A 230686-nucleotide genomic window follows, 5' to 3' on the forward strand; every position below is an offset into this window, starting at 1 on the left:
ATGGCCCCGGCCCGCCGATTCGTCCGCTGATCGTGCTTCTACCGGCTCTGCTTCCGCCGGTCCTGCTTCCCGCCTACTTCTGGGCGCCGATGCTCTTGCTCTCCTCGTCGGACGCCTCCGCCTGCTCGGCCTCCGCCGCCGCCGTCCTCTTGTTGGCGATCAGGCTGGTGATCGTGGTGACCACCAGGACGCCGCAGATGAAGGCGAGGGAGAACGGGATGGAGATCTCGGGGACGTGCACCCCGGACTCGTGGAGTGCGTGCAGCACCAGCTTGACGCCGATGAAGCCGAGGATCACCGAGAGCCCGTAGCTGAGGTGGACCAGCTTCTTCAGCAGACCGCCGATGAGGAAGTACAGCTGCCGCAGGCCCATCAGAGCGAACGCGTTGGCGGTGAAGACGATGTACGGGTCCTGGGTCAGCCCGAAGATCGCGGGGATGGAGTCCAGCGCGAACAGCACATCGGTGGTGCCGATGGCGAGCATGACCACCATGAGCGGGGTCATGACGCGCTTGCCGTTGTTGCGGATGAAGAGCTTCGTCCCGTGGTACCTGTCGGCGACACCGAAGCGGTGCTCGATCGACTTCAGGAGACGGTTCTCCTCGAACTCGTCCTCCTCGTCGCCGGCTCGCGCCTCCTGGATGAGCTTCCAGGCGGTGTAGATCAGGAACGCACCGAAGATGTAGAAGATCCACGAGAAGTTGGCGATGACCGCGGCGCCGGCGGCGATGAAGATCGCTCGGAGCACCAGGGCGATCAGCACACCGACGAGCAGCACCCGCTGCTGGAGGTGTGAGGGCACCGCGAACTTCGCCATGATCAGGACGAAGACGAAGAGATTGTCGACGCTGAGCGATTTCTCGGTGATGTAACCGGCGAAGAATTCGCCCGAAGCCTGGGTCTCGCCGACGAGCAGCAGGCCGAGCCCGAAGAGCGCGGCCAGCACGATCCAGACGATGGTCCAGATTCCGGCTTCCTTGGTCGACACGTCATGGGGCTTGCGCCCGATGAAGAAGTCGACGGCGATGAGGGCGACGAGACCGAGAATGGTCAGCGTCCAAAGGGTCCATGAAACGTCCACTGCGCCTCCGGCAGTTCGCTACGGCTATAGATCAGCGTCGTCGCTGCCGGAGGTCTCTTCCACCCAGGGTGCGCGGGATGCGCACGGGGCCGACGCCCCGGGACCGGTCACAGTCCGTACTGACGGGAACGTCGCGATCGGGAGTACTCCCCTCCGCCCAAAGAACAGTACAGGAACTCCCAAGAAAAGGTAAAGTCCCAGGCAAGGGGGCCCCAAAATGGCTGGTCAGGCCGGTTTGGTGTAGCGCTGCACCCTGGCTCAGCGATAGCCGTTACGCCGAGCGGCGGCCACCAGTGCGAGGACCTGCTCCAGGACGCGGCTGCCCTGCGGCGGCCTCAAGGGCTCGTACGTCCAGGCGTGGCCCACCCACGGGTCGGCCAGATGGTCGTCGGCGACCGGGGTGATCCGCAGCAGCGACCGCCACAGCGGATCGAGCACGGGACCGTAGGCCCGCGCGTCCTCGCGGTCGGCCACCATCAGCAGGTGCACGCCCACGGCGGGCCCCTCGTCGGCCAGATAGCGCAACTGCGTGACCGCCCGGTCGTCGAAACCGTGCGGGAAGTCGTTGACGATCAGCAGCTGCTCGCCCGTGTCCAGGTCCGGCGGGAGCGAGTCGGCGGCACCGGCCCTGATGGCCATCTGCACCAGGTCGACGCGTCGCGTCAGACGGGCGAGCACCGCGGCCACTCCTCCGGGACCTGCGGCAGGCGGCTCCGCCAGAGCCCCGGAGCCGGTCAGGGGCGCCAGCGCACCGGCCGCGGAGCCTGCGGGGTCGATGACATGCACCGAGAACTCGTCCGCGGGATAGACGGCGAGCATCCGGGCCGCCAGGGCGACCGCGGTTTCCATGCCCAGCCTGCGCAACTGGTCGCTGTCCGTCAGAGCGGAGGCCTCGGACGCCGTACGGCCGCTGTCCACCCAGATCCCGCGTTCCAGCGGCAGCCGCACCAGCAGCGGGATGTGCAGGTCGGTGCGCTCGGGCAGATGGAGGTCACCGATGCGCAGCGCCATCGGAATCTCCATGGGCACCCGGTAGGCGTGCCAGACGGGGTTGCCCCAGCCCGCGTACGCGGCGGGGAGAGCGGGCTCGACCACGGCGGACTCGGCGGCCAGCTGGGCGAGATCGCGATCCAGCGCCTCACGCGCCCGCGCGGTCAGCTCGTCGCGCTTGGCCCGGGCTTCCTCACGGGCCCGGTCACCCGTGCCGCCGATGCGGCTGCGCGGGTCGGACAGGGCCCTGTCGAGCTCCTGGTCCATCCGGGACTCGGCGAAGTCGACCGCGCTGCGATAGGCGGCGGTGGCCCGGGCCAGGTCCTCGAACATGCCCCAGATCTGGTTGTAGAGGCGCTCGTCCATGGACCAGCCGGTGGCGTCACCGGCGACGGGCTGGGCGGGCTGTCCCGGTGCCGCGGGCGGGGCCACCGGAGGGGGCGGCGGCGGGGCGGTGGTCTGGCGGCGCGGATGGGCGTAGTCGATGGGGCCGCCCGTGGTGGGATCGGCCACCGTCGGGGACGGTTCACCGACGGGTTCGGAACCCCGGGTGTGGGGTCGGCCCGGTCCGGTGGCCGGGGCCGGTCCGGTGGCCGGAGCCGGTCCGGTGGCCGGAGCCGGTCCGGCCGGGTGACGTACGCGCCCGCCGTCCGCGGGGCGGGGCGGCGGGGGTGTCACGGAACGGGCCAGGCCGGAGGCGACCGCCTCCTGTATCGAGCGTGCCAGCTCCACGGCCTGTGCCACGCCCTGGTCGGCGAGCATCTCGGCGAGCCCGGCGGCGTATCCCTGGCCGACGGCACGGACCTTCCATACCCCCTGCCGGCGGTAGAGCTCCAGCGCCGTCACGGCAGACTCGGCGTCCAGGCCCGTGAGGGTGAAGGTGGCGATCTCGGTGCCGTCGAGCCCGGTGACGGCGACGAACGGTGCGGCGACCGCACCGAACCGGACGGGCCTGCCCGCCCCCAGGGGCAGGGCCAGGAGCACGGTGACGCGGTGCACCGCGCCGGGAAGCGCCTCCAGGTCGACTGCGAGCCGGTGGTCGGCCGCGGCCTGCCTGGACACCTCGAGTCCGGGCAGCTGGGGCGATCCGGGGTGGGCGATCCACTCGACGCCATGGACCGTGCCCTGCTCGTCCCCGAGCGTGGCACCGGCCACGACGGGCGAGCCCGCCGACACCCTGATCTCCAGACGGGTCTGGGGCAACGTGTGATTCTGCCCCCGGACCAGCTCGGCCGTCATTGCCCTGTCCCCTCGACGTTCGGTGTGGTGCCCTGCCATGGGCGCAGCTCCCGGCGGCGGATGCCTCCGGGAGCTGCTCGTACTGACGTCGGACCGCGGTCCGGTCCTGCTACAGGTGCGGCAGGATGGACGGCATCAGGTCCTGGAAGGTCCGGCCGTTCGCCGGGTTTCCGAGGGCGGTCATCTGCCATCCGTTGCCCGCACGGTGCACCTTGGCCATGATCTGGGCCGTGTACTGGCCGCCGCCGTCGAGCGTGTAGCGGGCGAGCTCCTGGCCGTTCGTCTCGTCGACGATGCGGCAGAAGGCGTTCTGCACTTCCTGGAACGTCTGGCCGGTGAAGGAGTTCACCGTGAAGACGATCTGGTCGATGTGGACCGGGATCCGCTGCAGGTCGACGAGGATCGCCTCGTCGTCGCCCCCCGAGCCTGCGCCGCCGACCAGGTTGTCGCCGGTGTGCTTGACCGAGCCGTCGTCGCTGACGAGGTGGCGGAAGAACACGACGTCCACCGGCTGCTTGTCGGCGAAGAGCACCGCCGAGGCGTCCAGGTCGATCTCCCGGGTGCGCGAGCCGAACAGACCGCGGCGCGGAGCCGCCTGCCAGCCGAGCCCCATCCGTACCGCGGTCAGGGTCCCCCCGTCGCTCTTCTGCAGGCTGATGGCCTGACCCTTGGTCATATTGACCGTCACGCGCTGTCCCCTCTCCGCTTGCCCCGCAACCGTCCGTGTGCGGTTTCCCCGCACCCTACGCAGTCCACTCGGGGCGGAAGCAGGTAAGGGGCGTTTTTGTGTCGTTCTTGCAACACACCTGGTGCACGCCGGTCAGGCCAGTCCCGCCTCCCTCATCTGGCGCAGCTCCTTCTTCAACTCGCCCACCTCGTCGCGCAGTCGGGCGGCCACCTCGAACTGCAGGTCCGCGGCGGCCGCCCGCATCCGGTCCGTCATCTCCTCGATGATCCCGGCGAGTTCCGTGGCGGGCCGGTCGGTGACCGCCGCGCCACCCCCCTTGGCCTTGCCGGCGGAGGCCTTGCCGCCGAGCGCGGGCACGGGGGCCTTGGCCCCCTTGCCCTGCCGGTAGCCGGTGCCGAGGAGCTGCTCGGTGTCGACCTCCTCGCGGGCGATGGTCGCGACGATGTCGTTGATCTTCTTGCGGAGCGGCTGCGGGTCGAGCCCGCGCTCGGTGTTGTACGCGATCTGCTTCTCACGGCGGCGGTTGGTCTCGTCGATGGCCTGAGCCATCGCCGGAGTGATCTTGTCCGCGTACATATGGACCTGACCGGACACGTTTCGGGCCGCACGGCCGATGGTCTGGATCAGGGAGGTGCCGGACCGCAGGAAGCCCTGCTTGTCCGCGTCGAGGATGGCCACGAGTGACACCTCGGGAAGGTCGAGGCCCTCACGCAGCAGGTTGATCCCGACCAGGACGTCGTACTCGCCGGAGCGCAGTTCGCGCAGCAGCTCGATGCGGCGCAGGGTGTCGACGTCGCTGTGCAGGTAGCGGACCTGGATGCCGAGCTCGAGGAAGTAGTCGGTGAGGTCCTCGGACATCTTCTTGGTGAGGGTGGTGACCAGGACCCGCTCGTCCTTCTCGGTCCGCTTGCGGATCTCGTGCACCAGGTCGTCGATCTGGCCCTCGGTGGGCTTGACGACGACCTCGGGGTCGACGAGCCCGGTGGGCCGGATGATCTGCTCCACGAATCCGTCGCCCCGGGAGAGCTCGTACTTCCCCGGGGTGGCGGACAGATAGACGGTCTGGTTGATCCGGCCCAGGAACTCCTCCCATTTCAGCGGGCGGTTGTCCAGGGCGGAGGGCAGGCGGAAGCCGTGGTCGACGAGAGTCCGCTTCCGGGAGGCGTCGCCCTCGTACATGGCGCCGATCTGCGGCACCGTGACGTGCGACTCGTCCAGGACGAGGAGGAAGTCCTCGGGGAAGTAGTCGAGGAGGGTGTTGGGCGCGGTGCCCGGATCACGGCCGTCGAAGTGCATCGAGTAGTTCTCCACGCCGGAGCAGGTGCCGATCTGGCGGAGCATCTCGATGTCGTACGTCGTGCGCATGCGCAGCCGCTGGGCCTCCAGCATCTTGCCCTGCTTCTCCAGCTCCGCGAGGCGCTGCTGGAGCTCCGCCTCGATGCCGCCGACCGCCTTCTCCATGCGCTCGGGGCCCGCCACGTAGTGGCTGGCGGGAAAGACGTGGAGCGACTGGTCCTCGCTGATGACCTCGCCGGTGAGCGGGTGGAGGGTGGAGAGCGCCTCGATCTCGTCGCCGAACATCTCGATCCGGACGGCGAGCTCCTCGTACACCGGGAAGATCTCGATGGTGTCGCCGCGCACCCGGAAGGTGCCGCGGGCGAACGCCAGGTCGTTGCGGGTGTACTGGATCTCGACGAAGCGGCGCAGCAGCTGGTCGCGGTCGATCTCGTCGCCGACCTTGAGCTGGACCATCCGGTCCACGTACTCCTGCGGTGTGCCGAGGCCGTAGATGCAGGAGACGGAGGCGACCACGACGACGTCGCGCCGGGTCAGAAGCGAGTTCGTGGCGGAGTGGCGCAGCCGTTCGACCTCCTCGTTGATCGAGGAGTCCTTCTCGATGTAGGTGTCCGACTGCGGGACGTACGCCTCGGGCTGGTAGTAGTCGTAGTACGAGACGAAGTACTCGACGGCGTTGTTCGGGAGGAGCTCGCGGAACTCGTTGGCCAGCTGTGCGGCCAGCGTCTTGTTGGGCGCCATCACCAGGGTCGGCCGCTGCAGCTTCTCGATCATCCACGCGGTCGTCGCCGACTTGCCGGTGCCGGTCGCGCCGAGCAGGACGACGTCCTTCTCGGCGCCGCGGACACGCCGCTCCAGCTCGGCGATGGCCGCGGGCTGGTCACCGCTGGGCTGGTAGGGACTGATGACCTCGAAAGGCGCCATCGAACGTTCGATCTTCGAAACGGGCCGCATGCACCCACCGTACGACTCGCCACTGACAACGGCGCCGGATCAGCGATTCCGCAGCTGCCGGTACTCCCCGCGGGCCTCGGTCCCGTACGAGGTGTGGAGCCGCTGGACGGGAATGCCGGGGACCTGACCGGGGCTGCGCGGGCGGTCACCGGGCCGGCGGTCCGGCCCGTCTGGAGCGCCCATCACCACCAGCGGATCGAACAGCACGACCACCCCGGCGAGGAGGAGGAAGCAGCCCGGCCCGATCAGCATCGGCATGAGCAGCGAGGCGGGTGTGTCGCCGGCCGCCGCCCCTTGGGCCACGGCCGGGTGCAGGTGCACGCTGAGCGCGGCCATTCCCGTGTAGTGCATCCCGCTCACGGCGACGCCCATGACCAGGCTCGCGCCGAGGCTGGGCAGGAAACCGTGGATGGAGACGGCGGCCCACAGCGAGGCGGTCGCGGCCACCACGGCGATGACGACGGAGAGCGAGACGGTGACCGTGTCGTACGCGAACTGCCCCTCGAGCTGCATTCCGGCCATGCCGAGGTAGTGCATCGAGGCCACGCCGAGGCCCGTGATCGTGCCGCCGGTGACCAGTGCCATGCGCGCGGCGCCCCGGTAGCCGACGATGAATATGCCGATGCCGACCATCACGATCGCCACGGCGAGGCTGGCGAAGGTGAGCGGCCTGTCGTAGCTGAGCGGCGCCTCCTCGACGGAGAAGCCCAGCATCGCGACGAAGTGCATCGTCCAGATGCCGGAGCCTATGGAGGTGGCGCCCAGGGCCAGCCAGCCCGCTTTGAAGGAGCGTTCGGTGCGCAGGGACCGTGTGGTGCAGCGCAGCCCGAGGGCCGCGCCGAGGCACGCCATGAGGAATGCCACGACCGGGGTCAAGAGGCCGTAGCTGAAGCCGTCGACTGTGCCCTGCATGCTGGTACGCCCTTCGCGGAAGCCCGGGTTCGGGGTGACCCTAAAGGGCGAGGCCCGGCAGGCAAACATAAGAGGGGCATTTTATCCGCCTTGGAGCCGGTCCACGATCCGGTGGCGAACAATCCGTTCACATTGTGGTCATCGCCTTCCTGTCGTCCGTTGGGTATCGGCTGGGAGTCTCTGCATGTCCGCACCCCGACGCGAGGAGTACACGTGTCCGTACGCACCGCAACCGCCTCCGCCGCTGTCGCCGCTCTGCTCGGTGGCTGTGTCCTGCTGCCCGCCACCCAGGCGCAGGCGGCGGGCCCGAAGGACGGCCCGGTCGTCTTCGCCCACCGCGGGGCTTCCGCCTACGCCCCGGAGAACACCCTGGCGGCCGTGGACGCGGCCGACCGTATGGGCATCGACTGGGTGGAGAACGACGTGCAGCTCACCAAGGACGGTGTGCTGGTCGTCGTACACGACACCACCCTCGGGCGGACCACCGACGCCGAGCAGGTCTTCCCCGGCCGCGCCCCCTGGGCGGTCAAGGACTTCACCGCCGCAGAGATCGCGCGGCTGGACGCGGGCAGCTGGTTCGGCGCCGGGTACGCGGGGGCACGGGTGCCGACGCTCACGCAGTATCTGCACCGTGTCGAGCGCAACCGCCAGAAGCTCCTCCTGGAGATCAAGAGCCCGGAGACGTACCCGGGAATCGAGAGGGAAACCCTGCGGATCCTGCGCGAGGAGGGGTGGCTGGACCGCGGTCACGTCAAGCGCCGGCTGATCGTCCAGAGCTTCGGTGCAGAGAGTGTGAAAGCTGTCCACGCTCAGCGTCCCGACGTCGTCACCGGCTTCCTCGGCACACCCGCGGTGGCGGATCTGCCGTCGTACGCGGCCTTCACCGACCAGATCAATCCGTCGTACACGACGATCGGCGCCGACTACGTCGCGGCGGTCCAGAAGCTGAAGGGCCCCCATGGGAAGCCGCTCCAGGTGAACACCTGGACGGTCAACGACGCGGCGAACGCGGCGAAGGTGGCCGGCTTCGGTGTCGACGGCATCATCACCAACAACCCCGACGTCGTGCGGGACGCCACCCGCTGAGGGATCCGGGAAGGGCCGTGGCCGGGTTGTCGGTGGAGGGCCGTACGGTGGTCGCATGGACAGCAACGAGCAGGTCGTGGAGTGGTCCGTCGTGCGGAGCGACATCGGGCCGCTGTTGCTCGCCGCGACCGGCACCGGCCTGGTGAACGTGGTCTTCCATGCGAGCCCCGCCGTCCGGGACAAGGCACTCGGGCACATACGGGCGCGGCTGGGCGCGGAGCCCGCGCAGGCACCCGGCTCCACGCGGCTCGCCGAGCCCGAGCGCCAGCTCGCGGCGTATTTCGCGGGCGGGCTGCGCGCGTTCTCGCTCGACCTGGACTGGTCGCTGACCTCCGGTTTCAACCGCGAGGTGCTCCGCGAGCTGGCAGCCGGCGTGCCCTACGGCACCGTCGTCGGATACGGGGACCTGGCCGGGCGGGTGGGGCAGCCGGGGGCCGCCCAGGCCGTCGGGGCGGCGATGGGTTCCAATCCGCTGCCGGTGGTGGTGCCGTGCCACCGCGTGGTGGAGAGCGACGGAGGGCTCGGCGGCTTCGGCGGCGGTCTGGAGACCAAGCGGCAACTGCTGGCGCTCGAGGGGGTCCTTCCGCAGCCGCTGTTCTGAGGACCGTCCGGCGCGGTCCCGCACGCGCACACCGGCGCGGTCCCGCACGGGCACACCGGGTCCGGAAAGGGATGTCGCACGGGTGTGCGAACTGGCACACTTCGGCGGTGACAGTAGCCCTCCCCACCTCCCGGATCACGGCTGCGGACCTGCCCGCGCTGCAGCGCAGGACCACCGCCGTACTCATCGGCAGCCAGATACTCGGCGGCCTCGGCGTGGCCATCGGTATCGCCCTGGCACCGGTCCTGGCAGCGGAGGTGAGCGGCTCCGAGGCTCTGTCCGGGCTCGCTCCGACCGCCTCGGTGGCGGGTACTGCGCTGTTGTCACTGCCCCTGGCCGCCCTGATGACCTCACGGGGCAGGCGCCCCGGACTCGTTCTCGCCTATCTGATCGGCGCGGTGGGCGCGTCCCTGGTGGTGACCGCCGCCGTGGTGGGCAGCTTCCCGCTGCTGCTCCTCGGCATGGCCGGTTTCGGCGCAGGCTCGTCGGCCAATCTCCAGGCCAGGTTCGCCGCAGCCGATCTGGCCGAGCCGGAACGCCGCGGCCGGGCGATCTCAAACGTCGTCTGGGCCACCACGATCGGTTCGGTCCTCGGCCCCAACATCTCGGCACCCGCCGGACACGTCTTCCGCGACACCTCCGTGCCCGAGACGGCCGGTGCGTTCGCCTGGGCAGCCGCCATCTTCCTGCTCACCGGTGCCGTGGTCGCCGTGCTGCTGCGCCCCGATCCGCTGCTCACCGCCCGCGCGCTGGCCCCGCAGGAAACCGGGACCGTCGAGAAGCGCTCCCTGCGGGCGGGCATCGCGGCGGTGCGGGCCTCCCCGATGGCCCGTCTCGCGCTGGTGACCATCGCGGTGTCGCACACCACCATGGTCTCGATCATGGTCATGACCCCCGTCCACCTCGGACACCACGGCGCGGGCATCCAGCTGATCGGGCTGGTCCTCAGCGGTCATATCGCGGGCATGTACGCGTTCTCGCCCATCACGGGCTGGCTCTCCGACCGGGTGGGGAGGCTGTCCGTGATCGGTCTTGCCGTCGGCCTGCTGTGCTGCGCCGCGGTGCTGGCCGGTACGTCGGGCGCGGGGCACGGCCGGACCGCCGCGGGTCTGTTCGTCCTGGGCCTCGGCTGGTCGGCCGGCCTGGTCGCCGGTTCGGCACTGCTCACCGACTCCGTGCCGCAGGCCGCCCGCGCCGCGGTGCAGGGCCTCTCGGATCTCACGATGAACACGGCGGCGTGCATCGGCGGCGCCGTCGCCGGAGTGATCATCTCCCGGCTGAGCTACGGCTGGCTGAACACGGCCGCCGCCTGTCTGCTGCTGCCGCTGGCCGCGCTCGCCCTGCGCCGGACCCTGAACCGGCAGCCCCCGGTGTCCGGGAAGGTCTGAGACCGGCGGCTCCCCTCCCCGTCCGGGTTTGCGGGCGCCGTGCCTGCGACAGGGATGGGGCATGCATCGGAACCCATCGGCATCCACGTCGCAGGAAACCGGCCGCCACGCCCCCGTGCTCTCCACCGAGGTGCGCGACGCTCTCGCCGACCACCGCCCCGTCGTCGCCCTGGAGTCGACGATCATCGCCCATGGTCTTCCGCGCCCCCGCAACCTCCAGGTCGCGGAGGAACTGGAGGAGCTCGTACGCAAGGCGGGGGCCGTGCCCGCCACGGTCGCCGTGCTCGACGGCCGGGCCCATGTGGGTCTGACGGCCGACCGGTTGGAGCGGGTGGCCGGTGACCCGGCGATGCGAAAGCTGGGCCACCGCGACCTCGCACCCGCTCTCGCCCAGGGAGCGAGCGGGGCGACGACCGTGTCCGCGACCGCGTTCCTGGCGGCGCGGGCCGGCCTGAACGTCTTCGCGACCGGGGGGCTCGGCGGCGTACACCGGGAGTGGACCGAGACGCAGGACGAGTCCGCGGATCTGCGGCTGCTCGCCAGGACCGGCATCACCGTGGTCTGCGCGGGCGTGAAGTCGATCCTGGACGTGCCGGCCACGCTCCAGCGCCTGGAGACGCTCGGCGTCGGCGTGCTCGGTTACGGCACGGAGTACTTCCCCGGGTTCTATCTGAGCAGTTCGGGCGAGCCCGTCGACTGGACGGTCCGCACACCGCGGGAGGTCGCTGACGTGATGCGGGCCCGGGAGGAGCTCGGGGGTCCTCCCGCCGCGCTGATCGTCGCCAATCCCGTACCGCAGGAGGAGCAGTTGGACCCCGAGGTGCACGACCGGGTGCTCGCGCAGGCTCTGGACGCCTGCCGGGAGCGCGGGATCGTGGGGCAGGCAGTCACTCCGTTCCTGCTGGAGTACCTGATGCGGGAGACCGACGGAGCGTCCCTGGAAGCGAATCTGGCCGCCGTGCGCGGGAACGTGCGGCTGGCCGCCCGGATCGCGGCGGCGGCGCGGTGACCGAGGGCGGTCTCCTCGTCGTCGGCGACGTGGTCACCGACGTGGTCGTCCGGCACGGCTCGGCCGTGGTCCACGGTACGGACACGGCTGCGCGCATCAGCACGACGCCGGGCGGAGCGGGCGCCAACGTCGCTTGCTGGGCGGTTCGTTCGGGCTGCCGGGACGTGCGTCTGCTGGCGCGGGCAGGGGCGGATTCGGAGGCCTGGCACCGGGGCGCGCTGGAACGGGCGGGGGTGCGGCCGCTGCTGTCCGTGGACGGGGAGGCGCCGACCGGCACGGTGGTGGCCCTGGTCGACTCCTCGGCCGAGCGCACCTTCCTCACCGACAGCGGCGCGGTCCTGCGCCTCTCCCCCGACGACTGGTCGGCGTCATTCCTGGACGGCGTCGCCCGGCTCCACCTCTCCGGCTATCTCTTCTTCGCGGCGACCAGCCGCGCGACGGTGCGGCTTGCCCTGCGTGAGGCCCGGCGTCGGGACATCCCGGTGAGTGTGGACCCTGCGTCGGCGGGCTTCCTCGCCTCTCTCGGCGCCGGCGCCTTCCTCGACCTGGTCGAGGGCGTGGACCTGCTCCTCCCCAACGCGGACGAGGCCCGGGAGCTGACCGGCCTGCCGGACCCGGCCGACGCGGCGGCCAAGCTGAGCCGTCACGCCGGGCGGGTCGCCGTCACCGTCGGGGACCGGGGCGTCCTGCTGGCGGCCGGGGGCACGGTGACCACGCGTGTATCCGCCCCGGCCGTACTGGATCCGGTCGATTCGACCGGCGCGGGGGACGCCTTCACCGGCGGTTTCCTCGCCGCTCTCATCGCCGGGGCGGACGATGCCGCGGCAGCCGCGACCGGCTGCCGGGCCGGGGCCGAGGCGGTCGCGACGGTCGGCGGGCGTCCGGGGCCGCGTCCGGCGTAGTGGTCACGTGCCGATGCCGGTCCAGGCGGGGTGGTGCGGGTCGTCGGCCCGCACCACCGCGTCCGCGCGGTCGGCGGGCGCCACCTCGTCCTCGTACCGGGCGAAGGCGGGCCATGTCCACCGCTCGTTCTCCTCGGTGCGCCGCCGCAGCGCACCGGGCGACAGGCGAAGGTGAACGGCGAGGTCGAAGGGGAACCACTGCCCGAGGAGCAGCGGCCCGTGCACGATCAGCACCCCGCCCTCGGGCAGGACCCGGTACGGGCTGCGGGTGGCCCGGTCCGTCACCGGGTCCCAGAGGTCGGGCAGCACCCGTCCGCTGCCGCCGGGCTCCAGCGGACGGAACACCTCGCGCCACAGTGCGTTGGTGTCGAACCAGCTGTCGGCGTACGAGTCGGGGTCCTCCTTGCCGTACTCGTAGCGCAGACTCGCCGGCCGCAGGAACCCTCCGGTGGAGACGGTGAGCACCGCGCGGCCGCGCGCCCGCAGTTCCTCGGCGACGCGTTCGGCGGGCTCACCGGGGCGGGCGGCCGGAGCGCCGTCGATGCCGATTCTGAGCCAGGGCCCGCCGTCGGCCGGTTTCAGGCCGTCGGCGTGCGCGGCCAGCGCTTCGGCCAGGCGTTCCCAGGTGATCGGTTCGAATCGCACGTTTCCATCATCACCCGGGACCGCGCCGGCTTCCGTACGAGAGCGCACCCCGCCCCGGTGCCGGATCTACTTCGCCGCGGGGCAGTCCACCGCGTCGGCGTCGTCGGAGAGTTCGCTGCCCTCGGGAAGCAGATAGGTCACCCACAGCACCACGGGTTCCGTGCCGAGGTTGCGCCCGATGTGCCGGTGTTTGGTTCCGGACGGCTCGATGAACGCCGTTCCCGCGGGTGTCACCTCGACCGAGCAGTCGTCGAGGGTCCGGGTCAGCGTCCCGGCCTGGACGACGGCGATCAGCTGGCCCGGGTGGGTGTGCCAGCCGGTGGAGCCGCCGGGCGCGATGGTGATGGTCCGGACGGTCACATCCGTCTCGCCCTTGGGGGTCTTCACCTTCAGCTTGCCCTCGGACGTGCCCTTGGCGACGACGGTGCCGCTCACACCGCTGCCGGGCGTCGCGACCGCGGCTGCCGGGACGAGACCGAGCGCCGTCACACAGGCGCCCACGAGCATGACCTTGCGCAGCGTGCCCCGCTGCTTCGTGCCGACCCTGCTGCCGAACTCCATGGACATCTCCCTCGTCCCGCCGGACCGGATGAACGAACCCACGCTACGCGCGAGTCGGGCTGCCGTCACCGGTGACGCGGGTGTCATCCCCCGCGGAGTTCGGTGGCGAGCGGGCCTTCCCCCTGCACCTCGGCCCGGCCCTCCGCGACCGCTTCGGCCAGTGTCAGTTCGCCGCGCCCCAGCGCCAGGCAGAGCTCGGCTTCGAGCACGATGCGGGCGTCGGGGTGCGGGGCCGGGCCGTACCCGTAGGCATCGTCCCGCTGCACGTCCCCGCCCGTTCGGATGTGGAACTCCCCTTCCTCCAGCCGGACTTCGACGACACCTGCATGCTTCGTCCCGTCCATCGCGCGCAGCAGGGGCAGGGCGAACCAGTGGGCGCGGACCGCGTCGGTGGGGCGGCGTTCGGCGAGTGCGGGTGTGCCCCACCGCGCGAGCGCGGTGAGGACCGGGAGCAGTCCGCGACCGTGTTCGGTCAGTTCGTAGACCGAAGCGGCCGCCGGCGGCGGAAGGCGCCGGCGCACGGCGAGGCCGCTCTGCTCCATGTCCTTGAGCCGGGAGGCGAGCACGTCCGTGCTGACTCCCGGCAGGTCGGCGTGCAGATCCGTGTACCGGCGCGGGCCGGCCAGCAGTTCACGGACAATCAGCAGCGTCCACCGGTCGCCCACGGAGTCGAGGGCCCGGGCGGTGGCACAGAACTGGTCGTAACTCCGGCGGCGGGCGGGGCGTGTTGGCGGCTGCTGACGTGGCATGCGACGCAGTCTAGACATGTTGTTGGACTTTCCAAGCTCCAACTTGGTAAAACCAAGTAACACAGTTCGGGGTCGGGGAGGGCACAGCATGGAGTTCCGGCAGTCCAGCAAGCTCAACGAGGTCTGTTACGAGATCCGGGGCCCGGTCATCGAGGAGGCCAACGCCCTCGAGGAGGCGGGCCACAGCGTGCTCCGCCTCAACACGGGCAACCCGGCGCTCTTCGGGTTCGAGGCGCCCGAGGAGATCGTCCAGGACATGATCCGGATGCTCCCGCAGGCACATGGCTACACCGATTCGCGCGGCATCCTCTCCGCCCGGCGGGCCGTGGCGCAGCGCTACCAGGCGATGGGCCTGACCGACGTCGACGTCGACGACATCTTCCTCGGCAACGGCGTCTCCGAGCTGATCTCCATGTCCGTACAGGCACTTCTGGAGGACGGCGACGAGATCCTCGTCCCGAGCCCCGACTACCCGCTGTGGACCGCCGTCACCACACTCGCGGGCGGCAAGGCCGTGCACTACACCTGCGACGAGGCCGCGGACTGGAATCCGGACCTCGCGGACATGGCCTCGAAGATCACCGACCGCACCAGGGCCATGGTGATCATCAACCCGAACAACCCGACAGGTGCCGTCTATCCCCGCGAGATCCTCGAGGGCATGCTCGATCTGGCACGCAGGCACGGGCTGATGGTGTTCGCCGACGAGATCTACGACCAGATCGTCTATGACGACGCCGAGCACCACTCCGTGGCGGTCCTGGCCCCGGATCTGCTCTGCCTCACCTTCAGCGGGCTGTCCAAGACGTACCGCGTGGCGGGATTCCGCTCCGGCTGGCTGGTGGTGTCGGGCCCCCAGCAGCACGCCCGCAACTACCTGGAGGGGCTCACCATGCTCGCCTCCATGCGGCTGTGCCCCAACGCCCCCGCCCAGTACGCGATCCAGGCGGCGCTCGGCGGCCGGCAGTCGATCCGCGGGCTCGTCGCCCCCGGGGGCAGGCTCCACGAGCAGCGCGACCGGGCCTGGGAGCGGCTGAACGAGATTCCGGGGGTGTCGTGCGTGAAGCCGAAGGGCGCCCTGTACGCGTTCCCTCGCATCGACCCCAAGGTCCACGACATCGTCGACGACGAGCGGTTCGTCCTGGACCTCCTGCTGCGGGAGAAGATCCAGGTCGTTCAGGGCACCGGCTTCAACTGGCCGCGCCCCGACCACTTCCGGATCCTGACCCTCCCGCACGCCGACGTCCTCGACGCGGCGATCAGCCGCATCGGCCGCTTCCTGAACGGATACCGCCAGTGATCTGCACCCGCTGCCGGACCCCCGTGCACACACAGTTCGCGTCGCCCGGCCTGGTGGGCGCGATCGTGGAGGGCGGGCTCGATCCGGCCGAGGACCCGCGCTGGGCGGACTCCGGCGCGGCCTCGCCCGCCGAGTACGCGCGATGGGCAGGCCATCTGTGCGGTATGACCTGCCTGCGCATGGCGCTCGGCCCCACCGCTCCGACCCTGTTCGCGCTGCGCGACGGCGCCCTCGAGTACGGCGCGTACACCGAGGACGCCCAGAGGGTGATCCGGGGCCTGGTCTACGCCCCGTTCGCCGCGTACGCGACCGAGGCGCACGGCCTCGACGCGACCGTCCACCGGCACCTGTCCCCCGCCGGGATCCTCGGGCTGCTGGACGAAGGCAGGAGCGTGATGGCGTCCGTGCACTACGGAATCCGGCACCCGGAACTGCCGGCGCCGGGGCGTGGCGGGCATCTGGTCCTGCTGACCTCGCGCACCGCGGACGGATCGGGGGTGCACTTCCACAACCCGTCGGGGACGACGGCGGACACACGCGCGGCCGAGCTGCCGCTGCCGGTCTTCGAGCGCTTCTTCGCGGGCCGCGGGGTGTCGTTGCCCGGAGTCACGACGCCGGGTGCCGCGGGGCCGTAGCACCTCACCCTTACGGGTGGTCCGGCCCGGATCCCGGTGTCCTGCCGGGCCGTTGCGCCGACCGCGTGCCACGGTGAGCGCCATTACGGCTTCCGACCGCCCGTGGGAGATCACCTTGCTGCGTCTGCGCAACCGCCCGAAGCCGGGCCCCGAGCGATCCACGCGGCGCACCGCGGTCATGGCGGGCGTGGCCGCCTGCGCCGTACTCGCCACGGGCGCACCGCTCGCGTACGCCACACTCGGCGGCGAGGCACCGGCGGCGCGGGCGACGGCCGTCCGGGGCGCCGAGTACGTGGAGACCCGGCTGTTCTTCGGTACCGAACGCCCCGACGGCGGACCGGATGTGACCGACCCGCAGTTCCTCGCCTTCGTCGACCGGTATGTCACACCGGACTTCCCGGCCGGCCTCACGATCCAGGACGGCCGGGGGCAGTGGCGCGACTCCGACGGGGTGATCGAACGGGAGCGTTCGTACGAACTGATCCTGCTCTACCCGGCGTCGGAGGCGCGCCTGCGCGACCCGCAGATCGAGCGGATCCGCGCAGCGTACGAGAAGGCCTACGCCCAGGACTCGGTGGCCCGCCTCGACGAACGCACCCTCGCCGACTTCTGAGCCCCGGGGCCGCGTGGCGCCCCCACGGGCGGCCCGTGCGCCCCACCCGGGTGAAGGGGCCTCGCACCGACCGCAGAACTCTGTGCCAGGATGACGGTGGCCTTACGCGTCGTCCGTCTGGAGCCGCCGTGCCGGAACCGACCCCTGCCCGCCCCAGCCTCCCGGGCCCCCGCGTCTCCGAGCCGGTCTTCGACGCAACGCTGCGCCTGCTTGCCGAAGGCGGTCACGAGCGGCTCACCATCGAGTCGGTCGCCCTGGAGTCGGGTGTCGACAGCAAGGCGATCCGCCGGGCGTGGCCCCTCGGGCCGCCCGGCCTTGTGCGTGCGGCTCTCATCGAGGCGGAGACGCGCGGCAGCGGCAGCCCCGACACGGGCAGCCTTCGGGGCGATCTGGAGTTTCTGGTGGACCAGGTGCTCACCCTGCTCACGAGTGAGCTCACGCGGTCGGCCGTCCGCGCGTTGGCTGCGGGCAGCGACACGTTCGAGGACGAACTCGGTCTCCTGGCCCGCGACTTCTTCGCCGACCGCTTCACCCGCGAGCATCCGGTCTTCCTTCGGGCCGTCGAACGCGGCGAACTCCCCGCGGAAGCCGAGCCCCTGCTGCTCGTGAAGCTCGTGGCCGATTCCGAGTGGGTACGGGCGGCGCTGCGCGAGGCACCACCGTTGCCACGAGGCTTCGCCGAGTCCGTGGTCCGCGTCGTCCACCCCGTGTGCCGCATGGTTCCGCCGCCGCGCGCGAGCGCACAGGAACGAGAGCCGAGCACAGGGGTCAGCCCCGCAGGGCGGTGAGCGCGGCCACCGGGTCGGGGTCCGGGGTGGCGCGGGGCCACCAGTCGTCCGCGCCAGGGTCCGACTCGTAGCCGTACCAGCGGCCGTCCTGGCCGAAGCGGAGCTGGAGGGTGCCCCCGGTGTTGGTGAGGTGGTTGCGCCAGGGCTGGAAGCGCGGGAAGTCGGCCGCCGCGAGGGCGGGGCGGGCCCGGTCGAACGGGCCCGCCGGTGGGTCCCAGGGGCTTTCCAGGACCGCGAGGCCCTCCGCGCCGCCCTGCCTCCAGGCGGCGACGGCGCGGGCCAGGTCGGTGGTGCTGCGGCCGGTGGCGTAGGCCAGCTCGCGGTAGAGCGCCCGGGTGGTTGCCGTGAGCCCCGCGGTCGGCCGGGACGCGGCGATGCGCACCGCGTCCTGCCAAGTGCTGAGCCCGGCGATCGGATCGTCCCCGGTGGTCAGGAGTGCGTGGGCGCGGGCAGCCGCGTCCGAGGCGAGGTGGTCCAGGGACAGCGGGTCATGGGCGCCGGGCAGGTCCGGGTAGGAGGGCGGCTGCCCGGGGTACGGCGGCACGGGCAGCGGTGCCGGGAGCGGCGGCAGGAAGCGGCCGGCCAGGGCCTCGGCCGCCGCGAGCGAGGGCATCGCCGGTGTGGCGGGGCGTTCTCGGGCGGAGTGCTCGGCGTTGCGGCGGCCGAGCTCGTCGAGGAGTTCACGCTCCCCCCGGCCGCGCATCAGCAGCAGGACGAAGGGGTCGCTGTCCAGGAGTCGTGCCGTCTGGAAGCAGAGCGCCGCCACGTGCTTGCAGGGCCAGCCGCGGTCCGGGCAGGAGCAGTCCGGGTCGAGGTCGCCGGCGGCGGGCAGCAGCCGGATGCCGGTCTCCCCCGCCATGTCGACCAGGGAGTGCGGCATGTCCTTGTCGAGCAGCGCGGACAGATGCCCGGGCCGCGCCGCGACGGCGTCCAGGAAGGTGTCCCAGTCGGAGGCCGAGAACGTACGCAGGCGCAGCTCCGCCCGGTACGGGCGGGGGCGGCTGCCGTGGACGTAGGCGATGACCCGGCCGGGAGTCACGGTGATCGCGGCGACTTGGCCGCCGTCGGCGTACGTCCGGCCGCGGGCGAGGCGTCCCTCGTCCATCGACAGGGACTCCAGGGCGTCCACCCACGCCCGGCCCCACCAGCTGTCCGCGAAGGGTTCCGCGGTGTCCGAGGCGCGGGCGGGCACCGCCTCGAAGGTGCGCCGCAGGTCGTCGGGGCCGGGACGCGCCGTGGGACGGGGGTGCGCGGCCGGGCTCATGCCGTCCTCCGGAGCGAGACGAGATCGGCCAGGTCACGGTCGCTGAGCTCGGTCAGAGCGGCCTCGCCGGATCCGAGCACCGCGTCGGCGAGGGCACGCTTGGACTCCAGCAGTTCGCTGATCCGGTCCTCGACGGTGCCTTCCGCGATGAGCCGGTGCACCTGCACGGGCTGCGTCTGGCCGATGCGGTAGGCACGGTCGGTGGCCTGCTCCTCGACCGCGGGATTCCACCAGCGGTCGTAGTGGATGACGTGGGCGGCCCGGGTGAGGTTCAGCCCGGTGCCGGCCGCCTTGAGGGAGAGCAGGAAGACGGGGACCTCGGCGGACTGGAAGCGGTCCACCATCCGCTCCCGCTCGGGCACCGGCGTACCGCCGTGCAGGAGCTGGGAGGGGACGGAGCGGGATGCCAGGTGGGCGGAGAGGAGGCGGGCCATCGACACGTACTGGGTGAAGATCAGGACGGAGGCGTCCTCGGAGAGGATCGTGTCGAGGAGCTCGTCGAGCAGGGCGAGCTTGCCCGAGCGTCCCGTGAGCCGGGTCGGCTCCTCCTTGAGGTACTGCGCGGGGTGGTTGCAGATCTGCTTGAGCGAACCGAGCAGTTTCATGATCAGCCCGCGGCGGGCGATGCCCTCGGACTGCTCGATGAAGGCCATGGTCTCGCGCACGGCCGCCTCGTAGAGCGTGGCCTGCTCGCGGGTGAGGGAAACGGCGTGGTCGGTCTCCGTCTTCGGCGGCAGCTCGGGCGCGATGCCCGGGTCCGACTTCTTGCGGCGCAGGAGGAAGGGGCGGACCAGCCGGGAGAGCCGCTCGACCGCCTCCTCGTTGCCCAGGCCCGCCGCGGTGCCGGTGTTCTCGACGATCCGGGCGTGCCGGGACCGGAACGCCTTGAGCGGGCCGAGCAGCCCGGGGGTGGTCCAGTCGAGCAGGGCCCAGAGCTCGGAGAGATTGTTCTCGACGGGCGTGCCGGTCAGCGCGACGCGGGCCGGGGCCGGGATGGTGCGCAGCGCCTTGGCCGTGGAGGAGTGCGGATTCTTCACGTGCTGGGCCTCGTCGGCGACGACCAGCCCCCAGGTGTGCTCGGCGAGCCGGCCCGCGCTGGACCGCATCGTGCCGTAGGTGGTGAGGACGAAGCCGCCGTCCGGGTCGGTGAGCGTGCGGTCGGTGCCGTGGAAGCGGCGCACGGCGACACCGGGCGCGAAGCGGTTGATCTCCCGGTGCCAGTTGCCGAGGAGGGAGGCGGGACAGACGACCAGCGTGGGGGCGGCGTGGGCGCGGTGCAGATGGAGGGCGATGACGGTGATGGTCTTGCCCAGGCCCATGTCGTCGGCGAGGCAGCCGCCCAGGCCGAGCGAGGTCATCCGGTCCAGCCAGGCCAGGCCCCGCAGCTGGTAGTCGCGGAGGGTGGCGTCGAGGCCGGGCGGCGGCGGGAGGGTGGCGCCCTCGTCGAGGATGCGCGAGCGGAGTGCCGCGAGCGCTCCGGCCGGCACCGCCTCGACCTGTTCGCCGTCGACCTCGGCAACGCCGGTCAGTGCGACGGCGAGCGCGTCCACCGGATCCAGCAGACCGAGCTCCCGCTTGCGCGCCTTGCGTACGAGCGCGGGATCCACGACCACCCACTGGTCGCGCAGCCGCACCACCGGCCTGTGCGCCTCGGCCAGCGTGTCCATCTCGGCCTCGGTGAGCTGCTCGTCACCCAGGGACAGCTGCCAGTTGAACGCGAAGAGCTGCTCCGCGTCGAAGAAGGAGGTGCCGTCGGTGGCCGAGCCCGGCGCGGGCCGGACGACGGCCGTGGCGGTGAGCGAGCGGGCGAGCTCCCGGGGCCAGTGGACGGCGACCCCGGCCGCCGCGAGCCGTGGTCCCGCTTCGCCGATCAGTTCGTACAGCTCGTCCTCGGCGAGCGCGAGCACGTCGGGGACCGGCTGGTCCAGCAGCCGCTCCAGCGGGGGCCAGATCCGGGCGGCGCGGCGCAGGGCGAGCACCGCGTCGATCCTCGCCCGCGGCCCGAAGGGCTCCCCTGCCCCGCCGCTCCACAACGTCGCCGCATCGGTGACGTACGTCGGGTCGGCCAGGCTGTGCACCTGCGTGACGGCCGCGGCGGCGTGGCGGGCTGCTGCCGGGGATCCGTGCGCGTCCTCGTCCGTCTCCGCGGTGGGCCCGGCGGTGTCGAAGAGTTCGTGGACGGACAGGTCGAGCCGGAGGGAGACGCGCACCCCCGCGTCGAGTCCGGCAGCCACCTCGACGGCCCAGGCGCGGGCGCCGGGCAGCCGCTGTGCCTCGCGCGCGGCGAACGGTGCGCCCATCGCGTGGCCCGCGGCAGGGGTCCGGGGCAGGGTGTCCGCCACGGCGTCGAGGAAGGCTCCGAGCAGGGCCAGGGGGTCCGGGACCCGCAGCGGTGTGCCGTCCAGCGGGACCGCGTATCCCTCGGGGGGCATCGAGGCGGCGACGGCCCTGAGGTGGGCGATGTCCTCCGCGTCGCGGGGCCCGGCCCGCCATGCGTCGTGGTCGTCGGCCGTCAGACCGGGCAGGAGCTTGCCGCGCGCCACCAGGGTGAGCGCGTGCAGCGCGGCCGCGCCCCAGGCGCGCGTGGCGGGGTGGGCGGAGGCCCGGTGCCGGGCGCCCGAGAGGAGCGGCACGGCATCCGCGACGGACAGCACCACGGCGGGAACCGTGCGGCGCCGGGCCGCGCCCGCGCCGTGCGGCCCGACGACCGCCAGCTCCGTGACGGTGTACGGCGGATCCCCGCTGTCGCCCGGCGGCTCGTCGGGACCGGTGAAAGCGATACTGCCCTCGGGGTCCCAGAAGGCGATCCGGCCGTCACGGGGCAGCGCGGCCGGCAGGAAGACCGCCGCGCACCGCATCAGCCGCTCGGCGGCCGGGACCGTGGTCCGCTGTGCCATGTCCACTGCCCCTCCCGCCTGGTCCGAGTGCCCGAATCCTGTCTTCGCGAGTCTAGGCGGGGGGTACGACAACACCCGCCCCGCACGTGTTCCCACGGGCCGGGGCGGGCGTGGTTTCCGCGTCAGTGACGGGCGAAGGGCTCGGCGTGGGCCCCGCCGTGCTGCGGCTCCTCCGCGGAGTCCGGCGGCGCGGTCGCGGGGTCACGCGGCGTCGTCGCGGGGTCGGGCAACGCGGTCTGGGGATCACGCGGCGTGGTCCCGGGGTCGGGCAACGCGGTCGCGGGGTCACGCGGCGCGGGAGGCTCATCCGCCGGGATGCGCGCGGCCCGTGACCCGTCCTGCGCAAGGTCCTCGCCCTGCGGCCGGGACTCCGGCTGCGCCAGGGACTCGGTCCGCGAAGAGGGCTCGGTCCGCGGGGAGGACCCGTCGTACCCGGACGGACTCTGCGGCTGCCGCACCTCCGCGGGCGGCTGCCCCTGCTGCGCACGCTCCAGGAAGCGGAGCAGCTCGACGGGGAACGGCAGCACCAGCGTGGAGTTCTTCTCGGCCGCCACCGCGACCACGGTCTGCAGCAGTCGGAGCTGCAGCGCCGCCGGCTGGCTGGACATCTCCTGGGCCGCCTGGGCCAGCTTCTTCGAGGCCTGCAGTTCCGCGTCGGCGTTGATGACCCGCGCGCGCCGCTCACGGTCGGCCTCGGCCTGCCTGGCCATGGACCGCTTCATCGTCTCCGGCAGGGACACGTCCTTGATCTCGACGCGGTCGATCTGCACACCCCAGCCGACCGACGGACTGTCGATCATCAGTTCCAGTCCTTGGTTCAGCTTCTCCCGGTTGGACAGCAGATCGTCCAGGTCGCTCTTACCGATGATCGACCGGAGGGACGTCTGCGCCATCTGCGAGACCGCGAAGCGGTAGTCCTCCACCGCGATCACCGCGCTCGCCGGGTCCACCACCTTGAAGTAGATGACGGCGTCCACGCGGACCGTCACGTTGTCCCGCGTGATGCCGTCCTGCGCGGGCACCGGCATCGTCACGATCTGCATGTTCACCTTGCGGAGCCGGTCCACACCCGGAACGATCATGGTGAATCCCGGCGGTCGCACACGGTCGTGGAGCCTGCCGAGCCGGAGCACCACTCCGCGTTCGTACTGCTTGACCACCCGGGCCGCGGCCATTCCGTACACCGCCACGCCCGAGACCGCCGCCACCGCTGCGATCACCAGCTCCTGGACCATCACGGCCCCCTGCGTCCGGGAGTGCGTTCCAGCACCCGTCGATCACGCCCTATTACCACGGTATGCCCGGTATGCGCACCCGTCGAACCTCTGTCCGGGTGTCAGTGGCCCGACCGGCCGCGCACCGGGTGCCGGGGCTCCGCGTAACAGGCAGGCTGACCAGCACCAGCACGTCTCCGTGCCGTACCGATGAGCCGGACGAGCAGACGAGGACCCGCCCATGTCCGTCACCGCGACCGCGACCGCCACCGACCGCCCCCGACGCCACCGCCGACACACCGGCATCGCAGTCGGCGCGGCCCTGCTCACTCTCGGCCTCACGAGCTGCTCCGGCCTCGGGCGCACCGCGGTCGGACCGGTCATCTACACCACCGAGCGGGACAGGGTCGTCAGCGTGCACAGCCCTTCGGTGAAAGGCTGCCACCGGCTGGCGCCCGCGGGCGCCGACGAGGTCGCCAACAGGACCCTGATCGACATGATCCTGTACCGCACCCGCGACTGCACCGGCGGTGGCACCACCTACGTCGCCACCACGCTGACCGACGCGAACTCCCCGCGCAGCCTGCCCTGGCGCAGCTACAGGTTCGTTCACTGACCGCGGCGCCGTGTACGGCCGCGCCCTTTGACCAGCGCGACCAGCTCCGCCGTACGGTCCCTCCGGTCCCGGGCGATCAGGATCACCACAGCGATGAGCAGCGCCGGCATGACCGCGTTCGGAGGGTCCAGGAGCGTCAGCTGCACGATCGCGGCCCCGGCGAGCAGCCCGGCGAAGGCCATGGCTGCCACCCCGGACAGCAGCGGGACCAGGAGGGCGAGGGCGCCGGCCGTCTCCAGGCCGCCGATCGTGTACATCGCGCCGCTGCTCCAGCCCATGCGGTCGAAGGACTCCACCGCGGACTCGTGGGCGATGAGCTTGGGCACGGCGCTCAGCCCGAAGAAGAGCGCGAGGACGATCCGGGCCGCCGTCAGGACGACGGAAGCCCGGCTGCGGCGCGGCGAAGCGGTGGCCTGTGCGGCGGGGGAAACGGCGGCAGTACCGGTTTCGGACAGGGGGGTCTCCTCGGAGGGCGTCGTGGATGACGTGCGCCGGGGCGGGGGCGAACCTGCCGCTACGCCTTCCCGGCGCTTACCGAGGGGTAGACCCCGCCGGGGTCCGGAACTCATCGCGCTCCGGACCTCGGATTCACTTGGACCGGTGGCTACTTGGGGCGGGCGAGCACCCAGACGCCGTCGTCGGTGAGGTAGCCGTCGACGGTCAGTCCGGCCGCTTCGAGACAGGCTTCGAACTGCTCGGGGGACAGTTCCCGTGACCGGAAGGTCTGGGTCCACCGCGCGTCCTCGAACACGTACTCGGCACGGACCTCGCTCACCCCGTCGCCCAGGGGCTCCGCCGAAACGATGCGTACGGTGCAGCCCGCGGCCGGATCCTCGCGCTCCCGCGGCAGATCGGTGCGGTAGTCGGCACCCTCCCGCTGGAGGAGGACGGCGCCGCCGTCCTTGACGTACCTGCGGCAGGTCCGCAACAGCCCCTCCCGGACGCGGTGGTCACTCGTGTGCACCAGGAACGAAGCGAGCATGACCACGTCGAACCTCTCGTCGCCGAGGTCCAGCGACTCGATGGGGCTCCGCACCGTGCGTGCGCCTGCGACGTGTCCCAGCATCTGCGCCGACTCGTCCACGGCGGTCACCACGAAGCCGCGTTCGACCAGTGGGTGCGTCACCCGGCCCGCCCCGCAGCCCAGTTCGAGAATGCTCGCTCCGGCGGGCACGGCCGCCTCGATCACATCCGGTTCGTTTCCGGCGGACAGCCGCGCATACAGCTCGACCGCGCAGCCGTCCGGCGTGATGGAGCCCGGCCCTGTACCCGAATGTCCCTCACGTATCCGTCGTCCGCTCATACCCGGCCGAACGCACGGCAGCCGGGCCCCGTTCCCCGGGCCGCCGTGGGCGGTGCCCCGTCAGTACTGCGGGTAGCGGCCGTCCGGCCACACCACCGGCTGCTCGAGCTCCATGCACAGGTCGTCTGCAAGCTCCGCGATCACGGCCCTGCCCTCCGTCGGGGCGAGCCAGGAGGCCGGCAGCGCCACGTCCCCGTGGTGCGCGCCGAGCAGGTTGCCGCAGACCGAGCCCGTGGAGTCGCTGTCGCCCGAGTGGTTGACGGACAGCAGCAGCGCCTCGGCCACGTCGTCGGATCCCGGCAGCACGAGCGTGCAGTAGACGGCGATGGCGAGGGCTTCCTCGGCGACCCATCCCGCCCCCAGTGACTCCACCCGCTCGGCGGTCGGCCGGCCGCGGGCGGCCAGGTCGACGGCGGCCCGCAGCGCGGCCGTCGTCTCCTCGTGGCCGCGGTGGCGGGCCAGCAGATCCATGGCCCGCAGGACGGCGCCCGCCGGGGAGTCGCCCTCCAGCAGATGTGTGACGATCGCGGCGAGCGCTCCAGCCGCGTACGCCCCTGTGGGGTGGCCGTGGGTGATCTGCGCGCACCGGGCGGCCAGTTCGAATCCCTTGGGCGCGTCCGCTCCGAGCAGCCCGAAGGGTGCGGACCTCATCACCGTTCCGCAGCCCTTGGAGTGCGGGTTGACGGGGCCCGGTACGTCGAACGGCGCGTCGGCGCCGGGGACGTGGCCGGCCGCGAGCCCCGTCAGGCAGGCGTTGCCGGGTGCCCGGCGCGCGTACAGCCAGGGCTGCTGCCTGAGCCATCCGGTCCGTACGGCGTTCTCCCCGCCCCGCGTCGGCGGGGCGGGGTGGTTCTGGGTGTCGAGCCAGCGCAGGTAGGCATGGCGTACGAGGGCGGTCTCCGAGCCGCCGGCCCCCTTCGACCTGGCCCTGGCATGGGCCCTGATCAGCCCTTCGACCGTGAACAGCGTCATCTGGGTGTCGTCCGTGATCCGCCCGACGACCCCGTCCGCGTCCGCGACGGGCTCCCGCACGCCCCGCTCCCCGTAGGCGCGGCGGATGCCGCCGAGCGAGAGGAATTCGACCGGGTTCCCCAGCGCGTCCCCGACGGCGCCGCCCAGCAGGGCGCCGCGCACCCGGGCCCGGCGGGCGACGGCGTCGCCCCACGCCGCCCTTCCCCCGGTGGCGTTTCCCTGTTCCCTGACGTCCACGGTCCGCTCCCCCTCATCCTCCGGCATCGGTTTCCGTACGCCGCACCGCGGGTTCATGCTGGAGGAGAGGCGATGCCGATGCGTACCGGAAGTGAACCGTCCACCGCGCGCAGTCCCCTGCGGATGCGACTCTGGCTGAGTCTATGGGGCATGATCTGGGCCGCTTTCGGCCTGACGGCCTTCGTGCTGACCGGACGCGCCGGCTGGGCGGCGGCGTGCGGCGTGCTCCTCGTCGTGACGGTCACGGACTTCTGCTTCGTCGTCCACCGCATCCGCCAGGGCCCGCACTACCAGCCGGGCAGGGACGTCCCGCCGTACGAGCCCGACCGCGGCGAGCGGGGCGGACCCGGCCGATGAACACGGATGGGCGGGTCAGGGGGCCTCGTCGAAGCGGGCTGCCTTGAGGTACTCCGGATTCGGGTCGAGCGCTGCCGCCAGCCGGAAATGGCGGGTGGCCTGCTCGGGGCGGCCGGCGCGCTGGAAGGTGCGGGCCAGGGCGAAGTGCGCGAAGGCGTTGTCCGGCTCCCGCTCCAGGACCAGCTCGAACTCGAGCTCGGCCGGGCGGAGTTGGGCGGCGGCGAAGAAGGCCCGCGCACGCAGCAGCCGGGCCGCCGTGTTCTCCGGATGGGCGGCTATCACCGAGTCGAGGAGTTTTACCGCGCCCCTCGGGTCCCGCGCCGCGAGGAGCTGCTCCGCCGCACGGAAGTCGATGACATGGGTTTCCGGGTTTCGCTCGGGCATGCCGGCATCCTTCCCCTCGGCTGCGGTACTTCAACGTCCGGGGCACTTCAACGTCCGGCCGGATCCTCGTATTCCGTCCCCGGCGCGGGCTCAGCCTCCGGCGGCCCGCGCGGTCAGTTCCGACCAGAGGGCGCGGACCTGCGGCTCCAGGGCCTCCAGCGGCCCGTCGTTGTCGACGACCAGGTCGGCGACGGACTTTCGCTCCTCGCGGGTGGCCTGCGCGGCCATCCTCGCGCGGGCGTCGGACTCCGTCATCCCGCGCAGCGCGACGAGCCGGTCGAGCTGCGTCCCGGGGGTGGCGTCCACGACCACGACCAGGTCGTACAGCGGGGCGAGGCCGTTCTCGGTGAGGAGGGGGACGTCGTGGACGACGACGGCGTCCGGTCCGGCCACCCGCTCCAGCTCCGCGGACCGGGCGCCGACGAGCGGGTGGACGATGGCGTTCAGCGCGGCCAGGCGCTCGGGGTCGGCGAAGACGATCGCGCCGAGTGCCGGCCGGTCCAGCGTGCCCTGCGGGGTGAGGATCCCGGGCCCGAAGGCCTCGACGACGGCATCGAGCCCGGGTGTGCCGGGCTCGACGACCTCACGCGCGATCCGGTCGGCGTCGATCAGTACGGCTCCGTAGCTCACGAGCAGCCGTGACACTTCGCTCTTGCCGGCGCCGATCCCGCCGGTCAGGCCCACTTTCAGCATGCGCCGAGCCTAGAGGTGCCCTGCGGGCGGCCGGGAGCCGCCCTCAGGAGTCGCCTTCGCGCTCGGCCAGGAAACGTTCGAACTCGAGGCCGATCTCGTCCGCCGACGGCAGGTCGACCGGCTCCGCGACGAGATTGCGACGCGTTTCGGAGCCCGCCACCGCGTCGTACTGGTGCTCGAGCCCCTCGACGAGCGAGACGAGCTCCTCGTCGCCCTGGCCGATCTGCCGGTCGATCTCCGTCTGGGTGCGGTGTGCCTCCGCGCGCAGACCGTGCGCGACGCTCGGCAGGACCAGGCCGGTCGCGGCGGTGATCGCCTCGAGCGCGGTGAGGGCCGCGTCCGGGTACGAGGACCGTGCGACGTAGTGCGGGACGTGGGCGGCGACGCCGAGGACGTCGTGGCCCGATTCCATCAGCCGGTACTCGACGAGCGCCTCGGCGGAGCCGGGGACCTGTGCCTCGTCGAACGGGCTGCGGTGACCCGGCATGAGGTCGGTGCGGTTGCCGTGCGGGGTGATTCCGACCGGGCGGGTGTGCGGGACGCCCATCGGGATGCCGTGGAAGTTGACCGCGAGGCGGACGCCGAGCCGCTCGACGATCTGCTCGACCGCGGCGGCGAACCGCTCCCACTCCACATCCGGCTCGGGGCCGGACAGCAGCAGGAAGGGTGCGCCCGTCGCGTCCTGGACCACGCGCACGTCCAGCGTCGGCGTCTCGAAGGCCGTCCAGCGGTCCCGCTTGAAGGTGAGCAGCGGGCGCCGTGCGCGGTAGTCCACGAGCCTGTCGTGGTCGAAGCGGGCCACGATCTGGTGCGGCAGCGTCTCGAGCACGCCGTCGACGATCTGCTCGCCGGTCTCGCCCGCGTCGATGTATCCGTCGAAGTGGTAGAGCATGACCAGGCCGGCCGACTCCTGGGCGAGCGCCATGTCGACGACGGCCAGGCCCTTCGGCTCCCATTCGTACAAACTCTGCGGATCAGGCACGGTTACCGCTCCTCCTCGTGTTCCTCGACAAGAACACCCCGCACGGCACCGGCATTCCCGCCCGCACCCCTTTCGCGGTCGTTACGTCAGAACACGGCTATGGAGCGCGGTGACCGCCTTCCGCGCGGACGTGAAGGCCCCGTGCTGCCAGGCGTCCGTGTGGCTGAGGTAGTCACCGGCGAAGTAGACGTGCCCCGCGGCCTGGTTGAGCGGTGCGAAGGCCGGGGCGTCGGGGCCACCGGAGAGTGAGTGCCAGGCGGCCTCCAGGTAGGGGGTCTGGCGCCAGTGGTGGGAGAACGACGAGGAGAGTTCCGTGCGGTACTTCTCGCCGTGGATCTTGACCCCCTGGGCGACGGCGCGCGCCTCACGCTCCCGCGGGGCGAGCGCGGCGTACGAGTCGGCCTGGGAACCGTAGTTGTAGTACCCGATGACGAGCCCCCGGTCCCCGTTGTGACCGTAGGACGGGTACCAGATGTGGGAAAGGTCCAGGTCCGTCTCCGTGATGCCGCCGTAGATCCGGTGGTCGCTCTCCCACCAGCGGCTGCGGTACTCCAGACCGATCTTCCCGGCCGAGGACGGCTTGCACGCCTCCAGCGCGGTCTGGACGGCGGGACCGAGGTTGTGAGCGGTCTTGGCGAGGATGTTGGGCGGCAGCGCGGCGATGCAGTAGTCGGCGTCGATGGTCCGGGTGCGTCCGGACCGGGTGTAGGTCACGGTGACGCCGTGCGCCGTGTCGGTGATGTCGGTGACCGCCGCGCCCGTCCTGATACGGCGCTCCCCGACGGCCCGGGTGAGCGCGGCCGGGATCCGGTCCATGCCGCCGACCGGCTGGAACATCAGCATGGCCTGGTCGTACTCGAACTCGAAGGAGAAGTACCGTCCGACACCGCTCGCGAACACCTCGGACGCGGTGGGTACGGAGCCGAGCTCCTCGCCCGGGGTGCCGGCCGCCGCCGGGTCGACGCGGTAGCCGCGGCGCGGGCTTCCGGTGTAGTCGAGGCTGTCGCCGATGTCCCCGAAGTCCTTCAGGAACTCCAGGAGCCGTTCCTGGTCCTCGACGGTGATCCGCCGGTCGAGGGCGCCCTTGTCGGTGGCCTTCGCGAGGAGTTCGGCGACGTAGCCGTACACGTCGGCCTTCGCGGTGCGGTAGCGCACCGGAGCCTTCATGCCCGCCGATTCGTTGTATATATAGGCATTGGCGTTCACGTTGGTGAACACCTCAACAGGTACGCCCAGTTCACGGCAGTAGTCGAGGGTGACCATCCACTGCGGGATCCGGCCGGGACCGGCGTTCATGTACTGCCCGTCGTGGAACTTCGCGGTCTGCTCGTTGCCGTACGTGTCGGTGGTCGAGTCCTCGCCACGCACGGTGAGGTTACGACCGCCCGTGCGGCCCCGGGCCTCCAGGACCGTACAGTCGTAGCCCGCCTTTCCCAGTTCGTACGCGGCTGCCAGACCGGCGATGCCTCCGCCGACCACGACGACCTTCGCCGCCGCCCTCCCCTTGAGGGTGAAGTCCCCTTCGCTCGGAGCCCGGAAGGCGGGTTCACGGCCTGCGGCCTGGGCGGTGGGCGCGAGACCGAGCGCTCCCATGGTGGCGAACATGGCGCCCGCGCCGCCGGTGATGCCTACGTTGCGCAGAAAACTCCGACGGCTGGCACCGGCCGCCACGGGGGAAGTCTGCGCGTCGCGCGAGGTGTTCGACGTGTATGTCATGTCCTGGCTCACCTTCGTTCCTGGGGTTGCCGGGATCTTGGCAAGCGCTTGTTACAGGCCGTCAGTTACTCGTGTATCCCGCACGTTTCCCTCCGTTCACCACGCGGGCGGGCAATGGTCCAGACCTTGACATGGCCACATCTCATCCCTAGCGTCACTGGGCAGCAGATTCAGAAACTCGCCCCACGTTCATGTACAAAAACATGCTCATCTGCGGGAACCTCTGAACCCTTCGACGGGAAGGCACCCCCATGCGCACCCGCACACTGCTCCCCGCCCTGCTGGCCACCGCGCTCACCGCAGGAGGTCTGTCCCTCGCCTCCGCCGGCAGCGCGTCGGCGGAGGCGGTCATCGACGTGACCACAGCGGCCCAGCTCAAGGCGGCACTCACCGCCGCGGCCCCCGGCGATACGATCCGGCTCGCCGACGGCACGTACACGGGCAACTTCAAGGCGACGGTCGCCGCCACCTCCTCCGCCCGGATCACCCTCACCGGCTCCGCCAAAGCGGTACTCACCGCGGGCGGCGGCTACGGGCTGCATCTCAACGGCGCGTCCTACTGGACCGTGCGGGGCATCACCGTCACCGGCGGCCAGAAGGGGATCATGGCCGACGCCGCCACCGGTGTCGTCATCGACGGCGTGACTGTGTACGACCTCGACATGGAAGGCGTCCACTTCCGGAAGTCCAGCAGGGACGGCGTCATCAAGAACTCCCGGATCTACGACACGGGGCACGACGGTCGCGGCATGGGCGAGGGCGTGTACGTCGGGTCCGCGGGCGATCTGTCCGACCGCAGTGACGGGGTGCAGATCCTCGGCAACGTCATCGGGCCCGGCGTCGGCGGCGAGAACATCGACATCAAGGAAGGCACCACCGGGGCGCGGATCATCGGCAACACCTTCGACGGCAACGGGCTGACCGGTGCCAACTACGACGACTCCTGGGTCGACGTGAAGGGGAACGACGTCCTGGTCCAGGACAACAGGGGCTCCCGTACGACGAACAACGGGTACGAGACGCACACCCAGCAGAGTGGCTGGGGCTGCGGCACGGTGTTCCGCAACAACGCCTCGGACCTGACCGGCGCCACCGGTGACAAGCAGCTCGCCGTCAACGTCACCAACCAGAGCTCCACGTGCCGCACGACCGTCCACAGCGACAACACGGTCACCGGCGGCAGGGGATTGACGAACATCGCCGTCACCCCGTAGGGCCCCTGTCGGGCCGGCCCCCGGTCCCGATGCGTTCGCGGATACGAGTAAGGCCCGCCCCCCGAAGGGAGCGGGCCTTACCGACAAGCTCTACAGCTCTACGGCCGATGAGCGACTGGGGTCAGAGCGTCAGCTCTGGCCACCGGCCAGCTTCTCGCGCAGGGCAGCCAGCGCCTCGTCCGACGCCAGGGCGCCGGAGTTGTCGTCGGACTCCGAGGAGTACGAGCCGCCGCCACCGCTGCCGCCGGAGGCAGCCGGGGCGCCGGCGGCCGGGGCAGCAGCGCCCTCGGCAGCAGCGGCCTCGTCGGCCTCGCGGGACTTGATGACCTGGGCCTGGTGCTGCTCGAAGCGCGTCTGCGCCTCGGCGTACTGGGTCTCCCAGACCTCGCGCTGAGCCTCGAAGCCCTCGAGCCAGTCGTTGGTCTCGGGGTCGAAGCCCTCGGGGTAGATGTAGTTGCCCTGGTCGTCGTACGACGCGGCCATGCCGTACAGCGTCGGGTCGAACTCGACCGAAGCCGGGTCGCCACCGAAGGCCTCGTTGGCCTGCTTCAGCGAGAGGCTGATGCGACGGCGCTCGAGGTCGATGTCGATGACCTTGACGAAGATCTCGTCGTTGACCTGGACGACCTGCTCCGGGATCTCCACGTGACGCTCGGCCAGCTCGGAGATGTGGACCAGGCCCTCGATGCCCTCGTCGACGCGCACGAACGCACCGAAGGGAACGAGCTTGGTGACCTTACCGGGGACGACCTGCCCGATCTGGTGCGTACGGGCGAACTGCTGCCACGGGTCTTCCTGCGTCGCCTTGAGCGACAGGGAGACACGCTCGCGGTCCATGTCCACGTCGAGAACCTCGACGGTGACTTCCTGGCCGACCTCGACAACCTCGGAGGGGTGGTCGATGTGCTTCCAGGAGAGCTCCGAGACGTGCACGAGACCGTCGACGCCACCCAGGTCCACGAAGGCACCGAAGTTGACGATCGAGGAGACGACGCCGGAGCGGACCTGACCCTTCTGCAGGGTCGTGAGGAACGTCTGGCGCACCTCGGACTGGGTCTGCTCGAGCCAGGCGCGGCGGGACAGGACCACGTTGTTGCGGTTCTTGTCCAGCTCGATGATCTTGGCCTCGAGCTCCTTGCCCACGTAGGGCTGGAGGTCGCGGACACGACGCATCTCGACGAGGGACGCCGGCAGGAAGCCACGGAGGCCGATGTCGAGGATGAGACCACCCTTGACGACCTCGATGACGGTACCGGTGACGATGCCGTCTTCTTCCTTGATCTTCTCGATGGTGCCCCAGGCACGCTCGTACTGAGCGCGCTTCTTCGAGAGGATCAGGCGGCCTTCCTTGTCCTCCTTCTGGAGAACCAGGGCCTCGATCTCGTCGCCGACCTTGACGACCTCGTTCGGGTCGACGTCGTGCTTGATCGAGAGCTCGCGGCTCGGGATGACGCCTTCGGTCTTGTAACCGATGTCGAGGAGAACCTCGTCCCGGTCAACCTTGACGATGACGCCTTCAACGATGTCGCCATCGTTGAAGTACTTGATCGTCTCGTCGATCGCCGCGAGGAACGCGTCCGCGTCGCCGATGTCGTTGACCGCAACCTGCGGAGTGGTGGCGGTGGTCTCGGTGCTGCTCGTCATGTGGGAAAGGGCTCCGGTACGGACAGAGAGTCGAAGTTACTGCTACGCCGTAAGCCCGTATCGCCTCTGAAGACGCCGGACAGCTCTGGAAGCACCCGACCGGATTCCGGAAGGAGCCTCGACAACCGAGGGGAGTACGACAGACGCGAGCGCGGCCTGCTAGGTCTGAAGCGCGCAGGCTCGCGGCGCAACTTGTAGCATACGGGGGCAGCCGGAAGCGGTCAATGCGCGAAGGCGCACACGCGGGGCACAACAGCCCATTCCCGGCACAACTCATGTTGTCCGAGGCCACATCGGCCACGGCACCGTTCCGCACGCACGCGGCCGTACTCACCCGTACAGCCCGGTCGGGCACCGTGTGGGGCGGGTGAAGGCAAACTACAACGACGGGCACGATGAGCCAAGAGATCCGTGGGTCCGAACCTGAAGCGACCCGCCGGGAGGCCGGGGAATCGGAGAGCAGCCGGGCAAGTCGCGGCTGGTGGGACCGGAACGCCGACGAGTACCAGAGCGACCACGGGGCCTTCCTGGGGGACGACCGCTTCATCTGGGGCCCGGAGGGCCTCGACGAGGCCGAGGCAGGTCTGCTGGGCCCCGCCGCCGGGCTGAAGGGCCTGGACATCCTCGAGATCGGCGCCGGCGCGGCCCAGTGCTCGCGGTGGCTGGCGGCGCAGGGCGCCCGTCCGGTGGCCCTGGACCTCTCGCACCGCCAGCTCCAGCACGCGCTGCGGATCGGCGACGACGTCCCCCTCGTGGAGGCCGACGCGGGCAGGCTCCCGTTCCGGGACGGCTCCTTCGACCTGGCTTGTTCCGCCTACGGGGCGGTGCCCTTCGTCGCCGACCCCGTACAGGTGTTCCGTGAGGTACACCGGGTGCTCAGGCCCGGGGGCCGCTGGGTCTTCTCGGTGACGCACCCGGTCCGCTGGGCGTTTCCCGACGAGCCGGGCCCCGAAGGGCTCTCGGTCGCCGCCTCCTACTTCGACCGGGTCCCCTACGTGGAGCAGGACGAGCGGGGCGACGCCGTGTACGTGGAGCACCACAGGACACTCGGCGACCGGGTGCGCGACGTGGTGGCGGGCGGCTTCCGGCTCACGGACCTGGTGGAGCCCGAGTGGCCCGCCTGGAACAACCAGGAGTGGGGCGGCTGGTCCCCCCTGCGTGGCAACCTCATCCCCGGGACCGCGATCTTCGTGTGCGAGCGGGACCGCCGGACCTGGTGAAGGGCCGGCGTACGAGACTGGGGGCGTGATCCGTACCGACGCCCTCGGCCAGTTGCCCGTACGCACCGCTGTGCCCGCTCTGGAGCGGGCACTCGACGACCGGGGGGTCGCGGTGCTCTGCGCACCGCCCGGGACAGGCAAGACGACCCTCGTACCCCTGGTGCTCGCCGGCCTCACCGGCGGCGGTCCGGCGCGCCGGGTGGTGGTCGCCGAGCCCCGGCGGATCGCGGCACGGGCGGCGGCGCGGCGGATGGCCTGGCTTATCGGTGAGCAGCCGGGCGGCCGCGTCGGCTTCACCGTGCGCGGGGAGCGGGTGGTGGGGCGCGACACGGTGGTCGAGGTCGTGACCACCGGGGTGCTGCTCCAGCGGCTGCAGCGCGACCAGGAGCTGGCCGGCGTCGATGTCGTGATCATCGACGAGTGCCACGAGCGCCATCTGGACGCCGACACGGTCGCCGCGTTCCTCCTCGACGTGCGGGCGGCCATCAGGCCGGACCTGCGGCTGGTCGCCGCGTCGGCGACGACGGACGCGGAGGGCTGGGCCCGTCTGCTGGGCGGCGCTCCCGTGATCGAGGCGCAGGGGGTGTCCCACCCGGTCGAGGTGGTGTGGGCGCCGCCGGCCGGGTCCGTGCGCCCGCCGCACGGCATGAGGGTCGATCCGGCACTGCTGACGCACGTGGCCGCCGTGGTGCGCCGCGCGCTCGCCGAGCGTGAGGGCGACGTGCTGTGCTTCCTGCCCGGCGTCGGGGAGATCGGCCGGGTGGCCGGGCAGCTCGCGGGAGTGGGTGCCGAGGTGCTCCAGGTGCACGGCCGGGCACCCGCGGCCGTGCAGGACGCGGTGCTCGCGGGGTCGTCGCAGGGGCGCCGGGTGGTGCTCGCGACCTCCGTGGCGGAGTCGTCGCTGACGGTGCCGGGGGTGCGGGTCGTCGTGGACTGCGGGCTGGCCAGGGAGCCCCGCACCGACCATGCGCGTGGCCTGAGCGCGCTCACGACCGTACGGGCGTCCCAGGCGGCCGGACGGCAGCGCGCGGGCCGGGCCGGACGTGAGGCGCCCGGCGCCGTGTACCGCTGCTGGGAGCAGGCCGAGGACGGGCGGCTCGCCCGGTTCCCGTCCCCGGAGATCAAGGTGGCCGATCTGGCCGCGTTCGCGCTGCAGGCGGCGTGCTGGGGCGATCCGGACGCCTCCGGGCTCGCCCTGCTGGATCCGCCGCCGGCCGGGGCGATGGGCGCGGCACGGGAGGTCCTGACCGCGGTGGGCGCGGTGGACGCGTCGGGGCGGGTGACTGACCGGGGCGTGCGGATGTCCCGCCTGGGCCTGCACCCGCGCCTCGCGCGGGCCCTGCTGGACGGTGCGGACGAGGTGGGCGGGCGCCGGGCCTCGGAGGTCGTGGCGCTGCTCAGCGAGGAACCGCCGCGGGAGTACGGGGACGATCTGGCGGCAGCGCTGCGCACCGCGCGGCGGGGTGGCGACGGTTACGCGGCGCGCTGGCGGCAGGAGGTGAGGCGGCTGTCGTCCTCGCTCGGCAGCACCACCGGCTCGGGTGCGGGGTCGGACGACGTGGCCGCGGGACTGGTGGCGGCGCTGGCGTTCCCGGAGCGGGTGGCGCGGGCCCGGGGCGAGGGGGCTTTCCTGATGGCTTCGGGGACCGGGGCGGAGCTCCGGGAGGGCTCGCGGCTGCGCAGCGCACCGTGGCTGGCCGTCGCGGTCGCCGACCGCCCGGCGCACTCGGCGTCCGCCCGGGTGCGCCTGGCGGCGGTCGTCGACGAGGACACGGCACGGCTGGCGGCCGGGCATCTGCGGTTCTCCGGCGAGGAGGTCCGCTGGGTGGACGGCGACGTGGTGGCCCGTTCCGTGGAGCGGCTCGGGGCTGTCGAGCTGTCGGTGCGCGCGCTGAGGCAGCCCGACCCCGCACTGGTGCGCGGCGCGCTGCTGGACGGTCTGCGGCGCGAGGGCACGGGGCTGCTGCGGTGGACCCGGGACAGCGAGCAGCTGCGGCTGCGGCTCGCGTTCCTGTACCGGGAGCTGGGGACTCCGTGGCCCGATGTGTCGGACGGCGCACTGCTGTCGCGTACCGAGGAGTGGCTGGAGCCGGAACTGTCGCGGGCGCGGCGGCGCTCGGATCTGGCGCGGATCGATGCCGGGCAGGCGGTGCGGCGGCTGCTGCCGTGGGCGACGGGCGATGCCGCCCGGCTCGACGAACTGGCCCCGGAGCGGATCGCGGTGCCGAGCGGGTCGAGGATCAGGGTGGAGTACGGCGGCGAGCAGCCGGTCCTCGCGGTGAAGCTCCAGGAGCTGTTCGGGCTGCGGGAGACGCCCCGGGTGGCCGGGGTGCCCGTCCTGGTCCATCTGCTCTCCCCCGCCGGGCGGCCCGCGGCGGTGACGGCGGATCTGGCGTCGTTCTGGCGGGAGGGCTACAAGTCGGTGCGGGCCGAGCTGCGCGGCCGGTACCCGAAGCACCCGTGGCCCGAGGACCCGACGACGGTGGAGGCGACGCGCTTCACCTCGGCCAGGCTGCGGCGCGAGTAGGCGCTGGGTCCGGTACGCACCAGCCCCCCTGCCGCAGGTGCGGCAGGGGGGCTGGTGTGCCGGCGGTCCGGGTCAGGCGGCGGGCGCCTCGACAGCCGGTGCCTCGACCACGAGTTCGACGACGAGCGTGGCGCCGCTCGCGGTGGTGAGACGCAGCAGGAAGGTGCCCGCCGTGTCGTCGGCGAAGATCTTCGGGAGCTTCAGGACCCCGTCGTCGCCGGTCTTGAGGTCCGTCAGGGTCCTGACCGTGTTGCCGTCCGCGTCCTTGAAGTGGGGGCCCTTGTCGTTCTCGGCCGGTGTCTCCCTGTCGGTGATCATCGTTGCGGTGACGGCGGTGCCCGCCACTGCGATGCCCTTGTACGTCGCCTTGACCTCGACGGTGTCGGCGAACTCGGCGCCGGGGGCGGCCGTCAGGGCCTTCTCGTCGGTCCGGGCGATCGTGTCGGCCTGCCGGGCGGCGACGGCCGCCGTGTAGGTGAGGATGCGCGGCTTGCTGGTGCCGGCCACGACCGTCACCCTGAACCCGCCGGTCTTCTCACCCGCGTTGAGGACGGGCGCGGTGACGGTGCCGTCCGCCGCGGTGGGCATCGTGACCGTGCTCCGTTGGCCGGAGAAGCGGGTGTCGGTGTCGCCGGTGATCGTGAAGGTGACCGAGGTCTTGGCGAGGGGCGAGCCGAGCGTGTCCCTGGCCCGCACCTTGACGCGCTCGGTGAACGCCTCGCCCGCCGTCGCGGCGAGGGGGCCGGTGCCCGCGTTCTCGAGGCTGCCCAGCGTCCGGGACGGCGCGGGAGGCGGCGTCGGCTCGGGCGGCGGCGTCGGCGAGGGGCTGGGCGTACCGCTGCCGCCCGGCTTGGGCGGGGTCGGCGAAGGGCTCGGGGTCGCGCCGCTGCCGCCCGTCCCGGGCGGGGAGGGGCTGGGGTCCGGCGACGAGCCGGAGCCGCTGGTGTCGCCCGAGGGGAGGACGCCCGTGCCGTCGGGGACCTCGTGGGTGCCGCGCTTGTAGAACTCGAACCAGGAGCGCACCGTCCGCAGGTACTCCGTCGAGTGGTTGTAGCTCAGCACGGCCTTGTCGAGGTCGGCGGCGACGGCCAGGTTCCGGGGGCCCGCGCAGAGGTAGCGCCCTGCGGCCAGCGCCGCGTCGTAGATGTTGTTGGGGTCCTTGCGTCCGTCGCCGTTGCCGTCCTGGCCCCAGGTGGCCCAGGTCTGCGGGATGAACTGCATCGGGCCGACCGCGCGGTCGTGGGTGGAGTCCCCGTCGTACGCTCCGCCGTCGGTGTCCTTGATCAGCGCGAAGCCCTGGCCGTTGAGGGCCGGGCCGAGGATCGGGGAGAACGTGGTGCCGTTGGCGTCGACCTTGCCGCCGCGGGCCTGGCCGGACTCGACCTTGCCGATCGCCGCGAGGAGTTGCCAGGGCAGGGCGCAGGCCGCGTCGGAGCTCGCGAGGTCCTGCTCGGCCTTCTTGTACGCCGCCAGGATCGATGCCGGTATGCCCGCTTCCGCACTGCCGGTGACCGGCAGATTGACGGACGAACCGGGCTTGTTGGGCGTGTTGAGCGGCGGCAGGTCCGTGTAGTAAGGCGAGTTGCCGGTGGCCGCACTGTCGCCGGGCGATGCGGAACCGGACGCCGTCGGGTCACCGCCTTCGGCGAGCGGGGCCCCGGGAGCCTGCGAGGCGGAGAGGGCCGCGACAGCGGCTGCCGCCACCGCAGTGGTGGTGGCCCCCCTGCGAAGCCGTCGGCCGAATTGCGCTGCCATACGTTCTGGTCCCTCCCCGTCGACGGCTGTTCGCGCTCTCCCCAGCGCGAGGACTCAGGCGACCCTACGGCAACTTGTGCCGCCCGAACACTGGCACATGACCGGTTCTTACCGACTTTTCACGAAGCTGTCGTTGCCTTGGTCAGGCGGATCGGGCAAGTGACGGGGGCTCACGCATACTTGCCGTCATGCCGTTCACGCTCAGCCACGCCGCAGCCGTACTACCGGGCATCCGCCGGTCCGGGACGGGTCGTGGCCCGCTGGCCGCCTCCGCACTCGTCGCGGGTTCGTTCGCACCCGATATGACCTACTTCGCGGACACGGCCGTTCCCGGGGCGATGGAGTTCGGCGCGGTCACCCACGCGGTGTGGGGGGTGTTCACGGTGGACGTGGCCATCGCCTCGGCCCTGGTGGCGCTCTGGCTGCTGCTGCGCGAACCGCTCGTCGCAATCCTGCCCACCGCGTGGCAGGGCCGCGTGCACACCTTCGTACGGGGCCGGCGGCGGGATCCCGGAACACTGCCGACCGTGCCCGAAGCTCTGTGGTTCGTCCTGTCCGCGGTCATCGGCGCGGGCACGCATGTCGTGTGGGACGCCTTCACCCATCACGACCGGTGGGGGACCGAACTCGTTCCCGTGCTCAGCCGCAGCATCGGCGGCTTCCCGGTGTTCCAGTTCGTCCAGTACGGGAGTTCGGCCGTGGCCCTGACGGTCCTGGCCTGGTTCACGTACACGGGCCTGCGCCGGACCGGGCCGGCGGCCGCCCCGGAGTCCGTACCGGTACTCGGCCGGGCGGAGCGCCGATGGGCGGGCGTCCTGCTCGCCGTGTGCGTACTGCTCGGTGTCGTCCACCGGTGTGCCCGCTGGTACGCCTACTTCGGGCAGCTCAGCACACCGCTCGACATCATCCCGACCGCGTGCTTCGGGGCGGGCGCGGGCCTGGCGGTCGGACTCGTGCTGTACGGGGCGTGGATGCGGCTGCGGACACCGCGCCACCACCGCCCGCCGGGCAGGCCCGGTACACGGACCCGCCCGGCGAACGAGGACGCGCACTGAGGGACCGCCATCGAGGAGGGCCCACTCCCCGAAGGCGGCCCCTTTCAGGCGGCAGACGCGTCAGTGCGCGGCCGTCTCCCAGTCCGTGCCGACACCCACGGAGACGTCCAGCGGCGCACGGAGCTCGACCGCCGTGGACATCTCCCGGCGCAGGATCTCCTCGACCTGCTCCCGCTCACCCTTCGCGATCTCCAGAACGATTTCGTCGTGGACCTGGAGCAGCATCCGCGACGTCAGCTTCGCCTCCGTCAGCGCGCGGTCCACGTTCAGCATCGCGACCTTCACGATGTCGGCGGCCGTCCCCTGGATCGGGGCGTTGAGCGCCATCCGCTCGGCCGTCTCACGCCGCTGACGGTTGTCGCTGTTCAGGTCCGGGAGGTAGCGGCGCCGACCGAAGACCGTCTCCGTGTACCCGGTGGACCTGGCTTCCTCCACGACCCGGTGAAGGTAGTCGCGCACCCCGCCGAACCGCAGGAAGTAGGTGTCCATCAGACCGCGCGCCTCCCCGGCCTCGATGTTCAGCTGCTGGGAGAGCCCGAACGCGGAGAGCCCGTAGGCCAGCCCGTACGACATCGCCTTGATCTTGCGGCGCATCTCCGCGTCGACGGCCGACTTCTCGACACCGAACACCTGCGAGGCGACCGTCGTGTGCAGGTCCTCGCCCGAGGTGAACGCCTCGATCAGACCGGCGTCCTCGGAGAGATGGGCCATCACCCGCAGCTCGATCTGGCTGTAGTCCGCCGTCATCAGCGTCTCGAAACCCTCGCCGACGACGAAGCCCCGGCGGATCGCCCGCCCCTCGTCCGTACGGACGGGGATGTTCTGCAGGTTGGGGTCGGTGGAGGAGAGCCGGCCCGTCGCCGCGACCGTCTGGTTGAACGTGGTGTGGATACGGCCGTCCGCACCGATCGTCTTGATCAGGCCTTCGACCGTGACCCGCAGCTTCGCCTGCTCCCGGTGGCGCAACATGATGACCGGCAGCTCGTGCTCGGTCTGCGCGGCCAGCCACGCCAGCGCGTCCGCGTCGGTCGTGTAGCCCGTCTTCGTCTTCTTCGTCTTCGGCAGGGCCAGCTCACCGAAGAGCACTTCCTGGAGCTGCTTGGGCGAGCCGAGGTTGAACTCACGGCCCACGGCCGCATGCGCCTCCTTCACCGCCTGCTGCACCGCACCGGCGAACTGCTGCTCCATGCCCTCCAGATGGGCCCGGTCGGCGGCGATGCCGTGCCGCTCCAGGCGCGCCAGCATGATCGACGTGGGCAGCTCCATGTCGTACAGCAGCTCGGTGGCACCGGCCTCCTGCAGACGCGTCGTGAACGCGTCCCCGAGGTCCAGCACCGCGCGGGCCTGCGCCATCAGGGCATCGGCCTCCGCGCGGTCGTCCGCGCCGAAGGCCAGTTGCCCGTCGGAGGCGGGGGCGGGGGCCAGCTCACGGCCGAGGTACTCCACGGCCAGCGCGTCCAGCGCGAAGGAGCGGCGGCCGGGCTTGACGAGATAGGCGGCGAGCGCGGTGTCCATGGCGATGCCGTCCAGCCGCCAGCCCTGCTCCGGGAGGACCCGCAGGGCGTTCTTGGCGTTGTGCAGGACCTTCGGCCGCTCCGGGTCCGCGAGCCATGCGGCCAGAGCCCGCTCGTCGGCCTCGTCGAGCTCGGCCGGGTCCAGCCAGGCGGCGGCCCCGTCAGCGGCTGCGAGCGCGACCTCCGTGACCGTGCCGGTGCCCAGCGACCAGGTGTCGACGGTCATCATGCCGAGCGGCTGCCCGCCATGGGCCTCCAGCCACGGGGCGACCTCGCCCGAGCCCAGAACCGATCCGTCCAGCTCGATGCCGGCCGCGGGCTCCGCCGGACCGGCCTCCTCCGCACCCGGATCGACGGCGAGCAGCCGCTCGCGCAGGCTCGGGTTGCGGATCTCCAGGACGTCCAGCACACCCGTGACGGCCGTGCGGTCGTACGGAGCACGCTCGAGCTCGGCCGGGAACTTCGGCAGTACCACGTCACGGACCATCTCGGTCAGCACGCGGTTCATCTTCACCGCGTCCAGGTGGTCCCGGAAATTCTGGCCGGCCTTGCCCTTGACCTCGTCGGCCCGCTCGACCAGCTCCGCGAACGACCCGAACTCGTTGATCCACTTGGCAGCCGTCTTCTCACCCACACCGGGGATCCCCGGAAGGTTGTCCGAGGGGTCACCGCGCAGCGCCGCGAAATCCGGATACTGCCCCGGCGTGAGCCCGTACTTCTCCTGGACCTTCTCCGGGGTGAAACGCGTCAGCTCCGAGACGCCCTTCGTCGGATAGAGCACCGTCACGTTGTCCGTGATCAGCTGGAACGAATCACGGTCGCCCGTGACGATCAGCACCTCGAAGCCCGCCGCCTCGGCCTGTGTGGCCAGCGTCGCGATGACGTCGTCCGCCTCGAACCCGTCCACCGCGAACCGGTCCGCGTGCATCGCGTCCAGGAGCTCGCCGATCAGCTCGACCTGCCCCTTGAACTCGTCGGGGGTCTTGGAACGGTTCGCCTTGTACTCAGGGAACTTCTGCGCACGCCATGTCTTGCGGGACACGTCGAACGCGACCGCGAAATGCGTGGGCGCCTCGTCGCGCAGCGTGTTCGCCAGCATCGACATGAAGCCGTACACGGCGTTCGTCGGCTGCCCCGTCGCCGTCGTGAAATTCTCCGCGGGCAGGGCGAAGAACGCCCGGTACGCCAGGGAGTGCCCGTCCATCAGGAGCAGGCGCGGTCGGTTGTCTGCCGTCTTCTTCGATGCCGTCTCAGCCACGCCCCCGATCCTGCCACGGACCACCGACAATCCGGACCGGCCGCCGCTCGTCCCCCGGTCGAGCACGGCCCGGGCGCCCCTGACCGCGCACCCCGCCCGAAACCGCAGCACCCCCGCCGCCCTCCGGACGCCGCGGCGGCCGTGCGTGACAGGATCGGAGACAGTCACATCGCCGACAGGGAAAACGTGACAGGACGCCACGACGCGTACGCGCGGATCGCGGGTTCGCAAGCGCTCGAAGGGGAGCACCATGGCCACCAAGCCCCCGACCGGTGACCCGGTCCAGGACGCGCCGCAGGTCGAAGCGGTCCAGCACGCCGCCGCGGGGCTGCCCGCCGTCGCCCACAGCCTGCGCGTCGCCCAGCAGCAGATGGGGGTGCGCCGCACCGCGCAGACCCTCCTCAAGGTGAACCAGAAGGACGGCTTCGACTGCCCCGGCTGCGCCTGGCCCGAGGGCGACAAGCGGCACACCGCCGAGTTCTGCGAGAACGGTGCCAAGGCCGTCGCCGAGGAGGCGACCCTGCGCCGCGTCACCCCCGACTTCTTCGCCGCGCACCCCGTCGCCGACCTGGCCACCCGCAGCGGCTACTGGCTCGGCCAGCAGGGCCGCATCACGCAACCCATGTACCTGCCCGCGGGCGCCGACCGGTACGAGGCCGTGACCTGGGAGCGCGCCTTCCGGATCCTCGCCGAGGAACTCACCGCGCTCGGCTCCCCCGACGAGGCCCTCTTCTACACCTCGGGCCGCACCAGCAACGAAGCGGCGTTCCTGCTCCAGCTCTTCGCCCGCGAGTTCGGCACCAACAACCTGCCGGACTGCTCCAACATGTGCCACGAGTCGTCCGGATCCGCACTCACCGAGACCATCGGCATCGGCAAGGGCAGCGTCAGCCTGGAGGACCTCCACCACGCCGACCTGATCATCGTCGCCGGGCAGAACCCGGGCACCAACCACCCCCGGATGCTCTCCGCCCTCGAAGAGGCCAAAGCCGCCGGAGCGAAGATCATCTCGGTGAACCCGCTGCCCGAGGCCGGCATGGAGCGGTTCAAGAACCCGCAGACCGCCCGCGGCATGATCAGGGGCGCCGCCCTCAACGACCTCTTCCTGCAGATCCGCATCGGCGGCGACCAGGCCCTCTTCCGCCTGCTCAACAAGCTGATCCTCGACACCGAGGGCGCCGTCGACACCGACTTCGTCGCCCGGCACACCCACGGATACGAGGACTTCGCCGAAGCGGCCCGCGCCGCCGAGTGGGCGCAGACACTCACCGCCACCGGCCTGGACCGCGCCGACATCGAAGAAGCGCTCGCCATGGTCCTCGCCTCCCAGCGGACCATCGTCTGCTGGGCCATGGGCCTCACCCAGCACAAGCACTCCGTGCCGACCATCCGCGAAGTCGTCAACTTCCTCCTGCTGCGCGGCAACATCGGCAGGCCCGGCGCCGGCGTCTGCCCCGTGCGCGGCCACTCCAACGTCCAGGGCGACCGCACCATGGGCATCTTCGAACGGCCCTCCGCCGCCTTCCTGGACGCCCTGGACAGGGAATTCGCCATCACCTCGCCGCGCCACCACGGCTACGACGTCGTACGGTCCATCCAGGCGCTGCGCGACGGCGAGGCCAAGGTCTTCTTCGCCATGGGCGGCAACTTCGTCGCCGCCACACCCGACACCACCGTCACCGAAGCGGCTATGCGCCGCGCACGGCTCACCGTGCACGTGTCGACCAAGCTCAACCGCTCCCACGCCGTGACCGGCACCCGCGCCCTGATCCTGCCCACCCTGGGCCGCACCGACAAGGACGTCCAGGCCGGGCAGAAGCAGTTCGTCACCGTCGAGGACTCCATGGGCCTGGTCCACTCCTCCCGCGGCAACCTCACGCCCGCGAGCCCCCACCTGCTCTCCGAGCCGGCGATCGTCGCCCGCCTGGCCCGCGCCGTCCTCGGCCCCGCCTCCACGACACCGTGGGAGGAGTTCGAGAAGGACTACGGGACGATCCGGGACCGCATCTCACGCGTCGTACCCGGCTTCGAGGACTTCAACGCCCGCGTCGCCCGCCCGGGCGGCTTCGCGCTCCCCCACGCCCCCCGCGACGAACGGCGCTTCCCCACCGCCACCGGCAAGGCCAACTTCACCGCCGCACCCGTCGAGTACCCCGAGCTCCCCGAAGGCAGGCTGCTGCTGCAGACCCTGCGCTCCCACGACCAGTACAACACCACGATCTACGGCCTCGACGACCGCTACCGCGGCATCAAGGGCGGCAGGCGCATCGTGATGGTCAACCCCGAGGACGCCCGCGCCCTGGGGCTCGCCGACGGCTCGTACACCGACCTGGTCAGCGAGTGGAAGGACGGCGCCGAGCGCCGCGCACCGGGCTTCCGCGTCGTCCACTACCCGACCGCGCGCGGGTGCGCCGCCGCGTACTACCCCGAGACCAACGTGCTCGTCCCGCTCGACGCCACCGCCGACACCAGCAACACCCCGGCCAGCAAGTCCGTCGTCATCCGTTTCGAGAAGGCCTGAGAATCCTGGACCCACCAGCGGCTAAGCGTTCGCTCAGCCGTCTGGTAAGAACAGTGCACACAGCAACGAACGACCGCAGACGAACGGAGCCGGACCCCATGGGCGAGCACATCGCACCCACGTTCCCCCAGGAGATCATCGACGAGTACGCCGCACTCGGCGTCGACCTCCCCGCCCTCTTCTCCGCCGGACACCTCGGCGAGCGCATGGGCGTGCAGATCGTCGAGGCCTCCGCCGAGCGCGTCGTGGGCACCATGCCCGTGGAAGGCAACACCCAGCCCTACGGACTGCTCCACGGCGGCGCCTCCGCCGTCCTCGCCGAGACACTCGGCTCCATCGGCACCATGCTCCACGGCGGCGCCACCAAGATCGCCGTCGGCGTCGACCTGAACTGCACCCACCACCGCGGGGTGCGGAACGGCCTCGTCACGGGCGTCGCCACCCCCGTACACCGCGGCCGGTCCACCGCCACGTACGAGATCGTCATCACCGACGAGCAGGACAAGCGCGTCTGCACGGCCCGCCTCACCTGCCTGCTCCGCGACGTCCCCCCGCCCGCCGCCGGCTGAACCGATCGCCACAACACCCCTGCCCGGTCCGGAAATCGCACCGCATTCCGGACCGGGCAGACCCATATCCGGAGCAGGGCTGAGACGTTGACCACCACGCTCGGTCAACACCCTTGACCACGGCACACGTTCCATGAGCCACTTCAGCAGCCACAGCGGTCACCGCAGCGAATCGAACACATCACCCAGATGTAACACTGCGTAACAGGTGTGCAATACACGAAAAATAGCGCGCGCCGCGTCCCCGGTCCGGAGGGACAGCCTCGCCGCGCCCCTTGCGCCCCGATTCGTGCGACAGCACCAAGATCGCCTCAAGCGCCTTAGCAGAGCTGCGCGTTCTCAGCATGCGGTCACTTCGCAAGCCGTAAATGTCCACACTGCTCCCACCAACCCTTCCCCATGGCATAACAAGACAGTCACATCATCAGCGGACCTGTCCCGCACCCCCTCGGCTGCCCATAGAGTCACGGCCAGTCACCGCGCCGCCGGGCGCCACTGCTGCACAGCCTTTTAAACCACCAGTACGGCCCGGCGATCGTCACGGCACCTCAGCAGAGGAGGCCGCGCCAGGGAAAGGACCTTTCGTGCGACACCGTTCCTCGCTCATCCTCACCGCAGTGCTCACCACAGGAGCACTCACCCTCACCGCCTGCGGGTCGCGCGACGACAGTGGCAAGAACGACGACAGCGGCAAGAAGACCACCGTCGTCATCGGCGTCGACGCCCCGCTGACCGGCTCTCTCTCCGCACTCGGCCAGGGCATCAAGAACTCCGTTGACCTCGCCGCCAAGACGGCGAACAAGAACAACGAAGTCCCGGGCATCGAGTTCAAGATCGAAGCCCTCGACGACCAGGCCGTCCCCGCCTCCGGCAAGGCCAACGCAGCCAAGCTCGTCGGCATGAAGGACGTCATCGGAGCCGTCGGCCCGCTGAACTCCGGCGTCGCCCAGTCGATGCAGGGCGACTTCGAGAAGGCCAACCTCGTCCAGGTCTCCCCGGCCAACACCAACCCGGCACTCAGCCAGGGTGACAACTGGGGCAAGGGCGACTTCAAGCGTCCCTTCGCGACGTACTTCCGCACCTGCGCCACCGACGTCGTCCAGGGCAAGTTCGCCGCCCAGTACCTGTACAACGACGCCAAGAAGAAGAAGGTCTACGTCGTCGACGACAAGCAGACCTACGGCGCCGGCCTCGCCGCCATCTTCTCCGCGGAGTTCGAGCGCCTCGGCGGCAAGGTCGTCGGCACCGACCACGTCACGGTGAAGGAGACCGACTTCTCCAGCACCGCCGACAAGGTCAAGGGATCCGGCGCCGACTCCGTCTACTTCGGCGGCCAGTACCCCGAGGGCGGCCTGCTCTCCGACCAGATCAAGAAGACCGGCGCGAAGATCCCCACCATGGGTGGAGACGGCATCTACGACCCGGCCTTCATCAGCGCCTCCGGTGAGGCCAACGAGACCGACCTCGCCACCTCCATCGGCTACCCGGTCGAGGCCCTCCCGACCGCCAAGAAGTTCATCGCGGACTACGCGGCCGAGAAGTACAAGGACCCGTACGCGGCTTACGGCGGCTACTCGTACGACGCCGGCTGGGCCATCATCCAGGCCGTCAAGGCCGTCGTCGCCGCGAACGACGGCAAGCTCCCCGAGGACGCCCGCGCCAAGGTCGTCGAGGCCATGGCCAAGGTCTCCTTCGACGGCGTGACCGGCAAGGTCGCCTTCGACGAGTTCGGTGACACCACGAACAAGCAGCTCACCGTCTACGAGGTCCAGAAGGGTGCCTGGAAGGACGTCAAGAGCGCCACGTTCGAGGACTGACCCACCGCTCAACCCCCGTCCCACCTGCTCGTAGCCGCGCGAGGGCGAAAACAGCGCCCTCGCGCGGCGTCATATCCGACAAGCTCATCGGAGGCCCTGCGGTGAACGAACTGCCGCAACAGCTGGCCAACGGTCTCGCACTCGGCGCGCTCTATGGCCTCATAGCCATCGGGTACACCATGGTGTACGGGATCGTCCAGCTCATCAATTTCGCCCACGGCGAGATTTTCATGATCGGGGGCTTCGGCGCCCTCACCACCTACATGGCGCTCCCCAGCGGAACGTCCCTACTGGTGGCCATACCCCTCATGATCGTCGGCGGCGCAATCGCCTCCGTCGCCATAGCCACAGCCGCGGAACGCTTCGCCTACCGACCACTGCGCGGCGCCCCCCGGCTCGCCCCGCTCATCACCGCGATCGGCCTCTCGATCGTCCTCCAGCAGCTCGTCTGGGGCTTCTACCCCGACGCGAAGAAGCCCCTCAGCTTCCCCGAGTTCCACGGCGGCTCCTTCCAGCTGTTCGACAACCTGTACATCCAGCGCGCCGATGCCTTCATCCTCGTGCTCGCCCCCATGTGCATGCTCGCCCTCGGCATGTTCGTCTCCAAGAGCCGCAGCGGCCGCGCCATGCAGGCCACCGCACAGGACCCCGACACGGCCAAGCTCATGGGCATCAACACCGACCGCATCATCGTGATGGCCTTCGCCATCGGTGCCGCGTTCGCAGCCGTCGCAGCCGTCGCCTACGGAGTCGACAAGGGCCAGATCGGCTGGGAGATGGGCTTCCTCCTCGGACTCAAGGCCTTCACCGCCGCAGTCCTCGGCGGCATCGGCAACATCTACGGAGCCATGGTCGGAGGAGTCGTCCTCGGTCTCGCCGAGGCCCTCTCGATCGCCTACATCGAAGAGATCCCCGGCATGCAGCAGCTCGGCGGCGGCGCCTGGGCCAACGTCTGGGCATTCGTACTTCTCATCGTCGTCCTCCTCGTCAGGCCACAAGGCCTGCTCGGCGAGCGCGTCGCGGATCGGGCGTGAGTGCCATGACAACCGAAACCACCGACATCACCGCCGCCGCACCGGCCGACACCGGCTCCCGGACGGCAGGCCTGCGCCGCCTCACCGCCCTCGGCGGCATCGCGACCATCGCCAGCACGTTCATGTCCTGGACCTACACCGACGAGTTCCCCGGCGACCTCACCGTCTACGGCTACCCCGGCGGCCTCCAGGTCCTCACCCTCGTCGCAGGCGCCCTCGTACTCCTGTACGCACTCGCCGCCCTCGACATCCGGGGCTTCCGCTGGCTCGCCCCGACCGGCACCACCAAGGCCCTCCAGTTCCTGGCCCTCGGCGCCGTCGCCACCACCTGGTTCACCGTCATCGCCATCGCCGTCGAACTCGGTGGCGTGGTCAACCTGGAACCCGGCGGCTACGTCGCAGCGGTGGCCTCCCTCATCCCCCTCGTCGCATTCCGTCTGCCCGACGACACCCGCAAGGCCACGCGCCCCAAGGACCTCCCCTCCTGGGCCGAGATCCTCATCATCGTCGCCGCCTTCGGAACCGGCCTCTTCGTCGTCACCTACGGCATCGACACCGAGTACGCCGAGCTCTTCACCGGCTACATGATCACCGCAGGCTTCGCCGTCGGCGCGCTGTTCAAGTCCGGCATCATGGCCCGGCTCTCCGCACTCACCACCAAGTACCGCCCCATCGCCGTGGCCGCCGCCTTCGTGGCCGCCGCAGCATTCCCCTTCACCCAGAGCACCGACCAGTTCACCCTCATCGCGGTCAACATCCTCATCTTCGCGACCGTCGCACTCGGGCTGAACATCGTCGTCGGCCTCGCCGGACTCCTCGACCTCGGATACGTCGCGTTCCTCGGCGTCGGCGCCTACACCGCCGCACTCGTCTCCGGAACCACCGCCTCCGCCTTCGACGTCCACTTCCCCTTCTGGGCAGCGGTCCTCACCGGAGCAGCCGTCTCCCTGATCTTCGGTGTCGTCATCGGAGCGCCCACACTGCGCCTCCGCGGCGACTACCTCGCCATCGTCACCCTCGGCTTCGGCGAGATCTTCCGCATCACCGTCGGCAACCTCGACGGCGTATCCGGACCCCAGATCACCAACGGCCCCAACGGCGTGCCCAACGTCCCCGACCTCGTCTTCTTCGGATACGACTTCGGCGACTCCCACACCATCCTGGGCTTCGAACTCGGCGGATACGCCAACTACTACCTGCTCATGCTGCTCGCGATGATCCTCGTGGTCCTCGTCTTCAGCCGCGCAGGCAGCTCCCGCATCGGCCGCGCCTGGGTCGCCATCCGCGAGGACGAGACCGCCGCCACCGCCATGGGCATCAACGGCTTCCGCGTCAAGCTCATCGCCTTCGCCCTCGGCGCCACCCTCGCCGGCCTCGCCGGCACCGTCCAGGCACACGTACAGAGCACCGTCGTCCCGGAGATGTACGTCTTCGCCGGCCCCGTGCCGCCCAACTCCGCCTTCCTCCTCGCCGCAGTCATCCTCGGCGGCATGGGAACGATCAGCGGACCCCTGATCGGCGCCACGCTCCTGTACATGATCCCGGCGAAGCTGCAGTTCCTCCAGGACTACCAGCTCCTCGGCTTCGGCCTCGCGCTCATCCTGCTGATGCGCTTCCGCCCGGAAGGCCTCATCGCCAACCGGCGGGCCCAGCTCGAATACCACGAGACCGGCCAACTCGACACGCCCGAAGGCACCTTGCCCGAATCCGGCGTCGGCACCGTGAAGGCGGGGGCGTGAACGACATGACGACCACCACCGCAACCACCACGCCCGTGCTGGACGCCAGCGGCGTCACCATGCGCTTCGGCGGCCTCACCGCCGTACGCAACGTCGACCTCACCGTCAACGCGGGCGAGATCGTGGGCCTCATCGGCCCCAACGGTGCCGGCAAGACCACCTTCTTCAACTGCCTCACCGGCCTCTACATCCCCACCGAGGGCAAGGTCAGCTACAAGGGCACCGTCCTGCCGCCCAAGCCCCACCTCGTCACCCAGGCCGGCATCGCCCGCACCTTCCAGAACATCCGGCTCTTCGCCAACATGACCGTCCTGGAGAACGTCCTCGTCGGACGCCACACCAGGACCAAGGAAGGCCTCTGGTCCGCCCTCGTGCGCGGCCCCGGATTCAAGAGGGCCGAAGCCGCCTCCCACGCACGCGCCATGGAACTCCTCGAGTTCATCGGCCTGCAGGACAAGGCCGACCACCTCGCACGCAACCTCCCCTACGGAGACCAGCGCAAGCTGGAAATCGCGCGCGCCCTCGCCAGCGACCCCGGCCTCCTCCTCCTGGACGAGCCCACCGCCGGCATGAACCCGCAGGAAACCCGCGTCACCGAAGAGCTCATCTTCGCCATCCGGGACATGGGCATCGCCGTACTCGTCATCGAGCACGACATGCGCTTCATCTTCAACCTCTGCGACCGCGTCGCCTGTCTCGTCCAGGGCGAAAAGCTCGTCGAGGGCACGCCCTCCGTCGTCCAGAGCGACGAACGAGTCGTCGCCGCCTACCTCGGCACGCCCTTCGAGGCGGACACCCCCGAGAAGGCCGAAACCCCCGCACAGGCACCCGAGCCGGAGCCGGCCCCCGAAGCCGACACCACGCCCGAGGCCCAGGAGGCAGAAGCCGAGGAAGCCCCGGCCGAGGCGGCAACGCCCGGATCCGAAGCCCTCAAGGCGGGCAAGACGGAGCGCACCACCAGCACAGAAGGGGAAGACCAGTGACCGCACTGCTCGAGGTCGAGGACCTCAGGGTCGCCTACGGCAAGATCGAAGCCGTCAAGGGAATCTCCTTCAGCGTCGAAGCCGGCCAGGTCGTCACCCTCATCGGCACCAACGGCGCCGGTAAGACCACCACCCTGCGCACCCTCTCCGGCCTCCTCAAGCCCTCCGGCGGCCGGATCCTCTTCGACGGGAAGCCCCTCACCGGCATCCCGGCACACAAGATCGTGTCACTCGGCCTCGCCCACTCCCCCGAGGGCCGACACATCTTCCCCCGCCTCACCATCGCGGAGAACCTCCAGCTCGGCGCCTTCCTCCGCACGGACAAAGCAGGCATCGAGAAGGACATCCAGCGCGCCTACGACCTCTTCCCCATCCTCGGGGAACGCCGCAAGCAGGCAGCAGGAACCCTCTCCGGCGGCGAGCAGCAGATGCTCGCCATGGGACGCGCACTCATGTCCCAGCCCAAGCTGCTCATGCTCGACGAGCCCTCCATGGGACTCTCGCCGATCATGATGCAGAAGATCATGGAGACCATCGTCGAGCTCAAGGCGGCAGGCACCACGATCCTGCTCGTCGAGCAGAACGCCCAGGCGGCCCTCTCCCTCGCGGACCAGGGCCACGTCATGGAGGTCGGCAAGGTCGTGCTCTCGGGCACCGGCGCGGACCTCCTCCACGACGAGTCGGTCCGCAAGGCCTACCTCGGCGAGGACTGACACCCTCCGCTCCCGTACACGAAGGAGGCCCGCACCCCGATCGATCCGGGGTGCGGGCCTCCTTCGTATGTCCGTACGGGCCTACTCGGCCGCCTTCTTCTTCTCCTCGGCGTCCTCGATCAGCGCCTCGGCGAGCTGCTGCATGGAAAGCCGGCGGTCCATCGACGTCTTCTGGATCCACCGGAACGCGGCGGGCTCGGAGAGGCCGTAGTCCGTCTGCAGAATGCTCTTCGCCCGGTCCACCAGCTTCCGGGTCTCCAGCCGCTGCGAGAGGTCGGCGACCTCGTTCTCCAGGGCCTTCAGCTCCGAGAAACGGGACACGGCCATCTCGATGGCCGGCACGACGTCGCTCTTGCTGAACGGCTTCACCAGGTACGCCATCGCACCGGCGTCCCTGGCCCGCTCGACGAGGTCGCGCTGCGAGAACGCGGTGAGCATCAGCACGGGGGCGATGGACTCCTCCGTGATCTTCTCGGCAGCGGAGATCCCGTCCAGTACGGGCATCTTCACGTCGAGGATCACCAGGTCCGGCTTGTGCTCCCGGGCGAGCTCGATGGCCTGCTGGCCGTCGCCGGCCTCACCGACGACCGAGTAGCCCTCCTCCTCCAGCATCTCCTTGAGGTCGAGACGGATGAGCGCCTCGTCCTCGGCGATGACGACACGGGTCGTCAGCGGCGGGACGTGCGACTTGTCGTCGTCGGCGGCGTCTACGGGCTGGGGCGACTCGGGGGTGGTCACGGGGCTCCTCGGTATGGGGCAGATACTGCTCCCACGAGCCTACCTACCTGCTGCGCCCGTTGGTCACCAGGTACACTTCTGACCGGCTACCAAGCCGGGTTGGCGCAACTGGCTGACGCGGAGGTCTCAAACACCTCTGTCCGAAAGGACATGTGGGTTCGAATCCCATACCCGGCACAACAGTCAAAGCGGATGTTCACGTTCTCGTGAACATCCGCTTTGCATTACACAAGGCGACTCGCAGTAACTCATGGTGGTCATATGAACTTCCATGGATCTGAAGTCCGGCTCAGGGCAGTCACAATGCTCCGGAACGGTGCCAGGAATGCCGATGTGGCCCGCAAGCTCAACATCCCCGCAGGCACCATCAGCTACTGGAAACACATGGACCGCACCAAACGCGGCGAGTGCCCCGGCTCACATGATCCCAAGTGCCCGCGCTGCGATCGCCGTGCACTGGACGAGCCCGCCTACGCGTACCTGCTGGGTCTCTACCTGGGCGACGGCCACGTCAGCCACTACTCCGGCCACCGGGTCCCGAATCTCATGATCACGTGCGGCAACGTCTGGCCCGGTCTCATGGACGCCGCCGAGCGGGCACTGCGCGATGTCTTTCCCGACAACAAGGTGTGCCGGGTGCGCAAGATTGGGTGCCAGAACGTCAAGGTCTATTCCAAGCACCTTGAATGCCTCTTCCCTCAGCACGGCCCGGGCAGGAAGCACGAACGCCCGATCATCCTCGAACCCTGGCAGCAGGAAATCGTCGACGCGCACCCCTGGGACTTCATCCGCGGCCTCATCCACTCCGACGGCTGCCGGAACATGAACTGGACGACCCGGATGGTCGGCGGCGTACGGAAGCGGTACGAGTATCCGCGGTACTGGTTCACCAACGTCTCGGACGACATCCGGACGCTCTACACGGACACTCTCGACAAGCTCGGCATCGAGTGGACGCACTGCACCCGCGCGGGCAAGAAGTACAACATCTCCGTCGCCCGACGGGCATCCGTCGCGCTCATGGATGCTCACGTCGGGCCGAAATACTGAGCCGAGCGCGCCCCTACTTCGGGCTGTCGTCCTCGCCGATGTGGTGCACCCGCACCAGGTTCGTCGAGCCCGCGACTCCGGGCGGGGAGCCGGCCGTGATCACGACGACGTCCCCCTTCTGGCACCGCCCGATCCTCAGCAGCTCCTCGTCCACCTGCGCCACCATCGCGTCCGTCGAGTCCACGTGCGGCCCGAGGAACGTCTCCACGCCCCACGTGAGGTTCAGCTGGGCACGGGTGGCCTCGTCCGGGGTGAAGGCCAGGAGCGGGATCGGGGAGCGGTAGCGGGAGAGCCGCTTGACCGTGTCGCCGCTCTGGGTGAAGGCGACCAGGAATTTGGCGCCGAGGAAGTCGCCCATCTCGGCCGCCGCGCGGGCGACCGCGCCGCCCTGGGTGCGGGGCTTGTTGCGGTCGGTGAGGGGCGGGAGGCCCTTGGCGAGGATGTCCTCCTCGGCCGCTTCGACGATGCGGGCCATCGTGCGGACGGTTTCGATCGGGTACTTGCCGACGCTGGTCTCGCCGGAGAGCATCACCGCGTCCGTGCCGTCGATGACGGCGTTGGCGACGTCGGAGGCTTCGGCGCGGGTGGGGCGTGAGTTGTCGATCATCGAGTCGAGCATCTGGGTGGCGACGATGACCGGCTTGGCGTTGCGCTTGGCGAGTTTGATGGCTCGCTTCTGGACGATCGGGACCTGTTCCAGGGGCATTTCGACGCCGAGGTCTCCGCGGGCGACCATGATGCCGTCGAAGGCGGCGACGATGTCGTCGATGTTGTCGACGGCTTGGGGCTTTTCGACCTTGGCGATGACGGGGAGGCGGCGGTCCTCCTCGTCCATGATGCGGTGGACGTCGTCGATGTCGCGTCCGCTGCGTACGAAGGAGAGGGCGATGATGTCCGCGCCGGTGCGCAGGGCCCAGCGGAGGTCGTCGATGTCTTTTTCGGAGAGTGCGGGGACGGAGACGGCGACGCCGGGGAGGTTGAGTCCTTTGTGGTCGGAGACCATGCCGCCTTCGATGACGGTGGTGTGGACGCGTGGTCCGTCGACCTGGGTGACTTCGAGGGTGACGCGGCCGTCGTCGACGAGGATGCGTTCGCCTGTGGTGACGTCGGCGGCGAGGCCGTCGTAGGTGGTTCCGCAGGTGTGGCGGTCGCCTTCGACGGTTTCGACGGTGATGGTGAAGTCGTCGCCGCGTTCAAGGAGTACGGGGCCTTCGGTGAAGCGTCCGAGGCGGATCTTCGGGCCTTGAAGGTCGGCGAGGATTCCGACGCTGCGTCCGGTCTCTTCGGATGCTTTGCGTACGTGGTGGTATCGCTGTTCGTGTTCGGTGTAGGTGCCGTGGCTGAGGTTGAGGCGGGCGATGTCCATTCCCGCTTCGACGAGTGCCTTGATCTGCTCGTATGTGTTGGTTGCGGGTCCCAGGGTACAAACGATTTTCGCTCGGCGCATGGTTCGAGCCTAGACCTTACCTATGGGTAGGTATTTATCTCTGCATGACTCCCCAACAACCTTTGGGTGAAAGCTTATTGACAAGTGTTGAATTGTGCAGCGGGTCGCTCTGATGAGCGTGCGGCGGGTGCGGTGTCGGGGGTGCGGGCGGGTCCGTGCGGGTGGGTGCGCCCCGTGGTCATCAGATCGAAACCTGCGTGGGGTGTTGCGGGGCGGGGTGGCTGAGCCAGAATCTACGCGCGTTGTTCAATTGAACGAGGAGTCAGGAATGCCGTTGAACCGTAGGAACTTTCTGGGCCGGTCGGCCGCCGCGGGTGCGGGTGTGGCGCTGGCGGGCGGGGCCGTTGCCGGTCCTGCCGGGGCTGCGGAGTCGAAGGGGCACGGGCACGGCCGCCCGGCCAAGCGGTACTCGTTCACCGTGATGGGGACGACGGACCTGCACGGCAACGTCTTCAACTGGGACTACTTCACGGACAAGGAGTTCGACGACAAGGCGCACAACGATGTGGGCCTGGCGAAGATCTCGACGTTGGTGGAGCAGATCCGCGAGGAGCGCGGGTGCGGGAACACGCTGTTGATCGATGCGGGTGACACGATCCAGGGCACCCAGCTGTCGTACTACTACGCGAAGATCGATCCGATCACTGCGCAGCGTGGTCCGGTGCATCCGATGGCCCAGGCGATGAACAAGATCGGGTACGACGCGGCTGCGCTCGGGAACCATGAGTTCAATTACGGCATTCCGGTGCTGCGGAAGTTCGAGGAGCAGTGTGATTTCCCGCTGCTGGGTGCGAACGCGCTGGATGCGAAGACGTTGCGGCCGGCGTTCGCCCCGTATGTGATCAAGCGTTTGCGTACGCCGCACGGGCCGGATGTGCGGGTGGCGGTGCTGGGGTTGACGAATCCTGGTATCGCGATCTGGGACAAGGCGAATGTGGGCGGGAAGATGGTGTTCCCGGGGCTTGAGGAGCAGGCGGCGAAGTGGGTGCCGAAGCTTCGTTCGATGGGTGCGGATGTGGTGATCGTTTCGGCGCATTCGGGTTCGTCGGGTACGTCGTCGTACGGGGATCAGCTGCCGTACGTGGAGAACGCGGCGGGTCTGGTGGCGGAGCAGGTTCCGGGTATTGACGCGATTCTGGTGGGTCATGCGCACTCGGAGATTCCTGAGTACTTCGTGACGAACAAGGAGACGGGTAAGCAGGTCGTTCTTTCGGAGCCGTTGAAGTGGGGGCAGCGGTTGACGTTGTTCGACTTCGACCTGGTGTGGGAGAAGGGCCGCTGGGCGGTGGAGAAGGTCGGCGCCGAGGTGCTGAACTCGAACACGGTGGCGGAGGACCCGCGGATCACGTCGTTGCTCGGGGATGAGCACACGAAGGTGGTGGCCTATGTGAATCAGGTCATCGGTTCGTCGGTGGTGGCGATGACGACGGTGGAGGCTCCGTGGAAGGACGAGCCGATCATCGATCTGATCAACCAGGTGCAGGCGGACACGGTGAAGGCGGCGTTGGCTTCCGGCGCGTATGCGGCGTTGCCGGTGCTGTCGCAGGCGTCGTGCTTCTCGCGTACGGCGGGGATACCGGCCGGTCAGGTGACGATCAGGGATGCGGCGGGGCTGTATCCGTTCGAGAACACGCTTGAGGCGCGTCTGGTGACGGGTGCGCAGCTCAAGGATTATCTGGAGTATTCGGCGCGGTATTACGTGCAGACGGCGGCGGGTGGTCCGGTGGACACGTCGAAGCTGACGAATGCGGGCGGTACACCGGATTACAACTATGACGCGGTGTCGGGGGTGTCGTACGACATCGACATCGCGAAGCCTGCGGGTTCGCGGATTGTGGGGTTGTCGTTCGAGGGGCAGGCGGTTGATCCGGCTGCGCAGTTCGTGCTGGCGGTGAACAACTACCGGGCGAGCGGTGGGGGTAATTTCCCGCATGTGCCGGGTGCGAAGCAGCTGTGGGCGAATTCGGACGAGATCCGGAACACGATCATCGGGTGGGTGCAGGCGAAGGGTTCGGTGGATCCGGCGGAGTTCGCTTCGGTGGGCTGGCGTCTGACGCGGGACGGTGTGCCGGTGTTCTGACCGGGTTGTTCCGGCCCGGTGTTCTGACCGGGTGGTTCCGGCCCGGTGTCTGACCGGGTGGTTCTGACCCGTTGTTTCTGCGGGTGGGTGTGGGGCGGCCGTTCTCCTTCGGGAGGGCGGCCGCCTTCGTGTGTCCGGGGGCGGCCGGGTTCGGGCGGTTGCGGGGGTCAGTGGCCCTGTGCGAGGGGGGTGAGGGCGGGGCCCTGTTGGGGGATCTTGGGTGCGGGGTGGGGGGTGAGGCCGAAGGTGGTGAAGGCGGTGCGGTGCGGGAGGGGGTAGGGGGTGGTGCCTGTGAGGTCGTTGAGGATCGTGGCGCTGCGCCAGGCGGCGAGTCCGAGGTCGGGGGCGCCGACTCCGTGGGTGTGGCGTTCGGCGTTCTGTACGTAGATGTGGCCGGCGATGGCGGGGTCGAGGCCGAGGCGGTAGGTGTCGTCGATGTGGGGGCGTTGGGAGGCGTCGCGGTGGATGTGGGGGGTGAGGCCGGTGAGGAGGGTGTCGAGGGGGCGTTCGCGGTAGCCGGTGGCGAGGACGACGGCGTCGGTGGTGAGCCTGGTGCGGGTGTGTTGCTGGGTGTGTTCGAGGTGGAGTTCGATGCGGGTGCCGGAGAGTCGGCCGGCGGTGCGTACGTGGACGCCGGGGGTGAGGGTGGCGTCGGGCCAGCCGCCGTGGAGGGTGCGCCGGTAGAGCTCGTCGTGGATGGCGGTGATGGTGTCGGTGTCGATGCCTTTGTGGAGTTGCCACTGGCTGGGGACGAGTGTGTCGCGTACGGCTTCGGGGAGTGCGTGGAAGTAGCGGGTGTAGTCGGGGGTGAAGTGTTCGAGGCCGAGTTTTGAGTACTCCATGGGGGCGAAGGCCTGGGTGCGGGCGAGCCAGTGGAGTTTTTCGGCTCCTCGGGGGCGGGCGCGGAGGAGGTCGAGGAAGATTTCGGCGCCGGACTGGCCGGATCCGATGACGGTGACGTGCTCGGCGTCGAGGAGTTTCTGCCGGTGGTGGAGGTAGTCGGCGGAGTGGATGACGGGGATGTTCGGGGCTTCGGCGAGGGGGCGCAGTGGTTCGGGGACGAAGGGTTCGGTGCCGACGCCGAGGGCGATGTGGCGGGTGCGGGCGCGGCCGAGTGCTGCTGCTTCGCCGTCGTTGTCGAGGTGGGTGTAGTCGACTTCGAAGAGGGCTTGGTCGGGGTTCCAGCGGATGGCGTCGACCTGGTGGCTGAAGTGGAGTGTGGGGAGTTGTTCGCTGACCCATCGGCAGTAGGCGTCGTATTCGGTGCGTTGGATGTGGAAGCGCTCGGCGAAGTAGAAGGGGTAGAGGCGGTTCTGGGTGCGGAGGTAGTTGAGGAAGGTCCAGGGGTTGGTGGGGTCGGCGAGGGTGACGAGGTCGGCGAGGAAGGGGACTTGGAGGGTGGCGCCGTCGATGAGGAGGCCGGGGTGCCAGTGGAAGCGGGGGCGTTGTTCGTAGAAGGCGGTGGTGGGGCGGGGGTGGTCGGGGGTGGTGGGGATGGTGTGGGCGAGGGCGGCGAGGGAGAGGTTGAAGGGGCCGATGCCGATGCCGATGAGGTCGTGCGGCTGGTCGGGGGTGGGCCGGTCTGTCATCGGGGTGTGCTGCCTTCCGTGAGGCCGGTGACGGCGTGGGTGACGAGGTCGGTGAGTCGGTGGAGGTCGTCGGGGGTGGTGTGGGGGTTGAGGAGGGTGGCTTTGAGCCAGAGGCGGTTGTCGGCGTGGGCGCGGCCGAGTACGGCGTGGCCGTGGGTGAGGAGGGTGCGGCGGATGGTGGCGACGGTGGTGTCGTGGGCGTCGGTGGGGCGGAAGAGGACGGTGCTGATGGTGGGGCGGGCGTAGAGGTCGAGGTGGGGGTGTGCGGTGACGATGTCGGCGAGGTGGTGGGCGGCGGCGAGGGTGCGGTCGATGAGGTCGGCGAGTCCGTCGCGGCCGAGTGCCTGGAGGGTGACGGCGATCTTGAGGGCGTCGGGGCGTCGGGTGGTGCGCAGGGAGCGGCCGAGGAGGTCGGGGAGGCCTGCGTCGGTGTCGTCGTCGGCGTTGAGGTAGGGGGCTTGGTGGTGGAGGGCGTCGAGGTCGTGGTGGTGGGGGACGGCGAGGATGCCGGCTGATGCGGGTTGCCAGCCGAGTTTGTGCAGGTCGAGGGTGACGCTGTGGGCGCGGTGGAGGCTGTGGACGAGGTGGCGGTGGGTGGGGCTGAGGAGGAGTGGGCCGCCGTAGGCGGCGTCGATGTGGAGTTCGGCGCCGTGGGCTGTGGTGAGGTCGGCGATGGCGTCGAGGGGGTCGATCTGGCCGGTGTCGGTGGTGCCTGCGGTGGCGGTGACGAGGAGGGGGCCCTGGTGGCGGGTGAGGGCGTCGTGGAGGGCTGGGAGGTCCATGACGCCGGTGGGGGCGGGGATGACGACGGGGGCGGGGAGGCCGAGGAGCCAGGCGGCGCGGGTGATGCTGTGGTGGGCGTTGGCGGCGCAGATGGTCTGTACGGGGCCGTGGCGTTCGCGGGCGAGGAGGAGGGCGAGTTGGTTGGCTTCGGTGCCGCCGGTGGTGATGAGGGCGTCGGGGTGGGGGGTGTGGGGGTAGATCTCGGCGGCGAGTGTGCTGGTGAGGGTGGTTTCGAGGGCTGAGGCGGCGGGGGCCTGGTCCCAGGAGTCCATGGAGGGGTTGAGTGCCGATGCGGCGAGGTCGGCTGCGGCGGCGACTGCGAGGGGCGGGGTGTGCAGGTGGGCGGCGCAGTGGGGGTGTGCGGGGTCTGCGGCGCCTTCGGTGAGTGCGGTGACGAGGGTGCGCAGGGCGTGGTGGGCGCCGGTTCCGTGGTCGGGGATGAGTGGGCCGGTGGTGTGGTGGGTGTGGTGGGTGACGGTGTCGGGGCCGCCGGCGGGGAGGGGGCCGTTGCGGTGGGCGGCGCCGTCGTGGAGTGCGGTGAGCACGGTGTCGAGGAGGGGGCGCAGGTGGGTGGGGCCTGCGGTGCCTCCGGCGAGGGGTGGGAGGGGCATGGTCGGTGTGGTCCTTCGGGTGCGCGGGGGCGGACGTACCAGCTTGTCCGGGTTTTTGGGACCCCGGCCGAAGAGACCGACGATCTGACCCCGAAAGGGGGATTGCTCTGTGGTGTGGGTGGGGTGTGTGGGGTGGGGCTGGTATAGGAGTGCGTTGTTCGCATGGCTGTGCCCGGCCCCTGTTGGTTCGGGGGCCGGGCACGGGGTGGTGGTGGGTCAGTGGGCGTCGCGTACGGCGAGGGCGCGGCGCAGGTCGTCGAGCTGGTCGGTGAGTTTGCGGCGGAGTGCGGGGATGAGGGCCTTGTCGTCGAGGGCGTCGGTGCCGTGGCGGAGGCTGTCGGTGTCGACGTGGTGGGCGGGGAAGGCGTGGCGGCCTGCGGCTTCGGCGATGGCGGGGCCGCGGCGTACGGCGAGTGCGGTGGCGTCGGGGTAGTAGCGGGCGACGTAGTCCTGGAGGAGTTCGCCCTGTTCGGGTTGCCAGAAGCCTTGGGCGGTGGCGGTGAAGAGGTAGTTGGACAGGGTGTCGTCGGTGAACATGGCGTGCCAGGCGGCGGCTTTGGCTTCGGGGGTGGGGAGGGCGGCGCGGCAGCGGGCGGCGCCTTCCTGTCCGGTGGCGCTGGGGTCCTGGGTGAGTTCGGCGTCGATGGCGGTTTCGTCGGTGGCGCCGAGGACGGCGAGGCGGGTGAGGATGCGCCAGCGCAGTTCGGGGTCGAGTTCGGGTCCGCCGGGGACGGTGCCGTCGGCCAGCCAGTCCTGGATGGTGTCGGGTTGGGTGGCGGCGTCGATGAAGTGGCGTACGGCGGTGAGGCGCAGGCCGGGGTCGGCGCCGGCGGGCGGGGTGTGGTCGGGGTGGTGTTCCCAGTCCTTGGCGGTGAGGCCTTCGGTGCGGCGGAGCAGGTCGCGGCAGAGGGAGGTGAGGGTGGCGAGTGCGGCGGGGCGGTCGTGGGGGGTGAGGTAGCGGTCGGCGATCTGGGTGGCGGCGAAGCCGAGGACGCCGTTGACGAGGGTGAGGTCGGTTTCGTGGGGGAGGTGGGTGCGGGCGGTGGTGAGGTAGGTGGTGGGGTGGAGTTCGCCGTCGCGGACCATGTCGCGTGCGGTGTTCCAGATGAGGGCGCGGGTGAGGGCGTCGGGGATGCCGGAGAGGCTGCCGAGGACGGTGTCCCAGGAGGCGGGGTCGAGGCGGATCTTGGCGTAGGTGAGGTCGTTGTCGTTGAGGACGACGAGGGCGGGGCGTCGGCCGGGCAGGGTGGTGGGTTCGCCGGTGTGCGGGATGTCGAGGTCGAAGCGGTCGCGCAGGACGAGTTCGGCGGCGCCGGACCGGGTGTCGAGGGTGTGGTCGTAGGTGCCGACGGCGATGCGGTGGGGGCGGTTGCCGTGGTGGTCGACGGTGAGGGTCCAGGCGCGGTCGGTGTCTTCGACGTGGGCGGTGAGGGTGTCGATGCCGGTGGTGCGGAGCCAGGTGTCGGCCCAGGCGTGGACGTCGCGGTCGGTGGCGGACGCGAGGTTGTCGATGAAGTCGGCGAGGGTGGCGTTGGCGAATTTGTGCCGGGCGAAGTGGGTGTTGATTCCGGCGAGGAAGTCTTTTTCGCCGAGCCAGGTGACGAGTTGGCGCAGGGCGGAGGCGCCCTTGGCGTAGGAGATGCCGTCGAAGTTGAGCAGGGCGGATGCGGTGTCGGGGACGGCGTCCGGGTCGGGTGCGACGGGGTGGGTGGAGGGGCGTTGGTCGGCGTCGTAGCCCCAGCCCTTGCGGGCGACGCCGAAGTCGACCCAGGTGTCGGTGAAGCGGGTGGCTTCGGTGAGGGTCTGGTAGCCCATGTATTCGGCGAAGGACTCGTTGAGCCAGATGTCGTCCCACCAGGTGAGGGTGACGAGGTCGCCGAACCACATGTGGGCCATTTCGTGGGCGATGACCATGGCGCGGGTCTGGCGTTCGGCGTCGGTGACCGCGGAGCGGTAGATGAATTCGTCGCGGAAGGTGACGAGTCCGGGGTTCTCCATGGCGCCGGCGTTGAATTCGGGGACGAAGGCCTGGTCGTAGGAGTCGAAGGGGTAGGGCTCGTCGAACTTCTCGTGGTAGCGGTCGTAGCAGTCGCGGGTGATGGAGAGGATCTCGTCGGCGTCCGCGTCGAGGTGGGGTGCGAGGGAGCGGCGGCAGTGGATGCCGAAGGGCAGGCCGGCGTGTTCGGTGGTCACGGTGTGCCAGGGGCCTGCGGCGACGGCGACGAGGTAGGTGGAGATCGGTGGGGTGGGGGCGATGCTCCAGCGGCCTCGGGCGGCTTGGTGGGCGGTGCCGTTTCCGAGGACGGTCCAGTCGTCGGGTGCGGTGACGGTGATGTCGAAGACGGATTTGAGGTCGGGTTGGTCGAAGGCGGCGAAGACGCGTTGGACGTCTTCCATGAAGAGCTGGGTGTAGACGTAGGTTTCGCCGTCGGCGGGGTCGGTGAAGCGGTGCATGCCTTCGCCGGTGCGGGAGTAGCGCATGGTGGCGTCGATGCGCAGTTCGTGGGTTCCCGCGGTGAGCCGGTCGAGGGGGTAGCGGTTCTCGGTGAGGCGTTCGGGGTCCAGGGGCTGTCCGTCGAGGCTGAGCGAGCGCAGTGTCTGGGGCTTGACCTCGACGAAGGTGTCTCCGGCCGTGTGGGCGGTGAACTGGATGACGGTACGGGAGTCGAAGGTGTCCTCGCCTGTGGTGAGGTCGAGGTCGACCGTGTACCGCTGTACGTCGAGGAGCTGGGCTCGGGTCTGCGCTTCGTTGCGCGTCAGTACGGACATGGCGCCCATGCTGCCGTACGGCCGGTGGGGCGTGCAGTGGGGTTCTCGCAGGGCTGACGGCGGGGTGTCAGAGGCTGGGGGCCGGGGTTTCGCCGGCTGATTCCTCCGCGATGCGTTCGTGGTGCCTGATGACTTCGGCGACGATGAAGTTCAGCAGCTTCTCGGCGAACGCGGGGTCGAGTTTGGCGCTTTCCGCGAGTTGCCTCAGCCGGGCGATCTGGCGGCCTTCGCGGGCGGGGTCGGCGGGCGGCAGGTGGTGTTCGGCCTTGAGGTGGCCGACCTGCTGGGTGGCTTTGAACCGTTCGGCGAGCATGTGGACGACTGCGGCGTCGATGTTGTCGATGCTTTCGCGCAGCCGGTTCAGTTCGGCGCGTACGGACTCGTCGATGTCGCTCGTGGTCATGGGCAGCGAGCTTAGACGTTCCTACCGGCCTGTGATCGTGGGTGGGTGGTCCGGGTCGGGGATGCGGTCGCTCCAGCCGCCGGGGACGCTGCGGCCCTGTTGTGCGCGGAAGCGGACGGGGGCTGTGCCGACGCGGCGGGCGAAGAGGCGGGAGAAGTAGGCGGGGTCGTCGTATCCGACGCGGCGGGCGACTGCGGCGATGGGCAGGTCGGTGGCGGCGAGGAGTTCCTTGGCGCGGCCGAGCCGGATGGTCAGGAGGTAGTCCTTGGGGCTGCATCCTGCTCCGCGTCGGACGGCGGTGCGCAGTTCCGCGGGTGTCATGCCGTGCCGGGCGGCGTGTTCGGCGACGGAGAGCGGCTGGAACGCGTCGCGTGCGAGGGCCTGGAGTACCGGGGAGCCGTCGGGGCCGATGTCTGCGCGGGCTCGGCGCAGGGCTACGAGGAGTTCGTGGACGGCTGCGCCCGTCTCGACTTCGAGGAGGGGGTTTCCGCGGCGTGCGGCGCGGACGATGCGGCCGATGGCGGCGCGTGGTCCTGCGGTGTCGGAGAGCGGGACGAGGGGGCGGTCCGCTTCGATGTAGCCGAGTTCGGTGTAGGTGGTGGTGGCGGGGCCGGTGAAGTCGACGAAGCTTTCGTCCCAGCCGGTGGGGTCGGCGCCGTAGTGGTGCGGGGTGCCGGGGGTGAGCCAGATGAGGCTGGGTGCTTCGACGGTCCGGCGTCGGCCGTCCGTTCCGCTGTACCAGCCGCTGCCCGAGGTGATGACGACGGCGACGTGGTGGTCGAGGGTGCGGGGGCCGACGGTGGGCAGGGCGCCGTGCTGGAGGCCGACGCCGAGGCAGGCCAGTCCCAGGCGGTGGTGCAGTGCGCTGGGTGTGAAGAAGCGCATCCAGGTGTGGTACATCGTCTCTCCACCTCCCTGACGGGTGTTGTGTCCAATCAGCAGTGATCTTTCTCCATGGACCGGCCGGGCGCCAGAGGCCGAAGCTGGTGGCAGGCGAGGATCCGCACACAGGAGCGTACGAGCACCATGAACGATTTCACTGTGGGGGACGACCATTTCCGGCTGGACGGGAAGCCGGTGCGGCTGTTGTCGGGGGCGTTGCACTATTTCCGGGTGCATGAGGCGCAGTGGGATCACCGGCTGTCGATGCTGCGGGCGATGGGCCTCAACTGTGTCGAGACGTACGTGCCGTGGAATCTCCATGAGCCGCGCCCCGGGATGTTCCGTGATGTGGGGGCGCTGGGCCGGTTCCTGGACGCGGTGGGGCGGGCGGGGCTGATGGCGATCGTGCGTCCGGGACCGTACATCTGTGCCGAGTGGGAGAACGGTGGGCTGCCGGTCTGGGTGACGGGGCGGTTCGGCCGGCGGGTGCGGACGCGGGATGCGCGGTACACGGCGGCGGTGGAGCGCTGGTTCGGGGAGTTGCTTCCGCAGGTGGTGCGGCGCCAGGTCACTGACGGCGGTCCGGTGATCATGGTGCAGGCGGAGAACGAGTACGGGAGTTACGGTTCGGACCGGGTGCATCTGGAGGAGCTGGTGGGGTTGCTGCGCCGGTGCGGGGTGACGGTGCCGCTGTTCACGTCGGACGGGCCGGAGGACCACATGCTGACGGGTGGTTCGGTGCCGGGTCTCCTGGCTACGGCGAATTTCGGTTCGGGGGCGCGTGAGGCGTTCGAGGTGATGCGCCGGCACCGGCGGCGGGGGCCGCTGATGTGCATGGAGTTCTGGTGCGGCTGGTTCGATCACTGGGGTGCCGAGCCTGTCGTGCGGGATCCGGCACAGACGGCGGATGCGCTGCGCGAGATCCTGGAGTGCGGTGCCTCGGTCAATGTGTACATGGCGCACGGCGGTACCAATTTCGCGGGCTGGGCGGGTGCCAATCGTGGCGGTCCGTTGCAGGACCAGGAGTTCCTGCCGACGGTGACGTCGTACGACTACGACGCTCCGGTCGATGAGTACGGGCGGCCCACGGAGAAGTTCCGGCTGTTGCGGGAGGTGCTGGCGGAGTATGCGGAGGGTCCTCTTCCGGAGTTGCCGCCGGAGCCGGTGGGGCTGTCCCCGGTGCGGGTCGAGCTGACGCAGGGGGTTGCGCTGGCCGGGGTGCTGGAGGGGCTGGGCGATCCGGAGACGGCCGAGTCGGGTGTTCCGCCGACGTTCGAGGATCTCGGTGTGGACCGGGGCCTGGTGCGTTACCGGGTGGGCGTTCCGGGGCCGCGGCAGCCGTATCCGCTGGGTGCGGTGGGTCTGCGGGACCGTGCGGTGGTGTACGTGGACGGGGTGCGGGCGGGGGTGCTCACGGAGGAGCTCTCCGTGCTGGAGGAGCCGGTGGCGGGGCCCGCGGAGGTCGAGTTGTGGGTGGAGTCGCTGGGCCGGGTGAACTACGGTCCGCGGCTGGGTGAGCGGAAGGGCATCACGGTCGGGGTGGTCCATGAGCGGCAGTATCTGCACGGGGTGCGGGCCCGGGCGCTGCGGCTGGACGCGTTCGACGATGCGGGTGCGGTGGCCGGGCTGCCGTTCGGGAGTGCCGGGGAGACCGGGCGGACGGGTCTGTTCCGGGGGTTCTTCGAGGTGGCGGGCGCGGCGGAGACCGGTCATGCGGGGCTCGAACTGCCGGGCTGGACACGGGGGTTCGTGTGGGTGAACGGCTTCTGTCTGGGGCGCTACCGGTCGGCGGGGCCGCAGCGGACGCTGTACGTTCCGGGGCCGGTGCTCCGCGAGGGCGCCAACGAGGTGTGGGTGCTGGAGCTGGAGGAGGCCGGGGAGCCGTTCGTCGAGCTGGGCCCGGGGGCACCCGTCAGGACGGGCGCCCCCGGGGACGGTCGGCGGTGACTGCGGGTCAGAGGCCGGCCGCCGCGGACGCTATGGCGGTGGCGAAGGTCGAGACCTGGGTGTACACACCGGGGTAGCCGGCACGTGCGCAGCCCTCGCCCCAGCTGACGATGCCTGTCTGGATCCAGGCGCCGGCGTTGTCCTTGCGGAACATGGGGCCGCCGGAGTCGCCCTGGCAGGTGTCGACACCGCCGGTGTCCACGAGTCCGGCGCAGATCTCCTCGCTGGGGACGAGGTCGCTGCCGTAGGCCTGCTGACAGACGGAGTCGGAGACGTACGGCACGGTCGCCTTGAGCAGGTAGCGCTGCTGGCCGCCGCCTTCCCTGGCGGCTCCCCAGCCGGCGATGGTGAAGGTGCCCGTGTCGTACGCGGTGGTGGTGGCGATCTTCAGGGTGGGCAGGTTGATCGGCTTGGCGAGCTTGATGAGCGCCCAGTCCTTGCCCACGCCGTTGTAGCCGGGCGCCCGGAGGACCTTGGTGGACTTGACCTTGACGGCGCTCGATGACTGCAGGTCTACGACGCCGGCGGTGGCGGTGATGGAGGTGTTGTTGCCGGAGCCGTTCACGCAGTGCGCGGCGGTGAGCACGATGGTCTGGGTGTAGAGCGCGCCGCCGCAGCCCATGGAGAGCCGGACCATGAAGGGGAATTCACCCTGCGCGGCACGGGTTCCGCCGACGACGGGGTTGGGGGCCGCGGTGGCGCCGGATGGCTGGAGGCTGATGGCGGCGAGGACCACCGCGGCGATGACGGAGCATCTTTTCAGGGTGCGCAGAAGCTGCTTCAACGGAGTGCCTGCTTTCGGGTGGGGGGTTCGGTGGAGGTGCTGTGCAGGCGTGCGGGCGTGCAGGTCCAGGTCAGGGGCACAGCCGACCCAGTTCTCGGCATGCTCCCGACAAGAACGCTCCGATTATCGGGAAGCGATCACCGCTGCCACAAGGCGGACTTTCCAGCCAAGATCATCAGGCTGCCCGCAGGCCCCCTCCCCCGCAGGTCGGCCTACAGTGAAGGTCCGTTGAGCGTCACTGATGGGGGTTCGGACGTGAGAGACGGCAGTAACGGCAGCAGTGGCAGTCCGGTCGTCCACGGGTTTCCGCATCTGGACACCGTCCGGTCCTCGATCACCGCGCTCTACCGGCGGATCTCCTACGACGGCGTGCACGGCTACGCCACCAGCCTCGTCCCCGCCGACGCCGCGTTCGCCGACGCGGACGATCTGCACCTCGGCTCCCAGCGCGTGGCACACGCCCTCGTGGAGCATCTGCATCTGCCCCAGGCCCGGATGATCGTCGGCTTCCGGGAGATGGAACATGCCGCGAGCGTCGAACTCGCCGCGGGTCCGGAGTACTTCATCGAGCTCAACGACCGGTTCCGGACGCACCGCAGGGACATCGGGGCGGCGCTCGCGCACGAGATCACGCATGTCCTGCTGCACCGCCTGGGCCTCGAGTTCCCCGGCACCCGCGACAACGAGATCCTCACCGACACGGTGACGGCGTACCTCGGCGCCGGCTGGCTCCTGCTGGACGCCTTCCGGGAGGACGCCACATCGAGCCAGAAGCTCGGCTACCTCACGCCCGAGGAGTTCGGGTACGTGCTCGCCAAGCGTGCGCTCGTCTTCGGCGAGGACCCCTCCGTGTGGTTCACCAGCCCGCAGGCGTACGCGGCCTACACCAAGGGCCGGGCCATGGCGCTGCGGGACCTCGACCGCCCACCGCTGACGGCCGCGGGGTGGGCGGGACGCCGCCGCTACGCCAAGGACCGCCGTGTCGCCATGGACAACCCGGGTGCCGGGCCCGGCCCGGACGTTCCCTACGCCTTCGAGCACGGTGACGCGGGGCTGCGTGTCTCCTTCGCCTGCCCGACCTGCAGCCAGCGCATCCGGGTCCCGGTCCGCGGCCGGGTACGGGCCCGGTGCGGACTGTGCCGCACCGTCCTGGAGTGCGACACCTGAGGTTCGTCCCGCATGCGCCGTAGGGTCGAAGTATGACGAAAGATCCGACCGGGGACGCAGGCAACCTCTTCGAGGCGTTGTACGACGGTGAGGACGCCGTCGTACGAGCGCTCCGCGCGGGCGCGTCCGCCGAGTCGAGCGACACCGACGGGACCACGGCGCTGTACCTGGCGTCGGTGGAGGACCTGCCGGGCGCGGTACGGCTGCTGCTCGCCGCGGGGGCGGATCCCAACCGGGCGAGCGGGCCCGAAGCGGGAGACCTGCCGCTGTGCGGCGCGGCGTGCGGCGGCCACGGCGAGGTCGTGGAGGCGCTGCTCGCGGCCGGCGCGGAGCCGGATCTGCGCGAGGAGTTCGGCTTCACCGCACTGCGGTGGGCGGTCGGCCTGGGACACGCGCGGATCGCGGAGACCCTGCTCTCCCACGGTGCGGATCCCGGCCTGCCCGGCCCGGAGGGTGAGTCCCCGCTGGTGGTCGCGGCCCGGCGGGGATCTGCGCACACGGTCCGGACCCTGCTCCGGCACGGCGCGGCCGACCTGGCCCGGGCGCTGGAGGAAGCCAGGCTCTGCCTGCGGCTGGACATCGAGCGGGAACTGCGCGACGCCCTGTCCGCGCTCTACGGCGACGGTACCGGCAGCGGCGGGATCGACGGCGGTTACACGACGGTGGTACGCCGCACCCCGGTGGACGGCGGAGTGACGGTCACGGTCGAACTGCGGCGGGACGGTGAGCTCTTCGCGTCACAGGACCGGCAGACGGGACACGGAGCGATCGCGACGCTCCTGGAGAACGAGCTGGGTCTGCGGGCCCCCTTCGAGGAGCTGGCGGCCCGTGCGCTGCGGGGTGCGGACCCTGAACTGGACGACTGGCACGAGGCGGTCGAGGCACTGTGGCTGCGCGGCGACGAGGAGACGTTCCAGGCGGCGGCCGCGTGGACGGCGAGCGGAGATCCGCTGCGGCAGGCCTTCGGAGCGGATGTGCTGGCGCAGCTCGGATTCCGTACCGGGGCGAAGCCGTTCGCGGCGCGGTCGGTGCCGCTGCTGCGGGAACTGGCGCGGGAGGCCGTGGACGCGGAGCTGATCCAGTCCGCGGTCCTGGGCCTCGGCCACCATGAGGACCCTGCCGCACTGCCGGACCTCCTGCGCCACGCCGGGCATCCGGACCGGATGGTGCGGCGCGCGGTGACGCTGGCACTGTTCGGCCCGGTGGCGGCGGACCGGCCGGAAGCCGTCGCGGCACTGATCACCCTGAGCGGGGACACCGACGAGGGGGTCCGCGACTGGGCGACGACGGCGCTGGCCGCCACGGACGACGACACCCCGGAGATTCGGGAAGCCCTGGCAGTACGCCTGGACGACGCCGATCCCGACACGGTGGCGGAGGCGGCGCGAGGCCTGGCACGACGCGGTGACCCGCGTGCGGCAGAGGCTCTGGCACGCCTTCTGGCCGAAGAACCGGCGGACAGCTACGCGGGCACGACGGCCGCGGACGCTGTGGAGGACGTCACAGCCACGTAGGGCTTCTCGTCCGGATCACGGCGGGCGGAACATCGAGCCCGGCCGGGCACACACTCAGCCCGGTCGGCAATGGAGAACAGGCCGTCGCGATGACCGGGAACCCGGACACCGCGACGGCCTGCTACGACCGCTACGCGGCCCGACGCCCCCGTGAAGGCGCACCGCTGCGCCCGCCGGAACTCCCGGCCCGCCCGGCCCCGGCACCACGGCCCGAACCACCCGAGCCCGCACCACGGGCCGAACCACCCGAAGCCGCGCCACGGGCCGAACCACCCGAGCCCGCGCCGGCACCCGCACCGGCGCCGGCACCCGCGCCCGCACCGCCGCGACGACCCCGGCCGCGGCTTCCCGAGCGGAAGGACCCGCCGGCCGCCGCACCCGAACCCGTGCCGCGCGTACGCGGCTTGGGCGGCGTCGGCTCCGGCACGGCGATGACGATCGCGATGCCGGACGGCTCACGCGCACCGGTGATCCGGCTGAGCTCCTCGTCGCTGGACTTGATCCGGGTGGTCCGCGGCGCGATGCCCGCGTCCGCCATCAGCCGGGTCATGTCCCGCTTCTCCTCGGGCAGCACCAGCGTGACGACGCTGCCGGACTCCCCGGCGCGCGCCGTGCGCCCGCCGCGGTGGAGGTAGTCCTTGTGGTCGGTCGGCGGGTCCACGTTGACGACCAGGTCCAGGTCGTCGACGTGGATGCCGCGGGCCGCGACGTTCGTCGCGACGAGCGCGGTGACCTCGCCGGTCTTGAACTGGTCCAGCGTCCGGTTGCGCTGCGGCTGGGACCGGCCGCCGTGCAGTGCGGCAGCCCGTACGCCACTGGCGAGCAGCCGCTTGGCGAAGCGGTCGGCGGCACGCTTGGTGTCCACGAACATGATCACCCGGCCCTCGCGGGCGGCGATCTTCGTGGCGACGGCCTTCTTGTCGGTCTCGTCCGCCACGTGGAGCACGTGGTGCTCCATGGTGGTGACGGCGCCCGCGGACGGGTCGACCGAGTGCACGACCGGGTCGGTGAGGAACATCTTGACCAGCCGGTCGATGTTCTTGTCCAGGGTCGCGGAGAACAGCATGCGCTGACCGTCCGCCTCGACCTGCTTGAGCAGGGCGACGACCTGCGGCATGAAGCCCATGTCGGCCATCTGGTCGGCCTCGTCGAGGACGGTGATGGCGACCTGGTCGAGCCGGCAGTCGCCGCGCTCGATGAGGTCCTTGAGCCGTCCCGGCGTGGCGACGAGTACCTCGGCGCCGCGGCGCAGCGTGCCGGACTGCTTGCTGATCGACATGCCGCCGACCACGGTCGCCATCCGCAGGTTCACGGACGTCGCGTACGGCGTGAGCGCGTCGGTCACCTGCTGGGCGAGTTCACGGGTGGGGACGAGGACGAGCGCCAGCGGGGCGTGCGGCTCGGAGCGGCGTCCGGCGGTGCGCGCGAGCATGGCCAGTCCGAAGGCCAGGGTCTTGCCGGAGCCGGTGCGGCCACGGCCGAGGATGTCCCGGCCGGCCAGCGAGTTCGGCAGGGTGGCGCCCTGGATGGGGAAGGGTTCGGTCACACCCTGCGCGGTGAGGGTCTTCTGCAGCGCGGCGGGCATGTCGAGTTCGGCGAACGCCTCGACGGCGGGCAGCGCGGGGGTGATGCTTTCCGGCAGGGCGAATTCGCCACCCTGCGACGGCGCGGGCCGGCGGCGGGCCGGCGCCTTGGCGGAGCCTCTGGCGTTCACCTGTGCCCGGTCCGTGCCGCGCCCCCTTATCGGGCGGCTGCGGGTCGATCGGTCCTGGCGTTCGGAGCGGGTCATACGGAATTGCCCTCCTGGGGGATTCCTGGGGTTACTGCCGACTGCTGTGGACTGCTTGATGTGCGCCCCAGGATGCAAGCACAGAGCAGGTGTCCCCGGAGACAGAGCAAACCGGAAACAGCACAAACCGGGGCCCGCACCTTCACGGTGCGGGCCCCGGCTGCGAGGTACGCGTCCGGCAATTAGGCCGGGACGATGTTCTCCGCCTGCGGGCCCTTCTGGCCCTGCGTGACGTCGAAGGAGACCTTCTGGCCCTCCTGGAGCTCACGGAAGCCCTGGGTGGCGATGTTCGAGTAGTGGGCGAAGACGTCGGCGCCGCCGCCGTCCTGCTCGATGAAGCCGAAGCCCTTTTCCGAGTTGAACCACTTCACGGTTCCAGTAGCCATGTCATTCTCCTAAAAGAGGTGCAGTGCCGGAAATCCGCACTTTACGAATTCCAAGTCGCCGCATTGAGCCCCATCCGGAGAAAGCCGGAAAACAATAAAGCGCCTGAGGAGGGTTCCCGTCAGGCGCACATAAAGTTCATGGGTACCAAAACTGCAACTGGGCAACCGTAGCACGTTCTGTCGTCCTGCGGCAGCTCCCGCCACGCCGCCGGATGGAAAGGTTGGCTGACCAGCGGGGTCGCGGCAGCCGTTCGGCCAGGGTTCCGGAATCGTTCCCGGATGCTTCCCGAGCCGTTCTCCCAAGGGTTTCGGGCCCTCGGGCGGCGGCGAGCGGAACCCCGTGGTCCGCCGGGCCGCCCGGCGCGAAGTCATTCAGCCGAATGCCGCAGGACTCGTGTCCGGCCCGTGCCGGCCCGTGCGTGAACGCCGTCAGGAACCCGGCGCGGGTTGCGCCGAGCGGGTGTCGCCGCGGGACCGTGCGGCCGTCGGCCGGGGTTTCACATCTCGCGCGGCGGACTGTCGTCGTTGCCCCGGCGGATCGTGCGCAGCGCGTGGCCGGGCCGCCAGACCTGTACGACCAGGTCGTCGCCGTCGAGCCCGGTGCGGACCACTTCCGCCGGCTCGGCGCGGAAGAGGAGGAACGGCTCCGGCGGGGTCACCGCCTCGACGAAGCGCGCCAGGACGGCGGGGTCGGTCACCTCCACGGCCCGGCCGGAGATCCGGACGTCCCCGTCGGCCATCTCGGCATCGGGTCCCGGGTTGGCCTGGAGGGCGAATCGCGGGTCGCGCCGCAGGTCGAGCGCCTTGCGGGAGCCCGGCATCATGCCGAGCCACAGCTCGTCCAGCCGGAACTCCGCCTCCAGACCGGTGACGCGGGGCGAACCGTCCTTGCGGAGGGTCGCAAGGACGTGGTGCTTGTACTGCTGGAACCGTTTCTGCACGGTGTCGGCGAAGGCCGGCTCCGCGGCCCGGAAGTCTTGCCACGAACTCGATGTCATGGGGCCATCGAACCCTTCAATCCCGACACCTCCTGTCGGGATTCGCCGGACGTCACCGGATCGGATGCCGCCTTGTTGCAGTCGTGGTGTGCTGGAGGGGGTGCGCCGTCGCCCCGACGGATGGGGTGCGCCGTCGCCCCGACGGAGGGGAGGACCCCGCCCGAGGTGAATTCAGATGGCAGTCTTCATGAAGGCCCTCCTGCCCGGCACCACGGCCGAGCAGTACGACGCCCTCGACGCCGAGCTGCAGGCACTTCCCGGTGACACCTTCGCGGGGTGCCTGTCGTATGTGTGCGTGCCGACCGATGCGTGCCTGGAGATCTATGACCTCTTGGAGTCCCAGGAGGCCATGGACACGTTCGGCGCGCTGATCATGCCCATTGCGGAGAAGCGCGGCATGCCCTCCGCTTCCGGGCCTCCTGCGGTCTCCCCGGTGCACCGCTCCTGGATGTCCGGCGCGTAGCCGTTCACCGCCCGCTGCCACCCGTGCCGGGCGCGTGCTCCTTCACCGGCCCGGCAGGGTGACCACCACCGCGTAACCCCGGGTGCGCAGGACGCCCGGTGAGTCCCCGGTGGCGAGCACCGCGTCGTAGCAGGCCAGTTCGACGTCCTCCGTGGCGCCTTCGGCCACCGCACCGTCCTCGAGCGCGACGGCGACGACCGCGCCGCCGTCCGGCGGGGTCAGCCGTACGGTGCCGCGCACGACGGCGGTCGATGCCGCCTCACGGCCGCGGCGGTACATCACGTTGAGGTTGACGACCGGTCCCCCGAGGAGGCGGCCCTCGGTCTCCAGGTCTCCGGGGAAGTCGTGGGGCCACAACGGCTCGTCGACGATGTGGTGTTCGCCGCCGACCATCAGGTCCATTCCCTCGCCCTCGACGACGGTCAGGGTGCGGTCGATGCCGGGGAACAGGGAGAACGGGCCGTCCGCCGACACCTCGGCGAGGCTGATCCGCCAGTCGAAGGTGTCCGTCGTCGCGCCCTCGGGAGCCGCGGCGATCTCCCGGGTGACTCCCCCGCCGTTGTGCCAGGGCGCGGCCGCACGGCCGGCCGCCCTCAGTACGCGCAAGGCCACGTCGCTCTCCGATCGGGGTTCCGGCTGCGGGACTTCTGAGACTACGGGCTGTCCCGTACCCGGATGTGCCCGTCTCCCCCGGCGTTCGCTATCTTGAGCGCCGCCGCCCCGGCGGCCCACCTCTCCGCCCACGAATCTCCGCCCACGAATGAAGGAGCCGGCCATGGAGGCCGCCGCCACCTCGTGTTACCGCCATCCGTCGTACGAGGCGTATGTGCGCTGCACGCGCTGCGACCGGTACATCTGCCCCGACTGCATGCGTGAGGCGTCGGTGGGCCATCACTGCGTGGAGTGTGTGAAGGAGGGGCAGCGCTCGGTCCGTCGGGCACGTTCGCTCTTCGGCGGTGAGGTCCCGGCGACCGCGGCACCCGTGGTGACGTATGTGCTGATGGCGTTGAACATCGTCGCGTACGTCGTCGAGGTGGTCCGTTCCGAGACGGTGGACCGGTTCGGGATGCTCGGGGCGATTCTCGTCGATCCGGCGGGCAGGCAGTACTACTACGGGGGCGAGCAGGTCCCGGGATTCGATCTGGTCGGAGTGGCCGACGGCGAGTGGTACCGGTTGCTGACGGGTGCCTTCCTGCATCTGCCGCCCGACACGTCGTTCGGTGTGATGCACCTCGTCTTCAACATGTTCGCGCTCTGGAACCTGGGCCGGGTCGTCGAGGGGCACCTCGGCCGGGCCCGGTATCTGGCGCTGTACCTGCTGTCCGCGGTGGGGGGTTCGGTGCTGGTGTACCTGGTCTCGCCGGAGAACACGACGGTCGGCGCCTCGGGGGCGGTCTTCGGTCTGGCAGCGTCGTTCTACGTCATCAACCGGCGTCTGCGCAGCGACATGCACGCGGTCAATCGCTTCATGGCCGGTTTCCTGCTCTGGATGGTCATCTCGGCCGCGTTCACGTCGTGGGAGGGGCACCTCGGCGGACTGCTGACCGGTGGCCTGGTGACGTACGGGCTCGCGTACGCCCCGGCGAAGTTGCGGACCTCGGCGATGCAGCTGGCCGGTGGTGTGGTGCTGGTCGCCCTGCTGGCCGTGGTGGTGGCATTGAGGACGGCGTCGTTGACGGGCGTGGCCTGACGGCCCGTACGGCCGCAACCCGTCGGCGCGCTCCCCGGGGTGCGCCCGGTGGGGCCGGGGAGCCCGGGACGCGCCACGGCGCCCGCCATGGTCCGGTCGGGGACGAGGCGGGCGCCGTGTTCAGTTCCGTACGCCGTTGTACGGGACGTGTGTGTGCCGCGTGATCAGACCATCATGGAGCGGTCCGTCGGGCGGATCGGGGCCGGCAGTGCGCTGGTCCCGGTGAGGAAGCGGTCCACGCCACGTGCCGCGGAGCGGCCCTCGGCGATGGCCCAGACGATCAGGGACTGACCGCGGCCGGCGTCACCGGCGACGTAGACGCCTTCGACGTTGGTGGCGTAGTCCTTGTCGCGAGCGATGTTACCGCGTTCGTCGAGGTCGAGGCCGAACTGCTGGACGAGGCCGTTGGCCTGGTCGGTGCCGGTGAAGCCCATGGCCAGGGTGACGAGCTGGGCGGGGATGACACGCTCGGTGCCGGCCTTCTGCTCCAGCTTGCCGTCCTTGAACTCCACCTCGATGAGGTGCAGGGACTGGACGTTGCCGTCCTCGTCGCCCTCGAAGTGGGTGGTGGAGACGGAGTAGACCCGCTCGCCGCCCTCCTCGTGCGCGGAGGTGACCTTGTAGAGCATCGGGAAGGTCGGCCAGGGCTGGTTGGCGTTACGGTCCTCGCCCGGCTTCGGCATGATCTCCAGCTGGGTGACGGAGGCCGCGCCCTGCCGGTGGGCGGTGCCGACGCAGTCGGCGCCGGTGTCGCCGCCGCCGATGACGACGACGTGCTTGCCCTCGGCGGTGATCGGGGTGACCGTCAGGTCGCCCTCCTGCACCTTGTTGGCGAGCGGGAGGTACTCCATCGCGAAGTGCACGCCGTTCAGCTCACGGCCCGGGACGGGCAGATCGCGGGAGACGGTGGCACCGGCGGCGATGACGACCGAGTCGTAGCGGCGGCGCAGCTTCGCGGCGTCGATGTCGCGGCCGATCTCGATCTCGGTGCGGAACTTGGTGCCTTCCGCGCGCATCTGCTCGATGCGGCGGTTGATGTGCGACTTCTCCATCTTGAACTCGGGGATGCCGTAGCGGAGCAGGCCGCCGATGCGGTCGGCGCGCTCGTACACGACGACCGTGTGGCCGGCTCGGGTGAGCTGCTGGGCGGCGGCCAGGCCGGCCGGGCCGGAGCCGATGACGGCGACGGTCTTGCCGGAGAGGCGCTCGGGCGGCTGCGGGGTGACGTCGCCGCTGTCCCAGGCCTTGTCGATGATGGAGACTTCGACGTTCTTGATGGTGACGGCCGGCTGGTTGATGCCGAGCACGCACGCCGCCTCGCAGGGTGCGGGGCACAGCCGCCCGGTGAACTCCGGGAAGTTGTTCGTGGCGTGCAGGCGCTCGGACGCGGCTGTCCAGTCCTCGCGGTAGGCGAAGTCGTTCCACTCGGGAATGAGGTTTCCGAGGGGACAGCCCTGGTGGCAGAACGGGATGCCGCAGTCCATGCAGCGGCTCGCCTGCTTGCTGATGATCGGGAGCAGCGAGCCCGGAACGTAGACCTCGTTCCAGTCCTTGACGCGCTCGCCGACGGGGCGGGTCTTGGCGACCTCGCGGCCGGTGGTCAGGAAGCCCTTGGGGTCAGCCATTGGTCGCCGCCTCCATCATCTTCTCGGTGGTCTCCTGCTCGGAGAGACCGGCGAGCTCAGCGGCGTCCTTGGCGGCGAGCACTGCCTTGTAGGTGGACGGGATGATCTTGCTGAACCGGGCCACGGCGGTGTCCCAGTCGGCAAGCAGCTTCTCGGCGACCGTGGAGCCGGTCTCCTCCTGGTGGCGGCGCACGACGTCGTGCAGCCACTGCTTGTCGGTGTCGTCGAGCGGGCCGACGGCGCCGAGGTTGCCGGTGTTGACGTTGTCGTGGTCCAGGTCGATGACGTACGCGACCCCGCCCGACATGCCTGCGGCGAAGTTGCGTCCGGTCTCGCCGAGGACGACGGCGTGGCCGCCGGTCATGTACTCGCAGCCGTGGTCGCCCACGCCTTCGGAGACGACGGTCGCACCGGAGTTACGGACGCAGAAGCGTTCGCCGGTCCGGCCGCGCAGGAACAGTTCGCCGCCGGTCGCACCGTAGGCGATGGTGTTGCCCGCGATGGTGGAGTACTCGGCGAGGTGGTCGGCGCCGCGGTCCGGGCGGACGACGACCCGGCCGCCGGAGAGGCCCTTGCCGACGTAGTCGTTGGCGTCGCCCTCCAGGCGCAGCGTCACACCGCGTGGCACGAACGCTCCGAAGGACTGGCCGGCGGAACCGGTGAAGGTCACGTCGATGGTGTCGTCGGGCAGGCCCGCCCCGCCGAACTTCTTGGTGACCTCGTGGCCGAGCATGGTGCCGACGGTCCGGTTGATGTTGCGGATCGCGATCTGGGCCCGGACGGGCTGGGCGGCCTCTGCGCTGTCTGCGCCCAGGGCGTCGGCGGCGAGCTTGATCAGCTCGTTGTCGAGTGCCTTGGCCAGTCCGTGGTCCTGCTCGTTGATGCGGTGGCGCACCGCGCCCTCGGGCAGCTCGGGGACGTAGAAGAGGGGCTCCAGGTCGAGGCCCTGCGCCTTCCAGTGCGTGATCGCACGGTCGGTGTCGAGGAGCTCGGCGTGGCCGACGGCCTCCTCGATCGTGCGGAAGCCCAGCTCGGCGAGGATCTCGCGGACCTCTTCGGCGATGAACTCGAAGAAGTTGACGATGTACTCGGCCTTGCCGGAGAAGCGGTCGCGCAGGACCGGGTTCTGGGTGGCGATGCCGACCGGGCAGGTGTCGAGGTGGCAGACGCGCATCATGACGCAGCCGGAGACGACGAGCGGCGCGGTCGCGAAACCGAACTCCTCGGCGCCGAGCAGCGCGGCGATGACGACGTCGCGGCCGGTCTTGAGCTGGCCGTCGGTCTGGACGACGATGCGGTCGCGCAGGCCGTTGAGCAGCAGGGTCTGCTGGGTCTCGGCGAGTCCGAGCTCCCAGGGGCCGCCCGCGTGCTTGAGGGAGGTCAGCGGGGAGGCGCCCGTGCCGCCGTCGTGGCCGGAGATGAGGACGACGTCCGCGTGGGCCTTGGACACACCGGCCGCGACCGTGCCGACGCCGACCTCGGAGACCAGCTTCACGTGGATGCGGGCCGCCGGGTTGGCGTTCTTGAGGTCGTGGATCAGCTGAGCCAGGTCCTCGATGGAGTAGATGTCGTGGTGCGGCGGGGGCGAGATCAGTCCGACACCCGGGGTGGAGTGCCGGGTCTTGGCGACCCACGGGTAGACCTTGTGGCCGGGCAGCTGGCCGCCCTCGCCGGGCTTGGCGCCCTGCGCCATCTTGATCTGGATGTCGTCCGCGTTGACCAGGTATTCGCTGGTCACACCGAAGCGGCCGGAGGCGACCTGCTTGATGGACGAGCGGCGTGCCGGGTCGTACAGCCGGTCCGCGTCCTCGCCGCCCTCACCGGTGTTGGACTTGCCGCCCAGCTGGTTCATGGCGATGGCGAGGGTCTCGTGCGCCTCCTGCGAGATGGAGCCGTACGACATGGCGCCGGTGGAGAAGCGCTTGACGATGTCGGAGACGGACTCGACCTCGTCGATGGGGATCGCCTCGCGGCCCGACGTGAAGCCGAAGAGGCCGCGGAGCGTCATGAGGCGCTCGGACTGCTCGTTCACCCGGCCGGTGTACTTCTTGAAGATGTCGTACCGGCGGTTGCGGGTGGCGTGCTGGAGGCGGAAGACCGTCTCCGGGTCGAACAGGTGCGGCTCGCCCTCGCGGCGCCACTGGTACTCGCCGCCGATCTCCAGGGCGCGGTGCGACGCGGCGATGCCGGAGGCGGGGTACGCCTTGGTGTGCCGGGCGGCGACCTCCTTGGCGACGATGCCCAGTCCGGCGCCGCCGATCTTGGTGGCGGTGCCGTTGAAGTACTGCGTGACGAAGGCCTCGTCCAGGCCGACGGCCTCGAAGACCTGGGCGCCCCGGTAGGAGGCGACGGTCGAGATGCCCATCTTGGACATGACCTTCAGGACGCCCTTGCCGAGGGCGTAGATCAGGTTGCGGATGGCCTGCTCGGGCTCGATGCCCTCGATGAACGTACCTGCGCGGACGAGGTCCTCGACGGACTCCATCGCGAGGTACGGGTTGACCGCGGCGGCGCCGTAGCCGATCAGCAGCGCGACGTGGTGGACCTCGCGCACGTCACCGGCCTCGACCAGCAGGCCCACCTGGGTGCGCTGCTTGGTGCGGATGAGGTGGTGGTGGACGGCCGAGGTGAGCAGCAACGAGGGGATCGGTGCGTGCTCGGCGTCGGAGTGCCGGTCGGACAGGACGACGAGGCGGGCGCCGTCCTCTATGGCGGCGTCGACCTCGGTGCAGATCTCCTCGATCCGGGCGGCGAGGGCGTCGCCGCCGCCGCTGACCCGGTAGAGGCCGGCGAGGGTGGCGGCCTTCATGCCCGGCATGTCGCCGTCGGCGTTGATGTGTATGAGCTTGGCCAGCTCGTCGTTGTCGATCACCGGGAAGGGCAGCGTGACGCTGCGGCAGGCCGCGGCGGTCGGCTCCAGGAGGTTGCCCGCGGGGCCGAGCGTGGAGCGCAGCGAGGTGACGAGCTCCTCGCGGATGGCGTCCAGCGGCGGGTTGGTGACCTGCGCGAACAGCTGGGTGAAGTAGTCGAAGAGCAGCCGGGGGCGCTCGGACAGTGCGGCGATCGGCGAGTCCGTGCCCATGGAGCCCAGCGGTTCGCCGGCGGTGCGGGCCATCGGGGCGAGGAGGACGCGGAGCTCTTCCTCGGTGTAGCCGAAGGTCTGCTGGCGGCGGGTGACCGAGGCGTGGGTGTGGACGATGTGCTCGCGCTCGGGGAGGTCCTCGAGCTCGATCTCGCCGGTTTCCAGCCACTCGGCGTAGGGCTGTTCGGCTGCGAGGGACGCCTTGATCTCGTCGTCCTCGATGATGCGGTGCTCGGCGGTGTCGACGAGGAACATCTTGCCGGGCTGGAGGCGGCCCTTGCGGACGACCTTGGCGGGGTCGATGTCCAGGACACCGACCTCGGAGGAGAGGACGACGAGGCCGTCGTCGGTGACCCAGTAGCGGCCGGGGCGCAGACCGTTGCGGTCGAGGACCGCGCCGACCTGGGTGCCGTCGGTGAAGGTGACGCAGGCCGGGCCGTCCCAGGGCTCCATCATCGTGGAGTGGTACTGGTAGAACGCGCGGCGGGCGGGGTCCATGGACGCGTGGTTCTCCCACGCCTCGGGGACCATCATCAGCACCGAGTGCGGCAGCGAGCGGCCGCCGAGGTGGAGGAGTTCCAGGACCTCGTCGAAGGAGGCCGAGTCGGAGGCGTCCGGGGTGCAGACGGGGAAGATCCGGTCGAGCTGCGCGGAACCGAAGAGGCTCGAGGCGAGCTGGGACTCGCGGGCCTTCATCCAGTTGCGGTTGCCCTTGACCGTGTTGATCTCGCCGTTGTGCGCGACGAAGCGGTACGGGTGGGCGAGCGGCCAGCTCGGGAAGGTGTTGGTGGAGAAGCGGGAGTGGACCAGCGCGACCGTGGTGGCGAAACGGCGGTCGGAGAGGTCCGGGAAGAACGGCTCCAGCTGCCCGGTGGTGAGCATGCCCTTGTAGACGATCGTGCGTGCGGAGAGCGAGGGGAAGTACACCCCGGCCTCACGCTCGGCGCGCTTGCGCAGGACGAAGGCCTTGCGGTCGAGGGCGATGCCGGTGCTCGTACCGTCAGCGACGACGATCTGGCGGAAGTCGGGCATGGTGGCCCGGGCGCCGTTGCCCAGGAGGTCCGGGGTGACCGGTACCTCGCGCCAGCCGAGGACGTCGAGGCCCTCTTCGCCGGCGATCTTCTCGATCTGCTGGACGGACTCGGCGGAGTCGTCCGCGGACAGGAAGGCGATTCCGACAGCGTAGGAACCCGCCTCGGGGAGGTCGAAGCCGACCTCTTCGCGGAGGAAGGCATCCGGTACCTGGAGCAGAATGCCGGCGCCGTCGCCCGAGTCGGGCTCGGATCCGGTGGCGCCGCGGTGTTCGAGGTTGCGCAGTACGGTCAGCGCCTGCTCGACCAGCTCATGGCTGGCCACACCGGTGAGTGTGGCCACGAACCCGACGCCACAGGCGTCGTGCTCGTTACGGGGGTCGTACATCCCCTGCTGAACGGGGCGACCGTCCATGGGCGACCAGGCGTCGGAACGCATCGGCTCTCCCGTCGTCGTCGTGGCATGTGCTGTGCCGAGGGACGACGTTGGCCCTCTGCGAAATTTCGTGCAGGTTACATGATGGAACGCTTCTCAAAAAGCGAATAGTCCGTTCCAACATGCGGACACCACGGAGAGCCGTGGCGGCGGGGATCATCAGCGGACGTTCTGGAGTTCGCCGTCCGGGAGACCGCAGAGAGCAGGCGTCGTTGCCTGCGGTGTCTACGGCTCATTCCCAGTGGTCACAGAATTGAAACCGCCGAGTAATGGCTACTTATGTGTAGCGCTGCATAGTGTCTCATTTTACGGCCACTCCCCCATCCGCCCAAGAGGTGTGGGCCACGACATACGTCACACCGGAACCGCGATCGCCGACCGCCAGGGGCGGTCGGCGACGTGCGGCCGCACCCGACGGGGAGAACCTCACTCGCCGGTGAGACGCCGTTCCTCCCTGTTAGGTTTCTGGCGTTTGTTCAATGGACAACAGGGGGGAACACATGCGCCGAACCAAGATCATCGGTATCGCACTCATGCCCACGCTGACGCTCGGCCTCGTAGGCGCCGGCGTCACCACGGCGCTCGTCGTGGGGGTTCCGGCGGCTTCGGCGACTTCGGCGGCCGAGCGGACGTGGGGGACACCCGCCGCGCTGACCGGCACGAACAGTGCGAGCACCAGCCCGGGTGTGAAGGTCACCTCGGACGGCACCGCCGTCACGGTGTGGACCCGTGGCACCAGGGAGAGCCCGCAGGAACTGTGGGGCGCGACCCGCCCGGCCGACGCCACCGCCTGGAGCGCTCCGGTGCGCATAGCCGCCGATCAGAAGTACCTGTCCGACGTGTACCTGGTCACCGGCAGGGACGGTTCGGCCACGGTCTCCTGGAACCGCTTCACGACGGAGCGCTTCGACAGGCACAGCACCTCGACGCTCCTGGCCGGCGCCGGGGCGTGGACGGCGCCCGCACCGATCACGTCTGCGCCTTTCGCGAACGACCTCAAGCTGGTCAGCGGGCCCGGCAGCCGGCTCACCGCCGTCTGGAACGGCAACCCGACCCCCGGTGAGGACGAGACGGACGTGGGGGTGTACACCTCCGATCTGGTCGCACCCGGGGCCGCCTGGTCCGACGCTGTCCAGGTCGGCGGCGGAGACGTCTACGAGCTGGCGGCGTCGGCGGCGGGCGACGGCGCCGTGACCGTGGCCTGGCAGGCCGACTTCGGGACGCAAGCCCTGCGGGTGTCGACCCGAGCGGCGGACTCGGCCGACTGGAGTGCCCCCGAGATCATCAGGACCAGCGACTCTTCCGTGTTGGATCTCGACGTACAGACGTCTCCCGACGGTGCGGCCATGGTCACCTGGTCGGAGATCAGCCTCACCCGCCCCTTCGCCTACCGTCCGGCCGGCAGCACGACGTGGGGTGGGACGGAATACCTCCCCGCCGACCCGCAAAGGGGCACCACCTCACCGCCGCTACTGGAACCCGACGGTCGGGTGACGGCGTTGTGGCGCAGCGACATCGCCCTCATCCGGACGGCGACCCGCGAGGTGAACGGCACGTGGTCACAGCCCCGCACGGTGGCCGAGAAGTCCATGTTCGAGTTCTGGGGCCCCAGCATCGGCCACGACGGCTCGCTCGCGGCTCTGTGGACGACGCTCGAAGGCGAGCTGTGGGCCCTGGTGCGCTCCGACGGCACCTGGGGTGAGCCCGTGCACGTGGGCCAGGCCGACCTCCACGCGCGGAGCTCGGTCGCCGTCGGCGAGGACGGCCGCGTCGTCGCCGTGTGGAACGAGCAGCTCGGGCTGACGCCTGAGTATCACTCCATCGAACAGGTCTGGACGGCGGCCACGGGCGCCGCGAAGCCGGCCGTCCCGGCCACGCGCCGGGACTACGTCGGCAACGATGGCTTCCCCGACCTTTACGCGCGCGGGACGAACGGCTCGCTGCTCGTGTACCAGGGCAACGCCACCGGGAAGGTCTCGGAGACGGCCGACGGCGGGACCTGGCCCACGACATCCACGTTGATTCCCTTCGGAGACCTCAACGGTGACGGGGCGAACGACACCCTGGTCACGGACGAGGCGGGCGATCTGTACCGCCACAGTCCGCAGCAGGGCACCGCCGTGGCGCCCCGGTCCCCGTCGGTGAAGATCGGCAACGGCTGGGCGGCCCTCAACGGCCTGACCTATTCCGGTGACCTCACCGGCGACTCCATCCCGGACCTGGTGGCCCGGCAGACCGCGACCGGTGACCTGTACCTGTACGCGGGCACCACGACCGGGGGCCTCACCCGCACCGGCCGGATCGGCACCAGCTGGAAGAACCTGACCATCGTCGGCGCCGGCGACCTCAACGGCGACAAGCACGCCGACCTCGTCGCACGCACCACCACCGGCGACCTCTACCGCTACTACGGCAGCGGCAAAGGCACGATCTCCTCCGGCGTGAAGATCGGTTCCGGCTGGGGCGGCATGGCCGACTTCGTCGGCATCGGCGACCTCACCGGCGACGGCAAGGACGACATCCTGGGCCGCACCACGACCGGCGACCTCTATCGCTACGCCGGCACCGGCATCGGCACCGTCGGCGCAGGAGTCAAGATCGGCACCGGCTGGAAGAACTTCGCCGGCATCCGGTAACGGTCGCACGGGAGCGGAGCGGCGACGGCACGGCCCGGAACGGGTCCGTGCCGTCGCCGCACTCCGGGGAACCCGGCCGCCGGTGCTGAGCCGCGGCACCTACCGCAGCCTTGGCTCCCACCGCGTCAGGGCACCGTTGCGGCCGGTCAGCCGCCGACGGCCACGCCGAACAGGGTGCCGAGGACGTACGTGATCGCCGCGGCGGCTCCGCCGAGCACGAGCTGGCGCAGTCCGCTGAACCACCAGGTACGGGCCGTCACCCGGGCCACCACAGCGCCGCAGCCGAACAGGCCGAGCAGGGCGAGGAGCACGGCGGGCCACAGCGCGGTCGCGCCGAGCAGGAACGGCAGCACGGGCAGCAGGGCACCCAGCGCGAAGGCGCCGAAGGAGGAGACGGCCGCGACGAGCGGCGAGGGCAGGTCGCCGGGGTCGATGCCGAGCTCCTCGCGGGCGTGGATCTCCAGCGCCTGCTCGGGGTCCCTCGACAGCTGCCGGGCGACCTCGCGGGCGAGCGCGGGCTCGACGCCGCGGGACTCGTACAGCCCGGCGAGCTCCCGCATCTCGTCCTTGGGGTGCTTACGCAGTTCCCGCCGCTCGACGTCGAGCTCCGCCTCGACGAGCTCGCGCTGCGAGGCGACGGAGGTGTACTCGCCGGCCGCCATCGAGAACGCGCCTGCGGCCAGACCGGCCAGGCCCGTGATGACGAGGGTCTGCTGGGAGACCGCCCCTCCGGCGACGCCCGTCATGAGGGCGAGGTTGGAGACGAGGCCGTCCATGGCTCCGAAGACCGCGGGCCGCAGCCAGCCACCGTTCACGTCTCGGTGGGTGTGGTTGTCCCGGTGCGCCTCGTGCAGGACGGCGTCGGTCTCGATGATGGACACAGCTCTCCCCTTTTCTCCGGGAGCGGACTCCACACGTCCCGCCCCCCGTTCAACAAGCTCGAAAGTACGCACGAAAAGGGGCTCCCGCCAGCAAGGAAGGCCGTACTTACCTGTCTCGGGGACCTCCTCCGGGGCGTCATCCGTGTGGCCCTTTTGTGGTGGTGATCCGCCTCGTGCGGGTCTCGGCGTGGGACAGATCGCACAGGCGGTTCGCACAGGCGGTGAACTGCCCTGTGCGAGCGAAGGGTCGACGCGATGGAGCTGAGGGCAGGCAGTCCGGTGGAGCCGCCGGCGGGCCGGGGTGCCGGGGAACCCGGTTCGCCCGGCGGTACGGGTGACCGGGCCAGGGGGGCGCTGCTGGGCCTCGCGGTGGGCGACGCTCTCGGTGCCCCGGCGGAGAACATGCGGCCGTCCGAGATCCGACGCCGGTGGGGCCGGATCGAGGGTTTCGTCAGCGACGACCCGGCAGGAACGGACGACACCGAGTACGCGATCTTCTCGGGACTGCTGCTGGCCAGACACGGTTCGGCGCTGACGGTTCCGCACGTCGAGCGTGCCTGGCACCACTGGATCGCCGACCTCGACGAGGGTCCGTTCCGCGGCGCGGGGTTCAGTGAGCGCGGCACGCTGGAGAACCTGCGGCGCGGTCTCGCCGCCCCGATCTCCGCCCAGCACCGGCATGCCTGGAGCGACGGCCTCGCGATGCGGGCGGCACCGTTCGGCGTGTTCGCGGCCGGCCGGCCCACCGAGGCTGCCCGGCTGGTGGCGGTCGACGGCCGGGTCAGCCATGAGGGGGAGGGCATCTACGGCGGCCAGGCGGTCGCGGCCGGGGTGGCCGCCGCGATGGTGGGGGCCGGGCTCGCCTCGGTGATCGCCGCCGCGCTCTCGGTCGTACCGATGGACTCCTGGACCGCCCGTTCGCTGCGGCGCGCGGTCACGGCCGCACAGCGCCCCTACCCGGACCGGCTGGCGAGGGAACGCGCTGTGCGCTCCGCGGTGGTGATCGGCGGCTACCCGTGGACGGACCTGGCACCGGAGGCGGTGGGGCTGGCCTTCGGCGCGTTCACCGCGGCGCGGGGCGACTTCCGTACGGCGGTGCTGACGGCCGTGAACATGGGCCGGGACGCCGATACGACGGCGGCGGTGGCGGGTGCGCTGGCTGGCGCCCTGCACGGGGCGTCCGCCATCCCCCAGGAGTGGGCGTCGAAGATCGGCCCGGTGCGGGGCAGCTGCCTGCCGTCGATGCGCGGGTACCACGTCCTGGACATCGCGGAGCTGCTGACCCCGGACGACACGGAGGACACGCCGGGTGCGCCGCCCGGGGCGGCGGGCGGCACACCGGCCCGGGATCGCCCCACCCCCTCCTGGTACGAGCCGGCCGGACCGCCTCCACGGGACGAGCCCGGCACTGCGCGTTCCGCACCTGCGGCCACGCCCGCGGCCCCCGCCGCCACCGGCCACGGAGCGACCCGATGACCGCCGCGCACGGGGCCGCCGGGGGCGCCTCACCCGCCCCGGAGTCCTCTTCCCGCCCGGAGCCGGGCAGGCGCTCCGGCGCGCCCACGGCCGACCGGGGACACGCGCCCCGAGCCGCGGCTGCTCCGACGGCCCCGGAGCCCGCGGGTCCGGGCCACGCGGCCCCGCCGGACGCGGCCCCCCACCGCGTCGCCATCCGCATCGCGGCCGATCCGGCCGCCCGTCCTTCCTCCGGCAGCCCGTCGGCCAGGGGCCCGCGGGTGTGCACCGCACCCGGCCGGCAGGCCCGGATCGAGGGGCTGCTGCTCGGACTGGCGGCCGGGGACGCCGCCGGGTGGCCCGCCGCGCGGCACCGGGCGGCGCGGATGCCCGAGTGGACCCGGCGGCTCACCCGGGAGCTGGACACCTTCGCCGAGCAGAACGCGACGACGACGCTGCCCGTGCCCATCGCCCTCAACCAGCCGCCCGAGCCCCTCAGGCTCGGTCCGTCCGACGATGCCGAGTGGGCCGCGTTCGCCGCCCGGGCCGTGCTGGCCGCCGCGGCCGACCACGCGCCCGGCCTCTCCCCCGGCCACCGGATGCGGGACGCGATCGACCGGTCCTGGAACGCCCTGGCCGCGAAGGTCGCCGCCGCGAGTGCCCGGGCGCCGGAGGTCGAGTCCGCCGTTCTTCCGCTCCGGGCCCGCATCTCCGTACGGGCCGGCCTCGGCAACCTCGCCGCCGGGCTGCGCCCGCCCGCCACCGGGCACGACAACCCGCACTACTTCGACGACGCGGCCTGCGTCAGGGCCGCCGTCCTCGCGGTCGTGCACCCGGGCGATCCCACTGCGGCGGCCGGGCTCGCCGAGTTCGACGCCCGGTTCACGCAGGACGGCGACGGGGTGCACGGTGCCCGTGCCATCGCCGCCGCGATCGCCGAGGCGCTCGCGGGGGCGGACGTCGACACCGCGGTGAACGCCGCGCTGGAACAGCTGCCCGAGGGAACCGAGATCGCCCGCAACGCCGTCCACGCCGTGCGCCTGGCCCGGGAGTTCGCCGACGAGGCTGCGGGCGCTTTCGCCCTGGTCCCCGTTCTGGAGCACCAGATCGTCGACCACGTCTACAGCTACGGGATCGCCGCGGCCGAGACCGTGCCGGTCGCCCTCGCCCTGGCGACCGCGGCCCGGGGCGAGATCGCCCAGGCGGTGCCCGCGGCCGCCTGCCTGTCCCGGGTCGCCGACTCCGCGCCCGCCCTCGCCGGGGCGCTGACCGGGGCACTGGGCGGGACCGGCACGATCCCCGCGGGCTGGCGCGAGGCCTGCCGCACGCTCGCGGGGTGTGCGCTGCCCCGCCTCGCCGGCACCGATCTCATCGAACTCGCCGGGCTGCTGGCAGCCACGGAACCGGCCACCACGGGTGGACAATCCCGGAATGACACTCAAAACACCCGAACCGTTCTCGGCAGATACGACCACCACGACGCTCACCCTGGATGAACGGATCACCGGCGCACTCGTCGGCGCCGCCGTCGGTGACGCGCTCGGCGGCCCCGTCGAGGGCTGGACCCCGGAGCAGATCGCCGAGCGCCACGGCGGCCGGGTGAACGGCGTCGTCGGCCCTTGGCACGGCGACGAATGGCGCACCGCGCGCCCCATCGCCCCGTACCACAAGGGCGACGGGCACGTCACCGACGACACCCTGATGACGCATGCGCTGGTGCGGGTCTACGGCACGGTGCGCGACCACCTGGACGCGTACGCCGTCGCGGACCACCTCGTACCGGATCTGATGTCCCGTCCCCGCTGGATCCCGGAGCTGGAGGCGGAGGCGCTGCCGCTGCAGCGGATCTTCCTCGCGGAGAAGTGGATCGTCACGCGGCTGCACTACGGCCACGCCGACCCGCGCGAGGCGGGCTCGGGGAACATCGTGAACTGCGGGGCGGCGATGTACATGGCGCCGGTCGGCCTGGTGAACGCCGCCCACCCCGAGGCCGCGTACGCGGAGGCGCTGGATGTCGCGGGGGCGCACCAGTCCTCGTACGGACGGGAGGCGGCCGGCGTCCTCGCCGCCGCGGTCGCGGCCGCCTGCACCCCGGACGCCACGCCCTCCTCCGTCGTCGGAACCTGTCTGGCCCTGGCCAAGGACGGGACGCGGGCGGCGATCGAGGCGGTGTGCGACGTGGCCACCGGGTACAGCGACTTCGAGTCCGCGCTGGTGCCCCTGCGCGAGGCCGTGGCCCCCTTCGACACGGTGGGCCCCGAATACCGCGCCCCCTCGCTCGGTGCCCGGCGGCCCTCCCGGCTGCACTCCATCGAGGAGCTTCCGGTCGCGCTCGGCATGCTGCTCGTGGGCGGGGGCGACTACCGCCGCACGGTGCTCGGTTCGGTCAACTACGGCCGGGACTGCGACTCGATCGCGACGATGAGCGGCGCGATCGCGGGCGCGCTCCACGGCGAGCGGGCCATCCCCGCCGCCTGGGTGAAAACCGTCGCCGACGCCAGCCGCCTCGATCTGCACGCCCCGGCACGGGTCCTGACGGAGGTGGCCCGCGAGATGTTCGTACGGGACACGGCGCGCCGCCGGGCCCACGAGACGGCGTTCGCGACGCTGGCCGGCCCGCGATGACCGTACGGCTGACGTGGGTTCAGCCCGAGGACCTGGTCGGTCACGAGCTGCGGCAGGCGGCACAGGACGGCCGGGACGCCCGGGACATCGAGGAGCGCTGGTACGGGGCCGGCGGCGCCCCCGCCCCGGAGCGCGCGGGCGTCTCGAAGCATCCCCCGGCACCCCGGATGCGCGCCCTGGCCGCCCGGCTGCTCGACGAACTCGCCCTGCTGGAGAGCCCGCTGTCGGAAGTCGAGCCGACAGACCTGGCGGCGATCCGGGATGCCTGCCCCCGCTGGCCGGCCCCCCTCACCCGGCCCGTCGCTCTCGGGCCCGAGCGGCTGCACGCGGCCTGGCTGGGCCGGGCCGCGGGCTGCCTGCTCGGCAAGCCCGTGGAGAAGCTGCCCCTCGCCGGCATCCGCTCCCTCGCGCAGGCCACCGGCAACTGGCCGCTCGGCACCTGGTTCACGGCCCGTGGCCTGTCCGGCGAACTGACCGCCGCCTACCCCTGGAACCGCCGTTCGGCCGGCACCTCCCTCGCCGAGAACATCGACGGGATGCCGGAGGACGACGACCTCAATCACCCTCTGCTCACCGTGCTGTTGCTCCAGCGCCACGGACGCGCCTTCAGCACGGCCGACCTCGCCCGGCTCTGGCTCGACGCGCTCCCGGCCGGCCGGCTCTTCACCGCGGAGCGCGTCGCGTACCGCAATCTCCTCGACGGCATCGAGCCGCCGGAGACCGCCCGTTACCGCAATCCCTTCCGCGAGTGGATCGGCGCCCGGATCCGGGCCGATGTGCACGGCTGGACGCACCCGGCCGACCCGGCCGCCGCCGCCGAGCAGGCACACCGGGACGCGGTGCTCACCCACACGGCCAACGGGGTGTACGGGGCCATGTTCACCGCGGCCGCACTCGCCGAGGCGGCCGGCGGCGAGACGGATGTGCACGGGTGTCTCGCGGCGGGACTGCGCGTGGTGCCGCCCCGTTCCCGGTACGCGCACGCGGTGCGCCTCGGGATCGCGAGCGCCCGTGCCGAACCGGACTTCGACACGGTCGTGGACCGGCTCCACGCCGCCTACGGGGCGACCCACCACTGGGTGCACGTCCTGCCCAACGCCGCGGTGCTCGCCGCAGCGCTCACCCACGCCGACGGTGACTTCGGCCGATCCATCGGCTGCGCCGTGTCCGGCGGCTGGGACACCGACTCCAACGGTGCGACGGCCGGTTCGCTCGCGGGGCTGCTGGCCGGCCGGCCGGCCGCGCTGCCCGACCACTGGACCGCCCCGCTGAAGAACCGGCTCGCCACGTCCGTCCCCGGTTTCGACTCCATCGGCTTCGACACCCTCGCCGAACTGACCCACCAGGAGGTATGCCGCCCATGACAGCGATCGCGGTGCTCGGCAGCACCAACATGGACCTAGTCACCTACGTCGCCCGGGCGCCCGCGCTCGGGGAGACCGTCACCGGGCGGGAGCTGCGGACCGTGCCCGGCGGCAAAGGGGCCAATCAGGCCGTCGCAGCGGCCCGCGCCGGCGGCGAGGTGGTGATGATCGGCGCGGTGGGGACCGACGAGTTCGGCTCGCGGCTGCGGACGAATCTGGAGCACGCGGGCGTGGACACGGACCTGCTGCACACCGCCGCCGGTCCCAGCGGCACCGCCCACATCGTCGTCGACGACGAGGGGGCGAACGCGATCGTGGTGATCCCCGGCGCCAACGGCACCGTCACCGCGCTCGGCCCGGGCGAGCACGCCGCCATCGCCGCCGCGGGTCTGCTGCTCCTCCAGCTGGAACTCCCGCTCTCCGCGGTGACCGAGGCCGCGCGGGCCGCGAAGGCCCGGGGGGTACGGACGATCCTCACCCCCTCCCCCGTACAGCTGCTGCCGTCCGAACTCCTGGACGCCGTCGACCTGCTGATCCCCAATGAGCACGAGGCGGCGGCGCTGTCCGGGTGCGACGAACCGCACGCGGCCGCGGAGGTCCTGCTCAGGCAGGTCCCTGAGGTGGTGATCACGCTCGGCCGGAAGGGGTGCCTGTACGCGGCGAGGGGAAGCGAAGCCGTCCTGTTCCCGGCGCCCGAGGTGACCGCCGTCGACACGACAGGCGCGGGTGACACGTTCGTCGGGACGCTGGCCGTGGCGCTCGGCGAGGGCAGGGCCGTCCCCGAGGCGCTGGCCTGGGCGTCCTCGGCCGCGGCGCTCTGCGTACAGAGACCCGGTGCCTCCACGTCCATGCCCTACCGCAGCGAGATCGATGCCGCATGAGTACGACGACCGCACCTCTGGTCGGCCTGCGGGTCCTGGACATCGCCACCCTGTTCGCGGGACCGCTCGCGGCCACGATGCTCGGCGACTTCGGCGCCGAGGTCATCAAGGTCGAGCATCCGCGCAGGCCCGACCCTTCGCGCGGGCACGGTCCCGCGAAGGACGGGGTGGGCCTGTGGTGGAAACTGCTCGGCCGCAACAAGCGCACCCTGACGCTCGACCTGTCCAGCCCGGGCGGCCGGGATGTGCTGCTGCGGCTGGCGGCGGACACCGACGTGATCATCGAGAACTTCCGGCCGGGGACACTGGAGCGCTGGGGCCTGGGCTGGGAGGAACTGCGCGCCGTCAATCCGCGGCTGGTACTGGCCCGGGTCACCGGCTTCGGCCAGTTCGGCCCGTACGCGCACCGGCCCGGCTTCGGCACGCTCGCGGAGGCGATGAGCGGCTTCGCCGCCGTGACCGGTGAGCCGGACGGGCCGCCGACCCTGCCGCCGTTCGGGCTCGCCGACTCGATCGCGGCGCTCGCCACGGCGTACGCGGTGATGACGGCCCTGGCCGGGCGCGACCGCACCGGGGCGGGGCAGGTGGTCGACATGGCGATCATCGAGCCGATCCTGACCGTCCTGGGGCCGCAGCCGCTCTGGTACGACCAGCTGGGCTACGTCCAGCCGCGTACGGGAAACCGCTCCCGCAACAACGCCCCGCGCAACACCTACCGGACCTCCGACGGCCACTGGGTCGCCGTCTCGACCTCGGCCCAGTCGGTCGCCGAGCGCGTGATGCGGCTGGTGGGACGCCCGGACCTGATCGACGAACCGTGGTTCGCCGCCGGGACCACGCGCGCCGAGCACGCCGACGAACTCGACGAGGCGGTCGGCCACTGGATCGCCCGGCGCACTCGGGAGGAGGCCGTGTCGGCGTTCGAGAAGGCGGAGGCCGCGATCGCTCCGATCCAGGACGTACGGGACGTGATGGAGGATCCGCAGTACCGGGCGCTGGGCACGATCACCGAGGTCGACGACCCCGAGCTGGGGCCGCTGCGGATGCAGAACGTCCTGTTCCGGCTCTCGGAGACGCCCGGGGAGATCCGCTGGGCCGGTCGGCCGCACGGCGCGGACACGGACGAGATCCTGGAGGGGCTCGGCCTGTCGGCCCCGAGCATCGCGGCCCTGCGGGACGAGGGGGCGCTGTGAGCACCAGGGCGGTGGCGCTGACCTGGCTGTACGTGCCCGGGGACCGCCCGGAGGTGGTCCGCAAGGCGCTCGGCTCGGGTGCGCACGTGGTGATCGTCGATCTGGAGGACGCGGTCGCGCCGGACCGCAAGGAGTACGCGCGGGCGGCGACCGCGGAGCTCCTCACCGATCCCGCTACGGCCGACGCGTCGGCCGTAGCGGTCCATGTCCGGGTCCACGGCGAGGATGACGTCAAGGCTCTGGCAGGGCTTCCGGGCCTGTCCGGGATGCGGCTCCCCAAGATCACCCATGCGGCTTCGGTGCACCATGTCGCGGCGCTGGCACCGGGGGTCGCGCTGTACCCGCTGCTGGAGTCGGCCATGGCCATCGAGCACGCGTACTCGATCGCCAGCGCCCATCACGACGTGCGGGGTGTGGCACTGGGCGAGGCGGATCTCAAGGCCGACCTGGGAGTGCGGGACGATGCGGGGCTCGACTGGCCGCGCAGCCGTCTCGTGGTCGCCGCACGGGCGGCGGGGCTCGATCCGCCCGCCATGTCGGTGTTCACGGACGTCAAGGACCTGTCCGGGCTGCGGTCGTCCTGTGCCCACGGGCGGGGCCTGGGACTGCTCGGGCGTGCGGCGATCCATCCCCGGCAGCTGCCCGTCATCGAGCGGGCGTTCCGGCCGACGTCGCGGGAGGTCGAGGCGGCGGAGCAGATCGTGGAGGCGTCACGGGCACAGGCGGGGGCGATGGCCCTGCCGGACGGGAGGTTCGTCGACGCGGCGGTGGTGGCGACCGCGCGGAGGACTCTGGCGCTGGCGGGACGCGTGGCGTGAGCCCGTTCGGCCCGGGTGCCGGGGTACGCGAAGGGGCCGCCGGACCTGTGTGGTCCGGCGGCCCCTTCGGGTGGTTCCGGGTGCGTCAGCTCTTGTCGGCCGTCTGCGGGGCGTCGTCGCCCTCGGGCTCCTTCGCCTGCGCGTCGGCGGCGTCCGACGGGTCGGCGGCCTCGGGGCTGTCTGCGCCCTCGGCGGAGTCTGCCGACCCGCTGTCCTTGCCGCTGTCCTTCGACAGGTCCACCGCGGCGGGTTCGACGATCTCCTCGCGTCCGGGGCGCAGCTTCGCCGAGATCACGAAGTACGTCACCGCGAGGACGAAGACGATGATCGCGGTCCACACGTTGAGCCGCAGTCCCAGCACGTGGTGGGCCTCGTCGACGCGCATGTACTCGATCCAGGCACGGCCCGTGCAGTAGGCCGCCACGTACAGCGCGAACGCCCGTCCGTGTCCGAGCTTGAACCGGCGGTCCGCCCAGACGACCAGGAGTGCGACACCGATGCACCAGAGCGACTCGTACAGGAAGGTCGGGTGGTAGGTGTCCGCCACCCGGTTGGGGCCTTCGCTGATCTTCACCGCCCACGGCAGGTCCGTCTGCTTGCCGTACAGCTCCTGGTTGAACCAGTTGCCCCAGCGGCCGATCGCCTGGGCGAGGGCGATACCGGGTGCGAGCGCGTCGGCCCAGGCGGGCAGCGGGATCCCGCGGCGGCGGCAGCCGATCCAGGCGCCGACGGCGCCGAGCGCGATCGCGCCCCAGATGCCGAGGCCGCCTTCCCAGATCTTGAAGGCGTCGACCCAGTTCTCACCGTCGCTGAAGTACAGCTGGTAGTCGGTGACGACGTGGTAGAGCCTGCCGCCGACGAGGCCGAAGGGCACGGCCCAGACGGCGATGTCGGCAACGGTGCCGGCTCGCCCGCCGCGGGCGATCCAGCGCTTGTTGCCGAACCAGACGGCGACGAAGACACCGATGATGATGCAGAACGCGTAGCCGCGGAGCGGGATCGGGCCGAGCTCGATCACGCCGGTCGACGGGCTGGGAATGAAGGCAAGGTTCATGACGGGGTCGACGCTACCTTGCCGGACGGGACGTGAGGCAAGCCGTCCGGCAACTTCTGGGTAACGGGCCGGGCCCTCAGGACGGCTTCGAGCCCGAGGGCGTCGCCCCGACCGTGCCCGGTTCCTTGCCCTTGTTGGCCTCCGCCACCCACTTCTTGAGATTCGCCACGGAGATCTCCTCGGTTCCTTTCTTGGGGAAGATCGACTCACCGTTGAGCAGCGCGGTGGGAGTCCCCTGGAACCCGCCCTTACCGAAGGCGGTGTTCGACTTCTCGACCCAGCTGTCGTGCGTGCCGTCCTCCACGCAGCTGCGGAAGGCGGGCGTGTCCAGTCCGTCCACGGTGCCGGCGAGCTCGATCAGCTTGCTGTTCTCGCCGAAGGCGTCGTCGGTCTCCGGCGGCTGATTGCGGTAGAGCACGTCGTGGTACGGGGCGAACTTGCCGACGTCCTGGGCGCAGGCCGCGGCGTTGGCGGCCCGCAGTGATCCGCTGCCGCCGAGGTTGCCGTCGATGATCGTGGCCAGGTGGTACTCCACCTTGATCTGGCCGCTGTCGGCGAGCTCCGCGATCGTGCCCCGGAAGGCTTCCTCGAACTGGGCGCAGACGGGGCAGCGGAAGTCCTCCCAGATCGTGAGCGTGGACGGCGCGTCGTCCGCCCCGACCTGGAGGGCCAGACCGTCCTTGCCCGTCGCCCCGGACGGCGTGACCGCGGGTCCGGCCTCGCTGTCCGTGTCGTTCTTTCCCGCGTTGGCGGCGATCAGGCCGATCACGGCGGCCAGCGCCAGGACGCCCACCACGGCGGTCGCGACGATCAGCGTGCGCCTGCGGCGCTCCCGCGCCCGGTCCAGCTCACGCTGCTGTACGAGCCGCTCGCGTGCGGCTCTCTTCGGCTCATGGTTCTTGTCGCTCACACCGCGCAAACGAACCGGGGAGGCACGTGAGCGCCTCCCCGGTCCCATGTCCACCCGTACGGGTGACGATCACTATCGGCGCTTTCGAACACCTTCGGCCAGCTCGCCGGCCAGTGCGCGGACGGCCGCGAGTCCTGCTGCCGCGTCGGGGGCGTCCAGCATCCTCTTGACGAAGGCCGAGCCGACGATCACGCCGTCGGCGAAGCCGGCGACCTGTTCGGCGTGCTCGCGGGTGGAGACCCCGATCCCGACGCAGACCGGCAGGTCCGTGGTGGCGCGGGTGCGGCGCACCAGCTCCTGGGCCTGCTCGCCGACCGATTCACGGGTGCCGGTGACCCCCATGAGCGAGGAGGCGTACACGAAGCCCGAGCCCGCTGCCGTGATCGTGGCGAGGCGGGCGTCCTTGCTGCTCGGCGCGACGACGAAGACGGTGGCGAGGCCGTGCTTCTCGGCGTGCTCGCGCCACAGTCCGGACTCCTGGACCGGCAGGTCGGGCAGGATGCACCCGGCTCCGCCGGCCGCGGCGAGTTCGGCGGTGAAGCGGTCCACGCCGTACCGGTCGATGGGGTTCCAGTACGTCATGACGAGGATCGGGACGCCGGTGGCCTCGTAGGCCTCACGGACCGTGCGCATGATGTCGGCGATCTTGACGCCGCCCTTCAGCGCGATGTCGTCGGCGGTCTGGATGACCGGCCCGTCGAGCACCGGGTCGCTGTGCGGGAGGCCCACCTCGACGATGTCGGCGCCGCCCGCGACGACGGCCTTGACCGCCTCGATGCCGCCGTCGACCGTCGGGAAGCCGCCGGGCAGGTACGCGATGAGTGCGGCCCTGTCCTCGGATGCCGCCCTGGCCAGTGCCGAATCGAGAAGCTCTCGGTTGCCGCTCACTTCTCCCCCTCGGAGTCGTACAGGCCGAAGTACCGTGCGGCCGTGTCCATGTCCTTGTCGCCCCGGCCGGACAGGTTGATCAGGATCAGCCCGTCCTTGCCGAGTTCCTGCCCGACCTCCAGCGCGCCGGCCAGCGCGTGCGCGCTCTCGATGGCCGGGATGATTCCCTCGGTGCGGGAGAGGAGGCGCAGCGCCTGCATGGCTGCGTCGTCCGTCACCGCGCGGTACTCGCCGCGGCCGACGTCCTTGAGGTAGGCGTGCTCGGGGCCGATGCCCGGGTAGTCGAGGCCGGCCGAGATCGAGTAGGGCTCGGTGATCTGGCCTTCGTCGTCCTGGAGGACGTAACTGCGTGAGCCGTGCAGGATTCCCGGCTCACCCGCGGTCAGGGTCGCGGCGTGCTCGCCGGTCTCGACGCCGTGTCCGGCGGGCTCGCAGCCGATCAGCCGGACGCTGTCGTCCGGGATGAAGGCGTGGAAGAGGCCGATGGCGTTGGAGCCGCCGCCGACGCAGGCGACGGCCGCGTCGGGCAGCCGGCCGGCCCGCTCCAGGATCTGGCGGCGGGCTTCGACGCCGATGACCCGGTGGAAGTCGCGGACCATCGCCGGGAAGGGGTGCGGACCGGCGACCGTGCCGAAGAGGTAGTGCGTGCGGTCGACGTTGGCGACCCAGTCGCGGAAGGCCTCGTTGATGGCGTCCTTGAGGGTCCTGGAGCCGGACTTCACGGCGATGACCTCGGCGCCGAGCATCCGCATCCGGGCCACGTTCAGCGCCTGGCGCTGTGTGTCGATCTCGCCCATGTAGATGGTGCACTCGAGGCCGAAGAGGGCGCACGCGGTCGCGGTCGCGACACCGTGCTGACCGGCGCCGGTCTCCGCGATCACACGCGTCTTGCCCATCCGCTTGGTGAGCAGCGCCTGGCCCAGCACGTTGTTGATCTTGTGTGAGCCGGTGTGGTTCAGGTCCTCCCGCTTGAGGAAGACCCGGGCGCCGCCGGCGTGCTCGGCGAAGCGCGGGACCTCGGTCAGCGCGCTGGGCCTGCCCGTGTAGTTGACCATGAGCTCGTTGAGCTCGGCGGCGAAGGCGGGATCGGCCTTGGCCTTGTCGTACTCGACGGCCACCTCGTCCACGGCGGCGACGAGCGCCTCCGGGATGAACTTGCCACCGAACGCACCGAAGTACCCCTCGGCGCTGGGAATCAGACCCTCGGGGTCCGGAATGAAGAAGTCGGACGACATGCGACGTGCTCCTCGACGTTGCAACGGGTGGGTTCACCGTATGCGCCGTGGGCGGAGCACCGCGCCGGCCGTCGAGCGGTCGGTGCGGTAGGGCGTGCGGACCTCCCCGTGGGGGGAGGAGTGCGACGGCCGGGGCTCGCTACGGCGCGGACCCCGTGCGCCATCGCATGCCGTTGACCTGTCCCGGTTCGTCGCCGATCACGTACCGGACGCGGCGGCCGTGCACCCGGCGGGCGGGGGCGCGGCAGCCCCGCGGCCTGCAGCCGCGGGCCAGGGGCGCGTGGGGGTCCCGGGCCGTCGCCCCGGCGGGGCGCAGGCCCGGCCGGACGCGGGGCGCGGGACAGTCGGGCACGGTGCGGGTCAGCCCCGTCCGTGCCGGAGGGCCGGGTGGGCGCCCGCGGCGACCAGGTCGGCGACCGCGGACCGCGGGTCCCGGCCGGTGACCAGGGACTCTCCGACGAGCACCGAATCGGCGCCCGCGTTGGCGTAGGCGATGAGGTCGTGCGGGCCCCGGACGCCGGACTCGGCGACCTTGACGATGTGGTCGGGGATCTCGGGGGCGACGCGCTCGAAGGTGGAGCGGTCGACCTTGAGGTCCTTCAGATTGCGCGCGTTGACACCGATGATCTTCGCTCCGGCGTCCACGGCACGCTCCGCCTCCTCCTCGTCGTGCGCCTCGACGAGCGGCGTCAGGCCGATCGACTCGGCGCGCTCGATCAGGGAGACGAGGGCCTCCTGGTCGAGGGCGGCGACGATCAGCAGGGCGAGGTCGGCGCCGTAGGCGCGTGCCTCCCACAGCTGGTACGAGGTGACGATGAAGTCCTTGCGCAGGATCGGGATGTCCACCTTGGCGCGGACGGCCTCCAGGTCTGCGAGGGAGCCGCCGAAGCGGCGCTCCTCGGTGAGGACCGAGATGACGGACGCGCCGCCGGCCTCGTAGTCCGCGGCGAGCGCGGCGGGGTCGGCGATTGCGGCAAGGGCCCCCTTGGAAGGGCTGGAGCGCTTGACCTCGCAGATGACGGTCACGCCCTCGCCTCGCAGGGCGGCGACTCCGTCCTTGGCCCGAGGAGCGCGGGCTGCGCGTTCCTTGAGCTCGTCGAGGCTGACGCGCGCCTGCCGCTCTGCGAGGTCGGCGCGAACGCCATCGATGATCTCGTCGAGCACACTCACGCGAGCGGCCCCCTTCCGGAACGGTGTATGAGGGAACAGGATCAGCCATCTCGATGGTATCCGCAGGAGGGCGATGGGCTCGCATCCGGCGGCGGTACGTCCCACTACCTGGGCATTCAGGGTGCCAAGCCTGACCCGAACGGCATATTCCGGACGACGGAGAAGATCAGCAGCACCGCGCCGGCCCCCCACAGGTAGGCGGGGGAGAGTGAGATCCGAAGCGGCTCGCCCCGGCTCGCGCGGACCATCCAGAGCAGCCAGACCACGGCGAAGACGGCGTAGCCGACGACGGCCAGGGCATTTGAGCCGAGGGCTGCGGCGATGTCGCCGTGGGCGAAGGCGTGGGCACTGCGCAGCCCGCCGCAGCCGGGGCAGAACACTCCGGTGAAGCGGAGCATGGGGCAGACCGGGTAGTGGCCCGGTTCGTTGGGATCGACCGTGGCCACGTAGCCGAAGGCGCCGACGACGACCGCCATCGCACCGGCCGGGGCGGCGAGCCTCCTGAGCCGTGTCACCGGCGCGGCGGCAGGGGGGAGCACGGGTCCGGCCGCGGCAGGGCGGGGGTGCGGCGGTCCGGGGGTGCCCGGTACGGGGGCCGGGTCCGGGGCGGCGGGAGAAGCTGAGGCGTCCACGCGCTGATTGTCCCCGCTCGTACGGAGAGGCGCAGCCCGGTCCGGGCTGCGCCTCGCGTCGTGTCTGTGCACCGGTGTGCGGTCAGGAGGTGGTCTGGGCCTCTCCCGCACGGGCCCTGGCCGCCGCCAGCTCCGCCGACTCCTTCGGCATGCCGAGGCCCGCGGCCTTCATGGCGAGACCGACGAGTCCGCCGACGGCGATGACGGCGAGTCCGGCCCAGAAGCCGAGCGGGTTCGCCGCGACCATGAAGAGGCCTGCGATGCAGAAGCCGATGAAGGCGATGATGACACCGGTCCAGGCGGCCGGGGTGTGTCCGTGGCTGCTGCCCGCCATGAGTTGCTCCTCGTTGGTGTTGCGCTGAAGGTATCGCTGTGCAGAAAGCTCGCTGCCATTGTCCCGTACGTGCGGGTGGACCGGAGCCGGGGGGTCATGCCTCGCGCGTCGGGTCCTCGCCGCGGTCCAGGGCCTTCCACAGGTCCTCGGGCCGGTCGGGATCCGGGGCTGCGGGAGCGGCCTTGCGGGGGCGCGGGGTGCCGTCGCGCTCGTACCGCCCCGACATGGCGGGCCACCGGCTGCCGTACCGCAGGGCGAGCAGTCCGGCGAGCAGGATCAGCAGGCCGCCGGCGGCCGTGACGTACGGCCAGGCGGTGTGGCTGAGCGCGTCGATGGTGGCCGAGGTGTTGCCGGTGGTGCGGGCGGCCTTCTCGTCGAGGGCTGCACTGTCGGAGGCGCCCGCGTAGGAGCTCAGGCCGGCGCCGAGACCGCTGAGTGCCAGCAGTCCGGCGACGATCGTCCGGCCGCCGCCCCGGACGGCGAAGACGGCTACCAGGGCGGCCAGGCCGACGACGGCCAGGGCCGCCGGGAGGCCTGTGACGTCCTGGCCGTCCGCGGTCAGGGGCAGGGTTCCGCCTCCGACGGCTGCCGTGCCCTCGGCCCATTTCTGCCCTGAGGCGAGGAGGACGACGGTGGCGCCGGCGGCCCCGAGGAGCAGGCCGGCGCCCAGGCTGCGGCGGCTGCCTGCGCTGTCGGGCGCGGAGGCGGCACGGGCACGGGGCTGGGGTACGGGGACAGCACTCACGTACCCCACTATCCCTTACCGCCTCAGTGGGACCGGAGCCGGTTCGCCGTATGCACGGCGCGGAGCACCGCTGCGGCCTTGTTGCGGCACTCGGTGTCCTCGCCGACCGGGTCGGAGTCGGCGACGACGCCCGCTCCCGCCTGGACGTACGCGGTGCCGTCGCGGAGCAGGGCCGTCCGGATGGCGATGGCGGTGTCGGAGTCACCCGCGAAGTCGAGGTAGCCGACGCAGCCGCCGTACAGCCCCCGGCGGGTCGGTTCGAGCTCCTCGATGATCTGCATGGCGCGCGGCTTGGGCGCGCCGGAGAGGGTGCCCGCGGGAAAGCACGCGGTGAGGACGTCGAAGGCCTTGTGGCCCTCGGCGACGCGTCCGGTGACGGTGGAGACGATGTGCATCACGTGCGAGTACCGCTCGACGGACATGAAGTCGACGACCTCGACGCTGCCGGGTTCACAGACCCGCCCCAGGTCGTTGCGGCCGAGGTCGACGAGCATGAGGTGCTCGGCGCGTTCCTTCGGGTCGGCGAGGAGCTCGTCGGCGAGTGCCTGGTCCTCCTGCGGGGTGGCGCCGCGGTGCCTGGTCCCGGCGATGGGGTGGACCATGGCCCGGCCGTCCTCGACCTTGACGAGCGCTTCCGGGCTGGAGCCGACGACGTCGAAGCCGTCGAAGCGCAGGAGGTACATGTACGGCGACGGGTTGGTGGCGCGCAGGACCCGGTAGACGTCCAGGGCGCTTGCCGTGCAGGGCGTCTCGAAGCGCTGGGAGGGCACGACCTGGAAGGCCTCGCCTGCCCTGATGCGTTCCTTGATGTCGTCGACGGCGTCCTGGTAGGCGGGGCCGCCCCACAGCGCGGTGTACGGCGGGAGCTCGGAGGGCGGCAGGGCGGCGGGGGCGTTCTCCACCGGCCTGGACAGGTCCCGCTCCATGGCGTCGAGCCGGGCGACGGCGTCCGCGTACGCCTCGTCGACCCCCGTGTCCAGGTCGTTGTGGTTGATGGCGTTGGCGATCAGGAGGACCGTGCCGTCCCCGTGGTCGAGCACGGCGAGGTCCGAGGTGAGGAGCATCGTCAGCTCGGGGAGTTTCAGGTCGTCGCCGCCGTGCTCGGTGATCTTCTCCAGCCGGCGCACGATGTCGTACCCGAGATAGCCGACCATGCCGCCGGTGAACGGCGGCAGGCCGTCGTCGCCGACCAGGTCGCGAGGGGTGTGCAGGGTCTCGACGGTGGCGCGCAGGGCCTGCAGCGGGTCGCCGTCGACGGGGACGCCGACGGGCGGCGTGCCGAGCCAGTGGGCCCGGCCGTCCAGGGTGGTGAGGGTGGCGGCGCTGCGCACTCCGATGAAGGAGTACCGGGACCAGGTGCGGCCGTTCTCCGCGGATTCGAGGAGGAACGTGCCGGTGCGCTCGTCCGCGAGCTTGCGGTAGAGCCCGACCGGGGTGTCACCGTCCGCGAGGAGCCGACGGCTGACGGGAATGACGCGCCGGTCGACGGCGAGCTTGCGGAAGGTCTCGAGATCCATGGCGGCTGACCTTACTGGGACGGGGCGAGCGGAAGGACGTCCGCGTCGAAGCAGGTGCGGTCACCGGTGTGGCAGGCGGCACCGGTCTGGTCGACCTTCACCAGGACGGTGTCGGCGTCGCAGTCCAGGGCGACGGAGCGGACCTGCTGGATGTGGCCGGAGGTGTCGCCCTTGACCCAGTACTCCTGGCGGCTGCGGGACCAGTAGGTGCAGCGGCCCGTGGTGAGGGTGCGGTGCAGCGCCTCGTCGTCCATCCAGCCGAGCATGAGCACCTCGCCGGTGTCGTACTGCTGGGCGATGGCCGGGACCAGTCCGTCGGGTCCGCGCTTGAGGCGGGCCGCGACGGCCGGGTCGAGGTTGCTGGCGGGGGTGGTGCCGGGCGTGCTGGTCATGCGCCCCATTGTGCCGCGCCGGGGACGGCCGTCCGGGTGTGCGTCCACTGGGCGGACCATGGGCGTCGGTCGTACGCTGGCGGGCATGTCGACCCATGCGAAGCGTGAACGTCTTCTGCTCGCCGACCTGTTGGAAGCGGCGGGCCCCGAAGCTATGACCCTGTGCAACGGCTGGAAGACCCGGGACCTGGCCGCCCATGTGGTGGTACGTGAGCGCCGCGCGGACGCGGCGGGCGGGATCGTTCTGGGTGCGCTGAAGAACCGGCTGGAGCGGGTGCAGGCCGAATTCGCCGGGAAGCCGTACGAGGAACTGATCCAGCTCATCCGTACGGGTCCGCCGCGGATGTCACCCTTCGGGCTGAAGCAGTTGGACGAGGCGGCCAACACGGTCGAGTTCTACATCCACGCGGAGGACGTGCGCCGGGCCCAGCCCGACTGGTCGCAGCGGACCCTGGACCCGGTCTTCGCCGATGTGCTGTGGTCACGCACCGAGAAGTCGGCCCGGATGCTGGGCCGCAGGGCCCCGGTGGGTCTGGTCCTGCGCCGCCCGGACGGTCAGACGGTGGTGGCCCACAAGGGCACCCCGGTGGTGACGGTCACCGGGGAGCCGGGTGAGCTGCTGCTGTTCGCCGCGGGCCGGCAGGACGCCGCGCGGGTGGAGCTGGAGGGCGACAAGGACGCGCTCGCCCGGTTGCACACGGCGGAGCTGGGGCTGTAGCGCCTCTCTCGTCCGGATCAGGCCGGACCCCGCTCCCTGATCCGGCCTGAGGAGAGACAGGCTTTCACCGGCCGGTCAGGCGTCACGTCCCGCCTGTACGGGTACCCAGCGGGCCCCGTGCCGGGGGCCTTCCCGCGGGGTGTCCGGCCGTGGCCTGGATCCCAGCAGGCCGAGGAGGAATCCGGCGGGGATCGTGATCAGGCCCGGTGTCTGGAGCGGGAACACGTGGAAGTCCCATGCGGGGAACAGCGCGATGGGTGTGCCGGAGAACGCGGGTGACAGGACCATCAGGCCGACGATCAGCGGAAGTGTTCCGTACACGGTCCAGCGCACCCCCCGTGCGTTGAATCCGGGGCGGAAGAGCGCGTACAGCAGGACGGGCGGCAGGATCGAGGCCGCTGCGGCGAACGAGAGCGAGAGCAGCACCTGGGGGTTGCGGTCGTGGGTGTACGCCGAGAGGAGGACGGCGAGCGAGCCGATCGCGAGCACCGCCAGGCGTGCCCTGCGGATCTCCCTGTCGGAGGCCTTTCCGGCGCCCTGGGCGCCCTTCGCCGCGAAGTCGCGGGCGAGGGTCGAGGCGGCGGCCAGGGTGATGCCGGCCACGGCGGCCAGGGTGGTGGCGAAGGCGGCGCAGGCGACGAGGGCGAACAGCGGGCTGTCGCGCGGCCCGCTGGCGCCCGGGTCCAGCACTCCGGTCACCATCAGCAGGGCGGTGCCTCCGGCCGGGTCGGCGGCGCGCAGGGTGTCCCGGCCCAGCAGGGCGGAGGCCCCGAGCCCGACGACGACGATCCCGGTGCACAGGACGGCGACCGGGGCCACGGCCCAGACACCCGCGCGGCGCGCGGTCCAGCCGTCGCGCAGCGGGTGAAGCCGCATCATGATGTGCGGCATGCAGGCCGCGCCGAGGACGAGGGTGAACTGAAAGCCGATCAGGTCGAGGCTGCCGGCGAGCCCGTGGCCGAACTGGAGTCCTGGGCGCGCGTAGGCGCCGCCCGCCTTGCTGCCTTCCTGGGCCGCGTCGAAGAGCGCGAACGGTGACCAGCCGAACCGGGCGAGCACCAGCCCCGCCAGCAGGGTGACTGCGGCCAGTACGACGGCGACCTTGAGGATCTGGATGTAGCCGGTGCCGCGCATGCCGCCGAAGGCGGAGTAGCACACCATCAGCGCACCGCTGGCGACCGTGCAGCCGGTGAGCGCTCCTTCGGGGAGCCCGAACATCGCCGTCATGACGTGTCCGGCGGTGGTCAGCTGAACCAGCAGGAGCGGGGCGAGTACGACGAGGGTGGCGACGCCCAGGGCCCGGCGTACGGAGCCGTCGCCGAGCTGGTCGGCGAGGAAGTCGCCGAGGGTGAACACACCCTTTCGGCGCAGGCGTTCGGCGAGGACCCGCATGACGAGGACCAGCGACGCGACGGTCGCCAGGGCGAAGAGCACACCGTCGAAGCCGGCGAGCGCGACGGATCCGGTGGTGGAGAGCAGCGTGGCGGCGCTGACGTAGTCCCCGGCGATGGCGAGCCCTCCGCCGACGGGGCCGAGCGAGGCTCCGCCGCCCGCGTAGAAGTGCTCGGGGTCGTCCTGGTCCGCTGCGGCGAGTCCGCAGAGCAGCAGGGACACGGCGACGAACGCGAGGAAGATGACCACGGCCAGGGACCGGGCGTCGACGGCGCCGCTCACCGCGGTGGCTCCGTCGGGAGGGCCTCGAAAGGGGCGACTGATGACATGCGCACCAGGGCACCAGGTGCGGCGGGTGCGGGACAGGCGCCGGGTTCGGGGCGCGGCGCCCGTACAGCCCTCGCGGAGTTGATCTGTGCTCCCGCACAAGGTGAGGGGCGGGGGCCTCGTGCGGAGCCCCCGCCCCTCTCGGGCCGATCTCAGCCGCCCAGCAGCCGCCGCGCCGCCAGCGCCAGGGATACCTCGACCGCGTCGGAGGGCCGTGTGAGACAGCGGCCCGTCAGCTGTTCGAAGCGCCGCAGCCGGTTCAGGACCGTGTTGCGGTGGCAGTACAGCCGCGCCCCCGCACGCTGAGCCGAACCGTCCGAGTCGAGCCATGCGGTCAGCGTCTCGATGAGCACGTCCCGGTCCGCGGGGTCGAGCCGGTCGAGCGGCCCGAGTACCCGGCCGGCGAGCGCGGTGCCGAGCGCGGGCGAGGAGACGACCAGGGCGGTCGGCAGGTGCTCGTCGAGCAGGACGGTGCCGCCGGACGCCGGGCAGGCCCGCAGCGCGGTCTCGGCAAGGTGCCGCGCGTCACCGACCGACGCCAGCCCGTCCACCACGGAGCTGATCCCGATCCGGGTACCGGGCGGAGCCGTCATTTCGGCTGCCACGGAGGCCAGTTCGTCCGGCACCGGGGCCCCGGCCGTCGCGTTGTCCGTGACAGCCGTGTCCGCGTCCCCCTCGCGCGGGACGGCCGCCACCGGCCCGGCGCCCAGCGGCAGGATCGCGAGTTCGGCGTCGGCCCCCGCGTGCCAGAGCACCGGCGTCCCCGCGGGGAGGGTCAGCGGCGGCTGGGACGTACCGTGCGGGGCGCGGCGCGCGGTGGCGACCGCGAGCACGGCGTACCGCCCGTGCACCGGCAGCCCCAGCATGACCGCGGCGTCCGGCAGGTCGGCTATCCGGGCGGTGCCGTCCAGCAGGGCCGACGTCATCAGCCGCTGCTGGTTCTCGCGGCGCCAGGTGAGGCGCCGTTCGGCCTGCCGGTACGCCTCGGCCACCACGCCGCAGTGCTCGTCCACGAAGTTCCAGACGTCCGCCGCGACATGGACGAGCAGCCGGATGTCCTCGGGATGGCGTCGCGCCGTCTCGTCGACCAGGTCCTGCCAGACCATCGCCCCGCCCATCCGGAAGGCGTGCAGGACCGCGTCGAGGGGTACGCCCTGTTCGGCCCGGGTCTCACCGATCCACCGGGAGGTGCGGTGGGCCGCCTCGCGGAACTCCCGGGGCTGGATCAGGGAGGCGACGTTGTGCCGGAGTGAGTGGTGGACCTCCTGCCAGATCTCGGCAGGGTCGCTCTCGATGGCCGTGCGGTAGGCGGGCTCCTGTTCCCGCAGCTGCTCGACGAGCCGGTCCGTGAGCTCGGGCAGCGCCTCCAGCAGCACCTGGGCGGCCCTGTGGAGTACGGCGATGGCCTCACGGTCGGCCAGGGAACGGAAGCGGTGCGGCAGCGGTGCTACGGGGGGCGGCCCGTGCAGTGCCCTGATCCGTGAACGTACGACCTGTGGCATGGCGGCCTCCACCGGGAATCGGCCGACTGCGGATATGTCGGCCCGGTGCGTGCCCGGCCCGCCATTGGGCGGGCGCACACCGAATGATCCTGACGCCCGCAGAATGGCATACCGCCCGGTCGGTACCTAGAGGTTTGCGTCGTTCTTCTCATCACGGTCCTGCAACCTCGCAGTAACACGGGCGGCGCCGGAGCGTCCCGCCCGCCCGCGGCACACCTCGGACCTGCGACGGGACCGGAAACCGGCCTGGCACGATCCGAACGAGAGGCGCTAGCGGTCCAGCAGCCTGGCGAGCTCGGTCCTGGACCTGACCCCCAGCGCCGCGAACACGTTGCGCAGGTGGTGGTCGACCGTCCGCGGGCTCACCGAGAGCCGCACCGCCACCTCACGGTTCGTGGCACCCTCCGCCACACAGCGGGCGATCCGCTGCTGCTGCGGGGTCAGTCCGGCGAGCGGCCCGGCCCCGCCCTGGTCGGGCACGTCCACCGCTTCCCCGGCCGCCCGCAGCTCCCCGCCCGCCCGGTCGGCCCAGGCGCGGGCCGAGCAGCGTTCGAAGGCGACCAGGGCGTCGCGCAGCGGGCCGCGGGCCTCACGGGTGCGGCGCCTGCGCCGCAGCAGCTGGCCGTGGAGCAGCTGGGTGCGGGCGCGCTCGAAGTCGCCGCCCGCACGGTCGTGGTGGGCCAGCGCCTCCTCGTACCGCGCGGCGGCCTCCTCCGGAGGTGCCAGGAGGGCCCGGCAGCGCGCCAGTAGGGCGGGAGCCTGCGGGTCGGTGGTCCGGGAGGTCCACAGCGCGAACTCCTCGACGGCCTCGGCCAGGCCGTCCGTGCCGTCGTCGGCACGGCCGGAGAGGGCCACCGCCTCGATGTAGCACGGGATGGCGAGCATCCGGACGGCGAAGTGCCCCATCCGCGGTCCGGGCCGGACCAGCGGCCCGAGCCGGGCAGCCGCCTCGCCGGGCCGTCCGGCCGCGAGGTCGGCACGGCCCACCGCCCAGGTGGCGAGGGTCGCCGCCTGGGTCAGGCCGTGCGGACCCGCGCCGGCCAGTGCGGCGTCGGCATGGGCCGCGCATGCCTCTGCGGGCCCTTCCACCGAGGCGGCGAGCGCCAGTACGGCGTGCAGATGGGTGGCCGCGTTGGGCTGTCCCGTGCGCCGCGCGGCATGCAGGCCCTCCAGCGCGTGGGCGCGGGCCCTGGCATGCCGTCCGGCCCGCAGTTCGGCGTACGCGAGGTTCTCCAGGGCGTGCGGCAGCAGGGCCTCGGGCCCACGGGTGCGTACGGCGGCGAGCGCGCGGGCCCCCGTCCGGCAGGCCGCGTCGACCTCGCCGAGCACCAGGGCCGAGACCGCGGCCCTCAGCAGCTCGTCGGGTTCCTCGGCACGGTCGGCCCCGTCCAGGCAGCACCGCAGCAGGGCGTGGCCCGCGACGGTGCGCCCGCCGAGTACGGCACACATCCCGGCGCGGTACTGGACCATGGCCCGGTCGGCCGGGGCGACGGGGATACGGTTCATGGCGTCCAGATAGGCGATGGCGTCCCCCAAGGCCCAGGCGGCCTCCGCGGCACCGAACAGGGCGTCCAGGGCACGGCGCGGATCGTGCGGCGCGAGCAGTGCCGCCGCGTTCAGGAGCGCCTCGCGGGCGTCGGCCGCCGGTCCGTCGCGCAGGGCGAGCATGCCGCGTACGTAGGGTGCGACACCCCCGGCGGGGTGGGCGCCGACGCGGGCCAGCATGGCGCGGGCCCGGCCGGTGTCGCCTGCGAGCCGGGCCTGTTCGGCGGCGGCCGCGAAGCGCGCGCCGCGCTGTGCGTCGTCGGTGGAGAGCGCGGCGGCGCGCGCGAGCGCGGCCGACCGTTCGGCGTGCGGGCGGGGGGCGACGGCCGCCGCCACCAGCTGCCCGGCGAGTTCGGTGTCCGGCCCGGGTGCGGCGCAGGCCCGCTGGACGAGTGCGGGCAGCGGGGGCGATCCCGGCCCGGTGAGCAGTGTGGCGAGCAGTTCGTGCACGGCCCTGCGCCGGGCCGTCGGCGCCCTGTGCAGGACCGCGCGGCGCAGCAGCGGGTGGCTGAAGTGCACGCGGCTTCCCGCCCGTTGGAGTGCCCCCGCACTGCCCGCGGGTGCGAACAGGACGCGGTCCAGGTGGGCGGGGAGCAGCCCGGCGCGGGCTCCGGCCCGCAGCAGCAGGGCGGCGTCCGCGCCTGCCCCGTCGGGTTCGTGTTCCTCCGCGGCCGCGGCCAGCAGGAGGAGGGTGTGGGTGTCCGGGTCGAGCCCGTCGAGATGGGCGGCATGTGCGTCGAGGACGCTCTCGCCACCGGGAAGCGGGTAGGGAAGCGCGGTGCGCCCGGCCAACTGGTCGGCGGTCAGGCGCCCGACGAGGCCGGCGAGCAGCCGGGGGTTCCCGGCCGCCTCCCGCAGGAGTTCGCTGCGCACGACCGGGTCGATGTCGCCCGTGGCGTCGGTGAGCCGGTCAAGGAGTGCGGTCGCCGCGTCGTCGTCCAGCGGGCCGAGGCGCAGGGCGGGCAGTCCGGCGAAGGCGGTCTCGTCGGCGGCGCCGATCACCACGGCGACCCGGCTGCCCGCGCCGAGTCTGCGGGCCGCGAATCCGAGCGCGGCCCGCGAGTCGGGATCCCAGGCGTGGGCGTCGTCCACGCAGACCAGCAGCGGCCGTTCGGCGCCGAGGCCGCGCAGCAGGCCGAGCAGGCCGCCGGGGGTGATCCCGGTGCGCAGTACGCGGTCGGGGGAGACGGACAGGGGGCCCTGCGCGGAGCAGAGCAGGGCGTGCAGCCCGCTGTAGGGCAGCCGTTCCTCGGCGGGGGCGGCGGAGGCGTACAGCACGGGCCCTTCGCGTCGTGCGAAGTAGTCGGCTGCGGCCCGGCGCAGGAGGGCGGTGCGGCCGAGGCCGGGGGGTGAGGTGAGCACGAGCGCTCCGCCGTCCCCTGCCCGCAGCCGCCCCAAGAGAGTTTCCAGGATGGCGAGTTCACCGCTGCGGCCGTACAGCCGGAGCGGACTGTGCACGGTCGTCGTTAGGGTCACGCTCTCACGTTACTTCCGCGTAAACAGAGTCGGAAGGTTCGCGTCCGCTCCCCCGCCCGGGGCGGCCCGGAGCGGTGCGGGCTCCCAACAGAACGCGGTGCGGGCTGTGCGGGGGCACAGTCCCGGGCAGGTGTGCCGCACCCGCCCGTAACGTCGGTGCATGACTGATGAATTCCGTACACACGACGGTCTGACCCTTCGGTACTGGACTTGGTCCGGGAGCCCGGCCGGCGCACTGCCCCCGGTGGTGCTCCTGCACGGCTTCGCCGCCCATGCCCGGCTGAACTGGGAGGGCCCCGGGGTCGTCGGGGCACTGGTCGCGCAGGGCCGCCGGGTGTACGCCTTGGACGCGCGGGGTCACGGCGACTCGGACAAGCCGCACGGCGACACCTACTACGGCGAGTCGCTGATGGCCCGTGACGTGCGCCTCCTGATCGACCGCATCGGCGCGGAACGGGTGCATGTCGCGGGCTATTCCATGGGCGCGGTGGTGGCGCTGCTCGCGGCGGCCGACGACACGCGGATCAGCCGCCTCGTGGTCGGCGGGATCGGTGCGGGCGCGGTGGAGGTGGGTGGTCTGGACACCCGGGCGATGCCTCCGGAGCTGGTGTCCGCGGCGCTCACGGCCGAGGATGCGGCGGACGCCCCGGAGCGGACACGGGGTTTCCGGGTGCTGGCCGATGTGTCGGGCTCGGACCGGTTCGCGCTGGCGGCGCAGATCCGTTCGGTGCACCGGGGCGCGCTGCCGCTGGACCGGATCAAGGTCCCCACGCTCGTCCTTGCCGGCGAGAGCGATCCTCTCGCGATACGGCCCGGGGTGCTGGCCGACGCGATCGACGGGGCGGAGCTGACCGTGCTGCCCGGCGACCATCTGACCGTCGTACGGGATCCGGGCTTCGCCGGGTCCATCGCCCGGTTCCTGGCCGAGGACTGAGGCCCGGGCAGCACGACGGGGCCGGACCGCGGTACGCGCGGCCCGGCCCCGTCGTCCCCCGTCTGCTACGAGGTGTGCGGGCAGTTGCCCCTGTACTCCGCGATCGTCAGGCTGGCCGACGGCAGCGGGCAGAGGAACTGCTCGTAGCGGGTGTCGTTGTCGATGAAGCGCTTCAGCCACGAGATGCTGTACTTCGCGATCGTCGTGTTCGACGAGTTCGGGGTGAAGTGGGTGGCTCCACGCAGCTCCAGGTACGCCTTGTCCAGCGAGCTCGGCAGCGAGTTGTAGAACGGCTTGGAGTGCGTGCCGACGGGGGCGATCGTGTCGCCGTCCGCACCGATCACCAGCGTCGGCGTCTTCACCTCGGGCCAGCTCTTGTCGGTGTTCCAGCCGGTCAGCGGGATCGCCGCCTGCAGCGACGGACGGTCCTTCGCAGCCTCCAGCGTGCCGCCACCGCCCATCGAGTGGCCCATCACACCGAGCCTGGAGGCATCGACCCGGGTGCGGACCGAACTGTCCTCGGTGAGGTAGTCCAGCGCGGCGAGCAACTGGTCACCGCGGCTGGCCGGCTGGTCCACCGTGGTGTTGGTGTCGATCGTGAAGACGACGAAACCCTGCGAGGCCAGGCGCGTTCCCAGCCAGGCGATGCTCGACTCGTAGGCGGTGAAGCCGGGCGAGATCACGACCGCACCGAACGTGCCGTCGGAGGTGGTCGTCGGGTAGTAGATCGTGCCACCGCCGAAGCCTCTGACGCTCAGTGAGGACACGGACGTCTGGGACGTCGCGTACGAGCCGCGGAGCGCCTCGATACTCGAGTTGCTCGGTGCCGGACCGCGCTCGTACGGGTTGGCGGCGGCCTGCGCTCCACCGGGGATGAGCGCGGTGACCAGACCGGCCGTGGCGGCCGCGGCTGCCAGGCCGAGCTTGATGGTGCGGGAGCGGCTCTTCGACATCCGGTGGCGGCGCGGGGAGATGTCGCCGGAGGGGAGGTGCTGCTGCACTGGGGATCCTCTCGGTTGTGGCGGAACCACCGCGACTGCCGACGGCCCCTCGTCCGGGGGCCTTCGGGGGGTGCACCGCGTGGGTAGCGCCGTCATGCGTTGACGATCGTCACTTTCGCGGTGCGCACCCTGCGCGCACATCGGCGATATCACCGGTCTTCGCCCCGGGCGGCCGGTGGCCGGCGTGGCCCGACAGCACGAAGGGCCGGGCCGCATGGTGCGGCCCGGCCCCTGGTCCTGTCGGTCAGGAGGTGTGCGGGCAGTTGCCCCTGTACTCCGCGATCGTCAGGCTGGTCGACGGCAGCGGGCAGAGGAACTGCTCGTAGCGGGTGTCGTTGTCGATGAAGCGCTTCAGCCACGAGATGCTGTACTTCGCGATCGTCGTGTTCGACGAGTTCGGGGTGAAGTGGGTGGCTCCACGCAGCTCCAGGTACGCCTTGTCCAGCGAGCTCGGCAGCGAGTTGTAGAACGGTTCCGAGTGCGTGCCGACGGGGGCGATCGTGTCGCCGTCCGCACCGATCACCAGCGTCGGCGTCTTCACCTCGGGCCAGCTCTTGTCGGTGTTCCAGCCGGTCAGCGGGATCGCCGCCTGCAGCGACGGACGGTCCTTCGCAGCCTCCAGCGTGCCGCCACCGCCCATGGAATGGCCCATCACACCGAGCCTGGAGGCGTCCACCCGGGTGCGGACCGAACTGTCCTCGGTGAGGTAGTCCAGCGCGGCGAGCAACTGGTCACCGCGGCTGGCCGGCTGGTCCGACGTCGTGTTGGTGTCGATGGTGAAGACGACGAAGCCCTGCGAGGCCAGACGCGTTCCCAGCCAGGCGATGCTCGACTGGTACGCGGTGAAGCCGGGCGAGATCACGACCGCACCGAACGTGCCGTCCGAGGTGGACGTCGGGTAGTAGATCGTGCCGCCGCCGAAGCCTCGGACACTCAGCGAGGACACGGACGTCTGGGACGTCGCGTACGACCCACGGCTCGCCTCGATGCTCGCATTGGTGGGTGCCGGACCGCGCTCGTACGGGTTGGCGGCGGCCTGCGCTCCACCGGGGATGAGCGCGGTGACCAGACCGGCCGTGGCGGCCGCGGCTGCCAGGCCGAGCTTGATGGTGCGGGAGCGGCTCTTCGACATCCGGTGGCGGCGCGGGGAGACGTCGCCGGAGGGGAGGTGCTGCACGAGGGGGTCCTCTCGGTTGTGGCGGAGCCACAACGCGGCAGCCTTCAGGCCCTGTCGTCCCGGGCTTTCGGGGTGCACCGCGTGGGTACCGCCGTCATTCGTTGGCGGTCGCCACACTCGCGGTGCACCCCGTGCGCACACATCGGCGAGATTGCCGGTCTTCGCTTCCGGCCCTCACCTCCCCCGGGGTCAGCGGACGGGGTGTCCGGCCTCCCGGAGAGCACCCTTGACCTCGGAGATCCGCAGGTCACCGAAGTGGAAGACGGACGCGGCCAGGACCGCGTCGGCGCCCGCCTCGATGGCCGGCGGGAAGTCCGACAGCCGGCCCGCACCACCGGAGGCGATGACGGGAACGGTGACGTGCGCCCGTACCGCCTTGATCATCTCGGTGTCGTAGCCGTCCTTCGTACCGTCGGCATCCATCGAGTTGAGCAGGATCTCGCCCGCGCCGAGCTCGGCGGCCCGGTGGGCCCACTCGACGGCGTCGATGCCGGTGCCCCTGCGGCCGCCGTGCGTCGTCACCTCGAAGGTGCCCTCGGGGGTGCGGCGGGCGTCGACGGAGAGGACGAGCACCTGGCGCCCGAAGCGCTCCGCGATCTCCCGGATCAGCTCCGGGCGGGCGATGGCCGCGGTGTTGACCCCGACCTTGTCGGCCCCGGCCCGTAGCAGCTTGTCCACGTCGTCGGGGGTGCGGACACCGCCGCCGACCGTGAGCGGGATGAAGACCTGCTCGGCGGTGCGCCGCACCACGTCGTACGTCGTCTCCCGGTCGCCGCTGGAGGCGGTGATGTCGAGGAAGGTCAGCTCGTCTGCGCCCTCGGCGTCGTACAGCTTGGCCATCTCGACGGGGTCGCCCGCGTCGCGCAGGTTCTGGAAGTTGACGCCCTTGACGACGCGTCCGTTGTCGACGTCCAGGCACGGGATGACCCGTACGGAGAGGGTCATCGCTCACCTGCCCGGAAGGCCTCGACCTCGACCTCGACGACCAGGCTGGGGTCGACGAAGCCGGACACGATGATCATGGAAGCGGCGGGGCGCACGTCGTCGAACAGCTCCTTGTGGGCGCGGCCCACCTCGTCGACGTCCCTGGCGTGCGTGATGTACATCCGGGTGCGGACGACGTCCTCGCGTCCGAGGCCGGCCTGCTTCAGCGCGTCGAAGGCGACCTGGAAGGAGGTGACTGCCTGCTCGTAGGGGCCGCCGGCCGAGATCTGGCCGCCCACGACCGAGGTGCAGCCGGAGACCAGGACGAGGCCGCCCGGGAGCTCCACCGCGCGGGAGTAGCCGAACTTCTCCTCCCAGGGGGCGCCGGAGGAGATGCGCCGTACGGAGTCCGTCATACGGAGACCGCCTCCAGTGCCTCCTCGAGGGTGAACGCCTTCGCGTACAGCGCCTTGCCGACGATCGCGCCCTCGACGCCTTCCGGGACGAGCAGGGAGATCGCCCGCAGGTCGTCCAGCGAGGAGACGCCGCCGGAGGCGACGACGGGCTTGTCGGTGGCGGCGCAGACGTTCCTCAGGAGCTCCAGGTTGGGGCCCTGCAGGGTGCCGTCCTTGGCGATGTCGGTGACCACGTAGCGGGCGCAGCCCTCGGAGTCGAGGCGGGCGAGCGTCTCGTAGAGGTCGCCGCCGTCACGGGTCCAGCCGCGGCCGCGCAGCGTCGTACCGCGCACGTCGAGGCCGACCGCGATCTGGTCGCCGTGCTCGGCGATGACCTTGGCGACCCACTCCGGGGTCTCCAGGGCGGCGGTGCCGAGGTTGACCCGGCGGCAGCCGGTGGCGAGGGCCGCGGCGAGCGAGGCGTCGTCGCGGATGCCGCCGGAGAGCTCGACCTTGATGTCCATGGCGCCGGCCACTTCGGCGATCAGCGCGCGGTTGTCGCCGGTGCCGAAGGCGGCGTCCAGGTCGACGAGGTGCAGCCACTCGGCCCCGGAGCTCTGCCAGGCGAGGGCGGCTTCCAGCGGGGAGCCGTAGGAGGTCTCGGAGCCGGACTCGCCGTGGACGAGGCGGACGGCCTGGCCGTCGCGGACGTCGACGGCGGGGAGCAGTTCAAGCTTCGGCATTACAGCGTCTCGATCCAGTTGGTCAGCAGCTGGGCGCCGGCATCGCCGGACTTCTCGGGGTGGAACTGGGTGGCCCACAGCGCGCCGTTCTCCACGGCCGCCACGAACCGCTCTCCGTGCGTCGCCCAAGTGACCTTGGGGGCACGGATCTTGGCGTTGGTGACTTCGAGGGACCAGTCGTGCGCGGCGTAGGAGTGCACGAAGTAGTAGCGGGATTCGGGGTCGAGTCCGGCGAAGAGCTGTGAGCCCTCGGGGGATTCGACGGTGTTCCAGCCCATGTGCGGGACGACGTCGGCCTTGAGCGGTCCGACGGTGCCGGGCCACTCGTCGAGGCCCTCGGTCTCCACCCCGTGCTCGATGCCGCGCTCGAACAGGATCTGCATCCCGACACAGATGCCCATGACGGGACGCCCGCCGGACAGTCTGCGGCCGATGATCCATTCGCCGCGGGCCCGCTTCAGCCCGTCCATGCAGGCCGAGAAGGCACCCACGCCGGGGACGAGCAGCCCGTCGGCGTTCATCGCGCGGTCGAAGTCGCGGGTGATCTCCACGTCCGCGCCGACGTGGGCGAGGGCCCGCTCGGCGGAACGCACGTTGCCGAAGCCGTAGTCGAAGACGACGACCTTCTTGCTTTCGCTCACAGTCCTGCCCTCAGTCCCAGATTCCCTGGATCCGCATGACGCCTGCGACCAGGCACATCACGGATCCGATCCCGAGAAGCACGACGACGCCCTTGGGCATCCCCTGCTTCCAGAAGGAGTAGACGCCGCCGGCCAGGAAGAGGCCGACGACGATCAGCACGGTGTTGAGGCCGGTCACAGGGCGCCCTTCGTGGACGGAAGGATCCCGGCTGCGCGCGGGTCGTGCTCGCTGGCGTACCGCAGGGCGCGCGCGAGCGCCTTGAACTGGCACTCCACGATGTGGTGGGCGTTGCGGCCGTACGGGACGTGGACGTGCAGGGCGATCTGCGCCTGCGCGACGAAGGACTCCAGGATGTGCCGGGTCATCGTCGTGTCGTACTCGCCGATCATCGGCGCCATCTTCTCGGGCTCGGTGTGCACCAGGTACGGGCGGCCGGAGAGGTCGACGGTGACCTGGGCGAGCGACTCGTCCAGGGGGACGGTGCAGTTGCCGAAGCGGTAGATGCCGACCTTGTCGCCGAGCGCCTGCTTGAAGGCGGCGCCGAGCGCGAGGGCGGTGTCCTCGATCGTGTGGTGCGAGTCGATGTGCAGGTCGCCCTCGGTCTTGACCGTGAGGTCGAACAGGCCGTGGCGGCCGAGCTGGTCGAGCATGTGGTCGTAGAAGCCGACCCCGGTCGCGACATCGACCTTGCCGGTGCCGTCGAGGTTGATCTCGACGAGCACGGAGGTCTCCTTGGTGGTCCGCTCCACCCTGCCTACGCGGCTCATGCGTCGTGCTCCTTCTTCAGTTCGCGCACCGCATCGAGGAACGCGTCGTTCTCTTCCGGGGTTCCCGCGGAGACCCGCAGCCACCCCGGTACGCCGTTGTCCCGGACCAGGACGCCCCGGTCGAGGATCTGCTGCCAGGCGGTGTGGCTGTCGGCGAAGCGGCCGAACTGGACGAAGTTGGCGTCCGAGTCGGTGACGGCGAAGCCGAGCTCCCGCAGGCCGCCGACCAGCCGGTCGCGCTCACGCTTGAGCTGCGCGACGTACCCGAGCAGCGTATCGGTGTGCTCCAGGGCGGCGAGCGCGGTGGCCTGGGTGACGGAGGACAGGTGGTACGGCAGGCGCACCAGCTGGACGGCGTCGACGACGGCCGGATCGGCGGCGAGGTAGCCGAGGCGCAGGCCCGCGGCGCCGAACGCCTTCGACATGGTGCGCGAGAGCACCAGGTTCGGGCGGCCCTCGATCAGCGGCAGCAGCGAGGGGTGGTGGCTGAACTCGCCGTACGCCTCGTCGACGACGACCATCGACGGCCGGGCGGCCTGGGCGGCGTCGTGCAGCGCGAGGACGGTGTCCGCGTCGACGGCGGTGCCGGTGGGGTTGTTGGGCGAGGTGATGAAGACCACCTCGGGGCGGTGCTCGGCGATGGCCTTCTTCGCGGCCTCCACGTCGATCGTGAAGTCCTCGTTGCGCGGCCCCGAGATCCAGCCGGTGCCGGTACCGCGTGCGATGAGGGGGTGCATCGAGTACGAGGGCTCGAAGCCGATCGCGGTGCGCCCGGGGCCGCCGAAGGTCTGCAGCAGTTGCTGGAGGACCTCGTTGGAGCCGTTGGCCGCCCAGACGTTGGTGTACCCGACTCCGTGCCCGGCGGTGCGGGTGAGGTAGCGGGCGAGCTCGGTGCGGAGCTCCACGGCGTCGCGGTCGGGGTAGCGGTTGAGGTTCCGGGCGGCCTCGCGGACGCGCTCGGCGATGCGGTCGACGAGCGCGTCGGGGAGCGGGTAGGGGTTCTCGTTGGTGTTCAGCCGGACCGGTACGTCGAGTTGGGGCGCGCCGTACGGGGACTGGCCACGCAACTCGTCGCGGATCGGGAGGTCGTCCCAGGCGTTGCGCGTGGTGCTGTCGTTGCTCACTGCTGCGGAACCTTCCAGCCGAACCTGGCCTTGAGCGCGGCGCCGTGGGCGGGGAGGTCCTCCGCCTCGGCGAGCGTCACGACGTGGTGGGTGACCTCGGCGAGCGCGTCACGGGTGTAGTCGACGATGTGGATGCCGCGCAGGAAGGACTGCACGGACAGGCCCGAGGAGTGGCAGGCGCAGCCACCGGTGGGCAGGACGTGGTTGGAGCCGGCGCAGTAGTCACCGAGGGAGACGGGCGAGAAGGGGCCGACGAAGACGGCTCCGGCGTTGCGGACCCGGTCGGCGACGGCGGCGGCGTTCTCCGTCTGGATCTCCAGGTGCTCGGCGGCGTACGCGTCGACGACCTTGAGTCCGTCCTCCAGGTCGTTGACCAGGACGATCGCGGACTGCCGGCCGGCCAGCGCGGGTTCGATCCGGTCCGAGACGTGCTTGGTCGCGGCGATCTGGGGCCGCAGTTCGGCCTCGGTGGCGGCGGCCAGCTCCTCGGAGTCGGTGACGAGCACCGCGGCGGCCATCGGGTCGTGCTCGGCCTGGCTGATCAGGTCGGCGGCGACGTGCACCGGGTCGGCGCTCGCGTCGGCGAGGATCGCGATCTCGGTGGGTCCGGCCTCGGCGTCGATGCCGATGCGGCCCTTGAGGAGGCGCTTGGCGGCGGCGACATAGATGTTGCCGGGGCCGGTGACGAGGTTGACCGGCAGGCAGTCCTCGGTGCCGTACGCGAACATCGCGATGGCCTGGGAGCCGCCGGCGGCGTACACCTCGTCGACGCCGAGGAGGGCGCAGGCGGCGAGGATCGTGGGGTGCGGCAGCCCGCCGAACTCCTTCTGCGGCGGGGAGGCGACGGCGATGCCCTCGACGCCGGCCTCCTGGGCAGGGACCACGTTCATGACGACGGACGAGGGGTAGACCGAGCGGCCGCCCGGCACGTAAAGCCCGACGCGCTCGACGGGCACCCACTTCTCGGTGACCGTGCCGCCGGGGACGACCTGGGTGGTGTGCGTGGTGCGGCGCTGCTCGCGGTGGACGAGGCGGGCGCGGCGGATCGACTCCTCGAGCGCGGCCCGTACGGCGGGGTCGAGCTGCTCCAGCGCCCCGGTGATCGTGGCCGCGGGGACCCGGATCGAGTCGAGGCGCACGCCGTCGAGTTTCTCCCCCCACTCGATCACTGCCGCGGAGCCACGATGGCGTACGTCCTCGCAGATGGGCCGCACCGTCTCCAGGGCGGCTTCCACGTCGAACTCGGCACGGGGCAGCAGGTCGCGCAGGGCGCCGCCCTCGGGGAGGGCGGTACCGCGCAGATCGATTCGAGAGATCACCCCCCAATTCTCTCAGACCGGTTCCGGCGTCCGGTCGTCCGTATCACTGGCTGATACATGTCCCGGCTGTCACAGCTGACTACTAGCGTTCACGCCGTCACACAGAGGGAAGAACGGTTGTACGAAGCGCGGGACGAGCTGCGCAGGCGGAGGTATTTCAGTGACCGAGCCGCACGACGGCGACATCCCGGACGGGCTCAGCGCGGCGGAGCTGGGCATGTGGCAGTCCTTCCGTAACGGCACCACCTACGATCTGCGCTCCCACGACGCGGTGCGCGACGATCCGTTCGCACCGCACATCTGGGGGCCGGAGCGGAGTGTCGGCGCCCGGACGGTGGCGCGGCTGCTGCTCAGCGGGCCGCCCGCGCGGCCGGGGCGGGTGGCCGCGCTGAAGCTCCGTGGTGTGCGCATCACGGGGAAGCTGGACCTGGCGGGCGGCCGGGTCGCCCCGTACGTGGAGCTGACGGGCTGCCGCTTCGAGCAGGAGGTCGTGTTGCCCGAGTGCTATTTCACGACGCTGCGCATGGTGGGCTGCGCGGTGCCGAGACTGGACGCGGCCCGGCTGCACACGGAGGGCGACCTGCACCTGCCGCGCTGCCGGGTCGACCGCGGCATCAGGCTGACCGACGCCCAGATCGGCACGGATCTGCTGATCAGCCAGATCAGCGTCGGCCCCGACCGGCGCGGCCGCGCCTTCGTGGGCGACGGGATGTCGGTGGCCCAGGACCTCCAGGCGGAGATGATCGAGACGCGTGGTGAGCTCAGCCTGCGAGGGGCCAAGGTCGGCGGTTCGCTGAGCCTGCGGGGCAGCCGGCTGCGCGCGACGGACGGGCGGCGGGCGCTGAACGCCCCGCAGCTGAGCGTGGAGCGCACGCTGTACATGACCGAGGCCTGGGTGAGCATCGACACCGGGAACCAGGGCACCACTCCCCCGTTCGGCATCATCCGGGGCATCACCCCGGCGCGTGGGACCCGCGCGCAGGTCTTCGAGTGCCGGGGCGCCGTACGGCTCGACGACGGGCGTTTCGGGGACGCGGTGGACCTGCACAAGGCCCGCTTCGTACTGGCGCAGCACGAGGAGCTGTCGTTGCGCCGGATCGTCACGCCCGAGCTGCGGTTCAACGCGGAGCGCCCGCAGGAGGGCAGGGTCGTACTGAACGGCGCGCGGGTCGTCACGCTGATCGACCTGTCGACCAGCTGGCCCGGCCCCGGCGGGCTGGCGATGGGCGGTTTCGTCTACGAGAACCTCGTCCCCTACGGCCACTTCCCGCTCTCCCGGCGCCTGGAGTGGGTGCAGGCCGCGACGCCGGAGTACGTGCCGGAGCCGTACGAGCGCCTCGCCACGGTGCTCCGCAACTGCGGCGAGGACGCGGACGCCCGCGAGGTGCTGCTCGCCAAGCAGCGGCGCCGGCGCGAGACGCTGCCGCCCGCGGCCAGGCTCTGGGGCTATCTGCAGGACTGGACGGTGGCGTACGGCTACCGGCCGGGGCGGGCCGCGGTGTGGATGGCGGTGCTGTGGGCGGCGGGCGCGGTGGCCTTCTCGCAGTACCACCCGGCGGCGATCAAGGCGGAGGAGCATCCGCAGTGGAACGCCCCGCTGTACGCACTGGATCTGCTGGTTCCGGTGATCAATCTCGGACAGGACGGCTACTGGCGGTTGGAGGGCGGCTGGCAGTGGGCCGCGGCCGTCCTCGTCATGCTGGGGTGGATATTGGCCACGACGGTGGCGGCGGGCGCCTCCCGGATGCTGCGTCGCGGCTGACCGGAGGGCCTCCTCCGATCCGGCCGGATCTCCGGCGGACACAGTGATCGAATGGCCTGTCGAGCCACGGCCGCACGGTCGGCTCTTCGCAACAGGACAGTCGGAATCAGGCCGGGCGGAGCCGTTTCCTTTACCCTTTCTTGACCCCTTCCAGGGCAACCCTTCCACTCCCTACAGAAGCTTCACAGTGGCCCTCTGGCGCCGCCCCCACCAGGGCTTTTCAATGGTCTGCACCATGGCTTCCCTCCGCGCGATGCTGACTTCCGCGTGCACGCTCCGACGCAGCCCCGGGCTGTCGGCCGGTCTGCCCGCGGACGACACCGTGCTGCTCGACGCCCCCGACGAGCGGCTGTCGCCCGCTCTGGTGGCCGCCGCCCTCGGAGAGTTCGAACCCGCGGCCAAGCTCCTCGCCACCACCCGGGACGCCGCCGAGTGGGAGATCCGTGACCGCTGCCTCGCCCGCCTGGTGACCTTCGCCCGCAACCGCGACGGCTGGCTCACCGACTGGCTGGCCGCCGCACCGCGCGACCCGGACGCCCTGCTCGTCAAGGCCGAACTGGCCGTACGCCGCGCCTGGGAGTCCCCCGCCCACGCCGAGCTGCTGCGCGAGGTGGCCCCGCAGATCACGGCGGCGGCCGAGGCCGATCCGCGCGACCCGGTGCCGTGGCGGCTCGCCCTCGACCACGCCCGTGGCACGCACGCCGGCCACACCGCATTCGAATCGCTGTGGGAGCAGGCGGTACGGCGCTCGGCGCACCACTACGGCTGCCATGTCGCCGCGCTCCAGTACCTCTCCGCCGCCTGGTACGGCTCGCACCGCGAGTGCTTCGACTTCGCCGAGCGGGCGGCGGAGGACGCCGCGCCGGACTCCCTGGTGCAGGCCCTCCCCGTACGTGCGGCCTTCGCGCTCCTGCACGACGAGAGGGCAGCCCGGCGGACGAACTCCGTGCAGGAGGACCGGATCGACGCGGCGGCCGATCTCGCGATCTCCCTGTCGGCCGCCTATCCGCCCGGCGATCCGTGGACCGCCGAGGTCCGCAACCTCCTCGTCCATGTGCTGGTCGCACGGGGCAGGTGGGCGGAGGCGCTGGAGCAGTTCGAGCTGATCGGACGGTATGTGACGTCGTTCCCGTGGGCGTCCGTGTCCGAGGATGCGCTCAGTGGATTCCTCGACGCGAGAGCGGACGCGCGGCTCCGGGTGACCTCTTCCACACCCTTGCGGGGCCGGGCCGGACACGGCGGGCTCCGCGGCCATTAGGCTTGACCGTTGTGACCACCGCTCGTCTCCCCCTGTTCCCGCTGAACGCGGTGCTGTTCCCCGGCCTCGTGCTGCCTCTCAACGTCTTCGAGGAGCGTTATCGCGCCATGATGCGTGAGCTGCTCGAGATCGACGAGGACGAACCGCGCCGCTTCGTCGTGGTCGCGATCCGCGACGGCCGCGAGACCGCCCCCACGGCCACCGGGATGCCCGACGCGGTCGCCGCGGCCGGCCCGGTCGAGCGCGCCCCGGCGGACGGATTCGGCCCCGACCCGATCCAGAGCTTCCACCGGGTCGGCTGCATCGCCGACGCGGCGAAGATCCGTGAGCGCGCCGACGGCAGCTTCGAGGTCCTCGCGACCGGCACCACCCGGGTCAGACTGCTCTCCGTCGACGCGAGCGGCCCCTATCTGTCGGCCGAGGTCGAGGAACTGACCGAGGATCCGGACGACGGGGCGGCCGACAGCGGCGTCACGAAGGCCGAGGAAGAGGCCGGCGCGCTCGCCGAGGGTGTCCTGAGGGCCTTCCGCAGCTACCAGAAGCGGCTCGCCGGGGCCAATGAACGCTCCCTGACGACGGGTGCGGACCTGCCGGACGATCCGTCCGTCGTCTCGTACCTGGTGGCAGCCGCGGCCGTTCTCGACATCCCGTCGAAGCAGCGGCTGCTCCAGGCTCCGGACACCGCGACCCGGCTGCGCGAGGAGCTGACGCTCCTGCGCAAGGAGACCGCGGTCATCCGGCATCTGCCGTCGCTGCCCGCGATCGACCTGACCCGCGGACCCACACACCCCAACTGACCCGAGGACCCTGCCGGTGGCTAAGAAGGCCAAGAAGCAGCAGCCCGGCGGCACCCCGGCCACGGTCGCACTGACCGCGGCGGGCACCGCGTTCACGGTCCGCTCCTACGATCACGACCCGGCGTCCCCGTCGTACGGCGAGGAGGCGGCCGAGGCGCTCGGCGTCCCGCCCGACCGGGTGTTCAAGACGCTGGTCGCCGATGTCGACGGTGAACTGGTCGTCGCGGTCGTCCCCGTCGCCGGGTCGCTGGACCTCAAGGCACTGGCATCGGCGGTGGGCGGCAAGCGGGCGGCGATGGCGGACCCGGCGGCGGCCGAACGCACGACGGGCTATGTGCGCGGCGGCATCTCCCCGCTGGGCCAGCGCAAGCGGCTGCGTACGGTCATCGACGCCTCGGCCCGGACGCACGCGACGATCTGCGTGTCGGCGGGCCGGCGGGGCCTGGAGGTCGAACTGTCGGCGGACGACCTGGCGGTACTGACGAACGCCGTACTGGCCCCGATCGGCCGCGGGTAGCTCCTGGGCCCGTCCGCCGGCCGGAGCCGCACCGCTACGACTGCTTCGGCCCCTCCGTAGCCCCGCCGTCGGGCCACTGCCCTCCGGCAGGACCCGCCGCGGGGCCGGCGGCGGGACCGGCGACGGGCCGGTCCGCCCCGTAGCCGGCATCCCACTCCGGCTCGGGGTCCCGCGGCCCGAACAGTGCCGTCAGGCCCAGGTGCACGGCCATCGCCGCAACCGGCCAGGCGAGCATCCCCGCCCCCACCGCGTGCAGCTCCAGCGGCGCGTCGAACGTCACGCCCTTGCCGACCTCCTTGGCATGGGCGACCACATCCGACGTCGGCCCGAACCACGTGCCGATCCCCCACGCCAGCAGAGAGCCGAGCAGTCCGCCCAGGGCGAGCGAGACCACCGGCGCGATCCCTCCGCGCCTGCGGAAGAGGAAGACGGCGGCGGCCGACACGAGGCCGAACGCGAGCGCCAGCAGTACGAACGTGCCGTCCGCCCCGATGGCCTCCTCGCCCTCGCTGTTCTTGAGGAACACCGCCGTGTCGTCGGAGACCAGCGGCACGCGGGGCGCCAGCCACAGCCACAGCAGTCCGAGTGCCGCACCGGCCACCGTCAGCAGCCCGGTGACCACGGCGGCCTGCCGCACTTCGGCCACGAGATCGGTCCCGTGCGGCGGCTCCTGGCCGCCGGGCGCGGCATGGGATCCCGACGGCGTGGCCTGCCAGGGATCATCGGACGGGGGCTGGTGAGGCGGCGTCAACGGTGCGGTCACGCTGCCATCGTGCCAGGCCCCCCGGCGCGCCGCCTCACCGGTCCGCCGGCAGGGCTACCGGACCGCCGCCCGCCGGTACGCCCAGGTCGCCACGGCCAGGGACAGGACACCGACCACCGCGCACACCCCGAGGTCGAGGGCGACGACCGCCCAGTCCGGGTGGGCGTCGAAGGACCGGGCCAGCGCCTCGACCCCGTACGTCGAGGGCAGCAGGTCGCGGGCCCATCCCACCGGCCCCGGCAGCCGGTCGGCCGGCAGCACGCCGAGCAGCAGCGCGGCGGACATGCCCAGCTGACCGAGGAGCGTCGCGAGTTCCTGCCGCGGCGCCAGCAGCCCGAGCGCGGCGCCGAGCCCCGAGAGCGCGGCCCCGGACAGCGGAATGACGGCGACGAGCACCCACAGGTGGGTCATGGGCAGCCCGAACAGCACGCTTCCCGTGACCGCCGTGACGATCGTGCCGGGCACGGTGAACGAGGCGTACGCACCCGCGGCCCCCAGCACCACCGCGGCGGGCGGCACCGGCAGCGTGGCGTAGTGGTCGAGACCGCCGTCCGCCCGCAGCCGGCCGAAGTACTGGGCCAGCAGGTTCAGCGCCACGAAGGCCACGACGAGCACGCTGGACCCCGCGACCACGGCTCGCGCCTCGGCGCCGCCGTCGACGACGCCCCGCATGAGCACCATGATTCCGATGGACTGGAAGGTCGCCACGAACAGCAGCGGAATCCGGGCGACCCTCGCCCTCGACAGCTGTGCCCGGTACACGGCGGCCAGCGCGGGCAGCAGCCGGGCCCGCGGGGCGAGGGGTGCCGGGGCGGTACGGGCGGGCATGCCCGCAGCCGACCGTCCGTCCGCCGGCCGGGACACCTTTTCCGCGGACTCCACAGGAAGGATGCTCGTCACCTGGCGCTGCTCCCCTTCGACACGTTCATGATCACGCCTTCACCAGTCCCTCGGCCGCCTTCGCCGCATCCCCGCCCAGCGCCAGATAGACGTCCTCCAGGCTGGGTGTGGCCAGGGTGAAGTCGTCCAGCGAGGAGAACGCCGCCCCGCCGGTCACCGCGGCGACCGCGGCCCGCGCCTCGTCCGGCACCAGCCGCAGCACCCAGCGGCGCCCGGACTCCTGGGCGGAACCACGCAGCGCGGCCACCTCGGGGACGTCCAGCGGCGCCCTCTCGCGCCACACCAGCTCGACCCGGACCTCGCCTGCCACCTGCTCCTTGAGCCCGGCCGGGGTGTCGCAGGCGATGACCTTGCCGCGCTCCATGACGGCGACGCGGTCGAGTACCGTCTCCGCCTCGATCACATTGTGGGTGACGAGCAGCACCGTGGCACCGTTCTCGGCACGGCGCCGGTCGACGGCGGACCACACCGCGCGCCGGGCGACGGGGTCCATGCCCGTGGTCGGCTCGTCGAGGACCAGGACGGGGCGCTCCCCGACCAGTGCGGCCGCGAAGCAGGCGAGCCGCCGCTGGCCGCCGGACAGGTTCCTCAGGGGCCGCCCGGCAAGCTCGGTGAGGCCCAGTTCCTCGAGTACGGCATCGCGCTCGGCCCGCGCCGCACGCGCCGGCATGCCCCTCAGCCGCCCGGTGGTCTCGGCCGCCAGGGACACCGTCAGCTCGTCCAGGGCGGTGGACTCCTGCCCGAGGTACCCGATGAGCCGGGAAGCGCGTTCGGGGTGGCGCACGAGATCGTGCCCCAGCACCTCGACACTGCCGGAGTCCGGGCGCATCAGCCCCGTGAGCTGGCGCACGAGCGTGGACTTGCCCGCGCCGTTGGGCCCGAGCAGCCCGAAGATCTCACCGCGCCGGACGTCGAGGCTGATCCCGTCGGTCGCCCGCACCTCGGGGGTGCCGGCCCGGCCGCGTCGGCCGCGGACGGCGGGATAGGTCCTGACCAGATCACGCACCGCGCACACGGTCCCGGTCCCGGTCTGTGCCTGTGCTGTGCCCGTACTCACGAGGTACGAGAGTACGGGGTCGGATGCCCCGGATTGCGCCCGGGGCCGGGCAGGGCCGTGCCGCTGCCGCCGCGCCTACTCCGCCACCGGGGCCGGCTCCGCGGCGGCCCGCACATCGATCTCGCGCCAGAAACCCGCCCGGATGGCGTAGCGGTCGTGCTCGTCGATCTGGTCGTCCTTGTGGGCGAGCAGCCCGAAGCGTGCCGCGTAGCGCAGCAGTTCCCCGTCGATCCGGTGCGGGATGCGCGGGTACATGGTGGCGAGCTTCTGCAGGTGAACGGTCTCCGGCAGCCGCTCCATCCAGCGCCGGGCGAAGACCTGGCCGACCTCGAAGGGGTCTCCGCCGACGGTGGTGATGTCCTCCTCCCGGTCCGCCCAGCGCTGTTCGGCGCTGGTCAGTTGGGCCAGGGTCGGCAGGGACGCGGTCTCCGCGGGTTCGCCGAGGGGTCCGCCGCGCTCCACCCAGCCCCGGTCGGACGACCAGCGCAGGGTCGCGTTGGGGACGGGCTGCTGTACGGGGTGCGGGGCGGCCGGCGCGCCAGGGGCACGCAGGCTGGCCAGGTCCTTGGGGGTGGGGACGCCTTTGTGGCCGGCGGCGGGCGGCGGGTGTGCGGCGGCCTCGCCCGCCGGTGTGCCGTTGCCGTTGCGGGCCGCGGCGGCCTGGGCCTCCGACGCCCGCTCGGCCGAGGCGGCCAGCGCGGCCTCGGGCAGCGGGGCGGAGAGGATCGCTGCGATCTCGGGGCGGGGGACGGGCGGCGGCGCGCACACACCGCCCATCTCCTTGGCCCGTACGGCCTTGGTGATCCAGGCCCGGTCGAGCACCCGGCGTTCGTCCGCCTCGGCGACGAGGTCCTCGGACTGGTTGTAGTCGCCGTCGGCGGCCTGGACGGCCCAGAGGTGGACGGCCACGCCGTGTTCCTTGGCGGACATCAGTCCGGGCAGCAGGTCGCCGTCCCCGGTCACGAGCACCACATCGGAGCAGGCGCGGTTTCTGGCCAGTTCGGTGAGCTCCGCGTGCATCGCCGCGTCGACGCCCTTCTGCGCCCACCGTCCGTCACTGCGGGTGAGGGCCCCCAGCCGAACGGTCACGCGCGACATCACCCGGAGCCGGCGGTGTTCGGGCTGGGGTACGCGGTCGGGGGCGCCGTCGAACCAGTAGATCCGGAGCAGGGGCTGTTCCGTGTCGGCCTCTGCGCGCTCGCGCAGTCCCTGGATCAGGGCGGCGTGGTCGACGGTGATGCGGGAACGGGCGGGTTCTCCGGCCAGCAGACTCGCGGCTGCGCCCAACAAGTAGCCGGCGTCCACCAGGACGACGCAACGGTCCACGCGTTCCACCCTCTTCCAGGTTTCGGGAACGGATCAGCGGGCCCGGTCATGAGGGTGGGTCCGCTTGCTCGGGGTTCGCTTACTCAGGGTTTCCTTCGAGTCTGCCCGACCGTACGAGGGTTAAGGTCCGGAACTCGATCATCGGCGTGGCGGATCCGGGAAACGGCGCATGATACCGCCCGGACTACGCTGGGTAATGATCCAACATGCGGCTTATGGGGTGGTATGTGAGTCTGACATCGGTCCTGGCCCCGAGATTCCCCACAGGAGGCATCACCATGGCCAAGAACAAGAACCGTAAGCAGGGCAGCCAGCACGACCGCGCGTCCGCCGCGGAGCGTGGTGCGGAGGAGGCGAAGTCGACGGCCTACGAGTCGCAGACCCAGCCGCAGTCGCAGGCCCAGGGCAGCCCTTCTGATGTTGCCCGTAAGCACCAGCGGCGCTTCGGTCACAACTGACGGTTCCTTAGGGCCGACAGGCCGAGAGGGGCGCCCCGCCACTGGCGGGGCGCCCCTCTCGCAGGTCCGGGCGGGCTGTCAGCCGGCCAGGCAGGACGGACCGAGCAGCACCTTCAGGTCACCGAAGAGCGCCGGATCGGGCTTGACGCGGTGCCGGTCGAGCCGCAGCACCGTGGTCTTGCGGGGGCCCTGGAGCCTGATGCGCACCTCGGTGTCGCCCCGGTGGCTGCTCAGGACCTCGCCGAGCCGGCTGACCATGGGCGGGGTGATCTTGACCGTGGGGATGGTCAGCACGACCGGCGCATTGGTCCCGGCCGACGAGATGTCGGGAACCTGCATCTCCATGGCGACGAGACGGGGTACGTCCTCGCGCTTGTCGAGGCGTCCCTTGACGAAGACGACGGTGTCCTCGACGAGCTGGGTGGAGACCAGCTGGTAGGTGGCGGGGAAGAACATGCAGTCGATGGAGCCCGCCAGGTCCTCGACCGTGGCGATGGCCCAGGCGTTGCCCTGCTTGGTCATCTTGCGCTGGAGCCCGGAGATGATGCCGCCGATGGTGACGATCGCACCGTCGGCGTGCTCTCCCCCGGTGAGCTGCGAGATCGCGGCGTCGGACTTGTCGGACAGCACGTGCTCGATGCCGAAGAGCGGGTGGTCGGAGACGTAGAGGCCGAGCATCTCCCGTTCCTGTGCGAGCAGGTAGGACTTCTCCCACTCGATGTCGGAGAACTCCACGTCGAGGCCGAAGCCCGGCTCGTCGCTCTCCGCCTCGCCCATGCCGCCGAAGAGGTCGAACTGACCCTCGGCCTCCTTGCGCTTGACCTGCACCACGTTGTCGATCATCGGCTCGTGGTGGGCCACCAGGCCCTTGCGGGTGTGGCCCATCTCGTCGAAGGCGCCTGCCTTGATGAGCGACTCGACGGTGCGCTTGTTGCAGACGACCGCTTCGACCTTGTCCAGGAAGTCCGGGAAGCTGGAGTACTTCCCCTTCGCCTTGCGGCACCGGATGATCGAGTCGACGACGTTCTGGCCGACGTTCCGTACGGCGGTGAGACCGAAGAGGATCACGTCGTCGCCCTGGGCCGCGAAGTTCGACTCGGACTCGTTGACGTTGGGCGGGAGCACCTTGATGCCCATGCGGCGGCACTCGTTGAGGTAGACCGCGGACTTGTCCTTGTCGTCCTTGACGGAGGTGAGCAGCGCGGCCATGTACTCGGCGGGGTAGTTCGCCTTGAGGTACGCGGTCCAGTAGGTGACCAGGCCGTACGCGGAGGAGTGCGCCTTGTTGAACGCGTATCCGGCGAACGGGACCAGGACGTCCCACAGGGCCTTGATCGCCGCGTCGGAGAAGCCGTTCTTCTTGGCGCCCGCCTCGAAGAGGACGAAGTTCTTCGCGAGCTCGTCGGCCTTCTTCTTGCCCATAACGCGGCGCAGGATGTCGGCCTCGCCGAGCGAGTACCCGGCGACGATCTGGGCGGCCTTCTGTACCTGCTCCTGGTAGACGATCAGGCCGTAGGTGAGCCCGAGGACCTCCTTGAGGGGCTCCTCCAGCTCCGGGTGGATCGGGGTGATCTCCTGCCGGGCGTTCTTGCGCTCGGCGTAGTTCGTGTGGGAGTTCATTCCCATCGGGCCCGGCCGGTACAGGGCCGAGACGGCGGAAATGTCCTCGAAGTTGTCGGGCTGCATCTGGCGCAGCAGCGAGCGCATCGGCCCGCCGTCGAACTGGAACACCCCGAGCGTGTCACCGCGGCACAGCAGCTCGTACGTCTTGGGGTCGTCCAGCGGGAGCGCGAGCATCTCCAGGTCGACACCCTTGTTGGCCTTCACCATCTTGATGGCGTCGTCCATGATCGTCAGGTTGCGCAGGCCCAGGAAGTCCATCTTGAGCAGGCCGAGCGACTCGCACTGCGGGTAGTCCCACTGCGTGATCGTGACGCCGTCGGTGTGCCGCACCCAGATCGGGGCGTGGTCGACGATGGGCTCGCTGGACATGATCACGCCGGCCGCGTGCACACCCATCTGCCGGACGAGGCCCTCGACGCCCTTCGCCGTGTCGATGACCTTCTGGACGTCCGGCTCGTTCTCGTACATCCCCCGGATCTCGCCCGCCTCGCTGTAGCGCGGGTGCTTCGGGTCGGTGATGCCGTTGAGGTCGATGCCCTTGCCGAGGACGTCGGCGGGCATGGCCTTGGTGAGGCGGTCGCCCATCGCGTACGGGTAGCCGAGGACGCGGGCGGAGTCCTTGATCGCGTTCTTGGCCTTGATCTTGCCGTAGGTGCCGATCATGGCGACCTTGTCGGCGCCGTACTTCTCGGTCACGTACCTGATCACTTCGACGCGCCGGCGCTCGTCGAAGTCGATGTCGACATCGGGCATGGAGACACGCTCGGGGTTGAGGAACCGCTCGAAGATCAGTCCGTGCGTGATCGGGTCGAGGTCGGTGATGCCCATGGCGTACGCGACGATCGAACCGGCGGCGGAGCCTCGGCCGGGGCCGACCGCGATGCCGTTGTTCTTGGCCCACATGATGAAGTCGGCGACGACGAGGAAGTACCCCGGGAACCCCATCTGGATGATGATGTCCATCTCGTACTCGGCCTGCTTCTGCCGGTCCTCGGGGACACCCCCGGGGTAGCGGCGGCCCATGCCGACCCGGACCTCTTCCTGGAACCAGGTGATCTCGGTGAAGCCCTCCGGGATGTCGAACTTCGGCATCAGGTCGCGCTTCTCGAACATGCCCGCGGTGTCGATCTGCTGCGCGACCAGCAGGGTGTTGGCGCAGCCCTGCTGCCAGGCGTCGGAGGAGTCGACGCCGTACATCTCGTCCGTCGTCTTCAGGTAGTAGCCGGTGCCGTCGAAGCGGAAGCGGTCCGGGTCGGAGAGGTTCTTGCCGGTCTGGATGCACAGCAGGGCGTCGTGCGCCGTCGCCTCGCTGGCGTAGGTGTAGTGCGAGTCGTTCGTCACGAGCGGCGGGATGTTCAGCTTCTTGCCGATTTCGAGGAGCCCGTCACGGACCCGGCGCTCGATCTCGATGCCGTGGTCCATCAGCTCCAGGAAGTACCTGTCCTCGCCGAAGATGTCCTTGTAGTCGGAGGCCGCCTGGACCGCCTCGTCGAACTGTCCGAGCCGCAGCCGGGTCTGCACCTCGCCGGAGGGGCATCCGGTGGACGCGATCAGGCCTTCGGACCACTGGGAGATGGTCTCCCTGTCCATACGCGGCCACTTCTGCAGCCAGCCCTCGGCGTACGCGTCCGAGGACAGCTTGAAGAGGTTGTGCAGCCCGGTGCTGTTCGCCGCCCAGATCGTCTTGTGGGTGTAGCCGCCGGATCCGGACACGTCGTCGCGCTTCTGGTGCGGCTGGCCCCACTGGACCTTGCGCTTGTGCTTGCGCGACTCGGGGGCGACATAGGCCTCGATCCCGATGATGGGCGTCACCCCGGCCTTCTTCGCCGAGTGGAAGAAGTCGTAGGCACCGTGGAGGTTGCCGTGGTCGGTCATCGCGATGTGCGACATGCCCATCTCGTTGCACGCCTCGAACATGTCCTTGAGCCGCGCGGCACCGTCCAGCAGCGAGTACTGGGTGTGGACGTGCAGGTGCGTGAATGGCGGCTTGGTCACGGCGCGGTGCCTCCGGGAAAACTGGCGATGACGGCTTGGGGGGACAGCGGGGAAGTCTACGTCTTGGAGGTGACAGGCGACGGGCACTCCGGGGTACGGTCGCGCGTTGGAAGGGCGGGGCCACCCGCCCCATTTGTCATGAACGCCATGTAGCAGGAGGCACCCAGCGATGTCGGACACGCAGCCCAGCGGCGAGCAGCGCGGGGAGCAGATCCTTGCCGTTTTCGACACCGCCTTCGGCGAGCTCCTGGCCGCCGATCCCGCCGCTTTCCGGGTGAAGTTCCGAAAGATGGCGGGCTCGGCCTTCGCCTTCTACCGCGGCTCGGCCGGGCTGTTCTACGCCGATCTGGACCGTGAGCAGCGCAGCGGGCCGTACCTCGACGAGCGCACCAGCCGGGTGTGGGTACACGGCGATCTGCATGCGGAGAACTTCGGAACTTACATGGACGCCAATGGCCGACTGGTGTTCAACGTCAACGACTTCGATGAAGCCTTCGTAGCTCCCTTCACCTGGGACCTCAAGCGCTTCGCCGCCTCCGTCGCCCTGATCGGTTACGCGAAGGCGCTGAGCGACGACCAGATCACCGAGCTCGTCCGGGTCTACGCCGCGGCCTACCGGGAGCGGATCCACGCCCTGGCGACGGGTGCGAAGAACGACGAGGTGCCGCCCTTCACCCTGGACACCGCCGAGGGCCCGCTGCTCGACGCACTGCGTGATGCGCGGTCCCTGACCCGTTTCGGGCTGCTGGACTCGATGACCGAGATCAGGGACTTCGAGCGCCGCTTCGCCGCCGGCGGCGGTGCGATCGACCTGGACGCCGCGACACGCTACAAGGTGCTCGCCGCGTTCGACGGCTATCTGGAGACGCTGCCCGAGTCGAGCCTGGCCCGGCCGGACTCCTACCGGGTCAAGGACGTCGTCGGACGTCGCGGCATCGGTATCGGGTCGGCGGGCCTGCCCTCGTACAACATCCTCCTGGAGGGCAACAGCGACGCCCTGGAGAACGATGTGGTGATCTACCTGAAGCAGGCGCAGACCCCGGCGGTCTCCCGGCACGTCACGGACGCGGCCGTGCGGGACTACTTCCAGCACGAGGGCCACCGCACGGTGATCTCACAGCGCGCCCTTCAGGCGCACGCCGACCCGTGGCTGGGCTGGACGGAGCTGGACGGGGCGGGTCAGCTGGTCGCCGAGGTCTCGCCGTACGCGGTCGATCTGGACTGGTCCGACATCGACGAGCCGGAGGAGATCGCGGCGGTCGTCGCCGACCTCGGCCGGGCGACGGCGACGATGCACTCGGCGGCGGACGACGAGAGCGGGCACTCGCTGGTCCCCTTCTCCACGGAGCGTGCGATCGACGCGGCGATCGCGGCGGACGAGAAGGGCTTCGCGGAGCTCCTGGTCGACTTCGCGCACAGCTACGGCGCCCGCGCCCGTACCGATCATCAGATCTTCGTGGACCTCTTCCGCAACGGCCGCATCCCCGGCCTGTAGGTCCTTAGGGCTCGCTTACAGGTTCACATGACACACTCTCCGGCGATGGACGTATCAGGGACGCAGATCAGAGCGGTACGCGCGGCGCTGTTCACCGCGCTCGTCGTCACGCTCTCCTCCGCGTCCCACGTGCTGCTCTCCCGGGTTCCGCTGCCGCTGACGGCGGTCGTCCTGCTGGCCGGGGCCGTCTTCGCCGTGGCGTTCGCGCTGGCGGGCCGGGAGCGCAGTTTCGGGGCGATCGCCGGGCTGCTGGTTCCGCTGGAGCTGGCCGCCGACACCGTGTTCACCACCGGACAGCACCTCTGTTACGGGGCGGCGGGCGGCCCGATCGCGGGTCCGCTGCGCTCCGTGGGCGTCGACGTGCTGTGCGGTGGCGGGGCGGGCACGGGTTCCTCGCATCTCGCGGGCGTGGCCGCGGTCGGTACACCGCTGGCGGGGGTGACCGGCACGGGCGACCGCGCGGCCGCCCTGCTGGCCTCGCCCGGCCCTGCCGTGCCGTGGCTGCTGCTCGCCGCGCACGTGACCGTGGGCCTGCTGGCCGCGGCCTGGCTGCGGCGCGGCGAGTCCGCGCTGGCTGGGGTGCTGCGCGCGGCGGCCGCGGCCGCGTTCCGGCCGCTGCTGACCGCCGTCGCCGTGCTGGGGAGCACCCGGCACCACGCACGGCGCGACGCGCGCTCCGGCGGACGGGCCGACCCGCTCTTCCCGGCCCGCCTCCTCGTGCACTCCGTGGGACGGAGGGGACCGCCGCTCCCGGCCTGTGCCCTTTCCTGAGCACGAGCACGCGGCAGACCCCGGACACCCCACACGTACACACGGAGAAACAGCCATGAGCAACCGCAACAGCCAGGCCAACAAGTCAGCCGCCCGTGAGCGGCTGCGCGTCGAGCGCGAGCGCCAGTCCAAGAAGGACAAGGTCCGCAAGCAGGTCGTCGTCGGCGTCTCCGTGGTCGCCGTGCTGGCGATCGCGGGTGGCGTCAGCTACGGCGTGATGCAGCTGAACAAGCCCTCCGGCTGGGAGGCGGCCGCGGACGCGAAGAACGTGACCGCGCCGAAGAACACCTCGGGCGACGACGGCACGACCGTCGTCATCGGCGAGTCGACCGCCAAGAAGACCCTGGAGCTGTACGAGGACTCGCGCTGCCCGATCTGCGCCACGCTCGAGCAGACGGTGGGCGAGACGGTCGCCAAGGACGTCGACGCCGGCAAGTACAAGATCAAGTACCTCGGCGCGACCTTCATCGACAACTCCGACAACGGCGAGGGCTCCAAGAACGCCCTGAGTGCGCTGGGTGCGGCGCTCGATGTGAGCCCCGAGGCCTTCCTGGACTACAAGGCCGCGCTGTACTCGGCGAAGTACCACCCCGAGGAGAGCCAGGACAAGTTCGCCAAGGACAGCTACCTGATCGAGGTGGCGGACTCGGTGGACGCGCTGAAGGGCAACACCGCGTTCCGGAAGGACGTCGAGGACGGTACGTACGACGCCTGGGCGATGAAGATGTCCGAGACGTTCGACAAGAGCGGGGTCGAGGGCACGCCGACGCTGAAGATGGACGGCGAGACCGTCACCGCCGAGGGCAGCAAGAACGCGCCCATGACGGTGGCCGAGTTCAACGCGGCGATCACCAAGGCACTGAAGGGCTGACCGGCCCACGAACCCTGGGGCCGGCGGGAGAACCTGCGGCCCCGGGGGCATCCCGGGCGTAACTCCGGGCGGCGAATACCCAACAGGCGGGCGAACTTCCTTTGTTCGCCCGCCTGTTCGCCCTACCCGCCAGTAGGGTGATCGTCCGTGACCAGTCGACATCTTTCCGCACCCAGCCGCCGCACGGTCGTCAGAGCCGCCGCCGCCACAGCGGTCGCCGCCCCCGTGCTCGCATCCGCCACGAGTGCCCGGGCCGCAGAGCCCCCGGCCTTCCTGCACGGCGTGGCCTCGGGCGATCCCCTGCCCGACGGCATCCTGCTCTGGACCCGTGTCACTCCCACCGCCGACGCCGTGCCCGGCTCCGGCCGCGGCGCCGATACGGCGGTGCGCTGGGAGATCGCCGAGGACAGGGCGTTCTCCCGGATAGCCGCGCAGGGCACGGCCGTCTCGAAGGCCGCCTCCGACCACACGGTCAAGGCCGACGTCCGTGGACTGCGCCCCGCGACGACGTACTACTTCCGCTTCTCCGCGGGCGGCGGGGAACCGGTCCGCTCCCCCGTCGGCCGCACCCGCACGGCTCCCGCCGCGGGCACGGCCGCCCCGGGGATCCGCTTCGGCGTGGTGTCCTGCGCCAACTGGGAGGCCGGCTGGTTCTCCCCGTACCGGCATCTCGCGGCCCGCGCCGACCTGGACGCCGTTCTCCACCTGGGTGACTACATCTACGAGTACGCGTCGGCCAGTTATCCGACCCAGGACACCGTCGTACGCCCCCACGCCCCGCTCCACGAGATCCTCACCCTCGCCGACTACCGGACCAGGCACGGCACGTACAAGACGGACACCGACCTCCAGTCGCTGCACGCCGCCCACCCGGTGATCGCGATCTGGGACGACCACGAGTTCGCGAACGACGCGTGGTCGGGAGGTGCGGAGAACCACACCCCGGGCACCGAGGGCGCCTGGGCGACACGGGTCGCCGCCGCGAAGCAGGCGTACTTCGAGTGGATGCCGGTGCGCGCCTCCACCGAGGGCACCGTCTACCGGCGTCTGAGCTTCGGCAGCCTGGCCGAGCTGCACCTGCTCGACCTGCGCAGCTTCCGCTCCGAGCAGGCGTCCATCGGCGACGGCGCGGTCGACGACCCCGAGCGCTCGATCACCGGACGGGCGCAACTGGACTGGTTGAAGGCCGGGCTGGCCGGATCGGACGCCAGGTGGAAGCTGGTCGGTACCTCGGTGATGATCTCGCCGGTCGCGTTCGGCGCGCTGCCGGCCCATCTGCTGGCACCGCTCGCGGAGTTGCTGGGACTTCCCGGGGAGGGGCTCGCGGTCAACGTCGACCAGTGGGACGGCTACACGGCCGACCGCAAGGAGCTGATCTCGCATCTGCGGGACCGGTCGGTGACCAACACGGTCTTCCTGACCGGTGACATCCACATGGCGTGGGCCAACGACGTCCCCGTGAAGGCCGCGACCTACCCGCTGTCGGCATCGGCGGCCACCGAGTTCGTGGTGACCTCGGTGACTTCGGACAACCTGGACGACATCCTCCGGGTGGCGCCCCAGACCGTCTCGGTGGTCGCCGCGGCGGCGGTCAAGGCCGCCAACCGCCATGTGAAGTGGATCGACCTGGACTCGCACGGCTACGGCGTCCTCGACGTGACAGCCGAACGGTCGCAGATGGACTACTACGTGATCTCGGACAAGACGAAGAAGGACGCGACCGCGTCCTGGGTCCGCTCGTACCGCACCCGCAGCGGGACCCAGAAGATCGAACGGGCCGACGCCCCTGTGCGCTGACCGCACCGAGGAGCCAGGTCCGGGTCGCGAAGGCCCGGTCGCACAGGCCCCTTCGGTCGCGAAGGCCGAGGAGCGACGCAAGGGGCCCCGCACCGAGGTGCGGGGCCCTCCCTCATGCCTGGAGCGTGGCGAGGAACCCGAGCCCGACCTTCCAGGCCAGCTCGGCCGACTCCTCGTCGTAGTCGGGCAGTTCCGGGTCGGTGAACAGGTGCCCCGCCCCGGGGTAGCGGTAGACCTCGACGTCCGCGCCGGTCCGCTGCATCTGGAGGTACCAGCTGTTCAGCCAGTCGTGCGACTCGAACGGATCGGGGTCGGCGACGTGCAGCTGCACCGGTAGTTCGTCCACCGAGGCGTTTTCCGCGATGTCCGACGTGCCGTGGAGCATCAGCAGCCCGCGCGCCTTGGCGTCGCCGAGCGCGAGGGTCTGCGCCACCGACGCCCCGAAGGAGAAGCCCGCGTACACGAGGCCCTGGTCGGAATAGGGTGCGGCGGCCAGCACGGCGCGCTTCAGGAGCTCGTCCTTGCCCACCTGGTCCTTGAAGGCCATTCCTTCCTCGACGGTGTCGTAGGTGTGCCCCTCGAAGAGATCGGGCACGCGCACCTCATGCCCGGCTGCACGCAGCCGGTCGGCAGCCGCGTGCACAGCGGGCCGCAGACCGTAGGTCGAGTGGAAAAGCATGATGTTCATGACGTCCATGGTGCCAGCTGTGCCCCAACGCTTGGAGGACCGGGGAATGGAGAACGTAGTGCGACCGCTGCTCGTGGTGGGCGGATCGCTGATGATCACTCTGCTGGTGGGCTGGCTGGTCGATCTCTTGCTGCGGCGTGCCGACAGCAGGCACCACGAGACGCCCGTCTGGGGTCTGCTGCGCCTCTGTCGTCCGCCCTTGCAGGTGGTGCTCTGCACGGCGCTGCTGAGGGCCAGCTACGGCCAGCTCCGGCTCGACGTCGTGCGGGAGAACCGGGCCGCGATCGGCCAGGTCCTGACCCTGGTGCTGATCGCGGCCTCGGCCTGGCTGGTGATCCGCGTAGCCGCCACCGTCGTCCAGTCCTCGTACGCCCGCTACGCGACGTCCACCCGCGACCCGGCCCGGGTCCGCCGGGTCCGGACCCAGGTCACGCTGATCCAGCGTGTGATCACCGCCGTGGTGGCGACGGTCGCGGTCGCGGCGATGCTGCTGACCTTCCCGGCGATGCGCACCGTCGGCACCTCGATGCTGGCCTCCGCCGGTGTCCTCGGCATCGTCGCCGGTGTGGCGGCCCAGTCGACGCTCGGCAACCTCTTCGCCGGCTTCCAGATCGCTTTCGGTGACATGGTCCGGATCGGCGACACCGTGGTGGTGGACGGCGAGTGGGGCACCGTGGAGGAGATCACCCTGACCTTCCTCGCCGTGCGGACCTGGGACGAGCGGCGGATCACCATGCCGGTGTCGTACTTCACCAGCAAGCCGTTCGAGAACTGGTCGCGCGGCGGGGTCCAGATGACCGGCACGGTCTTCTTCCAGCTCGACCACTCGGCGCCGGTCGCCGCGATGCGTGAACGGCTGCGCGAGATCCTCGGCGAGTGCGCCTCCTGGGACGGCCGCGACTGGTCACTGGCCGTCACGGACACCACGGCGTCGACGATCGAGGTACGGGCCGTGGTCACCGCGAAGGACGCGGACGACATCTGGACGGTGCGCTGTGCCGTGCGTGAGCAGCTCGTCGGCTGGCTGCGTGACCACCATCCGTACGCGCTGCCGCGGATCGTGACGTCGCCCGCTGTGCTGCCGCCGGGCGACCACTGGCCGGAGCTGACGGGTGCGCAGGACGGCGGCCGGGACCGTCCCGACGGCCGGGTGCCGGCCCCCGGCAGGGCCCCGCGCACGGGCCGCGGCTGACCGCCCGTACGGGCGCCGTCGGGCGCCTCGGGCGGGCGCCGCGGTCAGAGCGTGCGGCGCATCGCCCGGTGCGGCATTCCGGCATCCGGGAACTCGGGGCCGTACGCCACGTACCCGAGCCGCTCGTAGAAGCCGAGCGCATGGGTCTGGGCGTGCAGGTCGACGGCGGTCAGGCCGAGGGCGCGTGCCTCGTCCTCGATGGCGCGCACGAGCGCGGCACCGACCCCGAGGCCGCGCGCCTCGCGGGTCACGGCGAGCCTGCCGAGGGAGCCGACGGCTTCGGCGCCGCCGGTCTTGCCCTCCGCTGCGGAGCCGTGCAGCAGCCTGCCCGTACCGAGCGCGGAGCCGTCCGCCGCAACGGCGAGGACGTGGACCGCGTCGGCGTCGTAGGCGTCGTACTCGATCTCCTCGGGCACCTGCTGTTCACCGACGAAGACGTTCTTGCGCACCTGGAAGCAGGCCGAGAGATCGTTCTCCTCGACGGCCCTGCGGGTGCTGTACGGGGCGGACACGGGGCTCACTCGCTCTCGGCCGCGATCGTCTCGAGGGCGTGGCGCAGGTCGTCCGGGTAGGTGCTGGAGAACTCGACCCAGCTGCCGTCCGAGGGGTGCTCGAAGCCGAGCCGGACCGCGTGCAGCCACTGACGGGTCAGACCGAGGCGCTTGGCCATGGTCGGGTCGGCGCCGTAGGTCAGGTCGCCGACGCAGGGGTGGCGGTGGGCGGACATGTGCACCCGGATCTGGTGGGTGCGCCCGGTCTCCAGCTTGATGTCCAGCAGGCTGGCGGCGCGGTAGGCCTCGATGAGGTCGTAGTGCGTCACGGAGGGCTTGCCCTCGGCGGTGACGGCCCACTTGTAGTCGTGCTGGGGGTGACGCCCGATGGGGGCGTCGATGGTGCCGCTCATCGGGTCCGGGTGGCCCTGGACCAGCGCGTGGTACTTCTTCTCGACGACCCGGTCGCGGAACTGGGCCTTGAGCAGGGTGTAGGCCCGCTCGGACTTGGCGACGACCATCAGCCCGGACGTGCCGACGTCCAACCGGTGCACGATGCCCTGGCGCTCGGCGGCACCCGACGTGGAGATCCGGTAGCCGGCTGCGGCGAGGCCGCCGATGACCGTGGTGCCGGTCCAGCCGGGGCTGGGGTGGGCGGCGACGCCGACAGGCTTCATGATCACGACGATGTCGTCGTCGTCGTGCACGATCTCCATGCCCTCGACGGGCTCGGCAACGATCTGGACCGGAGCGGATGCCTGGGGCATCTCCACTTCCAGCCAGGCGCCGCCGTGCACCCGCTCGGACTTCCCGGCCACCGCACCGTCCACCTGGACCTTCCCGGCTGCGGCCAGCTCGGCGGCCTTGGTACGGGAGAAACCGAACATCCTGGAGATGGCGGCGTCTACACGCTCGCCTTCCAGACCGTCGGGTACGGGCAGGGTGCGGACCTCGGGATGCGTACTCACCTGTCGAGTATGCCTTGCGCCCACTAGTCCTTGTGCACGGTGCCGTCGGGGTCCAGGCCCTTGAAGGAAAGGATCACGATCAGGATCCCGCCGCAGACGATCGCGGAGTCGGCGAGGTTGAAGACGGCGAAGTGCGCGGGGGCGATGAAGTCCACCACCGCGCCCTCGAAGACGCCCGGTGCGCGGAAGATGCGGTCGGTGAGGTTGCCGAGCGCTCCGCCGAGCAGCAGCCCGAGGGCGATGGCCCAGGGCAGGCTGTAGAGCTTGCGCGCGAGCCTGGCGATCACCACGATCACGACCGCGGCGATGGCCGTGAAGATCACCGTGAACGCCTCACCCATCCCGAACGCGGCACCCGCGTTCCGGATGGCGTCGAGCTTCAGCCAGTCGCCGAAGATCTCGATGGGCTCCTGGTGCTCCAGCTTCGCGACCACGATCATCTTGCTGACCAGGTCCAGGAGGTAGGCGATCACGGCCACGACGAAGAGCACGAGGATCTTCCGCCTGCCCCTGCCGCCGCCCGTGTCGTCGCTCCCGGCCCGAGTCGCTCCCTCGGAGGGCTGCTGGGGCTCTGCCCCGTCAGCCCCCTCGGCATCGGGGATATCCGGCGTACCGATGATGCGCTCCGCCTCTGCCACGTGAGTCCCTCAACCTAGGTGCCTGACTGAGGACGAGGGTACGACACACCGTCCCGGTCAGCCGCGTCGCTCCTGCTTCTGTTTGTCCTCGACGCAGAGGGTGGCCCGGGGGAACGCCTGCATGCGCGCCTTGCCGATCGGGTCGCCGCAGATCTCGCACAGCCCGTACGTCCCCGCGTCGAGCCTGGCGAGGGCGCGTTCGGTCTGTTCCAGCATCTCCTGGGCGTTGGCGGCCAGGGACAGCTCGTGCTCGCGCGTGATGTTCTTGGTGCCGGTGTCCGCCTCGTCGTCACCCGCCCCGTCGCCGGAGTCCCGCATCAGCCCGGCCAGCGCCGCTCCCGATGCCTCCAGCTCGTTGCGCAGCCGGATGACCTCGCTGGACAGCTCCGTCCTCGCCTCCGCGACCTCTTCGGGGGTCCAGGGGTCCTCCCCCGGCCTGACCGCCAGCTCGCCGGGCGCCGTCGCGGCGGCCACCCGGGCCGGCGGCACCGCTGTGGCACCGCCCTTTCCTACCGCCGTGGTCCGGCCGGCGCTCTTCTTCGCTACCACCGTGTGGGCTCCTGTCTGCTCGGCGGCCTGGGCCGCCCCCGTGGCCTTCTTCGAAGCCTTCTTGGCTGCGCTCTTCTTCGCCGGCCCGTGGTGCGCCGGAGCCCGATCGGCCCGTTCCTTCTCGTCCGGCGGCCCGGCCGCCGTCTTCTTCGCGGCGCTCGTCCCGTCGGGCGGCCCGGCCGCGGCCTCCTCGGCCACGGTCTTCCCTGCCGCCTTCCTGGCCGCCATTTTCGCCGCCTTCTTCGCTGTCCTCCCGGTCGTCTCCTCGGCCACCGGACCCGTGGATCTCGCCGACGCCGTTCCTGTTACGGCGGTCTTCTTCGCCACCATCGCCGCGGCCCCTTCACATATTGTGATCTTGCACGCGAATCGTGCTGGGACGATAAATCGACTCCAGCCCCACGGCAACGGGGCACGCCGCCGGTTCGCCCCTCCCCGTGCCCGGGTCGTGACGCGCCTGCAACCGTTGTGCCCAGCTGCCCGCGCGGTAATCCGCTCCTGACCGGCCCGCCAGGACTCCCTCCGCCCCGTCTGGCCATTCGGGTCACGCCGCACCCCGCCGGTAAACCGGTCGGCCGCCGCCCGTACGGGCCCGTACACTGGCCGCAGCGAGAGGCATGGATGGGACGAGTAGCGTCGTACGCAGCCCGCAGCGACCCGGGGACGGTGGGAGCCCGGGGGCGAGCACGTCGTGAAGATCACCCCGGAGCCGCCGGAAGAAAGCTTTGGACCCTGGGCTCCGCCCCCGGGCGCAAGGCGAGTAGACCCGGCATCGCGACCCCAATGAGGGGGTCACGGGCGCATGCCCGGGGCCAAGGAGGGTGGTACCGCGGGAGCCTGCCGGTTCTCGTCCCTCCGACGGAAGTGGAAGACGTCCGCCGGAGGAAGCCCGCACATGACATCGCCGCAGTACCGCCAGGTACCCGCCCAGGTCGACCTGCCCGCCCTCGAGCACGCCGTGCTCGACTTCTGGCGTGACAGCAAGGTCTTCACCAAGAGCCTCGAACAGTCCGAGGGCCGCCCCGAGTGGGTCTTCTACGAGGGCCCGCCGACCGCCAACGGCATGCCCGGGGCCCACCACATCGAGGCCCGCGTCTTCAAGGACGTCTTCCCCCGCTTCCGCACCATGCAGGGCTACCACGTCGGCCGCAAGGCCGGCTGGGACTGTCACGGCCTGCCGGTGGAGCTCGCGGTCGAGAAGGAGCTGGGCTTCAACGGCAAGAAGGACATCGAGGCGTACGGCATCGCCGAGTTCAACGCCAGGTGCCGTGAGTCCGTGACCCGCCACACCGACGCCTTCACCGAGCTCACGACCCGCATGGGCTACTGGGTCGACCTCGACGACGCCTACCGCACGATGGACCCGGAGTACGTCGACTCCGTGTGGTGGTCCCTGAAGGAGATCTTCGACAAGGACCTCCTGGTCCAGGACCACCGCGTCGCCCCCTGGTGCCCGCGCTGCGGCACCGGCCTCTCCGACCACGAGCTGGCCCAGGGCTACGAGACGGTCGTCGACCCCTCGGTCTTCGTGCGCTTCCCCCTCACGAGCGGCCCTCTGGCCGGTGAGGCGGCCCTCCTGGTCTGGACGACCACCCCCTGGACCCTGGTCTCCAACACCGCCGTCGCCGCGCACCCGGACGTCACCTACGTCGTCGCTACGGACGGCGAGGAGAAACTGGTCGTCGCCCGGCCGCTGGTCGAGAAGGCCCTCGGCGAGGGCTGGGAGCTCACGGGCCGGTCCTTCACCGGCCGCGAGATGGAGCGCTGGACGTACGAGCGCCCGTTCCAGCTCGTCGACTTCCCGGCCGAGGCCCACTACGTCGTCAACGCCGAGTACGTCACGACCGAGGACGGTACGGGTCTGGTCCACCAGTCCCCCGCGTTCGGCGCCGACGACCTCGTCGTCTGCCGCTCCTACGGCCTCCCGGTCGTGAACCCGGTCCGCCCCGACGGCACCTTCGAGGAAGACCTGCCGCTGGTCGGCGGCGTCTTCTTCAAGAAGGCCGACGAGGCGCTCACCGCGGACCTGGACGCCCGCGGGAAGCTCTTCCGCCATGTCCCGTACGAGCACAGCTACCCGCACTGCTGGCGCTGCCACACCGCGCTGCTCTACTACGCGCAGCCGTCCTGGTACATCCGCACGACGGCCGTCAAGGACCGGCTTCTCGAGGAGAACGAGAAGACCAACTGGTTCCCTGACTCGGTCAAGACCGGCCGCTTCGGCGACTGGCTGAACAACAACGTCGACTGGGCCCTGTCCCGCAACCGCTACTGGGGCACCCCGCTGCCCATCTGGCGCTGCGAGGACAACCACCTGACCTGTGTGGGCTCCCGCGCCGAGCTCTCCGGGCTCACCGGCGCCGACCAGTCGGACCTGGACCCGCACCGTCCGTTCATCGACGAGATCACGTTCACGTGCTCGCAGGAGAACTGCCAGCTGGAGGCGTACCGCGTCCCCGAGGTCATCGACGCCTGGTACGACTCGGGCTCCATGCCGTTCGCCCAGTGGGGCTACCCCTACAAGAACAAGGAGATCTTCGAGAGCCGCTACCCGGCGCAGTTCATCTCGGAGGCCATCGACCAGACCCGCGGCTGGTTCTACACGCTGATGGCGGTCGGCACGCTCGTCTTCGACAAGTCCAGTTACGAGAACGTGGTCTGCCTCGGCCACATCCTCGCCGAGGACGGCCGCAAGATGTCCAAGCACCTCGGGAACATCCTCCAGCCGATCCCGCTCATGGACCAGCACGGCGCCGACGCCGTGCGCTGGTTCATGGCGGCCGGCGGTTCCCCGTGGGCGGCACGCCGCGTGGGCCACGGCACGATCCAGGAGGTCGTCCGCAAGACGCTCCTGACCTACTGGAACACGGTCGCCTTCCAGGCCCTGTACGCCCGTACCTCGGGCTGGGCGCCGTCCGCTGCGGATCCCGCACCGGACGGGCGCACGGTCCTGGACCGCTGGCTGCTGAGCGAGCTGAACGCCCTGGTGGACCAGGTCACCCAGGCGCTGGAGAGCTACGACACCCAGCGCGCCGGCAAGCTGCTGTCCTCGTTCGTCGACGACCTGTCCAACTGGTACGTACGCCGCTCGCGCCGCCGCTTCTGGCAGGGCGACAAGGCGGCCCTGCGCACGCTGCACGAGGTCGTCGAGACGGTCACCCGGCTGATGGCCCCCCTGACCCCGTTCATCACGGAGCGGGTCTGGCAGGACCTGATCGCCCCGGTCACCCCGGACGCCCCGGAGTCGGTGCACCTGTCCACCTGGCCCAAGGCGGACCTGTCGGCGATCGACCCGGCGCTCTCCACGCAGATGGCGCTGGTCCGTCGCCTGGTCGAGCTGGGGCGCGCCACCCGTGCCGAGTCGGGCGTCAAGACCCGTCAGCCGCTGTCCCGCGCCCTGGTCGCGGCCTCGGGCTTCGAGACCCTCTCCGCCGAGCTGCACGCCCAGATCACGGAGGAGCTGAACGTCTCCTCGCTGGCCTCCCTGTCCGAGGTCGGCGGCTCGCTGGTCGACACGACGGCGAAGGCGAACTTCCGGGCCCTGGGCAAGCGGTTCGGCAAGGGTGTCCAGGCGGTGGCCAAGGCCGTCGCCGACACGGACGCCGCGGCGCTCTCGCTGGCCCTGCGCGAGGGCACCGCGTCGGTCGAGGTCGACGGTGAGCGGATCACCCTCTCCCCCGACGAGGTCATCATCACCGAGACCCCGCGCGAGGGCTGGTCGGTGGCCTCCGACTCGGGCGCCACGGTCGCCCTGGACCTCGAGATCACCCCGGAGCTCCGGCGCGCGGGTCTGGCCCGTGACGCGATCAGGCTGATCCAGGAGGCCCGCAAGAACAGCGGCCTGGACGTCGCGGACCGTATCGCGGTGCGCTGGACGTCCACGTCCCCGGCAACGGCCGAGGCCCTGACCGAGCACGCGTCGCTGATCGCGGACGAGGTCCTCGCCCTGGACTACGCCGAGGGCGAGGCCGACCCCACGTACGGCACCGCCTTCGAGGACGAGGGCCTGTCCCTGAGGTTCCGCCTCCGCAAGACGAGCTGACCCCCGGCGCGGAAAGGAGAGGGCCTGGCCGGACAACTTCCGGCCGGGCCCTTTCCTGTCCCCTTGCCCGACCGTTCAAGCCCCTCCGGCGATTGAGGAGCGGAGGTCCGGGGGGAGCGGGGGTTACGGGAAGGGGTGGGCAGGGGACGAGCCCCGTGCAGCGGCCCGCACGCCCCGCAGCCACGGCAAAGGGCCGGGCCCCGGGAAGAATCCCGGGGCCCGGCCCTCAGCCTGCCGACGGCTACGCGCTCAGAGAGCGCGAACCGCTCAGTTGTCGTCCTCGTCGATCAGGAACCCGCGCATCGGCGACGGCGCCTGCTGCATCGGCTGCGGCGCCTGCGGGCGGACCGGAGCCATCGGCTGCGTCATCGCGGGCGACATCTGCTGCTGGCCGCCGTACGAGGGGCCGCCCATGGACGGGTTGCCGCCCATCTGCTGGTTGCCGTGCCCACCGTGGTTGCCACCCATGGTGTGACCCATGGCACCGGCGCCGGCCGGGGCCAGCGAGGCCGACGGCGGCAGCGAAGCGGCTGCCGGGGTCCGCGGCGGAGCCAGCGAGTCGTCGGCCTGGGTCTCCAGCTGGCGCAGCTGGCTCTCCAGGTACGACTTCAGGCGGGTCCGGTACTCGCGCTCGAAGCCGCGCAGGTCCTCGACCTTGCGCTCAAGCGTCGCGCGGGCCGACTCGAGGGAGCCCATGGCCACGCGGTGCTTCTCCTGCGCGTCCCGCTCCAGCGCGTCCGCCTTGGCACGTGCGTCCCGCTCCAGGCCCTCGGCGCGGCTGCGCGCCTCGCCGACGATCTTGTTGGCCTCGGAACGGGCCTCCGCGATCGCCTGGTCTGCGGTCTGCTGAGCAAGGGAGAGGACACGGGCGGCACTGTCGCCACCGGGGCCCTGCTGCTGCATCTGCGGCGGCTGCATCTGCTGCATCTGCTGCATCTGCTGCATCTGCTGCTGCTGGGGGTGGCCACCCATGGGGCCGCCCTGCATCGGGCCGGGGCCGTGCTGGCCCTGCGGGCCGTGGCCGCCCTGGGGGCCATGGCCACTGGGACCGGCAGGCAGCTGCGGAGCACCACCGGGCAGCTGGGGGGGACCCATCTGCGGGGGCTGCTGCTGCACCGGCGGGCCAGATATGGCGGCGGGTACGGGGGAACCGGGGCGGTCCTGCTGCTCCGGCGGCTTGCGCATGCCCTGCTGCTGCTGGTTCTGCGCAGCGGCACGCGTGGCCGCGGCCAGCTTGGCGCGCAGGTCCTCGTTCTCACGGAGCAGACGAGTCAGTTCCGATTCGACCTCGTCGAGGAAGGCATCGACCTCGTCCTCGTCATAGCCTTCTCGGAGGCGGACGGTCGTGAACTGCTTGTTCCGCACGTCCTCGGGGGTCAGCGGCATCTCTTCTTCACCTCTACGTAGTCGTCGGCAGTCGGCAAGACCGTATCGTTCACACGCTGCTCGCAAGCTTGCCCACGATGCTGAGCAGGATGTAGACGATGATCATCAGAACGAAGAAGGACAGGTCAAGTGCCACGCCCCCGAGACGCAACGGTGGTATGAACCGCTTCAGAAGCTTCAGCGGTGGATCGGTGACAGTGTAAGTGCCCTCGAGAACGACCACCATCGCCTTGCCTGGGTGCCATGATCGTGCGAACTGGAACACATAGTCCATGACCAGCCGGAAGATCAGCACGATGAGGAAACACATCAGCGCGATATAGACCACATCCAGTGCGACGCCCATGTCCCGCGCTTCCCTCTCCCCTGGCTTTCGTAGCTCCGGCCTCCCGGCCGGTCACCGGCCTGACGGCCGGTTGATCCCTGTTCGTGTTCTCAGCTCTGGTTGAAGAACCCGCCCTCTGCGATGCGGGCCTTGTCCTCCGCCGTGACATCGACGTTAGCAGGCGACAACAGGAACACCTTCTGCGTCACCCTTTCAATGCTGCCATGGAGTCCGAAGACGAGGCCCGCGGCAAAGTCGACAAGTCGCTTCGCGTCCGTGTCGTCCATCTCCGTGAGGTTCATGATCACCGGAGTGCCCTCACGGAAGTGTTCCCCGATGGTACGGGCCTCGTTGTAGGTCCTGGGGTGCAGCGTGGTGATGCGGTAGGGCTCCCGCTCGGACACGACCTTGGGCATGATCACCGGTGCGTTCTTCTCCATGTTCGGGCGGTCAGGTGTGATGGATGCCACGGGGGCGATTCGGGCGGGTCGTCCGCTTTCCGCCGGGAGCTGAACCGGCTCACGTTGCGCGGGCGGCTGTACCACTCGTACCGGTTCGTCCCGTTCCCGCTCCACCTGATGCGCGGGCTGGTGCCGCCTCCGGTCCCGCTCCGGCTCCGGTTCGGGTTCGAATTCGTCGTCGGGGTCGAACCCCGGACCGTCGTACCCATCGTCCTCCACGAGGCCGAGGTAGACCGCCATCTTGCGCATCGCGCCGGCCATGCTCCGAGTCCTCCGCTCTGTGGTGGATCGGCATTCGTGTCACCAAGTGCCCGAGATCCACTCCGGCCTGCCCGCTCAGAGCGGGAATGACCATATTTTCTGCTGTGGTCCGACTTGCTTCGCGACGTTACCCGAGCCGGGGTCGGACTCCGAGTACCGCCGTACCGACGCGTACATGTGTCGCTCCGGCCGCCACCGCGTCCTCGAGATCCGCACTCATCCCTGCAGAGACCATGTTCGCAGCCGGATGGTTCCCGCGCAGGCGGGATGAGAATTCCATCAGCCGGTCGAACGCGGCCCGCTGCCTGCCCGCGTACGGCCCGGCGAGCGGGGCGACGGTCATCAGACCTCCCAGCCGGAGCCCCGGTGCCGCGTCCACCGCGGCGGCCAACTCCTCGATCGCGTCGGGTGCGACACCTCCCCGGTCACCGCGTTCGCCGCTCTCCGCGTCCAGGGCGACCTGGATGAGGCAGCCGAGTTCGCGGCCGCCCTTCACCGCCGCCGCCGACAGGGCGGTGACCAGTTTGACCCGGTCCACCGACTGCACCACGTCGGCATAACCGGCCACGGAACGAACCTTGTTCGTCTGCAACTGGCCGACAAAGTGCCATGTGAGCGACAGATCCGCACAAGCGTCAGCTTTCGGCGCCGCGTCCTGATCACGGTTCTCGGCGACCTGGCGCACACCGAGTTCGTGCAGGATCCGCACATCGCTCGCGGGGTAGGTCTTGGTGACCACGACGAGGGTCACTTCCTCCCGCTTGCGGCCTGCCGCGGCACAGGCGGAAACAATGCGTTCCTCCACCTGTGCCAGGTTTGCCGCGAGTTGAGACCTGCGATCCGTCATGTCCTATCAGTCCAACCAGACATATCCGGCGAGCCGCCCGGTGGTGCGGTCGCGGCGGTACGAGAAGTGGTCGCCGGATTCCAGGGTGCAGTGCGGCGAACCGTGGCGGTCGCTCACGCCGAGGGCGTCGAGCTGGGCGTGGACTCCCGCGGTGACGTCCACCGCCGGCGTCCCCCAGCCGGTCTCCGACCAGGAGGCGGGAACGGCCTGCGCGACCTCGGCGCGCATCTGCGCCGGGACCTCGTAGCACCGCCCGCAGACGGCCGGGCCGGTGCGGGCGACGATCCGGGACGGTTCGGCACCGAGAGCGGTCATCGCCTCGACGGCGGCGGGCACGACACCCGCGACCAGACCGGGCCTGCCCGCATGGACCGCGGCGATGACACCGGCGGCCGGATCGGCGAGCAGTACGGGCGTGCAGTCGGCGGTGAGCACCGCGAGCGGGAGACCGCGCCGGGCCGTCACCAGCGCGTCCACCGCGGGAATCCCGGTGGTGTCGCCCCAGGGCCCGTCGACGACGGCCACCTCGCGACCGTGCACCTGGTTCATCCAGACGACCTGCGCCGGGTCCAGACCGAGGGAACGGGCGGCGCGTCCGCGGTTCGCGCGGACGGCGGCGGGGTCGTCGCCGACCGCACCGCCGAGGTTGAGCTCCTCGTACGGAGCGGCGCTCACTCCGCCCCACCTGTCGGTGAAGGCGAAATGGGCGCCGCCCGTCGAGGACACTGCGGTCTTCACCGCGTGGTGCGGACCTATCACTTCAGGAAGTCCGGTACATCCAGCTCTTCGGCCTGGGTGTCCTGGTACGGACGGGCCGTCGGGACGTGCGGCGGGGAGACCGGCGGCAGCGAGCTCTCGTTCGCCACCGGTACCGGCTCGACCGGTGCCTGGGTCTCCTCGCGCGAGGGAACCGAGCCCAGTCCGCCCGTCTGGCGCACCGGTTCGGCGGCCCTGGCCGGCGGCGCCGACTCCTCACGCTTTCCGGCACCCGCTCCGAGAACCGTCTCGCGACGGGTCGGCGGCTGTCCGCCGTCGAAGCCCGCGGCGATCACGGTGACCCGCACCTCGTCGCCCAGCGCGTCGTCGATGACCGCACCGAAGATGATGTTGGCCTCCGGGTGGGCCGCCTCGCTCACCAGCTGCGCGGCCTCGTTGATCTCGAAGAGACCGAGGTCGCTGCCGCCGGAGATGGAGAGCAGGACACCGCGCGCGCCGTCGATGGACGCCTCGAGGAGCGGCGAGGAGATCGCCATCTCCGCGGCGGCCACCGCGCGGTCGTCGCCGCGGGCCGATCCGATACCCATGAGCGCCGACCCGGCCTCGGACATGACCGACTTGACGTCGGCGAAGTCGAGGTTGATCAGACCCGGGGTGGTGATGAGGTCGGTGATGCCCTGGACGCCCGAGAGCAGTACCTGGTCGGCCGACTTGAACGCGTCGAGCACGCTGACCTGGCGGTCCGAGATGGACAGCAGTCGGTCGTTGGGAATGACGATGAGGGTGTCGACCTCTTCGCGGAGCTCGGCGATGCCGTCCTCCGCCTGGTTCGCGCGCCGCCGGCCCTCGAACGTGAACGGGCGGGTGACCACACCGATCGTCAGGGCGCCCAGCGAGCGGGCGATGTTGGCCACGACGGGTGCGCCGCCGGTGCCGGTGCCGCCACCTTCTCCGGCGGTGACGAAGACCATGTCGGCCCCCTTGAGGACCTCCTCGATCTCCTCACGGTGGTCCTCTGCCGCCTTTCGACCGACGGCCGGGTTCGCCCCGGCGCCGAGGCCACGGGTGAGTTCACGGCCGACGTCGAGCTTGACGTCGGCGTCGCTCATCAACAGTGCTTGCGCATCGGTGTTGATCGCGATGAACTCGACGCCCTTGAGGCCGACCTCGATCATTCGGTTGATGGCATTGACACCACCGCCGCCGACACCGATGACCTTGATGACTGCGAGGTAGTTCTGCGGTGCTGCCACGTCGAAGGCCTCTCGCCTCGAGTTACGTGTCGTCGCTTGGCGGTAGTCCCGCCGCGACGACGGATGCCGATTGGGACGGTCCGGACGCCGACCCGAACCCTAACGTTGAAGTTTAGGGTTACCAGTGTGTCTGCTTCTTGGACTCTTCCGAACAGGACACTAAGTCGACAAGTGGCGCACGTTCAACGAACACGCCGAACCTCCCGTTTTTCTTTTCACCCTATGTGATCACCCGTAGCGATGACCAACCAGGGTGCTGGCCAGGCCAAATGTGCGTCAACTCTTCGATACGGCCGGGGCGGTGGGTGCACTCACGTCGAAGTGCCCCGCTTTGGGCGCCGCATTCATGAGTGCGGTGAGGACTCGCGCCTTCACGGGCCCTTCTTCGGCGCTGCCCCACATCACCGTGCGCCCCCGGGTCAGTTCCAGGACGACGGAGTCGTACGACGAGATCCGTACGGCCTTCGTCTCCCCGGCCAGACGCGTCGGAAGGCCGCCCGCGACCCGGACCGCCTCCCGCAACAGACGGTCACTGCCGAAGCGGCGCAGGCTCGGCGACCGGTCGGATTCCAGTTCCAGCAGGGGCACGTGTCGCGGCGCTTCGTCCACCGTTGCGAAGCGCACGCCTTTCGCGTCCACTTCAATGAACTTTGCGCCCTTTTTCACCAACAGAACCGGCTTCCGTTCGGTCACTTTAAGTCCGATGCCGTGTGGCCATGACCGTACGACATCCACCGAGTCGATACGAGGCAACTTCTGGCGCAACCTGTCCGCCATGGCTTCGGTGTCCACGGAAATCAGCGGAGCGCCGACCGGAGCCGCCGCGGCTGCCTCCACCTCGGCCCGCGTCAGGACGTCCGTACCGGTGGTCGTCACCTGTTCCAGGCGCAGCCAGGAAGAGCCGTAGAGCACCCAGATTCCGCCTGCCGCGATCAGCGCCGCGACAACTGCGGCCAGGACCAGTCGCGTACGGCCGGTCAGCCGCCGCCCCTCGGGGCGGATGTGCGGCGGGCGGGCCGGAGTGTCGGCACGCTTGGCTGCGCCGCGCTGGGCGGTCGTCGGTCCGGCCACGCTCGCTCCTTCACCGGACCCGGGGCACGCGCCCCGGGTCCGCACCGCCTCACGCCTTGCGGCGTGCGGCAATCGCCTCGTACACCATGCCGACGAGCAGGTCGTCGGCGTCTCTGCGCCCGAACTCCGCGGCGGAACGGGACATCTCGTACAACCGGTGCGGATCCGACAGCACCGGAAGGACGTTGCCCTGCACCCACTCCGGGGTGAGCAGCGCGTCGTCCACCAGGAGACCGCCGCCCGCGTTGACCACGGGCTGGGCGTTGAGCCGCTGTTCGCCGTTGCCGATCGGCAGCGGGACGTAGGCGGCGGGCAGCCCGACGGCGGAGAGTTCGGCGACGGTCATCGCGCCGGCGCGGCAGAGCATCATGTCGGCCGCGGCGTACGCGAGGTCCATCCGGTCCACGTACGGTACCGGGATGTAGGGCGGCATCCCGGGCATGTTGTCGATGCGCGGCAATTCGTTCTTCGGGCCGACCACATGCAGGATCTGGATTCCGGACCGCTGGAGCAGCGGCGCGACCCGCTGGACCACCTCGTTGAGGTGGCGCGCGCCCTGCGAGCCGCCGGAGACCAGCAGCGTCGGCAGGTTGGGGTCGAGCCCGAAGGCCGCACGCGCCTCAGGGCGGGCCCGGGCACGGTCGAGGGTGGCGATGGTGCGCCGCAGCGGGATGCCGATGTAGCGGGCACCACGCAGCTTGCTGTCGGGGGTGGAGACGGCGACCCCGTGCGCGTAGCGCGAACCGATCTTGTTGGCCAGGCCCGGCCGGGCGTTGGCCTCGTGGACGACGATCGGCACCCCTGCCCGCTTGGCGGCGAGGTAGCCGGGCAGGGCGACGTAGCCGCCGAAGCCGACCACGCAGTCCGCCTTGGTGCGTTCCAGGATCTGCTCGGCCGCCTTGATGGTGCCGCGCAGCCGCCCCGGGACGGTGATCAGCTCAGGTGTGGGCTTGCGCGGCAGCGGCACGGCAGGGATCAGTGCCAGCTCGTACCCCCGCTCGGGTACGAGCCTGGTCTCGAGTCCGCGTTCCGTGCCGAGGGCAGTGATTCCCACGGTCGGGTCCTGCCTGCGCAGGGCGTCTGCGAGGGCAAGCGCGGGCTCGATGTGGCCGGCGGTCCCCCCACCGGCGAGTACGACATGCACCGAAATTCACCGCTCTCCGGACGGACGCTTCGTGACGCGCCGTCTCATCGTCTTCCATCTCACCCCGGGCCTCCGCATGGCCAGGGCCGCTTTCGCGGCGGGTTCCTCTCGCGCGAACGCGATCAGCAGCCCGACGGCGAACATGGTCGGCAGCAGGGCCGAACCTCCGTAGGAGAACAGCGGCAGCGGGACACCGGCGATCGGCAACAGGCCGAGCACCGCACCGATGTTGATCACGGCCTGCGCCGTGATCCAGGTGGTCACGCCTCCCGCTGCGTACCTCACGAAGGGGTCCTCCGTGCGTCCGGCCACGCGGATACCCGCATAGCCTAGGGCCGCGAACAGGGCGAGCACCGACAGCGTCCCCGCCAGACCCAGTTCCTCCCCGGTGATGGCGAAGATGAAGTCCGTGTGCGGTTCGGGGAGTTGACCCCATTTTTCCACACTCGCACCCAGCCCGGAACCGAACCATCCGCCGGAGGCCAGGGCATAGATTCCGTGCACCGCCTGCCAGCAGGAGTCGCCGGGACCCGGCTCGGAGGCACCGATGCAGCCGAGCCGTGACATCCGGTTGGGGCTGGTCTTGATCAGGACGAAGCCGATGAGCCCGGCGAAGGCGAGCACCCCGGCGAAGAGCCGGGTCGGAGCACCTGCCAGCCAGAGCAGGCCGAACAGGATCGCGGTGAGAATGATCGCAGTTCCCATGTCGCCGCCGAGCATGATCAGCCCGAGCAGCATGAAGGCGACGGGGACGAGCGGCACCAGCATGTGCTTCCACTGCGTCAGGAGCCGTTTGTCCTGTTTGCGGGCGATCAGGTCGGCGCCCCACAGAACGAGGGCGAGTTTGCCGAACTCGCTGGGCTGGAGCTGGAAGGGACCGCCCAGGTAGAGCCAGTTCTGGTTGCCGTTGACCGACATCCCTATCCCCGGAACCTGCACGAGCACCATCAGGAAGACGGATCCCATGAGGAGCGGGTAGGCCAGTGCCCTGTGCAGTTTGACGGGCATCCTGGAGGCCATCAGCAACAGCCCGGCCCCGATGACGGCGGCGAGGAACTGCTTCCGGAAGAAGTACGTACCGGGTTTGGCGAGCTCGAGCGCCTTGATCATGGAGGCGGAGTAGACCATGACGAGCCCGAGAACCGTGATCAGCAGGCTGGAGCCGAGGATCAGGTAGTACGCGGTCAGGGGGCGGTCCCAGGCCCTCCGCGCCTGCTCGTACATCCGCCGCACGGCGGCGAAGCGGGGCGGCCGGGACCCCGTGCCCGATCCGGCGCCACCGCTGCGGGGCACGGCGGGCCGCCGGGAGCCGACGGCCGGCCGGCTGCGCAGCGCGAGTCCGGGGGGCTGCGCGAGTCCGGAGGGCAGCCCGGGGCCACCGACGGCCGGCCGGGCGAGCAGGGGCGGGCTGAACGCCCGGCTGATCGCGGCGGTCACCCGTGAGCGGTCCGCTCCGCGCGGGGCTGGGCTCTCGTGGGCCGGCATTGTCGCTGTCCCCTCCACTGCTCGTGCCCGGGGCTGTTACCGGGGCGCCGGGGCCCGCGGCGGTGCCGCTCGCGCCCCGGGACTCCGGGACGGTACGACGCGGAGGCCGGGCCTGTCAGGCGCTCTCGGCGACGAGTTGGCGGACCGCGTCCGCGAACGCCTCGCCCCGCTTGTTGTAGTTGACGAACATGTCCATCGAGGCGCAGGCCGGTGCCAGCAGTACGGTGTCGCCCGGCCGGGCGAGACGTGCCGCTTCCCGGACCGCTTCGGACATCGCCCCAGTGTCGGTCCGGTCGAGGTCGACGACCGGTACCTCGGGGGCGTGTCGCGCCAGGGCTTCGCGGATCAGCGCCCGGTCGGCACCCATCAGTACGACGCCCCTCAGGCGCTTGGCCGCCCCGGTCACGAGCTCGTCGAAGGTGGCGCCCTTGGCAAGGCCGCCGGCGATCCAGACGATCGGGTCGTAGGCGGCGAGGGAGGCTTCCGCGGCGTGGGTGTTGGTCGCCTTGGAGTCGTCGATGTAGGTGACCTCGTCGACGTCCGCGATGTGCTCGATGCGGTGGGCGTCGGGGCGGAAGGCCCGCAGGCCGTCGCGTACGGCGGCCGGCTCCACGCCGAAGGCGCGGGCGAGGGCCGCGGCGGCCAGGGCGTTGGCGATGTTGTGCGGGGCCGGCGGGTTGACGTCGGAGACCTCGGCGAGCTCCTGCGCCTGCTTCTGGCGGTTGGCCACGAAGGCCCGGTCGACGAGGATGCCGTCCACCACGCCGAGCTGCGAGGGACCCGGCGTACCGAGGGTGAAGCCGATCGCCCGGCAGCCCTCCTCCACGTCGGCCTCGCGCACCAGGTCCTCGGTGGCGCCGTCCTGTGCGTTGTAGACGCAGGCGACGCTGTTGCCCTCGTAGATCCGGCCCTTGTCGGCGGCGTAACCGGACATGGAGCCGTGCCAGTCGAGGTGGTCCGGGGCCAGGTTGAGCACGGCCGCGGAGTGGGCGCGCAGGGAGGGCGACCAGTGGAGCTGGTAGCTGGAGAGTTCGACGGCGAGCACGTCGTACGTCTCCTCGCCGAGGACCGCGTCCAGGAGGGAGACGCCGATGTTGCCGACCGCGGCGGTGCGCAGCCCGGCCGCCTCCAGGATCGAGGCGAGCATCCGCACGGTCGTGGTCTTGCCGTTGGTTCCGGTGACCGCGAGCCAGGGTGCGGCATCGGGCCCCCGCAGCCGCCAGGCGAGTTCGACGTCACCCCAGACGGGGACGTCCGCCTCGGCGGCTGCCAGGAAGAGCGGCTTGTCGGGCTTCCAGCCGGGGGCCGTGACGATGAGCTCGGTGGACTCGGGCAGGGTGGCCCCGTCGCCGAGGCGCACGGTGATGCCGAGCGCCTCCAGTTCCGCCGCCTGGGCGCGGGAGCGCTCGTCGTCGCCGTCGTTGACGACGGTGACCAGCGCCCCGCGCTCGTGCAGGGCGCGGGCGGCGGGGATACCGCTGACGCCCAGTCCCGCGACGGTGACGTGCTTGCCCTGCCAGTCCGCGTTGCTCACTTCTTGGCTGCCCATCCTGCGTAGAAGAGGCCGAGTCCGACGATCACGCACATGCCCTGGATGATCCAGAAGCGGACCACGACAAGGACTTCGGACCACCCCTTGAGTTCGAAGTGGTGCTGGAGCGGTGCCATCCGGAAGACCCGCTTGCCGGTCATCTTGAACGAGCCGACCTGGATGACCACGGACATCGTGATCATCACGAAGAGGCCGCCGAGGATGGCGAGCAGGAACTCGGTGCGGGAGCAGATCGCGAGGCCCGCGAGCGCTCCGCCGAGGGCGAGCGAACCGGTGTCGCCCATGAAGATCTTCGCGGGCGAGGTGTTCCACCACAGGAAGCCGAAGCAGGCGCCCATGAGTGCCGAGGCGACGACCGCGAGGTCGAGTGGGTCGCGTACCTCGAAGCACGCTTCGGGGTTGGTCAGGGTGTTCGCGTTGGCGCAGGACTCCTGGAACTGCCACAGTCCGATGAAGGTGTACGCGCCGAAGACCATCACCGAGGCGCCGGTGGCCAGGCCGTCCAGGCCGTCCGTCAGGTTCACGCCGTTGGACATGGCGAGAATCATGAACAGCGCCCAGACGCAGAACAGCACCGGCCCGATGGACCAGCCGAAGTCCTCGACGAACGAGAGCTTGGTGGATGCCGGGGTGTTGCCGCGGATGTCCGCGAACTGCAGGGAGAGCACCGCGAAGGAGATGCCGACGATCAGCTGGCCGGCCATCTTCGCCTTGGCCCGCAGACCCAGCGATCGCTGCTTGACGATCTTGATGTAGTCGTCGAGGAAGCCGACGAGGCCCATCCCCGCCATCAGGAAAAGGACGAGGACGCCGGAGAAGCGCATCTCCTCGCCGGTGATCACCTTCGCCAGGACGTACGCGATGATCGTCGCCAGGATGAAGGCGATACCACCCATGGTGGGCGTGCCCTGTTTGCTGCCGTGGGACCGCGGGCCGTCGTCCCGGATGAACTGCCCGTAGCCCTTGCGGGCCAGGAGCTTGATCAGCAGCGGAGTGCCGACCAGGGTCAGGAAGAGCCCTATGGCCCCTGCGAAGAGGATCTGCCTCATCGGACGGCGACCTCGCCCTCGGTCGCGTTCTCCAGCAGTGCCAGGGCGACCTTCTCCAGGCCGACCGACCGGGACGCCTTCACCAGCACGACGTCTCCCGGGCGCAGTTCACTGCGCAACAGGTCGACGGCCGCCTGTGCGTCGGACACGTGCACCGACTCCTCACCCCACGAACCCTCGTTATATGCGCCCAGTTGCAGCCAGGAGGCTTCTCTTCCTCCGACAGCGACGAGCTTGCTGACGTTGAGCCGGACGGCAAGCCGTCCGACAGCGTCGTGCTCGGCGAGCGACGCGTCGCCGAGCTCGGCCATCTGACCGAGCACCGCCCACGTACGTCCCCCTCCTGCCCGTGAGGCTCTGCCCATGGCAGCCAGCGCACGCAGTGCGGCTCTCATGGATTCGGGGTTCGCGTTGTAGGCGTCATTGACGACCGTCACACCGTCCGGACGCTCGGTGACCTCCATGCGCCAGCGGGAGAGGGTGCCCGCCCCGGAGAGCGCCTCGGCGATCTCAGTCACGGACATGCCCAACTCATGGGCGACGGCGGCCGCGGCGAGCGCGTTCGACACGTGGTGCTCACCGTACAGGCGCAAGGTCACGTCGCTGCACCCGGTGGGTGTGTGGAGCGCGAAAGCGGGACGGCCGTCGTCCGTGAGCCGGACGTTCTCTCCCCGTACGTCCGCATCCGGGGCTTCTCCGAAGAGGATCACCCGCGCTTTTGTACGGGCGGACATGGCCCGCACGAGCGGATCGTCGGCGTTGAGCACGGCGACTCCGTCCTCGGGGAGGACCTCCACGAGCTCGCCCTTGGCCTGGGCGATCGCCTCCCGGCTGCCGAACTCGCCGAGGTGGGCGGTTCCCACGTTGAGGACCAGGCCGATCCTCGGCGGGGTGAGGCCGGCGAGGTAGCGGATGTGGCCGATTCCGCGGGCGCCCATCTCCAGGACGAGGTGTCGGGTCTCGGCGGTGGAGCGCAGCGCGGTGAGCGGCAGTCCGATCTCGTTGTTGAACGAGCCGAGGGTCCAGACGGTGGGTGCCTTGTGCTCGAGGAGCTGGGCGATCAGGTCCTTGGTGGACGTTTTTCCGGCCGAGCCGGTGAGCGCCACGACGGTCGTCCCGAGGCGCTCGACGACCGCACGGGCGAGCGTGCCGAGCGCCGACACGACGTCGTCGACGACGATCGCCGGGACACCGACGGGGCGGGCGGCGAGCACCGCTACCGCGCCCGCCTCGACGGCGCGCTGCGCGTAGTCGTGCCCGTCGACCCGCTCGCCGGCGAACGCGGCGAACAGGGAGCCCTCCTCCACCTCTCGGGAGTCGATGACGACGGGGCCGGTGACGGTGAGGGCCCGGTCCGGTATGTCGTGCGGCTGCCCGCCGACGATTTCGGCGATCTCGGCGAGTGAAAGGGCGATCACTTGGTCATCCCTGACTGTTGTTCTCGTGGGTGTGTGCGGCGCCCGCGCGTCCCATGGAGCGCTCGATGGCCTCGCGCAGGACCTGGCGGTCGTCGAAGGGGCGTACCACTCCGTGGATGTCCTGTCCCTGCTCGTGTCCCTTTCCGGCCACCAGTACGGTGTCGCCGGGTTCGGCGCGGGCCACCGCCGCGGCGATGGCGGCGGCGCGGTCCGCGTCGACGAGGACGTCGCCCCGTTCGTGGACGGGTACCTCCGCGGCGCCCGAGAGCATCGCGGCGAGGATGGCGAGGGGGTCCTCGGAGCGCGGGTTGTCCGAGGTCAGCACGGCGGTGTCGGCGAGCCGGGCCGCCGCCGCGCCCATCGGACCGCGTTTCGTCGTGTCACGGTCGCCGCCGCAGCCGAGCACGATGTGCACCCTGCCCTCGGTGACCTTCTGCAGGGAGCGCAGGACGGATTCGACGGCGTCGGTCTTGTGCGCGTAGTCGACGACCGCGAGGTACGGCTGTCCGGCGTCGACGCGTTCCAGCCGCCCCGGGACACCGGGGACCGCCGCGACACCGTCGGCGGCGATCTGCGGGTCGACGCCCGCGACGGCCAGGGTGACGATCGCGGCGAGGGAGTTGGCGACGTTGAACGGGCCGGGCAGCGGGGCTTTCGCGGTGATCTGCTCCCCCTTGGGGCCGATCACCGTGAAGGTGCTGCTCTGCGGGCCGACTTCGACGTCCTCGGCACGCCAGTCCGCGTCCGGGTGGCCCTCGGCGGAGAAGGTGACGACGGGGACGGTCGCCTCCGTGACCAGCCTGCGGCCGTACTCGTCGTCGAAGTTGACCACGCCGAGCCTGCTGCGCTGCGGAGTGAACAGCCTCGCCTTGGCCTGGAAGTAGTCCTCCATCCCGGAGTGGAACTCCATGTGCTCCGGGCTGAGGTTGTTGAACACGGCCACGTCGAAGACGCAGCCGTCGACCCGCCCGAGCACCAGGGCGTGGCTGGAGACCTCCATGGCGACCGCGTCGACACCGCGTTCGCGCATGACGGCGAACAGCGCCTGGAGATCGGTGGCTTCCGGGGTGGTGCGTTCCGACTTGATGCGCTCGTCGCCGATCCGCATCTCGACCGTGCCGATGAGGCCCGTACTGCGTCCGGCGCCGCGCAGACCCCCCTCGACCAGATAGGCCGTGGTGGTCTTGCCGGATGTTCCGGTGATGCCGATCTGCAGGAGACCGACGCCGGGCCGGCCGTAGATCTCGGCGGCGATGTCGCCCATCCGGCCGCGCGGGTCCTCGGTGACCAGGACGGGGATTCCGGTGGCGGCGGCGCGCTCGGCACCTGCCGGGTCGGTGAGGATCGCGGCCGCGCCGAGGCCTGCGGCCTGGGCGGCGAAGTCGGCGCCGTGGAAGCGGGCGCCGGGCAGGGCCGCGTACACGTCCCCGGGCCGCACGGCCCGGGAGTCGTGGGTGATACCGGTGACCTCACCGGATTCCTGCGGTCCGGCGCCGAGCCGGGCTGCCAGCTCTCCGAGGGAAGTCGGCCGGAGCCGGTCCGGTCGGGGCGCTCCCGGATAGTTCACAGGCGCGTCCTTCTGAGTGGTTTGGAACTGATCGGCGTGGGGCACGGCGGTGAGCGTACCGGGCGGACCCGGCCTCTCGCGAAGCGAGGGCCCAGGTTTGCGGTACTTCTCGTTCCGGTTCCGGTGATCCGGGGTGATCGTCGTCACTGAGGACATTCCGAGTCACTCGCCGGGCTTGAAGGACACCGGCAGCCTGGCGGGATCGCTGCCGGACGGTGCGGTCTGGAGCGTCTTCAGCGCGAACTCCATGACTTTCTTGTAGATCGGACCGCAGATCTGGCCGCCGAAGTAGCTGCCCCTGGTGGGGTTCTGGATGGCGCAGTAGACGGTGATCTGCGGGTCGTCGGCGGGGGCGAAGCCCGCGAAGGACGCCGTGTAGCCCTTGTAGATGCCGCGCACGGGATCCACACGGTTGGCCGTACCGGTCTTGCCCGCGACTCGGTAGCCCGGGATGTGCGCCTTCGTCCCGGTTCCCTCGCGGTCGTCGACCACGGACTCGAGCATGTTCGCCAGGGTCTTCGCCGTCTTCTCGCTGACCACCCGGGTCCGTTCGGGCGCGGCTCCAGCGGTGTAGCGGCCGTCCGCGCCCTTGGTCCCGCGGACGAGGGTCGGCTCGATCCTGACCCCTCCGTTGGCGATGGTCTGGTACACCGACGCCGCCTGCATGGCGTTGAGCGAGAGGCCCTGGCCGAACGGGATCGTGTACTGCTGCGAGGTGGACCAGTCGTGCGGCTTGGCGAGGATGCCCGGCGACTCGCCCGGGTAGTCCAGCCCCGTGGTGCTGCCGATGCCGAATTTGCGCAGGTACGAGTGGAGGACCTTGTTGGCCTCGGTCTGCGTCCTGCCGAGCTGTCCGGTGGCCAGGATCGTGCCGATGTTGCTCGACTTGGCGAGTACGCCGTTGAGCGTGAGGTACCAGGTGGGGTGGTCGATGTCGTCCCTGAACAGCCGGTCCCCCCGGTGCAGCCGGTTGGGGACGGTGACGTGGGTACCGGGGGTCGCGGCGCCCTCCTCCAGTACCGCGGCCATGGACATGACCTTGCTCGTGGACCCGGGCTCGTACACGTCCTGGAGCGCCGCGTTCCCGAGAGCCGCCGAGTTGACCTGCGAGAGGTCGTTCGGGTCGTAGCCGGGGGCGTTGGCCATGGCCAGCACCTCGCCGGTCCTCGTGTTCTGGACGATCACATAGCCGCGGTCCGCCCTGGACTTCTTCACCTGGTCGGCGATGGCCCGCTGGGCGGCCCACTGGATGTCGCGGTCGATCGTCAGCTCGATGTCGGTGCCCGCGACGGCCGGGATCTCCTTGGTACCCGCGGTCGGTACGGGGCGGCCGCCGGCCTGGGCGTACCGGATCTTGCCGTTCTCGCCCTCGAGCCGGCCGTTCAGCTGGGCTTCCAGTCCGCCGCCGCCCTTGCCCTCGGCGTTGACGAATCCCAGTATCCCGGCGGCGAGATCGCCGTTCGGGTAGACCCGCCTGGTGGTGGGCTCCTGGAGGACTCCGGCTAGGACGTTCGCTCCCGTGCCGCCGTCGGCCTTGTCCTTCGCCGCCTTCTCGGCGAACACGGACTTGAGGTCCTTGATCTGCTTCCAGACCTGCGGGGTCTGCCTGCGGGCCAGCACGGTGTAGCGGCTGTCGGGGGCCGAGAGCTTCTTCGTCAGTTCCGCGGCGTCCTTGCCGAGGATCGGGGCGAGCAGGGCCGCCGCCTGGTGCGGCGCGTCGGGGGCCTTGCTGTCCTCGGGGGTGAACAACTTGGGGTCGGCCGTGATGTCGTGCGCGTCGACGCTGGTCGCCAGGGCGATGCCGCTGCGGTCGGTGATCTCACCGCGCTCGGCGGCGATCGTGTACTCGAGATAGCGGTTCTTCTCCGCCTTGGCCGAGTACGTGCCGGCGTCGACCGCCTGCACCTGGAGCAGCCGGACGACGAACGCCAGCATGACGAGCGTCAGGCAGAGGCTGATCAGGCGCAGCCGTGGGCGCGGGCTGCCCAGGCGGATGGACTGCGGGGAGCCTCCGCGAGACGCCGTTCCCCGCGGGCGCCGCGACGACGGACGCGGGCGCCCGGCCCCGGGACGGGCGGAGGGCCGGGGGCGGCCGCTTCCGCCTGCCGCCTTACGGGGACGCGCGGGGCCGGGCACACGGCGGCGCGGCGGTTCCTTGGACGGCACTGCGTCACCTGCCGGAGCTCGTCGGGGGCAAAGTCGTGGGAGTCGCGGACGGCGGCGGGGCGGCTGCGGAACCGGAGGGAGACGGGGGTACGGACCCTGGCGGCGAGGCGGTCACCGGGGGCCGGCCCGCGCTGCCCGCCGGGCTCGTGTCCGGTTTCGGGGCTGCGGCGGGGGACAGCTCAGCGGTGACGCGCTCGGGAACGCCGCGGATGGTGCCGTCCGGGTTCAGGAACACGGGGCTGCCGCCGGGCACCATCCCGAGTTCCCGGGCGCGCCGTTCGAGCGCGTCCGGCTCCGAGTAGCTGTCGACGTCGCGCTGCAAGGCCTGCTGCTCGTCGGTGAGATCGGTGGTCTCCCGCTTCAGCTTGCTCAGCCTGAACGATCCTTCGTTGAGCGCCGAGTTCAGCAGGAGCAGCGAGATCAGGCCACCGGTGAGGAGCAGCACGACCAGCAGGACGAAGGGGGTACGGGCCGCCTTGCTCGGGCCCGACGGCATCAGCCGGGCGAGCCTTCCCGCCCGCCCCTTCAACTGCTCGGCCGCCTTGGTCACCGCAGTTCCCCCGCCTTCCCCGGTGTCTCCTCGGCCCTGTGGTGCGCGCTCATCGCTCCTCCGCGCGGATCCGCTGGGCGCCGCGCAACCGGGCGGGGGCGGCCCGCCGGTTCTCGGCGACCTCCTCCTCGGTGGGCAGCTCCGCTCCGCGGGTCAGCAGCTTCAGCCGGGGCTGGTAGCGCTCGGGTACGACGGGCAGACCGGGCGGCGCCGTGTTGGCCGCGCCGGCCGCGAAGACCTGCTTGACCAGCCGGTCCTCCAGCGAGTGGTACGAGAGGACGGCGATGCGGCCGTCCACCGCGAGGCTCCCCACAGCGGCCGGAACGGCTCGCTCCAGGACGGTGAGCTCCCCGTTGACCTCGATGCGCAGTGCCTGGAAGGTGCGCTTGGCCGGATTGCCTCCGGTGCGCTTGGCGGCCTGGGGCAGCGAGTCCCGGATGAGCTCCACGAGGCGGGCGCTGTTGGTGAACGGTTCCTTCTCGCGCTCGCGTACGACGGCGGAGACGATCCGCTTGGCCTGCTTCTCCTCGCCGTACGCGCGGAGGATCCGTACGAGCTCGCCCGGCGCGTAGGTGTTGAGCACCTCTGCCGCGCCGATGCCCGTCGTCTGGTCCATGCGCATGTCGAGCGGGGCGTCCTGGGCGTACGCGAACCCTCGGTCCGCCTCGTCCAGTTGCATGGAGGAGACGCCGAGGTCGAAGAGCACGCCCTGGACCTTGGGGACGCCGAGCCGGTCGAGCACCTCGGGCAGTTCGTCGTAGACGGCGTGGACCAGCGTGGCCCGGTCGCCGAACGGGGCGAGGCGCTCGCCGGAGAGCCGCAGCGCCTCCTTGTCGCGATCCAGCGCGATCAGCCGGACCGCCGGGAAGGCGGCGAGCAGGGCCTCGCTGTGCCCGCCGAGCCCGAGGGTGCAGTCCACGACCACCGGTGGCTGCGGTCCTGCCACCTCCAGAGCCGGGGCCAACAGGTCCAGGCACCGCTGGAGCATCACCGGGACATGTCGGGTCTGGCTCAATGCGCCCTCTCAGGCTCAGTCCCGTGTGGCCGCACGTGCGGTCTGGTCCCCGCCCGCTCGGAAGGGGAGGCCCGCCGGCGCCGGGGAAGGGGCGTCGGCCGACCGGCGAGCGGGAGAGGGCCGGGCCGCATGTACGCCGCACATCACGGGGAATTCGAAACGTGCTGAAATATGCAGAATGTGCAGGCGTGTCGGTAACTTCGCGTCACTTTAGTCCACCCTGCCATTCGATCGATTCACGATCAACGAACCGGACAGCGCGTCGCACCACCCTCTGCGGACCCGGGACTCACCCGTGCGGGTGCAGGACTGTGAGGTCTGTGGATTACCTCACAACAAGTCTCGTTGACGTTCTTTGTCCCCTTCCACAGCACGCCGATGGCGACCGTGACAGCTAACGTCGTATCCATGTCGACTTCCGCGCAGTCTTCCGCCGAGCCCATTGCTTCCACGACAGGGACGGCCCGTTCGGGCGGTACGGTCACCGACCGGCTGGTCGAAGCGAACGCCCGTTATGCGGACGAGTTCAGCGACCCCGGCATGGACGCGCGACCGGTGCTCCACGTCGCCGTCGTCGCCTGCATGGACGCCCGCCTCGACCTCCACAAGGCGCTCGGCCTGGAGCTCGGCGACTGCCACACCATCCGCAACGCGGGCGGTGTGGTCACGGACGACGTCATCCGGTCGCTGACCATCAGCCAGCGGGCGCTCGGCACCCGCAGCGTCATACTCATCCACCACACGAACTGCGGCCTCGAATCGCTCACCGAGGACTTCCGGCAGGAGCTGGAGCACGAGGTCGGGCAGCGGCCGGTCTGGGCGGTCGAGGCCTACAAGGACGCGGACCAGGACGTACGGCAGTCGATGCAGCGCGTGCGCACCTCGCCGTTCCTCCTGCACACGGACGACATCCGGGGGTTCGTCTTCGACGTGACGACCGGCCTGCTCCGCGAGATCCTTCCCGCCTCCTGACTCTCCGGCCCCGGCTCACCCATCGACATACGGGCCACACCCGACATATCGCGCCCACTTATCCACAGGCGAGTGACACGAAGCGGTAACGGCAACAAGAATGCGGGTGTGACACCTCTCCGGGTCTTCCGGAGAGTGTCCGTATTTCGGGGCGGGCCGGGCAGCTTTGCGTGTCGGCCCGTGCACAAGGGGCCGAGGAGGGCCGGGTGACGACCTATGACGATCGAGCGAGCCTCACAGATCTGACCACCACAGTGGAGCAGGTGCGCAGGTCGGTGGAAGGTGTGATCGAGGGCAAGCCTGAGGTCGTACGGCTTTCGCTGACCGTATTGCTCGCGGAGGGACACCTCCTCATCGAAGATGTGCCCGGGGTCGGCAAGACGATGCTGGCCAAGGCGCTGGCGCGGTCCATCGACTGCTCGGTGCGGCGTATCCAGTTCACGCCCGACCTGCTGCCTTCGGACATCACCGGGGTGTCGATCTTCGATCAGCAGCGACGGGACTTCGAGTTCAAGCCGGGCGCGATCTTCGCCCAGATCGTGATCGGCGACGAGATCAACCGAGCGTCGCCCAAGACCCAGTCCGCGCTGCTGGAGTCGATGGAGGAACGTCAGGTCACGATCGACGGCCAGACCTACGAACTGCCCAACCCGTTCATGGTGGTGGCCACCCAGAACCCGGTGGAGATGGAAGGCACCTATCCGCTGCCCGAGGCGCAGCGCGACCGGTTCATGGCCCGGGTGTCGATCGGTTACCCCAGCCCGGAGGCCGAGCTCCAGATGCTGGACGTACACGGCGGGGTCTCACCGCTGGACGACCTGCAGCCGGTGGCGCACGCCCACGACATCGTGAAGCTGATCGACGCGGTGCGCACGGTCCACGTGGCCGATTCCGTGCGCCGGTACGCGGTGGACCTCGTCGGGGCCACCCGTCAGCACCCGGATCTCAGACTCGGGGCCTCGCCCCGCGCCACCCTCCACCTCCTGCGTGCGGCGAAGGCCTCGGCGGCCCTCAGCGGGCGGGAATACGCCCTGCCGGACGACGTCCAGGCCCTCGCGGTGGCCGTGCTCGCGCACCGGCTGCTGCCCACGGCCCAGGCACAGCTCAACCGGCGCACGGCGGAGCAGGTCGTGCTGGAGATCCTTCAGCGCATCCCCGTGCCGACGTCCGGTGCCGTCACGGCTGCCCCGGCGGCGCCGCAGCACCAGCCCGGCCGCCCGGTCTACGGCCAGCCCGGCGTACGGCGGCTGTGATGGCGGCCGGGGTTCCCGGTCCCGTGGACGACGGCGACGACAAGGGCAGCCTGCGTGCGGCTCTGAACGGTCTGACGACACGGGGGCGGTCCTTCCTGGCCGCCGGTGTCGCCGCCGCGGTCTGCGCCTATGTGCTGGGCCAGGGTGACCTGCTGCGGGTCGGACTGCTGCTGGCGGTGCTGCCCCTGGTCTGCGTGACCGTGCTCTGCCGCACCCACTACCGGGTCGCGGGAAGCCGGCGGCTGGCGCCGTCCCGGGTGCCCACGGGCTCGGAGGCCCGGGTCCACCTGCGGATGGACAATCTGTCCCGGCTGCCCACGGGCCTGCTGATGCTCCAGGACCAGGTGCCGTACGTGCTGGGTCCCCGGCCCCGGTTCGTACTCGACCGGGTGGAGGCGGGCGGCAAGCGTGAGGTGTCCTACCGGGTCAGGTCCGATCTGCGCGGACGTTACCCGCTCGGTCCGCTGCAGTTGCGGCTCAGCGACCCGTTCGGGATGTGCGAGCTGACCCGTTCCTTCAGCGCGTACGACACCCTCGTCGTCATACCGCGCACCGAGGCACTGCCGACGCTGAGGCTGGCGGGCGAGGCCTCCGGGTACGGCGAGGGGCGGCAGCGTTCACTGGCGCTGGCCGGTGAGGACGACATCATTCCCCGCGGCTACCGGCACGGGGACGATCTGCGGCGGGTGCACTGGCGCTCCACCGCGCGCTACGGCGAGCTGATGGTGCGCCGCGAGGAGCAGCCGCAGCGGGCCAGGTGCACGGTTCTGCTGGACACCCGGCGGATCGCGTTCCGGGGGGCAGGTCCGGACTCCGCCTTCGAGTGGGCGGTGTCGGCGGCTGCCTCCTCTCTTGTGCACATGCTGGAGCGCGGCTTCGCCGTGCGTCTGCTGACGGACGACGGCGGTTCCGTGCCGGGCGAGGGCTCCGACGGATTCGCCGGGGCGACCCAGGGGTCCGCGGACTCGGCGGGGCTGATGATGGACACCCTCGCGGTCGTCGACCACTCCGACGGGGGCGGTCTGTCCCGCGCCTACGACGTGCTGCGCGGGGGCAACGAGGGTCTGCTGCTGGCGTTCTTCGGTGATCTGGACGAGGAGCAGACGGCGTTGGCTGCCCGTATGCGGCAACGCAGCGGCGCCGCTGTGGCGTTCGTGCTGGACAGTTCGGAATGGGTGCGCGACGGGGACAAGGTGCCTCCCGCGCCGGCCGACGACCGCTTGAGGTTGCTGCGCGAGGCGGGCTGGACCGCGGTGGCGGTGCCGGCCGGGGCGGAGTTCTCCCGGCTGTGGCAGCAGGCGGGCCGGCAGGACTCCGGCCCTCACCCGGCAGCGGCCGGCGGAACGACAGGGTTCTCTGGGGGATGGTCATGAGCGGTCGTACGCGGCTGACGCTGTGCGCCTTTGTGGCGACGCTGATGGCGGCGGGGGCTCTGCTGCCGCTGGTCGAGACGGCGAAGTGGCTCGTCCAGGCCGCTTTCCTGCTGGGGATCCAGAGCGGTGTGGGTGCGCTCACCCGCCGGGTGCCGCTCGCACGGATTCTGACGGTCTCCGCGCAGTTGCTGGTCACGCTGCTGCTGCTGACGATGGCCTTCGCCTCGGAGGAGGCGCTGTTCGGTCTGTTCCCCGGACCCGAGGCCGTGCAGCGGCTGGCGGACCTGCTGACGGCGGGCGCCGACGACGTCGGCCGGTACGCCATACCCGCTCCGGCGTCCGACGGCATCCGGTTGATGCTGATCGGCGGCGTGCTGCTGATCGGGCTCGCCGTGGATGCTCTCGCGGTGACCTTCCGTACCGCGGCGCCTGCCGGGCTGCCTCTGCTGGCGCTCTACTCGGTCGCGGCGGGGCTCAGCGACGGAGGAGCGGGCTGGCTCTGGTTCCTGCTCGCCGCGTGCGGCTATCTGCTCCTGCTGCTGGCCGAGGGCCGTGACCGGCTGTCCCAGTGGGGGCGGGTCTTCAGCGGTACGTCCCGCTCGTCGGGCGGTCTGGCGGCCGGGCTGGAAGGGCCTTCGGGCCCTCTGGCGCCGGTCCGCACGGGGCGTCGCATCGGTGCGGTGGCGCTGGGCATCGCCCTGGTGGTCCCTGCGGCGCTGCCCGCCCTGGACGGCGGGCTGCTGGGCGGCACGGGCGGCGGTACGGGCAAGGGCACCGGCGGGGGCACGATCTCCGCGGTCAACCCGCTGGTCTCGCTGCAGAACAACCTGAACCAGCCGGAGAACCGGCAGGTGATGTCGTACCGCACCGACTCGGCGAACCCCGAAGACTTCTATCTGCGCATCCAGGCCCTGGATCAGTTCAACGGGAGCGAGTGGCGGCCTTCGACCCGCCGTCTGAAGGATGTGCCCGACCGGTTGCCGCAGCCGGCCGGGCTGGGCTCCGACGTCGCCTTCACGGAGATCCTGACGAACATCTCCGCTTCGGGCTCGTACCGGCAGACGTATCTGCCGCTCCCTTATCCGGCGAGCGAGGTGGACATCAGCGGTCGCTGGCGGTTCGAACCGGAGGGACGCACCCTTGTCGGGGACGACGGCCAGACGACGCGAGGCGTCCGGTACGAGGTGAGCAGTCTGCTCGTGCAGCCGACGGCCGACCAGCTCGCCGGGGCGCTGGCTCCGCGTTCGGAGCTGGCGCGTGAGTACACCCGGGTGCCCGGCTCGCTGCCCGACGTGGTCCTGAAGACCGCCGAACGGGTGACGAAGGGGGCGGCCAACGGATACGAGCAGGCCGTCAAGCTCCAGGACTGGTTCGCGTCGGGGGGCGGTTTCCGTTACGACACGACGGTGACGTCGGGGACCGGCACGGCGGCGATCGAGCGGTTCCTCAAGGACAGGGAAGGCTTCTGCGTCCACTTCTCGTTCACGATGGCCGCGATGGCCAGGACGCTGGGCATTCCGGCGCGGGTCGCTGTGGGCTTCACACCCGGCACGGTCCAGGCGGACGGTTCCGTGTCGGTCGGGCTGCGTGATGCGCACGCCTGGCCGGAGCTGTATTTCGAAGGGGTGGGCTGGACCCGCTTCGAGCCGACCCCGTCCCGGGGCACCACCCCCTCGTACACCAGGCAGGACGTTTCCCCGGACGACACGAACGATCAGGCGCTGCCCTCCGCGGGTGCCTCCTCAGCGCCCACGGCCGCTCCGTCCGCCTCGGAATCGTGCCCGGCACAGATGCGCCGCCAGGGTGAGTGCGGTGCGTCGGCGGCTCCCGGTGCGCTGGACTCGGCCGATCCGGGGACGCCCACGGGAACCGTGGTTCTGGTGGTGCTGGGTGCCCTTCTGGTGCTCGTCATCCCGTTCCTGCCGATGCTCTGGCGTCTTCGGGCCCGTGCACGGCGGCTGGGCTCCTCCGGTGGCCGTACGCCCGCGGATGCCACGGCCAGGGTCATGGCCGCGTGGCGGGAACTCACGGACACGGCCTGGGACCACGGCATCGAACCCGACGAGTCGCAGACGCCGCGCAAGGCCGCGGCACGCCTCGTACGGCTGGGGAAGCTCACCGGCACGGCGGCGTCCGCGGCCCACCGGGTGGCGGGCGCGGTGGAGCAGGTGCTGTACGCGCCCGAGCCCCTGGCACCGGCCGGTTCGGCCGAGGACGTCCTGGCCGTCCAGGCGGGGCTGCGAGGCTCGGCCGGCCGCCTGGGACGGCTGCGCGCGACGGTCGCGCCACGTTCGGCCGTTCGGGTGATCTGGACGATTTCGGAACGCCGCGCGGCGTTCCGCCTGCGGTGGATGGACCGTCCTGGCCGGGAGCGCTGGGCCACCCGCCTGCGCCGCCCCTCCCGCCAGCAGGGCTGACCGCCGGGACCCGGACAAGGACCGGCGGCCCGGGGTCAGGCGGCAACCGGCTGCCCGGGGGCAGGCAGCCCGAGCGAGGACCGGCGGGAGCCGGGGGCCAGGGCCAGGCGGCGACCGGGTGGGCGCCGGGGCCGACAGCCCGAGTCGAGGACCGGCGGGAGCCGAGGGCCCTGGACCGGTGGGGGCCAGGACCGGCAGCCCGGGCGACGGGTGGCGGCGCACATGACGAGTGAGGGGCGGCCGCAGAGATGCGGCCGCCCCTCACTCATGAGTCCTGCAGCAAGTTTCGGTGTTCACGGTACGGATCAGGGCCGGGCGGACCGATGCCTGCCGAACCGGGGGTTCACTGGCCCTGTTCGTCGCGGCGGCGCTGCCACCGTTGCTCGATCCGGTTCATCATCGACCGGCGCTGCTTGGGATGTCGGCGTTCGCCTCCGCCCCCGCTCCCCGTCTGCGGCTGCTCGCCGGGCTTGGGCGCCTTGCGCCACCCGGTGACAACCAGCACGGCGCAGCCCAGCATGACCAGGAATCCCACCACGCTGATCCAGGTCTGCTTAAAGACCATTCCGGCCATGAGGAGCGCGATACCCACCAGAAAACCGGCCACCGCCTGGTAGACCCGTCGCCGGGTGTACCTGCGCAGCCCGCTTCCCTCAAGCGCTGTCGCGAACTTGGGATCTTCGGCGTACAGCGCTCGCTCCATCTGCTCGAGCATTCGCTGCTCGTGCTCCGAGAGCGGCACGGAGTCCTCCTCGTCGTCGGCCGCGGGGGGCGACCGGTATGCGGCCCTTCCAGAATAGGCAGGGATTCGCCCCCGTGAAACCCGCCCTCTAGCCATAGCCAGTCCGGACCGCCATGTCGGCCGGCTGCTGAGGCGTAGATTCCCCGACCGCCGATCCGTCATGCCGGATGGTGTCACCCGATCATACGGGGCCTGCGCCCCGATCGGGTGTTCTGGGCCGTACTCCGTCTGCAGCTGCGTTGCTGATCAGCCGTGCTCCGGTCGCTCCACGGCCACGTTTCGGCCGTGTCCGCGTCATGGCTCAGACGCGCTTCTCGCCCAGAACGTGCAGCTGGGTCGCCACCGAATGGAACGCCGGCAGTTCCGCGACGGCTGCCTCCAGCCTCAGGAGCGCATCGAGCGCGCCGGGCTCGGTGTCCACGAGAACCCCCGGCACGAGGTCCGCGAAGACCCGCACGCCGTGGACCGCGCCGACCTCTACCCCCGCGGCCGACACCAGCTCGGCGAGCTGGTCGGCGGTGAACCTGCGGGGCACGGGGTCGCCCTCCCCCCATCGTCCCGAAGGGTCCGTCAGCGCCTGCTTGGCCTCGGTGAAGTGCCCGGCGAGCGCGCGGGCCAGGACGGCACCGCCGAGCCCGGCACCCAGCAGGCTGAGCGCGCCGGAGGGACGGAGCGCGTCGACCGCGATCCGTACGCCTTCGGCGGGGTCGTCCACGTACTCCAGGACGCCGTGGCACAGGACCGCGTCGTAGCCGGTGCGCTCCACGACGTCGAACAGGCCGAGGATGTCGCCCTGGACGCCGCGGACCCGGTCGGCCACCCCGGCCTCGGCGGCGCGGCGCTCCAGCGCGAACAGCGCGTTGGGGCTGGGGTCGACGACGGTGACCCGGTGACCGAGACGGGCGACGGGCACCGCGAAGTTGCCGGTGCCGCCGCCCGTGTCCAGCACGTCCAGGGCGTCCCTGCCGGTCGCCTTGACGCGGCGCTCCAGAGTGTCCTTCAGGACCTCCCAGACCACGGCGGTACGGAGGGAGGCACGGGGGCGCAGCTGGTCCGACACGGCAGTTGACTCCTCGGCACGATGCCGCCACGGACGGCGGAGCGTGAACGGTGCAGGTGGTACGGGCTCTCCACCCTATTGCCTTGCACCGCCGTCCCGGTCACCCCGCGTCGGACCACCTCCCGACTGTTACCGGGGCCGGTCCTTGCGGGGTTGCGGAAGGACCGGCTGGAGCGCCAGTAGCCGCTCGACCAGACGCAGGAACATGGCGGCGTCCCGCAGCAGATCGTCGGCGTCACGGCTGGTGGCCGCGCCCGGTATCCCGGCCTCCGCCCGGGCCCTGCGCCGGGCCCCGGAGGCGAACAGGGCGCTCCATTCGGTGAGTTCGGGCGCTATTTCCGGCAGGACTTCCCAGGCGCTGCGGATCCTCTCCCGGCGGCGCCTGCTGGTTTCGGGACGGCCACGGGCGGCGAGCACGGCGGCTGCCGTACGCAGCGCGGCGAGGTGAGCGGTGGCGTACCGCTCGTTGGGCACGTCGAGTACGGCGGCCTCGTCCAGGCCGGAACGGGCCTGGACGAGCAGATCGAGAGCGGCGGGCGGCGCAGTGGTGCGACGCCTAACGGGGTGGACGTCGGTTGCCGGACCGGTCAGTGAGGGGGCAGGGCTGCCTGCGCGGCGCCGTGGAGCGGCGGCTGCGGACGAGCTGGCCATGACGAACCTCCTGTCGTCGTGTGACGGCTTCGTGGCCGTATGTATCCATCGTGACGGCCACCACTGACAATCCCTTCCGTACCGCCACTGACCTGGCACTTTGCTTCGAGCGCGAGTTCGGGCTAGCTTTTTGCACTGACTGGTCAGTGCAAAATGGGGGGTGGGGTTGTGGACAGCCCGCACGGGGCGGAAGTGAGCGCCGAGGACTTCGGGCTCGAAGGGCCGCGCGGCTGGGCCTTCCGGGGTGTGGACTTCACCGCGGATCCCGGGACGCTCGTCGCGATCGAGGGCCCGTCCGGGTCGGGCCGCACGTGCCTGCTGCTCGCGCTCACCGGCCGGATGCGCTCCACTCAGGGGCACGCGGAGGTCGGCGGTCTGCGCGTGCCCGGCCGGCTCGCCGCCGTCCGAAGGATCAGCGCGCTGGGCCCGGTGCCCGGGGTCAGCGAACTCGACCCCGCCTTCACCGTCGCCGAGCATCTGCGCGAACGGGCCCTGCTGCAGCGCCGCTTCGACGGATCGCTGCGCACCCTGCTGGAGCCCCGGGCCCGGCGGACCGCGACGGCCCGGGCGACCGTCGACGCCGCGCTGGAGGCCGTCCGCCTGGACACCTCGGCCCTGCCCAAGGCCGAACGGACCTCCGTACGGGACCTGGAGCGGCTCGAAGCCCTGCGGCTGTCCGTCGCCCTTGCGCTGATGGCCCGGCCCCGGCTCCTCGCGGTGGACGACACCGACCTCAAGCTCTCGGACGCGGACCGTGCCGAGGCCTGGGCCCTGCTGGGCGCCCTCGCGGACGCCGGGACGACGGTGCTCGCCGTGTGCAGCGAGGCACCTGAGAACGCGTTCACCGTACGGACCGGAACCCCCGACACCAGCGAGAACGCACCGACCGAGGACGACACGACCGGAGAGGGGACGGCCGATGCGATCGCCGAAACTGGCCGCGCTTGAGCTGAGGCGTTTCGGAAGGGGCCGGATGCCGCGGGCCGCACTGGTGGCCCTCCTGCTGCTCCCCCTGCTGTACGGCGCCCTGTACCTGTGGTCCTTCTGGGATCCGTACGGGCGGCTCGACAGGATCCCCGTCGCGCTCGTCAACGACGACAAGGGCGCTAGCGCGGAGGGCAAGCGCGTCGCGGCAGGTGACGAGATAGCCGGCAGGCTCCTCGACTCCAAGGTCTTCGACTGGCACGAGGTCGACTCCGCCGAGGCCCGCAGGGGCGTCGAGGACGGAACGTACTACCTCTCTCTGACCATGCCGGCCGACTTCAGCAGGCGGATCGCATCGAGTTCCGGCGACTCCCCCGAGACGGGCGCCCTGCAGGTCCGTACGAACGACGCCAACAACTACATCGTCGGGCAGATCTCCCGGACCGTGTTCGCCGAGGTCCGCAGCGCCGCGTCGACGAAGGCCTCGCGCGGTTTCCTCGACCGGATCTTCATCAACTTCTCCGGCCTCCACGACGCGACGGCGAAGGCCGCCGCGGGCGCCGACGACCTCAAGGGCGGCGTCGCCAGGGCGAAGAAGGGCTCGAAGGACCTCGCGGTCGGGCTCAAGGACGCCAAGTCGGGCAGCGGCACGCTGTCCGCCGGGATCGTCAGGCTCAACAAGGGCGCCGGCGACCTCGAGACCGGATCCCGGCAGGTCGCCTCCGGTACCCAGCTCCTCGCCGACAAGGTCAACAAGGTGGCCGGCGATGTCCGTCCGTTCCTGAAGGACAACGGCAGGACGATCGGGGACACGGCGCGGCTGGTCGCCGACTCCTCGAAGACCGTGCGGGACAACCTCGACCTGCTGGTCGAGGCCGCGCCCACCGCGTCGGCCGCCGCACACGCGGCCTCCGACGATCTGGCCGACGTCCACCGCATCCGCTGCACGGAGCAGCCGCTGCCCGACCCCGGTGTGTGCCCGCAGCTGAAGCGCGCCAAGACCGCGGCTGCCGATGTCGCGAAGGTCTCCGACGACCTGAACACCCTGGTCACCAACCAGAACGGGGACCTGAAGAAGCTGCGCGCCCAGCTGACCACCCTTCAGAAGCAGGCCGACGCCCTCGCCAGGCGCTCGCCGAACCTGGACACGGACCTGGAGTCCGCCGTCTCGAAGATCAACTCGCTCAACACCGGTGCCCACAAGGTCGCCAAGGGCGCCGACGCACTCCACACGGGGCTCGGCACCGCGAAGACCGGGTCCGCGGATCTGGACAGCGGGCTCTCGAAGCTCAAGAAAGGGGCCAAGAGTCTGGACGGCGGGCTGTTCCGGCTCAGTGACGGGTCCGCGACCCTGGCCCAGGGGCTGAACGACGGTGTCGGCAGGATCCCCGACTACGACAAGAAGGACCGCGACGCCCGTACCGGTGTCATGGCCGACCCCGTGCAGCTTGCCTCCTCGTCGCTGCACGCGGCTCCCAACTACGGCACCGGCTTCGCCCCGTACTTCATCCCGCTCTCCCTCTGGGTGGGGGCGATGGTGGCGTACATGCTGATCCAGCCGCTCAACCGGCGCGCGCTCGCGGCCGGTGCACCGGCCTGGCGCATCGCCTTCGCCGGCTGGCTGCCGGTCGCCGCCATCGGCCTGCTCCAGGTCGTCGCCCTGATGTCCGTGCTGCACTGGCGGCTCGGCCTGCAGATGGCGCACGCCGCCGGGACGATCGGCTTCCTGGCCCTGGTCACCTGCTGCTTCGCCGCGATCGTCCAGTGGCTGAACGCCCGCTTCGGCGCGGCGGGAAGGATCCTCGTGCTGGCGGTGCTGATGCTCCAGCTGACCTCCGCAGGCGGCACGTACCCCGTCCAGACCAGCCCCGGCTTCTTCGGCGCGATCCACCCCTACCTGCCGATGACGTACGTCGTGGAGGGGCTGCGCAGGCTGATCACCGGGGGTGGTCTCGGACCGGTCTGGCAGGCCTGCGCCGTGCTGCTGGCCTTCACCGCGGGCGCTCTGGCACTGACCGCGCTCTCCGCCCGCCGCAAGCAGGTGTGGACCCTGGACCGGCTGCATCCGGAGCTCAGTCTGTGAGCTCGCCGGGACCTGTGAGAATCGACCGTATGGACAGCAGTAGCACCACACGCCGCAAGGCCACGCGGCAGAAGCTCTACGAGGCGGCTGTGACCCTCATCGCGGAGAAGGGCTTCTCGGCGACCACGGTGGACGAGATCGCCGAGCGTGCCGGGGTGGCCAAGGGCACGGTCTACTACAACTTCAAGAGCAAGACCGAACTCTTCGAGGAGCTGCTGCGGCACGGCGTCGGACTGCTCACGCAGTCGCTCCGCTCCGCGGCCGAGGAGACCGACGAGCGCGACGGCACCCGGGTGGAGGCCCTCGACGCGATGATCCGGGCCGGTCTGGTCTTCATCGACCGCTACCCGGCCTTCACCCAGCTGTACGTCGCCGAGCTCTGGCGCACCAACCGCGCCTGGCAGTCGACACTCCTGGTGCTGCGCCAGGAAGCCGTCGCGGTCGTCGAGGGGGTGCTCCGGGAAGGTGTCGCGAACGGTGAGCTCAGCGAGGAGATCGACATCCAACTGACGGCCGCCGCCCTCGTCGGGATGGTCCTCGTGGCGGCGCTCGACTGGCAGGCGTTCCAGCCGGAGCGCTCGATCGACGATGTGCACTCGGCCCTGTCCCTGCTGCTGCACGGGCGCGTCAGCGGACGCTGAGGAGACCCGGGAGCACACGGCACACGAAGACGCCGGCCCGGTGGCATTCGATCCCCCTCGAATGCCACCGGACCGGCGTCTTCGGTGCTTCCGCGGCGCCCTTCCCCGTGACCCCGATTCCCCCGTGGTCCCCGGGCTCCGCGTCGTACACCCCCGTTGCGTCCGGAGTGCCGCACCGTTCCGCCGCCCCGTGCCGGCGGTCCGGGCGCTGCGCCCCTTCCGTGGTCTCCACTCTGCCGTCCGTGCAGGTGGGAGCCCATCCGCGTCCCTACTCATCTCCCCCACTAGGTACACATACTCAGAGCTGTGTGCGGGAGCCCACCCGGGGCGGACGGCGACTGGTTACGATCGCGTCCGTGTCCGTACTCCCCCTGGTGTTCACGAGTGGCTGGGCGAGCGGGATCAACGCCTACGCGGTGGTCCTGCTGTTCGGCATCTTCGGCGCGACCGGACTCACCGACGAGGTGCCCGAGTCGCTGCAGCGCACCGATGTGCTCGTGACGGCCGGGGTGCTCTTCCTGTTCGAGGCGGTGGCCGACAAGATCCCCTACGTGGACTCGGCCTGGGACGCGGTCCATACGGTCGTGCGTCCGGTCGCCGGGGCGGTCGTCGCGGCGCTGCTGGCGGGCGAGAGCGGATCGCTGCCGGAGCTCGCGGCCGCGGCGGTCGGCGGTTCCACCGCGCTGATGAGCCATCTGGTGAAGGCGGGCACCAGGATGGCGGTCAACACCTCGCCCGAACCGTTCAGCAACGTCGCGGTGAGCGTCGCGGAGGACCTCGGCGTCGCCGGGATCATCACGTTCGCCATGTTCAACCCCGTGGCCGCGGCCGTCATCGCCGCGACACTTCTGGTGCTCGGCCTGGTGATACTGGTCTTCCTCGCCTCGCGTATCCGCCGCTTCCTGCGTCGCAGAGCACAGCGACGCGAAGAGAAACGCATGGCGGCAACGGGCGGGCACCGGCCTCACGAGTGAGCTGTCGGTGCCACCCCTTAGGGTCACTGACATGGCACGAATTGCGGTGATCGGCGCCGGGACGGGCGCGATGGCGGCGGCTGCCCGGCTGGCCGTGGCAGGCCACCGGGTGACGGTGTACGAGCGGTCCCGGACCTACGGCGGCTCGCTCGGCCGGTATGCCCACGAGGGGTTCGTCTTCGACACCGGACCCTCGCTGCTGCACCTTCCCGCGGTCTATCGCGACCTGTTCGTGAAGACGGGCAAGGAATCCCTGGAGCAGCGCGTCACGCTGACCCAGGTCGACCCTGCGAGCCGCCACCATTTCGCGGACGGCACCGCGGTCTCCCTGCCGAACGCCTCGCGGGCGGGAGTCGTCGGCGCGCTGGACGGGGCACTCGGCAAGGGATCGGGAGTGCGCTGGGGGGAGTTCCTGGACCGGGCGGGGACGGCATGGGACCGCTCGCGCAGGCCGCTGCTGGAGGAGCCCCTGCGGGACGACCGGCAGGTGCTGGGCCGTGATCCCTACCCCGCGCTCCGCAGGCGCAGGCTGCTGACCGTCCGGGAAGCGGGCACGGTCGCCGAGATCGGTGCGTGGGAGCTCGCGGACCCCCGGCTGGCCGCCCTGCTCGACGGGTACGCCCTGTCGTACGGCCTGGACCCCCGCCGCGCGCCGGCGGCCGCCGCCCTGCTGCCCTACATGGAGGAGACCTTCGGCAGCTGGTACGTCACCGGGGGCATGCGGGCGCTCGCCGAGGCGGTGTACGAACGGTGCCTGGCGCGCCGTGTGACGTTCGTTTTCGGTGCCGAGGTGGTCCGGGTGGCCGAGAAGGACGGCCGGGCCGCAGGCGTCGAACTGGCGGACGGCGAGAGTGTCGAGGCCGATCACGTGGTCCTGGGCGCGCAGCCGTGGCCCGGTCTGCTGTCCGGTGAGGGGCGGCGGCCCGGCGCAGAGGCAGGAGAAGCACGGGGGGCCGTGCAGGGTCCGGTGCCGGGCCGCTTCCTGGTGCTGCTGTCACTGCGCGGCGCCCGGGAGGCAGGTGCGGTGCACCGGAGCGTGGTGCACCGCGAGGACGGGGCCGCTGAGCAGGACGCGGTGTTCGGGGGACGGACCGCGGAGCGGCCCACCGTGACGGTGCTGCGTCCCGACGACCCCGCCACCCGCCCCGACGAGGCGCACGAGGCGGTGACCCTGATGGCGACGGTGGCCCCGCACGGTCCGGTGGACTGGACGGACGCGGCGCTGCGCGAGCGGTACGCGGACGTGCTGATCGATCGTGCCCGCGTGGCCGTTCCCGGTCTGCGGGAGCGGATACTCCACGTCGAGGTGCGCACCCCTGCCGAGACCGCCGCCGACACCGGCGCCGAGGGCGGTTCGGTGCCCGCGCCCGCGCTGGCGGGAGCTCGGGGCGCGTATCTGCACTCCGGGAACCGCACCGGGCTGCCCGGCCTGTATCTGGCGGGCGGCTGGTCGCATCCCGGTGGCGGACTGGCGCATGCCGGAATGTCGGGGGCCCTGGTCGCGGGGCTCGTGGTGGAGGGTGACGGCTTCCGCGGCTCGCAGTGAGCCGCGGAGCGCTCGTCGTCGTGCCCGCGGGTGGTCAGTAGCGGTACTGCTCGTTCTGGCCGGTGTCGTACCCGTTGCCGTACGGGGCGGGCTGCGGGGGCTGCTCGGGCGGCATCGGGGGGTACTGCTCGCCCTCGCGCTGCTGCGGGACCCAGACGCCTCCCGGCGGCGTCTCCGAGGCGTACTGCTCGGCGTAGGGGCCGGTGTACTGCTGCTGGCCCCCGTAGCTGTCGTAGCCGTTGCCGTAGCTGTCGTACGAGGAGTACTGGTCGGGGCCCGCTGCCGCACCGGTCCCGATGTACGGGTCGGAGTAGGGGGCGTAGTCCGGCGTCTGCGTGCCGTAGTCGTACTGGCCGGCGTAGGAGTCCTGGCCCTGGTAGGTGTCCTGGCCCGGATAGGCGCTCTGGCCCTGGTAGGCGCCCTGGCCGCTGTAGGTGTCCTGGGCGGGCTGCGCGTAGTCGGTGTACGGGTCGTAGGCGCCGTACTGCTGCTGCTCGCCCTGCGTTTCCTGGCTGCCCGCGGCCGCGTAGGCGGCGTCGGTGTATATCCCGTACTGCCCGGTGTCGTCCGGCAGCGGCTGCGGTTCGTAGACCGCGGATGCCGCGGTCTCGTCCCCGGCCTCCGGTACGGGTTCCTGGTACTCCAGGCCGGAGACCTCGAGCGTGGGTTTCCGGCCGGGTGCGTCGCCGGAACCACGGCGACGGCGGCTCTCGCCGGGGCTGCCGCCTATGGCCCAGCCCGTCGAGAAGCCCCGTCGGAAGGAGAGGGTCACATACGTCTGACCCGTCGCGAAGGCGATCGCGCCGAGGGCGATCACCAGCACGGAGGGAATCAGTACGCCGAGGACCACACCGAGGAATCCGGCGAAGGCGAGCAGCCGCCAGCGCAGCCGCGCCTTGTACTGCAGCAGCACCTCGCCCAGCAGCCACAGCGCCACGACGCCGAATGCGATGTAGAGGACCGTCCAGCCCACGCCCGCCCCCTCCTACGGCCACCGCCCCGGTTGGTGGCGGGTACGGCCGGTCACGACTGCTTGTGCAGTCCGAGATTCTCGTAGATCTCGAGTGTTGCCGTCGAGTTGTTGAGCGTAATGAAGTGCAGCCCCGGGACACCCTCGGAGAGCAGCTTCGCGCAGAACTCCGTGGCGAACTCGATGCCAATGGAGCGTACAGCGGCGGGATCGTCCTTCGCGGCGAGGATGCGCTCTTTCAGTGAGGAAGGCAGGGACGCGTTGCTGAGCTGGGCGAATCTCTCCAGCTGCCGGACGCTGGTGAGCGGCATCACCTCGGGAATGACGGGGGTGTCGCAACCGGCGGCGACCACGCGGTCACGCATCTGCAGATAGCTCTCCGGCTGGAAGAACATCTGGGTGATCGCATAGTCGGCACCCGCGCGGCACTTGTCCACGAAATGCCCGATGTCGGTGTCCCAGTCGGCCGACCGCGGGTGCATTTCGGGAAAGGCCGCGACGCCGACGCAGAAATCGCCGGATTCCTTGATGAGCCGGACGAGATCCGCCGCGTACCGCACGCCCTGAGGGTGCTTTACCCACTCGGCCATCGGGTCGCCCGGCGGGTCTCCGCGCACCGCGAGGATGTTGCGGATACCGGCGTCGGCGTACTGCCCGACCATGTTGCGCAGCTGGGCGACGGAGTGGTCGACGGCCGTGAGATGCGCGACGGGGGTGAGCGTGGAGTCGGCGGCGATCTGCTGGGTCGCCCGCACCGTCCCCGCACGCGTCGAACCGCCGGCCCCGTACGTCACGGAGACGAAGCTCGGGCCCACCGCCTCGACCCGCCGCAGGGCGTTCCAGAGGTTCCGTTCGCCCTTCTCGGTCTTGGGCGCCCAGAACTCGAACGAGTACGACGTTTTGCCGGTCGCGAGCATCTCACGCACGGTGCGAGCGTGATCTGTCCTCGTGGAGGGTGTGCCAAGAGCCATACTGGGAGGTTAACCAGGGCTCGGCGGTACCCCAACCAGACCGGGGCTTTTCACCCGGATTAATGTGATCGCTGTCCACCCCTCGGACAACTGCCTCCCCCGGAGCGCGAGATGCGCCCGCTCAGGCCGCGCGCGCCCTGATGCGCGCGGCGAGCGCCGCGGTCGCCGCGGCGGGATCCGCCGCTTCGGTGATCGCCCGCACGACAACGATCCGCCGTGCGCCCGCGTCCAGCACCTCGTCCAGATTGCCCGCGTCGATTCCGCCGATGGCGAACCAGGGGCGCGGCTGGTCGAGTGAGGCGGCGTAGCGGACGAGCCCCAGACCCGGGGCGTACCGGCCGGGCTTGGTCGGGGTGGGCCAGCAGGGGCCCGTGCAGAAGTAGTCGACGCCCGTCTCGGCGACGGCCGCGTCCACCTCGGACTCGGCGTGGGTGGAGCGGCCGATCACCGCCTCGGTGCCGATGACGGCGCGGGCGGCGGGCACCGGCAGATCGCCCTGCCCGAGGTGCAGCACGTCGGAGCCGATGGCGTGGGCGACGTCGGCCCGGTCGTTCACCGCGAGGAGTTTGCCGTGACGCTTGCAGGCGTCCGCGAACACGGCCAGGTGTTCGAGCTCCTCGGCGGCCTCCATGCCCTTGTCGCGCAACTGCACGATGTCGACGCCGGAGGAGAGCACGGCATCGAGGAACGCGGGAAGGTCGCCCTGCCGTTTGCGGGCGTCCGTGCAGAGGTAGAGCCGGGCGTCGGCCAGCAGCGAGCGAGGCGTGGACATGGTGGATTTCCCCCGTTGATAGGTCGCCGGCACCCGCCGGGCCGCCGACCCGGTGGTCGTCGGCCCGGCGGGGTGCCGGTCACGGCGGGGTGCGGGCCGTGAAGCACGGCCCGCACCCCGCATACGGTCGTCCGGTCAGACGGCGAGCGCCTGGGCCCGGCGCTTCACCTCCGTACCGCGATTCTCACTCAGTGCCTGCGCGGGCGTGCCGGGCAGGCTCGGGTCGGGGGTGAAGAGCCACTCCAGCATCTCTTCGTCGCTGTAGCCGTCGTCCTTCAGGAGCGTCAGGGTCCCTGCGAGGCCCTTGACCACCTTGTTGCCGTCGATGAAGGCGGCAGGCACCTGGAGCGTCCGCCTCTCACCACGTCGTACGGCGATGAGCTGACCCTCCTTGACCAGCTGCCGTACACGCGTCACCTCGACATCGAGCATTTCCGCGATGTCGGGAAGGTGGAGCCAGTCGGGGACGAGAACATCGATCTTTGCGTCAATCTCGGTCACGGGGACAAGCCTGCCATCCCGGACCGGCAGTCGGTAGCCGGGCCGCCCGTAAGGAGGTACCCGGGTCCTACGGCGCCGCAGTCCTCAGCGGTACGGAGGGGTCCGCGGCACGCACCGGATCGATGCTCGCCCCGGCCTCGATGAGCTTGCGCGCCTGGGCGAGGTCGCGCGGCCGGCTGACGGCGAGCACCGCCACCAGGACGCCCCCGCGCAGCCAGCAGACCGTCCAGGCCGGGTCCGCCGGGTCGCCGCGCCACAGCATGGTGTCGGCGGCGGCGTGGTGACCGGCGTACTGCACGAACCGGCCGAACTGCTCGGACCAGAAGTAGGGCACCGGGTCGTACGTCCGGGGCTGCCCGTCCGCGAGGGCGGCCGCGACCGTCCGGGGCCCCTGGAGGGCGTTGTCCCAGTGGTGGACCAGCAGCCGCTCGCCGTAGCGGGCGGAGGGGAAGGAGGCACAGTCACCCACCGCGTACACGTCGGGCAGGGAGGTGCGCAGCGAGCCGTCGGCGGTGATCGAGCCGTCCGGGCCGAGCGCGATGCCGGAGTCCTCCAGCCAGCCGGTGGCGGGGCGGGCGCCGATGCCGACGATCACCGCTCCGGCGGGGACCACCCGTCCGTCCGCCAGGACGACGGCACCGGGGTCGACGCGCGCCACCCGGGCGCCGGTGAGGAGTTCGGCTCCGCTCTCGGCGTACCAGCGGGCCATCGGGGCGGCGACGTCGGCGGGCAGGGTGCCCGCGAGGGGGCGTTCCGCTGCTTCGACGACGGTGACCGCGCAGCCCGCGGCACGGGCCGCGGTGGTGAATTCGGCACCGATCCAGCCGGCTCCCACGACCACGACGTCGTGCTGCCGCTCCAGGACGGGCCGCAGCCGTGCGGCATCGTCGACGGTGCGCAGCAGATGGACACCGGGAACGCCCTCGGAGCCGGGCAGGACGACGGGCTCGGCCCCGGTGGCGAGAACCAGCACGTCGTACGGGACGGGGCCCTCGGGGGTGTCCAGTTCGTGTGCGTCGGCGCGCAGTCCGCTCACGTCGAGGCCAAGGCGCAGGGTGATGTCAAGCGCCTCGAAGTCGACGTCGAAGGCGGAGTCCTCGGCCTTGCCGAGCAGGACCGCCTTCGACAGGGGCGGCCTGTCGTAGGGCTGGTGCGGTTCCGCGCCGATCAGGGTGACCTGGCCGGCGAAGCCCTGTTCGCGCAGGGCCACGGCGGTCTGCACGCCTGCCATGCCGGCGCCGACGACCACGACCCGGCGTGGCTGCTGTCCCGTTTCCCGCTGTTCCGTCTGCTCGCTCACCCGGCCACCCTAATCACCTGACGTTCCATCAGGTGTCGAGCTCCTCCACCACGCTCGTCCCGCTGCCCTCCTGGGACTCCCACTCCCACCGCTCTTCCAGCCGCACCCGGCCGTCGGGGAGTTCCGTGACGGTCGAGACGCAGTGGCCGCCGGAGGTCGTTCCGTCCTGCTTCAGCTGCACATAACGGAAGTCCAGGGTGTCGCCCTCCCTGGTGCCGACGAGATGTCCGCGGACGACGTCACCGCCCGCGTACTCGGCCCAGACCCGTCCCTCCCGCTCCCGGTAGGTGAAGCGTGTGCGGGTGCCGACCTGGCCGGGTGCCTGGTCCGCGACGGGCGACAGGACGAGTCCGTCGAGTGAACGGGCCACGGTGGCTGCTCCCTTACTGGCTGCGGGTTGCGGGGTTTAGGGTGGCCAACGTAAGGCACTCGCGGGAGCCCGGACGCACCGGGCTGAGAGGGAGGCTGGACGGCCTCCGACCGTACGAACCTGATCCGGGTCATGCCGGCGAAGGGAGGGGCTGGACGCCCATGCGCATCTCCGAGAACGGATCCGACGTCCTGGTCGTCGGGGGCGGCATCATCGGCCTGGTGACCGCCTGGCGGGCGGCCGGGCGCGGCATGTCCGTCGCGGTCGCCGATCCCGAACCGGGCGGCGGTGCCGCCCAGGTCGCGGCCGGCATGCTCGCGGCCGTCACCGAACTCCACTACGGCGAGCAGACGCTGCTCGGCCTCAATGTCGCCTCCGCCGCCCGCTATCCGGCGTTCGTGGCCGAGCTGGAGGAAGCGAGCGGGCAGGAGACCGGCTTCCGTGCCTGCGGCACGCTGGCGGTCGCGCTGGACTCCGACGACCGGGCCCATCTGCGGGAGCTGCACGCCCTGCAGCAGCGTTCGGGGCTGGCGTCGGAGTGGCTGAGCGGCCGCGAGTGCCGCCGGCTGGAGCCGATGCTGGCCCCCTGCGTGCGCGGCGGACTGCGGGCGGACGGCGACCACCAGGTGGATCCCCGCCGGCTGGCCTCGGCCCTGGTCACGGCGTGTGAGCGGGCCGGTGTGGTCTTCCACCGGGCCCGGGCGGAGCGGCTCCGCGTGACGGGCGGCCGGGCGGCCGGAGCGGTCCTCGCGGACGGTACGGAGCTGAGCGCCGACCAGGTCGTGCTGGCCGCCGGCAGTCTCAGCGGCAGACTCGCCGGGGTCCCCGAGGAGGTCGTACCACCGGTCCGCCCGGTCAAGGGGCAGGTACTGCGTCTGGCCGTGCCGCCCGCGTACGCCCCTTTCCTCAGCCGCACCGTACGGGCCGTGGTCCGCGGCAGTCACGTCTACCTCGTCCCGCGCGCCAACGGCGAGCTGGTCGTGGGCGCGACCAGCGAGGAGATGGGCTGGGACACGACGGTCACCGCGGGCGGGGTCTACGAACTGCTGCGCGACGCCCACGAGCTGGTGCCGGGCATCACCGAACTGCCGCTGACCGAGACCCGCGCGGGCCTGCGTCCCGCATCTCCGGACAACGCCCCGCTGCTGGGCCCGACGGCACTGCCCGGCCTGCACCTCGCCACCGGCCACCACCGCAACGGGGTGCTGCTGACGCCCGTCACCGGTGACGTGATGGGCCAAGTGCTGGCCACCGGCGAACTGCCCGCAGAGGCGCGCCCCTTCGCGCCGAGCCGCTTCGCGTCCTCCGGCCGGGGTCCCGCGTCACCGAACCTCTCCCCCGGAGCCCTCACTTCAGCACCTCAGGAGCAGCCCGCATGACCGAGCCCCTGCCCACCGCCGCTCCCGCACCTGCGTCCGCCTCCGCATCCGGGCCCGAGTCGGTGTCCCTGTCCGTCAACGGGGAGCACCGCACCGTCCCGGCCGGTACCGCGCTGGACGCCCTGGTCGCGACCCTGACCACGGCGCACTCCGGTGTCGCCGCCGCGGTCAACGAGGCCGTCGTGCCGCGCAGTCAGTGGTCCGCCACCGCTCTCGGCGAGGGCGACCGCGTCGAGGTCCTCACCGCGGTCCAGGGAGGCTGACATGTCGGACGATCTCTTCACGCTCGGCTCCACCACCTTCTCGTCCCGGCTGATCATGGGAACGGGCGGTGCGCCCAGCCTCGAGGTGCTGGAGCGCTCCCTGATCGCCTCGGGAACCGAGCTGACCACCGTCGCGATGCGCCGGCTCGATCCGACCGTGCAGGGCTCGGTGCTCTCCGTCCTGGAGCGGCTCTCCATCCGCGTGCTGCCCAACACCGCCGGCTGTTTCACCGCGGGCGAGGCCGTACTGACCGCCCGGCTGGCCAGGGAGGCGCTCGGCACCGACTGGATCAAGCTGGAGGTCGTGGCAGACGAGCGGACCCTGCTGCCCGATCCGATCGAGCTGCTGGACGCCGCCGAGACCCTGGCGGACGAGGGCTTCACCGTCCTTCCGTACACCAGTGACGACCCGGTCCTCGCCCGGAAACTCCAGGACGTGGGGTGCGCGGCGATCATGCCGCTCGGCTCCCCCATCGGATCCGGGCTCGGCATCCGCAACCCGCACAACTTCCAGCTGATCATCGAGCAGGCCGCGGTTCCGGTGATCCTCGACGCGGGGGCGGGAACCGCTTCGGACGCGGCGCTGGCGATGGAGCTGGGGTGCGCCGCTGTGATGCTCGCCTCAGCGGTGACCCGGGCGCAGGAGCCGGAGCTGATGGCCGCGGCGATGCGGCACGCGGTGGACGGAGGGCGCCTGGCGTACCGGGCCGGCCGGATCCCGAGGCGGCATTTCGCCGAGGCGTCCTCGCCCGCCGAGGGCCGGGCGGTGCTGGATCCGGAGCGCCCGGCCTTCTGACACGGCCGCCCGACCTGCTCACACGGCTGCTCCACCGGCCGCTCCCAGGTCACCACACATACATGTCCCTGTCACGGCTCGGCTTCAGAACGGTCCCCGGGCTGCCCCGGGCCGTCCGCCGTGTCCGTGGCGGCTCGTAGACTCGACCCGTGGACACGACCCTCCAGGACCCCCTCGTCGGGCAGCTGCTCGACGGCCGCTACCGCATCGATGCGCGCATCGCCGTCGGCGGTATGGCCACGGTCTACCGGGCCGTGGACACCCGTCTCGACCGGGTGCTCGCCCTCAAGGTGATGCATCCGGCCCTGGCGACCGACGCCGCCTTCGTCGAGCGCTTCATCCGCGAGGCCAAGTCCGTGGCCCTGCTGGCGCACCCCAATGTGGTGGCCGTGTTCGACCAGGGCGCCCAGGGCGCGTACGTGTATCTGGCGATGGAGTACGTCGCGGGGTGCACCCTGCGCGACGTACTGCGTGAGCGGGGCGCCCTGCAGCCGCGGGCCGCACTGGACATCCTGGAGCCGGTCCTCGCCGCGCTCGGTGCCGCGCACCGGGCGGGCTTCGTCCATCGCGACATGAAGCCGGAGAACGTCCTGATAGGGGACGACGGCCGGGTGAAGGTCGCCGACTTCGGTCTCGTACGGGCGGTGGGCACGGTCACGGACACCACCGGCTCGCTCCTGGGCACCGTCTCGTACCTCGCGCCGGAGCAGATCGAGCACGGCACGGCCGACACCCGCGCCGATGTGTACGCCTGCGGGGTCGTGCTGTACGAGATGCTGACCGGCGGCAAGCCGCACACCGGTGAGACCGCCGCACAGGTCATCTACCAGCACCTCAACGAGGACGTCCCGGCCCCGTCCGCGGCGGTTCCGGGCCTGGCCGCAGGGCTGGACGAGCTGGTGGCGGGCGCCACCGCCCGCAATCCCGAGGCCCGGCCCCATGACGCGGTGGCCATGCTGGCCCGGTCCCGCGAGGTGCGTGCCGGTCTGACCGGGGAGCACCTGGACGCGATGCCTCCGCAGGCCCTCGCCGGGACGCATGACGCCGCCGGCGACCGTACGAGCGTGATCCCCCGGGTCATCCCGGCCGGCCAGGGCACCGCGCACCACACCAGCCGCCTGGAGATGCCCCCGCTGCCGCCGCGGACGGGTGGCCGTCGGCCGTTCGCCGCCGGATCCCGGCGCGGGATGTTCGCGACGCTCGTCGCCCTCCTGCTGGTCCTGGGGGTCGGTGCGGGTGTCTGGTACATCAATTCGGGGCAGTTCACCCGGGTCCCCTCGCTCCTGGGCCAGACCCAGACGGCGGCGGAGAAGCGGCTCGCGGACGCCGGTCTCGACGTGGGGGGCGTCAAGCGTTCCTACAGCGACACGGTCGATCGCGGCAGGGTGATCAGCAGCGATCCCGGATCGGGCGAGCGGATCCGGGGCAATGACGCGGTGAAGCTGGTGATCTCGCGCGGGCCGGAGATCGTGCAGGTGCCCGATGTCGAGGGCATCGCGCTCGCCGATGCCCGACGCGAGCTGAAGGAGGTCGGCCTGGTGCCGGGGATGGTGACCCGGGAGTTCAGCGAGGAGATCGCACGGGGCGAGGTGATCCGTACGGATCCCGCCGTCGGTACCGATCGCCACCCCGACTCGGCCGTCGCCCTGGTGATCAGCAAGGGCAGCCCGGTCAGTGTCCCGGACGTCACGGGGCTCGACATCGAGGCCGCGAGGGCCGCGCTGGAGGAGGCGGGCCTCAGGACCGAGGTGCTGCCCGACCGGGTCACCTCTCCCGAGGCCGAGAGCACCGTCGCCCGCCAGTCACCCGCCGACGACGCGGAGGCCGCGGAGGGCGACACCGTCGAGCTCACGGTCTCCAAGGGCCCGCGCATGCTCGACGTCCCGGATGTCACCGGGAAGGACGTGGACGAGGCCAGGAGCACACTGGAGGAGGCGGGGTTCGAGGTCAAGGTCGACCGGTCGTTCCTCTCCTTCAGCGACACGATCGAGAGTCAGTCGGTCGACGGTGGCGAAGAGGCCCCGGAGGGCTCCACGATCACCATCAAGACCAAGGGTCTCTAGAACACATGCGCAACCCAGTAGGCGGTCACGTCCCGGTGGCGGGCGGCCTCGCGAAGGTCGGCCTCGGCTATGCGAGGGAGCTGGCGGCGGAGACCGTACAGGTCTTCGTCGCCAATCCGCGCGGGTGGGCGACACCGCCAGGAAACCCGGCGCAGGACGAGCTGTTCCGCTCGGAGTGCGCGGCAGAGTCCGTCCCCGCGTACGTCCACGCCCCGTATCTGATCAACTTCGGCTCGCACACCGAGGCCACCGCCGAGAGGTCCGTCGAGTCGCTGCGCCACTCGCTGCGCCGGGCCAGGGAGATCGGCGCCCTGGGCGTGGTGGTGCACACCGGGTCGGCGACCGGCGGGCGACCGCGGTCCGAGGCCCTCGCCCAGGTGCGCACGCACATGAGGCCGCTGCTCGACGAGCTGACCCATGACGACGATCCGTTCCTGCTGCTGGAGTCGACGGCCGGGCAGGGATTCTCGCTCTGTTCACGGACCTGGGACTTCGGCCCGTACTTCGAGGCCCTGGACTCCCACCCCAAGCTGGGGATCTGCCTGGACACCTGTCACATCTACGCGGCGGGCCACGACCTGGCGGGCCCCGGCGGCATGCGGCAGACCCTGGATCTGCTGGTGGACACGGTCGGTGAGGGCCGGCTGAAGCTGATCCACGCCAATGACTCCAAGGACGTCGTGGGCGCGCACAAGGACCGCCACGAGAACATCGGCGCGGGCAACATCGGCGCCGAACCCTTCCGGGAGCTGTTCTCGCATCCGGCGACCGAAGGGGTGCCGCTGATCATCGAGACGCCCGGCGGCAAGGAAGGGCACGCGGCGGACGTGGCGCGTCTGAAGGAACTCCGGGGCACCGTCGGCCTGTGAGGTGAGCGCGGCAGGGTACTCCGTGCGGGTGTACCGGCTGCCGCGGGGTCAGAGCTCGGGGCCGTCCCCGGGCTCCTCCTGGTAGCTGTAGCGCTGCTCGCGCCACGGATCGCCGATGTTGTGGTAGCCGCGCTCCTCCCAGAATCCCCGGCGGTCGGCGCTCATGTACTCGATGCCGCGGACCCACTTGGGGCCCTTCCAGGCGTACAGGTGCGGTACGACCAGCCGCAGCGGGAATCCGTGTTCGGCGGTGAGGAGTTCGCCGTCCTTGTGGGTGGCGAAGAGCGTGCGGTCGGACATGAAGTCGGACAGCCGCAGGTTCGAGCTGAATCCGTATTCGGCCCAGACCATCACATGGGTGACATGGGGTGCGGGCGGCGCCAGTTCCACGACCGAGCGGGCGAGGATTCCGCCCCATTCGGCTCCGAGCATGCTGAACTTCGTCACGCAGTGGAGATCGGCGACGACCGTGGAGTACGGCAGCGCCGAGAATTCCTGGTGGTTCCAGCAGCGCTTCTCACCGTCCGCCGTGGCCCCGAAGACCCTGAACTCCCAGCGATCGGGCTTGAACTTGGGCACCGGCCCGTAGTGGGTGACCGGCCAGCCACGCTGCAGTCGCTGCCCCGGCGGTAGCCCGGACTGCTCTGCTGTGCCGCGTTCCCGGCTTTCCGGCTGACCCATGCCTCCATGGTGACAGACAGGCAGGGGTGGTTATGACCAAGGGAGACCCGATTCGGGCAACTCGTACTAAGCATGCACTTACTGGACGACTGCGGGGTGCGATGCAAGGATGCGGCGCAAACATGCCCAGTTCACCGGTTGGAAGGAGCCTCTGCGATGCAGGGCGACCCCGAGGTCCTCGAGTTTCTGAACGAACAGCTGACCGCCGAATTGACTGCCATCAACCAGTACTTCCTGCACGCCAAGATGCAGGACAACTTCGGCTGGACGAAGCTCGCCAAGTACACCCGGGCCGAGTCGTTCGACGAGATGAAGCACGCCGAGATCCTCACCGACCGGATCCTCTTCCTGGAGGGCCTGCCCAACTACCAGCGGCTCTTCCACGTTCGGGTCGGCCAGACGGTCACCGAGATGTTCCAGGCCGACCGCCAGGTCGAGGTGGAGGCGATCGACCGCCTGAAGCGGGGCATCGACGTGATGCGCGCCAAGGGCGACGTCACCTCGGCGAACATCTTCGAGTCCATCCTGGCGGACGAGGAGCACCACATCGACTACCTCGACACCCAGCTGGAGCTGGTGGAGAAGCTCGGGGAGCCGCTCTACATCGCGCAGCTGATCGAGCAGCCGGAGAGCTGACCCGCCCGACCCGTCCGTGGGCCAGGGCTCCGCGGGAGACCCTGACGCTCCTGGAGGGCCCGCTCAGGCGGCGTCGGAGAGCCGGACGTCCGGCGGACCGGCGAAGGTGACGGGCGCACCGGCAGGAGCGCCCGTCGGCTCCGTCCGCCCCTCGATGAGCTCACGGCGCGGGCAGTCGCCGCGTCCGAGCAGTGCCTGGATCCTGCGGACGCAGCCACCGCAGTCCGTTCCCGCCTTGCAGGCGGAGGCTATCTGGCGAGGCGTGCACGCCCCGTCGTCCGCATGCTTCTTGACCTGCTGTTCCGTGATGCCGAAGCAGGAGCAGACGTACACGCGGTTCACCTCCCGACGGGGTCGTTCGCTGCGCCGTCCCGATGTTTCGGTGAGGCTAACCTAACCTTACCCGTCGCGCCAGGCCCGCAAAAGCCCCGGTTACGACTGTGGGGCACGGATCACATGGATCCGTGCCCCACAGGTGCTCTCAGCGGTGGTCCCTACTGGTCGCGGTACATCTCGGCGACCAGGAAGGCCAGGTCGAGGGACTGGCTGCGGTTGAGGCGCGGGTCGCAGGCCGTCTCGTAGCGCTGGTGCAGATCGTCCACGAAGATCTCGTGGCCGCCGCCCACGCACTCGGTGACGTCGTCACCGGTGAGCTCGACGTGGATGCCGCCCGGGTGGGTGCCCAGGGCCTTGTGGACCTCGAAGAAGCCCTTGACCTCGTCCAGGACGTCGTCGAAGCGGCGCGTCTTGTGTCCGGACGCGGCCTCGAAGGTGTTGCCGTGCATCGGGTCGGTCACCCACACCACCGTGGCGCCGGAGGCCGTGACCTTCTCGACCAGCTCGGGGAGCTTGTCGCGGACCTTGTCGGCGCCCATGCGCACGATGAAGGTCAGCCGGCCCGGCTCGCGGTCGGGGTCGAGACGGTCGACGTAGCCGAGCGCCTCGTCGACGGTGGTCGTCGGGCCGAGCTTGATGCCGATGGGGTTGCGGACCTTCGAGGCGAACTCGATGTGCGCGCCGTCCATCTGGCGGGTGCGCTCACCGACCCAGACCATGTGACCCGAGGTGTCGTACAGCCGGCCGGTGCGCGAGTCGGTGCGGGTGAGCGCCGACTCGTAGTCCAGCAGGAGCGCCTCGTGCGAGGCGTAGAACTCGACCGCCTTGAACTCGGCCGGGTCCGTGCCGCACGCCTTCATGAAGTTCAGCGCGTTGTCGATCTCGCGGGCCAGGGCCTCGTAGCGCTGGCCGGAGGGCGAGGACTTCACGAAGTCCTGGTTCCAGGCGTGGACCTGCCGCAGGTCGGCGTAGCCGCCGGTGGTGAAGGCGCGGACCAGGTTCAGCGTGGAGGCGGATGCGTGGTACATCCGCTTCAGCCGCTCGGGGTCCGGGATGCGGGCTTCCTCGGTGAAGGCGAAGCCGTTGACGGAGTCGCCGCGGTAGGTCGGCAGGGTCACGCCGTCGCGGGTCTCGGTCGACTTGGAGCGCGGCTTGGAGTACTGGCCCGCGATCCGGCCGATCTTGACCACGGGCACGGAAGCCGCGTAGGTGAGGACGGCGCTCATCTGGAGCAGCGTCTTCAGCTTGGCCCGGATGTGCTCGGCCGACACCGCGTCGAAGGCCTCGGCGCAGTCACCGCCCTGCAGCAGGAACGCCTCGCCCTTGGCAACGGCCGCCAGGCGGGCACGCAGCTGGTCGCACTCGCCTGCGAAGACGAGCGGAGGATACGATTCGAGCTCCGCGAGCACATCGCGCAGAGCCTCGGCATCGGGGTACTCGGGCTGCTGCGCCGCGGGAAGGTCACGCCAGGTGTTGCCACTGGCGACGGAGGTATTGGCGTTCACGGTCACCTCCCCAACATTACGGGGTCGCGGAGCGCGTCCATCCGGGCGCTCAACAATTGAGACACACGCTCGTTCGTCCGGTGGATCCGCTAGGGTTCGGGACATGTTCGCGCAGACGACCCAGAACTGGTGGTGGACCGCTCATCCGGCGGCCCGCTGACTCATCGCGCGTACAGACTTCGCGAAGGCCGCCCGAGGGGCGGCCTTCTCTGCGTTTCGGAGCCGGGAGCCGTTCCTCCATCCGGAAGGAACTCCCATGCCCGACCGTGTCACCGACCTGGTTCGCAGACTGCTCCGGGACGACTGCCCTCCCTTCGCGCTGCTGCGCAGGCGTACACCCGGCCGGGACCACGACACCGTCGAGGTCCTGATCGGCCCCGTCCACGAGGTGGACAGACTCGCCGGACTCCCGGTGGGCGAGCAGCCGGCCCTGGCCTTGGTGCCGTTCCGGCAGATCGCCGAGCGCGGTTTCGACGTACGCGACGACGGCACCCCGCTGGCCGTACTGGTCGCCGACGAGTCCTGGGAGCTGCCGCTGGACGAGGTGCTGGCGCGGCTGCCCGCCCATGACGTACGCGTCGAGGACGGTGCCTTCGACGTCCCCGACGGGGAGTACGCGGACATCGTGCGGCGGGTCATCGAGGACGAGATCGGGCAGGGCGAGGGCGCGAACTTCGTGATCCGGCGGACCTTCGAGGGCGGGATCCCGGGTTTCGGCCGGGCCGACGCGCTGGCGCTGTTCCGGCGGCTGCTGGCCGGTGAGCGGGGCGCGTACTGGACGTTCGTCGTGCACACCGGGGACAGGACGCTGGTCGGCGCCAGTCCCGAGGTGCATGTGCGGATGTCCGGCGGGACCGTCGTGATGAACCCGATCAGCGGGACCTACCGCTACCCCGCCGAGGGGCCGAGCGCCGAGAGCCTGCTGGCCTTCCTCGGCGACCGCAAGGAGACCGAGGAGCTCTCCATGGTGGTCGACGAGGAGCTCAAGATGATGTGCACCGTCGGCGACATGGGCGGTGTGGTGGTCGGCCCCCGGCTCAAGGAGATGGCCCACCTCGCGCACACCGAGTACGAACTGCGCGGGCGCTCCTCGCTGGATGTGCGCGAGGTCCTCAGGGAGACGATGTTCGCGGCGACGGTCACCGGTTCCCCGGTGCAGAACGCCTGCCGGGTCATCGAGCGGTACGAGCCCGGTGGCCGCGGTTACTACGCGGGCGCCCTGGCCCTGCTGCGCCAGGAGCCCGGCGGGGCGCAGACGCTGGACTCCCCCATCCTGATCCGCACCGCGGACATCTCGGCCGGCGGCCGGCTGCGGGTACCGGTCGGGGCGACGCTCGTGCGCCACTCCGACCCGGCGGGCGAGGTCGCCGAGACCCATGCGAAGGCGGCCGGTGTGCTCGCGGCGCTGGGCGTCCGGCCCGGCCGGCCCGAGGCGGAGGCGGGCCGCCCGCAGCTGGCCTCCGATCCGCGGGTGCAGGCGGCCCTGGACGACCGGCGCGGCGGCCTCGCCCCCTTCTGGCTGCGCATGCAGGAGCGCACCCGTGAACTGTCCGGGCACGCGCTGGTGGTGGACGGCGAGGACACGTTCACCGCGATGCTGGCGCATCTGCTGCGCTCCTCGGGCCTCACCGTGTCGGTGCACAGGTACGACGAGCCCGGCCTGCGCGAGACGGTACGGGCGCACGAGGGACCCGTTGTCCTGGGCCCGGGGCCCGGCAACCCCGGGGACGCCGCGGATCCGAAGATGCGGCTGCTGCGCGGACTGACCGCCGAGCTGGTCGGGGAACACCGCCACGGGCTGCTGGGCGTATGCCTGGGCCATGAGCTGATCGCGGCGGAGCTGGGCCTGGAGATCGTACGGAAAGCCGTGCCGTACCAGGGTGCGCAGACCCGGATCGAGCTGTTCGGGCGGCCCGAGACCGTCGGTTTCTACAACAGCTTCACGGCGCGCTGCGACGAGGCCGCCGCCACCGAGCTGGGGGCGCACGGCATCGAGGTGAGCCGGGACGCGGGCTCCGGGGAGTTGCACGCCCTGCGGGGCAAGGGCTTCGCCTCGGTCCAGTTCCACCCGGAGTCGGTGCTGACGCTGCGCGGGGCCGCGATCGTCACCGGGCTGCTGGCGGCACTGCCGGTGGCCGGCTGAGGCAATCCCGTGGGGCCCGGGCGACCGGGGCCCCACGGGGCTACGGAGCGGCCGGCACGAGGACGTTGGCGCTGCGGCGGCCCGCCAGGTAGTCGGTGACGTTCTGCACGGTGGCTTCGATGATCTGTCCCACCGCCTCGCGCGTGTAGTACGCCTGGTGCGAGGTCACGATGACGTTCGGAAAGGTGACGAGCCGGGCCAGGGTGTCGTCGTCGACGCCCTCCAGGGACTTGTCGAGGTAGAACAGCCCCGCCTCCGCCTCGTACACGTCGAGTCCGACGCCGGTGAAGCGGCCGGCCCGCAGTTCGACGACGAGCGCCTCGGTGTCGATGAGGCCGCCGCGGCTGGAGTTGACCAGGATCGCGTCGTCCTTCATCACCGACAGGCTGTCCTTGCCGATGAGGTGGTGGGTGGCGGGCAGCAGCGGCACGTGGAGGCTGATCAGGTCGGCCTCGGCGAGGAGCTGCTCCCTGTCGACGTAGGTCATGCCGAGCGCGGTGCAGGCGGGGTTCTCCGCGATGTCCCAGCCCAGCAGATTCATCCCGAAGCCGTGGGCGATCCGGGTGAACGCCTCGCCGATCTTGCCCGTGCCGATCACACCGGCCGTGCGGCCGTGCATGTCCCGCCCGAGGAGCCCGTCGAGCCGGAAGTCGAAGTCACGGGTGCGGCTCACCGCGCGGACGATGTTGCGGTTGACCGCCATGGCGAGGGTCCAGGCGAATTCGGCGACCGAGTGGGGCGAGTAGTACGAGACCCTGGCGACGCGCAGTGCGAGGCGTTCGGCGACGTCCAGGTCGATGTTGTTGAAGCCGGTGGAGCGCTGGGCGATCATCTGCGTGCCGCCCGCCGCCAGGGTCTGCAGGACGGGGCCGCCGAGGTCGGCGTTGACACTGGTGGAGATGATCTCGTAGCCGGCCGCGATGGGGGCGGTGTCCTTGGTCAGGAAGACGTCCAGGCAGCGGACGTCGTGCAGGCCGGCGAAGGCCTTCTCGATCAGTGGCTTCTCGTCCGACTGCACACCGAATGCCAGGATTTCCACGACGTCTCCCGGGTTGGGGGTGGGGCCTGTCGTCGCGAATATACGGCCCGCACCCCCGGTGCGCCGGTCAGCCGAAGAAGACCCCGGCCTCCGCGTACAGGGCGGGATCGACGGTCTTGAGGCGGGCTGTCGCCTCCCTGATCGGTACGCGTGCGATGTTCGTGCCCTGCAGCGCCACCATGATGCCGAAGTCGCCGTCGTGCACGGCTTCGATGGCGTGCAGCCCGAAACGGGTGGCGAGCCAGCGGTCGAAGGCACTGGGTGTGCCCCCGCGCTGGACATGCCCCAGGACCGTGGTCCTCGCCTCCTTGCCCGTACGGCTCTCGATCTCCTTGGCCAGCCATTCGCCGACGCCGGAGAGCCGGACGTGCCCGAAGGAGTCGTGCGACGCGTCCTTGAGGACCATCTCGCCGTGCGCGGGAGCCGCACCCTCGGCGACCACCACGATCGGCGCGTAGCTCGCCCTGAAGCGGGAGCTCACCCAGTCGCAGACCTGGTCGATGTCGAAGCGCTGTTCCGGGATGAGGATGACGTTGGCGCCGCCGGCCAGACCGGAGTGGAGGGCGATCCAGCCCGCGTGCCGGCCCATCACCTCGACGACGAGGACGCGCATATGGGATTCGGCCGTGGTGTGGAGCCGGTCGATCGCCTCGGTCGCGATGCCGACGGCGGTGTCGAAGCCGAAGGTGTAGTCGGTGGCGGAGAGGTCGTTGTCGATGGTCTTGGGAACGCCGACGCACTTGATGCCGTACTCGTCGGACAGGGTCGCCGCGACGCCGAGCGTGTCCTCGCCGCCGATCGTGATGAGGGAGTCGACCTCGTACTTCGCGAGGTTCTCCCTGATCCGGCGGACGCCCTGCCCGGCGTACTCGGCGTCGAACGGATTGGTACGGGAGGAGCCGAGGATCGTGCCGCCGCGCGGCAGGATGCCGCGCACCGCCGGGATGGAGAGCGGTACCGTCTCGCCCTCCAGTGGTCCGCGCCAGCCGTCCCGGAAGCCGGTGAAGTCGTAGCCGTACTCCTGCACGCCCTTGCGGACGATGGCGCGGATGACCGCGTTGAGTCCGGGGCAGTCGCCGCCCCCGGTCAGTACTCCGACCCGCATGGAAGCATCCCTTCGCCGAAGTGAGCTCTCTACGGGTCACGCTAATGGTGATCCAGCTCACTCCGGGATGGGTCGGACAGTCAATTCCCGTGCGGTGGGCGGTGTTTGTTCCTGTCAGGCGTCGTCGAGGCCGGTCTCGATGGCGTACCGCACGAGCTCCACGCGGTTGTGCAGCTGGAGTTTGCCCAGGGTGTTCTGCACGTGGTTCTGCACGGTGCGGTGCGAGATGACCAGGCGTTCGGCGATCTGCTTGTACGAGAGTCCCTTGGCCACGAGCCGCAGCACCTCGGTCTCGCGTTCGGTGAGCTGCGGGGCCTTCGGCTCGTCGGAGGCGGCCGGGGCGGGGTCGGAGGCGAGCCTGCGGTACTCGCCGAGGACCAGTCCGGCGAGACCGGGGGTGAAGACCGGGTCGCCGGCCGCCGTCGCGCGCACGGCGTCGGTCAGCTCCTGGGTGCTGGCCGACTTGAGCAGATAGCCGGTGGCGCCCGACTTCACGGCCTCCAGCACATCGGCGTGCTCACCGCTGGCGGAGAGCACCAGGACGCGCAGCCCGGGGTGCGAGCCGACGAGCTCCTTGCAGACCTGGACGCCCGGCATGCCGGGCAGGTTGAGGTCCAGGACGAGGACGTCGGGGCCGGCCGCCCTGGCGCGGCGTACGGCCTGCGGGCCGTCACCCGCGGTCGCCACCACGTCGAAACCGGACTCGGCCAGGTCGCGGGCCACGGCGTCGCGCCACATCGGATGGTCGTCGACGACCATCACCTTGATGGGCCGCTCCTCGGATGCCTGTGTGTTCGGTGTACTCATCGGGCCGATCCTGCCTTCCCCCGCGAAACCTTCGGAACCTTCAACTCGACCTCGGTGCCCTGTCCGGGTACCGAGATCAGCTCTGCTGTGCCGCCCAGCTCGCGCAGCCGCCCGCGGATCGACAGGGCGACGCCGAGCCGCCCTTCGCCCTCCGCCTGGTCGAGCCTGCCCTCCGGGATGCCGGGCCCGTCGTCCCGGACCGTGACGATCACCTCGTCCGGCTCGTCCTCGACCAGGATCCACGCCTGCGCGCCCTGTCCGGCGTGGACCCGCACGTTGTCCAGCGCGGCGCTCACCGCGGCGGCGAGTTCACGCGCGGCGGCGGGCGCGAGCAGCACCGGGGCGCCGGGCTCCGCGAAGCTGACCCGGGAGCCCGCGTGCCGGGCGAGGAGGGTGCGCAGGTCGCATGCGGACCCGGACTCCTCGTCGTCGATGTCCACGTCCACGGTGCGGACCACCGCACCCTCGGCGGTGTCCTCGGAGACCCGGGTGGTGGGCACCAGTCCGCTGGAGACCAGAGTGCGCAGGGCGACCTCCTGCTCGCCCGCCATCCTGCCCAGCTCGGCGGCCTCGCCGCCGAGCGCCGAACCACGGCGCTGCACCATCGCGAGGACCTGCAGCACGCTGTCGTGGATGTCGCGGGCGAGGCGCTCGCGCTCACGGGTGGCGGCCTCGATCTCCAGGGCGCGGGCCAGGGTGCGCTCACTGGCGCGGGCGACCTCGACGACGTAGCCGATCGCTATCGACGCGACCCAGACCAGCAGGACGTTGTGGAAGGTGTCCCGGCTGGGCTCGCCGCGCTCGACGATGTTCGCGGCGGCGACGAGCGTGGAGGCGAAGGCCGCCCAGCGCCAGCCGCCCTTGAGCGCGAAGGCGAGGACCGAGCCCGCGGTCCAGATCGAGGGAAGGGTCGGGCCGTCGACGTGCTGGGCGCTGAAGTCGGCGAGCGGGGTCAGCAGGATCCCCGTCAGGGCGATGGCGAGGTCGATGCCGAGGAAGCGTTTGGTGCAGCTCGCGGCGCCCGCCACCCTGGGGAGGGTGGCCAGCGTCCAGATGCTCATGATCGCGAGGAAGGCGATGGCCACCCAGGGCCGGTCGTACGTCTTGTCGCGGAAGCCCGCGAGCAGCACCGCGTAGATCAGCGTCAGTACGCGGTACGCGGTGAGCGCACGCCACAGCGGCTGCTCGACCGACATCCGTACGACCCGCTCAATCCTGGCCATGTGCCCTCCCCCGTTTTCCTGCGTGTCCTGCTTTTCCTGCCCCGGACGGTGAACGACGCGGTTACGCGCCGGACCGTTCCGTCCCCTTCTGCTTCGCCTCTTCGGCGATCCGGCGCTTGGCCGCGGTCGCGTAGATGTCCACGTACTCCTGGCCGGAGAGCTTCATGATCTCGTACATGACCTCGTCGGTCACCGAGCGCAGGATGAAGCGGTCGCCGTCCATGCCCTGGTAGCGGCTGAAGTCGAGCGGCTTGCCGATCATGATGCCGGGCCGCACCAGCTTGGGCACCACCTGGCCCGGCGGCTGGATCTTCTCCGTGTCGATCATCGCGACGGGGATGACGGGTGCGCCGGTGGCGAGGGCCACCCGGGCGAGACCGCCGGGCTTGCCCCGGTAGAGCCGTCCGTCCGGTGACCGGGTGCCCTCCGGGTAGATGCCGAAGAGCCCGCCGCTCTCGATGACCTGGATGCCGGCCCTGATGGCCGCCTCACCGGCGCCGCGGCCACCGGAGCGGTCCACGGGGAGCTGGCCCACGCCCTTGAAGAAGGCGGCGGTGAGTTTGCCCTTCACTCCGGGGGCGGTGAAGTACTCCGCCTTGGCGATGAAGGTCACCTTGCGGTCGAGGACGGCCGGCAGGAAGAACGAGTCGGAGAACGACAGATGGTTGCTCGCGAGGATCGCCGGCCCCTGTACGGGGATGTTCTCCAGGCCCTCCACCCACGGCCTGAAGGCGAGCTTCAGAGACCCGCCGATGGAGAACTTCATTGCGCCGTAGATCAACTCGGATGCCTCCTGTGTGCTGTCCGTCCGACCTTAGCCTGTGAGGCCTCGGCATCTTCCGCCCGGCTTGTGACGGTGCTCCCGACCGGCTTGTGACGGTGCTCCCGACCGGTGCTCCCCGCCGCAGGGGCACCCCGGCCCGGCCGACGGCCGGGAGACGACGGCCGGAGACGACGTCGGACGGCGACGGCCCTGGTCGGTGTCGGTCCGGTCGCGTACGGTGAAGTAATCCTTTTGCACTCCCCTCGCACGCCCCCGTCCCGCTCATGAACAGGAGACCCCGGTGCCGGTCCTTCCTGGAGCCGAGCCGTTCCGCCACGAGGGCGGAGAGGTCGGCGTCCTTCTCTGTCACGGATTCACCGGATCGCCGCAGTCGCTGCGCCCCTGGGCCGACTACCTGGCGGAGCGCGGCCTGACCGTGTCCCTCCCGCTGCTGCCCGGACACGGCACGCGCTGGGAGGACATGGCGGTCACGGGCTGGCAGGACTGGTACGCGGAGGTGGACCGGGAGCTGCGCGTTCTGCTGGCCCGGTGCGAGCAGGTCTTCGTCTTCGGGCTCTCCATGGGGGGAGCGCTGTCGCTGCGCCTCGCGGCGAAGCACGGCGACGCGATCCGGGGCCTGGTCCTGGTGAACCCGGCGAACAAGGTGCACGGTCTGTCCGCGTACGCCCTGCCGGTCGCCCGGCACCTGGTGCGGACGACGAAGGGGCTGACCAGCGACATCGCGCTGGAGGGTTCCGAAGAGGTCGGTTACGACCGGGTGCCGCTGCACGCCGCGCATTCGGTCCGGAAGTTCTTCCGGCTGGTCGACGCCCAACTGCCTCAGGTCACGCAGCCGATCGTGCTGCTGCACAGCCCGCAGGACCATGTCGTGCCGCCGGCCGACTCGGCACGGATCCTCAGCCGGGTGTCGTCCAGGGACGTCGAGGAGATCCTGCTGGAACAGAGCTACCACGTGGCGACGTTGGACCACGATGCGGAGCGGATCTTCGATGAGAGCTACCGGTTCATCGGCCGCCTCGCACCGAGCGTCGGTAGGAAGGGGAGCACGTCCGGTGGCTGAGCACGACGCGGAGCGAGCAGGCAGTGACGAGGAGCGCGAACCGCGCCCCACGGAGGGGACGGCCGTCCCCGAGGGTACGGAGGAGGCCAGGCCGCTGGACGAGGCCGCGGCCTGGGAGGCGATCGTCGCCGGATACGGCGAGGAGCCGCCGGACCCGCCGGGCGCCAAGCCGTTCAAGTCCATCGACGACCTCGCCCTGCTGGAGGACGACCAGCTCAACACCCTGCCCGGTACGGACACGGGCGCGGGTGACGACGCGGACAAGGGTGCGGGCAAGAAGGCACCCGGCAAGCCGCCGGAGAAGAAGCCGCTCGGCAGTTCGGTGGTCTTCGCTCCCGGGGTGGCGGGTCCGCGCGACTACGACGTGGTGGAACCCCAGGACGGCGACGTCGACGATCCGGACGACAGCGAGGAGGGGCATTTCGTCCCTCCGGAGCCGCCGCCGCTGCCCGAGGCCGATGTGACGGCGAAGTTCGCCTGGCTCGCGGTCGTCGGCGGCCCGGTGCTGATGCTGGTCGCGGTGCTGCTGCAGTGGGACATGACGTGGTGGCTCACGACCCTCTGCATCGGCGGCTTCCTGGGCGGCTTCGCCACCCTGGTGGCCCGGATGCCCCACGACGAAGACGGGGACGACGACCCGGGGCGCGGCGCGGTCGTCTGACCGCGACGGGCCTTCAGCCCCCCGCGGGCACTCTGAGGGCGGCCAGTACGGGCAGATGGTCCGTGGCCGCCCGCAGGTCCGCCTCGACGACTCCGGGCAGGCCCGCCGGAACGCCGCACCCGAGCACCTCGATGCCGTCCGACGCGAAGACCGCGTCGATGCGCTTGACCGGTGCGTGGGGCGGGAAGGTGTACTCGCCACCCCAGGGGCGTACGGACCGGCAGTCCTGGAGCCGTCCGGCAAGCCGCCGGAACGCCCGCCCTTCCGGCACGTCGTTGAGGTCTCCCGCCACGACGGCGTGCGGGACGTCCATCGCGTCGAGCTGTGCGAGCAGGAGTTCCGCCTGGGTGCGGCGCTCCTCACGCTGCAGGCTGAGATGGCAGCTCACGACCCCGAGCCTGGCCCCCGCGATCCGTACCACCGCCGTGGCCAGGCCCCGTCGGTGAAGTCCGGGGGTGAGCGGCAGCAGGACGTCCTCGGTGCGTTCCGCTGTGGCGCGCAAGGAGCACAGCAGCAGCGGTCCTGCCGCGGGGGCACCGCCGCCGAGGATCACCAGGTCGGTCATGGCCGCGAGCCGGGCCGCCGCCTTGCGCCAGCGGAAGAAGCGCGGGGCCTCCTGGACGCACACCAGGTCGGGTGCGCAGGCGCGGATGACGCGGGCCAGCGCCTCGGTGTCGTCGCGCAGCGAGCGGACGTTGTAGCTGAGCACCCTGATGACGGCCGAACCGTCCGGCTCGGTACGGGAGTCGGGCAGCGGCATCGGCGTCGTGACCATGCGAAGCACGATACGACGGACGCCCGTCGCTCCCCGTGGGGCGCGACGGGCGTCCGTCGTCGTGGTGCTTGTGGGCTCAGCCCTGGCGAGCCAGGTCGGCCGCGCCCACCAGGCCTGCCTTGCCACCCAGTTGGGCCGCGAGAACCTGGGCGTGCGGACGCCACTCGCCGCCGATCAGCCAGCGCCGGAACGACTTGCGGATCGGGTCGAGGACCAGTTCGCCCTCGTCCGAGACGCCGCCGCCGACGATGAACGCCGACGGGTCGAAGAGCGACGCGAGGTCGGCCAGTCCGGCTCCGGCCCAGCGGGCCAGCTCACGGAACGAGTCGACGGCCACCAGGTCGCCCTGTCGGGCGGCCTCGCTGATGTGCTTGCCCTCGATGCCGTCGACCGTGCCGTCGCCGAGCGACAGCAGTATCGCGGCGTTCTCCGGGGTGGCGTTGGCACGCTGCTTGGCGTACCGGACGAGTGCCCGCCCGGATGCGTACTGCTCCCAGCAGCCCTGGCTTCCGCAGCCGCAGAGCAGGCCGTCCGGGACAACCCGGATATGACCGAATTCCGCCGCTACGCCGAAGCGTCCCCGGCGCAGCTTGTTGCCGATGATGATGCCGCCGCCGAGCCCGGTACCGAGCGTGATGCAGATGACGTCGTCGTGCCCCTGGCCGGCACCGAAGCGGTACTCGCCCCAGGCCGCCGCGTTGGCGTCGTTCTCGACGACGACCGGCAGGCCGACGCGCTGTTCGACCTTGTCCTTGAGCGGCTCGTGGCGCCAGTTGATGTTCGGAGCGAACAGCACGGTGGCGCGCTTGTCGTCCACGTATCCGGCTGCGCCGATGCCGACCGCCTCGACTTCGTGTCCCTCGCTCGCCCCGGCCACGGCCGAGCAGATCGCGTCGACGATGCCTTCGGCCGTCGGCGGGGTCGATACCTTGAACATCGAGAGGATCCGGCCCTCTTCGTCGACCACTCCAGCCGCGATCTTCGTGCCGCCGATATCGACGCCGATGGTGAGTCCCATGAATCCCTCAGTTTCGGTCGAGCCCCGCTACGGCCAACCGTACCCGAGCCGGGGACGGGTATTTCCTGCCCACGGTCAGTCCAGGTCGATGTGTTCGCTGCCGCCGGGGCCCTCGTCACGCGGGTCCGAGGGGTCGTCGGCGGCCTTTTTCGCCGGGCCCGGGGTACTTGTCGTCCTACCTGTCGAGCCTCCGGCGCCCTCGGTGCCGCGGGTCCAGCGGCCTTCCTGGCCCTCGACCGCGGAACGGTAGGCGGCGAGAAGTTCGTTGCCGGCGGCGGCGAGATGGTCGAAGACGTCCGGATTGCGCTCGATGACCGGCTCGACCGCGGACTTGGCCTGCCGGATCACCTGCTGGACGGTGCCCTGGGCGGCCATGCCGAGCAGCGGTGACTGGAGCGAGGTGACCTTGTCGGCCACCGCGTCGATCAGCTTGCGTAGCTCCTCCGCGGCGGATCCGGGCTGCGGCCCGTGCTGGGCCCGCCGACGGGCCTTCTCCGCCTCGAGGTCCTCGGCGCAGGCCTCGGCCCACGCATCGTCGTCGACGGGACGATCGGTGGCTTCACTCATGGCGGACTCCTGCGACGCGGTTGCCTGTGGTGGCCCCACGGGCCACGTACTACCGACGTTACCCGAACGGTGGTACGCCGTTCATCGTGTCCTCGGCCAGAGCCCGGGGTCCGGCGTGAACCGGACACGCAGGACGCCGTCGGTCAGCGCGGCCCCCGAGACGGTGCAGCGGCGCAGCGCGGGCTCCAGGCGCACGATCCGGTGGAACGCACCCACGGTGAGGAGCAGTTCGTCACCGCGCCGGACGAGCCGCAGCTGCTCCTTGACGGCTCCGGGCAGGGGCAGGCACCAGACGAGGACGCCGTCGCCCCCCTCGCCACGGGTGTCCTCCGTCCACGAGGGGTCACCGGCACGGCCCGGTGTCCGTTCGTCGGGTGCGCAGGCCCCGCCCAGGAGGGCGAGGTCGTCGAGGCCCTGCGGGTCACGCCCGAGGTGGGCCACCTCGGTCACCGGGGTCCCGGGGGCCCACACCTGGTGCCAGCGGTCCAGGCTCTTCTCCTGCTGGGCGGCGAGACCGGCGAACCAGGGGTCGGACGAGTGCCGGGGCAGGATGCGGTTGGCCACGAGGGTGTCGACGCGCAGTCCGTGCAGGGCCAGTCCGGTACGGGCGGCGCCCAGGGTGTCCTCGGCGGCCGGCCCGGGTTCGGCGACCAGCCGCACGGTGGTCGAGCTGTCCTCGATCAGTGACTGGACCGCGGCGAGCTCGGTGTCCTTGCGGGCGGCGGCCTCGTACAGCCACTGCGCCGGCATGGGGACGCCGGCGAGCTGGGCGAGCATCGGGCGCAGCGCGCGGGCTGCCTGGCGTTCCTGGGGCAGGAGGCGGCGCAGGTAGCGGCGCAGTTGCCCGGGCAGGGCGAGCAGGGCGAGGGCGTCGGCCAGCGGGGGGAGGTCGACGACGAGGACGTCGTAGCCGTCCTTCGACCAGTCGCCCTCGGCCGCGCGGCGCAGGGTGTGCAGGAGGGCGAGCTGGGCGCTGCCGGGCAGCTCGGTGAGCTCCTCACCGTCCAGCCGGCCCGCGCCGAGCAGGTCGAGCGCTCCGGACGCCCGGTCCTGCAGGGCGACGAGTTCGCTGCGGAAGTGCTCGCCGGAGTCGATGCGGGCGTGGTGGAGCCCGTGGGTGACCTCGTTGGGTCCGGTGCCGGCCGGGAAGCCGGGTACGGCGTCCGAAGAGATCAGGAGGGTGCGCCGGCCGCTGCGGGCCGCGGCCAGTGCCGTCGCCGCGGCGACGGTGGTACGGCCTGCGCCGCCGGGGCCGGTGACGAGGACCGTACGCACGTGATCAGGCCTTCGGGACGGACTCGACGCGCTTCTTCAGTCCGGCCAGGGCACGGTCGATGATGACCTTCTCGGCCTTGCGCTTGATCATGCCCAGCAGCGGGATCTTGACGTCGACGGCCAGCCGGTAGGTGACCTCGGTGCGGTCGCCGCCGACCGGGGCCAGCGCGTAGCTGCCGTCGAGGGCGCGCAGCATCTGGGACTTCACGAGGGTCCAGCTGACCTCGTTCGCGCCGTTCCAGGTGTAGGCGAGGACGTGGTCGTCCTTGATCGCTCCGGCGTCCAGAACCAGCCGGACCTGCTCGGCGCGGCCGAGCTCGTCGGTGGCCAGGATCTCGGCCTCCTTCACCTCGCCGGTCCATTCCGGATAGCGGGCGAAGTCGGAGATCACTCCCATGACGTCGGCCGGTGCCGCCTCGATCGTGATGCTCGAGCTGGTGTGTTCAGCCATCGCCGTGGCCCTCCAGTGCGGTGTACCGGTCGCGTTCGGCAGAGGCCTGCCGTGTGCAGGCTATCGCGTACCCGGCGTCGCCCCGTCCACGCCCCGGCCGCCGGCCCCGACCCGCGGTCCTCACCACTCCAGGGCCCAGGGCCGCCCGGTCGACGCGAAGTGGCCGACGTTGACGCACTCCGTGACGCCGATCCGCATCCGGCGTACCAACGGCTGGTGAACGTGGCCGAAAATCGCGTAACTCGGGCGGGTGCGGTGAATGGCGTCCAGGAGCGCGCGGCTGCCGCGCTCGAAGCGGCGGGCCACCGTGTCGTACGTCAGCTCGGGCACCTCGGGCGGGATGTGCGAGCACAGGACGTCCACCGGGCCGAGGGCCTCGACCTTGGCGGCGTACTCCTCGTCGCTGATCTCGTACGGGGTGTTCATGGGGGTTCTGAGGCCGCCTCCGACGAACCCGAAGACCCGGCCGCCGATCTCGACGCGCTCGCCGTCCAGGACCGTGGTGCCGGGGCCTGCGAACTCCGGCCAGAGAGCGGGCACGTCGACGTTGCCGTAGGTGGCGTACGTCGGGGTGGGAAGGACGGCGAACAGCTCGGCGTACTGCTTGCGCACGGCGCCCAGGATCGCGGCGTTGCGGTCCCTGCCCGCCCACAGGGCGCGGCCGAATTCGCGCGCCTCCTCGAAGCGGCGTGCGGTGCGCAGTTCGACGATGCGGTCCGCGTTGTCCTTCCCGAACAGGTCCGGGAAGATGCCGCGCGAGTGGTCCGCGTAGTCGAGGAAGAGAACGAGGTCCCCGAGGCAGATCAGGGCGTCCGCACCGTCGCCGGCGCGTGCCAGCGCCTCCGTGTTGCCGTGCACGTCACTGACCACGTGCACACGCGTACCGCGGGTGGCGGTTGCGTCTCGACCGTCCGGTCCCCTGGCTCGCATGGAGATCACCCTAGGTTCTCCGCACCCGCGCTGGGTAGGGCCCACCGGACCTGCGGATACTTCCGGGTCGTGACAGGGGTGGACTAGTGTGCACCCAAGGACCACTTATATGTGTGATGCATAAGACATCTGGCCGGAACCCCCTATCCGGAACCGAGTACTGATGGGTAACGTCCCGCCAGTCCAGTCGTGCTCACCCCACTGAGCATCTGCCAGTCTTGGACCGATCCGGTGCGTCACACAGAGCCGTGGAACCGGAGCCCGATGAGGAGCAGCAGTCTTGCGCGAGTTCAGCCTTCCGGCCCTGTACGAGGTCCCTACGGACGGCAACCTGACGGATCTCATCCGCCGCAATGCCGCTCAGCATCCCGATGTCGCGGTGATGAGCCGCAAGGTGGCCGGAGTCTGGACGGACGTCACGGCCACCCGGTTCCTGGCTGAGGTCAGGGACGCCGCCAAGGGTCTGATCGCGGCGGGCATCGAGCCCGGCGACCGGGTCGCCCTCATGTCCCGCACCCGCTTCGAGTGGGTCCTGCTGGACTTCGCCATCTGGAGCGCGGGCGCGGTCACCGTGCCGGTCTACGAGACCAGTTCCGCCGAACAGGTCCAGTGGATACTCGGCGACTCCGGTGCGGTCGCGGTCGTCGTGGAGAGCGACGCCCATGCCGAGTCCGTCGCCTCGGTGCGCGACGCGCTCCCCGGGCTGCGGCACGTGTGGCAGATCGACCGGGGCGCGGTCGGCGAGCTGACCGCCTCGGGCACCGGCGTCTCCGACGAGACCCTCGATCTGCGCATGGTGAGCGCCAAGGCCGACGACCCGGCCACCATCGTCTACACCTCGGGCACCACCGGCCGCCCCAAGGGCTGTGTGCTGACGCACCGCAGCTTCTTCGCGGAGTGCGGCAACGTGGTGGAGCGGCTGAAGCCCCTCTTCCGTACGGGTGAGTGCTCCGTCCTTCTCTTCCTGCCCGCCGCGCACGTCTTCGGCCGCCTGGTCGAGGTCGCCTCGGTGATGGCGCCGATCAAGCTCGGCTGTGTGCCGGACATCAAGAACCTCACCGACGAACTGGCCTCGTTCCGCCCGACACTGATCCTCGGTGTGCCGCGGGTCTTCGAGAAGGTCTACAACTCGGCGCGCGCCAAGGCGCAGGCAGACGGCAAGGGCAGGATCTTCGACCGGGCGGCCGACACGGCGATCGCGTACAGCCGCGCGCTGGGCACGCCGCAGGGCCCGTCGGTGGGCCTGAAGGTCAAGCACAAGGTCTTCGACAAACTGGTGTTCAGCAAGCTGCGGGCGGTGCTCGGCGGTCGCGGTGAGTACGCGATCTCGGGCGGCGCGCCGCTCGGGGAGCGGCTCGGCCACTTCTTCCGCGGCATCGGCTTCACGGTGCTGGAGGGCTACGGCCTCACCGAGACCTGCGCGGCCACGGCCTTCAACCCGTGGGACCGGCAGAAGATCGGTACGGTCGGCCAGCCGCTGCCCGGCTCGGTCGTGCGCATCGCCGACGACGGCGAGGTGCTCCTGCACGGCGAACACCTGTTCACGGGGTACTGGAAGAACGAGGCGGCGACGGCCGAGGCACTGGCCGACGGCTGGTTCCACACGGGCGACATCGGCACGCTCGACGAGGACGGCTATCTCGCGATCACCGGCCGCAAGAAGGAGATCATCGTCACGGCGGGCGGCAAGAACGTCGCCCCGGCCGTGATCGAGGACCGGATCCGCGCACACGCCCTGGTGGCCGAGTGCATGGTGGTCGGCGACGGACGGCCGTTCATCGGCGCCCTGGTCACCCTCGACGAGGAGTTCCTCTCCCGATGGGCCGAGGAGAACGGCAAGCCGGCCGGTTCGACGGCGGTGTCGCTGCGCGAGGACGCCGATCTCCTGGCCGAGGTGCAGCGAGCGATCGACGACGGCAACGCGGCGGTGTCCAAGGCGGAGTCGGTGCGCAAGTTCCGCATCCTGGCCCAGCAGTTCACGGAGGAGGCGGGCCACATCACGCCGTCGCTGAAGCTGAAGCGCAACGTCGTGGCGAAGGACTTCGCGGACGAGGTCGAGTCGATCTACCGCGCCTGAGCACACGACGAGGCCGTAGGCACGAGGCCGGCCGCACGACAGGGCCGTACACATGACGAGGGGCCCGCACCACGACGGTGCGGGCCCCTCGTCTCGTCGTACGCGCTCAGAGCAGCGTCTTCAGCTCCTCCGCGAGCAGGTCCCAGCGCCACTTCTCCTCGACCCAGGCCCTGCCCCGCTCCCCCATCCGTCGGCGCAGCTCGGGATCGCCGAGAAGGGTGACGATCCGCTCGGCGGAGTCCTCGGCCGAACCGCCCCGCACCACCCACCCGGTCTCGCCGTCGAGCACCGCGTCGGGTGCGCCGCCCGAGTCGCCCGCCACCACCGGCAGCCCGGTCGCGGACGCCTCCAGGTACACGATGCCGAGGCCTTCGACGTCGAGCCCGCCGCGCCGGGTGCGGCAGGGCATGGCGAAGACGTCGCCGGCGCCGTAATGGGCGGGCAGTTCCTCCCACGGCACCGGTCCGGTGAAGCGCACGGAGTCCTGGACGCCCGTCTCGGCGGCCAGCTTCTTCAGCTGCCCCGCGTACGGGCCGCCGCCGACGATCAGCAGGACGGCGTCCGGCACCCGTGCCAGGATCGCGGGCATGGCGAGGATGAGGGTGTCCTGGCCCTTGCGCGGGACGAGCCGCGACACACAGACGACGACGGGCCGGTCCGCGAGCCCCAGCCGGGCCCTGACGCGGTCCCCGCCCGAGGACGGGTGGAAGGTCGACTCGTCGACACCGGGCGGCAGCTGGACCATGCGGCCCGCGGCCTCGGGCGTGAGGGCCGCGGCGATCCTGGAGCGGGTGTACTCGCCGAGGTACGTGATCGTGTCCGTGCCCTCGCCGATGCGGCGCAGCAGCTGCCTGGACCCGGGCAGCTGGGCCCAGCCCGCCTCGTGCCCGTGGGTGGTCGCCACGATGCGGCGTGCTCCGGCCCGGCGGAGCGCGGGTGCCATCAGGCCGAGGGGGGCCGCCGCGCCGAACCAGACGGAGGAGCATGCGTGTTCGCGCAGCAGCCGGACCGCCTGCCGGGTGATTCGCGGGGTGGGCAGCAGCATCGTCGTGCGGTCGCGCACGACGGTGAAGGGCTGTTCCGCGTCGAAGGCGGCGGTGGCCTCCTGGCCCTCCGCGCCGCGCTTCCAGGTGGAGGCGTAGACGACGAGCCGGCCGGGGTCCACGCGCAGTGCCATGTTGTGCAGGAAGGCCTGGATGCCACCGGGGCGGGGCGGGAAGTCGTTGGTCACGATCAAGGTCTTGTCCATCGCCGCCGACAGTACCGGGCTGCCGACCGGCCCTGCTTGACGGCTCCCGCACATCAGGCAACGGCATCATGACGGTTATGCGTCTGCTCCTCGCCACCTGGATCCTCACCCGAGCGGCGCTGCTGCTCTGCGTCTTCAAGGTGTTCACGGTGCCGGGCCCGGACGTCACGAGCGATGTCTCGGTGATCTACCACGGCTGGTACGAGGTGCTCCGCGCCGGTTCCTACCCGCTGGACGACGTCACCTGGCAGTACCCGCCCGCCGCCGCGCTGGCCGTGCTCGCCCCGGCGCTGCTGCCCTTCCTGGAGTACGCGTCCGCCTTCTTCGTCCTGGTACTGGCGTGCGACGCCCTGGTGGTTCTGCTCCTGCCGCACGCGTCCGGCCGGCCGGGTACGCGCGCCGCGGGTGCCTGGGTGTGGGTGGCGGGTGTGCCGCTGCTCGGGCCGACGGTGTACGCCCGGTACGACCTGGTGGTGACGGCCGTCGCGGTGGCGGCGCTGCTGGCCGGGGTGCGCCGCCCGCGGGTCCTGGGGGCGCTGGCGGCGTTCGGCGCGCTGATGAAGGTGTGGCCGGTCCTGCTGCTGGTGGGTACGGCCCGGGGGCGCGCCACGCGGCTCTCCTGGTCGGCCGCGGCGGTGACGGCCGGCGGGCTCCTCCTGGCGGCCGCGGCGGCTCTGCCCGGCGCGTTCGCGTTCCTGACGTTCCAGCGGGACCGGGGGCTGGAGGTCGAGTCGCTGGGGGCGCTGGTCTTCCACCTGGCGCGGCAGTTCGGCTGGGAGGGCCGGGTGGAACTGCGGTACGGCTCGATGGAGTTCGCCGGTGCCCACGTCGGGCCGGTGAGCACGCTGGCACTGGGGCTGAGCGCCCTCGCCCTCGGCTGGCTGCTGGTGTGGCGGCTGCGGGCCCGCACGTTCGCGGTGCACACCCCGGCGGACGCGGCGTTCACGGCGGTGCTGCTGTTCACCACGACCAGCCGTGTCATCAGCCCGCAGTACATGGTGTGGCTGGTCGGTCTGGCCTCGGTGTGCCTGGTGTTCCACGGCAGCCGGATGGCCCCTCCGGCGTGCCTGGTCCTGGTGGCCACCGGCGTCACCCTGCTGGAGTTCCCGCTGGGGTTCGCGCATGTGGTGGCCAGTGACGCGGAGGGCGTGACGCTCCTCGTCGTACGCAACGGCCTGCTGGTCGCGGCGACGCTGAGCGCCGGGCGGCGGCTGTGGCGGGGGACGGTGCCGGGAGTGCGGACCGGGCGCGAGCGGCTCAGCCGAGCCGCTCGCGCAGATACTCCCGCCAGCGCACCGTGAAGTCCTCCGGAGTCGTACCGAGCACCGTCTGCATGGCCTGTTCGACCGCCCCGTCCCGCCCGGAACGGGCCCCGACGGCCTTGTAGAAGGCGATCAGCTTCTCCTCGCCCCAGTCCTGCGCGATCAGCTCGCAGGCCAGCCAGCCGCCCTCGTACGCCTTCGCGAGGGTGGCCGCGTCCCCGCCGAATCCGAAGTCCTCGTCCACCGGCAGCCGGGCGGGCAGTTCGGCGCGGCGGACCGCGCCGGTCAGCTCGGGTGCGATCTCCTCGGCGGTGCGGCTCTCCTGCCGGTAGGCGGCCCGGTCGGCGAAGCCCTCGGAGAGCCAGACCGGTGTGGCCGCGGAGGTGTGGGCCCTGGTCGCCACGTGGGCGGTCTCGTGGGTGAGGACGACCCTCTGGCCGAACTCGCCGAGCATTCCGTACGCCTGCGGATTGACGATCACCCGGTCCGCGGGCGCCCGGCCCTTGCCGCCGACCTCACCGGTGGTGACGGCCGCTATGCCCCGGTAGCTCGCCACGGGTGAGCCGAGGAGGCCCGCCATGTCCTCCACGGATTCCGGTACGAGCACGACCACCCGCTCCGCCCAGGGCTCCGGCCAGCTGCCGGAGACGGCCGGCACGGCCCGGTCCGCGGTGTCCGCGATCCGGCGCAGTTCCCGCTCGCGGCGGCCGACGCCGAGGACGAGGCTGTGCGTGCCGCGTACGACCTGGACGTCGCCCTGCTGCCACAGCAGCCCCGGAGCGTCCTCGTCGGCCCGGTCGGCGGCGATGTACCAGGTCCCCTCCTCGCCGCGGCGCACCAGTTCCACCGTGCGGGCGGAGGACATCGGGGCGTTGTCGTAGCCCTTGAAGCGGTAGCGCAGCTCGACGTCGGCGGTGACCCGGCCGGAGCCCTCTTCGGTCACGTCTTTCACCCTGTACGCCCAGGACTCCAGGGGTATCTCGGCCAGATTCTCCAGTTCGGTGCGCTGGGCCGCCCGGAACGACGTGGCCCGCGGGTCGAGCGAGGCCAGGTAGGCGTCGGTGTCGTGCCCCATCACCGCGGCGGCCCTGCGGTCCAGGGTGGTGCCTATCTCCCGGGCGGTGGGGCCGGCTGCGGAGTCCTGCGGCACGGAGCAGGCGGACGCGAAGAGCAGCCCGGCGAGCACGGCGCCCGCCGTGCTCCGTGTGCGGGTGCGTCCCCGCCGCGCGTTCCGCGTCCGAACAGCCATCCTGCCGATCGTACGGTCAGACGCGGGTCACCGAGGAGACGGGCATCACGCCGACGGGGTCGTAGCGCACCGGGGCGCCGGGGTACGGGGCGTGGATGACCTGGCCGTTCCCCGCGTACATGCCGATGTGGCTCGCGTCGGCACGGTAGGCGACGAGGTCCCCGGGCATCGCCTCCCCGAGCGGCACCATGCGGCCCGCGTTCCGCTGGGCCTGGGAGGTCCGCGGCAGGCTGACCCCGGCCTGGGCGTACGCCCACTGCGTCAGCCCGGAGCAGTCGAACGCGGACGGGCCGTCGGCGCCCCACACGTACGGGCTGCCGAGTGCCTGCCGGGCCGCCATGAGAGCCGCCAGCGCGCGCGGGGAGGCGGCACCGGGAGGAGGAAGCGCCTCGTGCCCGGCGGACCGCGAAGCGCGGCCGAGGCTCTCGCGGTCCTCGGCGGGCAGTGAGTGCAGCAGCTGCCGGGCCCGGGCCAGCTTGCCCTCGACGGTGCGCTTGTGCCGGGTGACGGCCGCGCTGTTGCGCTCCAGCCCGGCGAGGGCGCCGGTGGCCTCGGCACGGGTCTGGGCGATCCTGCGCTGGGCCTGCCGGAGCTTGTGCAGCAGCACGGCCCTGCGGTCTCCCAGCCGGTCCAGGGCGGCGGCCCGGTCCAGGAAGGTGTCCGGGTCCGAGGAGAGCAGCAGCGCGAGGGAAGGGTCGATGCCACCCGAGCGGTACTCCGCACCCGCCATGGAGCCGAGGGCGGTCCGCATCCGGTTGATGCCCTCCTGGGCGCGGGCCGCCGCGTCCTGGGCCCTGTCCACCTCGCCGCGCAGCAGGTCCACGTTCTCCCGGGCCTTGTTGAACTGCTCGGTGGCGCGCTCGGCCTCCCCGTACAGCTGGTCGACCCTGGCCTTCGTGCTCCCCCGGGTGTCCTGCGGTTCTGCGCCCGCCGGGGCTGCGCCGAGGGTGGCCGCCGCGGTGGCTGCGGCGGCCGACAGGACGGTGGCCCGGATGCCCCGGGTGGGGCCGGGCCGGGTGGGACGGCGATGCGACACCACAGGAAGCCGCACTCCCTTCCGCTGTACGCAGATGTGCGCAGCCCCTGCCGCCCTGGAGGGCGGACCGACGACCGGGAGCTGCACGACAGCGCAGACAGTAACCGGACGACTACGGAGCGACCAAAGGCCGCGCCCGGGCGCGAGAAGGGGACAAACAGCGCCGCCCCGCCGGTGACCTGTCGGTCTCCGGCGGGGCGGGGCTCAGCGAAGGGTGTGGCGATTCGCCCGTTCGGGCGTCAGATCCGCACGCCGAACTGGAAGGTGCCCATGTAGTCCATCGACTCGTAACGGACCACGGTGCCCGGCTTCGGGGCGTGCAGGATCTGGTTGTTGCCCGCGTACAGGCCCACGTGCGAGGTGTTGTTGAAGAAGACCAGGTCGCCCGGCTTCAGGGCGCTGCGGCCGATCCGGACACCGTCGTTGATCTGGGTGTACGTGGTGCGGGTGATCTGGACGCCGGCCTGGGCGTAGGCCCACTGGGTCAGACCCGAGCAGTCGAACGAGTTCGGGCCGGTGCCGCCGGAGACGTACGGCTTGCCCTGCTGCGTGGCGGCGGCCCGGAGGGCGGCGCCGCCGAGAGCCGACGCGGGGACCTCGTTGCCGAGGTTGACGCGCTCACCGGCGGCGCGGCTGGCGCGCTGGTCGTCCGCGGCCATCTTGGCCCGCTCGGCGGCGGTGAGGGTGTTCAGGAGCTTCTGGGCGTCGGCGAGCTTGCCCTGGAACTTCTTCTTGTTCTCACCCAGGGTCTCGCGGACGTCGGCGAGGTCGCCGAGCTTCGCCTGCGCCTCCTTGCGCTGCTGCGCGAGGGTGCGCTGCTTGGACTGGATCTTCTGCAGCGACTCGGTCTGCTTGGCCGTCAGCTGGTCGAGCGCCGAGGCCTGGTCGAGGAAGGTGTCCGGGTCCGAGGCCAGGAAGAGCTGGACGGACGGGTCGATCCCACCGGAGCGGTACTGCGCGGTGGCGAGCGAACCGAGCTCACCGCGCATGGTGTTGAGCTCGTCCTGGCCGCGGGCGACCTTGTCCTGGATCGCGTCGACCTGCTTCTTGAGCTTGTCCTGCTGCTCCTTGGCCCCGTTGTACTTCTCGGTGGCGGCCTCGGCCTCGTGGTAGAGCTTGTCGACCTTCGCCTTGACCTCGTTCTTGGTCGGCTTGGGGTCGGCGTGGGCCGCCTGGGAAGTCAGGGCCACGGCCGCAGCGGCGGTCGCGGTGAGCACGGTCACGCGGGTGCGGCTCGGCTGCTTGGGACGACGGTGGGACGCCACGAAGGCGAGCTCCTTCTTCCTCGAGCCGCCTACCGGGCTGTGGGGGACTGAATCCCCGGCTCCGTGCACTCACGGACTCGGCGGTTCCTTCGCTGCCACCCCTGGTGGGTGATCAACCGTGCGAAGGTTCGAGGCCTGACCCTAGTGACCATCCTGTGATCAGTTCAAATCCTCACAAGAAAAATCTCGTCACACCAGGCACTTCTTTACTTTCATCACACCGCGTGTAGTGGCGACTTGACGGTACGTTCCCAAAATCCCGGCAAGTCGTACATGCCGCACATGTCGAACTAGACGCGCGAAAGGCGCTTCAGGAGCAATGCGGACGCGACAGGCCGGGCTCCCGCCTTCGCCACACCGTCGGCCACTTCGCGGTCGGTGGACACCACCACGACGGGCCTGCCCGGCGGTTCCGCGCGGGCCAGCTGCCTGATCAGCTCGTCGGCCGTCACCCCCGCCTTGCTGAACAGCACACGCACCCCACGCGGCGGCGCGAGCAGGACGGGTGCGGCCAGTTCGGCCCCGTCGAAGACACAGGTCATCTCGGCGCCCGTCTGCGCGGCGAGGACCGAGAGGCCGCCCAGGAGCCGCAACCGCTGCTTCTCCAGCGGCATCTGCGGATAGCCGGTCTTCGTGACGTTGTAGCCGTCGACGATCAGATGCGCCTGCGGCAGCGCGAGCAGCTGGTCGAGCAGCGCCGGATCCGTCTCCGAAAGGGCCCTGGCCGCAATGTCCTTCGGTGACATGCGGCCCGGCTCCACCGCCTCGACACTGTCGGCCGGGCGGATCGACGAGGGCGGCAGCGCCAGTTCACGGCGGAGTCCCTGAGCCGCGTCGAGCACGGTGTCCAGGAGCAGCCGCAGCCGCATGTCCTCGACGGAACGCCCTTCCCTGGCCGCCCGGCGGCTCGCCTCGACAGAGGTCTCCGCCTCGGCCAGGCGCGCCTTCAGCCGCCGGGACTCGCTCTCGGCGGCGGACACCTGGGCGGCCGCCTCGGCCCGCACGGTGTCCGTCTCGGCGCTGCCCCTGCGCAGGGCCGCCTCGCCGCGCTTCACCTCGCTGAGGGCGCTGCGCAGCTTGCGCTGCAGGGATTCCGCGTCCTTGCGGGCCGCGTCCAGTTCCGAACGCAGCCGCTCGGTCTCGCTCCTGGTGTGGCTGCGGGCGTGGGCGAGCTCCTCGCGCAGCCTCTCCAGCTCGCGCCGGGTCTCCTCGTCCACGCGCTCGGCGTCGGCCCGCTGGACCTCTTCGCCCGCCGCGGCCACCAGTTTGACCCAGCCGGCCGGCCGCAGCACGTACGCCGCCGCGGCCACGTCGACCGGATCGGCGGCCGCGGGCGGCGCGCCGGACTCCAGCGCCGCGGCCAGCTCCGGCTGGCCCTGGCCGATCCGCTCACCGATGCGCCGGCGGAAGACCGGGTCGCTCTCGAGGGCGGCCGCCATCGCGTTGCCCGCGAACTTGGCGCGCCTGGTCGGGGTGAAGCGGGCGTACTGCCGGAGCTGAGGGGGAAGTTCGCCGACGGTCAGGCCGCCGAAGGCGTCGGAGACGAGCGCCACGACCCTGCGGCGCACGCCCTCGGGCAGCGGACGGTCGAGCGACTCCGCGGCGCCGTCGGCCGCGTCGGCCGGTCCGGCGCCGCCTGTCGGCTGCTCCACCATCCATCACCCCAATATGTCTGTCCGCACGGCCCCGTCAGGAGTCGGCACCCGGCCTGTCGACCAGCTCGATCTGGTCCACCGCGTTGCACCAACGGCAGCGCACCGACTCGATGGTCTCACTGACCACCTCCCGCTCCTCGACACTCGACTCCCCGGCCAGGTCGAGGTGGACGTACTCCACGACCTTGGAGGAGCGCGTCACATCGAAGCGGGTGAGATTGCCGCAGAGCGTGCAGCGCCAGCGGGTCCCGTCGGTCGGCGTGGGAACCGTCGTCATCGTTGCGTCCTCTTTCGTCGAGTCTCGTACTGCCCAGGTCTTCGATCTCGCGGTGCGCCGTCGAACTGCGCATGTCCTGCGGTAACCCTACGGCCTTGCGTTTCCCCGTCGACACGGCGAGGCGATCTGTCACGTTCTCCGCCGGTGCGTCATGCTCTGTACGTGATCGATTGGCGGGATGCCGGGTGGCGGGAGCGGGCCAGGGAGTTCGGGGCCGCGGCCTCGGCGGGCGGCGCACCGGTCACCTACGGCCTCATCGCCGTCTGTTCCGCCGTGTTCCTGATCAGCCCGCTCTCAGGGTTCAACCCGGCCTACGGCACGGCGGACGCCCTGCTCGCCGCGCAGGCCGGGTACTTCGAGCGGTGGGGAGTGATCCCCAGCGAACTCCTGGACGGCTCCGCGCACGCGGCCCTCACCCCGCTGACCGCCCTCTTCGTGCACGGGAGCTGGCTGCACCTGCTGGGCAACATGCTGTTCCTGTACGTGTTCGGGGCCATGGCCGAGGAGCGCATGGGCCGGGCCGAGTTCGTCTTCTTCTACGTCTGCTGCGGCTATCTGGCCCTGGTCGTCTACGCGGTCGCGCACTCCGGATCCGACCAGACGCTGGTGGGCGCGTCGGGGGCGATCTCGGCGGTGCTCGGCGCGTTCCTCTACCTCTTTCCCCGCGCCCGGGTCACCAGCCTCTTCCCGTTCCTCTTCTTCCTGCCGCTGCGCTTCCCCGCCTGGATCGTGCTCGTCTTCTGGTTCGCGCTGCAGTGGCTGGCGGCGCAGGGCGCGGGCAGCGGCCCCGGCGTCGCCTACCTCGCCCATGTCGCGGGCTTCGCGGCCGGGTTCCTCTACGCCTGGGGGCGTTACCGGGGTGGGGCTAGAGTGAAGTCTCCAGCCACGGCCACCGAGGGAGAAAGCCAGCCGTGATCACCGCGATCGTGCTCATCAAAACCAGCGTGGACCGGATTCCCGAGATCGCCGAGGCCGTCGCCGCGCTGGACAGCGTCAGCGAGGTCTTCTCGGTCACCGGTACGTACGACCTGATCGCCATGGTCCGGGTGGCCAAGCACGACGATCTGGCGGATGTCATTCCCGGCCGGATCAGCAAGATCCCCGGTGTCGAGGGCACCGACACGCACGTGGCGTTCCGCACGTACTCGCAGCACGACCTCGAGGCGGCCTTCGCCATCGGGCTCGACGCGTAGGACGACCGGACGGCGTACGGCTTCGGCCGGGGACGGGACAATGGCCTCCCGTCCCCGGCCGAAGCCGTACGCGGCCGGGTCAGACCTGCGCAGCACCCCTGTCGGGGACGCAGCGCCCGTCCTCGGTGCGGTAGGTCCACCGGGCACCCGCGCCCACCAGCTCGCGGACCGCGCCCAGGAACCGCTCGATGTGCTCGTCCGGCGTACCGGCCCCGAAGCTCACCCGGATGGCGTTGAGGGACCGCTCGCCCGGCTCGGCGTCCGGGGCGCCGCACTCGCCCGGGTCCTGCGGCTCACTGCCCAGCAGGGTCCGTACGAGCGGGTGGGCGCAGAACAGGCCGTCGCGGACCCCGATGCCGTACTCCGCGGAGAGCGCCGCGGCGAAGTGCGAGCTGTTCCAGCCCTCGACCACGAAGGAGATGACGCCGACCCTCGGGGCGTCGTCGCCGAACAGGGAGAGCACCTTGACCGCGGGGACCTCGGCCAGGCCTTCACGGACCCGGGTGACGAGCTGCTGCTCGCGGGCGACGAGCTGCTCGAACCCGGCCTCGGTCAGGGCCTTGCAGGCGGCGGCGATGGAGTAGACGCCGATCACGTTGGGCGATCCGGCCTCGTGCCGGGCAGCCGTGGTGTGCCACTCCACGTCGACGCCACCGTCGGCGCGCCGGGCAACCTTCCGGGAGGCGCCGCCGCCCGCGAGATACGGCTCCGCGTCCCGCAGCCAGTCGGCCCGGCCGGCGAGGACGCCCGAGCCGAACGGCGCGTACAGCTTGTGCCCGGAGAAGGCGAGCCAGTCGACGTCCAGTTCCGCGATGTCCACCGGGTGATGGGGTGCCAGCTGCGCGGCGTCGAGGACGATCCGGGCACCGTGCGCGTGGGCGGCGGCGGCCAGTTCCTTCACCGGCCACAGCTCTCCGGTGACGTTCGACGCGCCCGTCACACAGACCAGTGCGGGGCCGTAGGGGTCGCGGTCGGCCAGCGCACGCTCCAGCGTCACGACTGCCTCGGCAGGGGTCCTGGGGGCGTCGAGGAAGGTCACCCGGGCGTCGCGCCAGGGAAGCAGCGAGGCATGGTGCTCGGTCTCGAACACGAACACCTGGCAGTCCGCGGGAAGTGCTGCGGCAAGCAGGTTGAGGGAGTCCGTCGTCGAGCGGGTGAAGACCACCTGGTCCTCGGCACGGCAGCCGAGGAACTCCGCGACGGTGACGCGGCTGCTCTCGAAGAGGTCCGTGGAGAGCTGCGAGAGGTAGCCGGCGCCGCGGTGCACGCTGCCGTAGTACGGGGCGTAGGCGGCCACGTCGTCCCACACGCGCTGCAGGGCCGGGGCGCTCGCCGCGTAGTCGAGGGCGGCATAGGTGACTTCGCCGCCCGTAACCAGCGGAACGGTGACATCGGCTCCCAGAACCGGCAGCGGGGCACAAATGGACTGATCGGCGGCAGCGGTGGAGACAGACATGGCGAACTCCCGTAACAGGCAGGCGAAATCCCGGCGCCGGCAGATACGCGGCAGCGCAGGGGAAGGAGAAAAGGGTGCGCGGAAGAGGGCGTTGGGCCCTATCGCATTCGCTTGCTCACAAGAGGCTCCCTGGGGACCAGGACCCCGGGGGATGGCATTCACAGATGCCTAGGGGCCCGCGCTTGCCACAGACCTCGCTGCCTGCGGCCTGGTCTTCACCCGGGGCACCCCGCCACGGACGGAGGGTTGCCGGACAGCGAGCCGGGGCTTATTCGCTGTCACTCATGACCTGCGCAGCATCTTGCCATACGTGACCACATGCGCAAGGGCGCAGTCCGCGATCCGGACTGCGCCCCGCCCCACACGTCCTTGCTTCATGCGTTGCTGGCGGCCACCCAGCGCTCCAGCGCCCGCTTGGCGGCACCCGAGTCGATCGATTCCGCGGCCCTCGCGATCCCCGCCGCGATCTGCTCGTCGAGCGTGCCCTCGCCCGGGTCGAGCGCCACCAGCGCGGCAGCGGAGTTGAGGAGCACCGCGTCGCGTACGGGACCTGCCTCCCCGTCCAGCATCCGCCGGGCGACGTCCGCGTTGAAGGAGGCGTCGGCACCGCGCAGCGCCGAGACCGGCACCAGGTCCAGGCCGACGTCCCGCGGGTCGAACGCCTCCTCGCGCACGGCACCGTCCCGGACGATCCAGACCCGGGAGGTCGCCGTGGTGGTCAGCTCGTCGAGGCCGTCGTCGCCCCGGAAGACCAGCGCCGAACTACCCCGGTCGGCGAGCACACCCGCGACGATCGGCGCCATCCTGAGGTCGGCGACGCCGACGGCCTGGGAGCGCACCCGGGCCGGATTGGTGAGCGGGCCCAGGATGTTGAAGGTGGTCGGCGTGCCGAGCTCCTTGCGGGCCCTCGCCGCGTGCCGCAGGGCCGGGTGGAACTTCACCGCGAAGCAGAAGGTGATGCCCGCTTCCTCGGCGACCCGGACGACGCCCTGCGGGGTCAGCTCGAGGTTGACGCCGAGCTTCTCGAGCACGTCGGAGGCCCCGCTCGACGAGGAGGAGGCGCGGTTGCCGTGCTTGACGACCTTGGCGCCGGTCCCGGCGACGACGATCGCCGACATGGTGGAGATGTTGACCGTCTTGGCCAGGTCGCCGCCGGTGCCCACGATGTCGACCGTGCGGCCGGGCACCTGGATGGTGTGGGCGTGCTCGTACATGGTGCGTACGAGTCCGGTGACCTCGTCGACGGTCTCGCCCTTGGCACGCAGTGCGATCACGAAGCCGGCGATCTGCACGTCGGTGGCCTCGCCGCTCATGATGCGGTCCATGGCCCACGCGGTGTCCTCGGCCGTCAGGCTCTCGCCGCGCAGGAGGGGCATCAGCACGCCGGGCCACGAACGGTCCGCCACGCTGTCGCCGCCGTCCGGGGTCACAACGTTCATGGTCCGCTCCTGGGGTCCACAGCCGATAGAAGGATCCCCCCACCCTATCCAGCCCCGGGGACAGCGAAGAGCCCCGTCCATCGAATGGACGGGGCTCCCGCTGTGGCGATCAGCTCAGGTGATCAGTGGTGGCCGTGGCCGCTGGTGATCTCCTTGTACTCCTCGGCGGAGGGCTTGGCGATCTGGCTCTGCTCGCCGTAGTAGCTCTTGCTGAGCTTGGCCCGCAGCTTCTGCAGCGCCGAAGGCTTGCGCTCGACACCGTTCTCGTCGACCGTCGGGCCGATCTCGACCGGCTTGTACTGCTCGTGCGCGGTGAGCGTGTGCAGCTGGCCCTGACTGAGCGGCTCGTGGATCTCGACGAACTCACCGTGCGGCAGGCGCTTGATGGTGCCGGACTCGCGTCCGTGCAGCACCTTGTCCCTGTCGCGGCGCTGGAGGCCGAGGCAGATCCGCTTCGTCACGATGAACGCGATGACCGGGCCGACGAAGATGAAGATCCGGACGAACCACGAGATGGCGTTCAGCGACAGGTGGAAGTGCGTGGCCCACAGGTCGTTTCCACCACCGATGAAGACGATGACGTACTCGGTGATCCATGCGACACCGAAGGCCGTACGGGTCGGGGCGTTGCGCGGGCGGTCCAGGATGTGGTGCTCGCGCTTGTCCCCGGTGACCCAGGACTCGATGAAGGGGTAGACCGCGATCGCCGCGAGCACGAGGCCGAAGGCCATCAGCGGGATGAACACACCCAGGACGAGCGTGTGACCCCACAGGTTGATCTCCCAGCCCGGCATCACTCGGATCAGACCCTCGGCGAAGCCCATGTACCAGTCGGGCTGGGCGCCGGTGGACACCTGGTCCGGGCGGTACGGGCCGAGGACCCAGATCGGGTTGATCGAGGCGATGCCCGCGATGACGGTGATGACACCGAAGACCAGGAAGAAGAACCCTCCGGCCTTCGCCATGTACACCGGCAGCAGCGGCATGCCGACGACGTTCTTGTTCGTCTTGCCGGGACCCGCGAACTGCGTGTGCTTGTGGTAGAAGACCAGGATCAGGTGGGCGACGACCAGGCCGAGCATGATGCCCGGCAGCAGCAGGATGTGGATCGAGTAGAACCGGGCCACGAAGTCGCCGCCGGGGAACTCTCCGCCGAACAGGAACATCGAGAGGTACGTACCGACGATCGGCGTCGCCAGGATGGCGCCCTGGGTGAAGCGGACACCCGTACCGGAGAGCAGGTCGTCCGGGAGCGAGTAGCCGGTGAACCCGGTGAACATGCCCAGGACGAACAGCAGGAAGCCGAACATCCAGTTGATCTCACGGGGCTTGCGGAACGCACCCGTGAAGAAGACGCGCATCATGTGCACGAACATGCCGGCCAGGAAGATCAGCGCGGCCCAGTGGTGGATCTGCCGTACGAGCAGACCACCGCGGACGTCGAAGCTGATGTCCAGCGTCGAGGCGTAGGCCTCGGACATGCGGATGCCCTGCATCGGCTCGTACGAGCCGTGGTACACGACCTCGTTCATGCTCGGGTGGAAGAACAGCGTCAGGTACACACCCGTGAGGATGATGATGATGAAGCTGTAGAGGCAGATCTCACCGAGCATGAAGGACCAGTGGTCCGGGAAGATCTTGCGCATGTTGGCCTTGGCCAGGCCGTAGATGCCCAGCCGGCCGTCTGCCCAGTCGGCTACCCGCTCACCGGCGGGCGCCTTGCGCTTTGAATCCGTCGCAGTAGTCATCCGCGCTCCCAGAAGGCAGGACCGACGGGCTCTTCGAAGTCGCCGAGCGCCTCGAGGTTGCCCTCGCTGTTCACACCGATCCGCAACTGCGGGAGGGCGTGACCGGCCGGACCGAAGATGACGCGGGCGCCGTCGGAGAGGTCGAAGGTGGACTGGTGGCACGGGCAGAGCACGTGGTGCGTCTGCTGCTCGTACAGGCTGATCGGGCAGCCGACGTGGGTACAGATCTTGGAGAAGGCCACGATTCCCTCGTGGGCCCACTCACGCTCACGCTTGTCCTTGATGTTGTCCGGCTCGATGCGGATGATCATCAGGGCAGCCTTGGCGATCTGCGTCTGGAAGTCGTGCGCGTCCTCCTCCAGGCCCTCGGGCATGGCGAAGGTCAGCGAACCGACGACGACGTCCTCGGGACGAAGCGGCTCCATCGTGTTCATGTTGATGAGCTGCTTGCCCTTGGCCCACAGGGTCGAGCGGAGCTTCTTCTCCGGCAGCGGACCGAGGTCGCGCAGCAGCATCACGCCGGAGAGCGGCACCAGGGCCAGCGCGCCGAACATGGTGTTGCGGATCAGCTTGCGCCGTCCGATCGCCGACTCCTTGGCACCGTCCGCGAAGTCGGCGAGAACCTTCGCCTTGACCTCGGGCTCGGCCTCGATGGCGTGCCGGTCGTCGGCGACCTCCACGTCGGACATCAGGGTGCGCGCCCAGTGGACGGCCCCCGCGCCGATGCAGAAGAGCGCGACGCCCAGGGTCAGGCCCAGGGAGAAGTTGAGCGAACTCACGTGCCCGAACGGCCAGATGTAGACGATCTGGTCGACCGGGAAGATGACGTAGGAGGCGATGAACGCCACCGTCGCCAGCATGGACAGCGTGAACATGAAGGCGACGGCTCGCTCGGAGCGGCGCGCGGCACGTTCGTCGATGTCCTGGATGCGCGGCCGGTGGGCCGGCAGCCCGGGGTCGGCGAACGGATCGCCGGCACCCTCTACCGCGCCGTGCGCGGTGTCCCGCTCTGCGGGCAGGACCTCTTCTGGAATCTCTTGGCTACTCATGACTTCTTGGCCTTAGCGGTGTGGGCCGCGACCCAAACGGCAATTGCGACGAGGGCTCCGAGCCCGAAGACCCACGCGAACAGACCTTCGCTGACCGGTCCGAGACCACCGAGGCTGAGGCCACCGGGGGTTTCGGCGTCGTCACCGTTGACGGTCTTGATGTACGCGATGATGTCCTTCTTCTCCTGCTCCGGCATGGTGCTGTCGGGGAAGGACGGCATGCTCTGCGGGCCGGTCTGCATGGCCTGGTAGATGTGCTTCGGGCTCACGCCTTCGAGGTTCGGGGCGTACTTGCCGTGTGTCAGCGCGCCGCCCTCACCTGTGAAGTTGTGGCACTGCGCGCAGTTCGTGCGGAACAGGTCGCCGCCCTTGGCCACGTCGGCGCCCGCGGGGTCGACCTGGCTGTCGGTCGGCGTGATCGGACCGGCGCCCAGGGACGCGACGTACGCCGCGAGCTGGTCGATCTCGGCCTGGGAGTAGATGACCGGCTTCTTCGGTACCTGGGCACCCGGCTGCTGAGCCGGCATACGTCCGGTACCGACCTGGAAGTCGACGGCGGCGGAGCCGACGCCCACGAGGGACGGCCCGTCGGAGGTGCCCTGACCGCCGGTTCCGTGGCAGCTGGCGCAGCCTACGGAGTAGAGCTTCTTGCCCTCGTCGATGGCGAGGGACTGGGCGGTTTCGTCGGCCTGCGCCTTACCCGCAGGCGCAAACGCGGCGTACAGCCCCCCGGTAGCCGCCAGCGCGAGGAGTAGTACGACGACCGCCGCCAGCGGATGGCGTCGTCGTGCGGAGAGCTTTTTCACGGATTACCCCGGTGTCAGGATCTTCTGCGTCGATGGTGGGTGGGTGCGAGCCCGGTTACTTGATCATGTAGATCGTGGCGAACAGGCCGATCCAGACGACATCGACGAAGTGCCAGTAGTAGGACACGACGATGGCGGCGGTGGCCTGTTCATGGGTGAATCTCGAGGCCGCGTATGTCCTGCCCAGTACGAGCAGGAAGGCGATGAGACCGCCTGTCACATGCAGACCGTGGAAGCCGGTCGTCAGGTAGAACACCGAACCGTACGGGTCGGAGGACAGGGAGAGACCCGCCTCCTTGACCAGCTCGGTGTACTCGAGGACCTGGCCTCCGATGAAGATCGCACCCATCACGAACGTGATGATGAACCAGGTGCGGAGCTTCTTCACATCACCCCGCTCCGCGGCGAATACGCCGAGCTGGCAGGTGAGAGAGGAAAGCACCAGGATCGTGGTGTTCGTCGCCGAGAACGGGAAGTTCAGATGGTGGGCCATCTCCTTCCAGTGAGCGGGTCCCATCACCGATCGCAGGGTGAAGTACATCGCGAAGAGGGCCGCGAAGAACATCAGCTCGGAACTCAACCAGATGATGGTTCCGACGCTGGTGAGGTTCGGCCGATTGACCGACGGGTGCGCGTGCCCGGTTTCTACTGTCGTTGCTGTCGCCACGACCGACATTATGTCGGTCGCTTATCCCGCCCTCACTCCGGGGGGTGCCGTTCGGTGTGTCAGTGGGGTGTGTCCTCACCGAACGGCCCAGCGAAACGCTGTCACCAACGGTGCTGACAGACTGTTCGCCGGAGTACGATCCGCCCAACGGTTCATGCCCCGAGAGCTCAGAGCGCCCCGAAGACACGGATGTCACGGAGGAACAATGCAGCCGACCGCCACGGTCCTGGTCTACAGCGACGACGCCAACACCCGTGAGCAGGTGAGGCTGGCCGCGGGCCGCAGGCCTGCGGCCGACGTGCCTCCGGTGGAGTTCCTGGAGTGCGCGACCCTCCCGGCCGTACTGAGCGCGCTCGACGGTGGCGGAGTCGATGTCTGCGTGCTGGACGGCGAGACGGCTCCGGCGGGCGGTATGGGCGTCTGCCGGCAGATCAAGGACGAGATCTTCGACTGCCCGCCGGTGCTCCTGCTGATCGGGCGCCCCCAGGACGCCTGGCTGGCCACGTGGAGCCGTGCCGACTCCGCGGTGACGCATCCGGTCGACCCGGTCGACTTCGCGGACGCCTTGGCCGCCCTGCTGCGCGACAGGCTCTCCGTGGAGGCCTGAGGCGGAGGGGCCCCGAACCCCTCCGTGGTGTCCTTCGAGGGCGCGGCGCACTCCCGGCCGGGTCAGACCTGGGGGCGCAGCCGCGCCGCCTCGACGTCGGTGCCCGAGTCCGGTGTGCCGCCCCCGTGCAGGGCGCTGCCCTTCCGCCAGGCGTCCCAGTCCAGGTTCCAGTCGCCGAAGCCGTTGTCGAACGGCGTCATCGTCTCGCCGTCACTCCCGACGACCTTGACGATGTCGCCCTCGCGTACGGTCTCGAAGAACCATTGGGCGTCGGCGGTGCTCATCCCCGTGCAGCCGTGGCTGACGTTGGCGCTGCCCTGTGAACCGGTCGACCAGGGCGCCGCGTGGACGTACTCACCGCTCCAGGTGACGCGTGTCGCCCAGTAGACGGGCAGGTCGTACGACTCCGAGGAGCCGGCGGCGATGCCGATGCTCTCCCCGCGCATGCGTACGAACTGTTCCTTGGCCAGCACCACCTTGACGCCGTTGCGCGTGTCGAAGCCGGGCTTGCCCGTGGTGACCGGCAGGGTGTTGATCACCTCACCGTTGCGCAGCACGGTCATGGAGTGGTCGGAGGCGTCGGTGATCGCTTCTATGCGGTCGCCGGTGGTGAGCTTCAGGGGCTTCGCGGCGGCCCCGTAGAGGGCGTTGGTGACCTTTATGCCCTTGAGGTTGCTGCGGACGTCGATGGTGGCGTCGGCGGGCCAGTACTCCTTGGGCCGGTAGTGCAGGGTCTTGGCGTCGACCCAGTACCAGGAGCCCGTGACGGCGGGGGTGGAGCGGACCTGCAGCCCGCGTTCCACGGTGGCCCTGGAGGCCTTGTCGGTGACCGGAGCGCTGAGTTCCGCTGTGAGGGGCTGTCCGACGCCGTAGGTGCCCGCCTGCGGGCCGAAGGCGACCTTGAGGAACTTCTTGGCCGAGGTCGTGCCGAAGGCGTAGGTGCGGCTGCCGGGGGCTCCGTCGCCGTTCTCGGTGGAGACCTTGACGGTGTACCGGGTGCCTGCGGCGAGCGAGGTGGTGGAGTGCCACCGCCGTCCGTCGGCGGCGAGTTCGCCCGCCAGACGGCGGCCCTGCGTGTCGACGGCCGTCACATCGGTGATGCGTACGTCGTCATCCTTGACGGTGACTTCGAGGGGCTTGTCGGGGTCGGCCTTCTCGCCCTTGGAGGGGCCGTTGAAGGAGACCAGGTCGGCCGCGTCGTACGGCTTCAGCGACAACGGATGGCCATCGGGTTCGCCACAGGCGGTCGCACCTGCAACCAGGGTCACGACCAGCAGAGTGCAGCTCACTACGGTGCGGATGCGCGGCGTGTGGTTCATGAACCCACGCTAAGAAGATTCATCCGATCCAGCGCGTTCAGTGACTGCAAACGGGGGCCCGCCCCGCTCATCACAGAGCGGGGCGGGCCCCCGTAAGGGTGTAACGGGTCCTACGGACGGCGCGGTCTCACTGGGTGCGGTTCTCACCGCGGTAGTACTCGAAGACCCAGCCGAAGAGGCCGATCAGCAGCAGCGGGGCCGAGAAGTAGGCCAGCCACCAGCCGAAGACGACGCCCAGGAAGAGGAGGGCGCCACCGACGGCCAGCGAGAGCGGCTGCCAGCTGTGCGGGGAGAAGAAGCCCACTTCACCGGCTTCGTCCGCGACATCGGCTTCCTTGTCGTCCTGGGCCATCTTGTCGACCCTGTTGGCCGTGAAAGCCAGATAGAAGCCGATCATGATGGTCAGTCCGAAGGACAGGATGAGCGCGGTGGTACCCACCGCCTCCTTGGACCAGACGCCGTACGTGATGGCCATGGCCAGCATGAAGACGCTCAGCCAGATGAACAGCTTGCCCTGGATCTTCACTTGCCGGCCTCCTTGCCGCCGACGAGGACCTTGTCACCGTCGGAGTGGTGCTCCAGCAGCTCGAGCGCCGCGATCTCCGGGTGGTGCAGGTCGAACGCCGGGGATTCGGAACGGATCCGCGGCAGCGTGAGGAAGTTGTGCCGCGGGGGCGGGCAGGACGTCGCCCACTCGAGCGAACGGCCGTAGCCCCACGGGTCGTCGACCTCGATCTTCTTGCCGTACTTGGCGGTCTTCCACACGTTGTAGAAGAACGGCAGCATCGACAGGCCGAGCACGAAGGAGGAGATCGTCGAGATCGTGTTCAGCGCGGTGAAGCCGTCCGCCGCGAGGTAGTCCGCGTAACGACGGGGCATGCCTTCCGCGCCGAGCCAGTGCTGCACCAGGAACGTGCCGTGGAAGCCCACGAACAGCGTCCAGAAGGTCATCTTCCCGAGCCGTTCGTCCAGCATCTTGCCGGTGAACTTCGGCCACCAGAAGTGGAACCCGGCGAACATCGCGAAGACCACGGTGCCGAAGACGACGTAGTGGAAGTGCGCCACCACGAAGTACGAGTCGGAGACGTGGAAGTCCAGGGGCGGCGACGCCAGGATCACACCGGTCAGACCACCGAAGGCGAAGGTGATCAGGAAGCCGACGGACCAGAGCATCGGTGTCTCGAAGGACAACGACCCCTTCCACATCGTGCCGATCCAGTTGAAGAACTTCACACCGGTCGGTACCGCGATGAGGAATGTCATGAACGAGAAGAACGGCAACAGCACACCGCCCGTCACGTACATGTGATGCGCCCAGACCGTCACCGAGAGGCCCGCGATGGAGATGGTCGCCGCGATGAGACCGATGTAGCCGAACATCGGCTTCCGGCTGAAGACCGGAATGATCTCGGAGACGATTCCGAAGAATGGCAAAGCGATGATGTACACCTCTGGATGGCCGAAGAACCAGAAGAGGTGTTGCCAGAGCAATGCTCCGCCATTGGCCGAGTCGAAGATATGCGCACCGAATTTACGGTCCACCTCCAACGCGAAGAGCGCGGCGGCCAGGACCGGGAAGGCCAGCAGGACCAGAACACCGGTCAGCAGGACGTTCCAGGTGAAGATCGGCATGCGGAACATCGTCATGCCGGGGGCGCGCATGCAGATGATCGTGGTGATGAAGTTGACCGAGCCGAGGATCGTGCCGAAGCCGGAGAAGGCCAGACCCATGATCCACATGTCGGCACCGACACCCGGCGAGCGGACAGCGTCCGAGAGCGGGGAGTAGGCGAACCAGCCGAAGTCGGCCGCACCCTGCGGGGTGAGGAAGCCGGCCACGGCGATGATCGAGCCGAAGAGGTAGAGCCAGTACGCGAACATGTTCAGCCGCGGGAACGCCACATCGGGCGCACCGATCTGCAGCGGCATGATCCAGTTCGCGAACCCGGCGAACAGCGGCGTCGCGAACATCAGCAGCATGATCGTGCCGTGCATCGTGAACGCCTGGTTGAACTGCTCGTTCGACATGATCTGCGTACCCGGCCTGGCCAGCTCGGCGCGCATGAAGAGCGCCAGGAGGCCACCGATGCAGAAGAAGGCGAACGACGTGATCAGGTACATCGTGCCGATCGTCTTGTGGTCAGTGGTGGTCAGCCACTTGACGACGACACTCCCCGGCTGCTTGCGCCGTACCGGCAGCTCGTCCTCGAACGAGTCGTCTGCTGCCGCGGCACCCTGGGATTCATTGAGGATGCTCACAGTTTGTTCGTCTCCGCATTCCTGGCCGGGTCCGTCTGCTCGATGCCTGCCGGCACGTAGCCCGTCTGACCCTTCTCCGCCAGCTCCTTGAGGTGCTGCTGGTAACGCTCCGGAGAGACGATCTTGACGTTGAAGAGCATCCGGGAGTGGTCGACGCCGCAGAGCTCGGCGCACTTGCCCATGTAGGTGCCCTCCTTGTTCGGAGTCACCTCGAAGGAGTTCGTGTGGCCCGGAATGACGTCCTGCTTCATGAGGAACGGCACCACCCAGAAGGAGTGGATGACGTCACGCGAAGTCAGAACGAAGCGGACCTTCTCGCCCTTCGGCAGCCACAGGGTCGGACCCGGGTTGCCGTTCTGCGGGTTCCTCGTACCGGGGATGCCCACGTCGTAGACGCCGCCGGCGTCCGCGGGGAAGTCCTTGAGGTACTTGTCGGGGATGGCGTCGAGTTCCTTCGGGATCTCGCCGTCGGTGGAGGGCGAGCCCTCCACGTTCTCGATGTAGTTGAAGCCCCAGCTCCACTGGTAGCCGACCACGTTGATGGTGTGGGCAGGCTTCGGTGTGAGCTCGAGGAGCTTCGATTCATCGCGTGCGGTGAAGTAGAAGAACACCGAGACGATGATGAGGGGTACCACTGTGTACAACGCCTCGATGGGCATGTTGTACCTGGTCTGCTGAGGTACCTCCACCTTGGTCCGGCTACGCCGGTGGAAGATGACACTCCAGATGATCAGCCCCCAGACAAGGACACCCGTGGCGAGCGCTGCCGCCCACGAGCCCTGCCAGAGGGACAGGATGATCGGGGCCTCTTCCGTTACCGGGGTGGGCATACCGAGGCGTGGGAAATCCTCCCAGTTGTATGAACAACCGGAGGCCGTCGCCAGGACCAGGCCCGCAGTCAGCACCTGCGGCAGCTTCCGCCGCATCGGGCGCCGCGACAAGCGGTCGGAGCCGTTGGGACTCACGTAGCGCCTTCCCGAGAGTCTCGCCCGCACGGTCGGCGCGCCCGTCTCACTTGGTCGGTCGCCGGCCCTGACGCGGGCAGGGGTTTGGATGTTTATGCGGACCAAACCCTACTGGACGCTATTTGGGGTCGCGCGGGGAGGGTGCCCAACGCGCCGCCCGACTCCCCGAAGGGGTGGAATCCGGCCCTCCGGCGGTCATCTGACGCTCCCTCTTGCGGCTCGGGCGGCGGCCCGCCCCCAGGTGGGCGCCGGTGCGGGCTAGCGTGGCGGTGTGTCCTACTTCGATACCGCCTCCTCCGCGCCCCTGCACCCCGTCGCCCGCCAGGCGCTGCTTGCCTCGCTGGACGAGGGCTGGGCCGATCCCGCCCGCCTGTACCGCGAGGGGCGGCGGGCCGGACTGTTGCTGGACGCGGCCCGGGAGGCCGCGGCGGAGGCGGTCGGATGCCGGCCGGACGAGCTCGTCTTCACCTCATCGGGGACCCGGGCGGTGCACTCCGGGGTGGCCGGGGCCCTCCACGGCCGTCGGCGTGTCGGCCGCCATCTGGTGGTCTCCGCAGTCGAACATTCGTCGGTGCTGCACTCGGCCGCGGCGCTGGAGGCGGCGGGTGGGTCGTTCACCGAGGTGCCGGTGGACCGGGCCGGTGCGGTGGATCCGTCGGCGTACGGCCGGGCGCTGCGGGCGGACACGGCGCTGGCCTGCCTGCAGTCGGCCAACCATGAGGTGGGGACCGTGCAGCCGGTGGCCGAGACCGCCGCGGTCTGCGCCGCCGCGGGCGTGCCCCTGCTGGTGGACGCCGCACAGTCCCTGGGGTGGGGGCCGGTGCCCGGCGGCTGGTCCTTGCTGACCGCCAGCGCCCACAAGTGGGGCGGACCCGCGGGGGTCGGCCTGCTCGCCGTCCGCAAGGGTGTCCGGTTCGCCCCCCAAGGCGCCGCCGACGAACGGGAGTCGGGGCGCGCCGCGGGCTTCGAGAACATCCCGGCGATCGTGGCCGCGGCGGCCTCACTGCGCGCGGTGCGCGCCGAGGCGGCGGCGGAGTCCGTACGGCTGCGTGCCCTGGTGGACCGTATTCGCGCCACGGTGGCCGGTGTGGTGCCCGACGTGGAGGTGGTCGGCGATCCGGTGCGGCGGCTGCCGCACCTGGTGACCTTCTCCTGTCTCTATGTCGACGGAGAGACTCTGCTGCATGAGCTGGACCGGGCGGAATTCTCTGTTTCATCCGGTTCGTCCTGCACGAGCAGCACGCTGACTCCCAGCCATGTCCTCAAGGCCATGGGGGTGCTCACGGAGGGGAACATCCGCGTGTCGCTCCCCGCCGGGACCACCGACACGGAGGTCGACCGGTTCCTCGAGGTGCTTCCGGGCCTGGTGGCCGGGGTACGGGAGAGGCTCGGGGCTCCCGTCGCGGCGGCCCCCTCCCCCGCCCCGCGCGCCTCGCTGGTCGTCGACGCGCTCGGCAGGCGCTGTCCGATTCCGGTGATCGAGCTCGCAAAGGTGATCGGAGAGGTACCCGTGGGCGGCACGGTGACGGTCCTCGCCGACGACGAGGCCGCCCGGCTCGACATTCCCGCCTGGTGCGAGATGCGCGAGCAGGAGTACGTGGGTGAGGAGCCGGCGGACCGGGGTTCGGCCTTCGTGGTCCGCCGGCTCCTGTGAGCCCGTCCTAGGAGAGGTGTGCCCGCACCTCGGTGGCGGCCTCGTCGCCGTACGCCTTGGTGAAGCGGTCCATGAAGTGGGTGCGGCGCAGGGTGTACTCCTGGGTGCCGACCGTCTCGATGACCAGGGTCGCGAGCATGCAGCCGACCTGGGCGGCACGCTCCAGACCCACGCCCCACGCGAGGCCGGAGAGGAATCCGGCCCGGAAGGCGTCGCCGACGCCGGTGGGGTCGGCCTTCCGCTCCTCCTCGGCGCAGCCGACCTCGATCGGGTCCTGACCGGCCTGCTCGATGCGGACGCCGCGGGCGCCGAGGGTGGTGACGCGGTGGCCGACCCTGGAGAGGATCTCCTCGTCGCTCCATCCGGTCTTGGACTCGATGAGCCCCTTCTCGTACTCGTTGGAGAAGAGGTACGTGGCGCCGTCGAGGAGGATCCGGATGTCGTCGCCGTCCATCCGGGCGATCTGCTGCGAGAAGTCCGCGGCGAACGGAATGCTCCGCGAGCGGCACTCCTCCGTGTGACGGAGCATCGCCTCGGGGTCGTCGGCGCCGATGGAGACGAGGTCGAGGCCGCCGACGCGGTCGGCGACGCTCTTCAGCTCGATCAGCCGCGCCTCGCTCATCGCGCCGGTGTAGAAGGAGCCGATCTGGTTGTGGTCGGCGTCCGTCGTGCAGACGAAGCGGGCCGTGTGAAGGACCTCGGAGATCCGGACCGAGTCGGTGTCGACACCGTGCCGGTCGAGCCAGGCGCGGTATTCGTCGAAGTCGGCCCCGGCGGCGCCGACCAGGATCGGCCGGGCGCCGAGCATGCCCATACCGAAGGCGATGTTGGCGCCGACACCTCCGCGGCGCACGTCGAGGTTGTCGACCAGGAAGGAGAGCGAGACCGTGTGCAGCTGGTCCGCGACGAGCTGGTCGGCGAATCGGCCGGGGAAGGTCATCAGGTGGTCGGTGGCGATGGAGCCGGTGACTGCAATGCGCACGGGGAGGCTGCTCCTGCGGAAGTGCGGAGGGGACGCGTGAGCGCGCCCTCCGGGACGGCATGACAGTTCACGCTACCCGGTGGCGCCACCGGACCCTAAGGGGAAAACTACCCGATAGTAGGTCTTTCTACCTGAGCTCCACCGTGCGTACGGTGCGGATATGTCGAACAACATCGTTTCGCGTGAGTCCGAGATGAGCCTGGCCGAGCTGCGGGGTGACTGCGCACGGATGGCGCCCCACTGGGTCGTGCCCGTGAAGACTGTCACCGATCCGGTGGCACCGTCCTTGATCCACGGGGTCACGGTGCCGCCGTACTCGTCCCGCCTCATCGACGCCATGTCCGAGTACGGGGACTGACCGGGGCACGTGTCCGGTAGGGGCGGCTCCCCCGCGCACCGCGGTGGAACCGCACGCTCCCCTGCTCCGTCCCACCGTTGTCCCCACTCGGGGGACAGGCGTTGATCCAGTGGCGGCTATGCAGTCGAAGGAGCGATCCGGTGAGCACCGAGCAACCCGAGAATGACGTGACCGGCCCCCGGCGGCGGCGTTCACCGCTCGCGGTGGCCTCGGTGGCGGCAGCTGTGCTGATCGCCGGCGGCGGCGGCGCGTACTGGGCCTCGACCGCTGCGGGCGACGGCGGGGACGCGAGCAGCCCTGCCGCCGGTGACGGCTCTCCACCCCTGCTCTCCCTGGACACGTCGGCGGACAACCCGTCGGCGCCTCCGCAGGGCATCGCGCCGGGCGA

General features: G+C 70.8%; 203 protein-coding genes, 1 tRNA gene and 2 riboswitches (1 of these 206 running past the window's edge). Of the genes, 78 read left to right on the top strand and 126 right to left on the bottom strand.

The features are described from left to right. Window positions 1-73 precede the first annotated feature (73 nt). The 5 genes from OG844_RS08905 to OG844_RS08925 all read right to left on the bottom strand — a co-directional run bounded on the left by OG844_RS08905 (window position 74) and on the right by OG844_RS08925 (window position 7160). Entirely contained in the window at window positions 74-1081 is a 1008-nt protein-coding gene (locus OG844_RS08905; RefSeq protein ID WP_406389327.1) for a TerC family protein, read from the bottom strand. A 258-nt stretch (window positions 1082-1339) separates the two neighbouring features. Next, window positions 1340-3310, bottom strand: coding sequence for a TerD family protein (locus tag OG844_RS08910; RefSeq protein ID WP_406389328.1), 1971 nt, complete (start codon window positions 3308-3310; stop codon window positions 1340-1342). A 109-nt stretch (window positions 3311-3419) separates the two neighbouring features. Next, window positions 3420-3998 (bottom strand): TerD family protein, encoded by a 579-nt coding sequence (locus OG844_RS08915; protein ID WP_351175929.1) that lies wholly within the window; start codon window positions 3996-3998, stop codon window positions 3420-3422. 132 nt (window positions 3999-4130) lie between these two features. Next, window positions 4131-6248, bottom strand: a complete 2118-nt coding sequence (gene uvrB / locus OG844_RS08920; protein WP_406389329.1) for an excinuclease ABC subunit UvrB — start codon at window positions 6246-6248, stop codon at window positions 4131-4133. Window positions 6249-6287: 39 nt separating this feature from the next. Continuing rightward, complete coding sequence (locus OG844_RS08925; RefSeq protein ID WP_406389330.1) at window positions 6288-7160, bottom strand: MHYT domain-containing protein; 873 nt, start codon at window positions 7158-7160, stop codon at window positions 6288-6290. Between the two features lie 213 nt (window positions 7161-7373). Here OG844_RS08925 and OG844_RS08930 point away from each other — a divergent pair, with 213 nt between their 5' ends. The 5 genes from OG844_RS08930 to OG844_RS08950 all read left to right on the top strand — a co-directional run bounded on the left by OG844_RS08930 (window position 7374) and on the right by OG844_RS08950 (window position 12146). Further along, entirely contained in the window at window positions 7374-8246 is an 873-nt protein-coding gene (locus OG844_RS08930) for a glycerophosphodiester phosphodiesterase (RefSeq protein ID WP_406389331.1), read from the top strand. Window positions 8247-8301: 55 nt separating this feature from the next. Continuing rightward, the gene (locus OG844_RS08935) at window positions 8302-8847 is read left to right on the top strand and encodes a methylated-DNA--[protein]-cysteine S-methyltransferase (RefSeq protein WP_406389332.1); all 546 of its coding nucleotides are present in this window, start codon (window positions 8302-8304) and stop codon (window positions 8845-8847) included. Between the two features lie 107 nt (window positions 8848-8954). Then, a complete protein-coding gene (locus OG844_RS08940; protein ID WP_406389333.1) occupies window positions 8955-10235 on the top strand; it encodes an MFS transporter in 1281 nt (426 codons plus the stop codon). A 61-nt stretch (window positions 10236-10296) separates the two neighbouring features. Then, window positions 10297-11244, top strand: a complete 948-nt coding sequence (locus OG844_RS08945) for a pseudouridine-5'-phosphate glycosidase (protein WP_406389334.1) — start codon at window positions 10297-10299, stop codon at window positions 11242-11244. Continuing rightward, entirely contained in the window at window positions 11241-12146 is a 906-nt protein-coding gene (locus tag OG844_RS08950) for a carbohydrate kinase family protein (protein ID WP_406389335.1), read from the top strand. The genes OG844_RS08945 and OG844_RS08950 overlap by 4 nt, the downstream gene beginning before the upstream one ends. Before the next feature lie 3 nt (window positions 12147-12149). On the opposite strand, the gene OG844_RS08955 is transcribed toward OG844_RS08950, so the two are convergent. The 3 genes from OG844_RS08955 to OG844_RS08965 all read right to left on the bottom strand — a co-directional run bounded on the left by OG844_RS08955 (window position 12150) and on the right by OG844_RS08965 (window position 14101). Next, on the bottom strand, window positions 12150-12791 hold the full coding sequence (locus tag OG844_RS08955; RefSeq protein WP_406389336.1) for a uridine kinase: 642 nt from the start codon (window positions 12789-12791) through the stop codon (window positions 12150-12152). A gap of 66 nt (window positions 12792-12857) precedes the next feature. Then, complete coding sequence (locus OG844_RS08960) at window positions 12858-13352, bottom strand: cupin domain-containing protein (protein ID WP_406389337.1); 495 nt, start codon at window positions 13350-13352, stop codon at window positions 12858-12860. A gap of 83 nt (window positions 13353-13435) precedes the next feature. Then, entirely contained in the window at window positions 13436-14101 is a 666-nt protein-coding gene (locus tag OG844_RS08965; protein WP_406389338.1) for a winged helix-turn-helix transcriptional regulator, read from the bottom strand. A gap of 88 nt (window positions 14102-14189) precedes the next feature. On the opposite strand from OG844_RS08965, the gene OG844_RS08970 reads away from it, so the two are divergent. The 4 genes from OG844_RS08970 (at window position 14190) to OG844_RS08985 (ending at window position 17437) form a co-directional block, all read left to right on the top strand. Then, window positions 14190-15401, top strand: coding sequence for a pyridoxal phosphate-dependent aminotransferase (locus OG844_RS08970; protein ID WP_406389339.1), 1212 nt, complete (start codon window positions 14190-14192; stop codon window positions 15399-15401). After that, window positions 15398-16036, top strand: a complete 639-nt coding sequence (locus tag OG844_RS08975; RefSeq protein WP_406389341.1) for a peptidase — start codon at window positions 15398-15400, stop codon at window positions 16034-16036. Before OG844_RS08970 ends, OG844_RS08975 begins: the two co-directional genes overlap by 4 nt. Window positions 16037-16214: 178 nt before the next feature. Continuing rightward, window positions 16215-16649 (top strand): DUF3574 domain-containing protein, encoded by a 435-nt coding sequence (locus OG844_RS08980; RefSeq protein WP_406396055.1) that lies wholly within the window; start codon window positions 16215-16217, stop codon window positions 16647-16649. Between the two features lie 128 nt (window positions 16650-16777). Beyond that, entirely contained in the window at window positions 16778-17437 is a 660-nt protein-coding gene (locus tag OG844_RS08985) for a TetR-like C-terminal domain-containing protein (protein WP_406389342.1), read from the top strand. On the opposite strand, the gene OG844_RS08990 is transcribed toward OG844_RS08985, so the two are convergent. The 3 genes from OG844_RS08990 to OG844_RS09000 all read right to left on the bottom strand — a co-directional run bounded on the left by OG844_RS08990 (window position 17418) and on the right by OG844_RS09000 (window position 22833). Further along, complete coding sequence (locus tag OG844_RS08990; protein ID WP_406389343.1) at window positions 17418-18701, bottom strand: SWIM zinc finger family protein; 1284 nt, start codon at window positions 18699-18701, stop codon at window positions 17418-17420. The two genes, OG844_RS08985 and OG844_RS08990, sit on opposite strands and share 20 nt — an antisense overlap. Continuing rightward, a complete protein-coding gene (locus OG844_RS08995) occupies window positions 18698-21598 on the bottom strand; it encodes an SNF2-related protein (RefSeq protein ID WP_406389344.1) in 2901 nt (966 codons plus the stop codon). The genes OG844_RS08990 and OG844_RS08995 overlap by 4 nt, the downstream gene beginning before the upstream one ends. 122 nt (window positions 21599-21720) lie before the next feature. Then, entirely contained in the window at window positions 21721-22833 is a 1113-nt protein-coding gene (locus OG844_RS09000; protein ID WP_406389345.1) for an SPFH domain-containing protein, read from the bottom strand. Between the two features lie 220 nt (window positions 22834-23053). Here OG844_RS09000 and OG844_RS09005 point away from each other — a divergent pair, with 220 nt between their 5' ends. Beyond that, the gene (locus tag OG844_RS09005) at window positions 23054-23428 is read left to right on the top strand and encodes a hypothetical protein (protein ID WP_406389346.1); all 375 of its coding nucleotides are present in this window, start codon (window positions 23054-23056) and stop codon (window positions 23426-23428) included. Here the strand turns inward: OG844_RS09005 and OG844_RS09010 are convergent. The 3 genes from OG844_RS09010 to OG844_RS09020 are packed head-to-tail and all read right to left on the bottom strand — an operon-like array spanning window position 23422 to window position 25967. Then, on the bottom strand, window positions 23422-23997 hold the full coding sequence (locus OG844_RS09010; protein ID WP_406389347.1) for a DoxX family protein: 576 nt from the start codon (window positions 23995-23997) through the stop codon (window positions 23422-23424). The two genes, OG844_RS09005 and OG844_RS09010, sit on opposite strands and share 7 nt — an antisense overlap. A 35-nt stretch (window positions 23998-24032) precedes the next feature. Next, a complete protein-coding gene (locus OG844_RS09015) occupies window positions 24033-24731 on the bottom strand; it encodes a class I SAM-dependent methyltransferase (protein ID WP_406389348.1) in 699 nt (232 codons plus the stop codon). Between the two features lie 60 nt (window positions 24732-24791). After that, window positions 24792-25967: an ADP-ribosylglycohydrolase family protein gene (locus OG844_RS09020; protein WP_406389349.1), complete on the bottom strand. Its 1176-nt coding sequence runs from the start codon at window positions 25965-25967 to the stop codon at window positions 24792-24794. A gap of 51 nt (window positions 25968-26018) precedes the next feature. Here OG844_RS09020 and OG844_RS09025 point away from each other — a divergent pair, with 51 nt between their 5' ends. Continuing rightward, window positions 26019-26297, top strand: coding sequence for a DUF6343 family protein (locus OG844_RS09025; protein ID WP_406389351.1), 279 nt, complete (start codon window positions 26019-26021; stop codon window positions 26295-26297). Between the two features lie 15 nt (window positions 26298-26312). Here OG844_RS09025 and OG844_RS09030 read toward each other — a convergent pair whose 3' ends face one another. From OG844_RS09030 to OG844_RS09045, 4 genes are all read right to left on the bottom strand, one after another. Then, window positions 26313-26681, bottom strand: a complete 369-nt coding sequence (locus tag OG844_RS09030) for a tetratricopeptide repeat protein (RefSeq protein WP_406389352.1) — start codon at window positions 26679-26681, stop codon at window positions 26313-26315. Window positions 26682-26771: 90 nt separating this feature from the next. Continuing rightward, the gene (coaE, locus tag OG844_RS09035) at window positions 26772-27374 is read right to left on the bottom strand and encodes a dephospho-CoA kinase (protein ID WP_406389353.1); all 603 of its coding nucleotides are present in this window, start codon (window positions 27372-27374) and stop codon (window positions 26772-26774) included. 43 nt (window positions 27375-27417) lie between these two features. Continuing rightward, window positions 27418-28356, bottom strand: coding sequence for a PAC2 family protein (locus OG844_RS09040; protein ID WP_406389354.1), 939 nt, complete (start codon window positions 28354-28356; stop codon window positions 27418-27420). An 81-nt stretch (window positions 28357-28437) separates the two neighbouring features. Next, window positions 28438-29961 carry a flavin monoamine oxidase family protein gene (locus tag OG844_RS09045; protein WP_406396056.1) on the bottom strand — a complete coding sequence of 508 codons (1524 nt, stop codon included), beginning with the start codon at window positions 29959-29961 and terminating at the stop codon, window positions 28438-28440. Window positions 29962-30323: 362 nt separating this feature from the next. Between OG844_RS09045 and OG844_RS09050 the strand changes: the two genes are divergently transcribed. Continuing rightward, window positions 30324-31286 (top strand): right-handed parallel beta-helix repeat-containing protein, encoded by a 963-nt coding sequence (locus OG844_RS09050; RefSeq protein WP_406389355.1) that lies wholly within the window; start codon window positions 30324-30326, stop codon window positions 31284-31286. 129 nt (window positions 31287-31415) lie between these two features. On the opposite strand, the gene rpsA is transcribed toward OG844_RS09050, so the two are convergent. Further along, a complete protein-coding gene (gene rpsA, locus OG844_RS09055) occupies window positions 31416-32930 on the bottom strand; it encodes a 30S ribosomal protein S1 (RefSeq protein ID WP_406389356.1) in 1515 nt (504 codons plus the stop codon). A gap of 395 nt (window positions 32931-33325) precedes the next feature. On the opposite strand from rpsA, the gene OG844_RS09060 reads away from it, so the two are divergent. Continuing rightward, a complete protein-coding gene (locus OG844_RS09060) occupies window positions 33326-34150 on the top strand; it encodes a class I SAM-dependent methyltransferase (protein WP_383806101.1) in 825 nt (274 codons plus the stop codon). A 25-nt stretch (window positions 34151-34175) separates the two neighbouring features. After that, on the top strand, window positions 34176-36677 hold the full coding sequence (gene hrpB, locus OG844_RS09065) for an ATP-dependent helicase HrpB (RefSeq protein WP_406389357.1): 2502 nt from the start codon (window positions 34176-34178) through the stop codon (window positions 36675-36677). A 72-nt stretch (window positions 36678-36749) separates the two neighbouring features. Here hrpB and OG844_RS09070 read toward each other — a convergent pair whose 3' ends face one another. After that, a complete protein-coding gene (locus tag OG844_RS09070) occupies window positions 36750-38432 on the bottom strand; it encodes a lytic transglycosylase domain-containing protein (protein ID WP_406389358.1) in 1683 nt (560 codons plus the stop codon). Between the two features lie 188 nt (window positions 38433-38620). Between OG844_RS09070 and OG844_RS09075 the strand changes: the two genes are divergently transcribed. Continuing rightward, entirely contained in the window at window positions 38621-39487 is an 867-nt protein-coding gene (locus tag OG844_RS09075) for a DUF4184 family protein (RefSeq protein WP_406389359.1), read from the top strand. A 60-nt stretch (window positions 39488-39547) separates the two neighbouring features. Here OG844_RS09075 and polA read toward each other — a convergent pair whose 3' ends face one another. After that, window positions 39548-42259, bottom strand: coding sequence for a DNA polymerase I (gene polA / locus OG844_RS09080; RefSeq protein WP_406389360.1), 2712 nt, complete (start codon window positions 42257-42259; stop codon window positions 39548-39550). 250 nt (window positions 42260-42509) lie between these two features. On the opposite strand from polA, the gene OG844_RS09085 reads away from it, so the two are divergent. From OG844_RS09085 to OG844_RS09115, 7 genes are all read left to right on the top strand, one after another. Further along, on the top strand, window positions 42510-44780 hold the full coding sequence (locus tag OG844_RS09085; RefSeq protein WP_406389361.1) for an FdhF/YdeP family oxidoreductase: 2271 nt from the start codon (window positions 42510-42512) through the stop codon (window positions 44778-44780). Between the two features lie 98 nt (window positions 44781-44878). Beyond that, entirely contained in the window at window positions 44879-45349 is a 471-nt protein-coding gene (locus OG844_RS09090) for a PaaI family thioesterase (protein WP_406389362.1), read from the top strand. Window positions 45350-45933: 584 nt separating this feature from the next. Next, a complete protein-coding gene (locus tag OG844_RS09095) occupies window positions 45934-47166 on the top strand; it encodes a branched-chain amino acid ABC transporter substrate-binding protein (RefSeq protein WP_406389363.1) in 1233 nt (410 codons plus the stop codon). 101 nt (window positions 47167-47267) lie between these two features. Further along, window positions 47268-48200 (top strand): branched-chain amino acid ABC transporter permease, encoded by a 933-nt coding sequence (locus OG844_RS09100; protein WP_406389364.1) that lies wholly within the window; start codon window positions 47268-47270, stop codon window positions 48198-48200. A gap of 5 nt (window positions 48201-48205) precedes the next feature. After that, window positions 48206-49939 (top strand): branched-chain amino acid ABC transporter permease, encoded by a 1734-nt coding sequence (locus tag OG844_RS09105; protein WP_406396058.1) that lies wholly within the window; start codon window positions 48206-48208, stop codon window positions 49937-49939. A gap of 5 nt (window positions 49940-49944) precedes the next feature. Then, on the top strand, window positions 49945-50922 hold the full coding sequence (locus OG844_RS09110) for an ABC transporter ATP-binding protein (protein ID WP_406396059.1): 978 nt from the start codon (window positions 49945-49947) through the stop codon (window positions 50920-50922). Then, window positions 50919-51635 carry an ABC transporter ATP-binding protein gene (locus tag OG844_RS09115; protein WP_406389365.1) on the top strand — a complete coding sequence of 239 codons (717 nt, stop codon included), beginning with the start codon at window positions 50919-50921 and terminating at the stop codon, window positions 51633-51635. Before OG844_RS09110 ends, OG844_RS09115 begins: the two co-directional genes overlap by 4 nt. Before the next feature lie 81 nt (window positions 51636-51716). Here OG844_RS09115 and OG844_RS09120 read toward each other — a convergent pair whose 3' ends face one another. Next, window positions 51717-52373: a response regulator gene (locus OG844_RS09120; RefSeq protein WP_329212156.1), complete on the bottom strand. Its 657-nt coding sequence runs from the start codon at window positions 52371-52373 to the stop codon at window positions 51717-51719. A 93-nt stretch (window positions 52374-52466) separates the two neighbouring features. On the opposite strand from OG844_RS09120, the gene OG844_RS09125 reads away from it, so the two are divergent. Continuing rightward, window positions 52467-52550: transfer RNA gene (locus OG844_RS09125), tRNA-Leu, on the top strand. A gap of 84 nt (window positions 52551-52634) precedes the next feature. Then, a complete protein-coding gene (locus OG844_RS09130; RefSeq protein WP_406389366.1) occupies window positions 52635-53423 on the top strand; it encodes a helix-turn-helix domain-containing protein in 789 nt (262 codons plus the stop codon). 13 nt (window positions 53424-53436) lie between these two features. On the opposite strand, the gene pyk is transcribed toward OG844_RS09130, so the two are convergent. Continuing rightward, the gene (gene pyk / locus OG844_RS09135) at window positions 53437-54870 is read right to left on the bottom strand and encodes a pyruvate kinase (protein ID WP_406389368.1); all 1434 of its coding nucleotides are present in this window, start codon (window positions 54868-54870) and stop codon (window positions 53437-53439) included. 268 nt (window positions 54871-55138) lie between these two features. Here pyk and OG844_RS09140 point away from each other — a divergent pair, with 268 nt between their 5' ends. Continuing rightward, a complete protein-coding gene (locus tag OG844_RS09140) occupies window positions 55139-56950 on the top strand; it encodes a bifunctional metallophosphatase/5'-nucleotidase (RefSeq protein WP_406389370.1) in 1812 nt (603 codons plus the stop codon). A gap of 167 nt (window positions 56951-57117) precedes the next feature. Here OG844_RS09140 and OG844_RS09145 read toward each other — a convergent pair whose 3' ends face one another. From OG844_RS09145 to OG844_RS09165, 5 genes are all read right to left on the bottom strand, one after another. Next, the gene (locus OG844_RS09145; protein ID WP_406389371.1) at window positions 57118-58539 is read right to left on the bottom strand and encodes a lysine N(6)-hydroxylase/L-ornithine N(5)-oxygenase family protein; all 1422 of its coding nucleotides are present in this window, start codon (window positions 58537-58539) and stop codon (window positions 57118-57120) included. Continuing rightward, window positions 58536-59933, bottom strand: a complete 1398-nt coding sequence (locus OG844_RS09150) for a pyridoxal phosphate-dependent decarboxylase family protein (protein WP_406389372.1) — start codon at window positions 59931-59933, stop codon at window positions 58536-58538. Before OG844_RS09150 ends, OG844_RS09145 begins: the two co-directional genes overlap by 4 nt. 216 nt (window positions 59934-60149) lie before the next feature. Next, window positions 60150-62702 (bottom strand): aminopeptidase N, encoded by a 2553-nt coding sequence (gene pepN, locus OG844_RS09155; RefSeq protein WP_406389373.1) that lies wholly within the window; start codon window positions 62700-62702, stop codon window positions 60150-60152. A 67-nt stretch (window positions 62703-62769) separates the two neighbouring features. Continuing rightward, complete coding sequence (locus OG844_RS09160) at window positions 62770-63105, bottom strand: chorismate mutase (RefSeq protein ID WP_351177110.1); 336 nt, start codon at window positions 63103-63105, stop codon at window positions 62770-62772. Between the two features lie 21 nt (window positions 63106-63126). After that, window positions 63127-64005, bottom strand: coding sequence for an AraC family transcriptional regulator (locus OG844_RS09165; protein ID WP_406389374.1), 879 nt, complete (start codon window positions 64003-64005; stop codon window positions 63127-63129). A gap of 126 nt (window positions 64006-64131) precedes the next feature. On the opposite strand from OG844_RS09165, the gene OG844_RS09170 reads away from it, so the two are divergent. Continuing rightward, on the top strand, window positions 64132-65934 hold the full coding sequence (locus OG844_RS09170) for a glycoside hydrolase family 35 protein (RefSeq protein ID WP_406389375.1): 1803 nt from the start codon (window positions 64132-64134) through the stop codon (window positions 65932-65934). Between the two features lie 7 nt (window positions 65935-65941). On the opposite strand, the gene OG844_RS09175 is transcribed toward OG844_RS09170, so the two are convergent. Continuing rightward, window positions 65942-66718, bottom strand: coding sequence for a S1 family peptidase (locus tag OG844_RS09175; RefSeq protein ID WP_406389376.1), 777 nt, complete (start codon window positions 66716-66718; stop codon window positions 65942-65944). Window positions 66719-66973: 255 nt separating this feature from the next. On the opposite strand from OG844_RS09175, the gene OG844_RS09180 reads away from it, so the two are divergent. Beyond that, entirely contained in the window at window positions 66974-67885 is a 912-nt protein-coding gene (locus tag OG844_RS09180; protein WP_406389377.1) for a hypothetical protein, read from the top strand. 32 nt (window positions 67886-67917) lie between these two features. Next, window positions 67918-69399 (top strand): ankyrin repeat domain-containing protein, encoded by a 1482-nt coding sequence (locus OG844_RS09185; RefSeq protein ID WP_406389378.1) that lies wholly within the window; start codon window positions 67918-67920, stop codon window positions 69397-69399. A 130-nt stretch (window positions 69400-69529) separates the two neighbouring features. Here the strand turns inward: OG844_RS09185 and OG844_RS09190 are convergent, their stop codons facing one another. The 3 genes from OG844_RS09190 to OG844_RS09200 form a co-directional block, all read right to left on the bottom strand. Continuing rightward, window positions 69530-71188 (bottom strand): DEAD/DEAH box helicase, encoded by a 1659-nt coding sequence (locus tag OG844_RS09190; protein ID WP_406389379.1) that lies wholly within the window; start codon window positions 71186-71188, stop codon window positions 69530-69532. Between the two features lie 182 nt (window positions 71189-71370). Continuing rightward, window positions 71371-71574, bottom strand: a complete 204-nt coding sequence (locus tag OG844_RS09195) for a cold-shock protein (RefSeq protein WP_015607926.1) — start codon at window positions 71572-71574, stop codon at window positions 71371-71373. 497 nt (window positions 71575-72071) lie between these two features. After that, complete coding sequence (locus OG844_RS09200) at window positions 72072-72572, bottom strand: pyridoxamine 5'-phosphate oxidase family protein (RefSeq protein WP_406389381.1); 501 nt, start codon at window positions 72570-72572, stop codon at window positions 72072-72074. Window positions 72573-72747: 175 nt separating this feature from the next. Between OG844_RS09200 and OG844_RS09205 the strand changes: the two genes are divergently transcribed. Beyond that, window positions 72748-73035, top strand: coding sequence for a hypothetical protein (locus OG844_RS09205; RefSeq protein WP_406389382.1), 288 nt, complete (start codon window positions 72748-72750; stop codon window positions 73033-73035). 42 nt (window positions 73036-73077) lie between these two features. Here the strand turns inward: OG844_RS09205 and OG844_RS09210 are convergent, their stop codons facing one another. Further along, window positions 73078-73647 (bottom strand): HutD family protein, encoded by a 570-nt coding sequence (locus tag OG844_RS09210; RefSeq protein WP_406389383.1) that lies wholly within the window; start codon window positions 73645-73647, stop codon window positions 73078-73080. Window positions 73648-73810: 163 nt separating this feature from the next. On the opposite strand from OG844_RS09210, the gene OG844_RS09215 reads away from it, so the two are divergent. Beyond that, window positions 73811-74725: a rhomboid family intramembrane serine protease gene (locus OG844_RS09215; protein WP_406389384.1), complete on the top strand. Its 915-nt coding sequence runs from the start codon at window positions 73811-73813 to the stop codon at window positions 74723-74725. 164 nt (window positions 74726-74889) lie between these two features. On the opposite strand, the gene OG844_RS09220 is transcribed toward OG844_RS09215, so the two are convergent. After that, complete coding sequence (locus OG844_RS09220; RefSeq protein WP_406389385.1) at window positions 74890-76350, bottom strand: glutamate synthase subunit beta; 1461 nt, start codon at window positions 76348-76350, stop codon at window positions 74890-74892. Continuing rightward, a complete protein-coding gene (gene gltB / locus OG844_RS09225; protein WP_406389386.1) occupies window positions 76343-80902 on the bottom strand; it encodes a glutamate synthase large subunit in 4560 nt (1519 codons plus the stop codon). Before gltB ends, OG844_RS09220 begins: the two co-directional genes overlap by 8 nt. A gap of 497 nt (window positions 80903-81399) precedes the next feature. On the opposite strand from gltB, the gene OG844_RS09230 reads away from it, so the two are divergent. After that, on the top strand, window positions 81400-83535 hold the full coding sequence (locus OG844_RS09230; protein WP_406389387.1) for an FG-GAP repeat domain-containing protein: 2136 nt from the start codon (window positions 81400-81402) through the stop codon (window positions 83533-83535). A 146-nt stretch (window positions 83536-83681) separates the two neighbouring features. Here the strand turns inward: OG844_RS09230 and OG844_RS09235 are convergent, their stop codons facing one another. Continuing rightward, complete coding sequence (locus tag OG844_RS09235; protein WP_406389388.1) at window positions 83682-84416, bottom strand: VIT1/CCC1 transporter family protein; 735 nt, start codon at window positions 84414-84416, stop codon at window positions 83682-83684. Between the two features lie 255 nt (window positions 84417-84671). On the opposite strand from OG844_RS09235, the gene OG844_RS09240 reads away from it, so the two are divergent. The 7 genes from OG844_RS09240 to OG844_RS09270 are packed head-to-tail and all read left to right on the top strand — an operon-like array spanning window position 84672 to window position 92752. Continuing rightward, a complete protein-coding gene (locus OG844_RS09240; protein ID WP_406389389.1) occupies window positions 84672-85892 on the top strand; it encodes an ADP-ribosylglycohydrolase family protein in 1221 nt (406 codons plus the stop codon). Next, window positions 85889-87367: an ADP-ribosylglycohydrolase family protein gene (locus OG844_RS09245; protein WP_406389390.1), complete on the top strand. Its 1479-nt coding sequence runs from the start codon at window positions 85889-85891 to the stop codon at window positions 87365-87367. Before OG844_RS09240 ends, OG844_RS09245 begins: the two co-directional genes overlap by 4 nt. Next, a complete protein-coding gene (locus OG844_RS09250; RefSeq protein WP_406389391.1) occupies window positions 87303-88496 on the top strand; it encodes an ADP-ribosylglycohydrolase family protein in 1194 nt (397 codons plus the stop codon). The genes OG844_RS09245 and OG844_RS09250 overlap by 65 nt, the downstream gene beginning before the upstream one ends. Further along, complete coding sequence (locus tag OG844_RS09255; protein WP_406389392.1) at window positions 88493-89860, top strand: ADP-ribosylglycohydrolase family protein; 1368 nt, start codon at window positions 88493-88495, stop codon at window positions 89858-89860. The genes OG844_RS09250 and OG844_RS09255 overlap by 4 nt, the downstream gene beginning before the upstream one ends. Then, complete coding sequence (gene rbsK / locus OG844_RS09260) at window positions 89857-90741, top strand: ribokinase (protein WP_406389393.1); 885 nt, start codon at window positions 89857-89859, stop codon at window positions 90739-90741. The genes OG844_RS09255 and rbsK overlap by 4 nt, the downstream gene beginning before the upstream one ends. Then, window positions 90738-91934 (top strand): CaiB/BaiF CoA transferase family protein, encoded by a 1197-nt coding sequence (locus OG844_RS09265; RefSeq protein WP_406389394.1) that lies wholly within the window; start codon window positions 90738-90740, stop codon window positions 91932-91934. Before rbsK ends, OG844_RS09265 begins: the two co-directional genes overlap by 4 nt. Further along, window positions 91931-92752 carry an HpcH/HpaI aldolase/citrate lyase family protein gene (locus tag OG844_RS09270; RefSeq protein WP_406389395.1) on the top strand — a complete coding sequence of 274 codons (822 nt, stop codon included), beginning with the start codon at window positions 91931-91933 and terminating at the stop codon, window positions 92750-92752. Before OG844_RS09265 ends, OG844_RS09270 begins: the two co-directional genes overlap by 4 nt. Window positions 92753-92837: 85 nt before the next feature. On the opposite strand, the gene lgt is transcribed toward OG844_RS09270, so the two are convergent. The 11 genes from lgt to hisI all read right to left on the bottom strand — a co-directional run bounded on the left by lgt (window position 92838) and on the right by hisI (window position 101629). Further along, entirely contained in the window at window positions 92838-93806 is a 969-nt protein-coding gene (lgt, locus tag OG844_RS09275; RefSeq protein ID WP_406389396.1) for a prolipoprotein diacylglyceryl transferase, read from the bottom strand. Between the two features lie 76 nt (window positions 93807-93882). Beyond that, on the bottom strand, window positions 93883-94716 hold the full coding sequence (locus OG844_RS09280; protein WP_406389397.1) for a thioredoxin domain-containing protein: 834 nt from the start codon (window positions 94714-94716) through the stop codon (window positions 93883-93885). Window positions 94717-94788: 72 nt separating this feature from the next. Then, window positions 94789-95604, bottom strand: coding sequence for a tryptophan synthase subunit alpha (gene trpA, locus OG844_RS09285; protein WP_406389399.1), 816 nt, complete (start codon window positions 95602-95604; stop codon window positions 94789-94791). After that, entirely contained in the window at window positions 95601-96839 is a 1239-nt protein-coding gene (gene trpB, locus OG844_RS09290; protein WP_406389400.1) for a tryptophan synthase subunit beta, read from the bottom strand. Before trpB ends, trpA begins: the two co-directional genes overlap by 4 nt. 139 nt (window positions 96840-96978) lie before the next feature. Further along, entirely contained in the window at window positions 96979-97191 is a 213-nt protein-coding gene (gene trpM / locus OG844_RS09295; RefSeq protein ID WP_406389401.1) for a tryptophan biosynthesis modulator TrpM, read from the bottom strand. An 8-nt stretch (window positions 97192-97199) separates the two neighbouring features. Then, window positions 97200-98009 carry an indole-3-glycerol phosphate synthase TrpC gene (gene trpC, locus OG844_RS09300; protein ID WP_329212096.1) on the bottom strand — a complete coding sequence of 270 codons (810 nt, stop codon included), beginning with the start codon at window positions 98007-98009 and terminating at the stop codon, window positions 97200-97202. A gap of 116 nt (window positions 98010-98125) precedes the next feature. Further along, on the bottom strand, window positions 98126-98641 hold the full coding sequence (locus OG844_RS09305; RefSeq protein WP_406389403.1) for a DUF2752 domain-containing protein: 516 nt from the start codon (window positions 98639-98641) through the stop codon (window positions 98126-98128). An 82-nt stretch (window positions 98642-98723) separates the two neighbouring features. Beyond that, entirely contained in the window at window positions 98724-98975 is a 252-nt protein-coding gene (locus OG844_RS09310; protein WP_406389405.1) for an HGxxPAAW family protein, read from the bottom strand. Between the two features lie 94 nt (window positions 98976-99069). Further along, entirely contained in the window at window positions 99070-99729 is a 660-nt protein-coding gene (locus tag OG844_RS09315) for a TIGR02234 family membrane protein (RefSeq protein WP_406389406.1), read from the bottom strand. Window positions 99730-99743: 14 nt separating this feature from the next. Next, window positions 99744-101237 (bottom strand): anthranilate synthase component I, encoded by a 1494-nt coding sequence (locus OG844_RS09320; RefSeq protein ID WP_406389407.1) that lies wholly within the window; start codon window positions 101235-101237, stop codon window positions 99744-99746. Between the two features lie 11 nt (window positions 101238-101248). Then, window positions 101249-101629: a phosphoribosyl-AMP cyclohydrolase gene (gene hisI / locus OG844_RS09325; RefSeq protein ID WP_351170796.1), complete on the bottom strand. Its 381-nt coding sequence runs from the start codon at window positions 101627-101629 to the stop codon at window positions 101249-101251. Window positions 101630-101714: 85 nt separating this feature from the next. Between hisI and OG844_RS09330 the strand changes: the two genes are divergently transcribed. Beyond that, complete coding sequence (locus OG844_RS09330) at window positions 101715-102347, top strand: TIGR03085 family metal-binding protein (protein WP_406389408.1); 633 nt, start codon at window positions 101715-101717, stop codon at window positions 102345-102347. Window positions 102348-102422: 75 nt separating this feature from the next. On the opposite strand, the gene OG844_RS09335 is transcribed toward OG844_RS09330, so the two are convergent. The 3 genes from OG844_RS09335 to OG844_RS09345 form a co-directional block, all read right to left on the bottom strand. Next, entirely contained in the window at window positions 102423-104021 is a 1599-nt protein-coding gene (locus OG844_RS09335; protein WP_406389409.1) for a cation acetate symporter, read from the bottom strand. Between the two features lie 197 nt (window positions 104022-104218). Next, on the bottom strand, window positions 104219-105568 hold the full coding sequence (locus OG844_RS09340; protein ID WP_406389410.1) for a PucR family transcriptional regulator: 1350 nt from the start codon (window positions 105566-105568) through the stop codon (window positions 104219-104221). 270 nt (window positions 105569-105838) lie between these two features. Next, complete coding sequence (locus OG844_RS09345) at window positions 105839-108589, bottom strand: LuxR C-terminal-related transcriptional regulator (protein WP_406389411.1); 2751 nt, start codon at window positions 108587-108589, stop codon at window positions 105839-105841. A gap of 160 nt (window positions 108590-108749) precedes the next feature. On the opposite strand from OG844_RS09345, the gene OG844_RS09350 reads away from it, so the two are divergent. Beyond that, entirely contained in the window at window positions 108750-109523 is a 774-nt protein-coding gene (locus OG844_RS09350; RefSeq protein ID WP_406389412.1) for an alpha/beta fold hydrolase, read from the top strand. A gap of 65 nt (window positions 109524-109588) precedes the next feature. Here OG844_RS09350 and OG844_RS09355 read toward each other — a convergent pair whose 3' ends face one another. The 10 genes from OG844_RS09355 to hisD all read right to left on the bottom strand — a co-directional run bounded on the left by OG844_RS09355 (window position 109589) and on the right by hisD (window position 117615). Next, window positions 109589-110524 carry an alpha/beta hydrolase family protein gene (locus OG844_RS09355; RefSeq protein WP_406389413.1) on the bottom strand — a complete coding sequence of 312 codons (936 nt, stop codon included), beginning with the start codon at window positions 110522-110524 and terminating at the stop codon, window positions 109589-109591. 244 nt (window positions 110525-110768) lie between these two features. Further along, entirely contained in the window at window positions 110769-111656 is an 888-nt protein-coding gene (locus OG844_RS09360) for an alpha/beta hydrolase family protein (protein ID WP_406396060.1), read from the bottom strand. Window positions 111657-111890: 234 nt separating this feature from the next. Further along, window positions 111891-112646 carry an imidazole glycerol phosphate synthase subunit HisF gene (hisF, locus tag OG844_RS09365; RefSeq protein WP_406389414.1) on the bottom strand — a complete coding sequence of 252 codons (756 nt, stop codon included), beginning with the start codon at window positions 112644-112646 and terminating at the stop codon, window positions 111891-111893. Next, window positions 112643-113041: a RidA family protein gene (locus OG844_RS09370; RefSeq protein ID WP_351170817.1), complete on the bottom strand. Its 399-nt coding sequence runs from the start codon at window positions 113039-113041 to the stop codon at window positions 112643-112645. Before OG844_RS09370 ends, hisF begins: the two co-directional genes overlap by 4 nt. After that, window positions 113038-113763, bottom strand: a complete 726-nt coding sequence (priA, locus tag OG844_RS09375; protein WP_329212070.1) for a bifunctional 1-(5-phosphoribosyl)-5-((5-phosphoribosylamino)methylideneamino)imidazole-4-carboxamide isomerase/phosphoribosylanthranilate isomerase PriA — start codon at window positions 113761-113763, stop codon at window positions 113038-113040. Before priA ends, OG844_RS09370 begins: the two co-directional genes overlap by 4 nt. Next, window positions 113763-114404 (bottom strand): imidazole glycerol phosphate synthase subunit HisH, encoded by a 642-nt coding sequence (gene hisH, locus OG844_RS09380; RefSeq protein WP_351170820.1) that lies wholly within the window; start codon window positions 114402-114404, stop codon window positions 113763-113765. The genes priA and hisH overlap by 1 nt, the downstream gene beginning before the upstream one ends. Window positions 114405-114414: 10 nt before the next feature. Continuing rightward, entirely contained in the window at window positions 114415-114582 is a 168-nt protein-coding gene (locus OG844_RS09385; protein WP_351170823.1) for a hypothetical protein, read from the bottom strand. Continuing rightward, window positions 114579-115172: an imidazoleglycerol-phosphate dehydratase HisB gene (hisB, locus tag OG844_RS09390; protein ID WP_031098999.1), complete on the bottom strand. Its 594-nt coding sequence runs from the start codon at window positions 115170-115172 to the stop codon at window positions 114579-114581. The genes OG844_RS09385 and hisB overlap by 4 nt, the downstream gene beginning before the upstream one ends. Beyond that, window positions 115169-116296: a histidinol-phosphate transaminase gene (locus tag OG844_RS09395; RefSeq protein ID WP_406389416.1), complete on the bottom strand. Its 1128-nt coding sequence runs from the start codon at window positions 116294-116296 to the stop codon at window positions 115169-115171. The genes hisB and OG844_RS09395 overlap by 4 nt, the downstream gene beginning before the upstream one ends. Next, complete coding sequence (gene hisD / locus OG844_RS09400) at window positions 116293-117615, bottom strand: histidinol dehydrogenase (RefSeq protein WP_406389417.1); 1323 nt, start codon at window positions 117613-117615, stop codon at window positions 116293-116295. Before hisD ends, OG844_RS09395 begins: the two co-directional genes overlap by 4 nt. A 160-nt stretch (window positions 117616-117775) precedes the next feature. Here hisD and OG844_RS09405 point away from each other — a divergent pair, with 160 nt between their 5' ends. From OG844_RS09405 to ybaK, 4 genes are all read left to right on the top strand, one after another. Then, on the top strand, window positions 117776-119377 hold the full coding sequence (locus tag OG844_RS09405; protein ID WP_406389418.1) for an oxidoreductase: 1602 nt from the start codon (window positions 117776-117778) through the stop codon (window positions 119375-119377). A 223-nt stretch (window positions 119378-119600) separates the two neighbouring features. Beyond that, entirely contained in the window at window positions 119601-120635 is a 1035-nt protein-coding gene (locus OG844_RS09410) for a hypothetical protein (protein ID WP_406389419.1), read from the top strand. 11 nt (window positions 120636-120646) lie between these two features. Next, window positions 120647-121432: an LON peptidase substrate-binding domain-containing protein gene (locus tag OG844_RS09415; RefSeq protein ID WP_406389420.1), complete on the top strand. Its 786-nt coding sequence runs from the start codon at window positions 120647-120649 to the stop codon at window positions 121430-121432. 16 nt (window positions 121433-121448) lie between these two features. Next, window positions 121449-121949: a Cys-tRNA(Pro) deacylase gene (ybaK, locus tag OG844_RS09420; protein WP_406389421.1), complete on the top strand. Its 501-nt coding sequence runs from the start codon at window positions 121449-121451 to the stop codon at window positions 121947-121949. A gap of 34 nt (window positions 121950-121983) precedes the next feature. Here ybaK and OG844_RS09425 read toward each other — a convergent pair whose 3' ends face one another. The 4 genes from OG844_RS09425 to OG844_RS09440 form a co-directional block, all read right to left on the bottom strand. Next, window positions 121984-122712, bottom strand: a complete 729-nt coding sequence (locus tag OG844_RS09425) for an ABC transporter permease (protein ID WP_406389422.1) — start codon at window positions 122710-122712, stop codon at window positions 121984-121986. 54 nt (window positions 122713-122766) lie between these two features. Further along, the gene (locus OG844_RS09430; RefSeq protein ID WP_406389423.1) at window positions 122767-123612 is read right to left on the bottom strand and encodes an ABC transporter permease; all 846 of its coding nucleotides are present in this window, start codon (window positions 123610-123612) and stop codon (window positions 122767-122769) included. A gap of 31 nt (window positions 123613-123643) precedes the next feature. Then, on the bottom strand, window positions 123644-124627 hold the full coding sequence (locus OG844_RS09435; RefSeq protein WP_406396062.1) for an ABC transporter ATP-binding protein: 984 nt from the start codon (window positions 124625-124627) through the stop codon (window positions 123644-123646). A 117-nt stretch (window positions 124628-124744) separates the two neighbouring features. Further along, window positions 124745-126004, bottom strand: coding sequence for an NYN domain-containing protein (locus OG844_RS09440; protein ID WP_406389424.1), 1260 nt, complete (start codon window positions 126002-126004; stop codon window positions 124745-124747). 269 nt (window positions 126005-126273) lie between these two features. Between OG844_RS09440 and OG844_RS09445 the strand changes: the two genes are divergently transcribed. Continuing rightward, window positions 126274-126453: a hypothetical protein gene (locus OG844_RS09445; protein ID WP_329212048.1), complete on the top strand. Its 180-nt coding sequence runs from the start codon at window positions 126274-126276 to the stop codon at window positions 126451-126453. 78 nt (window positions 126454-126531) lie between these two features. Here OG844_RS09445 and dnaE read toward each other — a convergent pair whose 3' ends face one another. Then, on the bottom strand, window positions 126532-130071 hold the full coding sequence (gene dnaE / locus OG844_RS09450) for a DNA polymerase III subunit alpha (protein WP_406389425.1): 3540 nt from the start codon (window positions 130069-130071) through the stop codon (window positions 126532-126534). Between the two features lie 169 nt (window positions 130072-130240). Here dnaE and OG844_RS09455 point away from each other — a divergent pair, with 169 nt between their 5' ends. The 4 genes from OG844_RS09455 to OG844_RS09470 all read left to right on the top strand — a co-directional run bounded on the left by OG844_RS09455 (window position 130241) and on the right by OG844_RS09470 (window position 135005). Then, on the top strand, window positions 130241-131566 hold the full coding sequence (locus tag OG844_RS09455) for a DUF2252 domain-containing protein (protein ID WP_406389426.1): 1326 nt from the start codon (window positions 130241-130243) through the stop codon (window positions 131564-131566). 45 nt (window positions 131567-131611) lie between these two features. Beyond that, window positions 131612-132337: a hypothetical protein gene (locus tag OG844_RS09460; protein WP_406389427.1), complete on the top strand. Its 726-nt coding sequence runs from the start codon at window positions 131612-131614 to the stop codon at window positions 132335-132337. A gap of 55 nt (window positions 132338-132392) precedes the next feature. Continuing rightward, window positions 132393-133208: a DsbA family protein gene (locus OG844_RS09465; protein ID WP_406389428.1), complete on the top strand. Its 816-nt coding sequence runs from the start codon at window positions 132393-132395 to the stop codon at window positions 133206-133208. A 147-nt stretch (window positions 133209-133355) separates the two neighbouring features. After that, on the top strand, window positions 133356-135005 hold the full coding sequence (locus OG844_RS09470; protein ID WP_406389430.1) for an alkaline phosphatase D family protein: 1650 nt from the start codon (window positions 133356-133358) through the stop codon (window positions 135003-135005). A 112-nt stretch (window positions 135006-135117) separates the two neighbouring features. Here OG844_RS09470 and OG844_RS09475 read toward each other — a convergent pair whose 3' ends face one another. Continuing rightward, the gene (locus OG844_RS09475) at window positions 135118-135702 is read right to left on the bottom strand and encodes a dienelactone hydrolase family protein (RefSeq protein WP_406389431.1); all 585 of its coding nucleotides are present in this window, start codon (window positions 135700-135702) and stop codon (window positions 135118-135120) included. 37 nt (window positions 135703-135739) lie between these two features. Here OG844_RS09475 and OG844_RS09480 point away from each other — a divergent pair, with 37 nt between their 5' ends. Next, a complete protein-coding gene (locus OG844_RS09480) occupies window positions 135740-136885 on the top strand; it encodes a mechanosensitive ion channel family protein (protein ID WP_406389432.1) in 1146 nt (381 codons plus the stop codon). Between the two features lie 44 nt (window positions 136886-136929). On the opposite strand, the gene OG844_RS09485 is transcribed toward OG844_RS09480, so the two are convergent. Genes OG844_RS09485 through OG844_RS09500 form a run of 4 tightly spaced genes read right to left on the bottom strand, consistent with a single transcriptional unit; the run spans window position 136930 to window position 139861 of the window. Next, window positions 136930-137397 carry a GNAT family N-acetyltransferase gene (locus OG844_RS09485; RefSeq protein WP_406389434.1) on the bottom strand — a complete coding sequence of 156 codons (468 nt, stop codon included), beginning with the start codon at window positions 137395-137397 and terminating at the stop codon, window positions 136930-136932. A gap of 5 nt (window positions 137398-137402) precedes the next feature. Further along, window positions 137403-138344: an RluA family pseudouridine synthase gene (locus OG844_RS09490; RefSeq protein WP_406389435.1), complete on the bottom strand. Its 942-nt coding sequence runs from the start codon at window positions 138342-138344 to the stop codon at window positions 137403-137405. A gap of 23 nt (window positions 138345-138367) precedes the next feature. Continuing rightward, on the bottom strand, window positions 138368-138982 hold the full coding sequence (gene lspA, locus OG844_RS09495; protein WP_406389437.1) for a signal peptidase II: 615 nt from the start codon (window positions 138980-138982) through the stop codon (window positions 138368-138370). A 57-nt stretch (window positions 138983-139039) separates the two neighbouring features. Then, the gene (locus OG844_RS09500) at window positions 139040-139861 is read right to left on the bottom strand and encodes a TraR/DksA family transcriptional regulator (protein WP_406389438.1); all 822 of its coding nucleotides are present in this window, start codon (window positions 139859-139861) and stop codon (window positions 139040-139042) included. Between the two features lie 565 nt (window positions 139862-140426). Between OG844_RS09500 and ileS the strand changes: the two genes are divergently transcribed. After that, window positions 140427-143573 (top strand): isoleucine--tRNA ligase, encoded by a 3147-nt coding sequence (gene ileS, locus OG844_RS09505; protein WP_406389439.1) that lies wholly within the window; start codon window positions 140427-140429, stop codon window positions 143571-143573. A gap of 267 nt (window positions 143574-143840) precedes the next feature. On the opposite strand, the gene OG844_RS09510 is transcribed toward ileS, so the two are convergent. From OG844_RS09510 to rsmH, 16 genes are all read right to left on the bottom strand, one after another. Beyond that, window positions 143841-144959 (bottom strand): DivIVA domain-containing protein, encoded by a 1119-nt coding sequence (locus OG844_RS09510; protein WP_406389440.1) that lies wholly within the window; start codon window positions 144957-144959, stop codon window positions 143841-143843. Between the two features lie 49 nt (window positions 144960-145008). Continuing rightward, window positions 145009-145305 carry a YggT family protein gene (locus OG844_RS09515; RefSeq protein ID WP_329212022.1) on the bottom strand — a complete coding sequence of 99 codons (297 nt, stop codon included), beginning with the start codon at window positions 145303-145305 and terminating at the stop codon, window positions 145009-145011. An 89-nt stretch (window positions 145306-145394) separates the two neighbouring features. Beyond that, window positions 145395-146006 (bottom strand): cell division protein SepF, encoded by a 612-nt coding sequence (locus OG844_RS09520; RefSeq protein ID WP_056784116.1) that lies wholly within the window; start codon window positions 146004-146006, stop codon window positions 145395-145397. A gap of 127 nt (window positions 146007-146133) precedes the next feature. Then, window positions 146134-146853, bottom strand: coding sequence for a YggS family pyridoxal phosphate-dependent enzyme (locus OG844_RS09525; protein ID WP_406389442.1), 720 nt, complete (start codon window positions 146851-146853; stop codon window positions 146134-146136). A 6-nt stretch (window positions 146854-146859) separates the two neighbouring features. Continuing rightward, entirely contained in the window at window positions 146860-147612 is a 753-nt protein-coding gene (gene pgeF / locus OG844_RS09530) for a peptidoglycan editing factor PgeF (RefSeq protein ID WP_406389443.1), read from the bottom strand. After that, complete coding sequence (gene ftsZ / locus OG844_RS09535) at window positions 147609-148823, bottom strand: cell division protein FtsZ (RefSeq protein WP_406389444.1); 1215 nt, start codon at window positions 148821-148823, stop codon at window positions 147609-147611. The genes pgeF and ftsZ overlap by 4 nt, the downstream gene beginning before the upstream one ends. Before the next feature lie 276 nt (window positions 148824-149099). Further along, window positions 149100-149894, bottom strand: coding sequence for a cell division protein FtsQ/DivIB (locus OG844_RS09540; RefSeq protein WP_406389445.1), 795 nt, complete (start codon window positions 149892-149894; stop codon window positions 149100-149102). 49 nt (window positions 149895-149943) lie between these two features. Next, on the bottom strand, window positions 149944-151038 hold the full coding sequence (gene murG / locus OG844_RS09545; protein WP_406389446.1) for an undecaprenyldiphospho-muramoylpentapeptide beta-N-acetylglucosaminyltransferase: 1095 nt from the start codon (window positions 151036-151038) through the stop codon (window positions 149944-149946). Between the two features lie 6 nt (window positions 151039-151044). Then, window positions 151045-152523, bottom strand: coding sequence for a putative lipid II flippase FtsW (gene ftsW, locus OG844_RS09550; protein ID WP_406389447.1), 1479 nt, complete (start codon window positions 152521-152523; stop codon window positions 151045-151047). Window positions 152524-152638: 115 nt separating this feature from the next. Then, window positions 152639-154072, bottom strand: coding sequence for a UDP-N-acetylmuramoyl-L-alanine--D-glutamate ligase (gene murD / locus OG844_RS09555; protein WP_406389448.1), 1434 nt, complete (start codon window positions 154070-154072; stop codon window positions 152639-152641). Beyond that, complete coding sequence (mraY, locus tag OG844_RS09560; RefSeq protein ID WP_329212005.1) at window positions 154054-155124, bottom strand: phospho-N-acetylmuramoyl-pentapeptide-transferase; 1071 nt, start codon at window positions 155122-155124, stop codon at window positions 154054-154056. Before mraY ends, murD begins: the two co-directional genes overlap by 19 nt. Further along, window positions 155121-156542, bottom strand: a complete 1422-nt coding sequence (murF, locus tag OG844_RS09565; RefSeq protein WP_406389449.1) for a UDP-N-acetylmuramoyl-tripeptide--D-alanyl-D-alanine ligase — start codon at window positions 156540-156542, stop codon at window positions 155121-155123. Before murF ends, mraY begins: the two co-directional genes overlap by 4 nt. Window positions 156543-156546: 4 nt before the next feature. Next, window positions 156547-158256, bottom strand: coding sequence for a UDP-N-acetylmuramoyl-L-alanyl-D-glutamate--2,6-diaminopimelate ligase (locus OG844_RS09570; RefSeq protein WP_406389450.1), 1710 nt, complete (start codon window positions 158254-158256; stop codon window positions 156547-156549). 15 nt (window positions 158257-158271) lie between these two features. Then, window positions 158272-160275, bottom strand: coding sequence for a peptidoglycan D,D-transpeptidase FtsI family protein (locus tag OG844_RS09575; RefSeq protein ID WP_406389451.1), 2004 nt, complete (start codon window positions 160273-160275; stop codon window positions 158272-158274). Window positions 160276-160279: 4 nt separating this feature from the next. Continuing rightward, window positions 160280-160825 carry a septum formation initiator family protein gene (locus OG844_RS09580; protein ID WP_406389452.1) on the bottom strand — a complete coding sequence of 182 codons (546 nt, stop codon included), beginning with the start codon at window positions 160823-160825 and terminating at the stop codon, window positions 160280-160282. A 49-nt stretch (window positions 160826-160874) separates the two neighbouring features. Continuing rightward, complete coding sequence (rsmH, locus tag OG844_RS09585) at window positions 160875-161840, bottom strand: 16S rRNA (cytosine(1402)-N(4))-methyltransferase RsmH (RefSeq protein ID WP_406389453.1); 966 nt, start codon at window positions 161838-161840, stop codon at window positions 160875-160877. A gap of 408 nt (window positions 161841-162248) precedes the next feature. On the opposite strand from rsmH, the gene OG844_RS09590 reads away from it, so the two are divergent. The 4 genes from OG844_RS09590 (at window position 162249) to OG844_RS09605 (ending at window position 167855) form a co-directional block, all read left to right on the top strand. Beyond that, entirely contained in the window at window positions 162249-162812 is a 564-nt protein-coding gene (locus OG844_RS09590; RefSeq protein ID WP_406389454.1) for a beta-class carbonic anhydrase, read from the top strand. A 206-nt stretch (window positions 162813-163018) separates the two neighbouring features. Beyond that, window positions 163019-164065 (top strand): AAA family ATPase, encoded by a 1047-nt coding sequence (locus tag OG844_RS09595; protein WP_406389455.1) that lies wholly within the window; start codon window positions 163019-163021, stop codon window positions 164063-164065. After that, window positions 164065-165438, top strand: a complete 1374-nt coding sequence (locus tag OG844_RS09600) for a DUF58 domain-containing protein (RefSeq protein WP_406389456.1) — start codon at window positions 164065-164067, stop codon at window positions 165436-165438. The genes OG844_RS09595 and OG844_RS09600 overlap by 1 nt, the downstream gene beginning before the upstream one ends. Beyond that, window positions 165435-167855 carry a DUF3488 and DUF4129 domain-containing transglutaminase family protein gene (locus OG844_RS09605; protein WP_406389457.1) on the top strand — a complete coding sequence of 807 codons (2421 nt, stop codon included), beginning with the start codon at window positions 165435-165437 and terminating at the stop codon, window positions 167853-167855. The genes OG844_RS09600 and OG844_RS09605 overlap by 4 nt, the downstream gene beginning before the upstream one ends. Window positions 167856-168198: 343 nt before the next feature. On the opposite strand, the gene OG844_RS09610 is transcribed toward OG844_RS09605, so the two are convergent. The 3 genes from OG844_RS09610 to OG844_RS09620 form a co-directional block, all read right to left on the bottom strand. Next, window positions 168199-168597: a DUF3040 domain-containing protein gene (locus OG844_RS09610; protein WP_406389458.1), complete on the bottom strand. Its 399-nt coding sequence runs from the start codon at window positions 168595-168597 to the stop codon at window positions 168199-168201. 301 nt (window positions 168598-168898) lie between these two features. Then, window positions 168899-169657 (bottom strand): class I SAM-dependent methyltransferase, encoded by a 759-nt coding sequence (locus OG844_RS09615; RefSeq protein ID WP_406389459.1) that lies wholly within the window; start codon window positions 169655-169657, stop codon window positions 168899-168901. A 129-nt stretch (window positions 169658-169786) separates the two neighbouring features. Further along, window positions 169787-170308 (bottom strand): SAV_6107 family HEPN domain-containing protein, encoded by a 522-nt coding sequence (locus tag OG844_RS09620; protein ID WP_406389460.1) that lies wholly within the window; start codon window positions 170306-170308, stop codon window positions 169787-169789. A 168-nt stretch (window positions 170309-170476) separates the two neighbouring features. On the opposite strand from OG844_RS09620, the gene OG844_RS09625 reads away from it, so the two are divergent. The 5 genes from OG844_RS09625 to OG844_RS09645 all read left to right on the top strand — a co-directional run bounded on the left by OG844_RS09625 (window position 170477) and on the right by OG844_RS09645 (window position 176476). Continuing rightward, window positions 170477-171256 carry an ATP-binding cassette domain-containing protein gene (locus OG844_RS09625; protein ID WP_406389462.1) on the top strand — a complete coding sequence of 260 codons (780 nt, stop codon included), beginning with the start codon at window positions 170477-170479 and terminating at the stop codon, window positions 171254-171256. Beyond that, window positions 171228-173315 carry a YhgE/Pip family protein gene (locus OG844_RS09630; RefSeq protein WP_406389463.1) on the top strand — a complete coding sequence of 696 codons (2088 nt, stop codon included), beginning with the start codon at window positions 171228-171230 and terminating at the stop codon, window positions 173313-173315. Before OG844_RS09625 ends, OG844_RS09630 begins: the two co-directional genes overlap by 29 nt. Window positions 173316-173344: 29 nt before the next feature. Further along, a complete protein-coding gene (locus OG844_RS09635) occupies window positions 173345-173956 on the top strand; it encodes a TetR/AcrR family transcriptional regulator (protein ID WP_406389464.1) in 612 nt (203 codons plus the stop codon). 356 nt (window positions 173957-174312) lie between these two features. Continuing rightward, complete coding sequence (locus OG844_RS09640; protein WP_406389466.1) at window positions 174313-174930, top strand: DUF4126 domain-containing protein; 618 nt, start codon at window positions 174313-174315, stop codon at window positions 174928-174930. 31 nt (window positions 174931-174961) lie between these two features. Then, window positions 174962-176476 (top strand): phytoene desaturase family protein, encoded by a 1515-nt coding sequence (locus tag OG844_RS09645; RefSeq protein ID WP_406389468.1) that lies wholly within the window; start codon window positions 174962-174964, stop codon window positions 176474-176476. 34 nt (window positions 176477-176510) lie between these two features. On the opposite strand, the gene OG844_RS09650 is transcribed toward OG844_RS09645, so the two are convergent. The 6 genes from OG844_RS09650 to OG844_RS09675 all read right to left on the bottom strand — a co-directional run bounded on the left by OG844_RS09650 (window position 176511) and on the right by OG844_RS09675 (window position 181360). Beyond that, the gene (locus tag OG844_RS09650) at window positions 176511-177449 is read right to left on the bottom strand and encodes a hypothetical protein (RefSeq protein ID WP_406389470.1); all 939 of its coding nucleotides are present in this window, start codon (window positions 177447-177449) and stop codon (window positions 176511-176513) included. 50 nt (window positions 177450-177499) lie between these two features. Continuing rightward, window positions 177500-178417, bottom strand: a complete 918-nt coding sequence (metF, locus tag OG844_RS09655) for a methylenetetrahydrofolate reductase [NAD(P)H] (protein WP_406389471.1) — start codon at window positions 178415-178417, stop codon at window positions 177500-177502. A 121-nt stretch (window positions 178418-178538) separates the two neighbouring features. Next, a complete protein-coding gene (gene thiE / locus OG844_RS09660) occupies window positions 178539-179189 on the bottom strand; it encodes a thiamine phosphate synthase (protein WP_406389472.1) in 651 nt (216 codons plus the stop codon). A 135-nt stretch (window positions 179190-179324) separates the two neighbouring features. After that, a complete protein-coding gene (locus tag OG844_RS09665) occupies window positions 179325-179690 on the bottom strand; it encodes an Rv2175c family DNA-binding protein (RefSeq protein WP_383186721.1) in 366 nt (121 codons plus the stop codon). A 67-nt stretch (window positions 179691-179757) separates the two neighbouring features. Beyond that, a complete protein-coding gene (locus OG844_RS09670; RefSeq protein ID WP_406396064.1) occupies window positions 179758-180921 on the bottom strand; it encodes an NAD(P)/FAD-dependent oxidoreductase in 1164 nt (387 codons plus the stop codon). 97 nt (window positions 180922-181018) lie between these two features. Beyond that, window positions 181019-181360 carry a hypothetical protein gene (locus tag OG844_RS09675; RefSeq protein WP_406389473.1) on the bottom strand — a complete coding sequence of 114 codons (342 nt, stop codon included), beginning with the start codon at window positions 181358-181360 and terminating at the stop codon, window positions 181019-181021. Window positions 181361-181411: 51 nt separating this feature from the next. Continuing rightward, window positions 181412-181524: riboswitch (TPP riboswitch) on the top strand. On the opposite strand from OG844_RS09675, the gene thiO reads away from it, so the two are divergent. The 5 genes from thiO (at window position 181522) to OG844_RS09700 (ending at window position 186730) form a co-directional block, all read left to right on the top strand. Next, window positions 181522-182739 (top strand): glycine oxidase ThiO, encoded by a 1218-nt coding sequence (thiO, locus tag OG844_RS09680; protein WP_406389475.1) that lies wholly within the window; start codon window positions 181522-181524, stop codon window positions 182737-182739. Its footprint overlaps the riboswitch before it by 3 nt. Further along, entirely contained in the window at window positions 182736-183002 is a 267-nt protein-coding gene (gene thiS / locus OG844_RS09685; RefSeq protein ID WP_406389477.1) for a sulfur carrier protein ThiS, read from the top strand. Before thiO ends, thiS begins: the two co-directional genes overlap by 4 nt. A gap of 1 nt (window position 183003) precedes the next feature. Next, window positions 183004-183798 (top strand): thiazole synthase, encoded by a 795-nt coding sequence (locus tag OG844_RS09690; protein WP_406389478.1) that lies wholly within the window; start codon window positions 183004-183006, stop codon window positions 183796-183798. A 149-nt stretch (window positions 183799-183947) separates the two neighbouring features. Continuing rightward, window positions 183948-185861: a Stk1 family PASTA domain-containing Ser/Thr kinase gene (gene pknB, locus OG844_RS09695; RefSeq protein ID WP_406389480.1), complete on the top strand. Its 1914-nt coding sequence runs from the start codon at window positions 183948-183950 to the stop codon at window positions 185859-185861. Window positions 185862-185866: 5 nt separating this feature from the next. Further along, window positions 185867-186730, top strand: a complete 864-nt coding sequence (locus OG844_RS09700) for a deoxyribonuclease IV (RefSeq protein ID WP_406389482.1) — start codon at window positions 185867-185869, stop codon at window positions 186728-186730. Window positions 186731-186778: 48 nt separating this feature from the next. On the opposite strand, the gene OG844_RS09705 is transcribed toward OG844_RS09700, so the two are convergent. After that, window positions 186779-187411: a sulfite oxidase-like oxidoreductase gene (locus OG844_RS09705; RefSeq protein ID WP_406389483.1), complete on the bottom strand. Its 633-nt coding sequence runs from the start codon at window positions 187409-187411 to the stop codon at window positions 186779-186781. A gap of 156 nt (window positions 187412-187567) precedes the next feature. Between OG844_RS09705 and bfr the strand changes: the two genes are divergently transcribed. Continuing rightward, the gene (gene bfr / locus OG844_RS09710) at window positions 187568-188047 is read left to right on the top strand and encodes a bacterioferritin (protein WP_329211947.1); all 480 of its coding nucleotides are present in this window, start codon (window positions 187568-187570) and stop codon (window positions 188045-188047) included. 63 nt (window positions 188048-188110) lie between these two features. Here the strand turns inward: bfr and OG844_RS09715 are convergent, their stop codons facing one another. After that, window positions 188111-188380, bottom strand: a complete 270-nt coding sequence (locus OG844_RS09715; protein WP_351175135.1) for a (2Fe-2S)-binding protein — start codon at window positions 188378-188380, stop codon at window positions 188111-188113. A 161-nt stretch (window positions 188381-188541) separates the two neighbouring features. After that, on the bottom strand, window positions 188542-189894 hold the full coding sequence (locus OG844_RS09720) for a class II 3-deoxy-7-phosphoheptulonate synthase (protein ID WP_351175095.1): 1353 nt from the start codon (window positions 189892-189894) through the stop codon (window positions 188542-188544). 97 nt (window positions 189895-189991) lie between these two features. Here OG844_RS09720 and OG844_RS09725 point away from each other — a divergent pair, with 97 nt between their 5' ends. Beyond that, window positions 189992-190048, top strand: coding sequence for a trp operon leader peptide (locus OG844_RS09725; protein ID WP_124277238.1), 57 nt, complete (start codon window positions 189992-189994; stop codon window positions 190046-190048). A gap of 96 nt (window positions 190049-190144) precedes the next feature. After that, window positions 190145-192031, top strand: a complete 1887-nt coding sequence (locus OG844_RS09730; RefSeq protein ID WP_406389486.1) for an anthranilate synthase family protein — start codon at window positions 190145-190147, stop codon at window positions 192029-192031. Window positions 192032-192071: 40 nt separating this feature from the next. On the opposite strand, the gene OG844_RS09735 is transcribed toward OG844_RS09730, so the two are convergent. From OG844_RS09735 to OG844_RS09755, 5 genes are all read right to left on the bottom strand, one after another. Next, on the bottom strand, window positions 192072-193070 hold the full coding sequence (locus OG844_RS09735) for a 2-hydroxyacid dehydrogenase (RefSeq protein ID WP_406389488.1): 999 nt from the start codon (window positions 193068-193070) through the stop codon (window positions 192072-192074). A 67-nt stretch (window positions 193071-193137) separates the two neighbouring features. Beyond that, a complete protein-coding gene (locus tag OG844_RS09740; RefSeq protein WP_406389489.1) occupies window positions 193138-194175 on the bottom strand; it encodes a 6-phosphofructokinase in 1038 nt (345 codons plus the stop codon). A gap of 114 nt (window positions 194176-194289) precedes the next feature. Next, window positions 194290-194982, bottom strand: a complete 693-nt coding sequence (locus OG844_RS09745) for a response regulator (RefSeq protein WP_406389491.1) — start codon at window positions 194980-194982, stop codon at window positions 194290-194292. Further along, window positions 194979-196205, bottom strand: coding sequence for a MacS family sensor histidine kinase (gene macS, locus OG844_RS09750; RefSeq protein WP_406389492.1), 1227 nt, complete (start codon window positions 196203-196205; stop codon window positions 194979-194981). The genes OG844_RS09745 and macS overlap by 4 nt, the downstream gene beginning before the upstream one ends. A 61-nt stretch (window positions 196206-196266) precedes the next feature. After that, on the bottom strand, window positions 196267-196986 hold the full coding sequence (locus OG844_RS09755; protein ID WP_406389493.1) for a lysophospholipid acyltransferase family protein: 720 nt from the start codon (window positions 196984-196986) through the stop codon (window positions 196267-196269). Between the two features lie 283 nt (window positions 196987-197269). On the opposite strand from OG844_RS09755, the gene OG844_RS09760 reads away from it, so the two are divergent. Then, entirely contained in the window at window positions 197270-198049 is a 780-nt protein-coding gene (locus OG844_RS09760) for an alpha/beta hydrolase (protein WP_406389495.1), read from the top strand. Continuing rightward, entirely contained in the window at window positions 198042-198710 is a 669-nt protein-coding gene (locus OG844_RS09765) for a hypothetical protein (protein WP_406389497.1), read from the top strand. Before OG844_RS09760 ends, OG844_RS09765 begins: the two co-directional genes overlap by 8 nt. Window positions 198711-198723: 13 nt before the next feature. Here OG844_RS09765 and OG844_RS09770 read toward each other — a convergent pair whose 3' ends face one another. The 6 genes from OG844_RS09770 to OG844_RS09795 form a co-directional block, all read right to left on the bottom strand. Further along, the gene (locus OG844_RS09770; RefSeq protein ID WP_406389498.1) at window positions 198724-199485 is read right to left on the bottom strand and encodes an endonuclease/exonuclease/phosphatase family protein; all 762 of its coding nucleotides are present in this window, start codon (window positions 199483-199485) and stop codon (window positions 198724-198726) included. Between the two features lie 76 nt (window positions 199486-199561). Beyond that, on the bottom strand, window positions 199562-200503 hold the full coding sequence (locus OG844_RS09775) for an ROK family glucokinase (RefSeq protein ID WP_351180584.1): 942 nt from the start codon (window positions 200501-200503) through the stop codon (window positions 199562-199564). A gap of 75 nt (window positions 200504-200578) precedes the next feature. Next, complete coding sequence (locus tag OG844_RS09780) at window positions 200579-201070, bottom strand: DUF5304 domain-containing protein (protein WP_406389500.1); 492 nt, start codon at window positions 201068-201070, stop codon at window positions 200579-200581. An 81-nt stretch (window positions 201071-201151) separates the two neighbouring features. Further along, window positions 201152-202345 (bottom strand): ArsA-related P-loop ATPase, encoded by a 1194-nt coding sequence (locus OG844_RS09785; RefSeq protein WP_406389501.1) that lies wholly within the window; start codon window positions 202343-202345, stop codon window positions 201152-201154. Window positions 202346-202349: 4 nt separating this feature from the next. Then, window positions 202350-202796 carry an SRPBCC family protein gene (locus OG844_RS09790; RefSeq protein WP_351180593.1) on the bottom strand — a complete coding sequence of 149 codons (447 nt, stop codon included), beginning with the start codon at window positions 202794-202796 and terminating at the stop codon, window positions 202350-202352. 120 nt (window positions 202797-202916) lie between these two features. Further along, the gene (locus tag OG844_RS09795; protein WP_406389502.1) at window positions 202917-203726 is read right to left on the bottom strand and encodes a metallophosphoesterase; all 810 of its coding nucleotides are present in this window, start codon (window positions 203724-203726) and stop codon (window positions 202917-202919) included. Between the two features lie 280 nt (window positions 203727-204006). Between OG844_RS09795 and OG844_RS09800 the strand changes: the two genes are divergently transcribed. Beyond that, complete coding sequence (locus tag OG844_RS09800; RefSeq protein ID WP_406389503.1) at window positions 204007-205803, top strand: AMP-dependent synthetase/ligase; 1797 nt, start codon at window positions 204007-204009, stop codon at window positions 205801-205803. 106 nt (window positions 205804-205909) lie between these two features. On the opposite strand, the gene OG844_RS09805 is transcribed toward OG844_RS09800, so the two are convergent. Beyond that, window positions 205910-207052 (bottom strand): glycosyltransferase family 4 protein, encoded by a 1143-nt coding sequence (locus OG844_RS09805; protein WP_406389505.1) that lies wholly within the window; start codon window positions 207050-207052, stop codon window positions 205910-205912. A 77-nt stretch (window positions 207053-207129) separates the two neighbouring features. Between OG844_RS09805 and OG844_RS09810 the strand changes: the two genes are divergently transcribed. Beyond that, window positions 207130-208353, top strand: a complete 1224-nt coding sequence (locus OG844_RS09810) for a glycosyltransferase 87 family protein (RefSeq protein WP_406396066.1) — start codon at window positions 207130-207132, stop codon at window positions 208351-208353. Here the strand turns inward: OG844_RS09810 and OG844_RS09815 are convergent. The 5 genes from OG844_RS09815 to OG844_RS09835 all read right to left on the bottom strand — a co-directional run bounded on the left by OG844_RS09815 (window position 208310) and on the right by OG844_RS09835 (window position 213796). Beyond that, window positions 208310-209563, bottom strand: a complete 1254-nt coding sequence (locus tag OG844_RS09815; protein ID WP_406389506.1) for a hypothetical protein — start codon at window positions 209561-209563, stop codon at window positions 208310-208312. The two genes, OG844_RS09810 and OG844_RS09815, sit on opposite strands and share 44 nt — an antisense overlap. 16 nt (window positions 209564-209579) lie before the next feature. Continuing rightward, complete coding sequence (locus tag OG844_RS09820; protein WP_406389507.1) at window positions 209580-210602, bottom strand: NlpC/P60 family protein; 1023 nt, start codon at window positions 210600-210602, stop codon at window positions 209580-209582. Between the two features lie 236 nt (window positions 210603-210838). After that, on the bottom strand, window positions 210839-211864 hold the full coding sequence (locus OG844_RS09825) for an NlpC/P60 family protein (protein ID WP_406389508.1): 1026 nt from the start codon (window positions 211862-211864) through the stop codon (window positions 210839-210841). 290 nt (window positions 211865-212154) lie between these two features. After that, window positions 212155-213516, bottom strand: a complete 1362-nt coding sequence (locus tag OG844_RS09830; RefSeq protein ID WP_406389510.1) for an NYN domain-containing protein — start codon at window positions 213514-213516, stop codon at window positions 212155-212157. Between the two features lie 37 nt (window positions 213517-213553). Beyond that, window positions 213554-213796, bottom strand: coding sequence for a hypothetical protein (locus OG844_RS09835; protein ID WP_329211905.1), 243 nt, complete (start codon window positions 213794-213796; stop codon window positions 213554-213556). Between the two features lie 162 nt (window positions 213797-213958). Between OG844_RS09835 and OG844_RS09840 the strand changes: the two genes are divergently transcribed. Then, on the top strand, window positions 213959-214711 hold the full coding sequence (locus OG844_RS09840) for a rhomboid family intramembrane serine protease (protein ID WP_356413741.1): 753 nt from the start codon (window positions 213959-213961) through the stop codon (window positions 214709-214711). Next, window positions 214708-214989: an Lrp/AsnC family transcriptional regulator gene (locus tag OG844_RS09845; RefSeq protein WP_123470113.1), complete on the top strand. Its 282-nt coding sequence runs from the start codon at window positions 214708-214710 to the stop codon at window positions 214987-214989. Before OG844_RS09840 ends, OG844_RS09845 begins: the two co-directional genes overlap by 4 nt. A gap of 79 nt (window positions 214990-215068) precedes the next feature. Here the strand turns inward: OG844_RS09845 and OG844_RS09850 are convergent, their stop codons facing one another. From OG844_RS09850 to OG844_RS09875, 6 genes are all read right to left on the bottom strand, one after another. Continuing rightward, on the bottom strand, window positions 215069-216445 hold the full coding sequence (locus OG844_RS09850) for an aminotransferase class V-fold PLP-dependent enzyme (RefSeq protein WP_406389512.1): 1377 nt from the start codon (window positions 216443-216445) through the stop codon (window positions 215069-215071). A 173-nt stretch (window positions 216446-216618) separates the two neighbouring features. Then, window positions 216619-216735: riboswitch (SAM riboswitch) on the bottom strand. An 84-nt stretch (window positions 216736-216819) separates the two neighbouring features. Then, window positions 216820-217884, bottom strand: coding sequence for an anthranilate phosphoribosyltransferase (gene trpD, locus OG844_RS09855; protein WP_406389513.1), 1065 nt, complete (start codon window positions 217882-217884; stop codon window positions 216820-216822). 122 nt (window positions 217885-218006) lie between these two features. After that, complete coding sequence (locus tag OG844_RS09860; protein ID WP_406389514.1) at window positions 218007-219632, bottom strand: cytochrome bc complex cytochrome b subunit; 1626 nt, start codon at window positions 219630-219632, stop codon at window positions 218007-218009. Then, window positions 219629-220681, bottom strand: coding sequence for a Rieske 2Fe-2S domain-containing protein (locus OG844_RS09865; RefSeq protein ID WP_406389515.1), 1053 nt, complete (start codon window positions 220679-220681; stop codon window positions 219629-219631). Before OG844_RS09865 ends, OG844_RS09860 begins: the two co-directional genes overlap by 4 nt. Then, complete coding sequence (locus tag OG844_RS09870) at window positions 220678-221487, bottom strand: c-type cytochrome (RefSeq protein WP_383186779.1); 810 nt, start codon at window positions 221485-221487, stop codon at window positions 220678-220680. The genes OG844_RS09865 and OG844_RS09870 overlap by 4 nt, the downstream gene beginning before the upstream one ends. Before the next feature lie 55 nt (window positions 221488-221542). Beyond that, window positions 221543-222163, bottom strand: coding sequence for a heme-copper oxidase subunit III (locus OG844_RS09875; RefSeq protein WP_329211890.1), 621 nt, complete (start codon window positions 222161-222163; stop codon window positions 221543-221545). A 196-nt stretch (window positions 222164-222359) separates the two neighbouring features. Here OG844_RS09875 and OG844_RS09880 point away from each other — a divergent pair, with 196 nt between their 5' ends. Further along, window positions 222360-222761: a hypothetical protein gene (locus OG844_RS09880; protein WP_406389516.1), complete on the top strand. Its 402-nt coding sequence runs from the start codon at window positions 222360-222362 to the stop codon at window positions 222759-222761. A 62-nt stretch (window positions 222762-222823) separates the two neighbouring features. Here the strand turns inward: OG844_RS09880 and OG844_RS09885 are convergent, their stop codons facing one another. The 4 genes from OG844_RS09885 to coxB all read right to left on the bottom strand — a co-directional run bounded on the left by OG844_RS09885 (window position 222824) and on the right by coxB (window position 227304). Further along, a complete protein-coding gene (locus tag OG844_RS09885) occupies window positions 222824-224080 on the bottom strand; it encodes an Ig-like domain-containing protein (RefSeq protein WP_406389517.1) in 1257 nt (418 codons plus the stop codon). A 127-nt stretch (window positions 224081-224207) separates the two neighbouring features. Next, a complete protein-coding gene (locus OG844_RS09890; RefSeq protein WP_406389518.1) occupies window positions 224208-224606 on the bottom strand; it encodes a cytochrome c oxidase subunit 4 in 399 nt (132 codons plus the stop codon). Continuing rightward, complete coding sequence (gene ctaD, locus OG844_RS09895; RefSeq protein WP_406389519.1) at window positions 224603-226339, bottom strand: cytochrome c oxidase subunit I; 1737 nt, start codon at window positions 226337-226339, stop codon at window positions 224603-224605. The genes OG844_RS09890 and ctaD overlap by 4 nt, the downstream gene beginning before the upstream one ends. After that, complete coding sequence (gene coxB / locus OG844_RS09900; protein ID WP_406389520.1) at window positions 226336-227304, bottom strand: cytochrome c oxidase subunit II; 969 nt, start codon at window positions 227302-227304, stop codon at window positions 226336-226338. The genes ctaD and coxB overlap by 4 nt, the downstream gene beginning before the upstream one ends. 271 nt (window positions 227305-227575) lie before the next feature. On the opposite strand from coxB, the gene OG844_RS09905 reads away from it, so the two are divergent. Beyond that, window positions 227576-228958: a cysteine desulfurase/sulfurtransferase TusA family protein gene (locus tag OG844_RS09905; protein ID WP_406389521.1), complete on the top strand. Its 1383-nt coding sequence runs from the start codon at window positions 227576-227578 to the stop codon at window positions 228956-228958. Between the two features lie 7 nt (window positions 228959-228965). Here OG844_RS09905 and OG844_RS09910 read toward each other — a convergent pair whose 3' ends face one another. Continuing rightward, window positions 228966-229940 (bottom strand): carbohydrate kinase family protein, encoded by a 975-nt coding sequence (locus tag OG844_RS09910; RefSeq protein WP_351181624.1) that lies wholly within the window; start codon window positions 229938-229940, stop codon window positions 228966-228968. Window positions 229941-230100: 160 nt separating this feature from the next. Between OG844_RS09910 and OG844_RS09915 the strand changes: the two genes are divergently transcribed. Both OG844_RS09915 and OG844_RS09920 read left to right on the top strand, forming a co-directional pair. Next, window positions 230101-230298: a hypothetical protein gene (locus OG844_RS09915; RefSeq protein ID WP_406389522.1), complete on the top strand. Its 198-nt coding sequence runs from the start codon at window positions 230101-230103 to the stop codon at window positions 230296-230298. A gap of 140 nt (window positions 230299-230438) precedes the next feature. Continuing rightward, a protein-coding gene (locus OG844_RS09920) for a hypothetical protein (RefSeq protein ID WP_406389523.1) crosses the window boundary here: on the top strand, window positions 230439-230686 show its 5' end (the start). 1222 nt of this gene lie beyond the right edge of the window; 248 of the gene's 1470 nt are visible here — the first part of the coding sequence; its start codon is at window positions 230439-230441; its stop codon lies beyond the right edge, outside the window.

This window comes from Streptomyces sp. NBC_00887 (genome assembly GCF_045207585.1).

Coding starts and splice junctions, on each gene's coding strand:
- OG844_RS09090 (WP_406389362.1), top strand. CDS start 44,879: ATGGGCGAGCACATCGCACCCACGTTCCCCCAGGAGATCATCGACGAG.
- OG844_RS08910 (WP_406389328.1), bottom strand. CDS start 3,310: ATGACGGCCGAGCTGGTCCGGGGGCAGAATCACACGTTGCCCCAGACC.
- OG844_RS09230 (WP_406389387.1), top strand. CDS start 81,400: ATGCGCCGAACCAAGATCATCGGTATCGCACTCATGCCCACGCTGACG.
- OG844_RS09740 (WP_406389489.1), bottom strand. CDS start 194,175: ATGCGGGTCGGAGTACTGACCGGGGGCGGCGACTGCCCCGGACTCAAC.
- OG844_RS09060 (WP_383806101.1), top strand. CDS start 33,326: ATGAGCCAAGAGATCCGTGGGTCCGAACCTGAAGCGACCCGCCGGGAG.
- OG844_RS09240 (WP_406389389.1), top strand. CDS start 84,672: ATGGAGCTGAGGGCAGGCAGTCCGGTGGAGCCGCCGGCGGGCCGGGGT.
- OG844_RS08990 (WP_406389343.1), bottom strand. CDS start 18,701: ATGAGCCCGGCCGCGCACCCCCGTCCCACGGCGCGTCCCGGCCCCGAC.
- OG844_RS09600 (WP_406389456.1), top strand. CDS start 164,065: ATGGCGGCCGGGGTTCCCGGTCCCGTGGACGACGGCGACGACAAGGGC.
- OG844_RS09605 (WP_406389457.1), top strand. CDS start 165,435: ATGAGCGGTCGTACGCGGCTGACGCTGTGCGCCTTTGTGGCGACGCTG.
- metF (WP_406389471.1), bottom strand. CDS start 178,417: ATGGCTCTTGGCACACCCTCCACGAGGACAGATCACGCTCGCACCGTG.
- OG844_RS09410 (WP_406389419.1), top strand. CDS start 119,601: ATGGTCTGCACCATGGCTTCCCTCCGCGCGATGCTGACTTCCGCGTGC.
- OG844_RS09070 (WP_406389358.1), bottom strand. CDS start 38,432: ATGGCAGCGCAATTCGGCCGACGGCTTCGCAGGGGGGCCACCACCACT.
- OG844_RS09690 (WP_406389478.1), top strand. CDS start 183,004: ATGTCGGACGATCTCTTCACGCTCGGCTCCACCACCTTCTCGTCCCGG.
- OG844_RS09455 (WP_406389426.1), top strand. CDS start 130,241: ATGTCGGACACGCAGCCCAGCGGCGAGCAGCGCGGGGAGCAGATCCTT.
- OG844_RS09140 (WP_406389370.1), top strand. CDS start 55,139: ATGCCGTTGAACCGTAGGAACTTTCTGGGCCGGTCGGCCGCCGCGGGT.
- OG844_RS09020 (WP_406389349.1), bottom strand. CDS start 25,967: ATGCCGGAGGATGAGGGGGAGCGGACCGTGGACGTCAGGGAACAGGGA.
- OG844_RS09185 (WP_406389378.1), top strand. CDS start 67,918: ATGACGAAAGATCCGACCGGGGACGCAGGCAACCTCTTCGAGGCGTTG.
- OG844_RS09000 (WP_406389345.1), bottom strand. CDS start 22,833: ATGGTCCAGGAGCTGGTGATCGCAGCGGTGGCGGCGGTCTCGGGCGTG.
- OG844_RS09780 (WP_406389500.1), bottom strand. CDS start 201,070: ATGAGTGAAGCCACCGATCGTCCCGTCGACGACGATGCGTGGGCCGAG.
- OG844_RS09340 (WP_406389410.1), bottom strand. CDS start 105,568: ATGCCACAGGTCGTACGTTCACGGATCAGGGCACTGCACGGGCCGCCC.
- rbsK (WP_406389393.1), top strand. CDS start 89,857: ATGACAGCGATCGCGGTGCTCGGCAGCACCAACATGGACCTAGTCACC.
- OG844_RS08970 (WP_406389339.1), top strand. CDS start 14,190: ATGGAGTTCCGGCAGTCCAGCAAGCTCAACGAGGTCTGTTACGAGATC.
- OG844_RS09525 (WP_406389442.1), bottom strand. CDS start 146,853: ATGACGGATCGCAGGTCTCAACTCGCGGCAAACCTGGCACAGGTGGAG.
- OG844_RS09015 (WP_406389348.1), bottom strand. CDS start 24,731: ATGAGCGGACGACGGATACGTGAGGGACATTCGGGTACAGGGCCGGGC.
- OG844_RS09050 (WP_406389355.1), top strand. CDS start 30,324: ATGCGCACCCGCACACTGCTCCCCGCCCTGCTGGCCACCGCGCTCACC.
- OG844_RS09005 (WP_406389346.1), top strand. CDS start 23,054: ATGTCCGTCACCGCGACCGCGACCGCCACCGACCGCCCCCGACGCCAC.
- OG844_RS09110 (WP_406396059.1), top strand. CDS start 49,945: ATGACGACCACCACCGCAACCACCACGCCCGTGCTGGACGCCAGCGGC.
- rpsA (WP_406389356.1), bottom strand. CDS start 32,930: ATGACGAGCAGCACCGAGACCACCGCCACCACTCCGCAGGTTGCGGTC.
- OG844_RS09010 (WP_406389347.1), bottom strand. CDS start 23,997: ATGAGTTCCGGACCCCGGCGGGGTCTACCCCTCGGTAAGCGCCGGGAA.
- OG844_RS08935 (WP_406389332.1), top strand. CDS start 8,302: ATGGACAGCAACGAGCAGGTCGTGGAGTGGTCCGTCGTGCGGAGCGAC.
- OG844_RS09835 (WP_329211905.1), bottom strand. CDS start 213,796: ATGACGACGGTTCCCACGCCGACCGACGGGACCCGCTGGCGCTGCACG.
- OG844_RS09500 (WP_406389438.1), bottom strand. CDS start 139,861: ATGGTGGCGAAGAAGACCGCCGTAACAGGAACGGCGTCGGCGAGATCC.
- OG844_RS09860 (WP_406389514.1), bottom strand. CDS start 219,632: ATGACTACTGCGACGGATTCAAAGCGCAAGGCGCCCGCCGGTGAGCGG.
- OG844_RS09480 (WP_406389432.1), top strand. CDS start 135,740: ATGGAGAACGTAGTGCGACCGCTGCTCGTGGTGGGCGGATCGCTGATG.
- OG844_RS09460 (WP_406389427.1), top strand. CDS start 131,612: ATGGACGTATCAGGGACGCAGATCAGAGCGGTACGCGCGGCGCTGTTC.
- OG844_RS09465 (WP_406389428.1), top strand. CDS start 132,393: ATGAGCAACCGCAACAGCCAGGCCAACAAGTCAGCCGCCCGTGAGCGG.
- OG844_RS08995 (WP_406389344.1), bottom strand. CDS start 21,598: ATGGCACAGCGGACCACGGTCCCGGCCGCCGAGCGGCTGATGCGGTGC.
- uvrB (WP_406389329.1), bottom strand. CDS start 6,248: ATGCGGCCCGTTTCGAAGATCGAACGTTCGATGGCGCCTTTCGAGGTC.
- OG844_RS09700 (WP_406389482.1), top strand. CDS start 185,867: ATGCGCAACCCAGTAGGCGGTCACGTCCCGGTGGCGGGCGGCCTCGCG.
- OG844_RS09320 (WP_406389407.1), bottom strand. CDS start 101,237: ATGGATCTCGAGACCTTCCGCAAGCTCGCCGTCGACCGGCGCGTCATT.
- pepN (WP_406389373.1), bottom strand. CDS start 62,702: ATGTCCGTACTGACGCGCAACGAAGCGCAGACCCGAGCCCAGCTCCTC.
- OG844_RS09795 (WP_406389502.1), bottom strand. CDS start 203,726: ATGCGAGCCAGGGGACCGGACGGTCGAGACGCAACCGCCACCCGCGGT.
- OG844_RS08925 (WP_406389330.1), bottom strand. CDS start 7,160: ATGCAGGGCACAGTCGACGGCTTCAGCTACGGCCTCTTGACCCCGGTC.
- OG844_RS09245 (WP_406389390.1), top strand. CDS start 85,889: ATGACCGCCGCGCACGGGGCCGCCGGGGGCGCCTCACCCGCCCCGGAG.
- OG844_RS09790 (WP_351180593.1), bottom strand. CDS start 202,796: ATGGCTGAACACACCAGCTCGAGCATCACGATCGAGGCGGCACCGGCC.
- OG844_RS09475 (WP_406389431.1), bottom strand. CDS start 135,702: ATGGACGTCATGAACATCATGCTTTTCCACTCGACCTACGGTCTGCGG.
- OG844_RS09885 (WP_406389517.1), bottom strand. CDS start 224,080: ATGAACCACACGCCGCGCATCCGCACCGTAGTGAGCTGCACTCTGCTG.
- OG844_RS09520 (WP_056784116.1), bottom strand. CDS start 146,006: ATGGCCGGCGCGATGCGCAAGATGGCGGTCTACCTCGGCCTCGTGGAG.
- trpB (WP_406389400.1), bottom strand. CDS start 96,839: ATGTCGTCCGACTTCTTCATTCCGGACCCCGAGGGTCTGATTCCCAGC.
- OG844_RS09880 (WP_406389516.1), top strand. CDS start 222,360: ATGCAGCCGACCGCCACGGTCCTGGTCTACAGCGACGACGCCAACACC.
- OG844_RS09250 (WP_406389391.1), top strand. CDS start 87,303: ATGACACTCAAAACACCCGAACCGTTCTCGGCAGATACGACCACCACG.
- gltB (WP_406389386.1), bottom strand. CDS start 80,902: ATGCGTTCCGACGCCTGGTCGCCCATGGACGGTCGCCCCGTTCAGCAG.
- OG844_RS09875 (WP_329211890.1), bottom strand. CDS start 222,163: ATGTCGGTCGTGGCGACAGCAACGACAGTAGAAACCGGGCACGCGCAC.
- OG844_RS09160 (WP_351177110.1), bottom strand. CDS start 63,105: ATGACCACGAGCGACATCGACGAGTCCGTACGCGCCGAACTGAACCGG.
- mraY (WP_329212005.1), bottom strand. CDS start 155,124: ATGAGGCAGATCCTCTTCGCAGGGGCCATAGGGCTCTTCCTGACCCTG.
- OG844_RS09745 (WP_406389491.1), bottom strand. CDS start 194,982: ATGAGTACACCGAACACACAGGCATCCGAGGAGCGGCCCATCAAGGTG.
- OG844_RS09030 (WP_406389352.1), bottom strand. CDS start 26,681: ATGCCCGAGCGAAACCCGGAAACCCATGTCATCGACTTCCGTGCGGCG.
- priA (WP_329212070.1), bottom strand. CDS start 113,763: ATGCCGAAGCTTGAACTGCTCCCCGCCGTCGACGTCCGCGACGGCCAG.
- bfr (WP_329211947.1), top strand. CDS start 187,568: ATGCAGGGCGACCCCGAGGTCCTCGAGTTTCTGAACGAACAGCTGACC.
- OG844_RS09105 (WP_406396058.1), top strand. CDS start 48,206: ATGACAACCGAAACCACCGACATCACCGCCGCCGCACCGGCCGACACC.
- OG844_RS09370 (WP_351170817.1), bottom strand. CDS start 113,041: ATGACGGACTCCGTACGGCGCATCTCCTCCGGCGCCCCCTGGGAGGAG.
- OG844_RS09195 (WP_015607926.1), bottom strand. CDS start 71,574: ATGGCTACTGGAACCGTGAAGTGGTTCAACTCGGAAAAGGGCTTCGGC.
- macS (WP_406389492.1), bottom strand. CDS start 196,205: ATGGCCAGGATTGAGCGGGTCGTACGGATGTCGGTCGAGCAGCCGCTG.
- OG844_RS09705 (WP_406389483.1), bottom strand. CDS start 187,411: ATGGGTCAGCCGGAAAGCCGGGAACGCGGCACAGCAGAGCAGTCCGGG.
- OG844_RS09445 (WP_329212048.1), top strand. CDS start 126,274: ATGGCCAAGAACAAGAACCGTAAGCAGGGCAGCCAGCACGACCGCGCG.
- OG844_RS09645 (WP_406389468.1), top strand. CDS start 174,962: ATGGCACGAATTGCGGTGATCGGCGCCGGGACGGGCGCGATGGCGGCG.
- OG844_RS09360 (WP_406396060.1), bottom strand. CDS start 111,656: ATGTCGAAGAGCCGCTCCCGCACCATCAAGCTCGGCCTGGCAGCCGCG.
- OG844_RS09310 (WP_406389405.1), bottom strand. CDS start 98,975: ATGGCGGGCAGCAGCCACGGACACACCCCGGCCGCCTGGACCGGTGTC.
- OG844_RS09350 (WP_406389412.1), top strand. CDS start 108,750: ATGACTGATGAATTCCGTACACACGACGGTCTGACCCTTCGGTACTGG.
- OG844_RS08980 (WP_406396055.1), top strand. CDS start 16,215: ATGGCGGGCGTGGCCGCCTGCGCCGTACTCGCCACGGGCGCACCGCTC.
- OG844_RS09515 (WP_329212022.1), bottom strand. CDS start 145,305: ATGGGCGTCGCACTGGATGTGGTCTATATCGCGCTGATGTGTTTCCTC.
- trpD (WP_406389513.1), bottom strand. CDS start 217,884: ATGAACGTTGTGACCCCGGACGGCGGCGACAGCGTGGCGGACCGTTCG.
- OG844_RS09330 (WP_406389408.1), top strand. CDS start 101,715: ATGTCGACCCATGCGAAGCGTGAACGTCTTCTGCTCGCCGACCTGTTG.
- ileS (WP_406389439.1), top strand. CDS start 140,427: ATGACATCGCCGCAGTACCGCCAGGTACCCGCCCAGGTCGACCTGCCC.
- OG844_RS09775 (WP_351180584.1), bottom strand. CDS start 200,503: ATGGGACTCACCATCGGCGTCGATATCGGCGGCACGAAGATCGCGGCT.
- OG844_RS09130 (WP_406389366.1), top strand. CDS start 52,635: ATGAACTTCCATGGATCTGAAGTCCGGCTCAGGGCAGTCACAATGCTC.
- OG844_RS09915 (WP_406389522.1), top strand. CDS start 230,101: ATGTCGAACAACATCGTTTCGCGTGAGTCCGAGATGAGCCTGGCCGAG.
- pyk (WP_406389368.1), bottom strand. CDS start 54,870: ATGCGCCGAGCGAAAATCGTTTGTACCCTGGGACCCGCAACCAACACA.
- hisI (WP_351170796.1), bottom strand. CDS start 101,629: ATGACCAGCACGCCCGGCACCACCCCCGCCAGCAACCTCGACCCGGCC.
- OG844_RS08960 (WP_406389337.1), bottom strand. CDS start 13,352: ATGGAGTTCGGCAGCAGGGTCGGCACGAAGCAGCGGGGCACGCTGCGC.
- OG844_RS09670 (WP_406396064.1), bottom strand. CDS start 180,921: ATGGCAGGCGTGCAGACCGCCGTGGCCCTGCGCGAACAGGGCTTCGCC.
- OG844_RS09025 (WP_406389351.1), top strand. CDS start 26,019: ATGCGTACCGGAAGTGAACCGTCCACCGCGCGCAGTCCCCTGCGGATG.
- OG844_RS09810 (WP_406396066.1), top strand. CDS start 207,130: ATGCGTCTGCTCCTCGCCACCTGGATCCTCACCCGAGCGGCGCTGCTG.
- OG844_RS09620 (WP_406389460.1), bottom strand. CDS start 170,308: ATGGCCAGCTCGTCCGCAGCCGCCGCTCCACGGCGCCGCGCAGGCAGC.
- hisF (WP_406389414.1), bottom strand. CDS start 112,646: ATGACCCTCTCCGTACGGGTCATCCCGTGCCTGGACGTCGACAACGGA.
- OG844_RS09170 (WP_406389375.1), top strand. CDS start 64,132: ATGAACGATTTCACTGTGGGGGACGACCATTTCCGGCTGGACGGGAAG.
- OG844_RS09730 (WP_406389486.1), top strand. CDS start 190,145: ATGCCCGACCGTGTCACCGACCTGGTTCGCAGACTGCTCCGGGACGAC.
- OG844_RS08965 (WP_406389338.1), bottom strand. CDS start 14,101: ATGCCACGTCAGCAGCCGCCAACACGCCCCGCCCGCCGCCGGAGTTAC.
- OG844_RS09590 (WP_406389454.1), top strand. CDS start 162,249: ATGTCGACTTCCGCGCAGTCTTCCGCCGAGCCCATTGCTTCCACGACA.
- OG844_RS09770 (WP_406389498.1), bottom strand. CDS start 199,485: ATGGTCACGACGCCGATGCCGCTGCCCGACTCCCGTACCGAGCCGGAC.
- OG844_RS09635 (WP_406389464.1), top strand. CDS start 173,345: ATGGACAGCAGTAGCACCACACGCCGCAAGGCCACGCGGCAGAAGCTC.
- coaE (WP_406389353.1), bottom strand. CDS start 27,374: ATGCTGAAAGTGGGCCTGACCGGCGGGATCGGCGCCGGCAAGAGCGAA.
- OG844_RS09865 (WP_406389515.1), bottom strand. CDS start 220,681: ATGAGTAGCCAAGAGATTCCAGAAGAGGTCCTGCCCGCAGAGCGGGAC.
- OG844_RS09045 (WP_406396056.1), bottom strand. CDS start 29,961: ATGTTCGCCACCATGGGAGCGCTCGGTCTCGCGCCCACCGCCCAGGCC.
- OG844_RS08945 (WP_406389334.1), top strand. CDS start 10,297: ATGCATCGGAACCCATCGGCATCCACGTCGCAGGAAACCGGCCGCCAC.
- OG844_RS09255 (WP_406389392.1), top strand. CDS start 88,493: ATGACCGTACGGCTGACGTGGGTTCAGCCCGAGGACCTGGTCGGTCAC.
- murD (WP_406389448.1), bottom strand. CDS start 154,072: ATGGGCAGCCAAGAAGTGAGCAACGCGGACTGGCAGGGCAAGCACGTC.
- ftsW (WP_406389447.1), bottom strand. CDS start 152,523: ATGCCGGCCCACGAGAGCCCAGCCCCGCGCGGAGCGGACCGCTCACGG.
- OG844_RS09145 (WP_406389371.1), bottom strand. CDS start 58,539: ATGACAGACCGGCCCACCCCCGACCAGCCGCACGACCTCATCGGCATC.
- OG844_RS09815 (WP_406389506.1), bottom strand. CDS start 209,563: ATGGCTGTTCGGACGCGGAACGCGCGGCGGGGACGCACCCGCACACGG.
- OG844_RS09265 (WP_406389394.1), top strand. CDS start 90,738: ATGAGTACGACGACCGCACCTCTGGTCGGCCTGCGGGTCCTGGACATC.
- thiO (WP_406389475.1), top strand. CDS start 181,522: ATGCGCATCTCCGAGAACGGATCCGACGTCCTGGTCGTCGGGGGCGGC.
- OG844_RS09850 (WP_406389512.1), bottom strand. CDS start 216,445: ATGTCTGTCTCCACCGCTGCCGCCGATCAGTCCATTTGTGCCCCGCTG.
- hisB (WP_031098999.1), bottom strand. CDS start 115,172: ATGAGCCGCGTAGGCAGGGTGGAGCGGACCACCAAGGAGACCTCCGTG.
- OG844_RS09150 (WP_406389372.1), bottom strand. CDS start 59,933: ATGCCCCTCCCACCCCTCGCCGGAGGCACCGCAGGCCCCACCCACCTG.
- thiS (WP_406389477.1), top strand. CDS start 182,736: ATGACCGAGCCCCTGCCCACCGCCGCTCCCGCACCTGCGTCCGCCTCC.
- OG844_RS09220 (WP_406389385.1), bottom strand. CDS start 76,350: ATGGCTGACCCCAAGGGCTTCCTGACCACCGGCCGCGAGGTCGCCAAG.
- OG844_RS09200 (WP_406389381.1), bottom strand. CDS start 72,572: ATGACATCGAGTTCGTGGCAAGACTTCCGGGCCGCGGAGCCGGCCTTC.
- thiE (WP_406389472.1), bottom strand. CDS start 179,189: ATGTCCACGCCTCGCTCGCTGCTGGCCGACGCCCGGCTCTACCTCTGC.
- OG844_RS09215 (WP_406389384.1), top strand. CDS start 73,811: ATGGAGGCCGCCGCCACCTCGTGTTACCGCCATCCGTCGTACGAGGCG.
- OG844_RS09510 (WP_406389440.1), bottom strand. CDS start 144,959: ATGCCGCTGACCCCCGAGGACGTGCGGAACAAGCAGTTCACGACCGTC.
- OG844_RS09190 (WP_406389379.1), bottom strand. CDS start 71,188: ATGACCCGCTCCGAACGCCAGGACCGATCGACCCGCAGCCGCCCGATA.
- OG844_RS09805 (WP_406389505.1), bottom strand. CDS start 207,052: ATGGACAAGACCTTGATCGTGACCAACGACTTCCCGCCCCGCCCCGGT.
- OG844_RS09165 (WP_406389374.1), bottom strand. CDS start 64,005: ATGTACCACACCTGGATGCGCTTCTTCACACCCAGCGCACTGCACCAC.
- OG844_RS09075 (WP_406389359.1), top strand. CDS start 38,621: ATGCCGTTCACGCTCAGCCACGCCGCAGCCGTACTACCGGGCATCCGC.
- OG844_RS09630 (WP_406389463.1), top strand. CDS start 171,228: ATGCGATCGCCGAAACTGGCCGCGCTTGAGCTGAGGCGTTTCGGAAGG.
- lgt (WP_406389396.1), bottom strand. CDS start 93,806: ATGAACCTTGCCTTCATTCCCAGCCCGTCGACCGGCGTGATCGAGCTC.
- OG844_RS09205 (WP_406389382.1), top strand. CDS start 72,748: ATGGCAGTCTTCATGAAGGCCCTCCTGCCCGGCACCACGGCCGAGCAG.
- OG844_RS09085 (WP_406389361.1), top strand. CDS start 42,510: ATGGCCACCAAGCCCCCGACCGGTGACCCGGTCCAGGACGCGCCGCAG.